We start from the raw sequence: 229,205 nt of genomic DNA, 5'->3' as shown, positions 1-229,205 counted from the left end.
GAGCTGGACGCCTACCTGCCCCGTTTTGTAGAGGAGGGACGACTGTCCGACGGACAGCTCTATGTCTTCCCCTTCGCCAAATCCACCGAGGTGCTCTTTGTCAATCAGACCCTGTTCGACCGCTTTTCCGAGGCTACGGGGATCGGTCTGGACAGCCTTTCCACTTTCGAGGGCATTGCGGCGGCCTCGACGGCCTATTACGACTGGACCGACGGCTTGACCCCGGACACGCCGGAGGACGGCAAGAGCTTTTATACCGCGGACTCCCTGTTCAACCTGGCGCAGGTCGGGATGGAACAGATGGGGGGATCCCTATTCGCGGGGGAGGCCCTGGCGCTGGACAGCGACTGCTACCGCCGGATATGGGAAGCGGTCTTTGAGCCTGCGGTGAGGGGCGGCTATGCCATCTATGACGGCTATTCCTCCGACCTGTCCAAGACCGGGGAGATCGTCTGCTCCACCGGCTCCACCGCGGGCATTCTCTTTTACGGGGAAGAGATCACCTATCCCGACAATACCACCGAGCAGGTGGAGTATACCGTGCTGCCGTTCCCCACGTTTCAGGGCGGGGAGAAGATCGCCATACAGCGGGGCAACGGCCTGGTGGTAGCCCGCTCCACCCCAGAGAAGGAACAGGCGGCGGCCGTTTTCCTGAAGTGGTTCACCGCGCCGGAGCAGAACATGCGCTTCGTAGCCTCCACCGGCTATCTTCCGGTGACCCGCTCCGCCTTTGAAGAGCGCATGGAACAGGAGATCGCCGCCAACGAGAACGTGAACATCCAGAAGCTGCTGCGTGCCGCCATGACGGTATACGAGGCGTACCGGTTTTACGTGCCCCCGGTATTCGACGCCTTCAACGCCGTCAGCAGCGCTTATGCGGAGAAGCTCCAGACCGCGGCGTCCGAGGCGCGGCAGGAGTACCTGTCCCTGCTGGAAGGCGGAGCGGCAGAGGAGGAGGCTTACCGGCAGGCCGCGGCGGAGCGGCTGGAAGCCTTCCGCTCGGCCTGGTGAGGCAGACGTGAGAGAGGGGGAGCGCGGTATGCCCGGCAGTGGACTGCTGGAAACGGGAAGACTCTACCTCCGGGCGTTCCGCAACGCGGGACGGGACGGCATTTCCATGCGCATGCGCCTGTTCGGGCTGTTGATGCTCTTCTGCGCCGCCATCGTCACAGGGGTACTGATCCTGCTGATGGGAACCGGGGCGTTCCACGCGGGGGAGCAGCAGGTCCGGCAGACGCTGGAGCAGGAGCTGTCCTACCGTGCCCAGGCGGCCTACCAGGAATTTGGGGATATCTCCGTGCGGGGGGTGGACCTGGCGGAGACCCTGAGCCAGACCCTGGAACGGCGGCTGGCGGCCCAGAAGGTGCCACCCGCGGCGCTGGCGGAGGAGCCGGAGCTGCTGAACGCCCTGTTGGAGGAGACGCTGCCCCACCTGACCGGCGCCCTGGAAAAGACCCGGGCCAGCGGCGTCTTTCTGGTACTGGACGCCACGGTGAATCCCGACCTGCCGGATGCGCAGCAGTCGCGGGCGGGGCTCTATCTCAAAAATATGGAGCCCAATATCGTCAGCAACACCGCGGCCAATCTGCGCTATATGATCGGTCCCATGTCCATCGCGCGGGAAAACGGCATGTACATCCTGCCTCAATGGCGGATGGAGTGCGACGTGAGCGGAGCGGACTGGTATCAAACGACCCTTGAGATGGCGCGGAGCCGGCCGGAACGGCCGGTCTCCCGGCTGTATCGCTGGAACCGCAGCGTCATCTTACCCGGCAGCAGCGAGTCCGTCATGCTCTGCACGCTCCCGCTGACGGCTTCCGACGGTACGGTGATGGGGGTGTGCGGATTTGAAGTGAGCCAAATGCTCTTCAAGCTGTCTTACGCCCCGGACAACAGCCGGTTTGAATACCTTTTCTGCATGCTTTCCCCGGTGGAGGAGGGACGCCTGTCCGCGGAAGGGGCGCTGTATGCCGGCAGCTATGCGGTCTACCCCGGGGATATGACGGAGCAGCCCCTGGAGATAAAGCTGGACACGGGCGGGATTCATACCTACCACCAGCCGGGTGCCGGGACCTACGCAGGGCTGCACCGGGCGGTGGAGCTCTATCCCAAGGACTCGGTCTATGCCGGAGAGCAGTGGATGCTCACGCTGATGATGCCGGGGGAAGCCCTGGCCGCCCGGCTTACGGACCAAAACCGGGTGCTGGTACTGGGACTGCTGGCGCTGCTGGTGTGCAGCTGCGTGGGAGCGGCCGTGCTCAGCCGCCGGTACCTGCGCCCAATGGCGGAGGCCTTCCGGCAGATCAAGGAGGGGGGCGGCCGCACCGCCCAGCGCACCAGGATTCCGGAGATCGACGACCTGCTGGAATTTCTCGTCCGGCAGGACGAGACCGCCGTGCCCGCCTATGCCCCTCCGCCGGAACAGTCGGCCCTCTACCGCACCTTTGTGGAGAATATCCAGACCCTTTCCGCCGCCGAGCGGGCGGTCTTTGATCTGTATCTGCAAGGACACACGGCGCGGGAGATCGCGGCGATTCTGTGCTTGTCCATCAATACCATCAAGACCCATAACCGCCGCATCTACATGAAGCTCAACGTGACCAGCCGAAAAGAGCTTCTGGTATACATCCAGATGATGGAGGAGGCGAAGCAGGCCCATGCTGGAAGGAAAGATGCTACCGGATAACGAGTACTGGACGCTGGCGCACCGTATCCGGTGGCTGCTGGACACCTGCGGCCTCAAGCAGGCGGAGTTTGCCCGCAGTTTGGGGATCAGCGCCAATTATGTTTACCTGCTGACCAGCGGACGAAAGGAGACCATCTCGGAGCCGCTGGCGCTTTTGATCGAGCATGTGTATGGATGCCCGGCGGAATGGGTGCGAACCGGGCGCCGTCCCGATCCGCCGGCCGCCGACGCGGCGCTCCAGGCCGATACCATCCGGCGGATCGGGCGGCTGAGCGAACGGGAGCTCCAGGCGGTGGCGGATTTCCTCTGTACCATTGAGGCGGAGCGCCTGTAGCCAAAACCGGCCGTGCCGCGTGGTTTCACGCGGCACGGCCGGTTTTGGGTTGTAAGGAGCGCGTTGGCGTGACGCGCGGAGAAGCATGGAAACAGGGCCCGCTGCTTTGCAGCGGGCCCTGTTTCCGGTTCTCAGAGACACCGGCGGACAATCAGCCCATGGCGGTCAGGCCGCCGTCGGGGTAGAGGATCTGCCCGCTCATGAAATCAGAGGCGGCAGAGGCCAGAAATACGGCGGGTCCGGCGCAGTCTTCCGGTTCGCCGATGCGCTTGAGCGGCATATTGGCCGCCTTGGCTGCCCGCTCCTGCGGGTCGGCGGGAAGGACGCCGACCATCATGGGGGTATAGGTGATCGTGGGGCCGATGGCGTTGACGCAGACCTCGGGCCCAAGCTCCTTGGCCAGCATACGTGTCATCATATCCACCGCGCCCTTGGTGGCACCGTAGCCGGTGTTGCCGCCGCCGCAGGCACGGACGCCCCGGACGGAGGAGAGATTGATGATCTTGCCGCTGCCGTTTTGCTTCATATGAGCGCCGAAATGCTTGCAGGTGAGCATCAAGCTTCGGACATTGACGCTGAACATCTGGTCCCACACGTCCATGGGAAACTCCGTGGCGGGAAATTTCTGATTGAAGCCCTGGGCGTTGACCAGGATATCCACCTCGCCGAATTCAGCCAGGGCGGCGTTCAGCAGGGCGATTACGCTGTCTTCGTCTCCCGCATCCACGGTGTAGTAGCACACCTGCTTGCCGCTGCTCTCCAAAATCTCCTGCTGGGCGCGTTTCAGACTTTCTTCCCTGCGGCTGGCAATGGCCACGCGGGCTCCATAGACGGCCAGACCCTGGGCAATGGCCTGGCCGATGCCGCCCGCGCCGCCAACCACCACGGCGTTTTTTCCAGTGAGATCAAAAAGATGCTCGGAAATATTCATGATAACTTCCTCCTTTTCGTTATGCCTGTTCCGGCCGGGTCAGAATAACCAGCATCTGGCAGCTGACCGGGCCGTTGTTTTGGATGGCCTTTTGGGTGCCGGGCCCACAGTGGAAGGAGTCTCCGGCGTGCAGGGTGGTGGTGCCGTCGTCGGTCGTCAGATCCATTTCGCCCGCAAGAACATAATAGATGGATTCCAGCGCGTTGGACCCGAAATGGCAGCCGCCGCCGGGCAAAAAATGACTCAGCCCCACGGTGATGCGGCCATCGTTTACATCGCCGGGATTGTGCAGGCGGGTGGGACGCATGTCGTAATGGCCCGGAGCCTCGTAAGCCACGGCTTCCGAACGGCGGGTAACCTTATAACTCATGATAGCTTCCTCCTTTGCGGCTTACAGCAATTCGAACACGGCGGCCGCGCCCATACCGCCGCCGATGCACATGGTGACCAGCGCATAGCGCCCGCCGTTCAGACGCAGGTAGTCCAGCGCTTTGGAAGTGAGAAAGATGCCGGTGGCGCCCATGGGATGACCCAACGCCATGGCACCGCCCCAGGGATTGACTTTTTCCACAGGAAGCGCCAGATCCCGGATGCAGGCCAGGGCCTGGGCGGCGAAGGCCTCGTTGAGCTCGATCACATCCAGGTCGTCCATGGTCAGTTCCGCACGCGCCAGGGCTTTGGGCACGGCGTAGATGGGGCCGAGGCCCATATAGCGGGCATCGCAGCCGCCGGTGGCAAAGGAGCGCATCCGGGCCAGGGGCTTGATCCCCAGCGCGGCGGCTTTGTCCTCGCTCATGAGAACGGCGAAAGCCGCGCCGTCGCTGGTCTGGGAAGAGGTGGCGGCGGTGACCGCGCCGTCCTCCCGGAAGCAGGGCTTCAGGGAGGCCAGGCCCTCCAGCGTGGTATTCCGGCGGATCCCCTCGTCCAGAGTGACGGTCTCCGTGCCGCCCTCCGCCCCGGGGACGGTGACAGGGATAATGGAGCGGTTCAATCCGCCGGCGTCCTGCGCGGCGGCTGCTTTCCGGTGACTTTCCAGCGCCAGACGCTCCATTTCGGGGCGGGTGATGCCGTATTTGGCCGCCACGTTTTCCGCGGTGAAGCCCATGCCCATATAGGCCCCCTCGTTGTGTTCCGCCAGCCAGGGATTCCGGTCGGCCGGATCGGCGGTTTTAAAGGTATGGCTCATATCCTCCACGCCGCCGGCGACCATGACCGTCTCCTGCCCGGCGGTAATGGCGTTGGAGCAGGTGGCAATGGACTGGAGCCCGGAGGCGCAGAAGCGGTTGACGGTCTGGCCGCATACGCTGTCCGGCAGACCGGCGCGCTGGGTGATGAGACGGGCCGCGTTGAGGTTGAGCCCCCGTACCGGCATGGCACAGCCCACGATCACGTCGGCGATCTCACCGGGATCCAGCTCCGGGACCCGGTCCAGAACGCCGCGGAGCACCTGAGCCGACCAGTCGATGGGGTGAGAGCGGGCCAGGGCCCCTTTCTTGGCACGGCATACGGCAGAACGGCCGTATGCTACGATCACTGCTTGTTTGGACATAAAATTCCTCCTTAGATTTTGGAAAACAAAGCGTTCGATAAGTCTTCCGAAAGGAACTTATGCAAACGGCGTGCCAAAAAAAAGAGGGCGGGAAGGAGGGAAAACGGGCGAAACGGGGGGCGGTATGTTGCCGATCTGCGACGGGTGATGCTGAAAGTGAACACCCGGAGCGGAAGGACGGAGGGAACCGGAGGGGCGTACCGGGCCGGATGACGGGGAAATCCGGGTAATACACCGGAAAAAAATAAGTTGGCATGAATTTTGCACAAGAAAAAGACAGAACGCAAGCGAAAGGAGAATACCGCATGGCAAAGACCATTATTACCGCCGCCCTCACCGGGGCGGTTACCCCTGCGGGCTACAAAATTCCAGAGACGCCTCAGCAGATCGCCGACGAGGCCTATGACGCCTGGAAGCTGGGGGCCGCCGTGGTGCACCTGCATATGCGCGCCCCCGACGGGTTGGGAGCCATGGATCAGGAGCGCTTCCGGGAGACCATCCGCCGGATCCGTGCCCACGAGGACTGCGACATCATCATCAACTGCACCTCCTCGGGGGCCTCCAAGGCCCACCCTGCCACAGACGAAGAGCGGATGGCGCACCACAGGGAATTGCCCGGGATCGAAATGGGCTCTTACGACGCAGGCACCTTCAACTGGATGCCTGCCGGCGTCTTTTTGAACACGCCGCAGTTTCTGGAGAAGCTGGGCGACCTGTATATGGAGCGGGGCATCAAGCCGGAAATCGAGATCTTTGACACGGGGATGCTGGGCATCACCGAGCACTTTGTGAAAAAGGGCCATCTGCCTACACCCTGCCACTACCAGTTCTGTCTGGGTGTGCCCGGAGGCATGAGCGCCACCGTGGAACATCTTCAATATCTGGTTACCCATATCCCCGCCGGGTCCACCTGGTCGGCATTCGGCGTAGGCAGGGGGCATATGCCCATCCTGTTTGCGGCACTGGCTCTGGGCGGGCACATCCGGGTGGGCATGGAGGACAATGTGGTCTTCGGTGTGGACGAAAGCGGCAAAAAAATTCTGGCCACCAACCACATGCTGGTGGAGCGGGCCGTTGCCGCTGTAAGGGCCTACGGCAACCGGCCTGCGACGCCTGCCGAGGCCCGCGCGATGCTGGGCATTCCCGCCTTTGACGGCCCAGCCGTCCGGGCCGCTCTGGGACTGTAAAAGGGAGTGGACGATATGAACGCGGATTTTCATGGTAAGACCGCAGTGGTGGCAGGAGGCGACCCGGCGGGACAGGCGGTGGCTCTGGCCCTGGCAAGGGAAGGGGCCGACGTGTTCGTCTGCGGCGAGCATCTGGGCGAGCTGGAGACGCTGGCCTGGAAGGAAGCGCTGAGCATCCATACGGAAAAGCTGCCGCTGACGGACGATGACGCGCTTACGGCGTTTGTTGCCGCAGCGGGAGAACGCATGGGGGCCATCCACGTGATGGTATGCAACGGGCGCTCTGCACCAGTGCGCAAGCCGCTCACGGAAGTAAAGCCGGAGGAGTGGAGCTGTGCCTTTGCCGAGACCCTGCGGACCGACTGGAAGGCGGTCCTAGCAGCGCTGCCTTACCTGGAGCGCGCACAGGACCCCGCCGTCGTGCTGCTGACCGATTCCGCCCTGCACCGGCCGGGCCCTTTGGAGGGGGTGGCGGCGGTCTGTGCCGCAGGCGTGGAGTCTATGACCAAGACGCTGGCCTCCGAGTTGGCGAGCCGGCGCATCCGGGTCAACGCGGCGGCGCTGGGCGGCGGCGTGTCTGACCTGGCTGGGGCGGTGCTGTTTCTGGCCTCCCAGGCGGCTTCCTATTGTACCGGCACACTGCTGGAGGCCGGGAACACAGACGTACGGGAGGTGGAAGCATGAATACCGGGCTTGCGGGAAAGAGTGTGGTGGTGACCGGAGGGACCTCCGGGATCGGAAAGGCGGCGGCGGAGGCATTCCTGGCCGAGGGCTGCCGGGTCACGGTATGCGACTTCCGACAGGACATGATCGACCAGGTAAACAGCCGGAACGATCCCAATCAGTTCGGCTTTGCGGCCGACGTGACCTGCTCCGAGCAGATGTGCGCGCTGTTGGACCGCGTGCAGGAACGCTTTGGCGGCGTGGATGTGATGGTCAACAACGCCGGTGTGGGCAACCCCTGCGGCTTTACCACTATGCCGGATGAACAGTGGGACAAGGTGGTGAACGTGAATCTGAAGGCGGTCATCTCCTGCTGCAATTTGGCGATCCCCTATCTGACGGGGCGGGGAGGCTGTATCCTGAACACCTCTTCCCTGGGCGGACGCATTACCTCCACCGTGCGCAGTATCTACGGCGTGACCAAAGCGGGCGTGAGCATGTACACCAGACTGCTGGCCCGGGAATTGTCCGGCCGGGGCATCCGGGTCAACGCTGTGGCACCCGGCATGATCCGGACGGACATGGTTACCCAAAACAACCGTCACCTGAAAGATATCAACGTGCTGGGTGGCAGCAGCGTGATGCAGCGTCTGGGCGAGCCCGCCGAGATTGCGGCGGGCATGGTCTTTCTGGCCTCAGACCTGGCCCGGGGCGTGACCGGGCAGGTTCTGGAGATTACCGGCGGAAAATGCATCGTTCAGGATCCGGCCTGGTCCTGGAAGCAGCACCCATGAGGAGGGACCCCATGGCAGAGAAAAAGAGAATTTTGACCATCAACCCCGGCTCCACCTCCACCAAACTGGCCCTTTTTGAGGATGAGACGGAGGTGCTCAAGCAGGAGTTGGTCATCCGGGCGGAGGACATCGCAGACTGTACGCGGATGATCCAGCAGCTGGACATCCGCATGGCCTCCATCCGGGACTTTATCCGGGGGGCGGAACTGGATCTGTCTACCCTGGACCTGATCGTGGCCCGGGGCGGCTCCATCCATGGCGTACACAGCGGAGCCTACGTGATCGACGCCCACGTGGACGCCATGCTGCGCTACCGGCCCCGCTCCCAGCACGTGTCCAGCCTGGCGGCCATCATTGCTTACCAGCTCTCCCGGGAGAGCGGTGTGCCCGCTATTTTCTATGACGCGCCCTCGGCAGACGACGCCGACGAGATCATGCACTACACCGGCCTGCCTGAGTGCCGCCGCTTCGTTACCTCTCACTGCCTCAACTCCAAAATGGTGGCCCGCCAAGTGGCCAAAAGCCTGGGAAAGGCCTATGAGGAGTGCAACTTCATCGTGGCCCATCTGGGAGGCGGCATCACCATGGCCTTCCATTCCGGCGGACGGATGGTGGACACCCTGCTGGACGATGCAGGTCCCATGTCCCCCCAGCGAGCGGGACGCATCCCGGTCACCGACGTGATCGAACTATGCTATTCCGGTCAATATACCAAGGCGGAGATGGCCAATAAAATGCGGGGCAAGGGCGGTCTGGTAGCCTGGTTCGGCGTCAACGACGCCCGGGATGTGGAGGCGCTGATCGACGCCGGGGATCAAAAGGCCCGGGACGTGTTCTGGTATATGGCTTACCAGATCGCCAAAGGCATTGGGGAACTTTCAGTGGTGCAGAGCGGCAGGCTGGACCGCATTATCCTCACCGGAGGTCTGGCCTGGTCCAAACGACTTACCAACTGGGTAACGGAGCAGGTGGAGTTTCTGGCGCCGGTAGTGGTCATCCCCGGCGAGCGGGAGATGCTGGCCCTGGCCCAAGGCGGAGCGCGGGTGCTCCGGGGCGAGGAGCGGGCCAACCGCTATACCTGGCTCCCGCCGGGATACGACACTCTGGAGGCATTCCTGGCGGACTGCCGCAAAACAGAGGAGGAGTGAGACTATGAAAACGCAGGAGATCCAGAGGATCGCATGCCTGGGTACCGGGGTCATCGGTGCAAGCTGGTGCACCAATTTCGTCATGAAGGGCTACGAGGCGGTGCTGTACGATATCAGTGACGAACAGCTGGCATCCGGACGTCAAAAGGTGGCCGACAACCTGGCCTTCCTGGTGGAGAAAGCGTGCATGACCCGGGAGGCGGCCGGCCAGGCCTTGGACCGGGTCCGCTGTACTACCTCCATGGAGGAGGCCCTTTGCGGTGTGCAGCTGGTGCAGGAGTCGGTGCCTGAGCGGTACGAGATTAAGCAGGCGGTGCTGGCACAGGTAGACGAATTTGCGGGAGACCGGGTCATTTACGCCAGCAGCACCTCCGGGCTGCTTATCAGCGAGATCGCAAAGCTGTCTCAATACCCCGAACGCTGCATCGGCGCCCATCCCTACAACCCGCCCCATCTGATCCCCCTGGTGGAACTGGTCGGTCCCGCAGGCAGCGAAGCGGCGGTGGAGACCGCGCGGCAGTTTTATACCCTGCTGGGCAAGGAGCCGGTGGTGCTGCATCAGGAGGTGCCCGGCTTCATCGCAAACCGCATCCAGACGGCGGTGGCCCGTGAGATCATCGACCTGGTGGTACGGGGCGTGTGCTCGGTGGAGGACGCGGACAAGGCCCTTACCTTCGGGCCTGGCATCCGCTGGGCCATTATGGGACAGAACCTGCTCTATCAGCTGGGCAATCCCAAGGGCATCAAGGGCCTGTATGCCAACGTGGGCGGGGGCAAGAACAAAAAGTCCTGGCTGGAGGATATGGCCCGCTGGACGACTTACCCCGAGGACTGGCCGGATATGGCCCAGGCCGGGGTGGAGGAGGCCATGGCCAGGCGGCCCGCGCAGCTCGGAAATACCAACGAATCTTTGGCCCGCTACCGGGACGAGATGCTGCTGGAGATCCTGAAGCTTCATCATAAGCTCTGAACGCAGAAACAAACCGGACGGTGTTGCGGAAAGTGAACGCCAGTGATGCCGATCGGCATCACTGGCGGCGGGAAAAGCGCAAGAAGGCCTGAAAAACCGCACCGCTTCCCATAAAAAACTTGGCATAGATCCTGCATTCAAAATAAGACGACGATCCGAACAGGAGGCGGCCCCATGACTTATACGAAATTTTCTCAGCTTACCCAGCGGGCGATGCAGCGCAAGCAGAAGGCCCGCTGCGCAGTGGTCTCGGCAGAGGACGAGTACACGATGGAGGCCGTCCTGCGGGCGGGCCGGGAAGGACTGATCGAACCCATCCTCATCGGGGATGAGGAGATCATCTCCGAACTGCTGGCCGACCACTACTATGATAAGAGCGACGTGACCATCTGCCATGAGCCCAACCATGAGGCTGCGGCCCAGAGGGCGGTGGATCTGGTCAACGCGGGACAGGCGGACTGCATCATGAAAGGACTCATTAAAACAGCTCAGTTCATGCACGCCATCCTGAAGCGGGAAAACCAGCTGCGTACCGGAAACCTGGTGTCCATGCTCTCCATCCGGGAGCTGCCCCACTATCATAAGCTCATTGCCTTCACCGACGCGGGCATCTGTATGCATCCTACCCTGGATGAGAAGCGTCAGATCATCGAGAACGCGGTACAGACCATGACAGCCATGGGCTATGAGAACATCAAGGTGGGCGTACTGGCTTCGGTAGAGGTCGTCAATCCCCGTATGCAGGACAGCGTGGAGGCCGCCGAACTCAAGCGCATGAATCTGGAAGGCCAGATCCCCGGCTGTACGGTGGAAGGTCCCATCTCCTATGATGTGGCGATCAACAAGGAGGCCGCTAAGGTCAAGGGCTTCGGCGGCGATGTGGCCGGGGACGCGGATCTGCTGGTCTTTCCGGAACTCACCTCGGCCAACCTGACCACCAAGGCCATCACCCAGACCTGCCGCATCCCGGTAGGCTCACTCATCTTAGGCACAAAGGTCCCCGTCATTCTCAGTTCCCGTGCATCCTCGGCGGAGACAAAATATATGTGCATCACCCTGGCGGCGGCCGTCAACGCCGGCGCCGAATGACAAAAAGGAGGAACGAAACATGCCCTACGGAAGAATGGCATACGACCGTCTGGCCGGCATCAACTTCGAGCGGATGCGGGAATACCGTCTCCAGCGCACCAAGGAGGCCATGGCCAAGCACGGCATCGACGTGCTCATTACCTGGGATGCCTACAGCATCCGTTACATCACCGGCGGCTACGCCACGGTACCCTGCCGCTTTCCCCAGGCCCAGATGGTGGTCCTGCCCATCAACGGCGATCCTCACTGTTTTTTGACCACCAGCTTTTCCTGCTATGAGCTGCGCAAAGAGATGCCATGGCTCAAAGACAAGATCTGGGCGCCCCCCGGAGGACTGAAGTGGGCCCGCAACGTGGACGAGCTGGAGACTCACATGTCCAAGATCGTCCCCGTCATCGAGGAGCACGGCCAGAAGAACGGCGTCATCGGCTTTGACGGCTGCTGCTCTGAGCTGATGATGACCGAGGCCCTCAAGCGCAAGGGCATCACCCGCTTCAAGCATGCCGAGGAGGCCATGTTTGATGCCCGCGTCATCAAGAACGAGGACGAGATCGCCTGCATGCGCATGGCCTGTAACTCCGCTACCGCCGCGTTCTACGAGATCAAAAAGGCCCTGGTTCCCGGCGTGCGGGAGTGCGATCTGGTGGGCGTTGGCATGAAAAAGCTCTACGAGCTGGGCGCCGACGAAGTGCAGGAGTTTGTCTGCTCCTCCGGTCCCCGCACTAATCCTCTGCACATCGACTACACCGACCGGTCCATCAACCCCGGCGACGTGGTGTGCATTGATATCAACGGCAATTCGTATATGGGCTATAAGTCCTGCTATTACCGCACGTTTGTCTGCGGCGAGGCAACCGCGCTCCAAAAGCAGGTGTACGAGGACTGCCGCAAGATGATGTACGACGGCATGGAGGGGATCAAGGCGGGCAACTCCACCGCCGATATCGTCAAGGGCTGGCCGCAGTCCCCCAAGTACTGGGGATATGAGAACTGGCTGGATGTGGCGGGCTATGCCCTGGGCCACGGCCTGGGCCTGTCCCTCCACGAGGCACCCCAGTTCTTCCGCCCTTACACCCCAAAGGCCGCGCATACGGTGCTGGAGGAGGGCATGGTCATGGCCGTGGAGACCTGGACCGGCGGCGTAGACCCCAAGTACGGCCCCTTCGGCGTTCGTCTGGAGGAGGACATCGTAGTCACCAAGGACGGCTACGAGCTACTCACCAAATTCCCGGTCGAAACCATCACCGAATGCCTCTTCTGATCTACTGTCGGACCCCGCGGAAATACCCTGCCCCGCGAAAACAGATAAGAGAGCTTAAGGAGGAAACAGTATGAACAACACGACAACCGCAAAACATGCCCCCTGGTGGGCCCCGATGATCGTTCCCATCGTGGTCATCATCGTCATTTCCGTCTGCTATCAGGCCATGGCCAACTACCTGTCCGTCTATGTTCTGCAGTATCTGAAGGGCAGTGCTACCGCCTATGGTCTGGTAGGCACCGGCTGGACCATCATCGCCATGATCCTGCGTCCCTCCACCGGCCCCCTGAGCCAGAAGTTCGGTTCCAAGACTATGCTTATCATCGGCCTTGCCATCTTTGCCGCCATGATCGCCTGCTGCGGCATCCTCCTGACCTTTACCGGCTTCGTGTTCTTCCGCCTGATCCAGTGCGTGGGCCATGCCTGGTCCTACACCTCCTCCAACTCCCTGGCCGCTGAAGCGGTGCCCCAGAGCCGTATGGGCACGGCCTCCAGCCTGTTCATCGGTATCCCCCAGGCGGCCGCCATCGTGGCCGGTCCCTGGGTGGCTGAGGCCCTGATCGGCGACGACCAGAATTGGTTCCGGTTCTTCGTGGGCATCGCCGCCATCATGGTGGCGGGTCTGGTTCTGGCCCTCATCTTTGTTCCCGGCCGGAAGAAGCACGCCTCGGACCCCGGGGCGGCCGCCAAGGCCGCCGCTGCCGCGGAAGCCGCCCGCTATGACGCCGACGGTAAGCCCTACACTGGGATTTGGAAGTTTTTGGAGAAGACCTCGATCCCTGCCTGCATCACCATGATCGTGGCCTCCATGGCCCACTGCACCATGTTCTTCCTGACCGCCTATGTAGCCGCCACCTATGAGGGGGTCTCCGCCGCCGTATTCTTTACCGCGCAGGCCGTGACTGAGTTTCTGTGCCGGTTCTGGATGGGAGCCGTGCAGGACAGAAAAGGCCTGAAGGTACTGCTGGTACCCTGCTGCATCATCTGCGCCGTCGTCTATGTCTGCATTGCCCAGGGCGTTACCGCATGGGTGGTCCTGGGGCTCGTCTATGGCGTGGGCCAGGCCGGCATCAAGGCCCCGCTGAACGCGTCCCTGATGAAGGCTTGCCCGGCCAACCGCATCCCCGTAGCCAACGGCACCTTCCAGATGTCCAACGCCGTGGGACTGGGCCTGGCGACGTTGGTGGCTGGCGTGGTAATCGACGCCGCGGGCTTCACCGGCATGTGGTACTACTGTGTGGCGCTGTTCATCCTTACCGCCGTGCTGGGCGTGGTGCTGATCCGCGAGAAGAACGTCAAATAAAAAAGAAAAAGAGACATTTTACGCGAATTATACTATAATCAATCTTAAAAAACGAAATTCACCAAGGAGTGATCCCATGGCATTGACAGCACGGGCCCAGAAGCTGCGTGACCGGATGGTCACCACCCCGGCGATCTGCGTGGAACGGCTGCGCTATATGACGGAGTCCTACCGGCAGACGGAGGGCGAGACCGACCGGATGCGGCGGGCCAAGGCCCTGGCCTACATCCTGGAGCATATGACCGTCCGCATCGACGAAGACGAGCTTTTTGTGGGAAACTTTACCAGTAAGATCCGGGGCGGCGCCATTGCGCCGGAGCTGAAGGGCCAGTGGCTGCTGGATGAGCTGGACACCCTGTCCACCCGTCCCTTCGACCGCTACGAGCCTCTGAGCCGGGAGGAACTGGATATCCTGCACGAATATCTGCCCTATTGGAGAGGAAAGGCTGCCTTTGAGCACTGGCAGGCCAAGGTACCGCCGGAGTATCAGCGGCTGGACCACATCATGGTAGCCACCGGCGGCTATGCGGAAAACGGTCACCACTGGGCCCATACGGCGGCGGACTATGAAAAGCTGCTGAGGGTGGGCAGTCTGGGACTGATCGCTGAGGCGGAGGAAAAAATCGCCGCGCTGGATTATACCGACCCCACCGCCCAGGACCGCCGTCAGTTTTACCTGGCGGTACAAGTGGTGCACCGGGGCCTGATCCGCTTTGCTCAACGGTACGCCGAGCTGGCGGAGCGTCTGGCGGCGGAGGAGAGCGACCCTGTCCGCAAAGCGGAGCTGGAGCGTATCTCTGTGACCTGCCGAAAGGTGCCCGCTCGGCCTGCGGATGATCTGTTTGAAGCCGTCCAGTCCTGCTGGCTGCTGTACGTGGCCCTCATGATCGAGGGGTGGGGCGCAGGACCCACCCTGGGCCGGGCGGACCAATACCTGTATCCCTTCTACCAAAAGGACAAGGCGGCCGGGCGCACCACGGATGCGCAGGTCCACGAGCTGTTTTCCCTCATCTTTATCAAGATGAACGGCGGGATCAACCTGCAAAGCTATGTGGTGGCGGACGGCAAGGGCGGGCACCCCACCATGCAGAGCCTCTGTGTGGGCGGGATCACGCCGGATGGCCGGGACGCGGTCAACGAACTGAGCTATCTCTTCCTGTCCGCCGAGGGCGACGTGGGCCTGGGCGCGGAGGACATGATGGTGCGTATCAACCGCCTGAACCCCAATTCCTATGTGAAGCACGCCCTGGAGACCGCCAAAAAGCTGGGCGGAAAGCTGAAATTTGTCAGCGACGATACCAGTATCCAGTCCATGCTCTATCTGGGAGTACCGCTGGAAAAGGCGCGGGACTATATCTCCACTGGCTGCCACAATCCAACGGTACCCCACTACTCCCGCAACACCGGCGGCGGAGCCATGAATGCGGGCCTGGCCCTGGAGCTGGCGCTGAACAACGGTGTGGGCCGTATTCGAAAGGAACGGCTGGGGCCCGAAACTGGGGATCCGAGGGACTTCGCCGGCTTTGAACAGCTGCTGGAAGCCTTTGAGATCCAGCTCAAAGCGGGCCTGCGGCTTCAGATGGTGAACAAGCATGCAGACTTTGCCTCCTTTGGAGAATACCCCTGCGTGCTGCTCTCCTCCATGTATGATCCCTGCATGGAACGGGGGGTGGACGACTATAACGGCGGTACCGCCCCCCACATCACCTTTGCCCTGGGCATGATCGGAATACCCAACGTGGCCGACGCTCTGGCCGCGGTGAAAAAAGTGGTCTTTGAGGAGAAGAAGTACACCATGGCGGAACTCGTCGACGCACTGGACCGTAACTTCGAGGGTTATGAAGGCCTGCTCCATCAACTGGAGAAAGCGCCGAAGTTCGGTAACGACGACGATTATGTGGATCTGATCGCCAAGCGCATTCTCTCCGACGCAGGGGATTATGTGGCCCAGTTCCATACCCACTACGGCGCCAAGTTTGCCACCGCTTGCTTCGCCATGACCACCAACGTCATGTTCGGCCGCCTTGTGGGTGCGCTGCCCGATGGCCGGAAGGCCGGACTGCCTCTGTCGGAGGGCGGTATCTCGCCTTACCAGGGGCGCAACATCAGCGGCGCGCCGGCCACCATGCGGTCGGTGGCCAAGCTGGACCAGGTCAAACTGGCTCTGGGTTCCATCCTGAATATGCGCATCGATCCCGACGCGGTGAAGAACGACGAGAAGATGGACCGCATGGTCTCCCTGCTGCGCACCTTCTGTGAGACGGGAGGCAACCTGGTACAGTTCAACTTTGCCAGCAACGCGGTGCTCCGGGCTGCCCAGAAGGACCCGGATCAGTACCGGGACCTGTTGGTACGGGTAGCCACTTATTCCGCTTTCTTTGTGGAGCTGGGGCCGGAGACCCAGGAGGATATCATCAACCGCAACGAGCTGGAGTAATCCAATCTCTCAGGTGCGCCTGGAGCGTTCCCGGGCGCGCCTGAGAGAACAACATTCGGCGCATGCCAACCAATGGCAAAAGGAGAATCACTATGAACGTAATACTTTCCCCATCCCGCCTGGAACGGATCGAGATGCTGCGGCAGAACATGCTGGTGGAGCCCCAGGTCTGTGTGGAAAAGGCTTTGTATACCACCGAATCCTTCCGCAGTACCGAGGGCGCGCCCATCGAGTACCGCCGGGCCAGGGCGCTGGACCATGTGCTTACTCACCTGACGGTGGGCATCGGCCCGGGCGAGCTCTTTGTGGGCCGGCCCACCGGAAAGGTTCGCGGCGGCCCCCTGAGTCCCGAAGTAAACTCCACCTGGTACACCAAGGAGATGGATACCTTCCACACCCGGGAACAGGAGAACTATGCCGAAGTGCCTGAGGCGGACAAACAGATCATTCGCGACTGCTGCGCGTACTGGCACGGCAAGTCCCTGTTCGACCACTGGCAGGCGGCGGTGCCCGACGATATGAAGTTTGCCAACGGCCCCATCATCGGCGGCGGCGGCTTCTGCCTGAACACCCAATACTACGGCCACATTTCAACGGACTTTGGCAAAATGCTGGAGAAGGGCGTGCTGGGCCTGTATGAGGAGATCGACAAGACCATCCAGAGCCTGGGCACGTTCGGCGACGTGGAGAACTTCACCAAGGAGCAGTATCTGCGCGCCATGAGGATCTCCCTGGGCGCAGTGGTGAAATTTGCCCACCGCTATGCCGATTTGGCCGAGCAGATGGCATCCGGAGAGGCCGACGCCCAGCGAAAGGCCGAGTTGGAGCGGATCGCCGAGACCTGCCGCTGGGTGCCCGAGCACCCGCCCCGCACGCTGTACGAGGCTATTCAGTCCACGTGGTTCACCTATGTGGCCCTGAACAACGAGGCATGGGGCGCCGGCCCGTCGCTGTCCCGGGTGGACCAATACCTGTACCCCTTCTACCAGGCCGACAAGGCGGCCGGACGGATCACCGACGAAGATGCGCTGGAGTATCTGGCCTGCTTTCTCATCAAACAGAACGGCCAATTCACCGTCTATTCCACCCCGGCGGCCAAAATCTACGGCGGTTTGTGCTGCCGTCTGGGCAACACCATCGGCGGCCTGAAGCCCGACGGCACCACCGCCGTGAATGAGCTGTCCTATCTGATGCTGGAGGCCGCCCGCTTTGGCCTAACCGAGGACATCATGGTCCTCACCGGCCAGGATACCCCACAGGATTTCCTGGTCGAGGCGGTGGAGACGGCCAAGATCCTCCGTGGAAAGATGAAGTTCATCGGTCACGACGTGCTGGTCCGGCAGATGCTGCACGACGGCCGGCCCCTTGAGATCGCCCGCGGGTGCGCCATCACCGGCTGCAATTCCCCCTCGGTGCCGGGCTGGTCCCTGGACCTGCCCGGCGGCATGATCAACCTGCCGCTGATCTTTGACCTGGCGCTCCACGACGGCTATTCTCCCCGGCTGGGCAGGCAGATGGGGCCCCATACCGGAGATGCCCGCACCTTCACCTGCTTCAAGCAGGTCTACGACGCCTTCAAGGAGCAGTTCCGTTTCTTCGTGCCCTATATGCACCTCTATAAAAACATGGATAAAAAGATGTTTGCCGATTATTCCCCCTGTCCTCTCCAGTCTGCTATGATGCAGGGCTGCATTGAGAAGGCCACCGACATCACCCGGGGCGCTATGTATCCCTACATGTCCTACTCCATGTCCCTTTCCGGCGCGCCCAACATCGGCGACAGCCTGTGCACCATCAAAAAGCTGATCTTTGAGGACGGAACGTATACCATGGCGCAGCTCATGGACGCGCTGGACCGCAACTTCGAGGGCGACGAAGCAATGCTTCACCAGATCCAGCGCCTGCCGAAGTTCGGCAACGACGAGCCCTATGTGGACCAGCTGGTGGACGATGTGCTGGCCTTTACCAGCGGTGAGATCGAGAAGATCCCCGGCTTCTATGGGGCCAAGTCCACCTGTGCCGCCGCCACCATTACCGGCAATATCCCTATGGGTGCGGACGTGGGCGCCCTGCCCGACGGCCGCCTGGCGGGCGAGCCCATTGCCGAGGGCGGCATCTCCCCCCACCAGGGCCGCAATACCAGCGGCATCACCGCTACCATGGCCTCAGTAGCCAAGCTGGATCCCATGAACTTCCGCCACGGCTCGGTGCTCAATATCCGCATCGACCCCGACGCGGTGAAAGACCGCAGCAAGCTGGAAAAGCTGGCGATGCTGGTGCGCAGCTTCCACGCCATGGGCGGCTATCTGGTGCAGTTCAATATCGTCAGCACCGACACCCTGCGCCAGGCACAGAAACATCCCGAGCAGTATAAGGACCTGCTGGTACGGGTCTCCACCTATTCCGCCTACTTCGTGGAGTTGAGCGAGCAGCTCCAGAACGACATCATCGCCCGGCTGAGCTTTGGCTCGGTATGATCAGCCGGGGAGGGAGAGATGACTGATGAGCGAGACAGCCAGAGGATTGATCTTCAACAAGGTACAGGGCTCTTTTGTCGACGGGTGGGGCATCCGTACCACCATTTTTCTGAAGGGCTGCCCTCTGACGTGCAAATGGTGCTGTAATCCCGAGGGGCAGTCCTTTGCACCGGTTTTAAAGGTGACCTGCGACAAATGCGACGGCTGCGGCCGGTGTGAGAGCCTCTGTCCCCAAAAGGCGCTGACAGTGCGGGATGGGATCGTGGTCGTGGACCGAAGAGCCTGCGACGTATGCGGCCAGTGCGCCGATTTCTGCTGGACCGGGGCGCTGGAGCCTTTCGGGCGATACTACACCGTGGATGAGATGTTTCAGTTCCTCCAGCGGGACGCGGCCTTTTACACGTCCTCCGGCGGCGGCGTCACGATCGGCGGCGGCGAAGCGACCTGGCACCCCGGTTTCGTCCTGCCGCTGATGGAGAAGCTACATGCCGCGGGTATCCACGTGGCCATCGATACCTGCGGCTACGTGGATACGCCCGAGGGGCTGCAGGTGCTGAAGAACGCAGACCTGCTGCTGTTCGACATCAAGGGCATGGACCCGGCGCGCCATCTGGAGAATACCGGCGTATCCAACGAATTGATCTGGCGCAATCTACGCATGCTGGGGGACATGGGCAAAGACATCATCATCCGCATGCCCATCATTCCCGGCTATACCGACGATGACGGGGAGATCCGCCAAGCGGCGGAGGAGCTGTCCAAGATCCGCTCCATCCGGCGGGTGGATATCCTGCCCGTACATCAGTTCGGGCGGGTGAAGTACGACCAGATCGGCATGGAGTACACGGTGGACCCGACGCTGACCATCCCGGAGGAGCGCCAGCAGGCCATCAAAGCCCTGTTTGAGGACTACGGCTTCAAGACACAAATCGGGGGATAAGGAGACAGGAGATCGTGAGGAAATCAGGGAGCCTGGCAAAGGATACACGGAGCAATTTTGGCCTGACCCACTGGCTGGTCATCCTGCTGCTGATGGCCTTCGGCTATTTTGCAAATGGAAGTATGAACGACGGCCTGAATACCTATGTGGGCCTGTTCACCGGGCGCTACGGCTGGACCTCGGCCCAACTGCTCACCTATTCCACCTACGCGGGCTGGGCATCCATCCTGGTCATCATCGCCTATACCCAGTTTGCCCGGCGCAGGGGGGCGCGCATGACCGCTATCGTGGCTATGACCGTGGCCGCTGCGGGCATGTTCCTATGGGCGCGGGTGACCACCCAGGCCATGTACTTTGTATCGGTCCTGCTTCTGGTCTCCTCCTCCAGCGCGATCATGGTCATCCGGGATACCACGCTGAACAACTGGTTTCCCACCAAAAAGGGCCTGGCCCTGGGGTGGGCTACCATGGGCCCGCTGATCGGCACCGCCACCATCCTGCCGCTCATTAACTGGGCGGGGGAGACGTTCGGCTTCACCGGCCACTTCGACGTGATCGCCGTCGGCTTTGTGACGCTGCTGCTCCTCTCCATCTTCTGGTTTCGGGATAACCCGGAGGACAAGGGCTGTTTCCCAGACAACGACCGCACGATGACCCGGGAAAAGGCGCTGGAGCTCCACCGGCGCGGCCTGCGCTACAGTGCCACCAGCCCCTGGACCACCGCAAGGCTGCTGCGCACCCGGCAGGTCTGGCAGATCGGCGTGGGCGTGGGCGGGCTGAACATGCTCATTGGAAATGCGGTTATGAGCCAGCTTATCCCCACCATCATGTCTTACGGGTTTGACAAAAAGCAGGCGTTGCTGATGATGAGCATACTGGCGCTCTGTGCTGTGCCGCTGAGCTATCTGTTCGGCCTGCTGGACGCCAAATTCGGCACCCGGATTACCGTCATCTGCTTTTTCGCCTGGTCCTTTCTGGCTCTTTTGTTCATGGTGCTGCCCGGTCGCTGGACGGTATACGTATCGGTCTTCATGATCGGCGGCTATATCGGCGGCTCCGGCAACATTATGGGAGCAATGACCACTACCGTGTTCGGCCGTTATGATTTTTCACGGGCCTTCTCGGTGATCTATCCCATGTGCGTGGCGGTGCGCTCCTGTGCCTATACGCTCGTCGGTACTTTGAGCACTGCAACAGGTGGCTATTTTGTCCCCTATCTGGTGCTGATGAGCGTGGCGGTGCTGGGCATGCTCAACGCCGTCTGTATGGATGACCGGCTGATCGGCCGCAACTATATCTCAGACAAAGAGTCGGATTGACAAAAAGGCCGGCGGCGGCACATGCCGCCGCCGGTCCTGTCTGATTTGGGATAGGAATTAAGCAGAGATTCCGCATAATTCGATGCCGATATAGAGGTTCATGCGCTGTAACAGATCATAGCCGCCCGCATGCAGGCACCAGTCATAAATGACTCCTTTGGCCCCTACGAACAGGTGCGTGGTAAGCTCACGGGGGGAAAATTGTTCTGTAATTTCACCAGAGGATTGCCCGGCCTGTATTAAGCGTGTAATCTCCAGAACAGAGGGATCGTCGGGAGCGTCGCCGAGGGCGCAGAAGCTGGGATTGAGCCAGGCCTGCAGTACGCCAAGGTCGATTTCCTGATGGCATTGTGCAAAAAAAAGCAGGAATTGGCGCAAGTCTTCCCGCGCAGAACCGCCGGATGGATGAGCGCGGACATAGCTGCTGACTTTTCCCGTGATCTCAGACATGACAATCTCAAATACTGCGCCCTTGGAACTGAAATGGTGGTAAAACCCTCCGACGGAAACATCTGCTTTCTTGCAGATGTCCTCAATCGTTACGTTGTGATAGCCCTTTTTCTGAAACAGAGACAAAGCTGCTTTTGCAATTTTTTGTTTGGAACGGTTGGCCTGTTTCTGGCGATCTGACATTGCTTTTCTAGGCATTTCGCATGCGCCCCTTCCTTGGCTAAGTAAGAATGTTTATTTATTGATCGTTTTTATTAAGCTAGCATGTTTTTGGAACCTTGTCAATAAAAAGCGAGAAACTGTTGCAATTCAATGGGTTTACAAATCGGATTGACAAAGAAGCATGATTGTGATAGCATAAATTTACAGAGCAAATTCGGCGAATATATTTTGTCATTCTGGAGGAGTAAAAATGAGTCTGACACCGCGCACGGCAACCATGAGGGCCAAAATGGTGACGACCCCGGCAATCTGTGTGGAACGACTGAAGTACATGACGCAATCCTACCGTGAGACGGAGTGCGAGCCGGAACTGATCCGCAGGGCCAAGGCACTGGCGTGCATCTTGGCGCATATGAGTATTCGAATCGACGAAGGAGAACTCTTTGTCGGAAACTTTACAAGTAAGGTGCGGGGCGGAGCGGTTTTGCCGGAGATCAAGGGACAATGGCTTCTGGATGAGCGGGATACCCTCACGACCCGCCCGTTTGACCGTTACGCCCCGCTGTCAGAGGAAGAATGGGCGGTGCTGGAAGAGGCTCTGCCGTACTGGCGGGATAAGGAACTTTGCGCCAGGCATATGGCACGGCTGCCGGAATACGCGCTGAAGGTAAACTATAAACTGACTGCAACTGCCGGATTTTGTGAAAACGGACACCATTGGGCCCACTGTGCCGTGGATTTTGTCAAGCTGCTGACCTGTGGGGCGAAGGGAGTGTTGGAAGAAGCGGAGGAGCAGCTGCATGGAATCGATTGTGCGCAGATGGGACAACTGGAGCGATACCACTTCTTCCGTGCGGTCCAGATTGCGTTAAACGCCATGATCGCCTATGCAGAGCGGTATGCTGTGCTGGCAGAGCAGAAGGCAGCGCACGAAGAAAATCCGCAGCGCAGGCAAGAACTGCTGGAGATTGCACGCAATTGCCGGTATGTCCCCGCCAATCCGGCCCGCACCTTCCGAGAGGCCCTTCAGTCCATGTGGATATTGTATGTCTGTCTCACCCAGGAGGGGTGGGGGGCAGGCATGACCCTGGGGCGGCTGGATCAGCTGCTCTATCCCTACTACAAACGTGATCTCGAAGCCGGCATTCTGACCCGGGACGAAGCGAAGGAACTGCTGACGCTGCTCTTGATCCAGATGAACGGCGCGGTGAACCTGCAAAGCTATGTAGTGGCCGACGGCAAGGGTGGACATCCCATTATGCAGGGGATTACCATCGGCGGGGTCACTCCCGATGGCCGGGATGCGGTCAATGATGTGACCTATCTGTTGCTGGAGGCTGAGCGGGATGTAGGACTGAGTTCGGAGGACCTGGTGGTGCGCATCAACCGGCTCAATCCGGAACGGTATGTGGTCAAGGCTGTGGAGGTGGCACGGCATCTCCATGGAAAGCTCAAATTTGTCAGTGACGATACCAGTATACAATCCATGCTTTGCCTGGGCGCCACCATTGAACAGGCGCGGGACTACATCTCCACCGGCTGTCACAATCCGACCATTCCGGCGGTGGCACGCACGCATGGCGGCGGTATGCTTAATTATGGCCTGATCACCGAACTGGCGCTGAACGACGGCCGCTCCCGGCTGACCGGCGAGCAATTGGGCCCCCACACAGGGGATCCCCGGAACTTCCGCTGCTTCGGCGAGGTGCTGGATGCATATAAAGCTCAGGTAGCGCATGCGTTGGAAGTTGCTTTTACCTTTCAGCACAGTGACCTGGAGATGATGAGCCATGTGCCCTGCCCGCTGCAGTCCGCATTTTTCAACAGCTGTATGGAAACGGGGAAAGACGTCTATAACGGCGGCTGCGCGCCCCATGTCATTTTACAGATGCCCATTGCCGGAGCGGCGAATGTGGGCGATTCCCTCGCGGCGGTCAAAAAGGTGGTCTTTGATGAAAAGAAGATCACCATGGAGCAGCTGATCAATGCGCTGGACGCAGATTTTGAGGGATATGAAGAGATCCAGCATCTGCTGGAACGGGCGCCTAAGTTCGGGAATGACGACGACTATGTTGATTTCCTTCTCAAGGATGTGCTCCGCTACAGCTGCGACTATGTAAAGGACCGCAGGAGCTTCGGCGGCGCACATTTCGGGACCACGATCCTCACGCTGACAGCCAATGTCATGTTTGGACGCAATGTGGGAGCCCTGCCTGATGGACGAAAGGCGGGACAGCCCTTGGCCGAGGGTGGAATTTCCCCCTACCAGGGACGAAATGTCAGCGGACTTACTGCCACGCTCAAATCGGTGGCCAAGCTGGACCAGGTCAAGCTGACCAACGGCTCCATCCTGAATGTACGTGTCTCTTCGGATTCGGTGGCCACGGAGGATAAGCTGCACAAGCTGGCGATGATGGTCCGTACCTATTGCGAGAGCGGGGGAAACCTGGTCCAGTTCAACTTTACCAGCAACGAGGTGCTGCGGGCGGCACAGCAGCGGCCTGAAGACTATCGGGATCTGCTGGTCCGGGTGGCGACCTATTCCGCCTTCTTTGTGGAGCTTGGGCCTGAGACGCAGGACGACATCATCCGGCGCAACGAGTTTTCCGTCTGAGCCTGCTCACAGCGGCCGTTTGCCAAGCCTGCTGAACCGAGATGGACAGGAGCAAAGAACCTTGATTTTGAATTGGGAGGAATATCTCATGAAAAGGACTACCTCTGTTCTGGGGCTTGCCCTGGCGGCCGCCCTGCTTTTGCCGGCATGCACCGGCGGGACGGGGACCGGTGTCAGTGCCGGGACCGAGCTGCCCAGCGTGGATGCCGACGGAAACCAGATCATCAACGTGGCCTATGAGCTGCCCCTGTCCGGCGGGGCGGGCGGCTGGGACGGTGCGTTGATGAGCGCCGGTATCCAGATCGGCCTGGACCGGATCCGGGACGATCTGGCCGCAATCGGCGTGGCTGTCAATCCCATCATCAACGACCATGAGTCCTCCAGCGACACCGCCTCGGTCAACGTGGTTAAGGACATCGAAATGTACCGCTGTCCGGTGATCTTTGGAACCTACACCGGCCCGCTGGCCACTATGGCACCGGTCTGCGCGGAGAACCAGGTGCTGCTCATCAACAGCCGGGCCCCCGGCGACAACCTGGTGGGACTGAGCGACTGGCTGTACAACACCTATCCCAGCTATGCCGCCTGCAGCGCCGCCATGGCCGACTGCCTTTACAATGACGAGGGCTACCGCAGCCTGGGGATCATCAGCGATGCGGGAAGTACCTCTAAGAGCCAGCACGACAGCTTCCTGGCCGCCTGGACGGCGGTGGGCGGCACGGTGGCTGCCGACGTGGAGGTGGCCGCCGACGCCACGGATTATCTGTCCGTCTGTGCCCAGATTGTCCAGTCCGGGGCCGAGGTCGTTCTTATGGCCAACGGCGACGACAGTCTGACCCGCCGGGTGATTACACAGTTTATCCAGTTGGGTGCGGGGGAGATGGGCTATATCTGCCTGGCTTCCGGCGATACCGGTTACGGTGCGGAATTTCAGGTCCCGTGCTATACATCGCAGGTTCGGGTCTATTCCGACCAGGAGATCATTGATACGTACTGCAGCGACTATGCCTATCAGGATTACGAGTGGGAGGCGGCCTCCACCTACGTAGGCACTATGGTCAACGGGGCGCTGCTGCTCAAGCAGGCGATCGGTTACTGCCACGCCAACGGCCTGGACTATACCGGAGCCAACCTCAAACAGGCGCTGGACACCATCGGGACATTTGAGATCATGGGCGGTACCATCACCTTCCTGGAGGGGCATACCGTGGAATCCCCCATCGATATCTATCGCGGTGTGGGGAGCGATATCCAGGTGATCCGCTCTTACTACGAGGAATGACCGGACCTGGGGTCTGAGAGACGGGAAACAGTTGGAGGAAACGCTATGAACCTTGCATTGGCGCCGCAGTACCTGATCAATGGACTGCTGGCGGGCATCATCTATGCGACCTATACCACCGGCTATTCGCTGGTATTGACCACTTCGCGCTTTATGCACGTGTGCCATGGGGGCATCTTGTCCATCAGCGGCCTGCTCATGTGGTACCTGTGCGCTTCCGTTGGAGTGCCCATGCTCCCGTCCGCCCTGGCGGCGGCAGGCACCGGGGTCGTGGTGGGCCTGTTTCTGGAGATCGCCATTTACCGCAGGCTGCGGCGGCGGGGACTGCCCTTCCTGCTGACCATGATCGTATCTCTGGGCTGTATGACGGTGCTGCAGAATGCCTTGGCGATGCTCTTCGGCACCAATACAAAGTATCTGGGCAGTGAGATCATGCTCCCATCCGTTTTTCTGGGCGGCTATGTCATCCCGGGCTGGCAGGCGGTGGGCTTCCTCATCACCGCTGCGCTGCTGTTGGGGCTTTCGCTGCTGATGAAGCGCACCCGCATCGGCAATGAGATCCAGTCGGTGGCGTCCAACCAGCAGATGGCGCGGCTCATTGGCATCGACCTGGACAAGGTCCATGTGGTCACTATGATCCTGGCGTCCCTTCTGGCGGCCTGGGTGGGGGTTATCGAGGTCATCACCCACGGCATCAGCTGCTACGGCGGAACGCCCTTCATGCTGGTGGGCATCGTCATCCGGGCGCTGGGCGGAGCCCGCAGTACCCGGGGACTGATCGTTTCCGGACTCATTTACGGCACGGTGGAGAATCTGGCGCTGCTCTTCGTGCCCTCCCGCTGGGCCTCTCCGCTGGCCTTCGGCATCTTCGTGGTGGCGGTGCTCATCCGCTCCAATCCCACCCGCAATGCGTTGGAACGGCTGGGAGGTGGCCTTTAATGTATTATTTTTACAGTCTGGCGGCTATGATCGGGATTTACAGCATCCTTACCCTGTCCACCAACCTGCTCATCGGTTACGGGGGCATCGTCAGCATGTCCCAGGCCTCCATCTTCGGCATCGCGGCCTATACCGTGGCCATCCTTACCCTCCACGGCGTGAACTGGTGGCTCTCCCTGCTGCCCGCCATCCTGCTGACCATTCTGGCCAATATTCTGCTGACCATCCCCTCTCTGCGGGCCAACGGTTTTTGCTATATGGTCATTACCTTCGCTTTTTCCAAGTTCATGACCACGGGGTTCTCCAGCTGGGAGCTGACCGGCGGCAGCTACGGCCTGTACGGCATTCCGCGGGCGTCCATCTTCGGCATTTCGATTACTAACGGCCTGCGCCAGATGGTCTTCGTCTGGTGCATCCTGGCCGTTTGTTTTCTGGTGGCCCGCCGTCTGATCCGCTCCCCCTATGGGCAGCTGGTGGAGGCGGTGCGTCAGGAGCCGGCCGCAGTGGCGGCTGTGGGCAAAAGCCCCCTGCGGATCAAAGTAGTCAACTCCGCCGTCAGCGGGGTGTTCGCCGCCGTGGCGGGCGGACTCTACGTCCAGTATATTACCTACATCGAGGCGGCCAACTTCAACCAGGACGCCTCCTTCAATCTGACGGTCTATGTGTTCCTGGGCGGCGCAGCCACGCTGCTGGGGTCCATCGCGGGCCCCGTGTTCATGCTGCTTATCCCTCAGCTCATCTCTCTGCTGCCCATTCCGCCCTCTATGACCGGGCCGCTGCAGCAGCTGATCTACGGCTTGCTGCTGGTGTGCTTTATGCTGTTCCGGCCCGACGGGCTGGTCCGCAAGGGCGCTGGCGGCGGAAGCGGGAACATGCGTTTGCCTGGAAGGAGAAGAAGCCATGCCGATGCTTGAAGTGAAGGGACTGGTCAAGCGCTTTGGGGGAAACGTGGCCGTGGATCACGCCTGCTTCACGGTGGAGGAAAAAGGCGTCACCTGCCTGATCGGCCCCAACGGCTCAGGCAAGACCACCATCTTCAACCTGCTGACCAATATGCTGCCCGCCGATGAGGGCAGCGCCCTCTATCGGGGCGGCGAACTGATCGGAAAATCCGCCAGCGCCGTTGTGAAACGGGGCGTGGTACGTACCTTTCAGGATTTAAAACTCTTCGGGGAGTTTACCGTGCTTCAGAACGTGCTGATCGCCATCCGGGGACGGTACGGCGAATCGGTGTGGCAGGGATTGCGCTACTCGCCCGGCGCCGCCGGAGCCAAGGCGGACGCCGGGCAGGCCATGGAGGCCCTGCGGGTGGTTGGCCTGGAGGCGCAGGCCGGCCAGCAGGTGCGCAGTCTGCCCTACGGGGAGCAGAAACTGGTCTCCCTGGCCCGGCTGTACGCTGCTAAGGCCGACCTGCTGCTGCTGGACGAGCCGGCCTCGGGCATGGACCGGGAGGGCTACCGGCTGCTGGACGGCGTGATTGCACGGCTGCTCGATATGGGCAAGACCATACTGTTGGTGGAACATAACATGGAATTTGTTCAGGCCGTCGCCCGTAAGGTCGTCTTTCTGCATCGCGGTCAGGTCCTGGCGCAAGGTACCATGGAAGAGATCCGCAGCGACAAACAGCTGACCGAGATCTATTTCGGATATTGAGGGGGGTGCTGGCATTGCTGGAGATCGAAGCGCTGAGCGTCTCTTATGGAAAGCGGGAGGTCCTCTCCCGGGTGTCCCTTTCGGTGAAGGAGGGAGAAGTGCTGGCCGTGCTGGGCCACAACGGCGCGGGTAAGACCACGCTGCTCAAGAGCGTGGTGAGTCTGGTGCGGGCCGAGAGCGGTGGAATCCACCTGGACGGCACACAGTTGTGCAACACGTCGCCGCGTACGGCCGCTGAGGCGGGAGTACGCCTGCTCCCATCGGAATTTCGGGGCATCTTCAGTTCACGCACGGTGCTGGATAACCTGAAAATTGCGATGCCCGCCCGGATGGGGCGGGACAAGGCACGGCAGGAACAGGAGATCGCCTATTGCCTGGAGATATTTCCGGACTTGCGTCAAAAGCTGAAGCAGCCCGCCGGAAGTCTGTCCGGCGGGCAGCAGCAGATGGTGGCCATGGCGGTGGCGCTGATGGGTCGGCCGCGGGTACTGCTGCTGGACGAGCCCTCCATCGGCCTGTCGCCCAATCTGGTGCAGCGGCTGCTGGATGAGGTACGCCGTCTGTCGGACAGCCAGGGCCTGGCGGCTATCCTGGTGGAACAGAACGCCAACGTGGCGCTGCGCATCGCGGATCGGGTAGCCGCCCTTCGCACCGGGACCATCATCCGCGAGGCGCCGGCCGGCCAGGTCACGCAGGAGCAGCTTTGGGACCTGTTCTGAGCGGAGGGCCGGTAAATGAATTTGGGGGGAGAAAAGCGGCGCTTTTTGTGCTATAATAGGCCCTGCTTTCAATACGCTTTGAAGGAGGGCCGTCCTGTGCAGGAAAACAATTGGGAAAAGACGCTGGAACAGTTGAAGCAGGAGCTGAAGGAGACGGGGGACGCTGCCCGGCTGGGCCGGTTGGAGCAGCTGGAGCGGGAATTTCAGCAGGCACTGTCCGAACGCGTGGATATCCGGGAATTTTGTGAGAATTCCGGGCAGGCGCTCTGCATCACCGATGGACAGGGCCATATCACCTACATGAACGACCTGTACGCCCAGGAGACCCGCCTGCGGGCCAGCGAGGCGCTGGGCAAGCCAGAGCCGTTTCAGGAACCAATCAGCCTCCAGGTCATGGAACGGCAGCAGGCGGTGACCTTCGGCAACGACGGCAGCCGCCTGGAGCTGAGCAACGGCCGTATCGTCTCCGGCGTGCCTATCTTTGGCCCAGACGGAGAACTGCGGCACATCGTCATTACCCTCAGCACGGAGGAGCTGATCTATCAGCGCTACCGGGAACTGCGCAAGCTGATGAATAAAAAGGAGTCGGTACGCATCGTCGAGGGGGAGGACGCCCTCCAGAGCCTGCTGGGTAAAAATCCGGCCATCCGGGAGATCCGCAGCCTGATCCGCAAGGCTGCGCCCACAGATGCCACCATCCTGATCACCGGAGAGTCCGGCTCCGGCAAGGAGGTGGTGGCGGACTGCATCTATGGCATGAGCCGGCGCAAGGACAAGCCCTTCGTGAAGATCAATTGCGCGGCCATCCCACCCAATCTGCTGGAGGCGGAGCTTTTCGGCTATGAGAGAGGGGCCTTTACCGGGGCCAACGCCCGGAAGATCGGCCTGTTCGAGGTGGCCAACCATGGGACTATTCTGCTGGATGAGATCGGAGACTTTCCGCTGGAGCTGCAGCCCAAGCTGCTGCGGGTGCTTCAGCAGGGGGAGCTCTACCGGATCGGATGCAGCACCCCTGTCAAGCTGGACGTGCGCGTCATTGCCGCCACCAACGCCAATCTGAAGTACCGGATGCAGGAGGGGACCTTCCGGGAGGACTTGTACTATCGGCTCAGCGTGTTCCCCGTGCGGGTGCCGCCCCTGCGGGAGCGGAGGGAGGACATCCTGGGCTTGGCCAACTACTTTCTGGAGATGTATGGGAAAAAGTACAGCCGCGCGGTAACGCTGCCGACGGATATCTGCCGGGTGCTGGAGCAGTATGACTGGCCGGGCAACGTCCGGGAGATGCAGAATGTGATTGAGTATTATGTCATCTGCTCGGAGGAGGGCAATGAAATGAGCCTGGAGCAGCTGGCGCGGGTGCTCCAGTTCAGCCAGCAGGATACGCCGACGGGCTCCCGCCTGCATCCGGCCGGGGAATCGCCAGCCGCCGGCGGGACGCTATTCGAACTGCGGGACAACTATGAAAAACAGCTGATTCAGGATGCCCTGCGGCAGACCAGCAGCGCCCGCCAGGCGGCACGAATGCTGGGAATTTTCCCATCCTCGCTCTACCGCAAGGCACAGAAGTACAACATCCATCTGGCAGAGGAGGAGATCGAATGAACCCCTACCGGATCGTGGAGATGGGAAACGGCGTTACGGCGATAGAAGAAGGGGCTGTGCGCATGTTCCTGGTCCGGGGAAAAACGCGCGCGGCGCTGATTGACACCGGCTTCGGCGGCGGAGCGCTGATGCGCCAGGTGGAGGAACTCTGGCCGGGGCCTTTGACGGTGGTGAATACCCATGGCCATATGGACCATGTGGGAGCCAACAGGCAGTTTGCGCAGGTGCTGGCCCATCCAGCAGACTGGCCGGAGATCTGCCGGAACAGCGGATGCGGCGCGGAGCATCTGCGTCCGCTGCAGGCGGGGGACCGGCTGGAGCTGGGACAAAGGACGCTGGAGGTGCGGGAGACCCCGGGCCATACGCCGGGCAGCATCGTCTTGCTGGAGCGGGACAGGCGGCTGTTGTTCGGCGGAGACAACGTCTCCGACCGCCCCATTTTTCTCTGCCTGCCGGGGGCCTCGCTGAGGGAATATCTGGAGAGCCTGCGCCGCCTGCAGGAGTGGAGCCGGGATTACGATATTATCTATGCCGCCCATGGCAAGGCGGAACAGCCCGTCGCGCAGATCCATGCGCTGATCTGCTGCTGTACGTGTGTGCAGGAAGGCAGTCTGACCGGGACGGAGCTCGAACCCTACGGCGGCCATGCCCGGAACCTTTATGAACATAACGGCGCGGCGATCTATTGCGGGCACCGGGGATAGGATACAGCCCCGTTTTATCTGCTGTGCAGCAGATAAAACGGGGCTGTCCGGTTGTCGGAAAGCTGAAGGACAGCAGGCTGGGATGCTGCTGGGGATTTTCCAGCGGTATCTGTGCCGATTTGATTTTATGTCCTGTCCCAATACCATATGGATACCGCACCTCAAATCAGCCTCAAAGGCCAGGGGCGGTTTGGAAGCGAAAGACAACCACGTGCGGCTGAGAAGTCTCGCCATCAGACGGGGAGCTGCGCCAAGAAGGATGTTTTGAACTGACTCTCCCGGTCAACTTTAGGGACCGGTAGGGCAGGGACTCCGCGCAGCGGCGGAACCCCAAAAGAAAAACAACCGCCTGGAGGTCGGCCGCAAAATCGATGTCCAACGAAGTGGGTTCGATTTGGAAGTGAGGAGCAGCAAAATGGGCGTACGACGAGTGGTATGAGTGGCGATATAGAACTTTTTGAAAACCCCAGTAATATCAAGGACTTGTGGGCATCCGAACAGAAAATTATCTTGTATATCCCCCTGTTTTAGGGCGGCTGTTTTGAAGCAGCCGCCCTTTTCTTAATGTCCAAAATAAATGTACCGATTGGGGTTGAAAAAGCCTCTTTTTTCTTTTTGTATTGCCCGTTAAAAAGAGGACACGGGTGATTTATCACCCAGCGTGTCAAAGTGGCACAGAAGTGGCTTTTTTCTCAGAAAACAACACTTTTTTAGACCTCCGAAAATATGTCATCTACGCGATGCTCCATCTCACCAAACGGGTTTCCCGTATGTGGACGATCCGAATACGGCTTGTCCAGATACGGGAAACCCAGATATGGATAATCCATGTCTAAAGTGTACCCAAAGTCAAGGACACAATGAAATACCAAAAACATGAGAGTTGTTATGTGACCATAGATCTGGTCAGAAGCGATTCATCATGCACAGGCGGTTTGCCTGGCAGAGGATAAACGCCTGTAGTGAGGTACGTGTAAAATTCATTTGGAGATAATTTTGCAAGCTGCCACTGGTAACGGTCATTGTTGTAATAGTCGATCCAATCGTCAAGAATCGCTCTGACCTGCTCAAATGCGGTACAGCCAGATAAATCAATCTCATCTTTCATGTGCCCGAAAAAGCTTTCCTGCGGCGCGTTGTCCCAGCAATTTCCCCGGCGAGACATGGATTGGCGCAGAGCATGATCCTTCAGAAGCCGGATGAACCGATAGCTGGTGTAATGAAAGCCCTGATCGCTGTGAATCAGCGTTTTTGCATTGAGCGAAACGCCATGCTTTTCAACCAACAGGTTTATGCATTCCAGCACGAAATCCAATTCAAGGGAAGTGCTGACCGCATAGGATAAAACCTGTTTCGTGTATGCATCCAAAATCGTCGAAAGGTAGCAAAACGTTCCGTTATAAGGAATATATGTGATATCTGTGAGAAGCATGCTTCTGGCCCCATGCGCCGTAAACTCCCGATTCAGGAGATTCCCAGCGACATTGTTGGTTTTCAGTGCCTTTGCCATCCGGCGGTAAGGATTGGCTTTGCGGATTGGACAGGACAGGCCATATTTCCGCATGAGACGCTGGATTTTCTTGACGTTCATTTGTACAGGCTGCGGCAAATGGAGCGGGCGCATATGGATTACGACGGGCTGTTCTCCGACGCGTACTCCAGCGGGAATCCCAGCAGCTATATTTCCAACAACTACAAAAAGTACGGATTTACCAACGTTTCCGGGCTGACAAAAGACTATGAGAATTGGGTGAAGGCCGCAGACAAGGGGCCGGGATACGACAGCGTGTGGATGAACGCCCGGCGCAAGTACGACAATGGGGCGACCACCGGAGAGATTGTGAACTATCTGGTGGAACGGGCGCAGGCCGGACAGATCTCTGTGTTTGGACAGGAATACATCCTGGACCGGCTCGGGCTGGACAAGTAAACGGGAGGGAACGCAATGGCGATCAGCAGCCGGCTGGCGGAGCTCAATCGGAAATATGGTACGGCCGGGGGCGGGCAGGCGGAAAAACAGTCCGCAGCCCGGAAGGCCGGAACGGTCAGCGCGCGTCTGGCGGCCCTGCAGCAGAGGACGGCGCAGAACGGCAGCGTAAGCGCCAAATCGCAAAGCGCAGACGCGCAGTACCTGCGGGGCGACCGGAAGCCGCCTGCCCCCACGGCAGACGCGGCCAAAACGCTGCTCTCATCCGGCGTCAATCCTCTGGGGGCGGCGGCGCAGGGAAAGGCCGCATATACGCCGCCCACGACGGCGCAAAAAAAGGCGGCGCGGGAGGACACGGCGGCGCAGAAGAGCGTCGTCCGGCTCCCGACCGCCGCGGAGAAACAGGCGGAGAAAAAAGCATCTGTTCCGGAGATCGCCAGAAACGCGGTGTTTTCCGGGCTGAGCCAGTTCAACAAAGGGCTGGCAAGTACCCTTGATTTCTTTATGCCCACGGATTTTCTCGGGGAGTACGACCCTTTTTCCCGGCTGAATGACTACTACGCGAAGGAAAACGAGTATTTCGGGCAGCGGATGGCGGATTCGGTATCCGACCGAAGCCGTGCCGCGCAGGTCGCGGCCGAGGTCGGGGCCGGTACCGTCGCCGCGCTGCCGAATGCAGTTCTTGCACTGATGTCCGCCGGTACGTCTTTGGCCGCGCAGGGAACGACGCAGGGACTGCAGGCGGCGTCTGCCGCCGCAAATTCCGGCATCGCCGGGGCCGTCGGCAACGCAGTCAGCGAAATGATCAAGAACCCGCTTTACTGGTCCTCCTACCTGCAGACGGCCGGAACGGACTATGAAAAGGCCAAGGCAAACGGGGCGAGCGACCTGGAGGCGACGGCGACTGCCCTGATCTCTTCCGCGCTTAACGCGGGCATTGAGATCAGCGGCGGCCTGGAGGTGCTCCCGGACCAGGTAAAAAGCGGAGGCGTCCGGGCGGTCGGAAATTGGGTCAAAAGCATGCTGGACGAGGGCAAGGAGGAAGTTCTGCAAAGCATCGTGACCGGTATCACGCAGAAGGGCGTATACGACCGCTCCAAAGAGAACTTCTCCCTGACGAGCGAGGACGCCATTGTAAACCCGAAGCGGGCGCTGAACGAGTTTGCGATGGGCGCGGCGGTCGGAGGTGTGCTGGGCGGGGCACAGACTGGTGTTGTATCCGGCCTGAATGCGGTAGCCGATGCGCACAACAGCCGCCTTAGGCAGCCGGGCCGGGTAGCAGAAGACCTCAATCGTCTGCCGATCGAAGGCGCAGGCGCAGACGCCGGGCCCCGTCTGCTTCCGACCGGGCGTATGGCCGTTCAGGAGGACGGCGCCGCTCCTGCGGACGCTGTGGAGGCGGCAGGGAAAAATAAAACCGCCTCTACTGGTGAGACGGGGGCTTATCGTGCAGTGAAGCCGGAGAATGTGGAAATGCCTACTGTCCCCATCATCAATTTGTCTATGCAGACAGTAGCGGACATGAACGGCGGTGTGCTTCCAAAGACAGGGAACGCGCTGCGCAAGGACGCCATTTCCAGAGCACGAGTGCGCCTTGGCTTGGATCAGAACAGTGCGGCCTATATCCCTGCCAGCAATGTTATTCGCAATGGCGAAGAATATGTGTTAAAGATCACAAGGGCTTCGCTGAATAAGATGCTTTCTCCGGCAGACGGAAATGCTGTCCAGCCCGAAAGCATCATCATTCTGGACAACATTGAGCGCATTGCCAATAACGGAGTTTGGTTTGACAGCCAGGGGGACCGAAAGAACAGAACTCAGATCAATGGAATCGATCACTTGAAAACTACAGTCTACATCGACGGCGCGCCACATGAGGTAGACATGCGTGTCCGATTGGTACAGGAAAATGCGAATAGCGCGCAGGACAATGTTCTGTATTACTTCACCCCAGAGGAAGTCGTGTCTATAAAGAAAGTAGACACTGCTCCTCCTACAGGTGAACGGCGTGCGCTCACCGGGGCGTCAGAGGGAGTGTCTACTTCTCCTGCCCCCATTATAGCAGATTCCTCCGCAAAGGGCAATACCCAGTATGCCCAAAATTCCGTGGGACAAACCGGAGCTATTCCCGCAGCAGAACGTGTACAGGCAAATGGCTTTGACACTCCGTCCACCCTCAGCGAAACGGAGTTGAGGAGCGCCTTTGGAGAGAACGGGGCAGCGGCCTATCGTCTTGGCTGGCGGGGGGACGTGGACGAAACGGACTATTACATGGCCTTTTCCCACGCTTACAACGCCGGGGCGGCAGGGCGCAGCCTGGACAGCGTGCAGGAGCGCGTGCTGACCGACGCGCAGCGTGACACTGCATTCGAGGCCGGGCGGAGCGACGCTGACGCGGAGGCCCGAAGGGCCGGGTTTACCACCGTCTACGGAGCGGACAGCGGTTTGGTGTGGGACGAGCATACCCGAGCCATGGACCAGAAGGCGGCCGGGCAGGTGAACGAGGTGGCAAGGCGGCTGGGCGTCAAAGTGCTGTTTGCCGACCGGGTGGCGGGCGCCGCGGCCAATGCCCAGATCGAGAACGGGGTCATCACCATCGCCAAAGACGCGCAGAATCCGGTCCGGGCCGTGTTCGGCCACGAGATCACCCACCGTATCCAGGAGCTGGCCCCGGAGGAGTACCGGGCATTCCGGGAGGCCGCGATGGCCGATACGGAATTTTTGGATCAGCAGGTGGAAGGGACGAGGGCGCTGTACGCCAAGGGCGGGCAGGAACTGACCAGCCTGGCCGCCATGGATGAGCTGGCCGCCGACTATGCCGGGAGGCTGATGGAGGACGGGGCGCTGCTGGAGCGCTTCATCCAGGCCAACCAGGGCAGGCGGACCCTGCTGGAGAAGCTGAGGGACGTGTTCCGCAGCCTGGCCGACCGGCTGACGGGCCAATACAAAAGTCAGGCCCGGCAGGCCGGGCGGCGGCTGGAGCAGGCCCTGAAGGCGGCGGAGCGGCAGGCGGAGGCCCTGCAGGGGCAGAAAAATACCGCCCAGGAGGGCGGGGTGAGGTATTCGCTGAATCCGGAGTTCTCCAGTCGGCTGGATGAGTGGGATGGGAAATCCGACAGAACCTTCGATGTTGGCACAACATCGGAGGCCTTGAAGGGCATCGGAGTTATGGACCGTAAAATCATCTGGCACAGCAGGAAGGTATCAACGATCCTGCGGACGCACGAAGGAATGACAATGGACATCATCAAGCAGGTGCCCAGTGTGCTGGAAAATCCCATCATCGTTCTGAAGTCCCAGAACAGCGACAGTCGGATCGCCGTATTTGGCGAGGTCACGGACAGCAACGGAGCCCCCGTGACGGCAATCCTGGAGCTTCAGCCAACCAATAAAGGCGGGCAATTGCTGGATATGAACATTATCGCCAGCGCCTACGGGAAGGACACGAATCCGGCTGGCTTCGTTCAGAAGAGTGATCTGCTCTACCTCGATCCGGATAAAAATAGAACCAAAAGCTGGCTGCAGGGCCTTGGGCTCCAATTGCCCTCAGATACAACCGCTCTTGGTTCTATCGGTACGATATCATATCAGGACGGAAAAGTCAAGATAGAAGGTGTACCGTATTCTCAGTATATGCAGTCCGGCGGAAAAGGCAACACCAAATTTTCTATGAAAACCGACAGCATGGGGCAAGCGCTCACTGAAGCTCAGGAGGAGTTTTTCAAGGATTCCGCAGACCCGGATATCCGCCGGAGCCTGAAGGGCTCCGACCAGCTCGCCCGCGAGATCGACCGCCTGATGAAGCAGGTGCAGGACGGGGCCAGGAGTGAATCGGAGGTACGCCAGGAGATCCGTGCGCTGGCGGATGAAGTGTATCAGGGCATGGTGAAGCAGTACGGGGCGATCGCTCCGGGCGAGAAGCCGGCACGGACGGTCCGGGTCCCCCAAAAAACAGCGGACGACCGGAAGGTCTCCCAGACGGTGCGGACCGTCCTGGAGGCCGGGGCGACGCCGGATGCCGCCGTGCAGAACATAGAGGAACTGACGGCCACCGGCGTGTTCTCCTACGAGACCTACACGGATAAGACCGCCCTCGCAGACGCTGAGAATACGATTCGGGACAAGGGCTACGCCACTGCCCTGGCGGAGTGGTCTGAGTCCGTGGGAAAGGGCGAGGTGTCCAAGGCGAACACGGCCACCGGCTGGTGTCTGTATAACGCGGCGGCCAACGCCGGAGACATCCGATCCGCCATGACCGTACTCACGAAGATGGTTGGCCATCAGCGGAATGCGGCCCAGGCGGTGCAGGCCACCCGTATCCTCAAGAGCATGTCCCCGGAGGGGCAGCTCTACGCGGTGCAGCGGAGCGTGCAGAACCTTCAGGAGGAACTGAACGAGCGCTATGGCGGGAAAGGCAGGCCGGAGCTGAAGGTCGACCCGGAGCTTGCACAGCGGCTTCTGCAGGCAGGGGACCAGAAGGCGCGGGACAATGTGCTGAAGGACATTTACCGGGATATTGGCAGGCAGATGCCGTCCCGGTTCGTGGACAAGTGGAACGCATGGCGCTATCTGGCCATGCTGGGCAACCCGAGGACCCATGTGAGAAATATCGTCGGAAATGCCGGGTTCGCACCCGTGGTTGCGGTCAAGGATCTGACGGCCACTGCCATCGAGGCGGCGGTTGGCCGGGTATCCGGCGGGACACTGAACCGGACCAAGGGAGCGGTTGGATTGAGCAGGGCCGACCGGGCCCTGGTCTCAGCGGCGTGGGGCGATTATGTCAACGCACAGGATGCCGCGCTGGGCGGCGGAAAGTACAGCGACTTTTCCAACGCCAACCAGTACATTGAGCAGGGCAGGCGCATCTTCAGGGGCAAAGCCCTTGAGACATACCGGAAAGCCAACAGCAAGGCGCTGGATGCGGAGGACGTCTGGTTTTCGCGCCCCCACTACGCCTGGGCGATGGCGCAATACTGCAAGGCCAACCACATCACAGCGGAGCAGGTCGCCTCCGGGAAGGGGATGGATTCGGCCAGAGCCTATGCGGTACAGGAGGCGCAGAAGGCTACCTACCGGGACACCAACGTCCTGTCGCAGACCATCAGCGATCTGGGGCGGTATCGCGGGAAGAATCCGGTGAAAAAGGGCGTGAGTACCATTATGGAGGGGGTGCTCCCCTTCCGAAAGACCCCGGCCAACATTCTGGCCCGGGGGCTGGAGTACAGCCCGGCCGGTCTGCTGAAGGGGATGACCTGGGACCTGTACCAGGTGAAGCAGGGAAACCTGAGCGGAGCCGACGCTATTGACCACATCTCAGCGGGACTGACCGGAACGGGCCTGCTGGCGCTCGGGGTGTATTGTGCGGCCCAAAGCCTGGTGCGCGGAGCCGGCGGAGACGATAAGGATAAGAAATCGTTTGAAGAACTGCTGGGCCATCAGACCTACGCGCTGGAACTTCCGGACGGCACGAGCGTAACGCTGGACTGGCTGGCCCCGGAGGTGCTTCCCTTCTTCGTGGGCGTGAACCTGTGGGAGCAGACACAGGGAAAGAAAGAACCTGTTACCCTGTCCGCCCTGCTGAAAGCGGCCGGCAACGTGACGGAGCCCCTGCTGGAGATGTCCTGCCTCCAGAGCCTGAACGACGTATTCGACGCGGTTGGATACGCCTCGTCGGGGGACCTGAATGGGCTTACCGCCGCCCTGGTCACATCCGCTACCAGCTATCTGACCCAGGGCGTGCCGACCATCCTCGGGCAATTCGAGCGGACCGGTCAGGATGTGCGGATGACGACCTATACGGAAAAAAACGCATTCCTGACCCAGGATGCACAGTACGCCATCGGCCGCATCAGCGGGAGATTGCCGGGGTTGGATTACAACCAGATCCCCTATATTGACGCCTGGGGACGCACCGAGAGCACCGGCGGAGCGGGAAAGCGGGCCGCCGACAACTTCCTGAATCCGGCCTACACCGACGAGGTCGGGAGCAGCCCCATGGAGGACGAGCTGATGCGGCTCTACAAGGCCACTGGGAAAGCTGGACTGTTCCCCGACCGAGCCGGAAAATACTTTACCGTGGACGGAGTGCGCAAAGATCTGACGGCGGAGGAGTATGTGACCTACGCCACGGAGAAAGGCCGGCTCTCGTACACTCTGCTGACAGAACTGACAGCCAGCAAGCCCTATGAGCGCATGACAGACGAGCAAAAGGTGAAGGCGATCAGCGAAGCCTACGACCTGGCCGACAAGACCGCGAAGGCGTCCGTTGCGCCGGACTACACACTGGATTCCTGGATGAAGAAGGCGGAAGAGGCTGAGAAAAGGTACCGCATTCCACGGGAGACCTATGTCAGCCTTTACAGCCGGACCAGCGGGATAAACTCCCTGCGGTATAAGGACAAAGACGAGGACAAAAACGGCACGCCGGACGCCATACCCAACAGCAGGAGCCTGCTCGTCATGATGGAGGTCTACAAGACCCCGGGGCTGAACGACAAGCAGCGCCGGGCAATGTTTGAATACCTGGGCGTTGGAAAAGACTTTTGGCACTGGAATAAGACGCTTGTGCAGGAACGGCTGAGAGAGATGCAGAAAATGGCGGAGTAGGGCAACGCGGCATGGAAAGACATTGAGTGGTCGGACGACCGCGGCCATGCGCCGGGATCGATCCCCTGTCGCAATCGGCGCCCCCCTCTGCTACGCTGGTAGGGCAGGGAGGGGCGCAAGCCCTGCATCACACAAAATGCGAAAGGAGCACATACTTATGAACACCATCAACTGGAACACCCTGACCCCTGTGATCTTCGGCATCGGCGAAGCCAACAACCGCGACCTTGGCGTAGCAATGGACATGTGCATGCAGAACATCCGCGAGGGCCGCGAGGTCAATCCTGTGGCCGAGCTGCCCATTGCCCATCAGGTGGACTGGCCCCGCATCGGCAAGGCGTATGCCGCCATGGACGAGGCCGGGCGCAAGGCGGTCAACGACGGCCTCAACGCGTGGCTGCGCACCATGCGGGGTAACTACAAGGCCCTGTGCGCCCTCTGGGCAGCTGAGGACTACGACGCCATGGTCAAGCTGATGGAGGGCGCGAGCGACCCCGGCCCCATCAGCGGGGACAAGCCCGGCAAGGAGGAGAACTGAGATGGATACTTACATTGGAACGAAGATCATTCAGGCCGAGCCTGCCTACCGATGCGATGGAATGGTGTACCCGAAGAGCGGCCAGTACCCGAGGAGCATGCACATGGAGGATGGCTACAAGGTCCGCTACCCGGACGGGTACGAGAGTTGGTCTCCCAAGGACGTGTTTGAGGAGGCATACCGACCGACCGATGCCATGACCTTTGGGCTGGCCATTGAGGCCATGAAGAAGGGGAAAAAGGTAGCCAGAGCCGGATGGAACGGCAAGAACCAGCACATTGAGTTGGCATCGGCCATTAGCTACGAGAGCCCGGATGGGACCGTGGTCAACGCTGAGCACGAGGCCATTGGGAATCAGGCCGTGGCCTTCTGCGGCACCTCCGGTGTGCAGATGGGGTGGCTGGCCAGTCAGGCGGATATGCTGGCCAATGATTGGAAGGTCATAGACTGATATGCTTAACAGCCGGGACATCGACGACCTGCGCGCGGACGTAGCGGCCAATTGCCGGGTCTGGATGCAGCTGTGCCGGGATGCAGGCCTTGCGGTCTGCATCACCGGCACGGTCCGGGACCGGGCGTACCAGGAATACTGCTACCGGAACGGGACCAGCAAGGGGCGTGTGCCTACCTTCCACGCCCAGGGCGTGGGGCTGGCCTTCGATTTCTGTAAGAACGTCAAGGGGCAGGAATACTCCGACCCGGTGTTTTTCCAGCGGGCCGGGGAGCTTGGGGAGCGGGTCGGCTTCGAATGGGGCGGGCGGTGGAAGTCCTTTCCCGACCGCCCTCATCTACAATGGAGCGGCGGCGGGAAATACACCAGCAGCATGATCCTGGCCGGTCAGTATCCGCCGACCATGCCGCTGTACAAGGAAAAGGAGACCGCAATGACTACAGAAGAAGCCAAGAGCACATTGAAAGCCAAGGCCGGTCTGAGCGATACCACCATCGAGTACCTGTGGAGCTACCGATGGGGCGATGAGCTGCTGGTCAAGCTGGCCAAGGCGATGGAGGGCAAATGAAAGAAAAGATCGTAGATCGTATTCTGAAGCTGTTCGAGGTCAAGAGCCTCGTTACCGTCGGGCTGACCGTCTGCATGGCCCTGCTGCTGTTCGGGCCGTATGAACCGCCTGCGGAGGCGCTGGGGCTGTTCTGTACCAGCTACGGCGCGATCATCACCTATTTCTTCACCCGCAAGGAGGGCTGACGTATGGAGGACATCGCTGTCAAGGTGACCGAGATCGACCAGCGCAGCAAAAGCAATACGCACCGGCTCGACAAAGTGGAGGAGCGGCAGGACAACCTTGACAAGCTGGTGTCCTCTGTATCAGCGCTGGCCAACGAGCAGGAGCACATCAAAGAGGATGTCACTGAGATCAAGACCGACGTGAAGAGCCTGACAGAGCGGCCTGGGAAGCGCTGGGACAGCATTGTGGGGGCCATCATCACAGGCGTGGTGAGCTTCATCGTCGCCTGGGTGCTCAAGGGCGGGATATGACTACAAGACAAGCCCGGGAGGCATGGAGTGATCCAGCCTTCCGGGCTTTTTTGTTTGTCACAGCTGATTCGCCCCTCGTCACCTCCGGGGCGGGACTTGTTTATCCCCTTGCCAGTCCGTCCAGGGCATCAACCTCATCCAGCAAGTCCCGAATGCTGTCAGCACTCGCGTAAAACTCGTTGCCGATCTCCAACCGATAGAGCGCCCCGGCCTCCTGCTGGGAGATCTCCCACCATTTTCCTGCCATTTCTCCATGACTGATATAACCGCATTCCATAACTTCTCTTGTTCGTCCTTTCCGGCCTGTCGGCCTGTCAGCGTTTCTTCCACTTGCTTTTGCCCTGCCGGTTTGTTATACTGGAGGCGGTCAGATGGCAGGCTCTAACCGCCTCCGTTTGGTTGCTTAGACCACCTGTGCTTTCGAGGGCTGCGGGTGGTCTATCTTTTTACTCGGGGATTGCCTCCCGGATGATGCGGGCCGCGTCCTGCGGGTCTTTTGCGGTGGCCTCTACGAGTTTCGCTAGGGTCTCTAAGTAGGACTTGAGTTCTGTCTGGGTCATCTCGTCTTGCTCCATTCGGTTCGCCTCCTGCCAGGCTGATTTGGATTTGGCCTCTTGACCTCCTCCATGGTCTTATTATAGTATATCGCTAGCGATATTTCAATTAACAGAGTACACAAAGATATATCGCTATCGTTGTACAAATTGTATATCGCTAGCGGAGCAAGGCTGTGATATAATACCTACAAAAGGAGATGATGGCATGGCGGTTAGCAAGGCCCAACAGAAAGCAGTCGGAAAGTACGAGAAGGAAAACTATGATAAGGTTCTTCTGCGGCTCCAGAAGGGTTCTAGGGACAAAATAAAGGCTCACGCCCAGCAGAAGGGCATGAGCCTGAACGCCTATATTGTAGACCTGATCGAGAAGGATATGGAACGATAAAACTTGCCCCCGCCGCCCGGAGCATCGGCTCTTGGGTGGCGGGGGATTTGTCTATTGCAGGATGTTTGGCAATATGTCTCTTTCAAGTGAGACATCGAACGATTCCGGTAATTTTGGCAATGAGTGAGAACGGTACTTTTTTAAAAAACTAAGAATCGTAAAACCTGTGATAGCCTCTGTGCGCATATCTCTCATTAAAATTATTCCGCTTGAGCTGTCATCGCCATAGGAGTTTGTTTTGTCTCCAATTGCGACATACAATGTGTCAAAGCGCTGGTCGTAGTCAATTTTCATTGTTTGCAATGTATATCGCCTCCCCCTTCGTGCCAGCTATCGGATTCTTGGATGGATATGCCGTCACGACCTCACCGCCTCCGCCAACAACGGAAAGGACAACTTTTGTGTGAGGGGCGTAGCCATAATATGTAGCGCATTTGGTTTCCTTGCTATATATTTCCCGATAATCTAACGGCGGGTCGCTATCGTGGCTCTCATAGATATTATCAGGACTCCGAATAGTATCTATAATTGCCTCAACGTTATCTTTCATTATAGGATGCCCGGTTAATTCGTTAATTATGTGTCGCTCCCACTGATTTTCAGAACAATATACCGAAACTCCACGTGGGTCCTTTACTTTTAAAATATCGCTCATGCCTGTTATTCTGCATTCGTCGAAGAGAATATATTTTTTAAAATCTCAAAAAGTTGTTTGGCCGTCCCCTCCGAAATCACAATGCCGCATACGTCTTTACGTTCTGTGTCTGTTTGGATTTTTCCAGATGGAATAGCGTTGGTCTGCGCTTGGTCCCGCAATACAGGATATTCTTGAGCAAAGTTAATAACTATTTCGCCGAGTTGAGGATTATGTGTAACAGTAAAAGCATTTGAATATTGAGGCTGCACCATAATATATGCCCCCTTCTTTCTTTATGTACTTGAATTATACATGCCAAATGTTAACTTTTCAAGTACTACAAAAAGCATCCGCCAAAGCTGTGGCACTACATATGGGCGTCTACCTATAGCGTGCTTCAGTTTTTTGGTGCATAGAAGCGTCCAACTATACCTCACCCACCCCCGGACGCCCTGTGCTGGTGTCCGGGGGATGTTTTTGGGTGCGGCGTCCGTGTGCAAATCCGTGTGCAATCTCATCTGTAATTTCGTATGTAATTCTTAAGTTTTCTTCATGTTATCATGTATCTGGATTTATTATTTCGTATTCATTCAAGAGCTTGCAAACCATTGATAAATCAAAGAAAAATCCCGAAGCCCTGATTTCTAAAAGCTTCGGGATTTGGTGCCGGTGGTGGGACTTGAACCCACACGGTATTGCTACCAACGGATTTTGAGTCCGTCACGTCTACCATTCCATCACACCGGCATGGTACGAGGTTCGGAAATTATTATACACGAGACAGCGGCGCTTGACAAGAGTTTTCTCACATGGAACAAGCAGAAGAGCACTGTGCGCTCAATGGGCGGCGTCAGATACGGTTTTCCGGCGGGGAGCGCGCGGCGCGTGCGCCGCGGCCGTGCCGGCATGGCTATCCGTATCAACTGAGGGTACCATTTCAGAAAAAAATATGATATGATATCCAAAGACCGCAACAGACCCCCTTTGGAGGAAAACGGATATGAAGAAACACGGACTCAGGCTGTGTCTGACAACGGGACTGCTCCTGCTGCTGACCGGGTGCTTTTCCCAGTCGGTGGACGAGCTCTACGCGCCGCCCCGCGCGCCTGACGATTATTTGAAGCTGGATGATAAGATCAACGAGGTGCTCAACCAGGGCGGTGAATATGCCGCGCCTCTGAGCGGAGAGCTGACGCAAAAGGTACAGCTCCAGGACCTGGACGGGGATGGAAATATGGAGGCCATCGCGTTTTTCCGGGTAAGTACGGACGAGCGGCCCCTGAAGATCTACATCTACCGTCAGACCGAAGAGGATTACGAGGTGGCCGCCATCATCGAAGGGACGGGTACCGCCATCAACTCGGTCAGCTATGTGGACCTGGACGACAGCCCTTCCAAGGAGATCGTGGTCAGCTGGCAGATGTATGAGAAGACCCATGCGCTGGGGATTTATTCCATCGACCGCTACGAGGTGGTGGAGCTGGTGCGCACCGACTATACGGACTTCTGCCTGTTCGACCTGGATGGGGACAGCCAAAGGGAACTGATCGTCCTCCAGACCGGGGTCAATGACGAGGACAACCGGGCGGAGCTGTATAATTTTCAGGAGGGGGTCCTGGAGCTGGAGTCCTCCGCACCCCTGTCCCGCAATGTGACCGGTCTGGCGGACGGCGGGATCAAGACGGGCTATCTGCGGGACAGGGTCCCGGCGCTGTTCATCCCATCTTATTATAAGGGTGAGAACGGCCTGATCACAGATATTTTTGCCTGGCGCAGCGGACGGATCGAGAACATTACCTTGAACCGGGAAGGGGAGAGCGAGAACACCATCCGCCTGTATACCCAAGTCTCAGGAACCGATATCAACGGGGACGGGGTGATGGAGCTGACCGCCCCCTATGCGCTGCCCGACCCCAACAGCACCAGCGCGGCGGTGAATTTCTGGGCCATCCGCTGGCGGCAATTCGACGTGAACGGAACCGCCTGGCCGGTGTTTACCACTTATCACAACGTGCGGGACGGCTGGTATTTCATCCTGCCGGACGAGTGGGAGAACAAGATCACCATTTCCCGCAGCGATCTGGCCAGCAGCGGGGAGCGGGCGGTGGTCTTCTCCTACTGGGAAGGCGGGGCAGCGGTGGATCCCGCGCCGTTTTTGGTCATCTATCAGCTCACCGGCGACAACCGCTATATGCGTGCCAATATGACGGGCCGCTTCCGCCTGCATACCGGGGCGGAGGACGACAGCGAGACGCTGTATGCCGCGCGGTTTGTAGACTGCGATTGGGACTGCGGCCTGGACGAGACGGGCGTACAGGAAAACTTCGCCCTGATCGTCAGCGATTGGTCGGTCACAACATAGAGGAGGGAACGACATGAAAAAGGTGCTGGTGCTGGAGGACGAGGCGAACATCCGCAGCTTTGTGGTCATCAATCTGAAACGGGCCGGATACGAGGCCATTGAAGCCGAGAGCGGCGAGGAGGCCCTGGCCCAGCTCAAGCGCAACCCGGATATCAAGGTGGCGCTTTTGGACATTATGCTGCCCGACATGGACGGGTTTGAGGTCTGCCGCCGCATCCGGGCGGGGGACAACAAGATCGGCATCATCATGCTCACCGCACGCACGCAGGAAATGGATAAGGTCACCGGCCTGATGACCGGGGCGGACGACTACGTGACCAAGCCCTTCTCCCCGGCGGAGCTTACCGCCCGTATCGACGCCCTTTACCGCCGTACCGGCGGGGAGGAGGCGGCGGACACCGGGGAGATCAGCCAGCCGCCCTTCCTGCTCAATACCCGCAACCGCACGTTGGAGAAAAGCGGTCAGCGGGTCAAGCTTACCCAGGTGGAATACTCGATCATCAAACTCTTTATGGACAACCCCGGGAAGGCCCTTTCCCGGGAGGAGATCCTGGACTCGGTTTGGGGGCGGGATTACTTCGGGGAATTGAAGATCGTGGATGTGAACATCCGCCGTCTGCGCATCAAAATCGAAGACGACCCCACGAACCCGGTCTATATTACGACCGTGTGGGGATACGGCTATAAGTGGGGCTTTTGAGCCGGCGGCCCGGGGGCGGCTTGGGTGGGCCCCGCGCAGCGGGGCGGCGTCTGCGCCGCACAAGGGCTTGCCGCAGGCAAACCCTTGGCCCAGAGCGGATTTATTTCGCTCCAGCAGGTCGAAAGCACAAGGGGTCCCCGTACAATAGGGGATGAGACGCCCCCATGAATCCGGTCTATCTTACGCCCCTGTGGGGCACGGCTATCAGCGGGGCTTTTGAAGCGGCGGTTTCGATCCGTCCGCCGGGGGCCCAATGGCCGGGCCCCTTCGGCCCGGTGAAAGGCAGGACCAAAGAGATCCATCCAGGTGGTGAAGTCAGGCTCTATGAAAAAAATCAAAGGGATCCGCAAGCGGTGGATGGTCAATTCCATCAGTGTGGTGCTGTTCATCGTTCTGCTGGCGGTGACGGCGTTTTCCGCCGCCATGGGGAGCTATTACTACACGACCATGAGCAACGCCCTGCGCAGCAAGGCGGAGGGGGCCATCTATTCCTTTCGTGCCTATCAGGCGGAGAGCACCTATTACCAGTACGCCCGCTCCGTGGTCAGCGATGCGGCGGGGGAGCAGCTGGAGGTGGAGTTCATCGATTCCCGGGGCCAGATCCGCTTTTCCAGCTCCGACCTGACCGCGTTCCGCTCGCCCGGCACGCCGGATATCGCGGAGGCCCTCAGCCAGGGCCGCACCAAGGTGTGGACGGGTTCGGACCCCAGCACCGGAGAGCACGTCATGGCGGCCTCCAGCCCGCTGATCATCAACGGCCGGGTGGTGGGGGCCATGCGGTATGTCACCTCCCTGCGCAGCGTGGACCGGCAGATCATCCTCATTGTGGGCATCGCGCTGGGCATCGGCCTTGCCATCCTGGGTATGGTGTACTTCTCCAACCTGTACTTCGTCCGCTCCATCGTGGATCCGGTAGCGGGCATCACAGACACCGCCAAACGGATCGCCGCCGGGTCTTACGGGATCCAGATCGAGAAGAAGTTCGACGACGAGATCGGTGATCTGACCGACGCCCTCAACGACATGTCCCTGAAGATCAAGCAGTCGGAGAAGCTGAAGAATGAATTCATCTCCTCGGTTTCCCATGAGCTGCGCACGCCCCTCACCGCCATCAACGGCTGGGCGGAGACCATCATGAACGGGGAAGTACGGGACGCGGAGGATGTGAAGAAGGGGATGGGCATCATTGTGTCCGAGGCCCGGCGGCTGACCAACATGGTGGAGGAGCTGCTGGAGTTCTCCCGTATCCAGGACGGGCGGTTTACCCTTTCCATCGAGCCCATGGACATCAAGGCGGAGCTGGAGGACGCGGTGTATACCTACCGGGAGTTTTTCCGCCGGGAGGGCATTGAACTGAATCACTTCGACTGCGAGGAGGAGTTCCCGCCCCTGTCCGGGGATCCGGAACGCATGCGCCAGGTCTTCTGCAATCTGCTGGACAACGCGGCCAAGCACGGCGGCAGCGGAAAACGCATCGACACGGCCATCCGGGGGGACGGGGATCAAGTGGTCATCACCATCCGGGACTATGGCCCCGGTATCCCGGAGGAAGAACTGCCCCACGTGAAGTACAAATTTTATAAAGGCTCCTCCAAAGCGCGCGGCAGCGGGATCGGCCTTGCAGTGTGCGACGAGATCATCTCCCGCCACAACGGTACGCTGGAGATCGGCAACGCGGAGGGGGGCGGCTGTATCGTCACGCTCCGCCTGCCTCTCGGCGGAATTACCGTGAGATAGAACAAAAGTTCGATAATAATACCCGCGCCCCTTGCAATTGGGGTGCGGGTTTGATAAAATACAAAACGACAGGAAACGATGAAAGCGAGAAGGAGAATTTCTGCTGCATGACGAATGAAAAAGACCAATCCTGCGCTACGCCGTACAAGACCATGATCGGCGGGCAGGCCCTGATCGAAGGGATCATGATGCTGGGGCCGGAGAAGAAAGCCGTGGTGGTCCGCAAGCCGGACGGCGAGCTGGTGGAGCAGGTGGAGGAGCGGGTGCTTATCAAGGACAAGCACCCCATTCTGGGCGTCCCCTTTCTCCGGGGCGTGTTCAATTTCTGTTCCTCGCTGGCCAACGGCGTCAAGGCGCTGATGTATTCCGCCAGCTTCTTTCCCGAGGACGAGGAGCCGGAGGAGCCCTCTAAATTCGAGCTTTGGCTGGACAAGCGCCTGGGCAGCGAGAAAGCCGCCGGCGCGGTCGTCACCTTCGCAGTGGTGCTGGGCATCCTGTTTTCGGTGGTCTTGTTTTTCCTGCTGCCCACCGCCCTGGCCGGCGGCGTGGCCTACTTTTTCCCGCTGCCCATGTGGGGGCGCAACCTGCTGGAGGGCGTGGTGCGTATCGTCATCTTTATGGGGTATCTGGTCCTCTGCTCCCGTATGAAGGATATCCACCGGGTGTTCGAGTACCACGGCGCCGAGCACAAGACCATCTTCTGTTATGAGCGGGGCGAGGCGCTGACGGTGGAGAACGTCCGCAAGCAGCCACGGCACCACCCCCGCTGCGGCACCAGCTTCCTGTTTGTGGTCATCGTGGTGAGCATTCTCCTCTCCAGCGTTCTGTTCGCCTTTGTCCACGTGACCAATACCTTCGCCCGCATGGGGCTGCATATCCTGCTGCTGCCGGTCATCGTGAGCATTACTTACGAGCTCAACCGTCTGGTAGGCAAATATGACAACGCCTTTACCCGCATCGTGACCGCGCCGGGGCTGTGGCTCCAGAACTGGACCACGTTTGAACCCGACGATTCCATGATTGAAGTGGGGATACGGGCCTTTACGCTGGTTTTGCCGGAGGAAAAGGGCAAAGACGAGTGGTGATGTTCCACGCCCGGGGGAAGCGCCGTGCCCTGGGCGCGCAAGCCCCGCGGAGCCGCCGCTTCGCGTTCGTATCCCCGCCTGCGGGGGCCGTTCGGGGCGGGCGGCGCGGTGCTGTGTGAGAATTGGAAATCGAGGAAGTGGTTTTATGGCGACCACCTACAACAACCTCTATCTGGACGCGCGGAAACGGCTGAAAGAAGCCGGGATCGAGTCGGCCCAGCTGGAGGCGCGGGAGATCGTCTGCTATGCCGCCGGCAAGACCCGGGAGCAGTTTTTCCGGGACCTGGCGCTGTATGCCTCCGATCCGGTGGAGGAGCGGGTGCGCGCGCTACTGGAGCGCCGTCTGGCGGGAGAGCCGGTGGCTTATATCATCGGAGAATGGGAGTTCTATGGACTGAGCCTGGATATGGACCGGAACGTACTGATCCCCCGCATGGATACCGAGCTGCTGGCCGAGCGGGCCATCCTGCGCGCCCGGGCCGCGGGGGAGGGCGCGCGGGTGCTGGATTTGTGCGCAGGCAGCGGCTGCGTGGGCCTGGCGGTGGCCGCCAACGTGCCCGCCTGCCGGGTGGTGCTGGCCGATTTGAGCGAGGAGGCGCTGAAGATCTGCAAGCAGAACGTGCGCCGCAACGACCTGAACGCCAGGGTCACCTGCATGCTGGCCGACGCGAAGGAAAAGCCGGACCCTGTGCTGTGGGATTTCGATGTGATCGTCTGCAACCCGCCGTACATTCCCTCGGGAGACATTCCCGGCCTGGACGTGTCGGTGCGGGACTACGAGCCCCATTCCGCTCTGGACGGCGGTGCGGACGGGCTGGATTTTTACCGCTCCATCGCCTCCAGATGGGGCACCGCCCTCCGGTTGGGCGGCGGGCTGCTGTTCGAAGTGGGGATCGGGCAGGCCCCGGACGTGGAGTATATTCTGGCACAAAACGGGTTTGAAGCGATCCAGACGCACCGGGACACCCAGGGGATCTGGCGCGTCGTGGAAGGGACCCTGAATACATAGCGCGGGGCGTTTCCCCGCGATTGGAGAGGAGTACATCAGAATGGCTGAGAAAAAGAAGGCCGGCGTGGAGGCGGCAGCCCCGGCGTCCGATAAGAAACGGGCGCTGGAGACCTGCATCGCCCAGCTGGAGAAGACCTATGGCAAGGGCACCGTCATGCGTATGGGGGAGAACACCGGCATCGTGGTGGAGGCCATCCCCACCGGCTCCCTGTCTCTGGACCTGGCCCTGGGGATCGGCGGCGTACCCCGGGGGCGCATCATCGAGATCTACGGCCCCGAATCCTCCGGCAAGACCACCCTGGCCCTCCATGTGGTGGCCGAGGCCCAGAAGCGGGGCGGCGAGGTAGCCTACATCGACGCCGAGCACGCGATGGACCCCAGCTATGCCAGGGCGCTGGGCGTGGATATCGACTCCATGCTCATCTCCCAGCCGGACACCGGCGAGCAGGGGCTGGAGATCTGCGAGGCGCTGGTCCGCTCCGGCGCCATCGATGTGGTGGTGGTGGACTCCGTGGCCGCCCTGACCCCCAGGGCGGAGATCGAGGGGGACATGGGCGACTCCCATGTGGGCCTGCTGGCCCGGCTGATGAGCCAGGCGTTGCGCAAGCTGGCCGGCTCAATCGCGAAGACCAACTGCGTGGTCATCTTCATCAACCAGCTCCGGGAAAAGGTAGGCGTCATGTACGGCAACCCCGAGGTCACCACCGGCGGTCGGGCGCTGAAGTTCTACGCCTCCGTGCGGGTCGAGGTGCGGCGGATCGAAGCGCTGAAAAACGGCGGCGAGGTCATCGGCAACCGCACCCGGGCAAAGGTGGTCAAAAACAAGGTGGCGCCCCCGTTCAAGGAGGCCGAGTTCGACATCATGTACGGCGAGGGCATCTCCAAGGTGGGTGAGATCCTGGATCTGGCCGTCAAGTTGGATCTGATCCAGAAGTCCGGCTCCTGGTTCGCTATGGGCGAGGTGCGTATCGGGCAGGGACGGGACGCCGCCAAGCAGTACCTCAAGGATAATCCCCAGGTCTGCGAGCAGGTGGAGGCGGACATCCGCAAAAACGCCTATAAGCTGCTCAGCGGTCAGGCCAAGGCCGCCGCCAAGGCCGCCGGCCGCGCGGTGGATGTATCCGCCGATGACTTTGAGGACGGCGAGGATGAAGATCGTTAAGCTCCGGCCCTCTCAGCGCGTCTGGGACCGCTGGCTGGCCTTCCTGGAGGACGGCGCGATCCTGCGCCTGGGTTCGAGGGAGGTGGCCGCCTTCGGCCTGTATGCCGGTATGGAGCTGTCCCCGGAGCTGCTGGAGCGCCTGAGCGCTGCGGCGCGGCAGGGCCGGGTGCGGGACAAGGCCCTGGATCTGATCGCCGCCCGCCCCCTGTCCCGGAAGGAGCTGACCGATAAGCTCACCGCCCGGCCGAGGGACCGGGAAAAGGCGGCGGCGGCCACGGCAGAGGAGGCCGCCGCCGCCGCCGACTGGCTGGAGGAGATGGGCTATCTGGACGACGCCGATTACGCCCGCAGGGTGGTGGAGCATTACTCCGCCAGGGGCTGCGGTCCCGCCAAGCTCCGGGACGAGCTCTACCGCCGGGGGGTGCCCCGGGACTGCTGGGACGATGCCCTGGCGGCGCAGGAGCCCCCCGAAGGCGCCATCGACGCCCTGCTGCAAAAAAAGCTCCGGGGCGCGGACCCATCCGACCCCAGGGCGCTGAAACGGGCCGCCGACGCGCTGGCCCGGCGGGGCTACCGCTGGGAGGAGATCCAGGAGGGGCTGGAGCGCTATCGGGCGCTTTCGGAATAGGACCGCGGAACGAAGCTCCGGAGCGGCCCGGGGGACGATCCGGCGGCGCAGGGATCGGACAAGACCGCCGGTACGAACCGACCGCCCAGCCATACCCCGTTGCGGGACGCGGCGGGCGCTTCCGGGGCGCAAAGCCGTGCGCGCAGGGAAAGCAGCTCGTCCTGAAAGGATGCGCCGGGCGCCGCTTGGATCTGATCCTGGCGGCCGTTCAGCGTCCGGACGGTTTTGGCGCAGTCCGGGGAAGCGTTGGGGCGGTCGCGCCCCTCAAATCTGCCGCAACAAAGCGCTTCAATGCGCTTAGACCTAGGGCATCACCGGACAATTCCCCACGCACGTCTTGGCGGCCGATTTGCCCCACAAATGCGTTGCGAAACCTTGCAATACACAAAGTATTCCTGCGGTTTTGCGCCTTTTTGCGGCACAAATTTTCGTGCCAATCCGCACGCGCCGAATGATGCGGTAATGCCCTGGCAACTACCTCGAATGATATTTGATTTTGCCTATGAGCAAATTGCAATCTGCTTTTCGGTAAAAGACGGGCAGCAAGCATGGACGATCGAACAGCATGTTCGGAGCGTGTCTACCGACTGCGGAAGGCCCGCGGCCTGAGCCGGAGAGAGCTGGGCGATGCGGTGGGACTTTCCCCAAGGCGATCCGTACGATTGAACGCGGAAATCGTTCAACGACCATTGAAAAGCTGGTGGAGCTGGCCCGCTTTTTTCAAGGCTCCGCCGACTGCCTGCTGGGCTTGAAGGATACCAAAGATTAAAGGAGAATTCCTGTTTTGAAGGTTGCATTCGTATCGCTTGGCTGCGCCAAGAACCTGGTGAATACCGAACAGATGATGGCCCTGGTGCGCCAGGCGGGCCACACCGTGGCCGGAGAGGCGGCGGGGGCCGATGTGGCGGTGCTCAATACCTGCGGCTTTATCGACTCGGCCAAGAGCGAGGCCATCCAGAATATTTTGGAGCTGGCCGCCCTCAAGGACGAGGGGAAGCTGAAGAAGCTGCTGGTCACCGGCTGCCTGTCCCAGCGCTACCAGAAGGAGCTGGTGGAGGAGCTGCCCGAGGTGGACGGCGTGCTGGGCACCGGCAGCTATACCGAGATCGTCTCCGCGCTGGAGGAGGTCATGGCCGGGGGCCGGCCTTTCCGCTTCGGGGACATTGACCATACGCAGGAGGACGGGGCGCGGCTGGTGTCCACCCCGCCCTACACCGCGTATCTGAAGATCGCCGAGGGCTGCGACAACCGCTGCGCCTACTGCGTTATCCCCTCCCTCCGGGGCCGCTACCGCAGCCGCACCATGGAGTCCCTGCTCGCCGAGGCCCGGACGCTGGCCGAAAGCGGCGTGAAGGAGCTTATCGTCATTGCCCAGGATATCACCCGCTACGGTACCGACATCTACGGCAAGCGGATGCTGGGGCAGCTGCTGCGGGAACTGTGCAGGCTCGACTTTCACTGGGTACGGCTGCACTACCTTTACCCGGACGAGGTGGATGAGAGCCTCATCGACGTGATCGCCTCGGAACGGAAAATCGTAAAGTATATCGACATCCCCCTTCAGCACATCAACGACGGGATCCTCAAGGCCATGAACCGCCGCTCCACCAAGGCGGAGATCCTGGCGCTGCTGGCGCGGCTGCGCGCGCGCCTGCCCGGACTGGTGCTGCGTACCTCCCTGATCTGCGGCCTGCCCGGCGAGGGAGAGGCGGAATTTGAGGAGCTGTGCGCCTTCCTGCGCACCGCCGGCATCGAGCGGGCGGGCATTTTCCAGTTCTCGCCCGAGGAGGGCACGCCCGCCGCCGCCATGGAGGGCCAGGTAGACCCGGCCGTGGCCGAGCGCCGGGTGGAGCTGCTGGTGGATCTGCAATCCCGGGTGATGGATGCGTGGAACGAACGCCGCCTGGGCGAGACGCTGGAGGTGCTGTGCGAGGGCTTCGATCCGGAGATGGGCTGCTACGCCGGGCGCTGCTATGCCGATTCGCCCGACGTGGACGGCAAGGTCTTCTTTACCGCCGGCGGTCTGGTGGCCGCGGGCAGCTTTGTCCCTGTCCGCATCACCGGCGTCTCCGACGGGGACCTGACCGGAGAGATCGAGGAGTGATGGAATGAATACCGCCAATAAGCTGACGATGCTGCGGGTGCTGATGATCCCACTGTTTTTGGTGGCGGTCTATCTCCGCTTCCCCTTCCATATGCTGTTCGCCCTGATCGTCTTCCTCCTGGCCTGCATCACCGATTTTGTGGACGGCTATATCGCCCGGCATTACGATCAGGTCACCGACTTCGGTAAGTTTATGGACCCGCTGGCCGACAAGGTGCTGGTCATGGCCGCGCTGCTGTGCTTTGTTGAGATGGGCCGTCTGAGCGCCTGGGCGCTTTTGATCGTCATCGTCCGGGAATTTGCCGTTACCGCCCTGCGCCTGATCGCCGCGGAGCGGGGCCGGGTCATTGCCGCGGCCTGGTCGGGCAAGGTGAAGACCGCTTCCACCATGGTGTGTATCTGCCTGATGCTGGCCTTCTCGCGGCCTGCGCTGGACCGGGTGTGCACGGTGGTCATCCTGGCTGCCACCGTGTACTCCGGCATCGAGTATTTCGTGAAGAACAAGGATGTTATCGACTGGAGCAGTCTGTAATGTTGGATTTCAGCCAGGATCTCTCGGCCCAAACGCCGCTGGTTCACCCCACCTCCCGCATCCAGAACTGTACCCTGGGCCGGTATGTGGAGATCGGGGACCGCTGTGTGCTGGAGGAGACCGCGGTGGGGGATTACACCTACTGTTTCGGCTCGAACGACGTGATCTACACCACGCTGGGCAAGTTTAACTCCATCGCCACCGGCGTGCGTATCAGCCCCGTGCAGCACCCGGCCAAGACCCGGGCGGCCGCGCATCATTTTACCTATCGCTGTTCCCACTACGGGTTTGGACCGGACGACGAGGGCCTGATCCGGTGGCGGCGGGAGACGTCCCATGTGACCACCGGCAACGATGTCTGGATCGGTCATAACGCCGTGGTGATGGGCGGCGTGACGCTGGGGGACGGCGCGGTGGTGGGCGCGGGCGCAGTGGTCACCCACGATGTGGCCCCTTATGAGATCGTGGGCGGCGTACCTGCAAGGCACATTGGCTGGCGGTATGCGCCGGAGGTGATCGCGGCCATGGAGCGTATCCGCTGGTGGGACTGGAGCCATGAGACGCTGAAGGAGCGCCTGCGGGACTTCGATGATGTGGAGCGCTTCTGCGCGCGCTATGATATTGGGCAAAAGTGAGAAAAAATCCAGCAGAAAATGCAGAAAAACAGGGCAACGCCGCCTCCCAAGCCGGACGGCGGCGTTTTTGCGCCTATTTTGTCACTCCTTGTCATTCAGCTGTAGTTGTGAAATGGACAGGGAAGGGGTAAAATAGGGCAAATGAATTGTGAGGAAGAAAGGGGGCGTAAGCCCATGAAACGGTTGATTCCTCTGGTGGCGGTGCTGTTCCTGCTGGCGGGATACACGCAGGGCTGCGGCCCCGGAGTAGAGAACGTACCTACGCCGGAAACCGAAGCCACGCCCACGCCGCTTGCCAGCGTCCGGCCCACCGTTGCGCTCACACCCGCGCCGTCCGCTGCGCCGGAGCCTACGCCGGAGCCCACGCCGCCGCCGGAGCCGTCGGAGCCGGTGCTGGTGGACCCGGTCCCCATGCCGGAGGAGACGCAGGTGCTGCCCACGCCCACACCGGAGCAGGGGGGTACGGCCGTGCCGGATGATGAAACGGTGCTGGCTGCGTACCGTCAGGCGGTGGAGGTGTTCGGCTGGTTCCAGATGGCCACGCTGCCCGCCGATCCTGCAGATCAGGTGGCGGTGGGCGAGATCCTGTACAGCCGGGTGGATTATCCCGGCCTGGCGACCCTGGCCGACCTGCGGGGCTATCTGAAAAACCGGTTCTCGGACGAACTGGTGGAATCCCTGCTGCCCGCCGGGGGCACCCAATATGTGGATCTGAACGGCGCGCTCTACGTCCAGGAGGGCGCGCGGGGCGCCGACATCACCAAGGGCGGAGAGACCGCCCAGGTCCTTCGGGACGGCAATCCCGACCGCTGCACTGTGCAGGTGACGGTGGAGGTGCTGGATCCGGAACAGGGCTTTGCCGTGGTGGGCAGCGAGACCTATGACTTCCCCTATGAAAAGGTGGGGGATAAGTGGATTTTTACCAGCTTTTCTCTCGTCCGGTAAAAAAATCGACAAATTCAGCGGGGTTCAGGCGCTATAATCGCAGTATACCAAATTTTGGTATACTGCGATTTTTTGTATCAGGAGGGACAAGCCATGGCAGTGAAATGCACCGGGGAGGACCGGGTGCTTACCGCGCAGGTGTCCGGCGAGGTGGATCACCACGGCGCCCGGGAGATCATGGGAGAGCTGGAACGGAATATCGAAACGTCCCTGCCCCGGGTGCTGGAGCTGGACTTGGGGGGCGTGACCTTTATGGACAGCTCGGGCATTGCCGTACTGCTGCGGGCTTACCGCCGTCTGGGCGCGCTGGGGGGCGAGGTACGCGTGCACAACGTCCCCCCCCAGGCGGCCCGTGTCCTGCGGGCGGCGGGGTTGGACAAGCTCATCCGCTTTTAGGGCCGGGCTGCCCGGGCGCTTGGGAATACCGATTTTTGCAATTACGGTCGGGGCCGCCGGGAGCGGCCCCCATGGGAGGTTTTTGTACATATGAAAGCGATCAATGAGGCAGCGGTCACCTTTCTCAGCCGCTCGTCCAACGAGGGCTTTGCCCGGACCACGGCGGCCTGCTTTGCCGCCCAGCTGGACCCCACTCTGGACGAGGTCAACGACATCAAGACAGCGGTGAGCGAGGCGGTGACCAACTGTATCGTCCACGCCTACCCGGATACCCTGGGCAGGATCAGTATGAAGCTGCGCCTGTTCGAGGACAACAGTTTGGAGATCGTGGTAAAGGATTGGGGCGTGGGGATCGCGGATGTGGAGCAGGCCCGCACGCCGCTTTTTACCACCGGAAGCGAGGAGCGCTCCGGCATGGGATTCACCATCATGGAGAGCTTTATGGATACCCTGAAAGTCCGTTCTGTGCCCGAACGGGGGACCACCGTGACCATGCGCCGCCGTATCTCCCGCCGTCTGGGGGGCCGAGTGTGAGCGTGGCGGATACCCCCGATCTGCTCCGGGAGGCGAGAAACGGGGACAACGAGGCCTGCGCCAGGCTGATCGAGGAGAATGCCGGGCTCATCTGGAGCATCGTGCGCCGCTATTATGGCCGCGGCGCCGATCCGGAGGACCTGTACCAACTGGGCTGCCTGGGCTTTTTAAAAGCGGTGCGGGGCTTTGACCCGGCCTTCGGATGCCAGTTCTCCACGTATGCCGTGCCCAAGATCGCCGGGGAGATCCGCCGCTTCCTGCGGGATGACGGGGCGGTGAAGGTCAGCCGGGGCCTGAAGGAACGGGCAGGCAGCATCCGCACCGCCCGGGACCGGCTCTCCGCCCGGCTGGGCCGGGAGCCGACCCTGAGCGAGCTGTCCGAAGAGACCGGACTGGAGCCGGAGGAGATCGCTGCCGCAGAGGAGGCCAATCTGCCGGTGGCCTCGCTCCAGATGGAGACGGGAGACGGCTTTACGCTGGAGAGCGTGCTGGGGACCGACGGTATGGAAGAAGGAATCGTGGAGAAGGTGGCCCTGCGGGGGGCCGTCAACGCCCTGCCGGAGCGGGAGCGGCAGGTGATCCTGCTGCGGTACTTCCGAAACCTGACCCAGGAGAAGGCGGCCCGGGTGCTGGGGGTCTCCCAGGTGCAGGTCTCCCGCATCGAGCGCCGCGCCATGGAGAGCCTGCGGCGGAAGCTGGAAGAATAGCGGACGAAGACGGCAGAAAAGGGTTGCGTGTGTCCGAAGAGCAGGGGGCAAAAGCCCCCTGCTCTTGGTTGTTGTGGGGAGCGGAGCCTCCCGGGGAGAGGCGCAGGCGCGGCTGCCGGCAGGGCTTGCAGCGCTGTGACGCAGAACTGTTGATAGCTGAAAGCTATAGGTGAAAAGGCTATTGCTGTAAGCTATAATAAGCGCAGGGAGTGATGAGGATGGATTACAAAACCCTCATTCGGGAAAAACGAAAGGAGAAAGGGATCAGCCAGGGAAAGCTTGCGGGATTGGTGCAGGTGTCCCAGCCTTTCATTGCGGAAATCGAAAGTGGGCGCAAGAAACCGTCTCTGGATGTTTTGATGCGGATTTGCACTGTATTGGAAATTTCTTTATTTGGTGAGGAACGAAAAGATGAATGAGATTCTCTATATCGTGGTTCCGTGCTACAACGAGGAAGCGGTCCTGCCGGAGACCTCCCGGCGGCTGCGGGAAAAACTGGAAACGCTTGCAGCCATGGGGAAGATTTCCCCCCAAAGCCGGGTGCTGTTCGTCAACGACGGCTCAAAGGACAGGACCTGGGAGATCATCCGTGCCCTGCATGAGGAGTGCCCCCTGTTTTCCGGGGTGGACCTGACCCGCAACCGCGGCCACCAGAACGCCTTGCTGGCCGGGCTGATGACGGCCAAAGACCGCTGCGATATGGCCATCTCCATGGATGCGGACCTGCAGGACGACGTGGACGCGGTGGACGCCATGGTGGACAAGTTCCAGGAAGGCTGCGACATCGTCTACGGCGTGCGCTCCAGCCGGGCCAAGGATACCTTCTTCAAACGCTTTACCGCCGAGGGCTTTTACCGGCTGATGAGCCTTATGGGGGCGGAGACGGTGTTCAACCACGCCGACTACCGCCTGATGTCCCGCCGGGCGCTGGAAGGGCTGAGTCAGTTCCGGGAAGTCAATCTGTTCCTGCGGGGCATCGTGCCGATGGTGGGCTATCCCTCGGCCGTGGTGGAATACGAGCGGGGGGAGCGCTTTGCGGGAGAGAGCAAGTACCCGCTGAAAAAGATGCTCTCCTTCGCCATGGAGGGCATCACCAGCCTGTCCACCAAGCCCATCCGCTATATCACGCTGCTGGGCTTTTTGATTTTCCTGGTCTCCATCGTCATGCTGGCCACGTTCATCGTCAAATGGGCCCTGGGCATGACGGTGGCGGGCTGGGCCAGCGTCATCTGCTCCGTGTGGGCCATCGGCGGGCTGATCCTGCTCTCCCTGGGGGTCATTGGAGAATATATCGGCAAGATCTATCTGGAGACCAAGCAGCGGCCCCGGTTCCTGATCCGTACGGTGCTGGAGGAAGACGATGGGTAAGCTGATCGACGGGAGCATCCCCAAATTCCTTCTGGTGGGCGTGGGCAACACGCTGCTGTCCATGGCGCTTATGTTTTTGCTGGAGGGGCTGGGCTACTGGCCCTCCACCGCCATCGCCTATGTGGCCGGAGCGGTCATGAGCTTCTTTCTCAACCGGCATTTTACCTTCCGCAGTCAGGAGACCTTGGGACGCTCGGCAATCAAATTTGCCGTTAACGTGGCCGTGTGCTATGTGCTGGCTTACGCCCTGGCGCAGCCCATCGCGGGCTGGGTGCTGGGATACAGCGGTATTGCGCCCATCTGGCAGGAACGGCTGACCAAACTGGGGGGCATGGCTCTGTACACCGTTTTGAACTACTTCGGACAGCGCTTTTTTGCGTTCCGGAAGAAGGAAGCGTAAGGCGGGCGCTGCCCGCCCCGGAGAAAAAGGAGGTTCCTATGAAGCGGTTCCTGTCCATCCTGCCGGCCCTGACGCTGGCCCTCACCCTGGTTACCCCCGCCCTGGCGACAGAGCCCCAGGCCGGGGACACCTACATCCGCATCCTGGGCAGCAGCGGCGCGCGGACGGTGGGGGTCCGTACCACCTACGGAGTGTACCGGCAGACGGCAGACGGCGCGGTGTACCGGGACGACCGGTATGAGTTTGTCTACACCGGCGACGGCGAGCACTGGACGGCGGCGGGGGCGGTGGAGAGCGGCCTGGGCGGCGGCTGGTATGACGGGACGCAGTTCCTGGCCTGCCCCTTCCAGAGCGCACAGCCCACCTGGCGCTCCGCCGACGGGGCGCACTGGACGGCCCTCACGCCGGAGGAGCAGGCGGTCCTGCCGGCGCTCCGGCGGGGCCGGGCAGAGCTGAACGGCCTTCAGTTCCTCCTCAGGGGTGGACGGGAGCTCTGGGTGACCGACGGACAGGGGCGGGCCGTGGAGCTGACGGCGGACTTCACCTCCTTCCTGGCCAGCTACGACATGGCGGACGTGCAGGCCTATCCGGCGCCCCGGGGCATCCGGGTGGAGGTCTACAGCCGGTATGGCTACGAGACCGGCGCGTCCCACACCTATCCGGCGGCGGAGTTGGAGCAGCGCCTGGCCGCTGCCCAGCCGGGGGCCTTCCAGCCCGAGCTGCTGCGGGTGGCGGGCAATGGGAAGCTCCTGTTGGGGCAGGCCCGGTTCGGCACCGACGGCGTGGAGAATCTGTACACGACCGACGGCCTCACCTGGAAAACGGCGGAGGGGATGCCGGCGGGCGAGCTGCTGCCCTACAACGGCAAGAGCTTTGTGGTGGTCAGCGGGGAACCGGCGGGGGTGTACGCCTCGGAGGACGGCCTGACCTGGCGGAGCTTGGAGGGCACCGCGTTCCAGCCGGAGCGGGAGAAGGTGCTGGCGGATTACACCTTCCTATGGACGGGGACGGAGTACATCTCCTGCCGCACGGTGGAGGAGCCCTACGGTCCCCACGGCGCCCGGGGGGACTGGACCAGCGCCTGGAACACCAGGGTGTGCTTCGCGGACGGGGACTTTCAGCTCACGGGCTCCTGTGATTTCGGCGTCAACGTCACCGGCGTGGGCTTCCAATACGGCACCTATTACGTCCAGGCTGGCGGGACGGTCTACTCCTCCGCAGACCGGACGCACTGGACGGCCACTACTCTGACTTCCATCCCGGCGGCTCCGGAGGGGGCTCCCTATACCCTCCGTGTAACCGGAACCCAGGTAGAGGCGGCCCCGGCGGGCAGCAGCCAGTTTGTCCCCCTGTTTACCGCTCCCTATGAGGGCTTGCAGGCCTCCCTCCGGTGGGGGGAGAATGTCTATGCCGTAGAGCTGGCCGACCAGGAGGGCCGCCCGGCGGAGATTCGGGTGTTTACCGCCGCCCAGATGGCGGCGAAGTTCCTCAAAGAGCTGCGGGTCACGGTAGACGGCAAGCCGGTGACCTTCCCCATCTCCCTCTATCAGGTGAAGGGGTGTACCATGGCCCCTCTGCGGCAGATGGCCCAGGCTCTGGGCTATACCTTTGACTATGACGGCTCTTCCGGGACGGCGGTATGCACCCGGGGGACGGACACCATTTCCGTGCGCGCGGGCAACACCCAGGCCACCGTCAACGGAAAGACCACCAGCTGGCTGGCAGTGCCCGCCGAGCTGCACAAGGGTATTTTCTGCGTACCCGTCCGATTCTTTGCCGAGGCGGCGGGGGCGGATGTGACCTGGGATGCGGCGGGGCAGACCTTCTACCTCACCACAGAAATTCAGGAGGGATAAACATGAGACGACGTGTAATTTCGGTGCTGGCCGCCGCCCTGGCCGCGGCCCTTGTACTGGCCGTTCCGGCCAGTGCGTGGGAATACGCCAGCGGTAACGGGTACATCATCCGGGAGCGGGTGGAGGAGGACGGCGCCCATGTCTGGGACGTGTCTGCCAATGGCAGGGACTGGCTGCCTACGGACCGGATGCCCCGTGAGCAGGCCGCCTCCAGCAGGATGTTCCTGCTGGAGACCGGCGGCGCGGTGGTGCGGTATGACCGTCAGAGCGGAAGCATGTCCTATTGGAACGGGACGGAGTGGAGCACGCCGGAACTGGATTTTGACCCGCTGGAGGGACTGGACGGAACAGAGTACGTCTATTATGACCTGGCCTGTAGCGGGGACAGCTATCTTCTGCGGCAGTACGCGATAGGCAACGGGGATAAAGTGAACCGGGAGTGGGTGGTTCTGCTGGACGGGGCGTTTCAACAGGTGGCAGAGCACGACTTCGGCGCGCCGGTGACAGACCTGGCCTATATTGACGGTGCGTACTATGTGCTGACCCTGTGGGAGGATGGCTATAAAACCTACCGCAGCAGCGACGGCCGGAACTGGGCCCTCAGCGGCTGGAGTGTATTCGGCCTGCCGGAGCCAAGGCCGGAGAAACCGGCCACGGCCAAAACCCTGGTTCCTGGAGACGAGACTGACGGTTGGCTGATCTACCGGATGAACGGCGGTCCCCTCCAGGTGTCGGTGGACGGGGTGTACTTCCGCACCCTGGACCCGTGGAATGCGGTCGGGCTGAAGGTCTACGGCGGACAGGGCGGCGCAGTGCTGGTGCCCACGGATAAACTGGGCATTGTCACCTCGGGCAAGCCCCTAGTGGTGGACGACGCCGAGCAGGCGGCCCTGCTGCGGGACACCTTTGGGCCATCTCCCACCTATGTGGCCCTGGATGGGAAGTATTTCTCCCTGACCGACAGGACGCTCCGCACCACAGCGGGGTGCACCATGGCCCCTCTGCGTGAGCTGGCCATCTGGATGGGCTATTATGACTTCTCCTACGACGCGGCCACCGGGACGGCGGTCTGCAACAACGGGGTGCAGACCATCACCGTCCGGGTGGGCAGCACCCGGGGCCAGGTGTCCGGGCGGGGACAGGTTCCTATGGCGGTGCCGCCTGAGCTGGTGGGGTGGAAGGTCTATGTCCCGGTGCGCTTTATGGTGGACGCCGCGGGGCTGGAGGACGTGTGGGACGCGGAGCAAAACACGCTCTGGATCACCACCCCCGAACAGGCGTGAAGAAGGGGCCTCCCTCAGGCGGGGGGCCCCTTTTTGTCCGGGCGTTCGGCGGCGGACACCACCACACAGCAGGCCAGGTCGCCGGTGATATTTACCGTGGTGCGCGCCATGTCCAGCACCCGGTCGATGCCCAGGACCAGCCCCACCCCTTCTACCGGCAGGCCCACGGACTGGAGCACCATGCTCAGCATGACGGCCCCCGCGCCGGGCACTCCGGCGGTACCGATGGAGGCCAGCGTGCAGGTGACGATGACGGTGAGCTGCTGTGCGGGGGAGAGGGTCAGGCCGTAAGCGTTGGCGATAAACAGGGCGCATACGCCCTGGTAGATGGCGGTGCCGTCCATATTGATGGTAGCGCCCAGCGGGAGGATGAAGGAGCGCACCGGGTGCGGCACGCCCAGACGCTCGGCGGCCTCCATGGAAAAGGGAAGAGAGCCCGCCGAGCTGGCGGAGGAAAAGGCGAAGACCATGGCGGGCAGGGCCTGGCGGAAAAAGCGCAGAGGGCTGACCCGGCCCAGACCCCACACCGCCGCCGAGTAGCCCACCAGAACATGGACCAGGCAGGCCCCGTAGACCAGGGCGACGACGCCCAGAAAGGACAGAAGCACCTGTGGGCCCAGCTGTGCCACGACCGGTGCGATGAGGGCGAATACGGCCACGGGGGCCAGCTTCATCACAAAGCCGGTGAGGGCATACATGGCCCGGGCCAGACTGTCAAAGACGCCGTAGAGCGGCTCGCCTGTGCCGCCCAGCGCGAGGATAGCGGCCCCAAGCGCCACGGCAAAAAAGATGATCTGGAGCATATTGCCCTCGGCCAGCGCGGCGACCGGGTTGGCGGGCACCAGGTTGAGCAGGGTGTCGGCCAGACGTACGGTCTCCTCCTCGGCCGGCGCGTCCGGAAGGGCATAACCCAATCCCCGCCCCACAGGGAACAGGTTGCCCGCCAGCAGACCCAGGGTCACCGCCACGGCGGTGGTACAAAGATAAAAGAGGATGGTACGCGCGCCGATGCCCGCCGCCTGCCGGGCGTCCCCCAGACCGCAGGTGCCCGTCACGATGGAGGAAAAGACCAGGGGGACCACCAGCATCTTGACCAGGTTTAAAAACAGCGTGCCCACGGGCTGAATATAGTCCGCGGCAAAGCCGGGCGCACCCTGGAGCGCCAGCCCGGCCAGCACGCCCAGGCCCAGGCCGATCAGGACCTGTATGGATAGCGGCAGCCTGCGCTTCATCCCACTCCCCCCAATTCAGGGTTAGGATACGAAAAAGACAGGAAAAAGATGCGCGGCGGCCGCAAAATATACTAGACTGAGGCGGGGAAGGAGCGGGAACGCTAAGGAGGATATCCCGGCAAAACGGAGCGCGCACCGCAATGAGAGCGCGAAAGATACGGGGAAGCGCTCCCAAGGCAGCGGAGTTTTTTGGAAACCTTAGGCATCACCGCACAATTCCCCACGCACGTCTTGGCGGCCAATTTGCCCCACAAATGCGTTGCAAAACCTTGCAATACAAAAAGTATTCCTGCGGTTTTGCGCCTTTTTGCGGCACAAATCTTCGCGCCAATCCGCACGCGTTGAATGATGCAGTAATGCCCTTAAACAATTTTAATATTCCTTTTAGGATTGCTGCAAGGGAATGGTGCTATAATGAAGCCATCAATTTGGAAGGAAGTGTCTCAATGACGAGAGGAAAACGATGGCTGGCCGGCCTGCTGGCCGCCCTGATGGCGTTCACGGCCCTGCCTGCCGCGGCTCTGGCTGCGGACGCGCCCCGCACGCTTACCCGCGGCGAGGTATGTGAGATCCTGCTTGCCGCAGCCGACGATTATCACAGCGGACTGACTGCGGCCGATCTGCTGAAGGGGGACGGAAGCGGCGATCGGGCGGAGGGGCGCCCGGTCACCCGGGCGGAGGCCCTGGTGATGCTCTCCCGGGCCTTCGGCCCCCTGCCTGCGGCGGCGGGGGACAGCGCTCGCTGGGCCTATCCCGCCGCCCGCTTTACCGATGTGCCTGCCTGGGCGCAAACAGAGCTGGCCGATGTGTTCGCCGCGGGCATCGTAGCGGGCACCAGCGCCACGACCTTCTCTCCCGAGCTGCAAGTGACCGACCAGCAGCTGGATCTGCTGCTCCGCCGGGTGTACGCCCTGGAGGGGAGCAACCGGAAGGACGATTTCTACGCCGCGGTCAACCGGGAATGGCTGACCGCTTCTACCATTCCCGCGGGCTATGCCTACAGCGGCGCCCTGTATGATCTGGGCTATGAAGTCACCGGGCAGGTATCCGAGATCATCCGGGAGATCGCCGCCTCTGCCCCCAAGGAGGGCACCCCGGAGGAGAAGATCAAAAACCTCTACGAGAACATCCTGGATTGGGACGCCCGGAACAAAGCCGGAATCACGCCGATCAAGCCCTATCTGGACGCCATCGGCCGGGCGGAGAGCCTGGATGCGCTGATGAAGGTCCATAACGACGTGTCCAGTCAGCTGGGCGCCTCGCTGGCGCTGGGCTTTGGCCTGACGGTGGACCAAAAGGACAGCGGGAAATACATCCTCACCTTTGGGAGCCTCTCCCCCTCGCTGGGCAAAGAGGACTATGCCGCCGGCGCCGGGATCAAAGACGCCTACCTCCAGTATCTGACCACGCTGCTCACGCTGGGCGGGGAGGATGCAGCCAAGGCTGCAAAGGACGCTCAGGCTTATTATCAGGTGGAGCAGGACCTGGCCGGCGCCATGATGGACCGGCAGGAGTACGGCGATGTGGATAAAACCTATAACCTCTACACCATGCAAGCGCTTCAGGCGCTGTTCCCCAACGTGGACCTGGATGCGGTGCGGGAGGCGGAAGGCCTTTCCGAGGGCGAGGCGGTCATGGTTCAGGACGTAGCCCTGCTGGAGACCGCCGCAGCCTATTTTGACGAGACTCACCTGGAAACGCTGAAGACCATAATGAAGCTCTATCTGCTGGGCAGCTTCGGCAGCGCGCTGGACCGGGCGTTTACCGATGCGTCCGACCGGCTCCAGCAGGCCATGTACGGCACCGACACCAGCCTGCCCGACGAGGATCTGGCCGCCCAGCTGGTACAGGCTTACCTGGCCGATTATCTGGGCGAGGTCTACGTGGAGCGCTACTTCTCCGCCGAGGCCAAGGCCGATGTGGAGGCCATGATCGAACAGTTCCGGGGTATTTATAAGGAACGCATCCTGGCGCTGGACTGGATGAGCGCCGCCACCAAGGAAAAGGCCGTGGAGAAGCTGAACGCCATCACGGTAAATGTGGGATATCCCGACCGCTGGGATACCTATCTGGATGACGCCCAGATCAGAAGTGCCGCTCAGGGCGGAAGCTATTTTGAAAATCTGGTGTCCATCACCCTGGCATCCCGGGCGGAGGCGGTGGCCCTGCAGGATCAGCCGGTCGATAAGACCGCCTGGCAGATGTCCCCCTATACGGTGAACGCCTATTACGACGCGACCTCCAACAGCATCAATTTCCCTGCCGGAATCCTCCAGGCGCCCCTGTATGACGTGCAGGCCGACCCGACCGAGAACCTGGGCGGCATCGGCTATATCATTGCCCATGAGATGACCCATGCCTTCGACAACAACGGCGCCAAGTTCGACAAGAACGGCAACGCCGCCGACTGGTGGACCGAGGAGGACTACGCCGCTTTCCGGCAGCTGTGCCAGCGGGTCGTGGCGTTTTACGACGGAGTAGAGGTCATCCCCGGCGTTACCTGCAACGGGAATCTGACCCTCTCTGAGAATATTGCGGACCTGGGCGCCCTGGCCTGCATCACCCAGGCTGAAGGCAAGGAAAAGCAGCCCGACTATCCAACGCTTTACGAGAGCGCGGCCCGCACCTGGACCTTTACCGGGACCCGGGAGATCTACGCCTATCTGGCACAGCTGGATGTGCACGCCCCCGGCAAGCTGAGGGGCAACCGGGCTCTGCAGGCATTCGATGAATTCTATGCCGCCTTCGACATCCAGAGCGGCGACGGTATGTGGCTGGAGCCGGAACAACGCGTACAGGTCTGGTAAAACAAAACGGCGCTGCTTTCCCACGGGAGAGCAGCGCCGTCTTTTCGGTCAGAAAAACGGGGGATGGAACGGGAACTCAGACACCGTCCTTCAGTTTGAGGATATACATGCCGTCGTGCCAGGTATCCATGTAGATATACCCGCGGTCGTCCACTACGCAGTCTTCGGTGGTGGCCAGCATGGGACCCGGGACGGGGATGTCGAAGAGGAGTTTCTCGGGATTCGGCGGGATGAAGTAGGCCAGCTCCTTGATATAGTAGGGGTCGGACACGTCGTACACCCGCATGCCCGCATGGAAGTAGCAGCAGTAGACCCGATTGGGGTTCTGGTCCAGCCAGGGCTTATTGCTCATGGGTTCGTGGATGTTGTGGGGGCCGAAGGGGCCCTGCATGCCGTCCAGACCGGCGGTGTTGAAGTTGGGCCAGGGGAAGTGCTCCGGCACCTCGGGATAGGGGAATTCCGCCACCAGCTGGGGATCGGTGGGGTCGGAGATGTCGATCATGTGCAGGTTGTTCATAGGCTGAGCGCCCTTGCGGGGGCCGTTGGTGAGAATGTCCTTGTTATAGAAGGGAAAGCGCTCCCCCTCGTTGGTGGCCACCAGGAAATTGCGGCCGGGCAGGGGAAGGCAGGTATGAGTGCGGGCCCCGGCGTACTTGCCGGAGAAGGGCCCCTTCAGCTTGAGCTGGCCGACCTTTTTGGGCCGGGTGACATCGGAGATGTCCAGGATGACCAGGCCCTCGCAGTAGTAGGACAGATAGGCCAGGTCGCCCACCACGAACGGAGGCCCGTGAAGCTGCGGCCAGTCCATGAACTCCCAGTGCTGTGGGCCGTCCACGGGATACTCGCCCGCTTTCATACCGTCGGTAAACTGGCGGGGCTCCCACCAGCGGCCCACCTCTACCGGGTGAGTGGGATCGATGATGTCCAGGATCCGGTAGATGTTGCCGGTAAAGCCTGGGCAGTCGGCGGACAGATGGACGTAGCGCCCGCCGTTGTACATAAAGCGGTGCACACCCATGCCGTCCGGCACGCCGGTCTCCCATTTGGAGAGCAGCTTGGGGTGGACGGGGTCGCTCTTGATGTCAAAGATCTGCAGGCTGCCCAGGCTCTTGTCGCCGGGCTTGCAGCCGTGGAGAAAGGACACGCCGCCGCCGGTGGCGCCGATCATCAGGCCGTCGGCTACCTGGATCTTGGGGGTGTTTGTGGCGGGGTACTCCTTGGGGTCGCACGCCTGCATCCAGTTGACCACCCTGGGTTCGGCGGGATCGGTCACATCCACGATATTCCAGCCTGGCCCGCGGAAAGATCCGCAGTACATATAGTATCTGCCGTCGTCGGTTTTGTGCAGGGCCATCTGGAAGGCGTTGACGCCGTTGAGATCGCAGAAGCCCACCACTTCCATGTTTTTGATATAGCCCTCGTTTCCGGGGCTCTTGGCGTAAAAGGGAGCAGACAACGTTTTTACCTCCTGTTCGGAATTGCTTCTATTTATAAGGTTAACCGAAAATCGCCGCCGTGTCTAATAACAATTATCGCATCAATCGGATAACCAAATGCGTATGTTTCCCGATAAAGAACATTAAAAATGGTTAAAATCAACATGGGGCCCCTTGCGCCGGGCGGCAAAAGGGGGTAGAATAAGGCCAGATTCCAGAGGTAATGCCAAGCAGAACAAACAGGAGGTTTTTCATATGGCTTTTTTTGACGAGTTAAAGGAGCGTGCGGTCGACTTGGGCCGGGCCGGCGTGGCCAAGTCCAAGCAGCTGGCGGAAATCGGCAAGCTGAACCTGAGCAGCGCGGGCGAAGAGGACGCCATCAAGAAGGCGTATATCGAAATCGGCAAGCTCTATTATGCCGAGCGCGGCATGGCGCCCGAGACCGCTTATGTGGCCCTGTGCGAGAAGATCACCGCCAGCAAGATCACCATCGAAGAGAACAAAGCGCGCATTGCTGAGATCAAGGCCGAGGGCAATGTATCCGACGCGGAGGTCCCGCCCGTGGTCACCGACGTGCCCCCTGAGGAGCCGAGCGGCTGCGACTGTGGCTGCGAGGTCCACGAGGACGACAAGCCCCAGGAGTAACCCTCAGCCCAAAGACGTCAAACAGCCCGCACGGAAGACTCCGTGCGGGCTGTTTGGCGTTGCTTACAGGATGCGGCGCGCGCCGACGTATACGTTGTTGTAGTGACCATAGGTCAGGTTGTCGATCTTTACGGTATATGTATTGGTGGAGGCGTGGATGAATTCACCGCTGCCGATATAGATACCCACATGCGAGGCCGCCTTGGAGGTGTTGTACTTGAAGAATACCAGATCGCCGGGCTGCAGCTCGCTCTTGGAGACCGACACGCCGTTGGACAGCTGGGTGGAGGCGGTGCGGTTGATGGTGTAGCCGAAGTGGCGGTACACATAACTGGTAAAGCCGGAGCAGTCGAAACTGTTGGGGCCGTTGCCGCCGTAAACATAGGGAACACCCAGATACTGTTTGGCGTAGTCCGCTACCTGCTGCCCCAGGGAAGTGGCGGCGGCAGCGACGGTATCGTCGCCGCGGGAACCGGCGGAGTCCTTGCAGGTGACCATATAATCGCTGCTGACATAGCCGCTCAGGCCGCCGGAGGTATTGATCTTGTACCAGCCGCTGTCGATGCCCACGATGGTGACCACAGCGCCGTTGGAGAGGGCGGCGACCTTGTCGTATCCGGTGCCCGGGCCGCTGCGCATATTCAGGGTGGAACCATCCGTCTGGACCAGCCCGTAACCGATGGCCACGTCCGCTTTCTCAGACACCGTCAGGTACTCGCCGGACATATAGCCCTCCACGGACCTATAATCCACTTTGTACCAGCCGTTCCCGGCATCCTCCAAAATCACCACGGCGTCGCCCTTGGCGGCGGTGGCCAGAATAGTGGCCTCCGTCCCGGCCTCCTCCCGCAGACGCAGCGCGTCGGCCTCTACGGTACCGACGCCCAGGCTGGCGGCGGAAGCGCCTATGGTGCAGACGGCGGCCAGGGCGGTGGTGAGCAGCGCGGTGCGCAGCAGCTTGGCAGGCAGTATCATCGGCTTGTCCCTCCGTTCAAAGGTTGAGCCGCACGCAGACTGCGGCGGCTTTTTTATCATTGGTAACGATCCCGGCTCACTTGCTGGACAGGGCCCGGTCCAGCCATACGGACGCTACGTCCATAGCGGCATACAGGCTGTCCTTCTCGGTCTTTTTGACCACGCGGTCGCGGCTTTTCAGATCGGGGTCGGTCAGCTGGAGCTGGACGGCCACCTTTGTGGCCAGCTCCAGATCCTGCTCTTTCCTGCTGTTCAGAACCTGGAGCATGATGATATATTTTTCTGCCATGCTGCCGTAATAAATCAGGCTGTCCTTACGGCGAAGCGGATGGCCTTTGTAGGTCAGGGGGATATCCTTATTTGACATGAGAGCCTCCTTTTACAGGCTGTAACAATCCTGAAACACTGTAACCAAATTGTAACACATTGTTTCCGTTCCGTCAACCGCTTTCCGGGCGGAAATTTCCGGAATTTTCTCCCAAAGACGTCCTATCGGGCGGACGGGCCCGCAACGGGACGCAGGCGGGCGAACAGAGCGAGCAGAGCGAGAATCAGAGCGGCCAGCATCAACAGGGCTTCCGCCAGCATGACGTAAGTGCGTCCGCCCAGAGAGAGGATCAAGGTATATCTTTGGCGCAGATAGACGGCATAGGCGCTCAGGGAGGAGAGCTGCACCAATACGGCGCAGTACCAGCGCCGGGGAAGCGCGCAGGCCCAGGCCAGGGTGAGCACGTCGGCCAGGAAAAAGTAACGGTCGTGCATATAGGGCAGCAGGAAGGGCACTCCGATGGCCATGACCGCCGCCGCGGCCAGAAGGGCCGTTTCGTCCGCTGTTTTCCGGCGCCGCCGGAGCAGCGCCAGCAGAGTCAGCGCCAGCAGCAGCGCCGCGGCGATCCCCAGCTTGGCGCCCAGCGTCTCGTCGACCTGGGCGTCATAGGGCAAAAAAGAGAAAACCGTGGCGGCGTTGTAGCACAGACTTCCCACCCCCTCCTGGGTCTGGCCCAAATAGACCCCCAGAATATCGCCCAGAGGCTTGCCCAGCAGGAGGGCCGGCAGGATGGTGACGCCGTAGGCGGCAGGAAAGCAGAAGAGATGGCGGAATTTGAGGCGGCCCATGAGCCAGAGCGCGCCCCACAGGGGAAGCAGAAATACGGTCTGCAGTTTGAAGGAAAAGGCCACTCCCAGCAGCGCCAGAGAGGACTTGGGCCGCTGTTCCAGCGCGCAGGCCAGGGCGTGGAGGGTCAGCGCGCCGTAAAGGGAGTCGCACTGGCCCCAGCAGGACCCGTTGAGCACCACCGTGGGCAGAAGGAGCAGCAGGCAGAAGCACACCAGGGGCCGGATGCTGTCCGGCGGGCAGAAGCGCCGGACCAGCCTCAGCCCGCCCCAGGCCAGCACGACATCGAAGAGGATGGAAAAGAGCTTGATGAGATACAGGTCGGGCACCGGCAGGTAAGAGATGGCGGCCAGAAAATAGAGATAGGGCGCGTTGTAGTTGCCGATCGGCAGGCGTACCGCGGCGAAACCGCCGTTTTCCCGGAAAGCCTGCGCCCACTGGGACAGGAACGTCTCGTAGTCCGGCGTCACATAGTCCAGCAGCAGGGCGCGCAGGAAGAATGCCAGGCCGATGGGCAGCAGGGCGGTGAGCAGCCATCCGGCCGGGAAGCGCCGGAGCGCCAGAGGAACGGCGGCGCCGGCGGCTATGGCCGCCAACAAAAGAAATACGGCACACCGTGCCCCGGCGGAGCCGCGGGTCAGACCAAGAACAGGGACCAGGCTGAGCAGGAGCAGAGCCAGCCCGGTCCCGGCACAGAAGAGGGCGCGCAGAGAAGGACGGGGAGAAAGCGGCTGGGAAGACATCCTTTCACCTCACTCACGATCACTTAAAAAAGGGAAAAGGCCCGGAGCAGCGCTCCGGGCCTTTTCCGATCCTTACAATTCGACGGGGGCCGGGACGACCTCGTCGGCAATCGCTTCGCCGTCGGAAGCATCGCTCTCGGCGGTGCCCTCGTCGTCCACCTTGTCGTACTTGCGGTAGATGCTCAGACCGGAACCGGCGGGGATCAGCTTGCCGATGATGACGTTTTCCTTCAGACCCAGCAGGTGGTCCACCTTGCCCTTGATGGCGGCCTCGGTCAGGACCTTGGTGGTCTCCTGGAAGGAGGCGGCGGACAGGAAGGAGTCGGTGGCCAGACTGGCCTTGGTGATTCCCATCAGGATGCGGGTGGCGGTAGGCAGGCGCAGCTCGATGCCGTCGTTGGTCTCGCCGGCGTCGATGCGGTCCTGAACCGCGCGCTTGGCGTCCAGATACTCGATCAGGTCGATGGTGGAGCCGGAGAGCAGATCGGAATCGCCCGCGTCCTCTACCCGGACCTTGCGCATCATCTGGCGCACGATGACCTCAATGTGCTTGTCGTTGATATCCACGCCCTGCTGACGGTAGGGCTTCTGGACCTCCTGGATCAGATAGTCGTACACCGCATGGACGCCGCGGATGCGGATCACGTCCTGGGGGTAGAGGGCGCCGTCGGTGAGCGCGAAGCCCTTGGCCACCTTGTCGCCGTTCTGGACCCGGAGGCCGGCGGAGTAGGGCAGGGCGTAGGTGACCACCTCGCCGTCGTCGGCGGTGATGGTCACATTGCACATGGAGTTGCGCTTGGCCTCTTCCAGGGTGACGGTGCCGCTGATCTCAGCCAGCTGGGCCATCTTCTTGGGCTTGCGGGATTCAAACAGCTCCTCGACGCGGGGAAGACCCTGCGTGATGTCGCCGCCGGCCACGCCGCCGGTGTGGAAGGTACGCATGGTCAGCTGGGTGCCGGGCTCGCCGATGGACTGGGCGGCGATGATGCCCACCGCCTCACCGGCGCCCACGCGCTCGCCGATGGCAAGGTTGATGCCGTAGCACTTGGAGCAGACGCCGCTGCGGGACTCGCAGGTGAGCACGCTGCGGATCTTGACCTCGCAGATGCCGTGCGCCTCCAGGAACTTGGCGTCGTCCACGGTCATCATGCGATCGTGGGAGATCAGCACCTCGCCGGTCTTGGGATCGCACACGTCCTCCACCGGGTAGCGGCCCTTGAGCCGCTCGCCGAAGGTCTCGATGACCTGGCCGTTTTCCACGATCTCGCTGACGGTGATGCCGTCGTGGGTGCCGCAGTCGTGCTCCCGGATGATGACCTCCTGGGACACGTCCACCAGACGGCGGGTCAGGTAACCCGAGTCGGCGGTACGCAGCGCGGTATCGGCCATGCCCTTCCGGGCGCCTCGGGAGGAGATAAAGTACTCCAGCACGGACAGGCCTTCGCGGAAGTTGGACTTGATGGGGATCTCGATGGTACGGCCGGAGGTGTCGGCCATCAGGCCGCGCATGCCGGCCAGCTGGCGGATCTGAGCGGAAGAGCCGCGGGCGCCCGAGTCCGCCATCATCCAGATGGGGTTGTACCGGTCCAGACCCGCCATCAGGGCCTCGGTCACGTCCTTGGTGGTCTTCTCCCACGCCTCCACCACCAGGCGGTAGCGCTCGTCGTTGGTCAGGAAGCCGCGCTTGTACTGCCGGTCGATCTTGACGATCTCCTGCTCGGTGGCGGCGATGAGGCCGTTCTTCTCGGGCGGCACGGTCATGTCGTAGATGGAGACGGTCAGCGCGCCCCGGGTGGAGAACTTATACCCCTTGGCCTTGATGGTGTCCAGCACGCCGGCGGACACGGTGAAGCCGTGCTTGGTGATGCACTTGTCGATGATCTTGCCCAGCTGCTTTTTGCCGGTGACGAAATTGATCTCCGGCTCAAACATGGCCTCGGGGTCGCTGCGGTCCACAAAGCCCAGGTCCTGGGGGATGCCCTCGTTGAAGATCAGGCGGCCCACGGTGGTGCGCACCAGCTTGTGGAGCACCTTGCCGTCCACCTCGCGGGAGCGGCGGACCAGGATGGGCACGTGCAGCTCCAGCTCTCCCTCGTCATAGGCCAGACGGGCCTCAATGTCGTCGGAGAAGACGTGGAGCACCTCCCGGGGCAGCTGGCCGTCCTCCGTTTCGGCGCAGATGCCGGCGTAGGTGGGAATATCGTCCAGACGGCCGGGGGCCTTGACCCAGATATAATCGTCGGGGGCCACCACGCCCTCAGCCAGGGCGGCCTTGACGCTGGCCACATCATCGAAGGTTTCCCCGATGGTGTGCTCGGGGTATTTCTCGTAAGTCAGGTAGTAGGAGCCCAGCACCATGTCCTGGGTGGGCACGGTGACGGGGCCGCCGTCCTGGGGCCGCAGCAGGTTGTTGGCGGACAGCATGAGCACCCGGGCCTCGGTCTGAGCCTCGGCGGACAAGGGGACGTGGACAGCCATCTGGTCGCCGTCGAAGTCGGCGTTGAAGGCGGTACACACCAGGGGATGGAGCTTGATGGCGCGCCCCTCCACCAGCACGGGCTCGAAGGCCTGGATGCCCAGACGGTGCAGGGTGGGGGCGCGGTTGAGCATGACGGGGTGGTCCTTGATGACGAACTCCAGCGCGTCCCACACCTCGGCCCGGCCCTTGTCCACCATCTTCTTGGCGGATTTGATGTTGTTGGCCAAGCCGTCCTCCACCAGCTTCTTCATGACGAAGGGGCGGAAGAGCTCGATGGCCATCTCCTTGGGCAGGCCGCACTGGTAGATCTTCAGCTCGGGACCCACCACGATGACGCTTCGGCCGGAATAGTCCACGCGCTTGCCCAGCAGGTTCTGGCGGAAGCGGCCCTGCTTGCCCTTGAGCATATCGCTCAGGCTCTTGAGCGCGCGGTTATTGGCGCCGGTGACGGCGCGGCCCCGCCTGCCGTTGTCGATGAGCGCGTCCACGGCCTCCTGGAGCATGCGCTTTTCGTTGCGCACGATGATGTCCGGGGCGTTGAGCTGGATGAGACGCTTGAGGCGGTTGTTGCGGTTGATGACCCGGCGGTACAGGTCGTTCAGGTCGCTGGTGGCGAAGCGGCCGCCGTCCAGCTGTACCATGGGGCGCAGCTCCGGCGGGATGACGGGCAGGACGTCGATGATCATCCACTCGGGCTTGTTGCCGGAGATGCGGAAGGCGTCCACGACCTCCAGGCGCTTGACGATCCGGGCCTTCTTCTGGCCGGAGGCATCCTTGAGCTCGGCGCGCAGCTGGGCGGAGAGCTGCTCCAGGTCGATGTCCTGCAGCAGCTTCTTGACCGCTTCGGCGCCCATGCCGGCCTCAAAGTCGTCCTCGTACTTCTCCCGCATATCGCGGTATTCCTTCTCGGAGAGGATCTGATTCTTGGCCAGAGGAGAGAAGCCGGGGTCGGTGACGATATAGCTGGCGAAGTAGAGCACCTTCTCCAGGATGCGGGGGCTGATATCCAGCAGCAGGCCCATACGGGAGGGGATGCCCTTGAAATACCAGATGTGGCTCACGGGGGCGGCCAGCTCGATGTGGCCCATGCGCTCCCGGCGCACCTTGGCCCGGGTGACTTCCACGCCGCAGCGGTCGCAGATCTTGCCCTTGTAGCGGATCTTCTTGTACTTGCCGCAGTGGCACTCCCAGTCCTTGGTGGGCCCGAAGATGCGCTCGCAGAACAGGCCGTCGCGCTCGGGCTTCAGGGTGCGGTAGTTGATGGTCTCGGGTTTTTTGACCTCGCCGTAGGACCACTCGCGGATCTGTTCCGGGGAGGCGATACCGATCTGGATCGCGTCGAATTCAGCGTAACTCATAGTCTCATCGTCCTCCCTTACTTATTCCAAATCCCCGTCGTCGGAGAAGTCGTCTCCGTCGAACGCGTCGTCGTCGCCGTCCTCGTCCTCCACGACCAGGTCGTCGTCGTCGCTGCCCTCCTTGAGGGTGTAGCCCGCGGCGGCGAAGTCGGACTCCCCGCCGGCATTGTAGCCGTAGAAGTCGTCGTCGTCGTCCCGGAACTTGCCGGGCTGGTAGTTGTCCTCGTCGTCGTCCCTGAGTTCGATCTCGCTGCCGTTCTCATCCAGCACCTTCATATCCAGACACAGGGACTGAAGCTCCTTGACCAGAACCTTGAAGGACTCGGGCACGCCGGGCTTGGGTACGTTGTGGCCCTTTACGATGCTCTCATAGGTGCGCACGCGGCCGGTGACGTCGTCGGACTTGACGGTCAGGATCTCCTGCAGGGTGTACGCCGCGCCGTAGGCCTCCAGTGCCCACACCTCCATCTCGCCGAAGCGCTGGCCGCCGAACTGGGCCTTGCCGCCCAGCGGCTGCTGGGTGACCAGGGAGTAGGGGCCGGTGGAGCGGGCGTGGATCTTGTCGTCCACCAGGTGGTGGAGTTTGAGGAAGTAGACGTAGCCCACGGTGACGCGGTTATCGAACCGCTCGCCGGTACGCCCGTCGTAGAGCCAGCTCTTGCCGTCGGGGGAAAGGCCGGCCAGATTCAGCGTGTCCTCGATATCCTGCTCGTCGGCGCCGTTGAAGACGGGGGTGGCCACCTTCCAGCCCAGGGCCTTGGCGGCATAACCCAGGTGGACTTCCAGTACCTGGCCGATGTTCATACGGCTGGGCACGCCCAGGGGGTTCAGGACGATATCCAGGGGAGTGCCGTCGGGCAGGAAGGGCATATCCTCCTGGGGCAGGATGCGGGAAACGACGCCCTTGTTGCCGTGGCGGCCGGCCATCTTGTCGCCCACGCTGATCTTGCGCTTCTGGGCGATATAGACCCGGACCACCATATTCACGCCGGGGGAGAGCTCGTCGCCCGCCTCGCGGGTAAAGACCTTCACGTCCACGATGATGCCGCTCTCGCCGTGAGGCACCTTCAGGGAGGTGTCCCGCACTTCGCGGGCCTTTTCGCCGAAGATGGCGCGCAGCAGCCGCTCCTCCGCCGTCAGGTCGGTCTCGCCCTTGGGGGTGACCTTGCCCACCAGGATGTCGCCGGCGCGCACCTCGGCGCCCACGCGGATGATGCCCCGTTCATCCAGGTTCTGCAGGGCGTCCTCGCCCACGTTGGGGATATCCCGGGTGATCTCCTCGGGACCCAGCTTGGTATCCCGAGACTCGGTCTCGTATTCCTCGATATGGATGGAGGTGAACACGTCCTCCTTTACCATACGCTCATTGAGCAGGATGGCGTCCTCGTAGTTGTAGCCCTCCCAGGTCATAAAGCCCATCAGGATGTTCTTGCCCAGGGCGATCTCACCGTTGCAGGTGGAGGGGCCGTCCACGATGACCTCGCCCTTTTCCACCTTCTGGCCCACACGGACGATGGGGCGCTGGTTGATGCAGGTGCCGTGGTTGGAGCGCAGGTACTTGGTGAGCTTGTAGTCCTTTACCCCCAGCTCGGGATAGCGGACCGACACATAATCGGCGGAGACGCGGGTGACCTCGCCGTCGGCCTCGGCCAGCACGGCCACCTCGGAGTCGATGCAGTTCTTGTGCTCCTGGCCGGTGGCCACGATGGGGGCCTGGGTGGTCAGCAGGGGCACGGCCTGACGCTGCATGTTGGCGCCCATCAGGGCGCGGTTGGCGTCGTCGTTCTCCAGGAAGGGGATCATGGCGGTGGCGATGGAGAACATCATCTTGGGGGATACGTCGATATAATCCACCTGCTCCCGGTCCACCGAGATAATCTCGTTGCGGTGGCGGCAGGTGATGCGGGTGTTGACCAGGCAGCCGTTCTCATCCACGGGCTCAGTGGCCTGGGCGATGATGAACTGATCCTCCACGTCGGCGGTCATATAGTCCACCTGCTCGGTCAGGCGGCCAGTGGCCTTATCCACCTTGCGGTAGGGGGCCTCGATAAAGCCGTAGCGGTTGATGCGGGCGTAGGAGGCCAGATAGGAGATCAGGCCGATGTTGGGGCCTTCGGGGGTCTCGATGGGGCACAGGCGGCCGTAGTGGCTGTAGTGGACGTCGCGCACGTCGAAGGAGGCGCGGTCCCGGCTCAGTCCGCCGGGGCCCAGGGCGGACATGCGGCGCTTATGGGTCAGCTCGGCCAGGGGGTTGGTCTGGTCCATGAACTGGCTCAGCGGGGAGGAGCCGAAAAACTCCTTGATGGCGGCGGTGACGGGGCGGATGTTGATCAGGCTCTGGGGGGTCACGATGTCCAGGTCCTGGATGGTCATGCGCTCCCGGATGACGCGCTCCATACGGGAAAAGCCGATGCGGAACTGGTTCTGCAGCAGCTCGCCCACGCAGCGCAGGCGGCGGTTGCCCAGATGGTCGATGTCGTCGGCGGCGCCGACGCCGTAGGCCAGACAGCCCACGTAGTTGATGGAGGCCATGATGTCGTCCACGATGATGTGCTTGGGGATCAGATCGTCCAGGTGGTCCCGGACGGCCTCCTGCAGCTCCTCGCCCTCGTACCTGGACAGCAGCTCCTGGAGCACGGGGAAGCGCACCTTTTCGGTGACGCCGCACGCTTCGGGGTCGAAGGAGACGAACTTGCTCATGTCCACCATGTGATTGGAGAAGACCTTGACCAGGGCGCCGTCCAGGTCGATGACCGCCTCGTTGACGCCCTTGTCGTCCAGTTCATGGGCCCGCTCACGGGTGAGGACCTCGCCGGGCTCGGCGATGATCTCGCCTGTGGAGGGGTCCACCACGGGCATGGCCAGCTTCTGGCCGGAGAGGCGCTGCCACATGGCCAGCTTTTTGTTGAACTTATAGCGGCCCACGGCGGAAAGATCGTAGCGCCGGGGATCGAAGAAGAGGGCGTTCAGAAGGCTCTCGGCGGAGTCCACCGTAGGGGGCTCGCCGGGGCGCAGCTTGCGGTAGATCTCCAGCAGGGCCTCCTCATAGGTCTTGCAGGCGTCCTTTTCCAGGGTGGCCACGATACGGGGGTCCTCGCCGAACAGCTCCAGGATCTCGGCGTCGGTCCGGGGGCCGACGGCGCGGATCAGGCAGGTTACCGGGATCTTCCGGTTCTTGTCGATGCGCACATAGAACATGTCGTTCAGATCGGTCTCATACTCCAGCCAGGCGCCCCGGTAGGGGATCACGGTGGTGGCAAAGGTCAGGTTGCCCGCCTTATCCTCGTTGCGGGAGTAGTAGATGCCGGGGGAGCGGACGATCTGGGAGACGATGACGCGCTCGGCGCCGTTGATCACGAAGGTGCCGCCCTTGGTCATCAGAGGGAAATCCCCCATGAAGATCTCCTGTTCCTTGATCTCCTCGGTCTCCTTGTTGCGCAGGCGCACCCGCACCTTGATGGGGGCCGCATAGGTGGCGTCCCGGGCCTTGCACTCCTCCACGTCGTACTTGGGAGCCTCGTCCATGGAGTAGTCGATAAAGGACAGCTCCAGGTTCCCGGCGTAGTCGGTGATGGAGGCCACGTCCTTGAAGACCTCCCGCAGGCCGTGGTCCAAAAACCACTGATAGGAGTTCTTCTGCACCTCCAGCAGGTTGGGCATGTCCAGGATCTCCTCATGGCGCGCATAGCTCTTTCGGAGGGTCTTGCCGTAGTAGACGTCCTTGACCATCATCGTAGAAAAAACACCTCGTTTTCTATTCTGGACGCGGGAACAAAACCGGCCGTCCCGGTCTTCTCCCGTATCCGGCTGCTGCGTTTTCGTCAAAACGTACAAAGGAGGGTGCGGAGGCAAAATGCGCACACCCGGATGCGTGGACAAAAAGTGGATTTTATCTCTTGCGCTTTGACCGGCCGCGTGGTAAACTGGACGCAAAATGGGAAAGAATTGAGATCGGCACGGTCTGCGCACGAAAGCATTTAAGTATACCATGGGCGTTTCCATAAGTCAACAAGTTTTATGCATGGAATCTGGAGAAATCCGGATTTTTTTGTATTCTGACCGAGGAAAGGGGAAGACGGGTATGCTGGAGCGTTTTCTGGATCAAATCGGCGAGGTGCTCCACCTCTGTGAGGACACAGACGGGATTTTAGTGGTCAATCGGGAGGGAATCATCGAATATCACCGGATTTCCCTGAACAGCTATTGGTGTTCCCAGGATACGGTGGGACGCCATATTTTGGAGCTTTACCCGGAGCTGGACGAGGAAAGCAGTACCATCCTGCAGGCCCTGCGCAACGGAACGGCCAGCTATAATGTGCTTCAGGACATCAACAACCGGAGGGGGGAACGGGTGCTGCTGGAGTCCACCACGATTCCCCTGGTGGTGGATGGGCGGGTGGAGTGTGTCGTGGACTCGTCCAAGTATCATACCATTGATCAGCGCATCATTCGGGGCGGGGAGAGCGGCGGCCTGTCCACCCTGGACCGCATCCTGACGCAGGACCCCGCCATGATGGCCCTCAAAAGCAGGATCCGGGACGTGGCGAAGCTGGATTCCTCGGTGCTCATCTATGGGGAGACGGGGACCGGGAAGGAACTGGTGGCAGAGTCCCTCCACAGTGAAGGGAACCGGGCGGGCCGTCCCTTTGTCTCACAAAACTGCGCGGCCATCCCCGCCACACTGCTGGAGAGCCTCTTTTTCGGCACGGAGAAGGGGAGTTACACGGGGGCGCTCACCCGGAAGGGGCTCCTGGAGGAGGCGGACGGCGGCACGCTCTTCCTGGATGAGATCAACTCCATGGATCCTGCGCTCCAAGCCAAGCTGCTCAAGGTGCTGGAGGAGAAAAAGGTGCGCCGCCTGGGCGGGAGCCGGGACATCCTTTTTGATGTGCGGATCGTCGCGGCGGTGAATGAGAAGCCCCGGAAACTCATCCAGGAGGGACGGCTGCGGGAGGATCTGTACTACCGCCTGGGGGTGATCCGCCTGACGCTTCCGCCCCTGCGGGAACGGCTGTGCGACATCGCCCCTTTGGCGGGCTGTTTTATCGACCGCTACAACCGAACGATGCGCCGGAATGTCCGGGGCCTCAGCGAGCGGGCCCTTCGGATGCTGCGGAGTTATTCCTGGCCGGGAAACGTGCGGGAGCTCCAGAATGCCATAGAAGGCGCGATGGCGACCGCCCGGGGGGAACGCTTGACCGTGGAAGATATGGAGGAAGTCCTGTCGGGGCGGCAGGGCGGTCTGGAGCAGACGCCGGAGATCCCGGAGGCCTTTCGGATGGAGGAGAGCTTTTCCCTGGCGCGGGCCATGGAGCGGTACGAGCGGGAGCTGATCCGCCGGGCCATGCAGCAGGCGGGCTCCATCTCCCAGGCATCCCGTCTGCTGGGGCTCTCCCGCCAGAACTTGAAGTACAAGCTGAAAAAATATGACCTGTAAAAAATTTTGCACCGCAAAAATTTTTGCACCTAAAATTGGATGCTCGTTTCTCTGGGCGGCGGAAAAAACAGGCCGCCGGACAGGGCCGTACCCCGGGGTTTCCCGGCCGCCGGCCCTGCTCCGGCGGCCTGTTTTCGACGGTCGGGACAAGGTTGGCATCCGGTTTGCACAGTTTAGATGGCGAAAGCTTGCCGCGGGTGGAAAGGAAGAGGTTTATGCGCAGACTTTGGTATAACGGAAGGATCACCTCGATGGACCGTGCGATGCGCCGCTATGAAGCGGTCGGTACGGAGAACGGCAGGATCGTGTTTTTGGGCTCTGTGCAGGAGGCGCTGGCCCGGGACTGGGATGAAAGGCAGGACTTACAGGGGGCCATGGTGCTGCCCGGCTTCACGGACACCCATATGCACATGCTCCACTATGCCATGATCCAAAAAAATCTTTCGCTCTTTGGGGTGAGGTCGATTGAGGAGATCGTTTCCCGCGGCCGGGCCCGGATCGAGCAGGACCATCCGGCCTACCTGATCGGTATGGGGTGGAATCAGGAGACGATGGAAGAAGGACGCCTGGTGACGCGGGAGGACCTGGACCGCATCTCCACCACCATTCCGGTGTGCATGCTGCGGGCCTGCCTCCATATCGGGGCCTGCAATTCGGTGATGCTACAGCGCATCCGCGCGCTGGACGCCGTGGCGCCGGAGGTGCTGGAGCTGGTAGATTTTGCGCACGGCATCCTGCGGGAAGACGCCGCACGCCTCTATATGGACGTGCTGCCCCAGGCGGACGACGTCTACGTGCGGGAGCTGATCCGGCTGGGCCAGCGGGATCTGAACGCCGCGGGCATCACCTGCGTCCACTCCGACGACCTGAAGGTCATCGCCGGTGTGGACCCCCTCCACATGGTGGAGCTGTTTCGGGAGATGGAGCGCAGCGGCGGACTGACGGTGCGGATCTGCGAGCAGTGCCTGGTGGACCCCAGGGAGTTTGACCGCTTCCTGGACGTGCGCAGCGATCCGGCGGACCGGCTGAGTCTGTTCCGGACCGGCCCGCGCAAACTGCTCCAGGACGGCTCCCTGGGCGCCAGGTCCGCTGAAATGATCGCGGGCTATGCCGATGAAACCGCCAACCACGGCATTCCCATCCATACCGAACAGGAGCTTTATCACCGGATCAAAGCGGCTCATTCCCGGCGGATGAACGTGGCGGTCCACGCCATTGGGGACCTGGCGCTGCAGAAGGTATGCGACGCGGTCGAGCGGGTGGAGCGGGAAGACCCGTGGCCGGAGCACCGCCACGGCGTCGTCCACGCCCAGATCACCACCCCTGAACTGCTGCGGCGGATGAAGGAGCTGGGGCTGCAGGCCTATATCCAGCCTATTTTCATCGACGCGGACATGGAGATCATCGCCGAGCGGGTGGGCGGGGAGCATGCGAAGGACTGTTATAACTGGAAAGCGATGGAGGAGCTGGGCCTGCGCGTCAGCGGCGGGTCGGACTGCCCTGTGGAGCCCTTCAACGTGCTGGACAATCTGCGCGCGGCCGTCACGCGGCAGAACCGGGCCGGTACCAGGACCTATCTGCCGGAGCAGGCCCTTTCGGTGGAACAGGCGGTGCGCCTGTTCACCTCCGGCGCGGCCTGGGCCAGCGGCGACGAAGACTGCCGCGGGACCCTGGAATTGGGCAAGCTGGCCGACCTGGCCGTGTTGGACCGGGACCTGTTCGAGACAGAGCCTGCGGAATTCACCAAAGTAAACATAGTGGAGACTGTGCTCAACGGCGAGACGGTATACCGGGCCTGAGCCGCTGCAGCACAAAAAATCGCTGGTAGGGAAGGAGCGTATGTTCAGATGCATGAGATGCTGGTAAAAGCAAACGCCATCCGGGAGCAGATCGTTGCCGACCGGCGCTGCCTGCACGGTATGCCGGAGGTGGGGGTCTACACGCCCCGGACGGCGGCCTACGTCAAGAAGCGGCTGGGCGAAATGGGGATCTGCCACAGGGACTGCGGCGTCCATAAACCGGAGGACCGGGAGAAGATGGTCTTCGCCGGGTATCCGGACGCCCCGGCCGCTACCGGGGTGGTGGGCCTGATCGGCCGCGGCGGTCCCTGTATTCTGCTGCGGGCGGATATGGACGGCCTGCCCATGGAGGAGACCACCGGCCTGGATTTCGCGGCCGAGGGCCGCGCCGCCCATATGTGCGGCCATGACGCCCACGCCGCCATGCTGCTGGGGGCGGCCCGCATCCTCAAGGATATGGAGGAGCAGCTGCCTGGAACGGTAAAGCTGATGTTCCAGCCCGGCGAGGAGATGGGCTACGGTTCCCGCACCATGGTGGAGGACGGCCTGCTGGAAGACCCCGGAGTGGATGCCGCCATGGCCCTGCACGTGGGGCCCCAGCTGGAGGTGGGCAAGCTGAATTACTCCCCCGGCGTGGCCTCCGGCGCCATGGCGACCTTTATTGTCAGCATCCAGGGCAAGGGCGGGCATTCCTCCGAGCCGCAGAAGACGGTGGACCCTGTGAATATCGCCACCCAGGTATGCTCCGCATTGAACCTGCTCATCCCCCGGGAGGTGGACCCGGAGGCGTTCGCCACCCTGACGGTGGGAGCGCTCAACGGCGGCCGGGCATCCAACATCATCCCCGATACGGCGGAGATCATGGTGTCCTTCCGCACCCTCAGCCCAGAGGCCTATGACCACCTGATCGAGCGCGTTCCCGAGATTCTTGATCACTACATCAAGGCGTGGCGGGGCACCTACTCCGTGCGGGTGCTCAAGACGCCCAGCACGGTCTGCGATCCGGGATTCTCCGCAGAGATCGTGCCCTTTGCGGCCCAGGTGCTGGGCGCGGAGAACGTCAGGCCCGTGCCGCCCATGAAGGGGGCGGAGGACTTTGGCCACGTGACCCGGCACGTCCCCGGCTTTTACGCCTTCCTGGGCGCAGGCGCTCCGGAGGGCCACCCCCTGCACAACCCCAACATGGTGCTGGACGAGAGCGCGCTGCCCTTGGGAAGCGCCCTTTTGGCCAACTGCGCTGTGGAATGGCTCAAAAGCCGTGCGCAGCGGTAACGCCGCGGCGCCGCGCGGACGGTCAGGACGCAAGCCCGCTCTGCCGGAAGTGTGTACCGGCAAAACGGATTATGACATGGAGTTATTTGAGGAGGTAAAATGATGGGCAACACATTGAAACAGAAAAAAAGCTTCAGCATGCCCCACGTGTACGCGGTCATCCTGATCCTGATGCTGCTGGTCACGGTCATGACCTACCTGATCCCCGCCGGCAGCTATACCCGCGTGGACGGCGCGGTGGATCCCGGCAGCTTCGCTTACGTGGAACAGACGCCGGTGTCGTTCCTGGGGTTCTTCACCTCTCTGCACCAGGGCTTTGTGGAGAGTTCCAACGTCATCGGCTGCGTGCTGCTCATCAGCGGCTGCATCCAGGTCATCCAGATGACCGGCGCGTTCTCCGCGGGTATCCAGGCCCTGATTAAAAAGGCAAATGGCAAGGGCCTGGTCATGGTCGTGCTGTTTTTCACTCTGTTCGTGGGCCTGGGCGTCATCGGCTATCTGGACGCGCTGTATCCCTTCTACCCCATCATCATCTCTCTGTTTATCACCCTGGGCTATGACAAGATGGTGGGGACCGCCGTGATCCTGCTCTCCACCGCCGTAGGCTTTACCTGCGGTATGGTCAACCCCTATACCACAGGCGTGTCCCAGACCCTGGTGGGACTGCCCATGTATTCGGGCATTGGGCTCCGGGCCGTGGGCCTGGTGATATTCTACTTCATCGCGCTCTTCTTCCTGGTCCGCTACTGCGTCAAGATCAAAAAGGACTCCATGCACAGCGTCATGGGGGCCAACTACCTTCAGGAACAGACCGCGCCCATGCAGTTTGAAGAGGGACTGGAGTTCGGCGGCAAGCGCGTCGTCCTGATCCTCCTCTTCCTGGCCACCATCGTGCTGAGCGTGGCGGGCTCCCTCCGGTGGGGCTGGGGCCTGCCGGAGATTACCGCGATCTACTTTCCGGTGACCATCATCGGCGTGATCCTTTTCCGCATCAACGTCTCCGCTGCCTGCACCGAGTTCGGCAAGGGCATAGCGGGCGTTATCGCCCCCACCATGGTCATCGGCCTGAGCCGGGCGGTGTCCGTCCTTCTGAGCAGGGGCAATATCACCGACACCATCATCAACGGCATGTCCGGCCTGATGGAGGGCAAGAGCCCCGTCATTACCCTGCTCATCGTCTACGTCTTTGTTACCTGCTTCAACTTCTTCGTGGCTTCGGGCAGCGGCAAGGCCGTGGTCATGATGCCCATACTCAGCCCCCTGGGACAGGTGCTGGGGATCAACCAGCAGGTCATGGTGCTGGCCTATCAGTACGGAGACGGCTTCACCAACACCTTCTGGCCCACCGCCTCCCTGCTGCAGCTCTCCCTGTGCGGCATGGATTACGGCCGCTGGTTCAAGTTTGCGTGGAAGATCTATGCCTGTCTCATCGCAGCCGGATTCATCCTGATCGTCATTGCAAACCAGATCGGCTACGGGCCCTTCTGAACCGAAAACGGGCCTCCCCAATTTCCCGGAGAGCGGCGCTGCGTACGCGCGCCGCTCTCCGGGCTTTTTCGCAGACCGGCACCCCCCGTCAGTTTCAACGGTCGGCAGGGCGCAAACCCTGATGATTTCTAGCCATTTTCAACTTGACTTCATATAGGGGCTATGTTATAATTCCAAATTGCGCAGGTGTGCCTGCCGGGGCTGGGAAAGAGAGGCGAAAAGCCCGCTTTCCCTTGCAAATCAAGAGATGGGGGGCATACCGGATGTTCTCGGAACGGAAGCAGGGGGCCAAAGTGGTCGGCGTAAAGCAGACCAGGCGGGCCGTCCAGGACGGAACGGCCGCGCAGGTATTTCTGGCGGAGGATGCCGACCCCCGGATTACCCAGCCGGTGGAGGCCCTGTGCGCGGAAAAGGGCGTGCCCGTCCGCCGCTCCGGCTCCATGAAGGAGCTGGGCCGCGCCTGCGGCATCGCCGTGGGCTGCGCCGTGTGCGCGCTGCTGCGGGGCTGAACCCGCCGCATTTTCCTTGATTTTAGCGGAACAAGGAATAATTTCCTGCCGTTTCGTTAAAATATATCATTCAGAACCGAAGAAAGGAGGAAAACCATGCCTACGTTCAATCAGCTCGTCCGCAAGGGCCGCCAGGCCGCGACCTACAAGTCCAATTCTCCTGCCATGCAGAAGGGCCTGAACACCCTGAAGAACCGCGAGACCGACCTGCCTTCTCCCCAGAAGAGAGGTGTGTGCACCGCCGTTCGTACCTCCACCCCGAAGAAGCCGAACTCCGCGCTGCGTAAGATCGCCCGTGTGCGTCTGACCAACGGCTACGAAGTGACCGCTTATATTCCCGGTGTGGGCCACAACCTGCAGGAGCACTCTGTGGTCATGATCCGCGGCGGCCGTGTCAAGGACCTGCCCGGCGTTCGCTACCACATCATCCGCGGCACGCTGGACACCCAGGGCGTCAACGGCCGTATGCAGGCCCGTTCCAAGTACGGCGCCAAGCGACCCAAGGCCGGCAAGAAGTAATTTCGCGGAAATTAGTTCACCCAGGGGCGGCGTACGGCCGTCCGGACCCATTTTACAAGACTTTCTGCGCTGGAAGCGCAAGGCAGTTGTCCTTGCAGAAGCGCTTACCTATATGATAGGTGCGTTTCCCGCGAGGCACTGGACAAGCAGGCACTTGTCTTACACGGGCGGCCCCGGCCGTTCGAGTACCTATGAAATCATACTATGAAGGAGGGAAGCAAAGTGCCCAGAAGAGGAAACGTACCCAAGCGGGAGGTTTTGCCCGACCCGCTGTATAACTCCGTCCTGGTGACCAAGCTGGTCAACAGCATCATGCTGGACGGCAAGAAGGGCGTGGCCCAGAAGGTGGTCTACGGTGCTTTCGACATCATCAAGGAGAAGACCGAGAAGGACCCCCTGGACGTGTTCACCACCGCCCTGGAGAACATCATGCCGTCTCTGGAGGTCAAGGCCCGCCGCGTGGGCGGCGCCACCTACCAGGTGCCGATCGAGGTGCGCCCCGAGCGCCGGCAGACCCTTGGCCTGCGGTGGCTGACCAATTACTCCCGCGCCCGCAGCGAGAAGACCATGAAGGAGCGTCTGGCCGGCGAGATCATGGACGCCGCCAACAACCTGGGCTCCGCGGTGAAGAAGCGCGAGGACACCCATAAGATGGCCGAGTCCAACAAGGCCTTCGCGCACTACCGCTGGTAATTAAGGAGTTAAAGTATGCCTAGGAAAGTTAGCTTAGAAAATACCCGCAACATCGGCATCATGGCCCACATCGACGCCGGCAAGACCACCACCACCGAACGGATTCTTTACTATACCGGCGTCAACTACAAGATCGGCGAGACCCATGACGGCACCGCCACCATGGACTGGATGGCCCAGGAGCAGGAGCGCGGCATCACCATCACCTCCGCCGCCACCACCTGCTACTGGAAGGGCACCAAGGATCAGTTCCCCCAGACCCGGATCAACATCATCGACACCCCGGGCCACGTGGACTTCACCGTGGAGGTGGAGCGCTCCCTGCGCGTGCTGGACGGTTCTGTGACCGTCATGTGCGCCAAGGGCGGCGTGGAGCCCCAGTCCGAAACGGTGTGGCGCCAGGCCGACCACTACAAGGTCCCCCGCATGATCTACGTCAATAAGATGGACATCATGGGCGCCGATTTTTACCACGTGCTGGACATGATCCATGACCGGCTCAAGTGCAACGCCGTGCCCATCCAGCTGCCCATCGGCGCCGAGGAGACCTTTAAGGGCATCATCGACCTGGTGGAGATGGACGCCGACGTGTATTACGACGAGCTGGGCAAGGATATGCGCGTGGAAGAGATCCCCGCCGACATGCTGGAGCTGGCTCAGGAATACCGCACCAAGCTCATCGACGCCTGCGCCGATCTGGACGACGAGATCATGGAGCTGGCCCTGGAGGAGAAGCCCATTCCCCAGGACCTGATCCGAAAGGCGATCCGTCGCGGCACCATTGAAAACAAGCTGGTCCCCGTGACCTGCGGCACCTCTTACAAGAACAAGGGCGTGCAGAAGCTGCTGGACGCCATCGTGGACTTCATGCCCTCTCCGGTGGATATCCCTGCCATCAAGGGCGTGAACCCCGATACGGAGGAAGAGGACGAGCGTCCGGCCTCCGACGAGGCTCCCTTCTCCGCGCTGGCCTTCAAGATCGCCACCGATCCCTTTGTGGGCCGCCTGTCCTTCGTGCGCGTGTACTCCGGCGTTCTGAACACCGGCACCAGCGTCCTGAACTCCACGAAGAAGCAGAAGGAGCGCATCGGCCGCATCCTGCAGATGCACGCCAATCACCGCGAGGACATCGAGACGGTTTACTCCGGCGATATCGCCGCCGTCATCGGTTTGAAGAACTCCACCACCGGCGACACCCTGTGTGATGAGAAGCACCCCATCATCCTGGAGTCCATGGAGTTCCCCGAACCCGTGATCCGCGTGGCCATCGAGCCCAAGACCAAGGCGGGCCAGGAGAAGATGGGAATCGCTTTGGCCAAGCTGGCGGAAGAAGACCCAACCTTCAAGACCTACACCGACGAAGAGACCGGTCAGACCATCATCGCCGGCATGGGCGAACTCCACCTGGAGATCATCGTGGACCGCCTGCTGCGGGAATACAAGGTGGAGGCCAACGTGGGCGCGCCCCAGGTCGCCTATAAGGAGACCATCAAGAAGTCGGTGGAGCAGGATACCAAGTATGCCCGTCAGTCCGGCGGTAAGGGCCAGTACGGCCACGTCAAGATCGTCGTGGAGCCCAACGAGTCCGGCAAGGGCTACGAGTTCCTGAACGAGATCACCGGCGGCGTGATCCCCAAGGAGTATATCCCCGCCGTGGATCAGGGCATCCAGGGCGCTATGCAGGCCGGCGTGCTGGCCGGCTATCCGGTGGAGGATGTGAAGGTCCATCTGATCTACGGCTCCTACCACGAGGTGGACTCCTCCGAGATGGCCTTCAAGATCGCCGGTTCCATGGCCTTCAAGGAGGCCTGCCGCAAGGCCAACCCTGTGCTGATGGAGCCCATCATGAAGGTCTCCGTCATCGTCCCCGACGAGTACCTGGGCAACGTCATCGGCGACCTGAACGGCCGCCGCGGCATGATCCAGGGCCAGGAGAGCCGTCCCGGCGCCACGCAGATCGACGCTCTGGTGCCGCTGGCCAACATGTTCGGTTATGCGACCGACCTGCGTTCCAGCACCCAGGGCCGCGGCCAGTACTCCATGGAGCCCCACAGCTATGTGGAGATCCCCAAGAGCATTGCCGAGAAGATCATCGCCGAGCGCGGGCGGAAGGAAGACTAAGCGCACAGCGTGACGCCGAGGCGCGTGCGCTGTGTGCAGGGCGTCTTCTGCAATAAAAGTATTGCATTTTACACTGCAATGCTATAAAATATCTTCGCATTATTGTGACGATAAAACATGTAATACGTGTATTTAAGGAGGAACATCCAAATGGCTAAGGCTAAATTTGAGCGTACCAAGCCCCATGTCAACATCGGCACCATCGGCCACGTTGACCACGGCAAGACCACCCTGACCGCCGCAATCACCAAGTATCTGGCTCTGAAGGGCCAGGCTCAGTACGAGGACTACTCCAGCATCGATAAGGCCCCCGAGGAGCGCGAGCGCGGCATCACCATCAATACCGCTCACGTGGAGTACGAGACCGACAAGCGGCACTATGCCCACGTCGACTGCCCGGGCCACGCCGACTATATCAAGAACATGATCACCGGTGCTGCTCAGATGGACGGCGCCATTCTGGTTATCGCCGCCACCGACGGCCCCATGGCTCAGACCCGTGAGCACATCCTGCTGGCCCGTCAGGTGGGCGTGCCCGCCATGGTCGTGTTCCTGAACAAGTGCGATCAGGTCGACGACGAGGAGCTGCTGGAGCTGGTCGAGATGGAGGTCCGTGAGGTCCTGTCCAAGTACGAGTTCCCCGGCGACGACATCCCCATCATCAAGGGTTCCGCTCTGAACGCTCTGACCTGCGAGGGCGGCGTGGACGATCCCGACTTTGCCTGCATCAAGGAACTGATGGACGCGGTGGACGATTATATCCCCACCCCCGCCCGTAACGACGACCTGCCCTTCCTGATGCCCGTCGAGGACGTGTTCACCATCACCGGCCGCGGCACCGTGGCCACCGGCCGTGTGGAGCGCGGCATCATTAAGATGAACGAGGAAGTCGAGATCGTCGGCCTGAGCGACGAGAAGAAGAAGACCGTCGTCACCGGCATCGAGATGTTCCGCAAGCTGCTGGACTTTGCTGAGGCCGGCGACAACATCGGCACCCTGCTGCGCGGCGTTGCCAAGACCGACGTGGAGCGCGGCCAGGTCCTCTGCAAGCCCAACTCCATCCATCCGCACACCAAGTTCACCGGCCAGGTCTACGTTCTGTCCAAGGACGAGGGCGGCCGTCACACCCCCTTCTTCAACAACTATCGTCCTCAGTTCTACTTCCGTACCACCGACGTGACCGGCGTCATCTCCCTGCCCGAGGGCGTTGAGATGTGCATGCCCGGCGACAACGTCGACATGAAGGTGGAGCTGATCACCCCCATCGCCATCGAGAAGGGCCTGCGCTTCGCTATCCGCGAGGGCGGCCGTACCGTTGGTTCCGGCGTCGTCATCGACATCGAGGAGTAATCCAGGCATCATAAAGCGGGGCGGCCCTTCCGGGCCGCCCCGCTTGCTTGCCGGCAGGCGTGTTGTCCCTTGCCGGCCCGGGGTACCGCCGATTCCTGCCCTATCGTACAGGCAGAGCGAAAACAGCCTTGTTCCTTTGGGCGCGGTGTGCTACAATAAGGTCTGCGGAAGAAGCCGCCCTGCGCGCTCTTCTGCAGACTCTGCCGCAGAAACTGCGTCCGTGAAGGGCACAGGATATCGCATAACACTGCGTCAGATCCTTATGCCGGGACACCGGAACGGGATCTGCGGGCCGAGGCGTCCAAGGCCTGCGGCCTTGCCTGGTGCGCATTACATGTAAGCGGTGAAACGGAAAGGAGAAAAACGCGTGCTCACAAATTTGACGGCCTCTACCGAGGAGACTCAGGAGGCGTTCGAGACGCTGGTAGGGGCGATCAAGGGCTTGGACCTGTGGCATATCGCAACGATCGTGCTCCTGCTGCTGGCCTGTATGGTGGTGATGAAGGTACTGCTCCGGCTTTTGGACCGCACGTTCCGGCGGCTGGAGGTGGAAAAAAGCCTGCATACCTTCGTACGCGCCGCTCTGCGGGTTTTTCTTTGGATTATCACCATTTGTCTGGTGCTGGGCTATATCGGAATTCCCATGACCAGCCTGATCGCAGTCCTGAGCGTGCTGGGCCTGGCCATCACGCTGGCGGTCCAGGGGTCCCTGTCCAATTTGGCGGGCGGCATCCAGGTGTTGGTATCCAAGCCCTTCAAAGCCGACGATTACATTGAGGTGGGCTCGGTCGGCGGCACCGTGGCAGAGGTCGGGTTAGTATATACCAAGCTGCGCACCATCGACAACAAGATCATTTCCATCCCGAACGGGCAGATTTCCGGGGAAAAGATCGTCAACTACAGCACAGAAGAAAAACGCCGGGTGGATCTGACCTTCAACACCTCCTATGACGATGCGCCCGAGCGCGTGACCGCCTGCATCCGGGATGTGATCGGCGCCCACCCGAAGGCCTTTTTTACGCCGGAGCCCTTTGTGCGGGTCTCAGCCTATCAGGCCAGCAGCGTGGAATATACCGTGCGGGTCTGGTGTGCCACGGAGGATTATTGGGCGCTGTATTTCGACTTGCTGGAGCAGGTCAAGGCCGCCTTTGACCGTGCGGGCATTGAGATGACCTATAACCACCTGAACGTGCACATGGTGGATCATAGGAAATAAACGGGCGTGTTGGGAAAGGAGAAAAACAAAATGACGGATTACACAACGGCAGGCCGTGGCCTGAAGACCATGTTTATCGGGGAGATTGTCTGCCTGTTCAGCTTTATCCCTTTTGTAGGGCTGATTGGCCTGATCGTGACTCTGGTGGGGCTGAATACGGCGTCCAAAGCACATCCGGGCTATAAGACGGCCTTCACCATCGCGATCGTAAACATTGTTGTCAGCCTTCTTTGTGTGTTCCTCGGCCCGCTGAGCATCCTGGTGAGCATCCTCAGCGTCGTTATGGTCTATATGATCTGCACCACCAGCGCAGAGCTGCTTTGTGAAAAGGGCGATGCGGAGCAGGCGGCCCGGGCGCAGACGGTTTGGAAGATCTACACAGGATGTCTGGTCGTCAGCATCGTGTGCACCATCCTGGCGCTGATCCCCTTCATCAATGTCCTGGCTGCGGCGGTGAGCGTCGTCACCGTTATCGTACAGCTGGTGGGCGGGATCCTCTATCTGGTCTTTCTGTATAAGGCGTCCGATTCCCTTCAGCGTTGAGGCTGTCCCGTGTGGGCTGAGGAGCAGGCTCCGCCGTGTACGTGCCCGGACCCTACTTTGCACCTATGAGCGCAGGAGCCTGCAAGACTTTCTTGACCAACTCAAACGCGGCGCTCCGGCGAGCGCCGCGTTTCAGCGGTCGAAAAAGGCCCTCCCGCAGGGAGTCCCGCCGCCCGCAGGCGGCGGAATAAAAGGAAATCCCGTCCGTTCCAAGGACATGTGCCTTGGAACGGACACTTCTCACGAAATTTTCGCCGACAATTTTGTAAGAAATCGAGGTGAAAATTTCGTGTATTTCTTCTCGAAAAAGTGGCAAAGCCACTTTTCGAGAGGCTCAAACGCGGCGCTCTGGCGAGCGCCGCGTTTGCCTTTCATGCAGGCATTTCCAAACCGTGGATGAAGCCGCCCAGCTGGGGAGAGAGCACATCCGCGCCGATTACGGTGTTCTTGTAGATGAGCAGTCCGGCCAGAATGCCGCTTTCGCCGGTTGGATAATTGGTGATCTCATAGGTATAGCGCTTGACCCGCTTGCCGCAGTACTGGGTCAGGTCGAAGCCCTGAGAGGACTGCAGCTCCAGATACTGACCATAGGTCTCGTCGAATGCTTCCGGGATGACCAGTTCCTCCACGGAGACCTCCTCCGGGGCTACGGTCCAGCCATAGCTCTCCAGATAGGCGATCCGGTCTTCTCCGGTCTTGATTCCCTTTGGGCTGGCCGCAGTGGAGACTGCCGCCCCTTGGGCGTTTTGTAATACGGCGGCCGCCACCAGTACGCCGCAGACCACGACGGCCGCTGCCGCCACGGCCGCGAGGCGCCCGCGATGGACCTTGGCGGTGAAGATAAACACAGCGCAACGCTCCCTTCCGAAAAACAGTCGTGGTAATCTGTATGTTTTTTTCGGAAGGTCTATGATAAAATAATCGAAAAAGGACAACCAGAAGCGCGAAGGCGAGCGGAGCAGCGGACGAAGACGCGCAGCGAAGCAAACGGACCGGAGGCGCGCAAGCGCCGCAGGACGGCTTGCGCAGTCGGAGAGGCGTCGTCCGCGCGGCGCAGCCGCCGCAGCATGACAACTAGAAGCGCGAGGGCGAGCGGAACGGACGTGCCGCGGTGAAACGGAGGTTGAGGTGTGATATGGAGCGATTGGATAAGCTTTTGGCCAATACGGGCCGCTGGTCCCGCAGAGAGGCGCGGGAGCTGGTGCGTCAGGGCCGGGTGACGGTGGACGGCGCGGCGGCCGCCGCGCCGGAGGAGAAATATGAGGCCGGCGCCTGCTTCGCGGTGGACGGGGAGATTATTTCCGGGGAAAAGCGGGCCTATGTGATGCTCCACAAGCCGGCCGGGCTGCTCTCCGCTACCGAAGACCCCCGGCGGCCCACGGTGATGGAACTGCTCCCGGAGCATCTGCGCCGGATGGGGCTTTTCCCGGTAGGCAGGCTGGACAAGGATACGGAAGGCCTGCTGCTGCTCACCAACGACGGCCCCCTGGCCCACCGGCTGCTTTCCCCCAGGCGGCATGTGGATAAGACCTACTTTGTCCGGGCGGACCGGCCCTTCGACGGGGCGGATGAGGCGGCGTTTGCCGCCGGTATGGTGCTGCGGGACGGCCTGCACTGTCTGCCCGCCCGTCTGGAGCGGCTGGACTGTCCGGAAGAGGCGTTGGTGACCATCCAGGAGGGAAAGTACCACCAGATCAAGCGTATGGTGGCATCCCAATATAAGCAGGTCGTCTATCTGAAGCGGCTGAGCATGGGAGCGCTGAAGCTGGACCCGGCGCTGGAGAAGGGGGCGTGGCGGTACCTGACGCCGGCGGAATGCGCCGCCCTGCGGGATGCAGGGGACTGAACCGGGCGGCGGCGGTCCTGCGATCCGGCCCTTGGTCTCTGTGTTTCAGAGTATTTCGGCAATTTCCACAAAAAACTTTTCAAAACCTATTGAAAAGGTCGAAAAGACCCGGTATAATAAGGGACAACGAGTGTGTCGTCAAAGCCCCTCAATGCAGAGGAATCAGAAAAAGGGAGGCTATCGCTTATGTCCAGCAGAGTGTTTCAAAGCGTTGTCCTGCAGATGAAGGACAGCACAGACCGGGCCATTGGTGTGATCGATTCCGAAGGGACGGTGGTGGCCTGCAACGAACTGAGCTGTATCGGGGAGCATTGGCCTGCAGCCGTGGAAGCGGTCAACGCCGGTGAGGGCGGCGTCGTCCGCTACGAGGGGCGCACCTTCAAGGCCCTGCAGGGCTGGGGGTCCCAGTTCGACTACGCCGCCTTTGCCAAGGGGGACGACGCGGAGGCGCGTACCCTGTGCACCATGGCCACCGTGGCCCTCAACGGCGCGAAGACCTATTATGAGGAAAAGCACGACAAGGCGACCTTTGTCAAAAACATTATCTCCGACAATATCCTGCTGGGCGACATTTATGTGCGGGCCAAGGAGCTGCATTTTATCTCCGAAGCGCCCCGGGCGGTCTTCCTGATCCGTCAGGTGGAGACCACGGAACCCGCCCTGATCGACGTGGTACAGGGCATGTTCCCCGACAAGCAGGTGGACTTTGTCCTCTCCATCAGCGAGACCGACGTGGCCCTGATCAAGCAGCTCTCCGACGCCACGGAGGGCAAGGACCTGTATAAGCTGGCCCGCCAGATCGAGGAGACCGTCACCGAGGAGCTGCACGTCAAGATCGTCATCGGGATCGGCACCATCGTCACCCACATCCGGGAGCTGGCCCGGGCCTACAAGGAGGCCCAGGTGGCCATCGACGTGGGCAAGGTCTTCGACACTGAGAAGTCCATCATCAATTACGAGAATCTGGGCATCGGACGGCTGATCTATCAGCTGCCCACCACCTTGTGCGAGATGTTCCTCCAGGAGGTCTTCAAGAAGAACCCCATTGACTCTTTGGATCAGGAAACGCTGTTCACCATCAACAAGTTCTTTGAAAACAACCTGAATGTGTCTGAGACGGCCCGCAAGCTCTTCGTCCACCGCAATACCCTGGTGTACCGCCTGGAGAAGATCAAAAAGCTCACGGGCCTGGATCTGAGGGAATTCGACGACGCCATTACCTTCAAGGTGGCCCTGATGGTGAAGAAATACCTCCTCTCCAGAGGAATCAAATCCTGACGATGATAGAGATCAAAATTGACAATTGACAATGCAACGTTGTCAATTGTCAATTTTTTGAGGTACATACATGATACGTTTGATCGACATCCAGAAGGCTTACGATAACGGTACCAAGGCCCTGAAAGGGGTCAGCTTCCGCATCGACGACGGGGAGTTCGTCTTTCTGGTGGGCCCCTCCGGTTCCGGAAAGTCCACCATCATCAAGCTCATTACCGCCGAGATCGCGCCCAACGCCGGGCGGCTGATGGTCAACGGGTACAACCTGAACAACATCCGCCCCCGCCAGGTGCCCTACATGCGGCGCACCCTGGGGGTCATCTTCCAGGACTTCCGGCTGATCGAAAAAAAGACGGTGGAGGAGAACCTGACGTTTGCCATGCGCACGGTGGGGGCCGCTCCCCGGGAGATCCGCAAGCGCATCCCCTATGTGCTGGAGCTGGTGGGGCTGGATCAGAAGGGGGCGTGCCGTCCCACCGAACTCTCCGGCGGCGAGCAGCAGCGGGTGGCCATTGCACGGGCGTTGGTGAACAATCCCCAGATGATCATTGCCGATGAGCCCACCGGCAATCTGGATCCCCAGCGCTCGCTGGAGATCATGATGCTGCTGGAGCGGATCAACGAACTGGGCACCACCGTACTGGTGGTCACCCACGAAAAGGAACTGGTCAACCGCTTTGCCAAGCGTGTGGTTGCCATCGAGAACGGCAGGGTCATCAGCGACGAGACGGGCGGGTATTACAACGATGAAACAACGATATGATTTCGGATATTTCCTCTCCGAAGGCTTCCGCAGCATCTTCACCCACGGCTTTATGTCCTTTGCCGCGGTATGCATGATCGTCTGCTGCCTGTTGATCATGGGTTCCTTCACCCTGGTGGCGGTGAATGTGGACCATATGCTGGGGGACCTGGAGCGGGAAAATGAGTTTACGGCTTTCGTGGACGAGCGCTACACGCAGGAGCAGACCCAGGCCCTCCAGGCCACGCTGGAGGCCATCCCAAACGTGGCCTCCGCCACCTTTGTCAGCAAGGAGGAAGCACAGGAAAATTTTGCGGCGGACAAGGCGGATAACGAGCTTTTTGCAAGCCTGCCCGCCACGGTCTACCGGGACCGCTACCGCATCCATGTGGACGAGATCCAGCGGATGGAAGATACCGTGGCGCAGGTGGAAGGCACGGCCGGCATCGCCAAGGTGCGGGCCGAGCTGGAGATCGCCGAGGGCTTCGTGGTGGTGCGCAACATCGCGGGGGCGGTAGCCGTCATTTTGGTGGTGATCCTGCTGCTGGTGTCGCTCTTCATCATCTCCAATACCATCAAGCTGGCCACCTTCAACCGCAGGGAGGAGATCGCCATCATGAAGATGTGCGGCGCCACCAACTCCTTTGTCCGCTGGCCCTTCGTGTTTGAGGGCATGCTGCTGGGGCTGACGGGAGCCGTGGCGGCCTTTTTCCTGGAGTGGGGCGTATACACTCTGGTGGGCAGCGCGATCACCACATCGGACACCATCGCCCTGATCACGGTGCTGCCCTTCCAGCCCATGGCGCTGCGGGTGCTGGGGGTTTTTGCCGGTACGGGCCTGGTCATCGGTGTTGGCGGCTCGGTGTTGGCGATTCGAAAGTTTTTGCAGGTTTGATACGGCGGTTCCATTCCCGTCATGATGGGAATGGAACCGCGCCCCGCCGGCGTGTGCGCCGGGTTTGTGCCCGCGGGACGCAAGGCCTGTCTCACAAATATTCAGTGCGCTCTGCGCGGTTAAAGCAGCTTAAGCCGTTTTGATTGAATATTAGTAGGAATCGGACGGATCAAAAGGAGAACCATCGTGACAAAAAAACAGCAAAAGCAGCCTCAAAAGCAAAAAAAGCAGAAGACCGATTGGCGGCGTGTGATCGTGGCCGTGCTGGCGGCGTGCATGGCGCTGCTGCTCCTGCTGCCCATGTTCACCATGATCCTGGGCGGCGCAGGGGCGGTGACCCAGGCGGAGATCGACGCGCTGAAAGCCGAACAAAGCGAGAGCAAAGCCCGCCAGCAGGAGCTGAAAGAGCAGCTGGCTGCGGTCAAGGACGACCAGGCCAAGGCCCAGCAGCAGCGGCAGATCCTGACCCGGCAGCTGGATGCCATTCAGGCGGAGATCGACAATATCGATCAGCAGATCGTCTATTACGACGGGGAGATCGCGCAGAAGGAGGAGGAGCGGCTGGAGGCCGTGGCCCGGGAGGAGGAGCAGTACGCGCTCTTCTGCAAGCGGGTGCGGGCGATGGAGGAGGATGGAAATGTCTCCTACTGGTCCATTCTGTTCAACGCCGAAAGCTTCTCCGACATGCTGGACCGTCTGGCCGACATCAACGACGTGATGGACTATGACAACGCCGTTATGGAGCAGCTGGTGGAGACGCGGCGGCAGATCGAGTCCATCAAGGCCGACCTGGAGAGCGCCAGGGCTGAGCAGGAGGACGCGCGGGCCCAGCAGGAGGCCAAAAAGGCCGAGCAGCAGGAGAAGGTGGCGGAAGCCCAGAAGCTGCTGGATCAGATCAATGCGGACATGGCGGAGGTAAACCGCCAGCTGGACGCGGAGAGCGCAGCCGCCGCCGAGATCCAGGCGGAGATCGCCAAAAAGCAGAAGGCGTTGGCGGAAGAGCGGCGGAAGAACAATATCACCATCGACACGGAGAGCAATTACATGTGGCCCCTGCCGGGCTATAACCGGCTCACCTCCGCCTTTGGCTACCGCATCCATCCCATCACCAACAAGGCCCACAGCCATACCGGCATTGACGTCCCCGCCCCGGCAAGAACCCCGATCCTGGCGGCCAAGAGCGGTCAGGTGGTCACCTCTGCCAGGCATTCCTCTTACGGCAATTATGTGGTCATCGACCACGGCAACGGCAGCTCCACCCTGTACGCCCATATGAGCTCCCGCAACGTCACCGAGGGGCAAATGGTCAAGCAGGGGGATGTGATCGGCTATGTGGGCACCACCGGCAGTTCCACCGGCAACCACCTGCACCTGGAGATCCGGGAGAATTATACCCGCATCAACCCGGAGAGGAAATATACTTCCATGAGTTTTGTACGCGATTACTGATGGATGTGTGTGTTGGGAGCAGGCGGAGGGCAAAGGCCCTCCGTCCGCTCCCGCTTTTTCCTAGACAGAAAGGAACCTGAGCATGAAGACAAAACGCTTTTCCGTCCTGCAGCTGATCCTGGCGGTGCTCCTGACTGCCGTTGTGCTGACCGGCGGCGGCCTGCTGGCCCTGCGCGCCGTGGTGGGCCAGGGCGGCCTGGCCCTGCTGGAGGGCCTGTTTCTGGTCCACACCCGCTTTGTGGGAGACTATGACACCGCCGCGGTGGTAGACGCGGCGCTGGAAGGGATGGTGGACGGACTGGGGGACCGGTGGAGCTACTATCTGACTGCCGAGGAATATGAGGCCCAGAATCAGCGCCGGAAGAACCAGTATGTGGGCATCGGCGTTACCGTCAATTACGAGCGGGAGGAAGGACTTTTGATTTTGGAGGTGACGGAGGGCTCTCCGGCGGCGCAGGCCGGCCTGCTGGCCGGGGAGCTCATCACCGCCGTGGACGGGCAGTCCCTGGCGGGAGAGGCGCGCTATGACGGAGCCGACCGGATCCGCGGGGAGGCGGGGAGCACCCTCTCGCTGGAGGTGCGCGCTCAGACCGGTCAGACGCGCACGGTGGAGGTGCGTCGGGCCGCCCTGGACAGCGACCCGGTGGAGTATGAACTGCTGGAGGGGCAGGTGGGCTATGTAAAACTCTCCAATTTCTATGAAAACAGCGCCCGGCGTCTGGAAGCGGCGGTGACCGCGCTCCAGGAGCAGGGGGCGCGTGCCCTGGTGTTCGATATGCGCGACAACGGCGGCGGCTATCTGACAGAGCTGACCGATATGCTGGACTTTTTGCTGAACGAGGGGCCCATCTTCATCAGCCGGGACCGGCAGGGGCACGAGACGGTGACGGAGTCGGACGCGGACTGCGTGGACCTGCCCATGGCGGTGCTGGTCAACGCCAACACCTACTCGGCCGCCGAGTTTTTCGCCGCGGAACTGCAGGAGCGGGGCGTGGCCGTCCTCGTGGGCGAGCCCACCAGCGGCAAGGGCTATTCCCAGCAGACCTTTCCGCTGCCCGGCGGCAGCGCCATGGCCCTCTCCACCGGGGCCTACTTTACCGGCAGCGGGAAGTCGCTCATCGGCGCCGGGCTCACCCTGGACCGGGAGGTCGAGCCGTCCGGAGAGGGAGACGCCCAGCTGGACGCGGCGCTGGAGCTGCTGAAACCGTAGCGGGCGGGCCTGCGCCTTCGTTTGAGAAAAAAAGCTTGACTGTAAACCCGCTTTATCCCTTATCCTGAGACCGATAAGGAGGCGCATACCATGAATGTCAGCCAATTGGAGACGCTGCTGGACATGACCCGGGCCAACATCCGCTTTTACGAGCAGGAGGGGCTGGTCTGCCCCCGGCGGGAGAAAAACGGCTACCGGGATTATTCGGAGGAGGACACGGACACCCTGCGCAAGATCAAGCTGCTGCGTCAGCTGGGCCTGTCGCTGGAGTCCATCCGGCGCCTGCAGCGGGGGGAGCTGTCCCTGGATGCGGCGCTGCGGGAGCGGGAGGCGCAGCTGGCTGCGGAGCGCTCCGAGCTGGAGTGGGCGGCCGGTATCTGCCGGCAGATACGTCAGGAGGGGGCGGAATACCAGGCGCTGGACGCCCGGCGGTACCTGGAGCGGCTGGACCGGCCTGCGGCGGGGGAGGGGCGCTTTACCCTGGATACCGACGCGCTGCCCACCGTCTCCCATCCCTGGCGGCGGTACTTTGCCCGGTCGCTGGACCTGGGCGTGTACGGCCTGCTGTGGGCGGCGGTGCAGCTGCTGGTGCTGCGCTGGAACCCGGACCCCAATGTGCTCGTTCGCCTGCTGGAGCGCTATATCGGCTATGCACTGATGCTGGGGGTGGAGCCGCTGCTGCTCTGCACCCTGGGGACCACCCCGGGCAAAGGACTGTTTGGCCTGGAGGTGCGGGACGGGAACGGACGGAAGCTGAGCTTCCGGTCGGCCTTTCGACGGACTTGGGGCGTCTTTTGTCAGGGCATGGGCTGCGGGGTCCCCATCTACCAGCTCTACCGTAATTATAAGAGCTATCGTGCCTGCGAGCGGGGGGAGGCCCTGAGCTGGGAAGCGGAGACCGCTTACCGCATCCAGGACGATCGCGCCGTCCGGTGCCTGGGGTACGTGGCTGCGGAGGCGGCGGTTTTTGCACTGCTCCTGGTGCTGACGGCGCAGGCCTTTCTGCCCATCCACCGGGGGACGCTGACGCCGGAACAGTACGCGGACAACGTCAATGATATGAGCCGCTTTCTGCAGCTGGACTCCGATGAGCGGATGGAGGCGGACGGCACATGGAGGGATGGAGCGCCGCACGGCGGCGTTGTGATCGACCTGTGGGACAGCGGCCCGACGCCCGCCCACCAGCTTACCGTCACCGATGGACAGGTAACCGGTGTGCGCATTGAGATAGAGCGGAGCGGGGTCCAGCTGATCGGCTCCTATACCGTGCAGAAGCAGCTGGCGGCCATTGCGCTGTGCGCCGCGCAGAAGAGCTATAACGGGATCTCATGGATGAAAAGCGGCGTGCTGGACGCCATTGCCGAGCAGGGCTTTGCGGACTACACCCTCCAGGCGGGGGACGTGACCATTACCCAATCGGTAGAGCAGCGGGGATACCTGGATGGAACGGAATTCCTCTTCGCACAGGAGGGAGCGGCCCCCTACCTCCACCTGGTCTTTACCCTGGAAAAAACAAGCTGAGGCGGCGGGCTTAGCCCGCCGCCTCAGCTTGTCGAAAAAGGCCTCTGGCCTTTTTCGACAGAGGGATGCATGACGGACAGGGCTCGATTCTGGCAGAAAAGCCGCCCTGCCCGTCATGAGAGGTGTCATTTCCGACGCGCATGTCGCCGGAAATGACGGAACTTCCTTTCCTCCCGTCGCCTGCGGACGACTCAACTCTGCCAGGCTCTTCTCCAGGAGGGTTTTTCGACCGCCAGAGGCGGCGGGCCTAGCCCGCCGCCTCTGGTTTGCCGGAGTCGGATGTATGGGTTCGGCCCGCCAGCAGCATGCCGCTGGTGAGGGCGGTGAAGGGCGCTACGGTGACCAGTCCGAAGGACCCTACCACCGTATGGATGATCTCAGACGCCACATATTTGTAGTTCAGGATGTTCCAGATGGGGGTGCCCTGAGCCATAAAGACCATCAGCAGGGCCACAAAGCCGCCGGAATAAGCCAGAAGAAGGGTCGTGGTCATGGTGCCCATGGCGGCCCGGCCCACGTTCATTCCGGAGCGCACCGCATCCCGGCGGGAGATGTCGGGGCGTTTATCCACCACCTCGTTCACCGCCGAGCAGATGTCCACGCTCAGGTCCATCACCGCGCCGGAGGAGCCCAGGAAGATGGAGGCCATAAAGATGCTGGTCAGATCCAGATCCGGAAAGCCGCTGTAGAGCAGACTTTCGGAATAGGCCATGACCGCCCCGTGGATGCGGAAGGCGTTGGTGAACAGAATCCCCAGCACACAGGTGACCAGCACCCCCAGTCCGGCCCCGGACACGGCGGCGGCGCAGCGGCGGTCGAAGCCGTACACCAGGGCGATGATGAGCACGGTGAGCACCAGAGTCGCCGCCAGGCCGATGAGGATGGGATTGTGGCCCTTCAGATAAAGGGGGATGAGCAGCTTCCAGATCATCAGTACGGTAAGGGCGAAGGAAGCGATGGCCCGAATGCCGGTCTTACCGGCGAAGAAGATGAGCAGGGCCGCGAAGCAGAGAGCCAGCACCAGTTCCCAGTTCAGCCGGTAGTGGTCGATCATGTTGATGGAGAGGATGGTATCGCCCTGATAGGAGATGACCACCAGGGCCTTGTCGCCGACGGCGAAGATCTTATCCTGCTCCAGGGAGCCGTTGAGCATATTGTAGCCCGTGGCCGTCTGCCCCTTGAACGCTCCGCCCAGCAGTTCCAGCGTGCAGGCCTGCTCTCCGGAGCGGACCAGGCCGGTGTCCACGACGGCGGAATCGTCCACGGCCACTACCCGGGCTGCGCAGCGGTCGTTGCCCTGGTAGTTGAGCGCGCCCTCAAAGCCCGTGGGCAGGAGCGCCAGCAGGAGGATCAGCAGCAGGCAGACCGCCACGGGGGCGTAATAGCGGCGCTTGGCGCCGTCGTGCAGCAGCTTCAATGACAACATTCCTTTTCTTCTGTAATTGGCAGGCGGACCAAATGGCCCGCCGGGTTCACCCGAAAGGGGCGCACCGCGCCCATAAAGCGGCGCAGCCGCCAACGGCCGCGTACTGCGGGCGGCTGCGCTCGGAACCCGTCAGGGGGCCTTCCGCAGCGGGACGAGGCTTTCCCGGATCAGCGGCAAAGCCGCCGGTTCGAGAATACCCGGGCGGGCCGCATTTCTGCGGCCCGCCCGGTGTCTGTGGGTTGGTCCGTGCAGGAGAGGAAGAAGGATGCGATTTATTTCACACCCAGCATCTCAGCAAGCTTGCTGAAGATGGCGGTGTTGTCGTAGTAGCCGTTGAAGACCTCAGCGCCCGCGCCTTCGGCCAGGACCGGGACCGGAAGGCCAGTGTGGCTGTAGGAAGTGAAGGAGACGCCGGATTTGTTGTTGAGGATGTGGGTGATGGTGACGGTCAGGGGCTCATAGGTGCCGTAGAGCACGTACTCGGCCTGCTCGTACTGGCTGGCGGCGGTACCGTTGATGCTCTTTTCGTAGGCGGCCTTGAGCTGGCTCTGCTCGTACTCGGTGAGCACCAGCTTGTCGCCCTCCTTGCCCTGGGTCTTCAGGCCAAAGAGCGTTTCGATGTCGGCCAGGACGGTCTCAAAGGAGGCCTTCTTCTCTTTGTAGGCGGCCACGTAGTCGCTGTCGTACTTGGCGTAGGAGATCTTCTGGCTGTTCAGCAGGGTCAGGTAGGTATCATAGTCGGTGCCGGCGAAGCCGATGGTGAGACCGCCGGTCTCGTGGTCGCCGGTCACCAGGATCAGCGTCTCGTCGGCGTGCTCCTTGGCGAAGTCGATGGCGACCTGTACCGCATCGGCCAGGGCCATGGTGTCGTTGATGGTGGAGGCGGCGTCGTTGGCGTGGCAGGCCCAGTCGACCTTGCCGCCTTCGCACATCATGAAGAAGCCCTTATCGTTGTCCAGGACCTCGATGCCCTTTTCCACATAATCGGCCAGAGACCACATGGCGTCGGTACGGTCCAGCTCATAAGCCATGGCGCTGGAATCGGCCAGGTTCTCGTCGATGAGGATGACGGGGCCGCTGGTGACCTTCTCAGCCTCGGCCTGCGTGGTGACCACGTTATAGCCCGCTTTCTCAGCCAGGTCGTACAGGCTCTCCTTGTTTTTGTCGGAACCGGTGGGCTTGAGCAGACCGCCGCCGGCAAAATACTCGAAGCCGGAGTCGACCAGTTCCAGACCGATCTCATAGTAGCTGCCGCGGCTTTGCTGGTGGGCGTAGAAGGCGGCGGGGGTGGCGTGGTTGAGGTTGACGGAGGAGACCACGCCGATCTTCCAGCCCAGCTGATCCTTCAGCTTTTCGCTGATGGTCTCATAGGCTACGGTGCCGGTCTCGTCCATGTTGATGGTACCGGAATAGGTCTTGTGGCCGGTGGAGATGGAGGTGGCGGTGGAGGCGGAGTCGGGAGCAAAGCTGTTGGAATCAAAGGTCACCGCGGAACCGGCGGTCTCAAAATTCATAAAATTCAGATAGGAAGGACCGTCCAGCTTGGCGCCCATGTTGTCGTCCAGGCTGGGCTGAGCGTTCAAGTAGTCCTCGTCGGCCAGGGCGCCCAGGTAATCGGCGGTGGACTGGATCTGGGGATAGCTCATGCCGTCGCCGATGAACAGGAACACGTACTTGGGGGCCTTCGTCTGTGCGGGCTGGGCGGAAGCGGCGGAGAGGGACACGGGGGCGGCGGCAGGGAGGGCGCTGGTCTGCGCGTTGTCGGCGGTGCCGCCGCTGCAGGCGGCCAGACTGCCGCACAGGGTCAGGGCCGCCAGAGAAACGGCCAGGGGTCTGTTCCAATTCATTCAGATTTTCCTCCAATACAGATACGATTCTTTGTCTTGCGGACAGTCCCCATGATACCCGAAGCGGAGCGCCGGGCGCTACCAGGCGCGGGTAAAGAAATGAAAAGCTGTGGTAAGGCAAGGTAAAGTTTCTGCAAAAAAGGGCGGTCATATCCCATCGCGGCGCGCATATCCTTGTCCCGAGGTGATGGGGAATGGTGGGCTGGCTGGTGCGGGAGGACAGGCGGGGGCGCCGGCCGGTACTGGAACGGACGCAGCTGGCGGGCATGACCGTGCTGCGGGCGGGGGTACCCGCACCGGACGCGCTGGCACAGCGGAAGCTGGAGCGCCGGCTGGAACGTGCGGCCGAGCTGCTGTGCCGGGCGGGGGTGCGGCGGGTGCTGGCGCAGGAGGGATTTGCGGGCTGGCCGCTGCTGGAGGCGGCGGGGCTGCAGCGCGTGAGCGCCGCGGCCCTGTGTCAGGCCCTGGCCGCGCCCTTGGCCCTGGCCGCGCTGAAGCGGCAGGGGATCGCCCCCGGGCAGGCGGCGGTGTCTCTGGCGGGGACGCGGGTCAACCGGCCCCTGTTCCAGGCGGCCGAACAGCTGTGCCGGCATGTGCGTACCCTGATCGTCGACGCTCCGGCGGGGGGAAGGGAGCTGGCGGGATACCTGCGCTGCGCCTACGGCGCGCCGGTGGTGGAGCCGGAGGCGGGGGTAACGCCCCACGCCGTGCTCTGCTTTGCCCCGGCGGCGGATGTCCGCGGCGCGCTGAAGCTCTTTGGGGCGGTCCCGGACCTGGGCGCGCTGGCGCTTGGCCCTCCCCCCGGGCTGGAATGCCGGACGGCGGAAGGGCTGCCGCTGCTGGCGCTTTTGTGGGAGGAGGGACGTCTGGATCTTGCGAATATACAAATTTTAGAAGCAAATTGACTTGACAGGATGGGGGAAACTACATATAATATCGTATTAATGTGAGAAACCATATCCTTTCAGCATTTTGCAGGTCGGCAGGAGACCTGTTTCTGCCAAAGAGAATCAGACGGAAAGCATAACAGGAAAGGTGTGCGCGAACAACATGGCGAAGGAATTCAAACTGAGCGCTGAGCGCTTGGAGGAGCTCAAAAAGGAGCTCGTTTATCTGAAGACGGTCCGCGAGAAAGAGGTGGCCGACCAGATCAAGGAGGCGCGCTCCTTCGGCGATTTGAGCGAGAACAGCGAGTACGACGAGGCGAAAAACGAGCAGGGCAAACTCTACTCCCGCATCGCGGAGGTGGAGAATATCCTGCAGAACTGCGTGGTCATCGAAGAGCACGAGCAGGATCCCAACGCGGTCCGTCTGGGCTCCAGCATCAAGGTGCTGGACCTGGAGTTCAACGAAGAGGAGCGCTATCAGGTGGTGGGTTCTCAGGAGGCCGACCCCATGAACGGCCGCATCTCCGAGGACTCCCCGTTTGGACGGGCTCTGCTGGGGCGGGCCGTGGGCGACGAGGTCTACGTGGAAGCGCCGGCCGGTTTATTAAGGTATCAGATCTTAGAGATTCAAAAGTAAAGTAAGGAGCAGCTACCATGTCTACTGAAGAGAGAAACGTCAACGAGCCCATGGAAGAAACCCTGTCTGAACTGCGCCAGATCCGCCGTTCCAAGCTCAAGGAGCTGCAGGACGCGGGGCAGGACCCCTTCCAGATCACCAAGTACAACGTGACCCACCGCTCCGCCGACATCAAGGCCGGTTTTGAGGCCCTGGAGGGCAAAACGGTCTCCGTGGCCGGGCGCATCATGTCCAAGCGGGGCATGGGCAAGGCGGTTTTCTGTGATCTTCAGGACGTCAAAGGCCGCATCCAGCTCTATGTGCGCATCGACGAGCTGGGGGAGGAGGCCTTTGCCAAGTTCAAGAAGACCGACATCGGTGATATCGTCGGCGTGGAGGGCGAAGTGTTCCAGACCAAGCGGGGCGAGATCTCCGTGAAGGCCCGCCGGGTGACGCTGCTCTCCAAGTCCCTGCTGCCCCTGCCGGAGAAGTTCCACGGCCTGACCGACAAGGAGACCCGTTACCGTCAGCGCTATGTGGACCTGATCATGAACGAGGACGTGCGCCGCGCCTTCCAGATCCGCACCGCCTTTATCAAGCATGTGCGCGCCTATCTGGACGCGCGCAGCTACCTGGAGGTGGAGACCCCGGTCCTCAATACCATTTCCGGCGGCGCCACCGCCCGGCCTTTCATCACCCATCACAATACGCTGGACATCGACATGTATATGCGCATCGCCACCGAGCTGCACCTCAAGCGCCTGGTGGTGGGCGGCTTCGAGCGGGTGTATGAGATCGGCCGCATCTTCCGCAACGAGGGCATGGACCCCAAGCACAATCCGGAATTCACCACCATCGAGCTCTACGAGGCCTATGCCGACTTCCATGATATGATGGACATTGCCGAGGGCGTTCTGTCCACCGCCGCCAAGGATATCCTGGGCGGCTACAACGTCCGTTGGCTGGGCGAGGAGATCGACCTGACGCCCGGCTGGAAGCGGCTGACCATGATCGACGCCGTTCGGGACTATGTGGGCGTGGACTTCGACGCCGTCTCGGATGACGAGCAGGCCTGCAAAGCCGTGGAAGCCGCGGGCGTCGACCTGGAAGGCTGCGAGCGCACCTGGGGCACCGCTTTGTATGAGGCGTTCGACCAGCGGGTGGAGGAGAAGCTGATCCAGCCCACCTTCATCACCATGTATCCGGTGGAGGTCTCCCCCCTGACCAAGCGCTCTCCCAAGGACCCCCGCCTGACGGAGCGCTTTGAGCTGTTCATCAACCACTGTGAGTTTGCAAACGCCTTCTCCGAGCTCAACGATCCCATTGACCAGCGGGGCCGCTTCGAGCACGAGATCGCCCTGCGCGACGCGGGCAACGACGAGGCCGGTATGATGGACGAGGATTTCATCACCGCCCTGGAGTATGGTCTGCCTCCCACGGGCGGCATGGGCATCGGCATTGACCGTTGCGTCATGATGCTGACCAATTCCGACTCCATCCGGGACGTGATCCTGTTCCCCACAATGAAGCCATTGGACAAGTAAAACACAATATGTAGTGCCTGATGGAAGCGGACAGCACAAGATGAAGTAAAAGGGGCTTACAACTACAACTTTTTTACAACTTTTGCTTGAAACCAGACGACACCAGACGGGCCAAAATGAAGGGCAAATCCGCGTTTGAGATGCGGATTTGCCCTTTTTTGTAATTTTCACATCAGCACCAAATTGCCCTTGATCACTTCTGCTTTTTCCTTCATGTTTTCCTGCGTGATATGGGTGTAGATGTCCATGGTGGTGGAGAAATCAGCATGTCCCATTACTTGCTGGATGAACTTAATGTCGTTTGTGCTCTCGCAAAGTCTGGTGCAGAAGGTGTGCCGTAAATTATGTACGCTGAAATGAGGCAATAGACTCGGCTCACGGTCTTCCAATTCTGCTTGATCCATTTCTTCGGCGTTGTAGGCGATGGAGATGCGCTCAATGGCCCGGTTGATGTTGTGGGCACTGAGAAAGTAACCAGAGCGGTTTCGGAAGATGAAACCATGATATCCATTCATCACGAGATCCTCCGGATACAAGGCGTCCATCACTTCAATCAGCGCACGGAGCTGTTCGGCAACCTCCGGATACAGGATGGGAATAGTGCGAGTACCGCTTGCCGTTTTGGGAGTAGTAATGTGAAAGTCTGCTTTCCCATCAATGACCCGATAAATCAAGTTATGATTCACGGAGATAGTGTTGTTCTCCAGATCCACATCGTTTTTGGTTAACCCAGTACACTCTCCCACACGCAGTCCCGTACCAAGCAGCACGACCATGACGGGCAGCCAGTGACTATACATCGGCGATTTGGAAATGAAGCGCAGGAAGTTCTTCTGCTGCTCCTTGGTCAACGCAATCCTTGTTTTTGCAGGCTTTCCGCTTCCCTCGGATTTTAGAGAACGGTAAACACCCTTGCTGGGGTTCTTTCGGATATAGTCATCATCGACTGCCAATTCAAGTGCGGGATGAACCAGATTATTGATGCTTTCCAGCGAGTTGATTGCAAAGCCCTTTTTCAAAAGCTTAGTGTAAAATGTCAGGATATCACTTTTACGAATATTGGGCAGCGGAGTGTTAGCAAATGGCTCGTCCTTAATATAACTGCTCCAAAGGTATTCGTAATTTGCCCGCGTGGAAGCCTTCAACTGGAGTTTCGTATCCATGAGAACTTTGAACATGTCATTTAGGGTGATTTTCATGGCCTCTTGGGTACGAACGCCGTCATCGGCATCTTTCGTGAGTTGCTTTTCTTTTGCGCGAAGAGCGGCTAAGTCAGTATCGTAAATGTACTTTTTCTTTTTCCCCAGCATATAGACAAACATATAGTTGCCGTCTGAACGCTGGGTTTCGCCTGGCCGGAGATTGCGGCCTTTGTTGTCTTTTCTAATTTTGGGCATAAATTGATACCTCCCGATGGTTGGTGTGCTGTTGCGCCCCTGGTGGGCAGGATTCTGTCAGCATGAAATCTCGTAAAGATATTCCTTTACGCGCTGAACGCTCCAAAGGACACGAGAATTCATGGTGATGCGAGCATGGGCAAGGTCGCCGATCTGAACGGCAGTGTGCCGCCCGCAGTCGAGCAGCTTGCAGAGCGATTCCGTATCTACCGCCAAGCACTGCTCAGGCGAAAGGTCATTGGGTTTTCTTTTCTCCATAATTGCCCTCCTTTATTTGCAATTACATATATCCTCTACTGTTTGTAGGGAAAGGTTTTCAACAAAAACAATGAAGTCATTCAAATTTATCGGGAAGTATCAGGTCTCTTCCAAAGGCCATTTCCTGCGCCGGGTTTTTCCGCCGCGTATTTTCAGGCAACTGCTGTGCAGCATTTCAGTCGTGGGCGTGCTCCATGCAGTCATCACACACTATCCACGACCCCTGTATAACTCCAATGGAAAAGGTTATGGGGGTTGTCAAGGTACAAAAGGCGAACAGACAGGCAGTGGAACCACACGCCATGTCTATACGCTTTATATATAGGGACGGAACGAGTTGAATTCTGCAGATTCCTATTTTTTATTCTCAGACAGATACGAAGAAACAATTAAGACGCTATATGTAGACAACAATACTTGACTAATACTATATATTGTGCTAAACTTGCTTTGTAATTGATTTTTGTGCGCTTCCCGTATGGGATACAGACATAAGTTCTGTACCGCAGGCCAAAAGCCCGCATTGCACACGCAGTTAAGATTGTACTTGTGCCAGTAGTATTACTGCGCCCGTATGGGTCGGTATATTACTGGCTTTTTCTATTTTCAGGGAATGCCCATTCCCTATTGGCGAGGATGACTTTGGTTCACAGGTTGCTGTGGACAGCAGGCGTATGCCGCAGTCAACCTCGCTTATTTTTTTGCCCAAATGCCGGAAACGGCTTTGAGGATATATCAAAAATCAGAAAGGCAGGTATGCAAATGAACACGAAAATGCTGAACCATGACATCATGGTGAAAGAGAAAAAATTGAACGAGAGTTGGAGGCAGTTCAAGAAACTGCAGCAGCCCATCAAGAGGCGGTGCCCGGTAATGAAGGCGCATGTCGTTCCTCGCCCGACGAGGAGGGGGTGCTGAGTATGCCGGATAGCTGTGCGGCATTGAAGGAAGCGCATCAACCGCAGGTACTGGTCGAGACCGCAGGCTTATCCGAAAAGGAATGGCTCGCTTATCGGCGAAAAGGAATTGGTGGCAGTGATGTGGCTGCGCTGCTGGGTATATCACCCTGGCGGACGGCCCGTGACCTGTACTACGACAAGCTGAATATTGCAGCGGTTGAGGACAACGAAGAAAACTGGGTTGCTCTGGAAATGGGGCATCTGCTGGAGCCGCTAGTGGCGAAAATTTTCCAGCATCGGACCGGCTACAAGATATATCAGGTCAAGAAGATGTTCCAGCACCCCAAGTATCCCTGGATGCTGGCGGATGTGGACTACTTTGTGGAACTTCCGGATGGTACGACCGCAATTCTGGAAATCAAAACCACGAACTACAATGCCAAGGATCACTGGTGGCTGAACGGGGAAGAAACTGTTCCGGTCTACTACGAAACCCAGGGGCGCCATTACATGGCCGTTATGAATGTGGATCGCTGCTTCTTCTGCTGTCTGTACGGCAACAACGAGGAAGAAACCATCATTCGTGAGATTCGCCGCGACGAGGCTTATGAGGATGAGATGATTTTCTTGGAACAACATTTCTGGGAGAACTATGTCCTTGCCAAAACACCGCCGCCCTATACCGAGGAGGGCGATCTTGTAATTGAAAGCGTGCGCCGGCATACGGGTCCTGCGGATAAGGACGCCCCTGTGGTGACCTTTGATTATTCTCTGACTGCCAAGCTGATGCGGTATCTCCAGCTCCAAGAAGAAAAGAAACGTGCTGAAAAGAACAGCAAGGAAATCGATGCGGATATGCAACGGCTGAAAGGAGCATTGATTGCCGAAATGGGCAAGAGCTGCAAAGCCATTTGCCAGCAGGACGGCGTAAATTATACGGTCACCTACAATCCGGTGCGGAAGCCTAACATCGACAAAGACAATCTGGACCGGTTGAAACTGGACCATCCTGATATCTATGAGCAGTATGTCACGATCTCGGAGTTTCGCCGGTTCAGTGTGAAAGCTGATACCAAGGCGGCTTAAAGGAGGGAAAAAAGAAGTGATCCATAAAGGAACTTATGACGGGACGATTTATCACAACCCGGCAAATCGGTTCTGCATTATCAGTGTGAAGACTGCTGACAAAGAGGTGCCGCTGGAGGCCCGTTCTACCCGCCGGTACAGAGACCATCTGATCCGCTTCGTGGCGACCGGCTATGAACTGCCCCGCACGGATGCGGTGGAGCTGGAACTGGACGGCGAATGGAAGCAGGGCAAGTATGGTATGCAGTTTCAGGTGGAGCAGTGGCGCCAGATCGTCCCTCGGACCAAAAGCGGTGTGGAGGGGTATCTGGCATCGGGCCTTATCAAAGGCATCGGACCTGCGACCGCTACGCTGATCGTATCCCGATTTGGAGAGGACACGCTGGACATTCTGCAGAAGCGGCCGGAACGGCTTTTGGAAATCAAGGGTATCACGGAAAGCAAACTGGAGGAGATTAAGACCTCCTATGCGGAGAGCCGGATGCTGCAGGATCTTTTGGTTCTGCTCTCCCCGTTCAAGATCACGCCGAAAACGGCGCTCAAGATCTATCAGTATTTCGGGCCAGCCAGTGTGGACATCTTGAAAAAGAGTCCGTTCGAACTGTGCCAGATATCCGGATTCGGCTTTTTGCGCGTAGATGCCATTGTTCAGAAGAACGGCGGTGACCTTCATGACCCCATGCGGGTCAAAGGAGCACTGTTCTGGGCGCTGGAAGATGGCAAAGGCTCCAAAGGGCACCTGTTCTTGCCCGGGGAAACCCTGCAGAAAGAGGCACTTCGGCTGCTCAACAACAAGATTCCTGTGCCGGCACTTCGCCTTCAGGCGAAGGAAGTCGCAGATGTGCTGCAGGACATGATTCTCAAAGGAGAAGTGGTGGCAGTCAAGGATAACATCTATCTGCCCCGGGTGTTTGCACAGGAGGACGAGACCGCCCGCCGCATTGCCATGCGGTTGGTGGAGCCGTCGGAACCGGAGCGGATCGAGCGGGTACTGGAACGGGTCAAGCGTGAGATGGGCGTGGTGTTGTCCTCCAAACAGGAGTCTGCCGTCTATGCGGCGTACCGCCACAATCTTTCCATTATCACAGGCTCTCCCGGTACCGGCAAAACGACGGTTCTGAAAACGATCTTGGAGGTATACCGCCGGCTGCACCCTGACGGCCAAATCGTCTTGATGGCACCGACGGGCAGAGCGAGCCGCCGTATGGCAGAGAGCACCGGCTTTGATATGGCCCGGACACTTCACAGCGGTTTGGGTCTCGGCAGCGAAGAGGACGATGTCAACCGAACCAAACAGCAGGAACCGTTGTCGGCTGACCTGATCATCGTGGACGAGTTTTCCATGGTGGATATGTGGTTGGCAGATAAATTCTTCTCTCGTATCAAGGACGGGGCACGAATCGTGCTTGTAGGCGACCCGGACCAGCTTCCCAGCGTGGGAGCCGGAAATGTGTTCCGTGAGTTGATTGACTGCAAGTTGGTGCCTGTCACTGTGCTGGATCAGATTTTTCGCCAGTCCAAAGACAGTCTGATAGCCTACAATGCCAAGTTTATCAACGAGGGCAATACCAAGCTGTACTATGGGCCGGATTTCATGTTCATGGCGAGCGATAACCAGGCGGATGCCGCCGAGCGGATTATCTCCCGTTATTGCAGAGAGATTGAGGAAAGCGGCATCGACCGGGTGCAGATTCTGTCGCCCTTCCGCTCAGAAGGTGCGGCATCGGCGGAACAGCTCAATGAGGCAATCCGTGAAGTGGTCAACCCGTTTCGCTCCGCCGAAGACGAGATCAAAATCGGCGTCAAAGTTTTCCGGGTCAATGACCGTATTATGCAGACCAAGAATACCGCAAAGGTATCCAATGGCGATCTGGGTTTTATCCGTTATATCAAAGACGGTGAGAACGGAAAGCGTGTGGGCCTCGATTTTGGAGTTGGTCGAGAACTGGAATACAGCGTAGAGGATATGGTCAACCTGGACCTTGCCTATGCCACCACCATCCATAAGTCTATGGGTTCTGAGTATGAAACGGTTATCATGCCGCTTTTGAAAGCGCATAGCATCATGCTCTACCGCAACCTGCTCTATACCGGAATCACCCGTGCTAAAAAGCGTGTGGTGCTGATTGGACAGAAGCAGGTGCTGTTCATGGCGATTCACCGCAACGAGATCAGCAAGCGAAATACGCTGCTGGGCGCACGCATTGGCATGTATTTTAAGGCCTATGCCAGACGCGCCGGCATCCCGCTCCCGAACGAAGCGAAAAAAGAATTGAAACACGCAGGTTAAAAAGGGACGTAAAGTGCAGAAAAAGCACAGTGCGTCTCCTATTTTATTTAACAGGAAGGAGTTTGCAAAATGAACGAAAGCAGCAATGCCAAAACCATGTATGAGGCCGTACCCGCCGTAGCAGAGTTGAACAAGGTGCCGGACTTTGACCCGCTCAAGTTCCTCCGCCGCACCAAGGACAGTATGAGGCTGGATCTGCCCTATCAGAAGCTGTGGTTCCGCATGGCCCATCCCAACGGGCGTATGCGCGTGACGGCGCTGCGGATCACCGAGCAGATGGCGATTTTCGAGGCCCGTGTGTTCTTGGATCGCAGCGATGCTGAGCCTTTCAGCATGAGCGTGGCCCAACAGCAGCTTCAGGACAACCGGGACTTTATCCGAGGCGCCCAGAATGAGGCTTTGAGCCAGGCGCTCACGGATGCCGGCTTCGGTATTCAGCTCATCAGTGCCGACGCACAGGACGCCGTTGGGCAAAAGAAAGCCGATGCCACTGAGAAAAAGGCGGCTGAGGCTGCACCTATTCAGGTGGAGCGTACGGAACCGCGGCAGACGCCTGCCTGCACCCCTCAGAAGCCCGCTGCGCCCGACGTGGGTGATTTCCCTTCCAACGGCCATAAAACGCAGCAGAGGGCACCTGTGGCCCCGGAAACGGCTGTGACGGCCCCGCCTGTAGAGTCGGTGGAACAGCGGCTGCCGGTGGAGCCTGTTAAGGCGGAGAAAGTGGTGCCCACGGATACTGTGATGGCTACCGCTGAGCCGGGAGCCGTGGAGCAGACGGATGAACTGCCGCTGCCCAACCAAAAGGCTGAGATGCGAATCGAACCCAAGGGCAACGATGCGCCTGCGCAGGACGAGGCTCCCGACTACACGCAGAATACTCCTGTGGAAGAGCTTCTGCAGGTGATGACGCTGGAACAGGCCAGACAGGTCGTTGTGGATGATGGTATCTGCCGTGGCATGACGATCGCGCAGGTGGCAGAGAAACGCCCGGTCAATCTGCGCTTTTATCTCATTCCGGGCAAAAGCAAGAACAATCTGGTGCGCGCTGCCGCCCAGCTGGTGCTCGATTCTCTCCAGAAGGCTGGCTGATATGAACCCCAGCGAGGGTACAAAGGGAGGAATGACAGATGGGCTCATACCCGGATGAATTTCCGTTCAATATCATGGATGTCGTGGAACTGTTGCGCCTGCGTGTCAGGCGCCAGCAGTCAAATAGTGTCTATGTGGATTGCCCGTTCTGCGGTGATCGCCGGGGAAAAATGAATGTCAATTTCGTCAAAAATGTGTGGCGCTGCAATTACTGCGGCGAGCATGGCGGAATGCTTGGGCTGTATGCACGGCTCAACAATACGACGACCTCGGACGCTTATTGGGAAATAGCAGAAGCTTTGTGCGACAACTGCCATGAAGAACATATACGCTCCGGGAATGAAGCTCCTAAGCTGGCGGTCAGCACCGGGTCCTCGTTTTCGGGGGCCCGGGCTGACGCCGGCCGTCATTCTACTTCCGAGCGAAAAACTGTGCCGCAGTCAGAGAAAGCAAGTCCTGCGGAGATCCACCAGACGCTATCCCTGCTGTTGGTCCAGCTTACACTGCGACCGGCTCATAGGGAGCATCTTCGGTCACCAAAGCGTGGGTTATCTGATGAACAAATCGAATCGCTGGGCTTTAAGAGCACCCCGCCGCCCTTTTTGTGCCGATCTATTACAGCGCGTCTGATACAGATGGGCTGTAAGGTGGAAGGTGTCCCGGGGTTCTACCGCGATGACTGCGGCTACTGGACCATGGCCTTTTATAAAAAAACATCTGGAATCTTGATTCCAGCCGTTGGTTTTGACGGCAGATTACAGGGGTTTCAAATCATGCTGGATGTGCCACTGAAGGACAAAGATGACCCGCCGGAAAAAGCTGGCGCCAAATACATCTGGTTCTCTTCTTCTTCCAAGAGAGACGGCGCTTCATCGGGAAGCCCGGTACACCTGGTTGGTGATCCGTCTGCCCGTGTGGTGTATGTCATTGAGGGGTTGCTGAAAGCCGACATATCCCACTGTTTGACTGGACGCACCTTTGCTGCGATTGCCGGAGCCAATAACACAAGTCCGCTGGACCCATTATTTGCCCTTCTGGCGCAGAGCGGTACAGAGGAGATCATCGAAGCCCACGATATGGACAAGTACAATAACCAAATGACCATGGCGGGAGCATCAAAAATCTATCTGACAGCCCGAAAGTACGGAATGAATTGCAGGCGGCTGACCTGGAACCCCAACTATAAGGGATTTGATGATTGGCAGCTTGCCTTGCGCCGGGAAAATCAGCGAAGAAAGGAGTTGGAAAGAAAGACATTCAAAGAACAGTACCTCAATGGCTGGTGTGAGTTGGCGCATATTGAGGACTGTACCGAGCAATGGCAGCACCGGGCGGAGAGTAACATCGGTTTGACCGAATATCTGGGCCTGACCCGGGAAGAGCATGAAACATTTCTGCGCCATGGCCGGGAGGCGCTTGGCGTCCTTCTGGAACCCCAGCGCAGGAGTCAGCGATTTGTGCTCTACCAGCTGGAACTGGACGAGCGGAAAGCGATTCCGTTTGCGTTCAAGGGTATGGAAGCGGTAAAAAAGGCCGGCTATGAGCAGCCGCCTGCGGCTCAATATCGCATGGTCTGGACGGGAGAAATCTATTGTCCTACAGGCCAAAGCGATACCGAGATATTGCAGCGCCTGTTTTCAGAACTCAGCGTGGAATTACCGGAGGGTTGCAACGGACGGCCAATGTCGCTTTCCGATGTTGTGGAACTGGAGTATCCCATGAAACGAATTTACTACTATGTGAACGGAGATACACAGTTTCAGCAGGTGAAATTTTCTCCGATGCTCGCCAAAAAGAAGGTTTCGGGAGGAGCATGAGCAGATCGATGGTTGTTGTAAAAGGAACGAAGAAGGGACAGTTGGAGGCGCTTTTGGAGCAATGCGTTCAGCTGAATGCGGATGTTCGCCCCAACATAGAACAGGGATATTTCACGGTGACAGTTCCGCCGCCCTGGAATATTTCGGCACAGCTGGTGGCGCAGGCAGTACAGGAACAAATCAAAGAATGGGCGGAGCAGTACCCCAATGTGGTCTGCTACTGCTTTGACAGCTTCAGCACTTTGCTCTATGTGCTGTGATACAGGTAACGATGGCATGGAATGGGCTTTGGCCCGTCCATGCCGTTTTTCGTTTACAGAAAGGAGATTACTATGGGATATTTTTCAGAGATGTCGCTGAATATGCAGGAGGGACGCAAACCGTCGGCTGCTGCACTCACGGGCGAAAATGCCTTTGAGGAAGAGGAAAGCTTTGACGAACTGCCGGTGCCTCCGGTCATCCGTTCGTCTGTCCAGCCCCTGAACCAAGCTGCACCCCAGCCTGGTTCTGATGCGGCATCCTCCGTTTCTACTGAGATGATGGAAGCGCCGGAGGATGACCCCGTGGAAGAGAATGGCGGATGTGACGATGTGGATGACATCAAAACAGATGTGCCCGCCGGAAATGGCGCATCCAAGGATGCCGATGAAGAAAAGCGTCGTGCCGAGCATGAAACTGCCGAAGCAAAACGCAAGGCTGAATGGGAGGCCAAGCAGGCGGAGAAAAAGCGGGCCCTGCAGGAGCAGATGGATCACCTTGCCGCCATGAGCGATGATGAAGTGGTATCCGCCTCCATGCAGCGTGTCAGCAAGGATGTAGAAAAGTTGACCCGTCGGAACATGAAGGAGTGCGTTTCGGAGTATATCCAGACGCTCTGCCTGGATGATCCGGCTTTTGCCCGGCTCACCATGCACCCGAAGAAAACCATGATCCATTGCTTCCAGTACATCAGCCGGAAGGCGTGGGACTATGTTCAGGACGAGCTGAAAGCCAATGGTATCCAGCCCGGACAGGGCGGCCAAGGCTATGGCTGCGATATTCCAGACGATTTGTGCTACCAGTGGGCGGAAGATTATTTCCGCGACCCGGATGCCAAGGAGGACCAGGAGCAGGAGGAAAAGTTTGTGCCGAAGCCCTATATTGGCAAGACCACCGGGAATACCGGCAAGAAAAAGAAAGCGGAAAAGAAACCCGCCGAAAAGAAGAAGCCGGAACCAAAGCCGGCGCCGGAAAAGAAACCTTCTGCTGATGGCCAGATGTCTTTGCTGGATTTCAGCGTGGCAAAAGCTGGTTAAGGAGGTAGCGCATGATCGCGTACAAAGGGTTTCATCCTGGCATGGTTTGTATCGGCTATCAGTTTCAGATGGGATTGAACATGACCGAAGAAGCCAACTGCCGCAAAAACGGTTTCCATTGTGCGGAAGACCCACTGGACTGCCTGAGTTATTACGGTGATGCGGATCACTCGGAATACTATATTGTCAACGCCGGAGGCGACATTGATGAGGACGAATTTGACTCAAAGATTTCCTGCACTGAATTGACGGTTCTTAGGCGGCTGACCAAGGAAGAACTTTTCACCCTTGGCCTTGCGTTTATGGCCGATCATCCGAAGCGGAAATGGAACAGCCATGTGAAGAAGGACAAAGCTGTGGCATGTTGTGGGTACGCTGTTGTGCGTGGTGTTGACCCTGTTGCACAAGGCAGCCGGAAAGGTGATGTGCTTGCGTTTGCCAAGGAAGATCCGGTCACCGGCTGCATCCAGAAGATCGTGGTGGCGACCATCGATGGGAAGAAACTCCGACCCAATGAGTGGTATGGAGCCGATCTTGAAAAAAAAGGACGGTGAAATGAATTGAAGAAATCTATTCTTCTGGGGATGCCGAAACTGACGGCATCGCCGGAAATGAAAAAGGTGGCTCTTGAGGACGAGCCGGAAAAAGTTAGAACCTACTCCGGTTATACCCGCATTCGTCGCAAGTATAAATGCTATATGAATTGCATGGTTCAGAACGGCATTTTGAAGGCGGCGCTTTATCTGCCGGATTATCTTCGATTGGATGGGGACAATCCCGCCTATGAGGTGTTTCTTGATAAAAAGAAGCGCCAGTTCCTTACCTACGACTATTTGGATAAGAAGTGGAGAGACGCCAAGCTGGACAGACTGGAATGGTCTGGACAGGATTATGATGCTGTTTGCTGGGTTGGCACAGAAGACTCGGATATGGTGCAACGGTATTTTTCCAGCGAACGGGGCGGATACTCCGGCATCCTCGATTTTCAAAGAAAAGTGAGGGAAGAACAGCTGGAGCGGCGTCATAAGCGGATCACCGACCCGTGGGACAAAGATCTTGCTCAAGTGCCGAAATTGCCGAAAGACTGGGGCCGTTGGGCTGACAAGGTGGCCGTGCGAGAAAATTTTATATTTTACCAGTACAAGCGCGGCGGCGCCAAGATCGGCTACTGCACCTTCTGCGGGAAGGAGGTGCCCATTTCTGGGCATCCCTACCACAACAAAGAGGGGCGTTGCATCTGCTGTCGGCATCCCGTTGTTTTCAAGGCGCTGGGCCGCACTGGCTATTTTCAGACGCAGAGGCATTATGCTTACCTCATCCAGCGGTGTAAGGATGGGTTTGTCATCCGAGAATTCTGGGCGAACAGGACCTACCGGAAACACATTCTTCCTCATAGCGAACCTTATTGGCATGAGTTCCGGCGTTCGATTTACGACCGCAGCGGAGAGATCCGTTCCTATTTCTGGGGAATGTACTGCCAAAGAGAAGTGCGCTGGATCGAGGGAAGCCCCTGCTATTACAACTATAGCTGGAATCAGTCTGGTCGGGTGTATGGAAAGACTTTGCCTAGCCTGGGGAAAAAAGAACTTCGCCAGACCGGCTTGGTTGAGTGGATACGAAGCCATCCAATCACTGATCCTGAAAAATACTTGGCGGTATGGGAAAAACTTCCCCAGATGGAGCAGATCTGGAAGGCTGGACTGCCGCGGCTGACCGACGAGTGCTTCAACTCCTGTGATCGTGTGCGGAAATTGGTTCTGCATCCGAACGAGCCAGGGTTGATTCGAGCTCTTGGTCTGGATACGCCCAAATTCCGCCGCCTGCGCCAGTTGGACGGAGACGCAGAGACTTTGGCCTGGTTGCAGCTTGAGAAGCGGACCGGACAGTGTATCACGGATGAAATGCTGTGTTGGAGCAAAAAAGAACGGATCAGTCCCAGGGACCTGGTCTTTATCGCAGACCGCATGAGCCTGGTACAGATCAGAAATTATCTGGAACGGCAAAAAGAGTATTTTGATGGCAGCTGCCAGCAGGCGCTGACCACCTGGCAGGACTACCTTGCTATGGCAGAACGGCTGCACTATGACACCAGTGATGAAATCGTCTACCGTGTGCGCAAACTGCGCCAGCGGCACGATGAACTGGTCCTTCAGAGTGAAGCTGGGAGTCTGGAGGAGCAGGCATCGAAAATGGCGGCGAAATATCCCCATGTCAACGACATCTGCATGGAGCTGCAGAAAAAATATGCCTACAGCGATGGCGACTACACGGTGCTTGCGCCCCAAAACATCTTTGCCATCATCAAAGAGGGGCGTATGCTCCACCATTGCGTCGGGAATGACGGAAGTGGTGAGCGGTATTATGAGCGCATCGAGCGCCGGGAGAGCTTCATCATGTTCCTTCGTCGGACGGATGAACCGGAAGACCCCTATTACACGCTTGAAATTGAGCCGGATGGTACTGTGAGGCAGAAACGCACCCTGTTTGACCGCCAATATGAGGACATCGAACAGGCAACGGAATTCCTGCTGAAGTGGCAGAAGGTCATAGCAACCCGTCTTACCGGCCGCGACCTGAAGCTGGCCGAACGGAGCCGTGAGCTGCGGAAGGAGGAATTTATCCAGATGCAGAAAGACCGTGTGATTATTCACACCGGGCATCTGGCTGGCCGTCTGCTGGCAGATGTGTTGTTGGCCGACTTAATGGAAAATACGGAAGTCATACAGCCGCAGGCACTCCCTGCAGCCGCGTGAGACAGGTTCAATGGCCGGGCGTCCCTTGGGGCGTTCGGCCATTCATTTAAGAAAGGGGTTTTACATTGAGCAAATTGAAATTTGAGTACAACATCCGCGGTTATCGTTATGCTCCCGAGAGCTTCCACATCTATAAGGGGTTGCCGGGGCAGAAGAAGGATGAGATTTCTCTGTCCGATGAACAGCGCCAGAAGATGGGATACCTCTGTTTGACAGAGGGGGTTAAAAGCGCCGTGGACTATGTGAAGCACATCGAACGGGAGCGGGAGCGTAAATGCCGTCAGTATATGACCTATGGCTTCATGCTCAAAGAGAACCCGCACGAATATGTGTATTGCCCTTCGCTTCGTTGCAGAGAAAGCGACACATTGAAAACTCGCCTATGTATTTTGCAGGCGGTTCGTGAAGAACTGGCCCGGGATAAAGGCCGAGTGGAGCAAAGCGTTGAATGCGATTTGGATGGGCACTACCGTCCCGTCAATATCAGAAAGCATTATGCGACTGCAGACCTTCGCCGTCATGTCATGGTTTGGCTGCATGTTGTGTGAACAAGGAGAAATTATGAAACAGCTTGGAAATTTGTCAATCGTCTGTGCCCAATGCACGGATGTGTTGATGCAGATCTATGGTGGACAGATGAGTGTCCATGTGGGGGAAGGGCCGGAGCGGACTTCTCTTTTTGCCGCATGGGATGATGACGAAGTGATCCAACGCATTATCCATGAATTGAATTTTGGCCGCTACGCTATCAAGGAAAAACGGAACAGTAAGGAGAATGTCGCATGATCGAAAATTTGAATCAGCTGAAACGCGCGCTGCGGCCCGGAATCCGTCTGCAAATCGTTGATCATCGCCGAACGGAGTGCATCAATCAACTGCGTGAGGTCACATGGATTACCTCAAATGGATTTTGCACGAAGGTGTTGAATCAGCCGGCTGACAAGATCGATGCCGGCAATAATGGCCGCGGCGCCATGCTCTGGTGGGGGCCGGCCAGCACCTGGACATTTGAAAATGGTGTGTGCAGTTCGTTCACCTACGGCGGCAACAGAAAAGAAACGCTGATCATTGCGTTTTGTGTACTGAATGAGGAGGTAGCGTGATGAATCAGGAATTGATAAGGAAACAGCAGGATCTGACTGCCCGGCTCAACCGTTATCGCCATGAGTATTACAATCTCAATGCGCCCAACATCAGTGATGCTGTCTATGATCGGCTGTTTGAGGAACTTCAAGACCTGGAGCGGCAGACGGGCATCCAGATGGCGAACTCTCCTACCAGTACGGTGGGGTATCCGGCAATCAGCAAGCTGGAGAAAACCAACCATCCAATCCCGCTGCTGTCGCTGGATAAGGAAAAAAACATTGTGGAGGTGTGCCGCTTCATGGGCGAGCATCAAGTGATGTTCATGCTCAAACTGGACGGGCTCACCATCAAGTTAACCTATGAGGGTGGCGAATTGCTGGAAGCTGCTACCCGAGGCGATGGGGAAGTGGGCGAAATCGTGACCCACAATACCCGCGCCATTGGCGGCATACCTGCGCATATCCGATATGAAGATCGTCTGGTGATCACTGGAGAGGCATTCATTCGACCCAGCGATTTTGAACAGCTGAAGGCCTCGCTGGTGGACAATAACGGAGAGACCTACAAAAACGGACGCAATCTGGCGGCTGGCTCGGTACGCCTGCTGGATGCCAAGACCTGTATGGAGCGGCGTCTGATGTTCATGCCGTTCACTGTGCTGGAGGGATTTGAAAACCTGCCGCGCAAGTCGGAGCGGCTGAAAGAGCTCTCTGCGCTGGGATTTACCCCCTGCAAGTATCTGGTGACCAAGCGAACGCTGACGCAGGCAGAGGCGGAGGATGGAATCAAGCAGCTGCAGCAGTATGCCAGAGACAAGGATATTCCTATCGACGGCATCGTTGTCACCTACAATGATGTGGCCTTCGCCAAAAGCTGCGGGCGTACAGGCCACCACTATAAGGACGGACTGGCGTTCAAATTTGAGGATGATCTGTTTGAAACAAAGCTTCAGATGATTGAATGGACGCCCGGACGCACCGGCGAGATTGCCCCGGTCGCAGTCTTTGCGCCGGTGGAAATCGATGGCTGTGAGGTGTCCAGAGCGAGCCTGCACAATCTTTCCTTTATTGAAGATCTGGAGCTGATGCCGGGAAACCGCATTTTGGTATCGAAAAGGAATCTCATCATTCCTCATGTGGAAGACAATCTGGACCGCGGCGGCTTTGTGCTGGAAAGCGCATACCCTCACCGGTGCCCTTGCTGCGGGGAACCCACCCGTATCCACGAAACCAGAGGGCGCAATGAGAACGGCGAGGAACGCACGATCAAGACGCTGTTCTGCGACAATGCTGGCTGCGAGACGAGAAAGCTCAAGCAGTTTGTCCATTTTGTCGGCAAAAAGGCGATGAATATTGAGGGACTGTCCGAAGCAACGCTGGAAAAATTGATTGGCCGGGGCTGGATTCACAGCTATCTGGACATCTACCGGTTGGATCAGCATAAAGACGAGCTGGTGCGTATGGACGGCTTTGGAGAAAGATCCTGGCAGCGCCTTTGGAGTGCTATTCAGCAGAGCCGGAATACGACCTTTGAGCGGTATGTAATTGCTATGGACATCCCCATGATCGGCAACACCGCCAGCGGCGTTCTTTGCCAGGTATTCCACGGTAATCTGGACGAGTTCCGGGATGCCGTTTATGCCGGGTACGACTTCCGGCAGCTCCCGGACTTTGGAGATACGCTGCACAATAATATTCATGAGTGGTTCAGCAAAGAAGAAAATTTCTGTATTTGGGAGGAATTGCAGATGATGATGATCCAGAAGCCGGTGCAGCCGGTTGCGAAAAACAACACGCAGGACAATCCCTTTGCCGGGAAAACCATTGTGGTGACCGGAAAGGTGGAACCCTACACCCGCGATGAGATGAACAGCCTGATCGCCTCGCTGGGGGCGATTGCTGGCAGCTCGGTGACCCGTAAGACCCACTATCTGGTCTGCGGCGAGAAGGCCGGCAGCAAACTGTCCAAGGCGCGGGAGCTGGGTATCCCTGTGCTGGAACCGCAGGAATTTTTCCGTATGGCAGGCGTGGCCTGAACACCCGGCCAGTCAATAACAACAGGGAGAGTGCCAAAAATCGGCGCTCTCCTCCTGTTTTTATGGAGGAATTGATATGGATAGAACCTATATTACGCCAATCGTGAACCAGACTTATACCAATCGCAACGGCAGTGAATATCGTTGCACCAGTGTTGCCGAAGCAATCCGGCCGTGTGAAACGACAGCGCTCTTCACGCGAGTGCGCGATGGCTGGAGCCTGCAGGCGCATGGAATTCTCCAGTACGACGATGGAACCATCGAATGGAACTACTCCACTGGGGGCCACTGGCCCAGGTAATCACGAAAGGAGGGACAACTGTGAATCAAGAAATTATGCCGGCATACGCGGCCTATCAGAAAGCCATTGATCTGACATTGTATCATGCTTTTGCCGAACTGGTGGTACAGACTTCTCAGGACGACAAGGCAAGGATGCACTATCGCCAGATTGAAGCTGCCCAGATTTGGCAGCAAGATGTGGATGTCTCTATCTATTTTGAGCAGTATAGCCTGCGCTATCCTGGAGAGGTGCTGGAGCGGTTTGAGGAAAAGTTGGGCACAGATATCCGTATTGTCCGTGCATTGGCACTGGCACTTGCCGTTACACGCACACTCCACGCAGACCAGATGTTTGTGGGCAGTCAGCGTAGTGGCTTTCTCCAGAAAATCCGGCGAATTGCTGATGGGGATGTGTACCTGAGCGGTGCTCTGTATCATCTGGAGGAAGATACTGTGCGCCAGCGTGCCCTGTTGGATGCCCTGGCAAAGACGGAATACACCAAGACAGAAGAAGCCTTGTTTGTCCTTTCTCTGTTTGATGACCGGGAGGAAGGATATCAGGTGATGCACGCACAGCTGCTCCGGTTGTTTGGTCCGGAGCGGACGATGCCGCTGGCTTTTAACTGTGGTGTGCTGGAGTGGTTTATCCGCACATACACTGAGCAGGTGAAGGCCTGCCGGTCAAAGGCAGATCTTGTATTGCGAACACTGGTAAAGCTTCCTTGTATGAATATGAAACAGGACAGCCGGGAGTTTGCAGTTTTGACCGCAGCTGGGTACGGAGCAGATGAAATCATTCTGGCAAACTCACTCGCAATGTGGATGGATAGAATTTCTTATCGGCTATCCTCTAACAGCATTCCTGCCGAGAAACTTGCGGCGGCGTGCTGCAAGATGTTGCTCAACTGCCCGGAAGCATTGCCGGATTCGCTCTATGGATATGTTGGCTGGCTATTTACCCGCTACAAGGATTTCTCCATCAAATATGAGGGCAATCGGGATTTGTGGGCGGCTGTAAATTCAAGCCTTTCACCGTCTTCCCCCAAAACTATCCTTTGGATGAACCAAAACATCAAGCAGTCATTTAATTATCGGTTCGATGTGTTTGATCCGCAGTATGACTGTCTGGCAGTCGAGTTAAAGCGGGACACCTATTTGGAATTGTTCACGATGCAAATGCTTCGCTCGCTTGGATCGGCAACTACTGGACAGTGGCTTGCCCGGTATAAGCAACTGACCGGTGCCGACTACATGGAGTATTTCACTTGCTTTCGGCAGCACACCGAGGAGGCGTTTACCCTTCTGGTGGAAACGAAGAAAATCGATCTGTGGGCTTTTTTTGAGAAACACCGAGCGGAGGGTGAATACGCATACCCTTTGAAGCTTCTTCGGGACTATGCCCTGCGTATTTCCAGCTGGAAATGCTATCGGTTTGTCGAAAAGTTACTGAACCAATACAGATTTACACAGCTGCAGGAGATTTTCGGAGATCGGTTCTATTTTCACCGATCTTTCTGCGAGAATACTGGTGGTTACGGAAACGAAAATTTTCGCACCATAATTGCCCGGCCTTTCCTTGGCCCAGAGGAGCACCGAAAGCTCTACGAATGGGTGGACTCTTCGTTTTTTCAAATGGAGCCGGAACACTATACGGCATTTGTCTGGAGCGCACTGAAGGACCCGACGATTCAGCGGCTCTACGACAGGCCCACCCTGGCCTCTGTCCTGCGGCAGCTGATTGCCCGGGGCAACAGCGGAGGCTATGATGGCAACTGCCTGAAAAAGCGGTTCTATTCCAAAAAAGAACTTGAAGCCGACCGAAAAGCCGCTGCAGAGAAAAAAGAGCAGGAGCAGATGCTGCAAAAGCAACAGGAATTTTTGAAAAGAAAGGAAAAGTTGGAACAGATCTATAACGGAAGTGCGATGTCTTTGGTTCAATTTGCAGACAAGTATTATTACAAAGAAGATAAACAGCAAGCCATGAATATGGTCTATGAAAAACTGTTGGAATGGCCTGCCGGCTGTGTGCAAGAACTGACGCCGATAGACACACAGAATTTCTTTGTGCTGTGCGGAATGCTGGCAAAGTACGAGACCAGGCCAAAACAAGAACTATTGGATATGGTGAAAAACATGATCGAAGGAGGTGCAGCAGCATGACCAATACGATGAAACATTTGTCTCTGCTGGGCCGCATGGAAACTGACGGCCTGATGCTGAGCCTAACGGGCTTGTTTTCTGAGAACGAGTTGGACGGGGCGTGCGAAAAGGTCGAACGGCTGGAACTGCAGGCGCGGCTGAAGAAAAACAGGAGCTCCCAAATTCAGCGGAAACTGGTTGAATGCGGTGAGTTCGCAGATTTGTACCATGCTTTGTGTACCTGTGAGATCGAGGATGACAGGATCGAACCGATGCTCAAATCGGCAGATGACTGCCATGAGAGCCTGACACAGTATCCGACGGAACAGGTACTGGAGGCAGCGTCTTTGAATGTTCCAACGGCGCTGACTTTTGAGTATTTGAAATACTATTTGCCCTATGTCAAGTACGAAGAAGAGGAAAAAGCTATTCTGGATAATCTCTGGCTTTTTCCTGTTGCAGATTGGAAAGGCCTTTCTTCACTGACCGCACATCAGCGGGACATGATGCGCTTTCCATTTCTTGGTGCCTGCCTGTTCAACTGGCATAGCAACGAAAAAGAGACGCTGGTACTTCTGGAGCAGAGTACACCGCTGCAGAAGATCCTCGGCCTGCTGTACCAGCAGGGCGTGACCGTGTTTCTTGATTCTGGCCGGCTGAAAGCGCTTCAATGGCTGCGGGAGACCGATATCGGGAAGTTCCGCCAGCTGCTGGAGGTCTTTGAACATGATGCGGACGATTTGAGTATCTTTTTCCAACGCTGGTTTGAAAACCGTGCGGGACAGTATGACCTGAACTGGTTCATCAGACAGGAAGCACCGCTGAACAAAGAACAGCGTGAGGAAATCTTGTGCAACCAGGTCAGTTACCTGAATGCGCTGTATTCCGGTTGCCTCCATCTGGATTTTGACGCGATCCGCTCGTATCAGTTTCCAATCCTTGTCTATGCGGTGGAACACAGGAAAAAGCACTTTTTACAGTTGGTGGATCAGAACAGTGAGATTTTCCTTTCTCTGAGCCGCTATGCGCTCCTGTTTGAAGATTGCTTTTGTGAGCACTGCAATCTCAATTCCCTGTCAGAAAAGAATTTGCAGGATTGCGATGCTGCAAAGCGCACAGACAGCTATTTTGAGTGCCTGGAGGAAGGACAGCAATACACCTTTGAAGAGATGCGGCTGCTGTGGCAGCAGGACCAAATCTATGTCCGTCTGTATGCAAAGCTGACCCCGATCCCGGTAGACCAGCGTATGCTCACGCTTCGCCAGCTACTCAAGCGGGATCTGGTCAGCCGATACACGGAGGATGAGCAACTGACTCAGCTGGCTCAATGCCTGCTGGAGCAACCGTTCAGCGAATGGTATCGGAAGCGATTCGGACATATTCGCGGGCTGACGAGGCGGACAGCTATGCAAATGCTGTTTCATTACACCCAGCTTTGCCCCTTTGTCCCAGATCTCCAGACGGAAACGGATGCGGTCTTTACGGCCAGAAACCTGCCATTGCTTGCCGGGTGTGAAAATTGGCCGCAGGTTCGCGCCTCTGTCCTGACCACGGATATGGATTGGGCCCAGTTGAAAGAAAGCCTCTCCATTTCAGACGAGTTTGTGAAACAGAACCAAAATTGTATCACAGACTTCCTGCTTCGAGGAGGCAGTAGCCTGGTGACTCCGCTATATAACTACCTGCAGGGAAACGATGCGGCTATCGAGGCACTCAGAAGAATCGTGCAGGCTGAACTCATGGGCCGGTTCTATGTGCTGAAATATTTCGCAGACGATCTGCGCCGGGAAATAAACCACCCAATCAGTGAGCAGCAGGAGACCGCATGGCAAAAGAACCTTGCGTTGGATCGAGGCAAGTTTATTGCCGAGGAAGCGGATGATTTCTACCACACCATTCAGATAGGCGAGCTGCCCTATAGCACCTGCTTGTCTTATCGAACGGGGAGCCAACGCGAGTGCCTGCTGGCGGCTTTTGATTCCAACAAGAAAATCATCCTGATCAGAAAAGGTGATGAAATCGTGGCCCGCGCCTGCATTCGCCTGACGAAAGGGGCGTTTCAAAAGCCAACAGAACTGATGCTTTCTTTTGCTGATTTGGCCGGAGGGAACTCAACCGAGAGCGGTCATATTGTCAGTGAGAAGCTGGTGCTGTTTCTGGAGCGCATTTACACCTCCGGCATCAATGACGATGAGCAGCAGGAGGTCATGGAGATGGCCGTCGCTCTGGCAACGCAGAAGGCTGCGGAGCTGGGGGCAGTCTCTGTTCTGGCAAGGAGGTATGTCAACTGTTATGCACGGGATCAGTATGTCAGCAGCCCGTTTTATGTGTATATCTCTAAATCTAAGAACGGGCAGCAGTATCTCGATTCCCTGGGCGGCGCAGCAACGACCTCCCGCAAAGAAAAATATGTGGAAGGTGCATTTTGGGTAGAACGGGCGGCCCTGCATACCGCAGGGGCGCTTCCTGAAAAGGAGGAATGAACATATGAATGACCGAACTATGATAAAAGTGCGGTGCGACAAGGAACTGCTTTATATTCGCACCATTTCATGGGAGAAAAAGTCCCCGCATCGGTTTGCCATCCTGCGCAGCGAACTGCAAAAGTTGGAGCAGGAGCCGAATAAAAGGGTACTGACGAGTGATTGCGGTTCCTTTGCCAGTCTGCGGCTGACAAAGGTGCCGGATGGTACGCAGATTCTGGAGATCCGGTTCACATGGCTTCAGGAAGATGGCAATGACAGGGTGCATGGCTGGAAAGAGAATGTGCGGCTTCCCTATGAGCCATTCCGCGCTTTTGCAGGGGCGGGAGAGGATATGGATGGTGCCGAGTGGCGCCAGCTCTCCATCCCGGAACTGGTAACACGACGATATGAATTCCGCTGCCGGAAAAATCTCCAGGAGGTTACCGGGTGCCGGCTTCTGCGTCACAAATTGGGAAAGATCCTGGAACAGCATTTCCAGTGGCGCGGTACGGAAAAGATCGTCCTCTATGATGACAGCCAGCCGTACAGCTTCTTTTTTGAGGAGTATACGCCTTATGGCAGAGGAATCTGTGGCGCCGTCATCCTGCATGGAATAGAAGACATAGCAAAGGCTCGATACAGCGTACACACATAAAATATATATTGATTTACATCGGATGGATGCGATACCGCCGGAGAAGAAAAAATTCTTCTCCGGCGGTATCGTTGTTTTACCATGGTATAGGCTTTGTGTTTTTTTGTCCTCCTGTTGAGAAAGGCGTCATCCAGGCGTAAAGGATATGTATAAAGCAAAAAAGGAGGCAACTACCTATGTTGATTGGTGTCGATCATGGCAACAAGCAAATCAAAACCGTCCACTGCAGCCCGTTTGTTTCCGGCCTGCAGCAGAGCATTACAAAACCCTTTGGCCAGAGCCTGCAATACCGGGGAAATTACTACACGCTTTCCAACGAGCGCATCCCGTTCCGGAAGGACAAGACGGAAGATGATCGCTTCTTTGTACTTACGCTGATTGCTATCGCAGAGGAATTGGAGGCGCGTCAAATCGGTAAGCAGGAACTCTACAATATCCAGCTGCCGGTAGGATTGCCGCCGGCACATTTTGGCGCCCAGGCAAAAAAGTTTACCGATTATTTCAAGAGAGATGGAATCGTGGAATTCGTGTACCGGGATAAGCCTTACGCCATCCGCATTACCGATGTGGTTTGCTACCCTCAGGCGTACGCGGCGGCGGCAACCATGCTTCACACGCTCATGGATGACCCGAAAGCGGTGGTGCTGGATATCGGCGGTTTCACGGCGGATTATCTTCTTTTGAAAAACGGAAAAGCTGATCTTACCTCCTGCGATTCGCTGGAAAACGGCGTGATTCTGCTCTACAATAAGATCAGGTCCAGAGGAAACTCGGAACTGGATCTGCTGCTGGATGAAAGCGATGTGGATGCAATTCTTGCTGGCAGGAAGACCTCGTATCCGGCTGAAGCCGTGCGCTTGGTGGAGCGGCTGGCACAGGAATTTGTAAACGACCTGTTCAGTACGCTCCGGGAGCGGATGCTGGATCTTCGCTACAGTAAGGTGGTCTTTGTGGGCGGCGGCGCAATCCTGTTGCGCCGGCAGATTGAAGCTTCTGGTAAGGTGGGGACGCCGCTGTTCGTCACGAACATCAATGCCAATGCGGCCGGTTTTGAATACCTCTATCGACTGGAAACGGCGGGTAGGTGATGGGTATGGCGGCCAAAAAGGAACGGGGGCGATTTTCTCTGCGGTTCAATATTGGCGACCCCGTACAGCGGGCTGCCGTTGAACTGTTGGAACTTCAGCCTCCTCATAGCAAATCCCAGTATATTGCCAACGCAATCACATACTATAATGCGAATTTTGCAGATGACCCACAGCCTTTGAAAGCGATGGCTCCGGTCATTGACAGAGCCGCCATCGAAGCCATTGTACATGAGATCATGCGGCAAGAGACAGGACAAACCGAAAAGCCTGCTCCTGCCTCGGGCATCTGCCGAATGGAAGAAGGGAAAGCGGCTTCGACATCCAATGTACAGGCGCAGAAGCCAGAGTATATACCGGAAGTGGGAGAAGCGCCGGAGATTGATGATGTGACCCGCTACCTGATAGCCAGTACAATGGCTGCATTCCGTAGATAATAAAGAAAGAGGTATAGGGGAGACAGATAAAGCCTCATCCTATACCTCTTTCTGTTCTTGAATGGCAGCAATATAACTGTCAATAATATCTTCCAGATGGCGGTACTGGCTGGGTGTCAATGAAGAAATCTTTTGATGAAGCAGGCGTGCATCGTCTTCTATGACCCGACCGCGCAGTAAGTAGTCTGTGCTGATGTCCAATGCTTCACAGACATTCAGTATAGTTTCAGGCCGCATGGCTTTTGTTCCCAGTTCGGCAGTTGAAATAGTTTGCGGGGTTACATGTGCCATTTTAGCCAGAGTTTCTTGTGTTAATCTCAGTTGTTTGCGGCGATCCAGCATTCGCTGGCCCATCTCTTTTAATAATTCACCCATTGGCAGCCCTCCATGCTATAGCTATATTTTATCCGCCATAACACAAAAAATTAAGCGGCCATAGTTGAACTTATTCAGCCATAGCAGGTATAATGAGCTATATTACTGTACTATTGAAAAAGGAGGAGATGAGATGGACAAGTTTTATTCGTGTGCTGTTGTTAGTCAACGGCCTACGCAGTTTAAATTCAAATATCAAGAATATATGACTTCGTGCAAGCGTCTGAAGAAGCGGTTGCATGATGTTTTTATGGAACTGTATCGGCGTGGAGTACGTCGGTACTATGTCGGTGGAGCACTTGGTGTCGATCTATGGGCCGGTGAGATCCTGTTGGAAATGCGATGGCAGGAAGAATGCCCGGAATTGAAAATTGTGCTTGTGTATCCCTTTCCAGGTCATGACGAACGATGGGACCCCAAAAGTCGTGAAAGGTTGCATCGCCTAAAGGAGAACTGCGACCAATTTGTAATGGGTAGCAGGGGAGTGGGAGCGCAGGGGTATAAAGAGCGCACAGTTTACATGGTGCAATGCGCCGACTGCTTGGTGGCAGTGTATAATAATGATCCGCAGGGAGCGGGTAGCATACGGGTAGCAATGCGGATTGCAAAGACCCGCAGACTGCCGCTTGTGCTGATTCATCCAAATACGGGGAAAATTAGTAGAATAGGTTAATAAAAGTATATCGCAAATAGATATGACTATTACTATAAGAAGTAAAAAGGATGGCTGTGGTGGAACTAAGACCACCACAGCCATCCTTTATAGTGTGCTATCCATTATAGATGCCATCCAGCAGCTTCTGTGCGCAGAGATAAAAATCTTCGATACATTCCGTCTATTGACAATAATTCCTCGTGTGTTCCTCTTTGAATAATCCGTCCATGGTCTATTACAATAATCTGGTCAGCATTCCGAACGGTACTCAGGCGGTGAGCGATAGAAATTAGAGTCTTATCCTTTGTCAGCTCCTGAATTGCGGACAAGAGGGCTTGCTCATTCTCCGGGTCGACGCTGGAGGTGGCTTCATCCAGAATGATGATAGGCGCATCTTTCAAAATAGCTCTGGCTATGGAAATGCGTTGCTTTTCACCTCCTGAGAAGGTGGAGCCACCTTCCCCGATAATCGTATCGTACCCATCTGGAAGGGTCAAAATAAAGTCGTGACAACAGGCTCGTTTTGCGGCCGCTACCACCTCCTCATGGGTAGCTTCTGACCGTCCAAACCGGATGTTATTTTCCACAGAATCATGAAAGAGATATACATTCTGAAAGACCATGCTGATGTGTTCCAGCACACTGTCTGCGGTATAGTTTCTCACATTTTTCCCGCCAATTCGTACTATCCCCTCCTGCACATCCCAAAAGCGGGCGATTAGATTGCAGAGTGTGGTCTTGCCGCTGCCGGAGGGACCCACAATCGCACAGGTGGTGTGCTCCGGGATTTCCAGCGAAATGTCATGAATCACCCGGCGGTCCCCATAGCCAAATGAGATATGTTCCAGAGAAATATCATAGTGGGACACAACCAGTTTCTCCGAGTTGGTATCCATCTTTGGAATGTCGGTGACCTCCTCCAGCCGATCCAATTCCGTATTGATCTTCTTGCTCAGAAAGGCACTGTTGCCCATCGTCTCTAAGTCGGAATAGACTGTGAAAGCGCAGAACAAGAAAGTCAGGCAATAAGGCAGGCTGATCTGCCCCGCCAGATACAGCAGAGCCGCCGCCGCAATCAGCACACAGCTCATGAGCTTAAAGGTCAATCCATAGAAACGGAGGACGCCAGCCGTAGCCTTTTCCTGGCCGTAGTCCGCGTCCCATTTTTTCTGAAACGCAGCGCGGACTTCCCGCTGTCCTTCTTCACCTTTAGAGAAAGAACGCAACACCGAAATACCCCGTATGTATTCCATCACCTTACCGACCAGATGCTCCTGTGCCTCCTGGTAAATGGGAGCATATTGGGCGGCGCGAAGCCTCACCCAACGCAGGACCAGCATCCCAAGTGCCAGCCCCACAAGGCTCAATCCCGCAATTACCGGGCTAAAAAGGAACATCATCACGGACATCAGTACAGCCATAGCCACACCGCTGGTCATCTGCTCAATAGCCAACATGGAGTACCCCTCCAGGTCGGAAATCGTAGTGGTGAGCATGGCCTGAATGGTGCCCAGATTTTGTTCTGAGAAATATCCCATGGGTGCCTGCTTCAGCCGATCCCCAATCTCCAGACGGTAATCCCGGAAAATGTCATAGCCAGACCCGCTCATGGTACGATCATACATCCACTGGAAAAAGAAGCGGCCCAGTACACTACACATAATTACGCCAAAAGACTGCCCGATGACGACCGGAGAGAGTCCATCCAAATGGAGCAAAATCCAGAATACACCGAACATCATAAAACCGTTGAAGAACGATTTCAGAATGTTGTAGACGATGCCTGCAACAATCTTTCCCCGGCTATTTCCTGCAATCTTAAAGACACGGCGAATCATTTCAAACATCTTCTGTGCCTCCTTCTATAGAGCCGGCGTAGTCTTGCCACATCTTTCGGTAAAGGGGACAGTTCTGCAGAAGCTCCTTCTGGATGCCCCGGCCCACAATCTCTCCATTGGCAACAACCAATATCTGGTCGGCATTGCGTATCGTATTCAGCCGGTGGGCCACGACAATCAGAGACTTTCCCGCCACCAGCTTGCTGATAGCCTGCTGGATCAGCGCCTCGTTCTCGGGGTCGGCATAGGCGGTCGCCTCGTCCAAAATGATGACGGACGCCTGCTTGAGTATGGCCCGCGCAATGGTGATGCGCTGCCGTTCTCCGCCGGAGAGACGGTCCCCGGCATCGCCAGCCATGGTATCATAGCCCTGCTCTAACTGCATGATAAAGTCGTGGCAGTTGGCAGCCTTGGCTGCAGCCTCTACTTCCCCGTCGCTGGCATCAGGGATTCCCATGCGGATGTTTTCCCGAATGGATTTGTCAAAGAGAAAATTGTCCTGGGCTACATAGCTGATTTCATCCATGAGTTGTCCAAACGGAATGTTGCGAATATCCTGCCCGCCAAAGCGTACTGTACCGGAGGTTACATCCCAAAAGCCGGCCATCAGCTTGGCAATCGTAGACTTCCCGGAGCCGGATGCCCCAACAATGGCGGTCATGGTACCGGGCTGTGTCTGGAATGAGATACCGTGGAGAACTTCGGATTCATTGTAAGCAAAATGGACATCCTCAAATTGATAGCACCGATCCCCAAGCTCCGCAGGCTCTGTGGGGCGGACAAGCTCCGGGGTTTTCAAAAAAGTGGTGACCTGTTCTAGGTTGCCCTTGATCATGCTGACCTGCTCCATAGCCTCGGAGACCTTCATCAGCGGCGCAATAAACCCCAGAGGCACCACCAAGGCCACCAGAAAGACAGGGAGAGAAAGACTTCCCTCCATGTAGAGCCACGCTCCCACTGGAAGGGTCCCCAGAAGCGTAGAAGGGAGGACCGCCCGGGCCGCCGCGTTCCAAAGCCAGCACTGGCTCCACCATGCCATGGTGGAATCGTGGAAATAGCGGACAGAATCGGCATACTTTCCATAGGAAGCTGCAGACCGGTTGAACGCCTTGATGACCTGAATGCCGTTGACATACTCCACCAGAGTACTGTTCATCTCGTTGGCAGATCGCATGTAGTTCTCCATGCGGGGCCCATATCCCCGCATCATGGCGGCAAAAAAGAGGGTGCCCAGCGGAATTGTCACCAGTGCGGCCAGCCCCATCCGCCAGTCCAGCAGGAAGATCAGAAGAATACTGCATAGGGGCGCAGCGATGTTGGAGGGCAGTTCCGGCATGAAATGGGCCATGGAATCCTCCAACTTTGCCACATTGTCCACGATCAGATTCTTGAAAGCCCCTGTGGGTGTTTCCAGCATGATGCCCATGGGGACCTTCGCCATCCGGTCGGTAATAGCCTCCCGGATATTTTTTAGTATGGTAAAAGAAGTTTTGTGGGACATCAGGGAGGACCGCCAGGTAAGCAGCATTTTTATGATCTGGCAAACTGCGGCGCCTCCACAGAGAAACAATACCAGCGTGGGCGTTGCAGTCCCCTGGTACAAGGCGTCCGCGAGGACAGCCACCATTAGAAATGGCCCCATGCCAAACAGTTCTCCCAAGACAGCCAGGAAGATGGAGAGGCGCATTTTACCGTTGCTCTCTCCCACGAAAGCGAATAGCTGCCGAATCGTTCCCGGTTCTTTCGACTTCATAACCAGCCTCCTTTCAGGCACAAAAAATACAAGGAGGGTATTGCAATTTCAAGTACCCTGTGCTAAAATTTGAATTACATCGTAATATTACAGTGTAATTTTAGTATAGGACGGAGGGATGGCGAATGTCAAGAGACTTTCAGCAGACCCATGAAAATCTTTTGCTCTGCGCCCAAAAGCACTTCTTGGAATATGGCTTTGAGCGGGCCAGCATCCGGGAGATCTGCAAGGACGCCCATGTGACTAACGGAGCTTTTTATAACCACTTTGACGATAAGGAAGCTCTGTTCGGCGCGCTGGTGGAGCCTGTTGTCCAGGAGGTCAAGGCCATCTATGAGGCGTCGGTAAATGAGCACATAGAACTGGCAAAGACGGACGACTTAAAATCCCTCTGGAAACTGTCGGAGGAAACGCTGTCGGTCATTATTGAATACATCTATGAACATTTTGATGTGTTCCGTCTGCTTCTCATGCGGGCGGAGGGCACGCGGTATTCCTCCTTTTTGGATGATGTTGTCTGTCTGGAAACCCGGGTCACACTGAAGTTCTTTGCGGAACTGAAATCTCGGGGCATCCAGGTCCGCGAATTGGCGGAAGAGGAGTGGCATATTCTGCTCCATGCGTATTTTGCATCCCTGGCTGAAGTGGTCATGCACAACTTCCCAAAGGAGGCCGCACTGAGATATGTTCACACGCTTGCCTCTTTTTTCAACTCCGGATGGCAGACAGTTTTGGGGATCTGATCCCCAAAATTTTTGCACAATAGTTAGCATATACTAACCAAATGATGTGGAGGTGAAACCGCAGCGTCTCATTCGCACAAGGTATTTCAACACTTAATTTTTTCAGAAAGGAAATATTCAAAAATGGAAAACACAAAGAAACTCACAGGTAAAGATCTCATCAAGGTCGGCATTTACACAGCCATGACCCTCGTTATTTTCTTTGTTGTCGGTCTGCTTACCGCACTGCCTGTGGTCTACCCGTTCCTGTTCATAATTTGGCCCATTGTCTGCGGCATTCCTATGATGCTTTACTATACCAAGATTCAGAAGTTTGGTATGCTGACTATCACAGGTATTATCGGCGGCATCTTCTTCTATCTGATCGGCTACGGTTGGATCGGCCTTCTCGGCTGGGTGCTCGGCGGCATTCTAAGCGATGTGGTACTTAAAATCGGAGGCTATCAGAAATTCAAGGTCACTGTTCTGAGCTATGCCTGCTTTTGTCTCGGTATCATGGGCTGCCCCGCCAACCTCTGGTTTGCCGGCGAAGCGTATTGGGAAAACATCCACACCTCCATGGGTGATCAGTACGCAAACACCTTGCAATCCCTGATGCCTTCCTGGATGCTGTATGTGGGCCTTGCACTGCTGTTTGTGGGTGGTATTCTGGGCGCACTGCTGGGCCATAAAATGCTGAAAAAACACTTTGAGAGAGCTGGAATTGTGTAATGGAGCAGCTTCAAGCGGTTGTTGAAAATAGAACAGGCTTTTGCTTGGACCCACGAACCAAGCTGTTGCTGATGGCCGTTGTCGCTACCGCAGAATTTCTATACAGCCACACCGCCTTTATGATCGCGGTGGCGATGATTCCCTTTGTCCTGTTCTTGACTAACCGACAGTATAAGACAGCAACAGTGTTCTTCTGTCTGTTCGCAGCAGGGCTGTTTGTGCAGGCCATCCAGAACTCCGTCCAGTTTCCCATGATCGTCAATATGCTGGTAGTCCTGTTGGTGGGACTGGTCCTGCGACTGTTTCCGGCCTTTATGATGGGGGCCTACATCATCAAATCCACCACGGCCAGCGAGTGCATTACCGCACTGGGCCGGATGCACATTGGGCGGCAGATCACCATTCCGCTCTCCGTCCTGTTTCGCTTTATCCCTACCATGCAGGAGGAGTCGGCCGCCATCAAGGACGCCATGCGGATGCGGGAGGTCCAGTTCGGGACAAAGAAATTCTGGCAAAACCCCGCTGCCCTGATTGAATACCGTTTTATTCCCCTGATGATCTCGGTGGTCAAAATTGGGGATGATCTCTCCGCGGCGGCCCTGACCCGCGGCCTGGATAACCCGGTCCGGCGCACCAATATCACAAAGGTCGGTTTTACTGGCTGGGATCTGCTAGCGGTGCTGATTGCCGGAGCCGCACTGCTCTCCACATACTTTTTCAGTCCGTGGTAAGGAGGTGATACTGTGATCGAATTAAAAGATGTTTCCTTTACCTATGAGAGCGGGGAAACCGAGAACAACCTGAGCCATATAAATCTAACAATACAGGATGGCGAAACTATTCTGTTCTGCGGAGAGTCCGGATGTGGCAAGACAACGCTGACTCGGCTGATCAACGGTCTGATCCCTCATTACTACGGAGGGAAACTGACCGGGCAAGTCCTTTTAGACGGGAAAGAGTTAAAAGACTATCCTCTTTATCAAATCGGGCAGCGGGTGGGATCTGTATTCCAAAACCCAAGGACACAATTCTACAATGTAGATACCACCAGCGAGATTGTTTTTGGGTGTGAAAACATGGCCCTGCCGGTCCCGGAGATGCGGAAGCGTCTGGAGGAAACCGCCCACAGCCTCAAGCTGGAAAAACTGCTGAACCGGAGCTTGTTTGCCCTGTCCGGCGGGGAAAAGCAAAAAATTGCCTGTGCATCTGCTGACGCAATCCGCCCGGACATTTTCGTATTGGACGAACCGTCCTCCAATCTGGATATTGCCACCATCGAAGATTTGATTGGTGTGATCCGGCACTGGCAGTCTGAGAAAAAGACCGTGATTGTCGCGGAACACCGGCTTTATTATCTCGTTCCCTATGCAGATCGAATTTTCTATATGAAACACGGAAGTATTGTACGGGAATTTACCGGGGCGGAGTTTCAAAAACTACCGCCCGATGAATTGCAGGGAATGGGGCTGCGGGCACTGGACCCATTCCACCTGTCCCCGGAGGCCGCTCCCAAGCTGGCCGCTCCGCAATTACATATCAAGGGGTTCCAGTTCTCCTATGAAAAGCACGGCCCCCTCAATGTGGATATTCCAGACCTGACCCTGCCCCAAGGGGAGATCATCGGCATCATCGGAAACAACGGCGCGGGAAAATCTACCTTCGCCCGGTGCCTGTGCGGTCTGGATAAAAAAGCGAAAGGTGTGCTTGAAATGGATGGGGCCTCCTATGACGCGAAGCAGCGCAGGCATATCTCCTATATGGTCATGCAGGATGTAAATCACCAGCTATTCACAGAAGATGTACTGGACGAATTGATGCTTAGTATGGATGGCGAGGACGAGAAAGCAGACACAGCCCGCGCCAAGGAGATACTGAACAGCCTTGACCTGTTGGGCAAAGCAAAACTGCACCCCATGTCCCTGTCCGGAGGAGAAAAGCAGAGGGTGGCGATTGGCAGTGCAATAGCATCGGACAAAAAGGTCCTGATATTTGACGAACCTACCAGCGGATTGGATTACCGTCATATGCTGGAGGTATCGGACAACTTAAACCGTCTGAAAAAGATGGGAAAGAGCCTGTTTCTGATTACGCATGACCCGGAGCTCATTTATAAGTGCTGTACCTACCTGTTGTTCATTCAGGGGAGCAAGGTGCTGTGGCATCGGCCGATGGACGGGGATGCTGTAGGGCTCTTGCGGGCTTTCTTCTCCCGCAAGCAAGGAGCTGGTGTGTGCAATGCCTCCGGATAAAAAACTGTACGCTTCCGGTGAGGATTACTTGGAGGCCATACTTCTTCTCCACAAGAAGATGGGCATGGTACGCTCCGTGGATGTGGCTCGGCACATGGAGGTGTCCAAGCCCAGCGTGTGCCATGCGGTGGCGACCCTGCGGGACGGTGGATTTCTCACAATGGACGAGGATTATTTCCTTCACCTGACCGATGCAGGTAGGGAAGTGGCCGAGCAAATCTACGAAAAGCACCGCTTCTTTACAGAAATGCTGACAAATGCTGGGGTAGACCCCATTACTGCCGAGCGGGACGCCTGCCGGATTGAGCATGTCATCAGCGAGAGTAGTTTTCAACACTTAAAAAAGACTTTGACAGAAAAGAAATAATGGGGGAGGTGAGACTGTTGACCGGGATGGCAGTGCTGCACTATGACAATCTGTGTATAGACCCAAACCAACGCAGAGTCTATGTAAATGGTCGCGTCATAAAGATGACTACAATGGAGTTTAACATCTTGTATTATCTGGCTTCACATCCCGGTTGGACTTTTACCCGAGAGCAGCTTTATCAATATGCTATGCCGGATGATTTTGCTGCTGGCCCGGAAAGCGTCACCAGCAGGATATGCAAGATACGAAAAAAACTAAATATCAATGCGATTCAAACTGTATATGGATATGGCTATCGCTTTGAAAAGTATAACTGAAAATATTATAAAACCCGGTCGAGATCTCGTGCATGAAATCTCGACCGGGTTTCTGTTATTGGAGAATAAACTTAATATTATTTCGACTCTTTGCGGAAGCACATGAACCAGTCCAGACAATACTGATTTTCGTTCTGGTTGTCCATCCGCTCCTTGGCTACGCCGCAGCTGCCGGCGGTGGGTACGATGACATCATCGCCGGGTCGCCAGTCGGCCGGGGTGGCGCAGGCGTCGGCATCTGCCTTCTGGAGCGCCAGGACGATGCGCTTGATCTCGTCAAAGTTGCGGCCCGTGGACAGCGGATAGTACAGGATGGTTCGTACCACGCCGTTGGGGTCGATGACAAACACCGCCCGCACCGCCTGGGTGTTGGACTGTCCCGGCTGGATCATACCGTACTTGTTGGCCACCTCCATGCGGATATCCTCGATGAGAGGGAAGGTCACATTATGGTAGAACGATACGGTCTGATACAATCCTCCCCTTTCTTCAATGCGGTTAGCTATGGCTAACCGCATTGTAAAAAACGATGCGCAGCGGCGATTGGACTTACCATGCATCACGCACTGCGCATCGTGAGTGTATTATAGCACACGGAGTTAGTCGTGTGCAACCACGCAAAAAGCACAAGCTACCAAGCGGAAAGGATTCTTTTTTTATCCATTATGCGAATTGTTGCCCCGAGCGGACTGCGTCTGAGCAGTCAGCCGGCCCATGCTCCGCAGGCTGACGCCCAGGGTGGAGAGATTGTGCAGCGTGGCAGAGGTGGCGGGCGGCAGAACACCGGCCACACCAAGGGCAATCAGGGTGCCGTTGAAGCCGATAACGAAGCGGTAGTTGGAGTGGATGCGCGCCATCAGCGCCATGGCGATCCGGCGCAGCTCTACCAGTTCCCAGAGACTGTCGGCAGCGATGGTGATGTCCGCGATTTCCCGGGCGATGGCGGCCCCGTCGCTGATGGCGATGCCCGCATCCGCCTCGGACAGGGCCGGCGAGTCGTTGATGCCGTCGCCCACCATCAGGACAGTGTGTCCCTCCCGGCGGAGCCTTGCCACATACTCCGCCTTGTCCGCCGGCAGGACTCCGGCGCGGAAGTCATCCACTCCTACCTGGGCGGCAATGGCTGCGGCGGTGCGGTAACTGTCGCCGGTGAGCATAACGGTGCTGGTAATCCCCAAGGTGCGGAGGGCAGAGAGGGCTTCCTTTGCCTCCTCCCGCAGCGGGTCGGAGATGCAGATCACGGCGGCCAGCTGTCCGCCTACGGCCAGATACAGGTGAGAATACTCCGGCGGCAGGGCGTCAAAGCGCTCCTGTTCGCCTTCCGGAATGACGCAGCCCTCATCCTCAAAGACAAAGTGGGCGCTGCCGATGAGGACCCGCTCCCCATCGACGGTGCTGGCGATGCCGTGGGCCACCAGATATTCCACCTTGGAGTGGTACTCCTCGTGACGCAGGCCCCGGCGCTTCGCCTCCTCCACCACGGCGTTGGCCATGGAATGGGGGAAGTGCTCCTCCAGGCAGGCGGCCAGCCGCAGCATTTCGGCTTCCTCCTTGGTGCCGAAAGATACCACCTGAGCCACCCGGGGGCAGGCGTGGGTCAGAGTGCCGGTCTTGTCAAAGACGATGGTATCGGCAGCCGCCACAGCCTCCAGGAATTTGCCGCCCTTGACGGTGATGTGGGCGCGTCCCGCCTCCCGCATGGCGGAGAGGACGGCCAGAGGCATGGCCAGCTTCAGGGCGCAGGAGAAGTCCACCATCAGCACCGACAGAGCCCGTGTCACATTCCGGGTAAGGGCAAAACTCAGCAGGCTCCCGGCGAAGGTATAGGGTACCAGCTTGTCCGCCAGATTGGCGGCCTTGCTCTCAGCCTCCGACTTCATCTGCTCCGACTGCTCGATCATGTGAACGATCTGGTCATAGCGGCTCTGGCCGGAGGCTTGCTTTACCTCCAGCACACATTCGCCCTCCTCTACCACGGTGCCGGCATAGACCGCGCCGCCGGGGCGCTTGGGTACCGGGATGGATTCTCCGGTAAGGGACGCCTGGTTGACAGTGACCTCCCCCTCCAGCACCAGACCATCCACGGGGATGATGCCGCCGGCGCGGACGACTACTGCATCCCCCGGCTGGATCTGGGACACAGGAACCAGCACTTCGCCTTGGGCTGTGCGCAGCCAGACCCGGTCCACATTCAGCGACATGCACCGGGCCAGATCCGCCACAGATTTCTTCCTTGTCCACTCCTCCAGCAGCTCGCCCACCTCCAGCAGAAACATGACCATTCCGGCGGTTCCGAAGTCCCTTCTGCAGGCAGAAATGGAAATAGACAGGGCATCCAACAGCTCCACCTTGATGCGGCGGCGCAGCAGGCAGCGCAGTCCTCTCCGCACAAAGGGGATCATGTGCCAGAGAATGCGGGCAATCCGCAATGGAGACGGGAGAAACAGGGTGCAGGCGGCCTTGCACACCACCTTTGCCACCAGCTTCTCCTCAAATTCCCGGTTCAGCGCCCGGCTGCTGTGGGCGGGCAGCGCGGTGGTCCGCTCCGCCTCCTGCCAGGAAAAATGCCGAATTTCGTTCAGCACGGCTTGGCGAGTCCCATCGTAGTACAGGATGACGCAGCAGGTTCGCTCATGGACGGTGACCTGCCGGCACCAGGACTTTCCCTGAATCCATGCCTCCAGCAGATCCGCCTGAGCGAGTGTCATTTGTTTTTGCCGCAGCCGGAACCGGATGCGCCCCCGGCTTTCGTGCAATATGGTTGCGTTCATAGGTTCCTCCTTCACGAAAAGAGGGAGCCGCTGGCGGCTCCCTCTGGGTCAATCAGGCTTCTTCGCTCTCCAGATTGGCAGCGGCGGCTTCCTCCGCTTCCTTCGCAGCCCGGTCCTCATTCAGCTCCTTGGCGGAGGCCAGAATGTCCGCGGCGTTTTCCTGCACCGTGGTCACAGTCCCCATGACCGAATCCTTCATCCGCAGGCCGGCGGCCGTGACATGGACATAGGCTTTCTTGGCGTCCTTGCTGGACAGCAGCTTGATGCCAAAAGAACCAAACAACGCACCACCCGCAAAGCAGGCAAGTTTCGTATAAACGCTCATTGTGATCCTTCCTTTCCCTTATTTCCGTTTGTAGCCGGTGACCATGACCATAATCATGCAGATCACAGCGCCCCACGCCCAAAAACGATGCTGTTTCATCGCTGTCACTCCTTCTGAATGCTTTGGAATGTCTGATTATTGTAGCAGAAAAGGTGGGTGTTTGTCGCTGTCAAAACGGACGCGGAGTTGCGGTTTCCGACATTTTTCTGTACTGGCCGGGAGTCATGCCATACTCCCGCTTGAATGCTGCGTTGAACTGGCTCATACCCTCATACCCTACAGCCTGTGCAATTTGCTGAATGGGCATCCGGGTGGTGCAGATCAGCTCTTGTGCCCGTCGGAGGCGCTGTTGAACCAAAAAGCTGTGAATCGGCATGCCATAGGTGCGGCGGAACCCTTCTTTCAAGAAGGTCGGGGAAAGCGAAAACTGTTTGCAGAGGAACGCAATGGTAAGCTTATCAGACAGATGCGTCTGGATGTATGCCTTGACTTCCAACAGACTGTGGGATACTGGGCAGCCTGAGCCGGAGAGAGAGCCATTCGATTCAGATACCTCGGTGCAGAGCAGATACAGCAGTTCCACCGACTTGAAAACACAGTAGCGTTCCTGCTCCTGCTCAGACAGATAGCGAACCGTTTCAAAAAATGACTGCGTCCAAGGTGTGCCGCACAGAGCCATGCAACCGTTCCTCGCCGTCATCTTCTCCTTGACGATCCTGGTGTCCAACCTCATCCCCAGGGTGGAGCAGACCGTCACAAGGCTTTCTTTTGCGGCTTTGGCGTCTACGGCAATCAAAACGCCGCCCAGGTTTCCGCTACACTGACACGAGTGGAGAGCGGAGCTGTCGGAGAGGAGGAAGATCCCCGGAGCCTCCACCATGCAGGAAGCACCCTGTAACGCTCGGACAGTAAGGCGGCCAGTCATGCAGAACAGCGCCTCAAACTGGAGCGGTGCGCCGCACACTGGGACAGACCGCAGAGGTTCCTGCTCCGGCTCCGGCAGGGAAAATCGGCAGATCTGCACCCCCGGCATACCGTGGCCCCAGCGGCCCGTGCCGGAGCCCTGCCTCAATAAGTATTCTTTCAGCATATTTCTCACGACCTGTTTCTCTGGGTTCGAAATTGGTTTTACCTAAGCTGACCGGGGAACCAGAGAGAAGGCAGGAGACAAGCGCCTCCTGCCTTCTGCGGTGCTTTTGTCAGGCCAGTGACGCGCCCAGCTCGCGGCAGGCCGCCAGAGCGTCATCGTCCGGAGCCTCGTTGCAGATCACGCTTTCGCAGGCCAGATTGGCGCCGTCGTCGTTGCAGCGGGACTCCCAGCTGCGCATCCATTCGCCGTCGCCCCAGCCGTAGGAGCCAAACAGAGCGATGTTCTTCCCGCTCAGCCTGCCCTCACAGGCGGTGAACATGGGCTCGAACTCGCTCTCCTCCAGCTGCTCCGACCCCATGGAGGGGCAGCCAAAGGCGATGGCGGAATACTCGCCGACCTGCTCCGGCGAGAACTCTGCGGCGGTAATCACAGACACCTCAGCGCCTTTGCCCTTGGCGCCTTCGGCCACCGCCATTGCCATGGCCTCGGTGTTTCCCGTGCCGCTCCAATACACAACTGCAACTTTACTCATAAGACTCAACGACCTTTCTTTCTGGATTTGTTATGGTAGAAACATCAACCAGCCACGGTGAGCTGCTCGATGGATTTCCCTTGCTGCCACTGCCGGGAGTAGATTTTGCTGCACATCTCGTATTTTTCAAAGATGCTCCTGGCGGCCTGTTCGTCGCCGTAGACCTTCCAGCAGCCCACGCACTTGTGATTGCACGCCCGATTGCAGATAAAGCCCAGCACATCCTCCGGCGGATAGCTCAAAAACAGTCCGATCTCATGGGGAAATTCCCCCTCGCTCCGGAGCCGGTGGATCAGGTGAACCACACAGCCATTGGGATTTTCCGGCACATAGCCGTATTTGAGAAGCAATGCTCTGGCGCGGTGATCAGTCAGATCGCTCTCCAGCGCATGGGGCCGGTAGGCGTAAATCAAAGCTCGGCCTTTGCAAACCCGAAGCGGCAGGATGCGAATGCCCTTGGGCACCAGTTTCTTGTTCAGCCGGCACAAGTCTCGCGTCAGATCCTTCCGGCTGGGGCAGGCGCAGGAAAAGAGATTTCCCGTCTTGATTCCGGCCAGGGTGGGAGAACAGTGACGAATCAGCAGATCCTCTGACATAGGCGTTTCCCTCACAAAATCATGTCCATGCGAAGACTGTACGGCAAAATGAAAAAACGGACAGTAAACACGGTTAGCAATAGCTAACTAAAGTGTCAAATATATAGCTGCCGCCTCTTGGTTAGCGGTAGCTAACTAATGCAATTATATACAGGGCAAATTCGCTTGTCAAGAGGACGAACGGATTTTGCTGACAGAAAAAATGGCGCTTGTCGGACGCCTGTGTTATAATAAGCAAAACGCCCGTTTTTTGGAGGTTCCTATGGCGATTCACGAGTCTGGCCAGATGTATCTGGAAACCATTTATATTCTCTCACAGAACAGCACCTTTGTTCGGGCTATCGATGTGGGAGAGCGGTTGGGCTTTACCAAGCCCAGCGTCAGCAGAGCCATGTCCATTCTGAAAAAGGACGGATATGTGAATGTGGATGCTGACGGAGCGATCACCCTGACGGAGACCGGGCTTGCCATTGCTAAGACGATGTATACCCGCCACACGGTGTTGAGCCAGATGCTGATGGAATTGGGCGTGGACGAGGAGACTGCGACCGAGGATGCCTGCCGGATCGAGCATGTGATCAGCGAAAAATCCTTCGCGGCGGTGCAGGCGCACTTGGAGCAGGTAACGAAAATGCGGGAAGATGCGCACGGGCAATGAGCCTATGCAAATTTGGCGGACTTTGCTATCGAGCAGCAATGCGATAAGTGAATACTTGCCATTTGGCACGGAATATTAAATGAGGTGGAGCCTTGATATGGCTTCCACCTCATTTTTATGTGATCTGCGCTTTTGAATCAGGAGCAGCCTGCTGTGTAAGTTCACCGCCAAGTGTACCTGCTCCATAGCTCCAAACGCTTACGGCAGCTCATCCTTATGTGTCTGCTGGCTTTTCAAAACCTTTCGGGCTGCTTTTTTGATTTTATGGCACACGCCAAGAATAGCGATGCAAAACAGCAAGGCCGCTAATCCATATCCAAACGACTGCGTTGCCATGTTCATATTCACGCCTCTTTTCTGGCCCTGCCGCCAATGAACTCAACCAAACAATCCTCTCTTTTTGTACGGCTCCTTCTGGATCGTGCCGACCTCATACCCCGTGCTGCGAATGGCGTTCATAACAGCCTCCGTGTCCAGCTCTGTTTCAGAGAGGATCACGGTCTGGTTTTTGCTCCGGGAAGAACTCACCTTTTTGACCGGGCAGGCTTTGCGCACGGCGTCATTGACATGAGCCTCGCACATCCCGCACACCATTCCGTTGACTTCCACTGTGTACTTCCACATAATTTCTCATTCCTCCTTGACTTTAGTATGATTGAGCTGCGCGGACCGGATGGTGGTCTGCCGTGCCGCAGTCCGTTCATCCGGGATCTTCCTGGCTATCAGACAGCACAGCGGCGCCAACGAACTTCCGAGAAGCTGATGGCGAACGATGGAATAGCCGCACTCGGACAGGTATGCCATCAGCTCCCCGGCAGTCCAGACATGGTATACCCGAAAGCCGGACAGCCCCATGAACCAGAGCCGGAGTCTGGCGCTGCGGCTTTTGCCCCAGACAAAGGTGGGGGCGAACAGCCATCCCCCTGGCTTCAGAACCCGCCAGGCTTCCACCAGAGCTTTTTCGGGGTGAGGCATGACATGGAGGGCGTTGGAGATCACGACCGCATCGAAGCTCTCCGGGCCGTAGGGCAGCTTGGTGGCGTCCTGGACGGAGAAATGGAGCCGAGACGAATGCACCTGCTTTTTGGCCTGACGGATCATTTCAGCTGAAAAGTCGGTTGCCTCCCAGCTCCGGACACATGGAGAAAGCGGCACGGACAGCTGACCTGTTCCGCAGGCCAACTCCAGCACATCCATGTCCCGTTTCAGAAAAGGGCGCATTGCTTTGCATATCTGCTGATAGGTTGTCTGAGAGCGGCGCATGAAACCGGAGTAATGCCGTGAAAACCGCTCCCAAAACTGCTTGTTGTCATCCATACAATATGGTCACCTCAATGATGGTTAGCGATTGCTAACTACATCATACTCTTTGTCGCACGAAATTGCAAGATGCCGCCATATTGGTTTTGCATGTTCTCTGGGATAAATCAAGGGAAGAAGCGAGAACGAAGAATGACCGGGATACATCTCCCGGCCATTCTTTCCGTTTCGTTCGGCTCACTGTGTTTACCGGCACCAACCGGTGGGATTGGAGCGGGCGGTGATGAAGCGGCGGTAAATGCCCTCCTCCGCCATAAGTTTGTCGTGGTCGCCGGCCTGAACGATGCGCCCCTGGTCGATAACCAGGATCTCATCGGCGTGGCGAATGGTATTGAGCCGGTGGGCAATGACCAGCAGGGTCTTGCCCCGGCACAGTTGGGTGATGGCCTCCTGGATGTAGCTCTCATTGTCGGCGTCCACGCTGGCAGTGGCCTCATCCAGAATGACGATGGGAGCATCCTTCAGAATGCAGCGGGCAATGGAGATTCGCTGCCTCTCTCCGCCAGATAGGCTGGCTCCACCTTCGCCGATAACAGTGTCAAAGCCGTCGGGCAGTTCCATGATGAAGTCATAGCATCGGGCTTTCCTGGCTGCCTCATAGACCTCCTCCCGTGTGGCGTCTGTCCGTCCCATGGCGATATTGTTATAGACGGTATCCTGGAAAAGATAGACCCGCTGGAACACCATGGAGATCTGCTCCATCAGATCAGAGAGAGGAATATCACGGATGTCCCTGCCCCGTACCAGAACCTGCCCCTGTTTCACATCCCAGAACCGGGAAAGCAGGTTGGCTACCGTACTCTTGCCGCCGCCAGAGGGCCCCACCAGGGCCAGCATCCGGTTTTTCTCCAGTGTGAAAGAGACATCATGCAGTACCTCTTTCTCCCCGTAGGCGAAGGTGACATTTCGGAACTCCACCTCCGGGGCACCGCCGGCTTTGGGTAAGGTCTCCCGGCCCCGGTCAGGTAGTTCTGGCTGGGCCAGTACCGCCTCGATCCGGTCCATGCAGGCGTTCATCACCGTCAGGCGGGTGGCTTGACTATAGAGCGCTTTAATGGGGCCGAAGAGGTCAAAGACGAAGAGCAAGACACCCAGCAGAAAGGTGATGGAGAGCTGCCCACGGCCATAGAGCCAGAGTGACAGGGGGATTATCAGCACCGAGCCCAGACCGCACACCAGATAGAGGGCCCGCATCCAGGGAGCCTGGCTCTCCTCGAACTCGATGCTGACCTTGCGGCTCCGGGCGAAATTTTCGGTGAGTTGCTCGGAACGCTCTCCCAGCAGGTTGAAGGTCTTGGCAATACCAATGCCCTCCACATAGTCCAGCACTGCCCGTGTGAGAGCCTCGCTCTGCTCCTGTCGGACATCAGAGTGAGCCAGGGTGCTCCCCAGGGAAGCGCGGCCCAGCTGCCAAATGATCCCTACCACCACCAAGGCGGCCAGTCCCAGCCAGGGATTCAGGAAGGCCAGCCACAGCACAAGAATGGCTTGGGCAAAGGTATAGCTCATCATGTTGGCAATGTCGTGCATACAGTTCTCCTCAATGAACACCATGTCGGTGGACAGAACGGAACTGATTTTGCCGATGTTGCCCTCTGTGAAATAGCCCATGGGCAGGCGGCGCAGATGCCGTCCCAGCTCCATGCGCAGATCGGCGAATACCATATAGCCCGCCGCGGCCTGGAGCCGGTCGGCGATGTTCTGGCACAGGCACTCCAGCAGAACGCAGCCCACCGTGCCCACCGCCAGCCACAGGCACAGCCGTGCCGTCATGGTTCCCTGGAGAAAAGCGCTCAGGGCCAAGAAGGACAGACCGATGGGGGCCTTGGACAGCATGGCCTTCAGGAACGCAAAGACAAAGGCCAGCTTGATCCGCCCCTGATAGGGGCCGGATACGGACAGGATTCGTTTCATCAGCGCGATCATGCCTCGTCGCCTCCTTTCTCCGCAGAGACACGCCAGGCAGCGGCTCCCTCGGCAGCCCGCCACAGTTTTTCATAGGCGGGGCAAGTCTTTCGCAATGTATCGTGGCGGCCAATCCCTGCCACATTGCCCTGATCCAGCACCACGATCTGATCGGCACCTGCAATGGACTGAAGCCGGTGGGCGATGACGATGACCGTCTTGCCCCGGATCACCTCGGCAATGGCGGCGTTCATTTTCTCCTCATTCTCCGGGTCCAAAAAAGCGGTGGCCTCATCCAGCACCACGATGGGAGCGTCCTTCAAAATCGCCCGGGCCAGGGCGATCCGCTGCCGCTCCCCGCCGGAAAGCCCTTTGCCGCCATCGCCGGCCATGGTATAGATTCCTTTTTCCAGCCGTTTCAGAAACTCTCCGCATTGAGCCCGTTCCGCCGCCGCCAGCACCTCCTCGTCGGTGGCGCCGGGTCTTCCCAGCCGGATGTTCTCCAACAGGCTGGTGTTGAACAGGAACTGCTCCTGCGCGACGAAGGAGATCTGCTCATTCAGAGAGGCGAGGGACATCTCTCGCAGGTCTTGCCCCCCCAGCGTGATGCGTCCGTCCGTCACATCGTAAAAGTGGACCAGCAGCTTGGCAAGGGTCGATTTCCCGCTGCCGGATTCTCCCACCAAAGCGGTAAGGCTGCCCTGTGGGACAGAGAAGGAGACGCCGTGGAGGACTTCGTCCTTTTCGTAGGAAAACCGCACATTCTCAAAGCGGATCTGCAAATCGTTTCCGTTGAAATCCGTTTTTCCTTCTTTCAGGGGCGGAATATTGAACAGAGATTCCATTTGGTCGATCTTGTAGCTCAGCTGGGGCAGCACCGACATAAAGTTCATGGCTCGGATCAGAGGCGGTCCCACGGAAAAAGACATGCACAATACCAGCGCGTAATCCGGCAAGGTAGAGGCGCCGGTGAGTACCAGATAGCCGCCGGCCGGCAGCAGCACCAGCGCCACGCAGGGCAAAATGCTGGTGTAGAGGGCCATCCACAGCCAGCAGGCCCGGAACCAATCCAGAGTAAAATCCCGGTAGTTTTTTACATCGGTCTCAAAGCGGTGATAGGACTCTCCGTCCCGGTTGAAGACTTTCACGACTTCCATGCCGTTGATGTACTCCACGATGGTGTTGTTCATTTTCTGCCCGGCGGCGTAGTAGTCTCCCATCTTGCTCATGCCGGAGCGGTACATCATGCCCATGGCCAGCACGCCCAGCGGGAGGGAGCAGAGGGAAAGCAGACCCAGCTTCCAGTCCGTGAGGAACATGGCCGCAAATACCACCACCGGCACCGCCAGATTGGACAGCCCTTCCGGCAGGGCGTGGGCCAGCAGAAGTTCCATGCTCTCAATGTCGTCAATGAACATCTTCTTCCAGACTCCAACGCCCTTCTCCTGGATCGCGCCCAGGGGCTGCTTTTCCAGCTTGCTCTGGAGATGGAGCCGGAGGTTTTCCAAAGTATGATAGGCGGAGCGATGAGACAGAGCCAGCCCCTCCACATAAAGAAGGCTGTAGAGGACCATGCACAGAGCCATGGCCCCGGCGTTGAACAGGGTTTCCTCCAACGTGAGACTGCCCCCAGTCAGCAGGGGTCTCAGCAGGCGGTAGAGGAAGAAATAGGGCAGCACGCTCATGGCCACGCCGGCCACCAGTACCAGAATGGAGGCATAAGTCGTCTTCCGGTGGCGTCCGGTGTAGCGCAGGACTTTTTGAAACACAGTATCACTCCTTTTTTAGTTAGTTATTGCTAACTTATTAGCGAGAAAAAAGCCTCCGCAGAGGCGTTTTTCACCCCTTGGGGAATCCCAGGGCAGCGTACCAGTCAAAGAGACGGCAGACCAAAGTGCAGTGGCGCTGGATCTCCGGCCAGGTGAAGTCGTGGATAAAGGGCTCGTAAATGGTGGTCCAGAAGGCGGACAGGACCACATGAAGCTCCTCCCGCGTCATATCCACCGTACACAAGCCCCGGCGTCTGGCCTCGGCGTAGTAGGTCCAGGTGCCTTCCGTCATTTTCTCCACCCAGTCGTGCTGGAAGTTGGCGTAAGCGGTGCCCTCCGCTCCGGTGAGCAGCAGCACAAAGCCATCCCGCCGCTCATTGAGAAAGCGGAACCACCACAGCATATATTCCTCATCCATATACCACGCCCGGATCAGATCTTCGTCGGAGAGAGCGGATGCCGGCACCGCCGTCCGCTCCTCATAAACAGCATCCAAATCCGCCACCGTATCCGCCACCACAGCGCGAAACAGCTCCTCTTTTCCGGCGTAACGCTTATAAAGGGCGCCGGTTGTCACCCCAGCCCGCTGGCAGATGGATTTCAGGGAAGCCTGCTCAAAGCCCAGCGTCCGAAACTCCTCTCTGGCACTGTCCATGATCCGAGGGTCGATGGAAGTATCCGGTCTTGCCATAACACCCCTCCCGACAAATGATAATTTGATTACCGATAATCTGATTATCAATATAGCATCCCTTTCTATCCCTGTCAAGGAGAAATCCTCTCTTGACAAACTTGCTTTTTGGTTGTATATTCAAAACATCGTTATGAAACAGTGTTTTGAATTGAGAGGTGATACCATGGCAAAGCAGATCGAAGGGGTCTATGAAAATGTACTCCGCTGCGCCCGTCGGGAATTTTTGGAAAAAGGCTTTGCTCTGGCCTCCCTGCGGGACATCGCCAAGGCGGCGGGAACCAGCACCGGCTCCATCTATACCCGCTTTACCGACAAGGCTGGATTGTTCCGCGCCCTGGTGGAGCCTGCTGCCGGAGAGCTGAAGCGCCGTTTTTTGGAGATTCAGGAGTCTTTTCACCGGTTTGACGGCCAAACCCAGCAGGAGGAGATGGGGCGTTACACTGCCCATGCCCAGGAGGGACTGTTTGACTACATCTATGAGCACCTGCCGGAGTTTGAACTGCTGCTCCGCCGGGCCGCCGGGACGGAATATGCCCACTATATTGACGAGTTGGTGGAGATCGAAGTCAGTTACACCTACAAATACATGGAGGTCATCGGCTGTGAGAGCGTCCGCTCCGGTCAGGTCACCGAGGACTTGATCCATATCGTTACCACCGCCTACTTCAACGGAATGTTTGAGCCGGTGCGGCACCGCATGGATAAGGCCCGGGCGCTCCACTATATCCGCCAGCTCAACCGCTATCACATGGCAGGATTTGAGACGATCTTTCATCCCGAAAACTTCCGGTAGTGCAAAAGGCCGCTTTCCCGGCGGCCTTTTCATAGAACCAAAGGTTAGCAATAACTAACTAAAGGAGGCTTATTTATGCAGAAAACGCAAAGCCCGCTGCTGCGGCTGTGGCAGCTGGGCAGGGAACATCACGGCGGCCTGATTGCCGCCATCTTCTGCGCGGTGGCGGGTGTCCTGCTGGGGCTGCTGCCGTATCTCTCAGCGGGGCACATCCTGGTAGCGCTTCTGACCGGGCAGCAGGACTGGAACTTCTATCTTCTGTGGTGTATGGTGGCTCTGGGGGGCTATCTGGCCAAAACCCTGCTTTACAATCTGGCACTTTCCCTCTCCCACAAGGCCACCTTTCAGATCCTGCGGGACATCCGGAAGATGGTTCTGTCTAAAATGCCCCGCTTACCCTTGGGAGACATTCTGGACACCTCCAGCGGACGGCTCAAACAAATCGTGGTAGATCAGGTGGAGAGTATGGAGACGACGCTGGCCCATCTGCTGCCAGAGATGACCTCCAATCTGCTGGCACCGGTATGCGTTCTCGTGTATCTGTTCACGCTGGACTGGCGCATGGCATTGCTGAGTCTGGTGTCCATTCCTGTGGGCATGGCTTTTATGATGGCCATTATGGGCAGCTATGGCAAGGACTATCAGGGGGCGGTGGAGACGACCCAGGCCATGAACGAGACCATTGTGGAGTACATCGGCGGCATTGAGGTCATCAAGGCCTTCAATCAGGGAAAGAACTCCTATGAGAAGTTCTCTTCCCGGGTACGGGCCAATGCCGCCTACTATTACAACTGGATGAAGAAATGCCAGTTTGGGATGGCTCTGGCCTATGCCATCGCGCCCACCACCCTTATCACGGTGCTGCCTGTGGGCTGGATCTTCTACACGGACGGCAGTTTGTCCGCAGAGGTATTTCTCACCACCATCATCCTGTCCATGAGTATTGTGGGACCTCTCATTGCCGCCATGGGCTTTGTGGATAATCTTGCCAAGGTAGGTACCATCGTAGGTTCGGTGGATGAGATCCTGCTGAAACCGGAGCAGGATCACGGAACACAGCCGGCACAGCTGGGAAAACCGGATATCGCCTTGGATCATGTTTCCTTTGGATATGCTCAGGACAAGGAGATCCTCCACAACATCTCCCTCACCATTCCGGCCGGCAGCCTCACCGCTTTGGTTGGACCCTCCGGTTCGGGCAAGTCCACCATCGCCAAGCTCATCGCCGGTTTCTGGGATGTGACCGAGGGCCGCATTACCCTGGGCGGCGTGGAGGAAAGCCGTATCCCGCTGGAACAACTCTACGACCAGGTGGCCTTTGTTTCTCAGGACAATTACCTCTTTGACGATACCATCCGGGAAAATATCCGTATGGGCCGGGTAAATGCCACGGATCAGGAAGTGGAACAAGTCGCCAAAGCCGCCGGATGCGACGGCTTCATCCGCCAGTTGGATCATGGCTATGACACCCGGGTGGGCGGCGGAGGCGCCCATCTCTCCGGAGGAGAGCGGCAGCGTATCGCCATCGCCCGGGCTATGCTGAAAAACGCCCCCGTGGTGATTCTGGACGAGGCCACCGCCTACATTGATCCGGAGAATGAAGCAGTGGTCCAGCGGGCAGTGGCAAAACTGGTGGAGGGTAAGACGGTCATCGTCATTGCCCACCGCCTGTCCACCATCACCGGCGCTGATCAGATCGTGGTGGTGAAGGATGGAAGCATCGAGGCGCAGGGCAGGCATGAAGACCTGCTGCGCCATTGTCCGTTGTACGCCGATCTGTGGCAGGCTCACATGGGCGCAAAGGAGGGAGAAACGGTATGATCGAGACATTCAGAGGTATCTGGCGGTTTGCCGGTGAGGAACAGCGCAACATCCGGCGCTCGGTGATCGCCTGCTTTTTCAATGCGGTATTCCATATGTTTGAGATTGCCGCCATCTACTACACCATCCTGGCTCTGCTGGATGGAAAAACCGGCCCTGCCACGGCGTGGCAGGCGCTGGGCCTGTTGGCAGTCAGTATTCTGGGCAGCGCCGTGATCAGATATTTCTCCCAGCTCGAGCAGACCCACGCAGGGTACTTCATGGCGGCAAATAAGCGCGTGGCCATCGGGCAGCGGATGAAATCCGTCCCCATGGGCTACTTCAACGACAACAGCCTGGGAGAGCTCACCGGGGTCTGCACCACTGTACTGGACAATGTGGAGACTGTGGCCCCCATGGTGTTGGTGACCATGCTGGGCGGGATGCTCAACGCTCTGGTCTTTACGGTGATGATCCTGATTTTTGACTGGCGGATCGGTCTCATTGTGGTGGCGGCCACAGCAGTTTATTTGTTCATCACCTCGGCCATGGAGCAAAAATCCGCCGCCCTCGCCCCGCACCGTCAGAAGTCCGAGGCCAAGTTGGTGGAGGCGGTGCTGGAGTATGTGCAGGGCATGAGCGTGGTGAAGTCCTTCAACCTCACCGGACGGGGTGACCGCACCTTGCAGGAAGCACTGGAATACAACTGCCGCAGCAACCTGAACATCGAAAAGATGTTCACCCCTTATATTATGGCGCAGGGGATCGCGCTCCAGCTGGGAAGCGTGGCCATGATGCTTGCGGCGGTATGGTTCTATCTCTCCGGAACGATGATTCTGGCCAACGCTCTGATGGTGGTCATCATGTCCTTCCTGGTCTTTGCTCAGATCTCCTCGGCGGGCAGCGGCATGTCCCTGCTGCGTATCGTCAGCAGCTGCATGGCCCATGCCGATGAGACGGACGCCATGCCCCAGCTGGCAGAGACCGGTCGGGCCGGCACGCCCAGGGAGCACAGCATTACCTTCGACCATGTTTCGTTCTCTTATGACCAGCGGCCTATCCTGCGGGATGTATCCTTCGCCATCCCGGACAGAACCACCACCGCCATCGTGGGCCCCAGCGGTTCCGGGAAAACCACACTGTGTAATCTCATCGCCCGGTTCTGGGATGTGGAGAGCGGCACCGTCCTTGTGGGCGGTCAGAATGTGAAGGACTATACCCTGGAGGGCCTGATGGATCAGATCTCCATGGTATTCCAGAAGGTCTATCTCTTTGCCGACACGGTGGAAAACAACATCAAGTTTGGATGCCCCAATGCCACCCACGAGGAAGTGGTGGCTGCGGCGAAGAAAGCCTGTTGCCACGACTTCATTCTCACCCTGCCCCAAGGCTATGACACCGTCATCGGCGAGGGTGGTTCCAGCCTTTCCGGCGGCGAGAAGCAGCGCATCTCCATTGCCCGGGCCATCCTGAAAGACGCCCCCATCGTAATCCTGGACGAGGCCACCGCCAATGTGGACCCGGAGAATGAGGACCGGCTACAGAAGGCCATCGAAGCCCTGACCCGGGACAAGACCATTCTGATGATCGCTCACCGGCTGAAGACGGTCCGTAACGCCGACCAGATCCTGGTGCTGGACGGCGGACAGATCGTTCAGCGAGGCACACACAGCCAGCTCATGGCCCAGGAGGGCTTGTATCAAGCGTTCGTATCTGGCCGTGAAGAGTCCGGTCAGTGGAAGCTCTAAGAGGAGGAGCGCCTAAACCATCATGAAAAGAGGAGTGGCGCCACCGGATACATTCCGGTGGCGGCACTCCCTTTCTTTTTACAATGTTAATCAGTCGTCCTCCAACAGTTTGGAGGGCTGAATCTTCAATACTTGGGCAATTTTGAACAGGGTCTCCAAGGATACACCCCGAATTGTTCCTGTTCCTTCTACCTGGCCGACAAAATTAACACTTTTTCCGATCCGTTCAGCAAGAACCTCCTGTGTCAATCCTGCCTTTTTTCTGTAATAGGCGATTTTTAAGCCCAGAGTGATATATCGTTCCGGAAACTCTGTCTGCATCACTTCACCTCCCAACATTATGCTACCAACAGAACAGTTAAAATATAATTGAAACCAATTAGAGGATTATTTACTTTAAGTAAATGTTTATATATAATAAGAGGTGGAACATTTACTTAAGGGAGCTGTTGGTCAGAAAATGCCAACGAGAACGACATGGATCTATTTACCGTCAGTTTCTTTGGACATCGGATCGTTCCGGAATTTCGGGAAGCGGAAGAGCGTGTGGAGTCGCTGATCCACACATTGCTTTTGGAAAAGGAATATGTGGAGTTTCTGGTTGGCCGTAACGGAGACTTTGATCAGATTGTCTCTTCTGCCGTCAAGCGCCAACAGCGCCGTGTGCGGGATGACAATAGCGCCCTGATTTTGGTACTTCCGTATCCGACGGCAGAGCTACGGGACAATCTGGAGAACTTTGAAGCATATTATGATGAAATTGAACTGTGCAGCGCCGCCGCTGGCAGCCATCCGAAGGGTGCCATTCAGATTCGCAACCGGCAGATGGTGGATCGAAGCGACCTTGTGGTATTCTGTGTGGATCATTCCAGCGGCGGAGCATATCAAACTCTGCGTTACGCCCAGAGAAAGAAAAAAGAAACCCTGAATCTCGCACACTTTGAAGGTTACAGGTGAGAGTTTGCGTGACACTCTACACAGCTGATAGGAAAATTAACTGTCCCTAACGGAAAATGACTTGACTGGTTAGCGACTGCTAACTATAATCAAGCATAGAGTATCATACCTTTTGAAAGGCGACTATGGAAAAATGTAAAATTGATAAGGGCTCTGTACCGGAGATTCTTATACAGTGTTCGGTTGCACCTGTTAGCCACTGGCAAAGCTGACCGACAGATCGATGTGCCTCCGAATCATCCGGATCGACTTTGCAGAAAACCACTGCGGCAAGATTGGAGGAGAATATGCCGATTGAACTATGGCAAGGGCTACTGATTCCCTTTGCCGGGACGACGCTGGGGGCGGCCTGCGTCTTTTTTATGCGGAACAATTTGGGTGAGATGGTACAGCGTGCGCTCACCGGCTTTGCGGCGGGGGTCATGGTGGCGGCTTCCATCTGGAGCCTGCTGCTGCCCGCGATGGAGCAGGCAGCGGACATGGGGCGGTGGTCCTTTGTCCCCGCCGTTGTGGGTTTCTGGCTGGGAATCTTTTTCTTGCTGGGGCTGGATCGGCTGATCCCGCATCTGCACCGCGGCAGCGCGGAGGCCGAGGGCATCAAAAGCAGTCTTGGAAAAACAACCATGCTGACCTTGGCTGTGGCGCTGCACAATATTCCGGAAGGAATGGCGGTCGGGGCGGTCTATGCCGGGTGGCTCTACGGAGACAGCGGTATCACGCTGGCGGGGGCGCTGGCTCTTTCTCTGGGAATTGCCATTCAGAACTTCCCGGAGGGCGCGATCATTTCCATGCCCCTGAAAGCGGAGGGGGTCTCCAAATCCCGCTCCTTCCTGTATGGGACGCTGTCCGGCGCAGTGGAGCCCATAGGTGCGATTCTGACCATCCTTCTGGCGGGGATTTTGGTTCCGGTACTGCCTTACGCCCTGAGCTTTGCCGCCGGAGCGATGGTCTATGTGGTAGTGGAAGAATTGATCCCGGAGATGTCAGTGGGAAAGCACTCCAATATAGGGACTATTCTGTTTGCAGTCGGTTTTACCCTCATGATGACGCTGGATGTGGCGCTGGGTGCTTGAGTGAGTGAAGGTGAAAAAATGGGACAAGAAGAGCGGATTCAAAACGCCTACCGGGGATTGGGAGGCAAACGGACATTTTATGATGGCATGATCACCTGTTCCACCCTGTTAGGCCGGGCGGTGTGCAGTCTGGTATGGGAAATGGGCCGTGCGGAAACCCAGGACTACCTTTGCGCCGCCCTTTCCGGAATACCGGAGGGTTTTTCCGGAAGACTGCTGGAAGTCCCCGTGGGTACCGGCATACTGACCATGCCCCTCTATCGGGAAATGCCGGAGGCGGAGATCACCTGCCTGGATTACTCGCCGGAGATGCTGGAGCGGGCAAAATCCCGGGGCGAGGGACTTGCCCATGTGCGCTTTCAGCAGGGGGATGTGGGGGCGCTGCCTTTTGGGGACGGCAGTTTTGACATCGTGCTCTCGCTCAACGGCTTTCATGCGTTCCCGGACAAAGAGGCCGCTTGGCGGGAGATCTTTCGTGTACTGCGGCCCGGCGGGACCTTCTGCGGCTGCTTCTATGTGCGGGGACAAAACCGCCGCACGGACTGGCTAATCCGCAGGCTGTATGTGCCAAAGGGCTGGTTCACCCCGCCCTTTGAGACGGCGGAGAGCCTGCGGCGGCGTCTGGAGGAAACATTCGGGCCGGCAAAGGTTCGCACCGTTCAGGGCATAGCCTCTTTTGTCTGCCGGAAGGCGAAGGAGAAACACCCGTAAACGAATTGTACACAAATATTGAACAACAGGAGGAAAATCAAATGCAGCAAAAGCGTAATCAACAAGCAGAAATTCGTCTCGGCAGTCACGGCGAAGACTACGGGAGCTGGATGTCCAATCCCGTGTTCTATATTATCGGCGGCATCACGGCTCTGGCCGTGGTTTTGGCCATACTCTCCTTTTCGGTGTTCCACATCACAGCTCTCGGCGTTCTGTTCTCAGTTGTTACGGCGGCGCTGGCAGCCCTGCTGGTCTGGATCACATGGATCAGGCGCCAGTATGCCTTTGGCGGCGGCGGGATTATGGAACAGGTTCACCGGGTCGTTCTCTCTCATCTGGACTATGACGGCCAGGGCGGTCTCTTGGAAGTCGGCTGCGGCTCCGGAGCCCTGTCGATTCGTGCGGCCCTGACCTGGCCGGAGTCAAAGGTCACTGGCATGGACTACTGGGGAGCTGTTTACAATTACAGCAAGGCCCTCTGTGAGAAAAACGCCGCAAGTGAAGGCGTGGCCTCCCGGTGTGTGTTCCGGCATGGCGACGCCAATCATCTGGATTTCCCCGATGAGAGTTTTGACGCGGTCATCAGCAACTATGTCTACCACAATGTCATGGGAGCCGATATGCACAAACTGTTGCTGGAGAGCCTGCGGGTGCTGAAAAAAGGCGGCGTCTTCGCTCTGAATGATGACATGAAGCCCAAGCTGTACGGCGATATGGATGTCTTTGCCCAAAAACTGCGGGAGATGGGCTATCAGGACGTCCGGCTCATTGATACCGCGGAAGAAGCCTTCGGTTCACGCCGCCGGGCTGCCATGATGATGCTGGGCTCTTCCCGGCTACTTGTGGGCAGAAAGTAATTTGTCCAAACAGGAGGGTTGACCATGTCCAAGTTGGGTGTTGTAGAGGACACGCTGTTTGTCCCCATGCTGGGCAGGATCTATGCCAGCAAGTACTGCCCGCAGATCCTGTACGATCCAAAGGCGCTGGAACTGAAAAAGAAACTGCCTTCCGGCCTGTCGGAGCAGGACGGACAGAGCCAGTATACCCTGCTGGCCTCCGCCGCCCGGTCCGCCAATATGGACCGGTACATCCGGACCTTTCTGGAGCACAGGCCGAACGGCGTGGTCGTTCAGCTCGGCTGCGGTCTGGAGACGACATATTCCCGCTGCGACAACGGAAGGTCGCGCTGGTATGCCGTGGATCTGCCCCATGTGGTGGAGTACCGGCGAGAGCTGCTGCCGGAGCCGGAGCGGGAGACCTATCTCGCCGGAGACGCCTTTGCCGAGGACTGGATCAGGCAGATCCGCGCCGATGTGCCGGATGCTCCTATTCTGGTCACCGCCGGCGGCCTGTTCCACTATTTTGAGGAAAGCAAGGTTGTGGGCCTCCTGCGGATGCTCACGGGGTTTGGAGAGATTGAAATCGTCTTTGATACCGTGAGCAAAAGCGGTATGGCCATGATGCGGAAAAAGTACATGAAGCAAGTGGGCCACGGAGATGCGCAGATGTTTTTCTATGTGGATTCCGCATCGGTGCTGGCCGGAAAAATCGGCAGTGGGGTCAGGGTGCTGGCTGAGGAGCCTTATTACCGCCATATCACCCGAACCGGATTGAAGCTGTCCACCAAGGTCAGCATGGCAGTTTCGGACCGATTCTGTATGGTGAAGATGGTACATCTCTGTCACAGCGCTAAATTCCATGACCAAACAGGATAAAGTCGTCCAATCGGAGCGGAAAGAACTGCGATGTGCCGCTATACTCAGTAAGGAGGGGCGCGCTGAGCGCCTTTTCTCAGAAATAATGGTTAGCATAATCTAACCACATGAATGGAGAGCGGTACATCATGAATACGCAGAAAAAAGGGATGACGGGAAAGGACATCATTACGGTGGGAATTTTCTCCGCCATCTACTTTGTCATTAACTTTGCTTTTATGCTTCTCAGCGGTCTGCATCCTCTGCTTTGGATCTTGATGCCTGGCCTGATCGCCATATTTGCGGGTATCCCATTCCTGATGATGTGTACTAAGGTGCCAAAGACCGGTGCGGTGGTTCTGATGGGCTTTATTACGGCCTTGATCTACTTTGTTACTGGCCAATTCACGGTGGTAATTCTCATTGCTTTTGCGGTGAGCTGCATCCTGGCGGAGCTTTGCCGGATCTGTAGCCATTACCGGTCTTTCCGCGGCAACGCTCTGGCCTATGTGTTCTTCTCGCTGGGGATGATCGGCTCCCCGCTGCCTGTCTGGATCATGCGGGACAGTTTCCTGGCGCAAATCAGCCAGCAGGGAATGCCGGAAGCCTATGTCTCTACCTTGGCAGCATTGACCTCCCCGGGTATGATCGTGGTTCTGGTGGGGGCTCCTATTGTAGGAGCGATACTGGGTATCCTGCTGGCCAAGGGAATGTTCCGCAAGCACTTTGAGAAGGCGGGGATTCTGTAACATGGAGGAGGCACGGCGCTGTTTGGTGTTCGACCCCAGGGTGGGTCTTGCTCTGCTGGTTTTCGCCAATCTGGCAGCCTTTAGTGAGCAACCTTTTTGGATGGAAATGATATGGATCGGTTTTCTCCTGCTCCTGATGCTGCTCCATCGCTGCTTTGCCATGGTGGGGAAAAGCCTCTTGATCTTCGGAGGAATCCTGTGCCTGCAATACTGGATTCTGCCGGCTGCGCCGGGATGGGTTGCTACCAGCTTCTCTATTTTTGCCAACTATGCCCGCCGAATGATGCCTTGCCTGATGCTCGGCTTTCTGATGCTTCGCCGGACGCCTATGCCTTATCTGGTGGCTGGAATGCGGAAGATCCATTTCCCTCAGCGGCTGATCGTAGCCGTCTCGGTGACGCTGCGGTACTTCCCAGCCATTCGGGAAGAGACAGGCTATATCCGCGATGCGATGCGATTGCGGGGCATCCGGGGATTGGCAAAGCTGGAGGGAATCATGGTTCCCCTGATGGTCTCCGCTACCGGCACTGCGGAGGAGCTGTCCGCAGCGGCAGTAACCCGGGGAATCGAGGACCCGGCGCCTAAGACCAGTCTGGTGGAGCTGCGGGCCTCGCCGGTGGACAGCGCCGCATTTGTCGTGGGCGTGGGGTTGACTGCTGCCCTTCTGGCGGCCAAATTGGGGGTGTTTCCATGGTAGAGCTGCAAGATGTGTCCTTTTCCTATACAAAAGAAGTGGGCACCCTCACCCATGTGGATCTGACCATCCGACCGGGCGAGTGTGTCTTGCTCTGCGGCGCTTCCGGCTGCGGAAAGACCACCATCACGAAGTTGGTCAACGGCCTGATCCCGGCATTTACGGAGGACTGCACGCTGACCGGACAGGTCCTGCTCCACGGCGCGCCGGTGCGGGAACAACCTCTTTACCAGCTGGCCCGGCAGGTGGGGTCTGTTTTCCAGAACCCCAAAAGTCAGTTTTTCAACATGGATTCCGACAGTGAGCTGGCCTTTGGCCTGGAAAATCAGGGTATGACCCGGGGTGAGATCCTCCGTCGGCTGGATGATACCACCGACCGCCTGCATCTGAAGCGGTTGAGGGGGCGGAACATCTTCGCCATGTCGGGCGGAGAAAAGCAGCTGCTGGCCTTTGCCTCGGTCTATGCCATGGGGCCGAAGCTCTACATTCTGGATGAGCCTACGGCCAATTTGGATCGGGAAACCATCGAAAGACTCCATGATCAAATCGCATACCTGAAAAGTCGGGGACACACCATTCTCATTGCGGAGCATCGGTTGTACTTTCTGGCGGATCTCATAGATCGGGCTGTCTATCTGCGGGACGGGATCGTGGAGCGGATCTGGAGCGGAGCAGAATTCCGGCGGCTGGCTGAGACAGAACGGATCGCTCTGGGCCTTCGCACACTCACGCCTACTCAGGTGACTCTGCCGCCCTCCCGCGCCGCGGGGGAACAGGATGGACTGTCTGTGGAGGGACTGAGCTGCCGGTACAAGCGGGAGCCGCCGGTATTTCAAAACCTTTCCTTCTCCGCCCGCCCGGGAGAGGTGCTGGCCGTCACGGGTGACAATGGCGTGGGAAAAAGCACCCTTTCCCGCTGCTTGTGCGGCCTGATGCGGGAGAGTGCCGGAACGATCCGCCTCAACGGCCGCATCCTTGGTGCGAAGCAGCGACAGCGGATTGCCTACTGCGTCATGCAGGATGTAAACCATCAGCTCTTTTCCGACAGCGTATGGGGAGAGTGTCAGTTGGCTATGGAAGGACTCTCTGACCAGCGCATCCAGGAGGTGTTGGAGCGGCTCCATTTGCTTGCGTTCCGGGAAAAGCACCCTATGTCTCTCTCCGGCGGCCAGAAACAGCGTTTGGCGGTGGCTACCGCCATGCTGTCCCAAAAGCCGCTGCTGGTATTCGACGAGCCCACCAGTGGTCTGGACTATGCAAGAATGCAGGAAGTGGCCTGTTGCGCACGGGAACTGGCGGACGAGGGCCGGGTGGTTCTGGTGGTGACACATGACCGCGAATTTCTCCAGTGCGCCTGTGATCGAGTCCTGGAACTTTGAGAAAGGAGCTGAGCCGCAGTGGCATTTTTACAGGACAGCCAACCGGATCTGTGCCTCTTGGCCAAGAGTGGTGGGTGCAGCGTTTATCAGCTGCGAAATGAGAGCGGCGAGGGAACCATGACCGTCTATGAGGTGTTCCCCGGCGCTACCATCCTGTATAACGATTTCCACATGGCCTATTGCGACTCCTCTTTTGAAACCCAACAGGATCTCCTCTGCATCGACTATTGCCGGGAGGGCCGGATGGAATACGCTGTGGGCAACGATGCGTTCTCCTATGTGGAGGCAGGTGACCTGAAAGTGGATCGCCGCCTGAAGCACAAAGGATACTTTTCTCTCCCGTTGTCCCACTATCATGGCATCTCCATGTGCTTTGACCTGTCCATGATCCCCATGGAGCTGGCTCGTCTGGCGGGAGACTATCCTTTGGATCTGGCTGCCATTCAGCGGAAATTCTGCCCGGATGCCCGGCCACGGGTCATTCACGGAGCACCCTCGGTGGATCACATTTTTCAGGAGTTGTGTACCGTACCGGAGCGGATCAAAATGCCCTACTTTCGGGTAAAGATTCTGGAGTTGTTGCTGTATCTCGACGCCCTGGAATTGGGAAGCGGAACGGAAAAACCATATTTTTACCGTTCCCAGGTGGAAACGGTAAAGGCCATCCGCTCCTATCTGGTGGAGCATCTGGATCAGCATATCACGTTGGAGGCTCTGTCCAGACAGTACCAGATCCCTTTGACCACCATGAAGGCCTGCTTCAAAAGTGTATATGGCAGTCCGGTGAACACCTATATGCGGGCACTGCGGATGGATCGGGCGGCTCTGCTGCTTCGGAAAGAACCGGAGGCCAGCGTTACAGAGATCGCCGGAGCGGTGGGCTATGACAGCTCCAGCAAATTTGCCGCGGCTTTTCGGGCGGTGAAGGGACAAACTCCGCTGGAATACCGGCGAGGCGGCGGGAATCCCGTTCTCTCTTTTCCTGACGAAACGGAGTGACGCTGGCTGTGCGGAGCGGCAAGCACGGGTAAGAACCGATACAATAGGGCATGGTGAGAGATGTCTCACCATGCCCTATTTTTTGAAAGGAGTGGTTTTGTGAAACAACGCAGCTGGCTGGCCATCCTGCTCTCCTTTGCCGGTCCCTGCCGGGGAAAGCTGGTCTTGTCTGTTATATGCGCAATTATCAGCGTGGTGGGGGGCTTTGTGCCGTATCTGGGGGTCTATGAGATCCTTCGCCTGTTTATCCATCAGTCGGCCTCCGGCACGGAGCTTCTCCGATGGGCTGGAGTGTGTCTGGCGGGATATACGGTCAAGGTGGCTTTTTACGCCTTTTCTACTATGCTGGCTCATGTGTCTGCCTACACCATTTTGGAGGGCCTGCGCCGTCAAGTGGCCCATAAGCTGATGCACGCCCCCTTGGGGAGTGTGCTGTCGAAGCCCGTCGGTTCCCTCAAAAGCACCATCGTGGATCGGATCGAGGACATTGAGCCGCCGCTGGCCCACATGATACCGGAACTGAGTTCCAATGTGCTGCTGCCTATCGTGGTGGTGATCTCCCTCTTTGCCATGGATTGGCGGGTGGGCCTTGCCTCCCTTGCTACGATTCCGGCCGCGCTGATCCCCATGGCGGCGGGCCTGCGGACCTACAACGAAAAGTATGCCGCCTATATGGCAGCCAATGCTCAGGTCAACAGTATCATCGTGGAGTATGTAGAGGGCATCGAGGTGGTAAAGGCTTTCAACCAGAGCGGTGCTTCTTATGAAAAATTCGTCCGGGCAGTGACCAGATTCCGTGACTTCACGCTGGATTGGTTCCGCTGCACCTGGAAGTCCATGAACCTGTGCCTGTCTATCCTGCCTACCACGCTGCTGGCCACCCTGCCGGTTGGGATCGCCCTGTATCAGACCGGCGTCCTGGACCCGTCCCGGCTGGCTCTGTGCCTGATGCTGGTGCTGGGTATCGTGTCCCCGCTGGTGCAGGCTGTAGCCTTTCTCAATTCCATGAAGAGCATGGAATTTGCCGTCCGGGACACTCGGCATCTGCTGGATCTGGAGGAGCTGCCCGAAGCGTCCGAGCCCGCCCGCCTCTCCGGCAGCGGTATCACTTTGCGGGATGTGTCTTTCTCGTATAGCGGGAAAGAAGAGGACACTGTGCTGCGTCACATTGATCTGGAACTTCCCGCCGGCACCTTCACCGCTCTGGTGGGTCCCTCCGGCGGCGGCAAATCTACGGCAGCCCGGCTTATCGCCCGGTTCTGGGATGTGACGGATGGCCGCATTGCCATAGGCGGTGTGGATATTCGGAATCTCACACTGAAGCAGCTGGCGGATCAGGTCAGTTTCGTGACACAGGACAATTTCCTCTTTGACTGCTCGCTGAAAGAAAACATTCGATTGGGGAAGCCGGACGCCACGGAGGAGGAAGTTTGGGCGGCTGCCCGGGCCGCTCAGTGCGAGGAGTTTTTAGGACGGCTGGAGCATGGATGGGATACCCCAGCGGGTGAAGCGGGCAAGCAGCTCTCCGGTGGGGAGCGGCAACGGATCGCCATCGCCCGCGCGATTCTGAAGGACGCCCCTATTGTAATTCTGGACGAGGCCACCGCCTTTACCGATCCGGAGAATGAGGACAAGATCCAGCGTTCCCTGATGGCGCTCTCCCAGGGGAAAACGCTGCTGGTCATTGCCCACCGGCTGAGCACCATTCAGAACGCCGACCAGATCGTGGTGCTGGAGAAGGGTCGGATTGTGGACAAAGGCACACAGCCGGAACTGCTCAGCCGATGCCCGCTTTATCAAAAGCTGTGGCAGGCCCATGTGGGTGCCCAGAACTGGGCGGTTGGAAAGGAGGCTTGACGATGTTTCGGAGTATGAATCGGATTCTGCGTTGGACAAAGGGGTACCACAGACGGCTGTATCTCGGAAGTCTCTGTTCGTTTCTTGCCACCTGGGCCGCCGCCGGGCCGGTGATGCTGGCGGCCTGGGCCCTTGGGCTGGTTATCGAGAGTGCCCAGGAGGGGACGGCGCTGGACCCCAAACTGCCCTGGCTCTGCCTGGGTGGGATCGTCCTGCTGATCATTCTGCGTTTCGTGTGCGCTTACTGGAAAAACCGGCTCCAGGAGAGCATTGGAACAGAGCGGGCAGCGCAGCAGCGACTGGAACTGGGTAACCTGCTCAAACGGGTTTCCCTGGGGTATTTCTCCAAGAATAACCTGGGCGACATTTTGGCTGCTCTGACCACGGAGCTGAGTACCCTGGAGCTGCAGAGCATGAAGATGGTGGATGCGGTCATCAACGGCTATCTGCAGGTACTGGTCATCGTTTTGTGCATGGCGTTCTTCTGCCCGGAGGCGGCGCTGGTGGCAGTAGTGGGCGTGCTGATGTCCGCCTTTGCCCTCAGGGGTATCGGGCGGCAGAGTGCCCGCACCGCTCCGGTGGGACATCGGGCCCAAGAGGCATTGTCCGGGGCGGCCATTGAGTACATCCATGGCCTTTCGGTGGTCAAATCCTTCGGCCAGGAGGGGGTGTCCTCCCAGCGGTTTTTTGAGGCGTGCCGGGCCAATAAGGACATCCGTATCAAAAACGAGTTTGGCTTTGTGCCCTGGAACTGCCTGCACCTGTTTTCTCTGAAGACCGCAGCTGTTGGCCTGGTGCTCACCGCCGGCTGGCAGACTATGAACGGAACCTTGGAGCTGCCGGTGCTCCTGATGGCTGCCATGTTTTCCTTCACGATCTTCGGCAGTGTGGAGTCCATCAACGACGCCGCCCATATCCTTTCTGTCACGGACTCGGTGCTGGACCGTCTGGAAGAACTGGAGGGAACGGAACTGCCGGATCAGGATGGGAAAGACATCTCTCTGGAGCGTTACGACATCTGCTTCGACCATGTCTCCTTCGGTTACGAGACACGGGAGGTGATACACGATGTTTCCTTCCAGCTGCCGCAAAACAGCGCCACCGCCATTGTAGGGCCGTCCGGCAGCGGGAAGAGCACGCTCTGCGCACTGCTGGCCCGGTTTTATGATGTGGATCAGGGACGCATCACCGTGGGCGGCTATGACATCCGGAAGATGACCTGCGACAGCCTTTTGCACAACATTGCTATGGTATTTCAGAATGTGTATCTGTTCCACGACACCATCCGCAATAACATCCGTTTTGGCCGTCCGGATGCTGCCGAGGAGGATGTGATCGCTGCAGCTAAAGCGGCCCGCTGCCATGACTTTATCATGGCGCTGCCCCAAGGGTATGACACCATAGTGGGAGAGGGCGGTTCCAACCTTTCCGGCGGAGAAAAGCAGCGCATTTCCATTGCCCGGTGTCTGCTGAAAGATGCCCCCATCATCATTCTCGATGAGGCCACCGCCAGCGTGGACCCGGAGAATGAGCATGAGATCCAGGAGGCGATCTCTGCTCTGGTGCGGGGAAAGACCATCATCACCATCGCCCACCGTCTGGCTACAATCCAAAACGCAGACCGGATTTTAGTGGTGGAGGATGGCCGCATTGCTCAGCAGGGCACCCATCAGGAGCTGATGAGCCAGGAGGGAATTTACCGGAACTTTATCGAGATCCGACAGCGGGCTGAGGGCTGGCGGATATAAAATAAGTATGTGGGGAGGCATATCTGCCTCCCCACATACTGTTTTAGAATGATTCTTTGGATTTTGGCTTTGTATCACTTTCGCTTTGCCATTTTCCTGTACTCCAACGGGAGCAAGCCGGTGCTTCTTCGAAACAGTTCCGCAAACCGGCTGGATGTAGAATATCCTATCGTTTGAGCAATCTGACCAATTTGCAGATCGGTATGAGCCAGCAGATATTCTGCCTGACTCATGCGGCGCTGCTGTATATACTCTGTGATCGTGCAGCCATAGACCTTCTTGAAGCTGCTTTTGAGTTTTGTCGTACCCATGCAGGCGATTTGTGCCAGACGTTCTATGGGTAATTCACCAGCATAATGATCACTCAAATAGGCCGCTACGGTTTGAATCCGTTCCAAATCCTGAGAAGCCAGTTTGTGATCTGAAACTGAACGCTTTTTTTGATATTCAACCACAAGAGAGAGCGCCTCGGCTACCTTGCTCTCATAATAGAGTTTGGCTGCAATTCCGGTTCCACGGTAGCTCTGTAGTTCTGATAGAAGCCGGTACATTTCCGGGAACTCTGTTGTTTGGTCGATTTCCCGAAAAGCCTCGATGGGATTCCGATATTCTTCCGGATACTGTTTTTTCAGATAATCCTCATAATATGCGGGGGTGATCTCGATGCCGATGGATCGAACCGGTATATTTTGGTGGACGATTACTTGATATGGCTTGTATCCGCCCACATAGGTTTTGATGCATCCGGCTGACAACCGGCGATATGGCGACAACTCTTCACCGGAGATAGAATCGTAACGGGTAATACTGAGACATTCCGGGAGATCAAATTCCAGCATAAAATCCTTATTGAAAGAGAAGTTGTGTATCTTGATGTCGAATAGATCCCTTTGCCCGTAGGTCCAATAGGAACCTTCGCCAACTTCCGGAGATAGTTTCCAGCAAAGCCCCAGAGGACCATATTGATCATTATCTGGTGCAGGCACAAAACCGTGCTTTTTCAGTAATGGCGCATAGTATTGCTCGATGATACCGGTCATTACAATAGATACGCCTCCCTTGTTTTGCAATGATTAGACGAATTTTTGAAATGATAGGACGAACCTCGCTCCAAACGATTGAAAGTAGGTTGTGCATGGTGTAATTATATATAACGGTTAGCCACATCTAACCAAAGGATAGCATACCTATCCCATAAAGTCAACGCATTACAAAATAGGAGGATCAACATGAACAACCGAATCAATCCCGCAAAAAAGGGCCTCACTGTCAAAGATCTTGTGACGACCGGCATTTTCAGCGCAATTTTCTTGGTGTTTACCCTAATCGGCAGTATTTTATTCGCGCCAAACCCGGTTTTGACATTCTATATGCCGATGGGCGCAGCCCTGCTGTGTGGTCCCGTGTATCTTCTGATGATCGCTAAGGTGCAGAAGCGGTGGAGTGTCACCATTCTTGGCATCGTTATGGGAATCATCTGGTTTGTTACCGGAATGCACTGGGCCTTTTCTTTAGGCTATATCGGGATGGGAATCATTGCGGATCTGGTGGCTGGTGCGGGACATTACCGCAACAAGGTAGTCAATCTGCTGTCCTATATGCTGATGTCGCTGGGCAGCGTTTATACCTATGTGGTGTTTTTTATTGATCCGCAAGGCTGGGCCAGCACGATGCTGGAAAACGGCACGGAACAGTCCTATATTGACACAATGAGCGCGTCTGCTCCTTCCTGGCTGTTGGCTGTTATCATTATCGGAACGCTGGCGATTGCTGCGTTCAGTGGTTGGATCGGTGGAAAGTTGCTGAAAAAGCAGTTTGAAAAGGCTGGGATCACCGCATGATTGGCGGAGCGTTATCCAGGCATGGACTGTGGCTGGACCCAAGAACGAAGATATTATTGCTTCTGTTGTGTATCCTTTCTGCCATGATGGCTCCATCCTTATTCTATGAACTGGGTCTTGTGGTGCTGATCGGGCTGCTCGGCATTTGCTTTGGAAAGTGGAAGTATGCCTGGAAAGGAGTGCTGTTCTACGCGCTGATCGTTCTGCTCACCTTCTGGATTATGGATACCATGACTGGAACTTGGCGCACCATGTTTATCGCTTTTTTAGGGTTGTTCCATAAGGTCTATCCCTGTGGGATGCTGTCCGGCATTGTCATCTCCACTACAAAGGTCAGCGAATTCCTCTCGGCGATGAATCGCATCCATGCACCCCAAAAGCTGGTAATCCCCTTGGCGGTCATGCTGCGTTATATCCCTACCATTCAGGAGGATTGGCGGTTTATCAAGGATGCGATGCGGATGCGGGACGTCTCACCTTCGCTTAAGGGGCTCCTGACACATCCCGGAATAACGGTGGAGTGTATCTATGTTCCGTTGATGATGGCGGCATCCAAAGCGGCGGATGAACTGTCCATCGCTTCCATCACCCGCGGCATTGAAAACCCAAAGCCTCGGACTTGTCTGGTGCAGATCCATATTGGTTTGATGGACATTGCGGCAGTCTTTTGCTTTGCAGGCGCGTTGGTTGTCGGGCTCTATGGAAAGGGGGCGCTGGGATGATTGAGTTAAAGCATGTGTCATTTACTTATCAAGGACAAAAAGGAGACGGGCTGCAAGACATCAACCTGACCATAGAGAACGGAGAATGTGTGCTGTTCTGTGGCCGGAGCGGCTGCGGGAAGACCACCATCACGAGGCTTGTAAACGGTTTGATCCCGCAATTCTACGCAGGAGAACTGGCGGGCAGCGTACTGGTGGATGGTCAGGAAGTCAGTGATCTTCCCATGCACCAGATTGCCGCAAAGGTTGGATCGGTGTTTCAAAACCCAAGGACACAGTTTTTCAATGTGGATACAGACAGCGAGATCGCTTTTGGTATTGAGAATCAAGCACTTCCAGTTTGCCAGCTGAGAGAACGCGTGGATCGTACATCGGCAGAACTGCACATTGAAAACCTCCGTAATCGCAACATCTTCGAGTTATCCGGTGGAGAAAAGCAAAAGATAGCGTTTGCTTCGGTCTATGCGATGAATCCTCAAATATATCTTTTGGATGAACCGTCCTCCAATTTGGATATGCGTTCCATTCAAGAATTGGGAGAACATCTCAGGCTGATCAAATCGCAGGGAAAAACCATATTGATTGCAGAACATAGGTTGTACTATTTGATGGATCTGGTGGACCGGATTGTGTATTTGGAACATGGGAAAATCACACAGGTCTTTACGCCGGAAGCATTTCGGCAGATGTCGGAGGATACCCGGGAACAAATGGGCCTTCGAGCGATTGATTTGCATCGTGTTCTCCCACCGCGGGATCATTCCCTTGCGCCTGTTTCAGATCCTATCTTGGAACTTAACAATGTAGCCCTTCACTATAAGAAGAGAACCATTTTGCACGACATCAGCCTTACAGCAGTAAAGGGAGAGGTAATTGGCGTCGTTGGCCACAATGGGGCCGGAAAAACGACCTTTTCCCGTGCTTTGTGCGGGCTTCATAAGGCCTGTGATGGTCAATTCTTTTGGAACGGTCTGTCCATGGCTCACAAAGATCGCCTGCGGCATTCCTATATGGTCATGCAGGATGTGAACTACGAGCTTTTTGCGGACAGTGTGGAGTCAGAATGTACATTCGGTATCCGCAATCCGAAACAGACGCTCGTTGACGCAACACTGGAAGAGTTGGCCCTGGCCCCATTCAGAGACCGCCACCCCAATACCCTGTCCGGAGGTCAAAAGCAGCGGGTGGCGGTAGCGGTCAGCATGATTTGTGGGAAAGACCTGCTGGTATTTGACGAACCGACCAGCGGGCTGGATTTTGACAGCATGACACAGGTTGCGGGTCTGATCCGGCGGCTGTCTGATATGGGAAAAGTCATCTTTATTGTCACACATGATTTTGAATTTGTCAGTCGTACCTGTTCCCGCATCCTCCACTTTGATGAAGGAGAAATGCCTGACGATGTGCCTGTTACCATGGACACTCTCCCTACATTGAGAGAATTGTTCTCCATTTCAGAAAGCAGGCCGGGACGGACAGAACACAGGAAAAGCCGATTCTGTTCTGCCGATTGCTGACGATTGAAAAAGCCGCATGGTGGAATGTTCCCCATGCGGCCTCTTGGGTTCTATTATTGAAGTCCCCTGGCGAGGTATTCCTCCAATACCTTGGAATACTGCTCTCCCAGAACGGCGGGATATTGGCAGTGAACATAGCCTTCCCGGACTGTAAAGGAAGCAGACGGATAGTGCTTTGAGACAACCCTGCGCGCGGTCTTGGCGCTGATGTCCTCACTGCCATACTCAAAAAACAGGTGAGCTTCCAACTCCTTTGGATAGTTGGGAAAGGTGCAGTCCGAACAGGCGGCAGCGATGGCTTGCAAAGTTTCCGGACGAATTTGTTCAAAGGTGTGCCCCATGATAAGGCCGAGCGTCTCCCCATAGATTTTCGTCATCCGCTGTGCAGACAAACCGGGATGTTGCTGTGCTTTCCGATGTTTTGACAGAAACATACGGGTCGCCATCATCCGTAGAAAAGCAGCATTGGAATGGAGGGGGCACCCCTCTAAGACTGCGGTGTGAACTTTGAATGTGGGCATGGCAATCAACTGCATCGCCACCACGGCACCGATGGATGCACCAAACACTAACTTCAGATCAATCCATCCCTGCGCTGTCAGCCAGTCGGCCAGCGTTTCTGCCTCTTGTTGGGCGCTTTGAAAGATCCCAGTATCTGTTCCATGGCCTGTCAGATCCGGCGCGATCACACAATGACTGTTCCGCAGTTCGCCCAGCAGAGGCAGCATACTTTTACCGTCCAGAAGCATGGGGTGTAGAACAACGATTTTGGGATTAGATGGATCTCCAAAATACTGTATTTTCATAAAGAATCTTTCCTTTCCATATCGTTTACCTCCGTGAAAGAACTCCAGCATGCTCTGCGATATTCCGCAGGGGAGCGTCCGGTGTTTCGCCGGAAGATCTCTGCGAAACGGCTGGGATTCTGATACCCAACAATGGCCGCCACCTGGCTCACCGGCAGGTCGGTTTCCCGCAGCAGCCGCCCAGCCTGCTCCGTTCGCTGCCCCTGAATGTATTGGGTAATCGTGCAGCCATACCGGACATGGAAGGCGTCCTTCAGCTTGGAAATGCTCATGCAGCCAATGCGGCCCAGCCGTTCCAGCGGCAGCTCGTCAGCACAGTGGGCCGTGATGAAGGCTGCCACATCGGCCAGTCGTACCGCATCCTCTGCACTGACAGAACGGCGGCTCCCGCGCTTCAGGTGCCGATCCACCACCAGCGCCACTGCTTCCGCCACCTTTCCATCGTAGAACAGACGGGCAGGAAGCCCCTCCCCCCGGTAGTCACGCACCTGTTTCAAGAGCTGCACCATTTCCGGGAAGTGCTCTGTCTGATCCAGCGTTTGAAAGGACTCCAGCAGGCTTTGATACTCCTCGGGAAACTGGCGGCGCAGATAATCCCGGTAGTAAGCCGGGGTGATCTCCACGCCAATGGAAACGATGGGGATCTGCCTGTGGATGAGCGCCCGGTATGGTTCCCGACCGCCGATAAAACTTTTGACACAGCCTGGAATAAGACGGCGGCAGGGGGAGAACTCCTCCCCGGAAATTGATTCATACCAGGTGACACTGAGACTCTCCGGCCAATGGAACTCCAGCAGCTGATCCTCATGGAAAAAGAAATCATGAATTTTGATGGTGTAGAGATCCTGCTGCCCGTAGGTCCAGAAAAAACCGCCGCCCTGCCGGGAACTATGACGCCAGCACAGCCCCATGGAGCCGTAACGCCGGTTCTCCGGATCTGGAATAAACCCGTGTTCCTCCATCGCCTGGCCATATTGCTGCTCCAAGTCTTTATATGCAGCCATAAACTGTCACCACCTCGATCAGCCACATCTCCACCCCAATCAGCCGGAACCGCGCCCAAAGCCTTGCGATACCGCTGTTTTGCCGGTAGGATGGATGTTGGTTAGTATCTGCTAACTAAAATATCACTTCCCGGCGCTCTCGTCAAGCCGGGGGAAGGAGGAACAGACGATGAAAGAAAAACGGCCATCACCGGTGATGCGGCTGCTGCAGTGGGCCGGGCCGGAGCGGAAATGGCTGATCCTGTCCGTTTTGTGTGCCTTTGGCAGCGGTATTCTGGTCATCACATCGTATATCGGCATTTACCGGCTGATGGATGCGGTGCTCTCCGGCGCCTGTACCAAAGCAGTTATCGCCGACTGCGCTTTGCTGGTCACGGCGGGCACCGTGGGAAGGCTGGTGCTGCTGGGTACTTCGGGTGTGCTGTCTCACAAGGGAGCCTATGGGGCACTGTTTCGAGTGCGGTGCATGGTAACGGAGCATCTTGCCAAAGTGTCTCTTGGAGCCTTGGACGGGCGGAGCACCGGCGCGGTCAAAACTGTTCTCAATGAGGACATCGAGAAGTTGGAACTGTTTCTGGCCCACAACCTGCCGGAATTTGTGGCCTATCTTACAGGGCCGGTTGTGATTTTCCTGTATCTGCTCTCCGTCAATGCCCCTCTGGCCCTGGTCTCCCTGATCCCGCTGCCTCTGGCCGGCATTGTGATGGCGGTCATCTTCCGAAGAATGAAGGGGGTTTTGTCCGATGTCAACCACTCCTTGGTAGGCTTTAATTCCGTGATGATCGAGTACATCTCCGGTATGCGGCTGATCAAAGCGTATAACATGGGCAGCCGATCCTTCCAGAAGTTTTCCCATGCCATTGAGGAGGAGAACCGGATCTGGAACCTGGTCACACACAAGACGGCTCCGCCCTATGCCGCCTTTCTGCTGCTGGTGGAATGCGGGATGGTGCTGATGGTTCCAGTAGGCGGCCTGCTTTTCCTCCGGGGAAGCGTTACCGGCAGCGTATTTCTGCTCTTTGCCTATGTGGGCGGGATGTATCTCGCCGAGATCCTGCCCCTGCAAAAACTGGCCACCACCTTTGCTCAGGCGCTTTCCGGCGTGAAAAAAGTGGAGGAGATCCTGGATCTGCCCACCTTTTCCAGCGGCGCGGCCTTTCCGGAGACCTGTGGCATTACCCTGGATCATGTCTCCTTTTCCTACGATGGAAAGACCGATGTGCTCAGGGATTGCTCCCTCACTGTGGCGCCGGGGGAAAAGGTTGCGCTGGTGGGGGTGTCCGGTGCAGGCAAAAGCACCGTGATCCAGCTGATGGCCCGCTCTTACGATGCGACCCAGGGAACGGTCCGCATCGGCGGCAGAGATGTGCGGGAGCTGGACTACGAGGACCTGCTGGACCATATCTCCCTGGTGTTCCAAAAGACCTTTCTGACCCGGGGCAGCGTGCTGGAAAACATCCGCATGAACTCGGGAGCAACACTGGAGCAGGTGCGCGAGGCTGCCAGACTGGCGCAGATCGATGATTTCATCCAATCGCTACCCCAGGGCTATGAAACCAAGGTGGGTACTTTCGGCTCCCGTTTCTCCGGTGGGGAGCGGCAGCGCATTGCCATCGCCCGGGCCATTTTGAAAAACGCTCCCATTCTAATCCTGGATGAAGCCACCTCAGCGGCTGATCCGGAAAACCAGGTGGAGATCGACCGGGCCATTGAAAACCTGTGCCGGGGCAAGACAGTCGTGATCGTGGCCCACCGGCTGGGCGCCATCAAGCTGTGCGACAAGGTGGCAGTGGTGGAGAACAACACCATTACCTGCTGTGGTACCCATGAAGAGGTGCTGGAGAAAAATGAATACTACCGCAGGGCTTGGGCGGATTACCGGGCTGCCCGTGCCATTGCCTATTCCGTGGAAGGGGGTGTGCAGCATGCGTGAGGCAAATGTGTTCCGTAAAAATCGGGCCTTCTATTCCGGTGTGATCCTCACGGTAGTGGAAGGGCTGCTGTCCGGGTGCAGCTACTTGTCCATTTATATGGTTCTGTCCGGGCTGTCTGAGGGCAGCCTGAGCGCACAGCGGCTCGGGCTGCTGACTGCGTTTCTTGCGGGCATCTTCCTGATTCGACTGGTCATTTACGCCGCCGGTTACACGCAGGTTCAGCTGGGCGGAGCTGCTGTTTCCAAAGGACTGCGGCTTCGGCTGGGTGACAAACTCAAACAGATCCCTCTTTCCCGCTTCACCCAGGGACAGGTGGGAGAGTATGTGAATACCATGACCAGCGATGTGGGCAGCTACGAGAAGATCCTGACCCACTCCAGCGGCAACATCACCAAAAACGCTGTGCTGGCCGCCATGCTGGTAGGCTTTGTATGCAAGGTGTATCTGCCGGCGGGGCTGATTCTTTTCTTGGTGGTAGCGGGGCTGATCCCCAATCTGTGGCTGTCCTTCCGTGTTGTTGCCAAATACGGCGTGGCCAAGCATGAGGTCAGTGCCGAGACGGTCAGCAGCATCGTGGAGTACATCGACGGCATCCAGACCTTCCGTGCCTATCATATGGGTGGCGTCCAGAATCAGGCCACTACCGAGGCGATGCGGAGGTTCAGTCGGGTGTGTTATCTGTACGAGGCAAAGGGCATCCCTATTGGCTTCGGGTATAACATTCTCAGCTGGTGCAGTGTGCCGGCCATCATGGCGTTGGCAGCCGGTCCCTGGGCAGCCGGTACGCTGAGCAATGTGGATTATCTCATGGTCTCCATGCTACCCATTCTGCTGACCAAGCTTACCACTGCCATTTCCATCGATCTCTTTGAATGGAAGCACCTGATGGTCTCCAAGAACAATATCCTCCAGGTGATGGCGGAACCGGAGGAGAGAGGTTCCATGGCGCCCTTCCATCCTGCTGAGCAGAACATCACCTTCCGCTCGGTCTCCTTCTCCTATGTGCCGGGAGAGCCGGTGCTGAAGGAGCTGTCCTTTACGGCACCGGCAGGAAAGCTCACCGCCATTGTAGGAGACTCCGGTTCCGGCAAATCCACCATTCTCAATCTGATCGCCAAATACTACGAACCGCAGAGCGGCGAGATCTCCATCGGAGGGCAGTCCGTTGAGACCGTGGCGGCAGAACGGGTGCTGGAGCAAATCTCCATGGTGGATCAGCAGGTGTTCCTCTTTGACGATACCGTTCGGGAGAATATCCGCCATGCCCGCCCCTCGGCCACAGACCGTGAGGTGGAGGCCGCCTGCCGTGCGGCTGGATGTGACGGCTTCATACAGAAGCTGGAGCATGGCTATGACACCCCTATTGGGGAAAACGGAGCCTTTCTCTCCGGCGGGGAGCGTCAGCGTCTGTCCATCGCCCGGGCTATTTTGAAAAACAGCCCCATCCTGCTGCTGGATGAGGCCACTGCCTCTCTGGACATTGAAAACGAGCTGGCGGTCAAGCGGGCGATCCTGGGGCTTTTGTCAGAGCGGAAGACAGTAGTCATGATTGCACATACCCTGTCTATCGTCCGAAATGCGGATCAGATCCTGGTGGTAGCAGACGGGAACATTGCGGAGTCCGGCACTCATGAAGAGCTGCTGGCCAGAGGCGGAAAATATGCCGCTATGTGGGCGGCGGAGCAAAGACTGTCCAATTAAGCGGAGATGCTTACCTGGCACTGACAACGATCCCTTCTCCTCCTATCCCAGTAAAGAAATCAAACGGACTGCAAAGTGCTACCCAGTTGATTCCATTGCCAGAATGTACATGGCTGCAGACAGAGAAGCGGCCGCTGACAGAATATCCTTGTCAACGACCGCTTTTTGTTAAAATTCAGAATTCTGGAATCACGCCATTATAGCGATCCGCCTTTTCCAGAAGCGGCCCCTTGGCACCCATGGTGAAGGCAATGTCGCTGCTGCGGATGGATAGGAGCCGCATCCCTGGAGTTATGCGGAGAAAATCCATCATCGGTATTGTCAGACGAACCTGCCCGTCTGCTGTCACAGAGAGCCAGCAGTAGGAGCGGCCCTTGTAAGGAAGGAAAGTACCCTCCGCGGCGGTATAGTCCCGCAGCTCGGGCAGAGCGGCCAGAATATGGCCCAGCTTGGATGGCAGGAGCAGCCCCTTTCTGGTCACGCAGAATCCACCGGTCACCTTGCTTCCGGTAAAGAGATAGACCTTGCCTTCGGCGGTGATCTGGTATTCCGACATGGCTTGGATGGGAAACTGAATTTTGCCGGATTCTTGAATGTTGGATTTTCCAAAAACAAACTTTCCGCCTTTGTTCATCTGCGGCATTTGGTATTGCTCCTTTCTCATTGTACGCCTCTGACACAGAGCAGCGCCAGGGGAAGATACATAAACAGCAGGGTCAGCCGCTGCCACAGCCCCTCCCATGCGATCACGGTGTGGGCAAACCGGGGCTTGTCCGCCATAACGAACAGCACGAAGAATACCAACGCCAGGAGAAAGCACGCCAGCGCACACAGGGCAAGGCCGGTCTGCCTGCCTTTGAAATAAAACAGTGCAACGACCAGCGGAGCGAAGGTCAGCGCCAGAAAACCCAACACCGACCCGAAACCGTGAATCTTTGCGGACAAAGTCTCCATCGCCTTGGTTTCTGATACAGGAAACAATCCTGACAAAATGCGGCCGCCCAGAGCGTAGATGATCAAGATTGCCGCCAGAGCCAGACTAAGACCGCCGGACCGGCCCCAAAGGAGGGGGCACAGCTGGGCGCAGGTCAGCAGAATGGCTGTCCCCAGGAAGAGTAGCCATAGAGTATAGACCGTGTGGAAGGGGGCGCTTCGGTTTCCCAGCACACTCATGACCTGCCGGGTGTGGCGGTAGCCCGGATAGGTGGGCGCCAGCAGAAAAGGAATGACCAGATCCAGCAGTAAAAACAGGGGCAGAAGGGAGTAAAAGGTATGTTTCATAGGCAGTTTTCCTAATTCCTCATTGCGCCTTGATGAAATGGAGGTCACAGCAGTCCGATCCGCTGCCCAGCGTTCCGTTGCGCAGGAAGTTTATTTTGGGAGCCAGTCCGGAGAAGGAGATGTCATCACTTTCGCAGAATACACAGCACAGCTCCGGGCACCCGAATTGTTTCGTAACATCCCAGTAGAGGCAGCGGTGCAAATTGAAATGGATCTCTTGGCAGTTACAGCGCACCCACTCTGTTTGCCATCCCTCTGGAGGAAAGTGGTTTTTCATGTGTCGTTTGACGCCCATCCGGAAAATGAGATAAGCAAAAGGAAGTGAACCTAATTTTTGCATTTCGGCTTTTTTATCTATGGCAGCTTTGTGTGCTGTTTCTCGTACCAACAACAATGCCTGATCTTCTTGAATACCATGTTTCAAAAGCGCTTTGTAATATGACATCAAAGGAAACAGCCTGCTTTGAAGATGCTCCTCGATCACATGATTGCCCCGGTCATTCCCGTGCTGGCACAAATCCTGGTAAAGTTCCTCAGCCTGTTGAAGTAAGGTACAGCCTGTTTCCTGACCAAAGGCACGGATGCAATCGTCTTCCAAAAAGAAAAGAGCTGTGTTACTGGTCTGCATCCGTCTGTCCCTCCGAGATTTTTTTGAATACATCATAAGCGTGCTTCTCCAGCACATCTGCCTTTGTGACGGCAATGCCCCATTTCTCGTCGCCCAACACAATCAAAGTGTCTCCGGCTTTAATATCAAAGACCTGTCGAGCTTCCTTGGGGATAATGATCTGCCCACGCTCCCCAACCTTCACCGTTCCGAAAATATAGTGTCCCTTTGTGGTTTCCATGCGTATACCTCCCATGATACATATAAATATGAAATGCATACTTGTATGTATTTTAGCGTTATCAAGGAAAAATGTCAAGGGGCGGAAGTGTGTGGTGACTGAATTTTGGGAACAGGAACTTAAGCCTTCCGTTTTCAAAATAAGAGATACCCGCAGTTCCTTATGTTTTAGAACTGTGGGTATCTCAGAAAGGGCAAAGTATATGGATGTTAATTGTCATCAGCAATCGAAAGGTGTGCCCTGCGGCGATACTCCAGCGGCGGGCAGCCGAAGTGCCGAACAAAAACTGCGGCAAATTTGCTCTGATTTTCGTAGCCTACCTGTGCTGCGATCTCCGCCACTCGTAATTCACTGCTCTGCAGCAATTCTGCTGCTCGGCGCATCCTCACCTCCCGCAAAAATGTGGAGAGGTTTTCTCCAAACACACCGCGGAAGTAATTCTTGAGACTGGTTTCGGCCACCTGGAACCGATCCGCCAACTCCCGCGCCGTGTGGTTCTGGCTCAGGTCTGCGCACAGGATGTTCCGTGTCTCTCTGGCGATGGATACTTGGGAGCTGGTAAAATAGCGGACTGTGGGACTGGTTTCAAGAGGCTGGCGTTCTACCTTCCAAAGCAGCTGGGCGGAGAGAAGTTTCAGCAGTCCCACTTCCTCCGAATCTCGAAGCTGCCACAGGTCATCCAGCAATGTCTGTACACAGGCAGGCGTGGGTCCCAAATAGAGTCGGCGGGAGGTATGCAGGTGCTCTACGATCCCCTCTGGGCTTACTTCCCCCTCCTGAAACAGTGGATAAGGACGATGGGCCAACATATCCAGATCCAAAAACAACTCGACACCCTCATAGAGACCACTGGGGTAGCGATACTCCTCCTGAGCCTGCTGGGTTCCTACGGCCATGTGTCCTTGAGAGAGGAAGGCAAACTGTCCATCCTCCAGCGCCACTTCACAGCGCCCCTTCCGGCAGAAGTTCAGCAGCAGAATGTTAGCCGCTTCATTCTGTGCCAAGGGCCAGACCTGAGTATAGATCCGGTTGAAGGAAAGAATTGCGCCCTCCCACAAAGAAAACAGTCGCAGGCTTCCGTTCTCTGAACCATAGAGGGTCATCACCGTAGCCTTGCCGTTGGCTCGAACCTTCACATCGTCTGGGAAACGGCTGGCATCAAAAAGTTGCGACATATTGGACATGGGCAGTGCCTCCGTTGTTTGATTTGGTTTGATTGTAACTGACTGGAGAGGAGTCGTCAATGATTGCTCAAAAATTGCAAGCTATTTGGAGCTAAAATGCCTGTATGGAGTTGCCGGCAGGCAGTCAGCTATGCTATTCTGTTTTTTAGTTAGCCAAGGCTAACGATTATAGACAGGAGGGATTTCAATATGTCTCAATCATTGGAACAGGGAAAACGCAAACTGACTGCCAAAGACGCCATCACCGCCGGCGCACTGGGGGCGGTGTGCATTGCCATTCGCTTCCTTTTTATGCTGGTGGGCGGTGTCAGCCCCTATGTATGGTTTGCTACCCACTTTATTGATGCCATTCTGATCGGGCCAGTGTTCATGCTGATGGTAGCCAAGGTGCAGAAAAACGGCCCCTTTCTGCTCACCAGCCTGATTACCGGCGTGGTGCTGGTGGCCGCTACCTGGATGTTCCCCATCACGGGACTGGTGGGAGGAATTCTGTGTGAGCTGTGCCTGCGGGCTGGACAGTTTCGGCAGAAAGGCTGGCTTATGCTGGGCTTCTTCTGCTTCAATCTGGGCTTTATCGGGGACTTTCTGCCCCTCTGGTTTACCAAAGAAAGCTATTTGGAGTATGCCGCCCAGATGATGGACGCTGGCTATATGGCCACCATGGAGGGCCTGCTGACCTGGCCGGTGTTCGGGGTCATTGTACTGAGCATTTTGGTAGGCTCTGTTCTGGGCTCCTTGCTGGGTATGAAACTCATGCGTAAGCATTTTGTCAAGGCCGGGCTGGCCCAATGAGGAAGAATATTCGCCCTTCTTTTCTTGATCCTCGAACCAAGATTCTGATCTGGCTGTTGGCCAATGTGGTGGTGTTCACTTGGAGCCCTGCGGTTTTCCAGCTCAGTGTTATAATAGCCTATTTGATTCTCTTTCTGGTAGAGCGGAAAGGAACCATGTTGGCAGGGCTGCTGGCGACATATCTGGCTATCCTGGCGATACAGTACTGGCTGTTGCCGCTGCTGCCCGGTTCTTTGGCTACAGTCTTTGCTACGGTAACCTACTTCATTCTGGTGTTCCCCTGCATTGCCGGCGGCGCCTATCTGATTGCCACCACCAGCGTCAGCCAGTTCATAGCTGCTTTGGAGGGGATGGGCGCTCCCCGGAGTTTTTCTATTACCCTTGCGGTGACGCTGCGCTTTCTGCCTGCACTTCGGCAGGATTTGCGTCATATCCGGGATGCCATGGCCCTTCGGAATATCCGTGGTTTTGATGAGAAACTGGAGTGCATTTATGTACCAATGCTTATGGGGGCAGCCCAGACAGCAGAAGAACTCAGCGAGTCCGCCACCGCTCGGGGCATCGAGTCCCCAGGGAAGATGTCCTCCTGGCGGCCTATCGGATTTCACATTCAGGATGTGGTGGTCACACTGCTGTTTCTGGCTCTCTGCGTGGGCGGGATCTGCTGCAAGGGGGTGCTACCATGATTATCTTTGACCATGTGACCTATGCTTATGAGGGCAAGGAGACGCCAAGCCTTCGGGACTGCACCTTTTCTGTGAAACCGGGGGAACTTATCCTGCTCACCGGAGAGAGCGGCTGCGGCAAGACCACAATCATCAAGCTCGTCAATGGCCTGCTCCAGCATACTGGAGGTGGGACACTGGCGGGAACTGTTATGGTCGGCGGCCAGGATGTGGCACAGACCCCGCTGTGGGAACTGGCGCGGACGGTGGGCTCGGTGTTTCAGAACCCCAAGTCCCAGTTCTTCAATCTGGACACCACCAGCGAGGTGCTTTTTGGGCTGGAGAGTCGTGGAGCGTCCCACGATGAGATGGAACAGGCTCTGGAATCCGCCGTCCAAGTCTGCGGAGTGGGACCGCTGCTGGACCGGAGCATTTTTGCTCTGTCCGGTGGAGAAAAACAGCGCATTGCCTGCGCCAGCGCCTGGGCCATGGGGCCGGAGCTGTTTGTACTGGACGAGCCTTCCTCCAATCTGGATGGGGAGGGTATCCGCCAGCTCCGGGAGATCCTGAAACAGTTGAAAAAGGCCGGAAAGACCGTGTTGATGGCAGAGCACCGCCTTTGGTACGCTGCGGATCTTGCTGATCGGGTGTTCTATCTGCGGAGCGGGCAGCTGGAACGGGAATATAACGGGAAAGATTTCCTCGCTCTGCCCGAGGAGGAACGCCGCTCCATGGGACTGCGGAGCATTGCGGAGGTACCGGTGTCCTCGCCTGAGCCAAGCCCAGCGGCTGGAGCAGACGGCTTGATGGTTCGGGAGTTGCGGGCGACCTATAACGGTGCGGCTGTATGGGAGGGCGTATCCTTCCATGCGCCCAGGGGACAAATTACCGCCATTACCGGCCAAAACGGGGCAGGCAAGACCACCCTGGCCCGGTGTCTGTGCGGTTTGATGAAGGAACAAAGCGGTACAATTTTTTGGGATGGAAAGCCTCTGCGCCGAACGGAAAGAAGGCGGAAGGCGTTCCTGATCATGCAGGATGTGAACCTCCAGCTTTTTGGAGACAGCGTGCTGGCAGAGACCCGGCTGGGAAATACGGCCACAGAGCAGGAGGCTTTGACAACCTTGGGCCGAATGGATCTGGCTCAGTATGCGGATACTCACCCCATGGCTCTATCCGGCGGGCAGAAGCAGAGGCTGGCCGTTGCAGATGGCTGTCTCAGCGGAAAGGAACTGCTGATCTTTGATGAGCCTACCAGCGGACTTGACTATGGCCACATGCTGGAGGTGAGCCGACGCCTCCGGGAGTTGGCGGAGCAGGGGCTATGTGTGGTGGTTATCACCCATGACGGAGAATTCCTGCGGGAGAGTGGGGCTTGGACGGCGGATTGGCTGCCAAATGACAAGCAGCCATGAAGTGTCCAGGAAATAGCCGCCTACATAACGGAAGGGGGACTGTCTATGCCTTTACGCAAATCGGGTGAAGATTATCTGGAGGCCATCCTTGTCCTCAAAAAGAAAAAGGGCATGGTGAGGTCTGCGGATGTGGCCCGACACTTGGAGGTGTCCAAACCCAGTGTGTGCCATGCGGTGGCTACACTGAAAAAGGGCGGCTTCCTACTCATGGATGGAGATCACTTTCTTCACCTGACCGATGCGGGTAGGGAAGTAGCGGAACAAATCTATGAAAAGCACCGCTTCTTTACAGAAATGCTGACAAATGCTGGGGTAGACCCCATTACTGCCGAGCGGGACGCCTGCCGGATTGAGCATGTCATCAGCGAGAGTAGTTTTCAACACTTAAAAAAGACTTCGTCAGAAAAGAAGTAACCAAAGAAAGTGTAGCTCTTGTCTATTCTATCAGCGGGGCTGCACTTTCCTTTTATGTAAAAAGCTGCAATTAAAAGGGAAAATGGAGATTTGGTCAGAATTCAGTCAGATTTGCCAGTTATCATAAAAATGGAGTTTTAGACGGTTTAACATGAAATCGTACTTTTGAAAACGGGGAAATAAGTATGAAAACCAAGAATCGAAATAGCAGAGGAAATTTCAAGATATCGGGGGCGGCTTTATTCGTAAATGAATAAGGTCGCCCCTTTGTTTTGCAGGCGACAAAAAAACGACAATATTTTTAGAGCGATACTGAACCCAAATCGTTGGCAGGCCCGCTACCTAGTCTTGATAGCTGCGGGCTCGTGTGCAAAGTGTGGTTCAGATGGCAGGGAGCCAAAGGTGCATGAGAGAAAGATGGATCATGCACATAAAGAGGTTCGTCCATCTGCTTACATTTCGACACACAGCTTACTTTACAATACGGTTCTTCCGCCGCCCTTTTCACAGGAGCAGGCGGGAACATCGCAAATCGAGCGACAAGCCTCCTCCTGTGGGCGGCGGAAGTCGTGATGGACTTCTTTATGTGTTTTACACGGCCGACCGTTCACTTTTGCGGTGTGTGGTTGGCCGTGTTTGTTTATGTAACAAACACACACGCCCGTTAGTTCGATGCCGGTCTCCTCCGAAAGTTCAAGAAACCTGTTGGACTTCTTGAATGATTTGGAGGAAAAGGTCATGTGGCAACGAAATAATGGACAAGCAAGGGAAGAACTGCAAATCAAGTTTACGGGTTACTTAATCCAGGCGGTCAGGCGCACCCAGCGGGATTATCTGAAGGCCCTTTATGCGTATAGCAATCAGGAGACCCTGACGGATACAATCTTTGTCGTGAGCCAGACGCTGGAGCAGGAAGTGATGGAGCGGCTGCCCCTCTGGGAGAACATTGAGAGCGGTGCGCTCCTGTATGCCTTGAAACAGCTAGACGAGCGGGAACGGTATGTGTTCCTTGCCCGCGTACTGGACAAGCGCCCATTCGATGTGATCGGCGTGCAGCTGGGATTGTCGTATAAGGGTGCGGCCGCGGTGTATTACCGGGCCATTCGGAAGTTGAAGAAGAGCATCGAGGGGGTGAACGGATATGACATTTGAACAGATGCTGCGGCGAGCCAAGGGCGGTGACCAAGAGGCCATCACAAGCATTTTGCTCATGTACCGCCCCTTGCTGCTCAAGTATGCCGTGATCAACGGCAGACTGGATGAGGATCTGTACCAGGAGCTGTGCATCACACTGGTGCGGGCGATTGAACTGTTCCGGATTTAAGTTTATGAGAAAGACCCTGAGATTGCTGTCTCAGGGTCTTTCCCGTGGACTTAAAATCATTGCAATCCGCTTTCAAAACCAGCAAGGTTTGCATTGACCTAGTGTAGCAAGATTCGTATTGACCTGGCCTATTGGCAACAGGGCCTTCCTTGTGTTATACTAAAATCAGCAAGGAGGTGAAGGCGCTATGAGTCCATTGGTAAAGAAGCGAATTGCAGCAGTCAAGACGGCCGATGCAATCAACGCCATTGAGGGCGCACCGATTTCCAGCTATGCACGGTCGCTATCTGCCAGCTGGGCCCGCGGCGAACTGACGGGCGAACAGATGAAGCAGGCATTGCTGGCACATCATCGCCGGATCGCGGAGCAGGAGCGCCAGAGCCGTGTCTGACCCGTACCTGTATGAAGATGTGCCTGTCCTGAAAAACGAGCTGGGCATCAAAAATGAGAAAACATTGGATCGCATCGAGGCCGAGCAATCCAGAGCAAATATGATGCTGCTGTACGAACAGGGCTTTCAGGACTTTTCTCCGGATGGCCTGCGGGAGATCCATCGGACCCTGTTTGCCGACATTTATGAGTGGGCCGGCCAGTACCGCATTATCAATATTGAAAAACGGGAGAAACTGCTGGCAGGCCGAAGCGTTTGGTACAGCAACGATGACAGGATAGAAGAAGATCTCAATGAGGCTTTTGGACGGCTGGAAAATGTTAGATGGGATGGCATCAGCCGGGAAGAATTCGTCCATCAGCTCATCAGCCTCTTTCCGCCGATCTGGCAGGTGCACCCTTTCCGGGAGGGCAATACCCGAACGGTTGTAATGATGATGACCTTTTTTGTGGAGCATCATGGATACTTTATGGATCAGGAATTGATGGCTGCCAGTGCCGGCTATGTCCGCGACTCTTTTGTGATGGCCTCCCTGGATCAGTTTTCAGAATTTGAGCATTTGGAGCGCATTTTGCTGGACGCAGTTTGTGATGAGCCGATTGATTACAGCGAGGAAAGCCTGGAGGGGTCTGCCGAAATATCGGAGAAATACCGCAAATACCAGAAAGAGCCTTATTTACCGGAACCTCATTACCGGCGCGAGGAATAAAAGAAGCGCACAGCGGAAACCGTTGTGCGCTTACTTTATTTTAGTGATGTGCCTGGGGCAACGAATTTGTAGCCGTGGCCCCGCACTGTTTCGATGATACCGGCACCCAGCTTGCGCCGGAGTTTGTAGACCATGCTGGAAATCCCGGTCCAGCTGGCATCAAAGGAATCTGCTGCGACGGCTTCGTAAATCTGCCGAGCGGAAAATACCTGCCCCGGGTGGTGGGCTAACAGGTAAAGAATATCAAATTCCATCGAAGTCAGTTCTATCAGATTGCCGGCCCGCCATACCTGGCGCCGCTCCACATCAATCTGCAGGTCACCGACCAGCAGGGTAGAGGTGGTATCTTCAAGAACCTCAATCTGCTCCACACAAAAGCTCTGAAGAAGTTTCTGGAGCAAAACTTCCTGGGATGCTGTGAGATCTTCAAGGTAAATAATGATCTTCTTTTTCATGGCAGTATCTCCCTTGTGAGCCTTCATAAAAAAGAGGTGGCCTTGATTTCTCGTAGCCGCCACTGGTTATATGGGTGCGTCAAAAGGTTTATTGTACGACGGCTTTTTTCTGTTGTGCAGCAGAATGGATTGTCTTATAAGATTTGTTCTTGCTCTTGGGCGGCTGCCTCTTTCAGCCGCAAAAAACTCTCGGTGCTAATAACGTGTTCCATCCGGCAGGCGTCAGCCTCTGCAGTCTTAGGGTCAACGCCTGCGGCGATAAGCCGCTCTGTAAAGAAACAATGACGCTCATAGATGGTTTCAGCAACTTCCAGGCCTATATCGGTCAGATAAAGAAAGTGATCCTCGTCTATAGTGAGGAAGCCGCCGTCTTTCAGAGTGCTTACCGCATGGCACACGCTGGGTTTAGACACATCCATGTGCCGGGCCACATCTACAGAGCGCACCATACCCATCTTCTTGTGGAGGACAAGAATAGCTTCCAAATAGTCCTCCCCGGACGCATGAAGTTTCATAGATTCCCCTTCCTAAAGCTATATCGCCCAACTAAGGCTTTCCTGCTAAATATGGTACGATTTTTTGTTCAGTCCTTTCTTTTTCATCAATTTCTCATGTGGTCCCAGCTCGGCCAATTTGCCATCTTTTAGAACGATGATCTGGTCGGAATTAACGCCAGTACGGAGCCGGAGTGTAATCATCATGACCGCCTTGCCCTCCACCAGTTTTGCTATATCTCAACCAGGGCCAGTCCTCCGCAGATTCGGGTAAACAAACAAGATTTACCAAGTGATGTAATAAATTGATAAATAAGGTTCAAAAGGACAAATTGCAGCCAGTGCAGCCAAAAATCCGGATAGAAGCACAATCCCTTTATGACCTGAAGCTAATTCCAGGTAACGCGCCAGCCTGCTTTTTGCCCTTGGCTGCTTCTTATTTTGCCGTGCTATTCCTAACCCTCCTTTTGGTTATACCCAATTTCTTCCAAAAGAAGCTCTGCTCCTCTGATTTGAAAATCATCAGTAATATATCCGTTTTCAAGGCGCATTGCCCGCTCGCAACAGGCAAGCGCACACTCTGCGTCATGGGTAATGACGATAATGGTGCGCCCCATCTTCGCCAGTTTGCGGATCATCCGGCTGACATTCCGCATATTCGTGCCGTCCAGCCCACTTGTAGGTTCGTCAAGTATGATAATAGGTGCTTCGTGTATCAGAGCTACGCCAAGAGCCAGCCTCTGCTTTTGCCCTCCTGACAGCGTAGAGGGATGCTGTTTGATGAACGGCGTCAGTTCCAGGGCTTCCAGAATTTCTTCTGCCGCTTGCTTCCGCTCCGGGCTGGCCTCTGAGCCAGTAGTCAGTTCGTCCAGCAAATCCTCACCGAATAGCTGGCTGTCTAAATCCTGGGGAATGTACCAGACCTTTCCCAAGCGGTCTTTGGGTCTGCAATGCTTTCCGAATAAAACGACTTCGCCGGATTTCTCTTTCAAAAGCCCTGCCAAGATTCGCCCTATGGTGCTTTTGCCCGTTCCGTTGGGGCCGATCAGGGCAATCACTTCTCCCTTACGGCATTGAAAGTCAATATCCTTAGCTACAATTGTTTCACCAAAAGAGTGGTTCAGTTTTTTCACTTTCAGGACAACCTCGCTGGTTGCCGCAGACGGGATTTCCGTCTGCTCAATCTGATGCAGGTCAGGAGTGCGAAGTCCCAATGCCTGGATTTCCTTATTAGTCAGAGCTTTCATTTGTTGTGCGGTAAATTCACGCACAATTTTTCCTTTCTGCACACACAGGAAGCGGTCTGCCAGATCCATCAGATAATAAAGCCGGTGTTCCGCTATGATAATGGTTTTTCCCTGCTGTTTCAAATCGCAGATAATGTCCGCAAAGCGATAAGTAGATGCAATATCCAGATTGGCAGACGGTTCATCCATGACATAGATTTCCGGGTCAATCGCCTCTGCCGATGCAATCGCAACCTTCTGGCGCATTCCATAGGACAGGCTGTGCAGGCTATGATCCAGAATGTTTTGAATCTTAATGTCCGCCGCCGCCCGGTGAACATGGTTCCGAATTTCCTCATGGGAATAACCGTAGTTTTCACAGCCGAAAGCAACCTCACCGGCAACCTCATTGGCAAAAAACTGGCTCCTGGGGTCTTGGAATACATTCCCTACGATTTTGCCGCGCTCCCAGGACGGAATTTCTTTCAGCGGTTTCCCGTCCACAAAAACATCCCCGCTTAATTCCCCCTCGTAAAAATAGGGGATCAGTCCGTTAATTACTCTTGTTAAAGAGCTTTTCCCACTTCCTGATGGGCCGGTCATAACAATGACCTCTCCGGCGGCAATGTCTAACGATATATGTTCCAGTTGATTTCCGTTCCCGCCATAGGAAAAGGTCAGGTCACGGATCATTATTTCTTTTCCCATTCCTTTCCTCCTATAAAAGACAGCAGCACACAGTAGCTCCCACGCTGACAACAATCAAAAAGTAATCCAGCGCAGCAATCCGGCTGACATAGTAGCTTTCTTTCTTGTAGGGACTTTCAATTCCCCTGACTATGGCAGAAGCGGCTAACTCGTCCGCAATCTTTAAGGAGCGAAATACCATCGGGACAATGGCATATTCCAATGTGTCCATTGGGTGCCTCAAAACATTGCCAACCGATTTTAAGAAACCACGAATTTTCATGGCCTCCCTGACTTCTCCAAATTCATGCAGCACAGTCGGAGCAAAACGGAGCATGACGATCAATACAAGCATGATACGGGTAGGGATCGGCATTTTCCGCAGGCTGGCTGTCAATTTCCCGGACGGGATTTTAGCCAGAAGATAGGCTGGCATGGCGGGAAGTAAAAGTTTGTAAATCATACTGAGTAACAGCGGAGAGGGAATGTTGACCTGATACTTTGTTTCGATCATCAGCCATACAATCGCCGCCAAATAGACCGCAAAACATCCCAAAGCCTGCTTATACAAGCCAAACCAGCAGAGGATCAAAAAAATCCAAAAGGTAAAAATCCCATGTCCCCAAAAACTGGTTGCGAGAAAGGTCGCGATGCAGGCGCACAGCGTCAGAAAAAGAACTGTGCGCCCGTCGATCTGGTCAATCCGTCTTTGTTTTTTTTCTTCGGCCATCATCCTACAATGCCTGCTTTTTGGAAATGCTTTCTGAGCAACCGCTGGCCGAACAATGTACCAAGAATTGCAAGAGCCGCAGTAATGACAACACCCAGAAGCATCAGTGCCGGAGAAGTCACCATAGAGAGCTGCATATTCAAGGTATTTGCATCAAAACCGCTGCTTGCTGCCATTTCCTGATAGCTGTCCCAAGACCACCACAGCGGTACGGCACAGCCTACAAAATTTCCGATTGAGTTGACCATCCAGCCAATTCGGTTGCGAACTGCACTTCGGTATGTATTCTTGCCAACCATGCATAACTCGGCAATGAGGGCTACAATCAAGAAATAGGGAACCAAGAACATATAACCCATAACACCTTGGATTAGTCCATAAACCGCAGCCCAAGCAAACAACAATCCGTGTTTGTTAATGCGATTTGCCGCAACCAAATAAAATGTTGCTCCAATAAGGGCATCAATACCGGCAGAGCCGTATAAATATACTGCTGGGAAAGGCAATGTAACCATACCAATCACCATTGCAATTGCGAAATTGATGACCATCATTGCGGCAATCGTCATAATATCGCGAACACCAATTTTTCTCTTTACCGTTTGTTCCATTCCAGAGCCCTCCTATAATAAAATAGCGTCGTGGTTAGAGATAACTAACCACGACGCTATTTTACAACAGTTCGCATCCACTAACTGCTCCAAATGAAAAGACAGTCGGCCAAAACAGCCCAAAAGTTAATTTGATTTTTTCACTTTGCGATAATCCTTTGGAAGCATTCCAAACACTTCTTGAAAAGCCCTCGCAAACTTACTAATATTTGAATAACCAAGTTCACCAGCTATTTGAGTGATTGATTGATCTGTTTCCTGCAAATAAACAGCCGCAAGATTCATTTTATACTTTTTGATATGTGCATAGGGCGTATCACCATAAATCTGCTTGAAAATAGCTTGAAATGTGACCTTGCTCATTGGTTCTTTTCGCAGGAGTTCTTCTATGGATATTTTTTTGTCGAGGTTTTCTATAAGCTCTTGACGGATGCGTTTGATGATTTCAATTTGCTCTTTGGAATAATATGGTGCCTCATACTGATCTTCAATCCGCAATTGTTTGATATGGTAAAAGAGTTCCAATAATTTGATACGGAAGTAGTCTCGCCCTTCAGAACCTTTTGCAGCATACAATTCATCAAAGATATGCAACAAGCGCTGTGGTGTTCGACATAAAAACCACTTTTTTTCTAATTCTAATTCTCGTCCGAGATTTAGAACATCAATGTTGTAGTAAGAAAAGAGTTGTTGCGTTTCAGAATCGACAGAATCTTTATCAATCACACAGCTTAGTCCTACGCTATTTCCACAAGGAAATGAATATGTTGCAGGAACATTAGCAAGAGCATTGATGCAAAATTCGCCTTCTTTCATGTGGAAAACTTTGTTGTTTCTTAGCTCAAACTCAACACGTCCTTTTTGGTAATGACGGATTTCAATGATATTTTTATTAGGAATAGGCTCATGGAAAGTATCTGGGCAATTAAAATCCATAAAAATTAAGTCAATACCAGGGAAAAGGGCGTAGTCATATAGACAGCCTGTTCCATTACATTTATATTCGATTTGAATATAATCATTATGTTCATCAGTTAACGTAGCATATTCGCCATACCATTCTGTTCCACGCAGCTCTTTCACGGCAATCTCCTTCTTTTGCGGTTAGCTAAAGCTAACTATATACTAAATTGTTTTTTCGTTCTCGTCAAGGCAAATTCACACTGTACACTTTTATCCACCTGTGCTTTCAGCATATGTAACTAAATATCCATGCCGACAGTAGGTTCATCTAAGAAGAAAACATGAGGGTTTGACAAGATGTTCAGTGCAATGTACGTCTCACAGTTTGAACTGAAATATGTAGATATTGCTGTGAAATTCGGTCTAGTTGCCGTCGATTGAGTTTACGGAAATTTAAAAGCATCGGCCCTTGATTATGTAGTATAAATGCACTAATCCACCCGCCCCACAACATTTTACAGTTAGGCGGGGCCGATATATCTGCTTGTAATGATTATGGGGCGCAGACATAAATCTGCGCCCCATTTCACACTTTACTGGTAGTTCTTATCATAATAGTGAACATAGACATTGTAGTCCCGAAACCGGGTGATCAAACGAACCCAGATATACAGATGATCGGTCTCGGAATAAAGGTTGAATTCCGTTGCCTCGTTGGTAGGCTGTGCATAGCGGCAGAACCGCCGCATGGTTTCCAGCGTCTTGAAGGCCGGCAGCTTGAACAGGGCACTTTGGAACTCGTCGATTTCTTTTGCCAGTTCCGGAGCCGGTTTTTTCTCACGCTCATCATGCCAGGTCGTCCACCACCGGCACCCGTCATAATCGGATCGGGAGTAAGCCACCTCGCTGACAGGTCGCTTGGTGGCCTGCATGGGGGGAGTATAGGTGTGCTGGAACACTTGATCGAAGCCGCAGGTGGTCTTCAGATAGCAGTCACGACTTTTTTGGGGCCTCAACAGCCGCCCCTGCTTAATCGCGTCCCATTCTTCAAGAGACAAGGGAATATGCACTGCATCTCGGAGAGCTTCGTCCATCCCGCAGGCCTCACAGATCTGGACATCCACATAGCGGCTAAGGGCGTTTACCATCAGATGCGGAGCCAACGGGGCGCCACACCGCAGACATTTGGGCGGATCTGCGGTGTCACCGTCCGCATAATGTTTTTTGTCTTTGCACCAGGCTGCTTCCAACAGCCCCTTGGGGTAGAGCAGCAGTTTCATTGTCAAGTCCTCCTTTTTTGAGATTGCTTTTTCTTTCCTGCCTGATGGCGGATTTCCGCAGTTTCTTTGAAAGTCTGGATAAGGGGATTTTCGTGTCTTGTGTCACTCTGGCGCCGCCGATCTTCTGACCAAGGCGGGTATACAGGAAGTTCCCCTTGATAAAACGAAAGCAGGTTGGTGGCCATATCTTCTTTGCGGCGGTGAATATAGCGTTGCATAGTTTGGATCTCGCAGTTAATGATTGTGGTCCGCAGCATAATTCCGCGCTGCTCGAAAATATACCGCAAGCAGTGAGCCGGATCTTCGGCTTCAATCCATAATGGGAGCGTATCATCAGAGTCTTGGAGTTTTCGCCATCCGCTGTAATCCGTGTAGTGGAAGTGAGGAACATGATTTGCGAGCCGGCGAAGTGCCAAATACAAGCGTTCATATTGGCGGCCAAGCTCTCCTTTCAATCGCCTGGAATAGTAGGTATAGCCATCAGGGTCAAGCTTTTTAAGCTTCTTGCTATTAAAGAGATATTCCACATTATCCACTCCGCTTTCAGAGCGAATTTGGCCTGTTGGTTCTCCTAGTCCGTTGCGCTTAATCCATGCATAAAACCGTTTGCCAGTGGCCTTTGTGTTGACAAAACCACAGTCCTTTGGCCGCAGACCACCCAGATTTGTGGTGAGAGTGTCCCAGAATATCAACTGCCCGAAATTCTCTTGATAAAGTTTGATAGCGAGGTTGCCTTCCGAGTAGGTGGCAACTTTAATGGTTATGGCATATTCCGTTCCTTTCATGTTGAATGGTATTGGCTGCATTGATTTCCTCCAAGCAAAACCGGTGGGCTGCAAAAAGCAACCCACCGGTCGTTGTGTTGTAAGACTGACTCCAAAGTACAGGATAGGGGAGAGGCAGTCTCGTCGTCATTGTTGTTTATGCGCTTTTTCCGCTTTGCTGTGAAGCAAGGTAGGAGGCGTACCCATTCGGATCAAGCTCTTGCAGCCGGTCCGCTCGGAAACGGTATTCCGGGTACTCGCAGAACCCACTGCGCTGTAGGACACCGGTCGGGATTGCCAGCCCATTACGGATGAGCCAAACAGGAAAATCGGGGTCTCCGTTGGTGTCAATGAATGCACAGTCTTTCTGACGCTTGCCGTCCAAATTGACAGTCAAAGACGCCCAGGGTTCGGGATATCCGTCCTCCCAGGCCACCATTTGGATTGCAAGATTGCCTCCTACATAGGAGGTAACTGTGAGCTGGATCTGGTGGGGAGATCCGTACTTCTCATAGAGGAGAAGTGTGGTGGCATGGTTGATTTCCGCAGATGCGGAATGGCTGTCTTCGCTGCAGTTATCAGCTATCAGTCCTAATTCCCAGCAGATTGTGAGAATGTCTGCCCGGTCTACACGATAGACAGTTCGTTTGGCGTATTTGGGGCGGAAGAGCAAGTCTCCGTTTTCAAGGAAAAATCGCCCCTCTTTCCCACCGTGGGTATGGCGGCGCCCATCCAGAAGATACTGCATCTTTCGGGCGTCCCTTTCAATTTTTTTGGTGTCATACCAGGTGGAATACTGAACCGCCACATGCAGGTTCGGATGGTTTTTAAAATGCGTATCCAGAAATTCCAGCAGCCGATCACAAAGCTCTCTGCGCTGAATAACCGTCTGCCGTTCATTGAAAGTTAGCGTAAAGTAAGAATAATCTCTACCGGAGAGTCCACAGCCGTGTGCGGTATTGCTGAAATTGTTGCACCAGAAATAGACTTCCCAACCATTGCTGAGGTAGGGGGCCGGCCCCTCTTCTGTGTAGCCGTAGCAAATGAAATTATGAGCAATGGCAGCCATGATCGGAGCCATAACCGCGTTTCTGTGTTCGGCGGCCTGCCGGAGCTGAACGGTATCCCTGATTCCGGCCGCATGAGCCATTCTGTTTTCTTCCTGCTGCGCTTCCGTATATAAAAACTGCAGGCGCAGAGAATAGATGTCCTCCATTGCATATCCTTTGGCGATCCACTTTGCGTTGGATGGTTTCACATAAGATGTATCATGGTATATGATCATAAAACTGTCCCTCCATAAAAGTGCCCAGCAGATTGCAAGAAAACAATCTGCCGGGCTTTTGACACTTACTCTGAATGAACCAGAAGGGTCTTTTTCTCATAGTCAAAGAGTCAACATTGATGTGCCGTCTTTGTCTTCCCATTTGACGATTTGCCCTTGCTGCTCTTTCAACCGGGCAATATGTTCTTTCCACTCTTTGCGAGTTTTCTCTGCGCGCAGCAGTTCGGCAGTCTGCTGTTCTGGTGTGAGAGCAGAGAAGGCAAACTCACGCTGATCGGACTCCAAATCATAGATGACCCGCCTTGCGATGGACAATGCCAGCTCAGATACGGTGGGGGCGTGTTCCTCAAGAGCCTGCCGGCCGCGGTGGAACAGGTCCATATACGCACGGTACTGTGCTTCGGTGATCAACTCCCAGCCGTAAGCATCCTGGATCTCATTTTCACTGTGGTACTCCATAGCGGCATCGAAATCAGCCTGCCGTGCGGCATTTTCCTTGTCTATGCGGCGCTGAAACTTGGTGCAAGCTCGCTCCAATTCTTTGATCAGAAGAGCACAGGCGTCCGATTCCAACAGATAGCCATGGGCCTCGCTGTTCAGATATTTCTGCTTTTTTGTCATGCGGCTGCCTCGACAGGGCCAGGAACCTCATAGATGACCTCAACGGGAAGCAACGCACCGCAGGAAGTATCCTCCATAGTCTGCCATTCTCCGTTTCGCCAAACCTGTGCGGTAGCGTCGTTATAGACCTCCGGCGCCAGATGATGGTCGCTCATGCATTCTTTGGACACATAAATGCACATATGCTGCAGGTAAAAAACATGGAGGACCTGAAGAATTTCCTCTCTCAGCTGTTTCGCCAAAGCAGCGATCTCATTCATGTCCTGCCGATCAAAAGCAGCCTCGGAAATCCGCTTCAGACATTGGGAGTTTTTTACCGCTTCGTTGGCATAGCTCGTTGCCTCATCGCCATACTTTTGTTTGATGCGAATACCCCCGAGAGACACATGGCGGGTGTACGCCGTAGCGGCTTTGCAGATGCTTTCCTTCAACTCCTGATAGGGTTTCTTATACTTGGTTTTCAGCACATCCATAGGCACGACCTCCAGATTGCGGCGGAGTGTGTCCAGATGCTTTTCCAATTCTTCACGAAGAGCCTTTTCCATTTCGTCCATAAAAACATATCCCTCCATTCATTTATCAGTATCAGGCTGTCGGCTAATTTCCGTCAAAAGAGCCGCCGCTACTTCAGGCACCGCTTCCCAATAGGTCTCCTGATAAGCAGAACTGCTTCTTAACTGTGCAAGAAGGCGCCGGGTAAAATCCGAAGAGGCCAGCAATCTTTCACGCTGGGATATAGTAAGCTCCTGAAATTCCTCCCAGTCTTCAACCTGCTCTCTGAAGTCCTCTTGCATTTTTTCCCTGCCAGAGACCAGCCACATTTTCTATAAAGCAGGGGGCCATCGGCAACGAAAAACTTTTCAGCTCAATGGAAAAGTGGTTTTCACAATACTCACCGTCCAGATAGCATTCATAGCTATTTTGCGTCTCTTCCTCCACAAACTGACTCTTTTGGCGCCAACTATCAATACTGCCGCCGTCCTGTTCCTCCCGGAGATCATCATGGAACTGCCTCTGGGCATCGATCAGACTGGTGAATGGGATCTCATAAGAGCCATATTCTCCGTCGCTGGCCCAGTGGGAAGCCACAATATAAAGTGTCGCTTGGGGATAATCCTGTTTCGGAGTCGGCAAAGGAATCAACATTTCCGGTGACATGATAACAAAATCAAGTCCCAGTTCCTCCACGCTCTTTGGCTCATGGTAGAGTTCAGAAAAAGTCCGTTCCAAAGCTTTGCGGTCAGCGGAGAGAACAGGCAGGTCAAACCTGCAGTAAATATCCGGCGTGTCGTTTTCAGTTTCTTTGTCGGTTCCGGTGCGGATCTCGAAGATGGTTCCAAAGAGTCCTTCGTATTCGCTCTGATCGTTGGCAAAGACCTGTGCACCGATTTTAAAGCAGATGCCTTCGTGCCAGAGTTCTTCGTTTTCATTTTGGTAGATCGTAGGTCATACCTCCTTCTTTAGAGGGTAAGGGTATATCCTTGCCACTGGATTGATTTTGGCTATCCACGCCGGAAGTGGCGGCACCGTTCCTGAACATAAAAATGGGCGGCACCATAGGCGCGGTACGCCTGCATTTTAGAGGACTGCTTGACGGAACCCCTGCCGGGTAGGTTCAGCCGATTCTCAAGCGGTTTACACTTAGAGTTCGTCATCTTCTTCCCAAGGGGAATCTGCATCATTTGTGTCAGCCTCCTTCTTTGTCATATGCTCCATGTGCTCCACGCTGGTGTGCTCTGAATCGAAAGGATAAGTACCAGGGATAGATTCTCGCTCCAAAATCGTGAAGCTGTTCCAACGCCCACAGTGTGGGCAAGAAATCTGGCCGCTGCAAGCGCGGTCAATTTGTTCTTGGGTGACTGCGCCGGCTTCGGGGCAGCACGCCATGCGAACAAAAACGATGTTGGCAGTGTTCAGTATTTCTGGCCGATATTTTGCGTTAAAGGGGATGAAACCGATCCATTGAGGATTGTCGAAGATCCGGGAAGCATGAAGCTGGAGCGCCTCCTTCCGCATTTCAGACACAGATGCTGAGACATAGTTGTGCTCATTGCACCATTGGATAAGCGCATTCAGCAGCGGGACCTCATTTTCCCGCTCGATGACAGCTTCCACCAGCTTGCACCAGTCACATTCTTCGATCTCACCTAATTTGGTTTTGACAGCCCGCCAAGGAGTATATTTTTTATCTCGGCCAGCACCGGTGCTGTTACAGCGGAACACTCCATATTGCCAGCGGATATCCTCGAATGTACCTTCAGAGAGGGTTTTCCCACCGGGCAGTCTATAGTTCTCATACTTCATGGATGTGGTTCCTCAGCTGTTGGATTCATAGATGACGGTAACTCTCCGCTAAAAACCAGGGGAAGTGCCGCACTCCATATCCTGAGAGGAATTGGTTGGCGGTCTATTTCCTGCAATGCTTCATCCATCCAGCACTTTTCACAGATATAAACATGAGCGTATCGGCTCAGCGGGTTCAGAAAAAAGTAATTGCCGGTATATAACTCATTGTGACCGCACCTTGGGCAGAGAATCTGTTGTTCCGATTCCTGAAGGGGTAAAGGCCGATCAAGAAACACTTTGATTTTATCTTCGCAAATATTCATGCCGTATTCTCCTTGATTGAGGCATTGGTTCTATTCACACCAGCTTGGCCGACGACGATATAAAGTCAAGCCATGGATAGGGAGGTTCTCTTTGTCATTGGTTACTCGGATAACTCCCTTTTTGTAGGCCACGACCTGGACTTCCTCATTTGTTTCGAGACAGAACACTCGCTGGCCGTTCATTTTTCTGAGTTCCTGCAGAGTGAGAGGAAACTCGTCATCATGCGTGCCTTCAGGTAGCGGAAGACCAGCCAATAGCATCTGAAAGGCAGTCTGAAAACCGGATTCAAACGCTTGTTCAGTAACGGCACCGTGTTGCTCACCAACAGCGATCTGATAGGCCTCGAACGCTTTTATGGCTGACGGGGATTTCTGCAGGATGTTTCGCAGGACTGCTTCGGCAGCGGAAACCGATTTGTCCATTTTTTTCTGCTCACTGCTCTGCTTTTTGAACACGCTTGGCTCATAGTCACCGTAGTAGAGGTCGTGCAGAAAACTGGATGTAGGAGTTGTACTCTGCGGCGAACCCGCTTCAAGATGCGCAAGTCCGTCAGCAATTCGTTCCATCGCCTTGATAAGATTGGGCAGCTGGGCCTCAAAAAAGCGGTGACCGTATATCGTTTCGTGGAAATTCAAAGGTTGGTACCTCCTGTCAATGAAAGAACCACCGACGGTACAAAAGCTGCGGTGGTTACTGATTGAGACCTCTGATAAGGTCATAGACCATCCATAATAGATACTGAAAATCAGCCAAAACAGTCGTGCTGCATAGCCTTATTGCAGGCCAGAGAGAGGCCTGTCATCAACTGCGGCATAGCCTCCATATACTGGGGCGTAATACCCAAAGCATCCAATGCTTCCTGCACATCGCCGGTGTAACTATACTCGTGATTCTCCAATTCCTGTAGGAACATATCGAATATAAAGCCTTTCCCCGTTTTATCCGAGGAAATGGCATCTTCCAGCTCTTTGCGATGTCGGGCAAGCATTTCATCCAGTTTGGCAGCATCGCTTTTGCGGCAGTAGCCGCCACCGAAAATGCTGCACATCTGGCAGGTATCCGAAAGAGAGAGGCCCAGTGTGCGCATCCCTTCGGCAAACTGTTGTTTGTTGAACGCAAAGAACATAGGGAATGCGTTGATTTCCGCCTGTTGGCGATTACGCATCTCCTGATATTGATTTGTACTCATGCAACGCTCCTTTTCTCTGCTGTGCTTACAGCCAGTGGTGTCACACGCCATTCTTCCGGGTGACGCTGGCTTCGGCAGATCTTTTGCAAAATTTCATGCTTTCCGCAGACGGCATATTGCAACCATTGATGGCACGGTTGACCGTTACCGTTCTGTGACGAGAGATGCTCCAGCACATAAAACACGGGTACCACCTCACTCTGAAGGAGCCAATTTGCGAAGCTCGTTCAGCAAGCTGCGGTTGTTCTGATCGTACTGAGGCAGGAATGGCTGATCCAGCTCAAAATGATAGTAGTGATAGAACAATATCTTGAATACAGCTGCTTGGCGCATTTCTTCCGGCATACGGTGCATCAGCCGGCCAATCTCTGGGATGACCAGATACTGTTGCTTCAAAAATTCCTTGTCCTCTTTGGGAAAGTTGTGGTACAGCCAGTCTTTGACCAATACCTTTCTGCTGTTGAAGTGATGCTGCTGATTATCATCAAAGCACAGGCAGTATTCAAAATCCCGTCCACGCTCACCAGGCCCCACCGAGAACGGGTAAAGGCGGCAGGTTCGAGGGCGGGCAGCATAGATGCTGCACTGGTTTTCGCGCAGAAAAATACAAGTGGCATCTGCGCCGACCGTTTTGAGTACATAAATGGGATAACCTTCATCGGTAAGCGGCATGGGTTCGCAGTATCGGAGCAGCACATCGTCCGTGCTGCTGATACCGCAATGCTGGTTACGCAGGTGCTTAGCCATCCGGTAGGCATCCAGGCTCTCAACCATCACGCAATTTTCAATATGACGGCAGCAATGACCGCAGCAACTGCAGTGATATGAAACGAACTCCTTTGCTCGTACCGACACGGCAAGGGTTTTGGATTGATCTTCCATCGTATTCCTCCATAAAAAAGGCCGCGGCAGACAAAGACGCCTGCCACGGCCGAGACTTATGGGGCGTGGCCCCTTACTTGTTGAATTCTACGCGCACGCGGCCAGGGCCGTATAAGCCGGGAAGACGGCCGCCATCGGGAAAGGGTCCATAGAGAGGTAGTAGTCGGAATTGAGCGTCTCAAAATGGATCATATCCGCCGACTGCTCGTGGATCGCCACGACGGTCGAGGTGCGGTAGGTGGTGCCGTTGGCACGCAGAAAAGCGCAGTGGCCCAGAACCAGCGGGCACAGAAGCGTTCCGTGCATCGCAATGGATTTCTTCGATTTCGTCATAGTATTCGACCTCCATTCAAAATGATTTTGATTTCCCGCCGGGGCAGATTACTCGCGGCAGAGTTCCCAAAACACCACATGGGCTTCCTCAAGAAGATCTTTGATACACCGGACAGGGAGCTTTTCGCTTTTGGCAATCTCTCGTACGCCATAGCCGCAACCTTTCATACGGACAATGTTCATCTGCTGTCTGGAAATGCGACCAGCCAGATCATGGAGCAGCTGGCCCATCTCGAATTCCTGCATCAGTTTGTCCTGCACCGCCAGTGTATCTTCCAAAGGAGTGCCGTCGGGATACAGGCCAAGGTGGATGCTGAGGATTTCGGCATTTCGTTTGTGACGCTCTTGAGCCCGAAAATAATCACATAACCGAAATTTCATTTGCCTCATGGCAATGGTGCTGAACGAGTATTTCTGAGCAGACGAACTGTTACAGTAATCCCGGACTGCAGTTAAATAGGGAAAAATAACCACGTCATAAAATTCGTCTTCAGAGAGATGGTTATCATTCAGAAATTTATAAACCAGGCCGTGATGTTCGGCGGCAAACTCTTGCTGTTCCTTTGTTAACGGTACTTCACACAACATATATATTTCCTCCAGTCTAAAACAAAAAAAGGAATACCCCCGGCGTGAGCCAGAGGTATCCCTTGATGACATGTCATGCGGTTATGCCCGCAGAAAATCCATTATGCCGGCAGCTTTTCGTAGTCGCCGTTGATCGCTCCGACCGCATAGCTCCCATCAGGATTTGCAGCTTTGGTGGCGGATGCGGGGATCTCATACTCGCAGTCGTTGGTGCGCTGCTCTTCGTTAATCAGGGCCCGCTGGATGTTGATGAGCTTGATCTGCTCCTTGAAGCCATTGGCATAGGCACGGATCTGACTCAACTCCTCGCCCTGGAAGTCGCGCACGAGACGGAAGGCGGCAACGCTGTAGTCGTTGCTGCCGTTGTTTTCCTTCTTCAGCGAGATCTGCACCAGGCTGCCATAGGTGGCACGCCGCCGGTAGACAAAGGCTCTGTTCAGAAACTCTTTGAACGGCTTGATGCTGGTGGGCGGGAGCGAGATCAGCAGAGGCATATACTCGCCGCTGCGCAGCAGGTAGATGTCCCGCATATTCTTGCACGCCTTGCCACGTCCACCGTCTCGGGCCGAGCCATACTCGTTCATCGGGCAAGTGGCGCAGGCGCCGCCAGGTTCACCAATTCCCGTCTTGCCGTCCACAGAGGAGCAGAGAGGCTTGGTGTCCTCGTCATACTCGCTGCCTTCCGGCCAGAGGGTGCAGGCGGCGTGATTATAGAGAATCACGCCCTCCAGCGTCCGGGCATAGTCCGGATTGTCCGGGTCCTCGGTGGGGATCTCGAACTGCAACTGGCCGCCGGCGGGAATCTTCACCCGCTGGAAACTCATCATCTGCAGACCGTCGGCATCCTCCGCGATCTCCTCGCTGCTGAAGTCGCCCTCTACCATGGCGGGAAGCAGGAAAGCGTTCTGCTCGGGAATGTTCATCATGGAAGTGTTCTGTTCGTACATAGTTCGTTCCTCCTTAGAATTGACTGGTTGGCAGCCACTCAGGCGGCCATCTGATTGATACGGCTCCACTGCCTTGCCGGCATGGAAAGAATGTTGTAGCCGATGCCCTCCAGAGCGGTGGCTCTGTCATAGTCCTCGACATCCTGGCTGTGGCGGGTCACTGCGTTGGACAAGCCATACAGCGTCAGATCGTTTCCTTCAATCAGCCGCTGCAGCACACCGGAGCTTTCTTCTTCCGTGATATGAAAGTCTCTGCTGACCAGCTTGACGACACCAGGAACATCCGCGGTATTCATCCGGGCGTCTTTGGCATCTTTCATCAGGTTGACCACCTGAGTGAAACGCACCTCATCCACCACGGCCCGTACCGTATCCTGAATCTTCATGGCAAACGCCTTATCATCGGCTTCCAGCGTCTTATCGGAGTATAGCTGATAATTCTCCGTGGCCTCGTTGACACGGCCAACATGGTTGCGGCGCGTCTGGGCGTCGTTGACCACCATGCCATTGCTGCACACCAGACGGTAGACCAACGGCTGGATATTCACCGAGCCAAGCCCCACCTCGCTGTTGCTGATGATGATGCCTGACTGGACGATATCGCCGGGAGAGACCTCTGCTTGCAGCCGGGTATTCACCACCTTGATATACATACGGCTTTCGGTGAGCTGGCAGCTTTCAAAGTGCATCCCTTCCATATCCTGCAGGACAGGAAGAACGATGCCGGCAATATCCAGATTGTCGATACGCCGGTAGCGGTTGCTAAGGAATGCCCGGGCGGTGCCGCCAATAGTGCGGACTAAGCGTACAGCGGGCTCACGCTCGAACCAGGCGTTCACATTTTCCGAAAGCAGCTGGGGATGCTGTGTCAGCATCTTGTCGTAGTAGGCCGCCGGGATCTTCAGATGGGTGCCGATCTGCCTGTGGGCGATGGCATTGATCTCCAGCGGCTCCACAGCCATCTCGCCAGACGGGGTATAGGCATTGAGATATAAGTCCGAGCCAAAAGGCTCCAGACGGAGGCTTCGGGTATCCATCATATAATCGGCCTTCAGTTCGGCCTGACGCTGGATCTCCTTTGCCATCTCAACAAGGCTTATCCCGGATTTCATTGTGTTTTCACTCCCTTCTTTGTATGATGGTGCTTACCAGGAGACCTGAATGCCCTGCGCCGTTGTTTCGGCAGAAAGACCATTGCTCTCAAATACTTCCACCAGACGGGGCCAGTAGACCTTCGCCGGAAAGTTGGAGAGGTGTTCCTGCGGCACCAACTCCTCACCCTGCTGAATGCAGATATCGCCGTTTTCACGCAGAGTGAGCTTGCTGTGGCCACGAGAGTTCAAATCCGCCACTAGTGCCTCCAAAACCGTGCGTCCGCTGTTTTCATACCAGATGCGCGGATCGATTGGCTGCTTGTTGGGCGGAATATTGTTCGGGTCGTCTGCCCCTGTTTCAGTCTTGGACAGCGGTACGATCCGGAGCAGATCGCAGCGAATAGCTGCGTCCTTGCCGAAGGTGATGTCCGCATGGTCAAAATCATCCACATTGTAAAGTCGGATGCGTCCGGTACCATTGGTGCGGATCAGCTCGGTCGGCTTGGGTTCGCACCACTCAAAGCAGGCGTTTGCATACGAGGAGCGCAGGTAGGTCAGGATGCGGTGATTTGCGTAGCGGAGCAGCAGATCATCCGAAATTGGTTCCTCCAGTTCCGGGACCTGAAATGTGCTCTGACTAACGCCTTCGGCATGAAGTTGCCGTTCCCGCTGCTGGCGCTGCCGGCGGCGTTTGGCCTGCTGCATATAGGGGAGCAGGAGGATCAGTACGACCCAAAGCCCCCAGAGGGTGAATACCCCAATCAGCAGCCAAGCCTGCCACGGTCCGCGCACCAGAGCCATGATGGCGATAACAGCACCAATCAGAATGGTGATGCTGCCGATCAAAAGTCCTTTGTCGTTACTCATTTTTTTGCCGTCCTTCCTGTAAATTTTGCCTGAAAACAAAAAAGAGGGACCGCACCAAGTTTTTCAGTCCATTCTGAAAACTTGATACGGTCCCTCTGAGGTGCCGGTACTTATCCCGGCAGGGGTTCGCGGTCACCGTCCATCACCTCTGCGGGTGCAGGAACAGTCTCCGCTTGGTCGGAGCCATTCTGATCACATTCCGGCTTTGCTCTGGAGGTTTGTCCGGGAAGGTAGCCAAAGTCAGTCAACCATACTTTCAGCTTCTTGACCGTGCTTCCGTCCTTTTGGCGGACATCCACCAGTTTTTGCGATCCGGTGAGCCAGATCATGCTGCCCTTTCTGACCTTGAGCTTCATGAGCCTGGCAACAGCGTCGCCACGGGCCCATACCTGATAAAAGTCTGGCTGGTTACCGCCGTTTCGCTCCATAAGGTCAAAGCAGACATACGGTTGTTTTGTCTGGCCTTCTTTGGGAACAAGATCATGCATGACTCGGCCAAATACATGGATCTGTGCCATAACACTTCCTTTCTTCGCCTTTGGCGTTACTATCTATATATAAAAAGTGCCAGCAGCAATCCGGCCACAAAATGGGCGCGGAGATACCACTGACACTTGCATACAAACTTAACAGCGTGTGCAATGCAGGCTTTTGGCCTGCGGTACAGAACTTCGGTCTGTATCCCATATGGGAAGTGCACAAAAATCAATTACAAGGTAAGTGTAACACTATATCTTGTGTATGTCAAGTGGTATAATTCTATATATAGATATTTTTGCGCGGCGACTTACAACATGTGGTTCATGTAACGATAGTAGTCATCCAGCAGGTAAAACTTCAATCTTCTGGCATAAGTTTTGCCATAGTGAATTGTCAAACCGTAAATGTTTCCGGTGCCATCCACTCCAAGGGGACCCAGCCAGCAGTAGTTTTTGCCCTCGTCAAAGAACCAGAGCTGAATGTCCTGGTATTCTTCCTCGGTTACAAGGCCGGAGGCGGCCAGCCGGCAGCAATCTTCTTCCCGGAGCATTGGGCGGGAGAGAAAGCGGCGATAGAGTTCGTCCGACAGGCACAGGGCCTGCTGGTAGGTCAAAGGATTCGGATGACTTAACCACCAGCGCGTGACATCTTCAAAGGAATGCAGCTTCGGCTTTGGATCAAGCGCACGGAAAGCTTGGAGAAAGGCCTTCACATCTTCCGGTTTTGCCGGCGGAGGGATCGGGATTTCTTGGACTTCATTATCCAAAAATCCAAAAGCAATCTGTTCGCCGGTCTTGTCCTCCAGAAGAAGAGACATTCGGGAAAGCGGAGATACCAGAAAATGTTCCATGGCAAAATTGGCATCCAGAAATTGCTGGATTTTGTATTGCTCAATGGTGTGTGGCTTGTGCATTGGCGAAACCTCCTTTTTGATGTTCCGCTTATTAAATAGGGAAGTATTTTCACTTTTCTGCAATGCAGATTAAATTTGAAAAGGCAAGCAAAAACTGCGGCACCATAACGGTTTGAACGGCACCGCAGCTTTTTCCTTATTCTGTGGGTTCTTATTCAAGGTTTTCATCCGCAGAGGAAGTCGTTTCAAGCTCTTCATACCCCAGAAAACTATTGGTAGAAAGGGCTGCGTCCAGGTAGTCATTTCCAACTGCGGGACGGCTCCCCGTCTGGAAATAGAATCTGTAGTGGGAACCAATCCGAAACCTGGAAGCTTTGCTCAAAAGCAGAGTGGTTTCTGCGCCTTGGGCATCTACTAACTGTACCTTGCGATAACGATGCAATGCGGGGGCTGTGACACTGGTACAAACTCCTTCGACTACTTCATACCGGCCACAAGCGGCGGTGCTCCACAGGCTTCCGCTCAACACCAGCGAAGCGATGAAAATAATTCCGCCCAATGCCAGAAGGATGTGATCTGTGGTTGCGGTAAAAATTACGAGACTGACAGCGAGGCTGGCAAGCCCGGCCAAAGCGGTCAGTAGAATCTTACGCCGCAGCACAAAGGGGAATTGATCCCATTGTTTTTTCATGTGCTGATCCTTTCAAAAATGATTTGCTGACGCAGGTACAGGTTGGCCACGGCCAGCGTGACAGCCTGACTGCTCCGGCTGTTCTTCATCATGCTGGCGATATTCTGGCAGGTGGTCTCGCTGTCACCGTACACCTTTTCCATCAGGACCTGTTCACTGGGGAGAGAGAAGACATCCTGCTCCACACATTTGATGATTTCGGCGGTGGAAAGAAGCGCCTGATGGGTCAGCCTCATTACACGGGATTCATAATCAGTCCGGCGGTCTTTATGGAATAGCTTCATAGCCTGCTTCATCGTTATCCGCCGGCTGAGTACCAGCTTGGCAGCGGACACGCCGCGTACAAATGCGGAGCCATTGGTGGGGATGACCCCAAGAGAGCTGAGCAGGTCGTACAATGCATCGAATTCTGTTTCGCCGCATCCGGATACCAGAAGGCCGCGGATGAGCAAACGGTTGACGCAGGCATCCCAGGGACGGGCAACACATCCGCCCAGGGAGGAGGCCAACCTGTCACACTGGCAGGAAATATCATCCCATTTGGAGATCCGCCAGTTCAGTGCAGTCCACACGACCATTTCCTGCATATCCACCATGTATCGCTCCCCACCAAGCACAATGACCGGGCAGGAATGTCCGCACCCGTTGGACTCCCGCTCCAGACGGCCGACCGCAGTATACAGCTTTTTTAATTCCATAGCTTCAAAACCTCCTTTTAAATATCCTTTACTGCTGTATGACCGCGGTTTTCAACAGACTCAAAGCAGACTTGCCAAAAAGCGGGGATCACAGCGCAGCTTGGTCGCAGAGCGAGAGATCCAGGCGCCTACATGGGAAGGAGGCACACGATAGATTTCCGCAATATCTGTGACCCGCATCCCTTGTAGTTTAAGAGCAAGCGCCTCAATACCGAGTCTGGTTACACCGTCATATTCCTGTTTGCTGGCCTCCAGGAGCGACAGTGTTTCTACCAGGGACATATGAGCATCAAAATCATCGGCCTGCGGTTCCAACGCCTCACCGTCTGCCGCCAACTCGCCATGCTCGCCAATGATAAGACGGCTGAAATGGCTCCGGTGATTGCATACCTTTCTACAGTAGGATAAGAGACCGTTTTTTACGACTGTTTTGGCGTAGGTGGAAAATTGTGCCCGCCCGTCATCCTTATAAGTGGCTGCAGCTTTGCAGAGCCAGAGGCATCCCTCTTGAAACAAATCGCTATACTCCAGGCCGCAAATGGTGGGATTGACATGGATATAGTCACAAATCACCCAATGTACCACAGGCAGATTCTGTGAAACGAGTTCCTGTTGTGCTTTCGTTAGGCTATTCATATTTTCGCCCCCCATCAGGCTGCCGCCTTCATGTCGGCGGGAGGGCCAGACGCCTGTTTGCACAGACAAATCACTTCATCGCACATCCAATCAGAAAATTGTCCAATGTGAGCCTGGTGCTCGTTTAAGCCCAATTTGGCCTGTAGCCAGATATAGACCTCCCATTTTTCCATGTTCCGGCTCTGTTGCAGCTGACGAAGCGCCTGGTGCGCCAGAATCCGTTTGTGTCGCAGATCACCATTGGCTAAGACACCCATGGGCAGGTGCGTCCGATCATGGGCGCTCACATAAGCGTCACAGGCAGGCCAGCGATCACAGAGATAGAGAAATTTTCCCTGAGAGCGCCGGTTGTGCCCATATACAACACTAGCGGGGCGAAGCGAAGCGTTGGCGTGACAGTATGGGCATTTAATTTTTTTTGACTTCATCATAAAATCATCACCTCCGAAAACGCGCCGAAGACGGCGCAATGACGTCTTTTTGGGTATAAATTAGGGGGCGCTGTCACAGGACCACGCAGAGCAAAGCTGGTGAAGTGTGCAGTTAGACGGGTCCGGCGTGTGCCATTCAATGTATTTTGAAAAGGCAGATTCAAAGGAACGGCGCGGCAGGACAGCGCTGCACTCGGCGGGATCAACTTGCTCGCCGGTCAGCTGATGAACCGATTCGGCAGACAGCAGCATGACCTGCCCGCACTCATCCACGGTAAACAGAAAACCCGAGCATGGTTTTTCATGTTCATGTGTGCAGACCTCACAATCACAGGAGATAAAAATGGCGTTGCGCCAGTTTCCACCAGTGGCACGCAGAAAGGAATAAAATTTGCAGGGTGTATTCATCCTGTACCTCCGTTATTCGTTTTTTGAAAAACAAAAAGCGGGGGCTGGTTGTGGATATCCACAAACCAACCCCCGCATATTGGCGCTTAGGCGAACAGACCCTCGATCTCCTGGGTGATCCGGGGGATGACCGTATCGTTGAAGATGAGGGTCAGAGCCGCCAGGAGCAGCGCGCCGAGGACGACAGCGATGATGATCTTCACAGCGTCAGAGATATAAAAATCGCCGCGCTGGTTGGAGAGCGCCGTGCGGGCGCGAAGGACGAGGCTGTTGGCGTTGTTGCAGATGCAGCTGGTAAACTTCTTCATGAAAATACCTCCTGAGAGTGTGATTATTGAATGGTTGGGTGCAGCCTGTCAGGAGCGACGGATCGGCTTGAGCAGGCCGTTTTTGTTGGAACGGGGCTTGTCAGGATATACCTTGGGCTTCTGATGCAGAAGCTGGTGGAACCGGCGGCGAATCCGATTTTCGCCGTCAGGCGGAATAAACTTTTTCTTCGCCATGGAATTCTCCTGTTCAGACGATAAATCAAGGCCGGCCTGCTGACAGGCCGGCCTTGTGGAAAGGTTGATAGCAGCCGGTACGCCGGCTGCTATGGGAACCCGCTGACATACACGGTATTGGTTGGTTCCCGAGCGGGGGAGTTGTTATATAAAGCTCAGACCTGAAGTGTGAGCGGGAACCTGTCAGCCGAAGAAAGCTCCGAGAGAAGCCAGCACCTCCGTACAGAGGACAACCAGATAGATGATCATAATACAGATCAGCATCATCATGGAATAACGCTGAATCTTCTTGGGCCGTTTGGCAGCTTCTTTTTTCAGGTTGTTCTGTTCAATCTGCCGCATATCAAAGCAGATCATCTTGAAGTACATCCGCTGGTCGTCACCGCGTAATACGCCGATCAGGCCTCGGATCACATCAGACAACATGGGGCTACCGATGCGGGTCTCGAAATGAATCAGAGCGTTTTCGTAATTGCCGGTTTTCATGTCAGCAATCGTCTGATCCAGCTCCGCACCGAAATCCTTACCTGCAACGCGACGGTAGGAGGTGAGAATTTTCAGTACATCACGATCATTCTCCAGATTCTGCCCAATGGTCAAAGCAAATCGGGGTATTTCGCTCTCAATGAGTTTGCGACGCTTCTTAACAAAATCGAAAACGCTGTAATAGGTCGAAAACCACAGTGCTACCGCCAAACCAATCAGGATCGGAACGGCCAGCGGCATAAGCGGCGCCATGAGCAAAGCGCAGAGACCAACGGCGCCCGCTCGGACCCATGCCCGTGCGGTATAGACTTCCGGTGACAGTTCCAGACCAACAATGTCCAGTGCCCGCTGAAGCTTATTGCGCTTGAGCTTATCCAGTTTCAGATAATGAGCGAGCAGCCCGGCGATCTTGGTAGTGTAGACATCCAGTAGCTTTTCTGCTTTGATGCCCTGCTGCTTACGGGCCAGCATCATCATCCGGGAGGTCTTCTTAGTGGGAATGTCCACGAAGGCGCAAGTCAGGTTATAGGTGGCGAACCCAAAACAGATAATCGCCAAAAGAGCCAGAAGCGTCATACGCCGTCACCTCCGTATTCAATGGGTTTGCTCAGCTTCATGATCTGGGTCAAAGCGAACAGAATGATGGCTGCACAGATCGCCAGAGCAATTTTGCCGGGAGTCGTAAAGATGAGGGTGTGGAACCAGTCTTTGTTCAGGAAGTAGAGCAGCGGCACATTGGCGATCACCAGGAACATCATTGTGATGGCTTCCCGGCGCGGCCCCTGCATCATAGCCTCCAGTTCAGACTGTACCACACGCACATCGCTGAACTTCTGGGCAATGGTGGGCAGCGTGTTTTTCATGGAACGGTCAGACTGGCACTGGATCAAGATGTTGCACCACTCATGAAAGACTCGGTTGGGTACCTTCATCTTGAGGGAGTTGATGGCGCTTGTCAGATTGGCGTTGATCAGCTCCGCCTCGTAGACGAAAACTTCAAAATTGGCCTTTACCGGCTCGTTGATGTAGGGCAGGTTCTCTTTGACAGCCCGGATCAGATCCTCAGTACGCAGATAAGAGGTGGTGATGATGGAGATGGCGGTCTCCAGTTCCTCGTTGAGATGTTTTTTGTAGCTGGCGGCAGTGCTGCGCAGGTACCAAATAGGGGCGAGGGAAAAACCAATGCCCAGAATCGGAACCATATACACATTGTTGATGAGCAGCGCCAGTACGGCACCCACCGCAAATAGGATAAGCGACAGCCGCTTGACAGCCTCATAGCGGTCAGACCGGCCGGTGCCTTTCAGGATCTGCTTCAGCTCGTAATCCTGATTGAAGAATCCCTTGGCTGGTGTGCCCATCAGAACATTGAGCTCATCAGACAATGTGGCCGCTTTGCGCTGAGAGCGGAAGAGGGCGTCAATAAAGTCACCCGGGCGCACGCCGAACAGAGCCAGGAGGCCCGCGCTGATAAGCGAAAAACATATGATATAGACCCACTGCAATGCTTAATCCACCTCCTTAGGGGGCTGCATAAACTCGGCCAATTCCTTGTTGGAAATACCGTTGTCCAGCAGTCGCTTTTTCAAAGTGTCGGAGATCAGGCCGACCTTCCGATGGTGTCCGACCACACGGACATTTCCATCCCCGTCAGTCACATTGTCCCCTACCTCAAACTTGTATAGTGTGTGGGAGATGAGCTGACCATCCCGGAAGTCCTCACCCTCCAGAATCTCCATGATTTTGCGGGAGCGATCCTCCAGCTGTTTGGTAAACACCACGATGGGGTAGGCCTCTACCATGATTTCCATGAGCACGGAGTCATCCATACTGTATTTGCGCTTGGCGAGGGTCATCATTCTGCGGTATGTGCTGTTGCAGGAATTGGAGTGGATGGTGGTGCAGACCGTGTGGCCGGTTCGGGAGCTCTCTGCTGCAGACAGACTTTCCGCCGCAGACCGCATCTCACCGACGCCGATTACATTGGGATGCTTACGCAGAACCCGCTCCAGAAGAAAGTCCTGGTTGATGTTCAGAGCCGGATTCTCGCTGGGGCGGGTCAGCAGGTGAATGACAGAATTCAGGATGTTGCCGTTTTCGTCTCGTTTGACCAGATCAAACTCACGGCTGCCTTCCTCGATGGTTATGAGACGCTGGTTGTTGGGTACATTGGAGAGCAGCCAGGCCATGATGGTAGTCTTGCCGGAACCCGTGGAACCGGCGATGCATACACTGACGCCGTACCGAATACAGGCCATCAGAAAATGAAGCATCTCAGCCGTGGCGCTGCCGGAATCCAGAAGTTTCTGTTCAGAGACCGTCTGCTGGTTGACGATACGGATGGAGGCATTGATGCCAACATCCGGGTCCACGATAGGTGTCTTATCCACGGAAATACGGATGTTCTTATCCAGAAATCCAACCACGCTGGGCATCGTATCGTCGATGACCATGCCGCAGGCGTTGAGCATACGCCGCACCACATCAATGGCGTGCTGCGGAGAAGAAAACTTATCCGGGATCTTGATGCTGCGGCCGCCGGCCTCGATCACCTCAATGTCATTGTAGGCATTGAGGTTAACTTCTTCGATGCCGGGTTTGTAGATCCATTTCTTCAAAAAGGAGTACCCGGCCATATCTTCATAGAGCTGCTCGCAAAGATGCTCGGTGGTCAGCCCGCTGATAGCGTATTTGCGTTTGACGATGTACTGCACCATCAGTTCTTTCAGCAAGGATGTGGCCCGCTCGGCATTGGCTTCGCCGGCTTCGGCAATGGTGGATGCGTGATTCTCAGCAAAATACCGCTGCACATCCTCCAACACCTGGTCATAGGTCAGCTCCTGATTGGCGGCAGGCGCAAAGAATATGTCATTGAGGTTATTCATCGGCATCTTCCTCCTCGAACTCGTCCTCCTCGTCAGGATCTTCCTCTGCGGCCTGTTCCGCCAACTCCATCTGCTCCAGTGCGTCCAGCACCTTGTTGAGCGAAGCGGTGTACTTGGGATTGCAATATTTGATAGCCTGGAACATGCCGCCCTCAGTGGCGCACCGGTCGATTTCCTTGCTGTAGGGGAGCAACCCATCGAACCCTCCGATGATATACCCCATTTCATCCAGAGCGTGGAACGGCCGGGCCATACCGGCAAAGGTCAGGTGTTGATCGTAGTGAAAACGTCCATCCACCAGCAGCGGCTGATGGGCCTTCAAGTAGTTGATCCCTTTCAAATCAGGGGTGAGCAGCCTGACGACCAGATCACCGGATTCAATGGCCGCCGGTGTGAACACATTGGTCATGTTGGAACTGCAGTCCAAAATGACGAAATCCACCAGTTTGGCTGCCGCATTGACCAGCTGGAGCACCATGGCGTATTTGATTTCCGGGTAACTCAGAGGATTCTCACCAGCGGAATACCCCATCAGGCCAATAAACGGATAGCTTTTCAGAACCGTGACATGGCTTGCCACCAGCGAGGTATCAATCTCTACGCTGCTGAGAACCTGGCCCACCGAGGCGTTGGTCTGAATAATCTGATCCGGCAGCCAGACCGGGAGCATGGGAACGCTGATCTCCGCATTGATGATGATGGCCTTCCGCTTATCTCGGGTCAGGGCTTTTGCAAGAATGCAGGAAAACATACTTTTCCCGCTTCCCGGACTGCCCCAGACAGTAATGACTTTTCCCATCGTTTCCGACCTCCTTCTGTTACTCAGCCGGTTGGCTGGTGCCCGCGGGGGGCGTTTCAGTGTCGCTGTCCGGCCCCGCAGAACCGTCCTCGGCCGTAGGCTCGCTGCCCTCCGCAGTCTCACCATCTTCCGTAAGCGTTTCCGGGAAATAGATCTCCTGCAGAGTTTTGTCCTGCGCTGCCAGAAGTTCCTCGGCCAACTGATCGTTGTTACGGGAGATCAGGGCCACATGGGCGACGCCGTCGTTTTCCATCTCTGTGATGATCCGGGCCTGCTCAGGTGTCGCCAGAACTGTGATGGTAGCAGATTGCTGCCGCTCTTCGTCCTCCGTGGGCTCCTTGGTGTTGTCCACATTGACGCCATCGGAATCGGTAACCGACAGCACTTTAACAAAGCGTAGTTCCGGAACCTCTTTTGCCGTCTCCAGGAAGTGATAGATCCGAATGATGTCATTGGGCTGGAGCTTGTCGGAGAGGCCGGAGGCCAGCGTCTTGACAGTCATTGAGATAGCTACCTTTCCAGAAGGGATGTCATTGAGTGCCACATCCGAAGAAACCGGAACACTGCTGACCTTGCTGGTAAGGATGTAGTCACCTTCAGCCAGATCCGCTGTTACATACAGGCCCTCCACATCGCTGAGACTGTGCGCGACATTGGAGGGCAGATTGTAGCCGCCAACTTCCACAACCTCGGTATTATCCGAGGTGATCTTTTCGCCTTTCAGCACCGGCTGCGTGATACGGATGATTTCGGCTTTTCCGTTGGTCTGGCGGGCGATGGTGGGGAGGGCAACAAAGGCAATGACTGCTGCCAGGACCAGGGACAAAATGCCGAAGATAAAACGGTTGTTCAATTTCATAAGCATAATCTCCTAATGCAAAAATAGTTCGGCCAATGTCGCCGCAGAGCAGCCGCAGGCCAGAAAGGGTAGAAACGGGATGGACAAGGGGCGCCGATCCAGGTAAATCCGCCGAATCATCAAAATGATGGGCATAGCACATACTGCGGAAACCAGAAAAACGATGGACATACCGGAAGGACCATAGATGAGTCCCAGCACACCGCAGAATTTGATGTCACCGCCGCCCATGCCGGTCCCGCCAGTCACTATGGCAGCAGCCAGAGGAATACTGAATCCAAGCAGAGCGCCTATTAAGGACTTTGCGAATATCGGCCAGAGCCAAAGCGGAGGTTGTCCGCAGTCCAGGGCGAACCAGGATTTGATCAGCGGCGCTGCCGCAGCCAGCGGGATAAAAAAGACGAGCGCCAGGTCGGGCACTCGCCGATGAAAGATATCGTAGAAGGCAAACCCGACAATCACCAAAAATGCGGTGAGCAGGTATGCCGACCAGATATTATTCTCGATTGGTATACCAGTCATCATAGAGACTCCCGTTGATCGATACATAATCGTTCAGATTGATGCTCAGCATCCCATCCGGCGTCCAAGTGTCCCAAACCTGAGTAAATACTGTATAGTTGGTAGAATCCGGGAACCAGATAGGCGTAAAATGCACCGTTCTGTTGTAAGTGGAGAAGTCGTTGGGCTGGAAGGTGAATTTTGCACTTCGACCACTGGACACCCGCTGCAGAAGACGCAGATAGGTTTGGTACTGGAATTCAGGAAACACAGAAAACGCCGTCTGCGGATGGGTAATGTGACTGGTGGGGGCATCGGTGGAGAGCGTTGCGGTTACATCCTGCTTGACGCCGTACCCACTCTTCATGGCCTTGCCGGAGGCAGTCGGTACAATGTCATCCGGCATCAGAGACATGACGCCGCTGATTGAAGCGGAGTAACCGGTGTATTCATACTCCCAATATCCTTCATCGACCCAGTGACCACCATCTTCTCCGTGGTCACACCATACCCATACCGGCACCCAGTAACAGCTCCAAACACCCCAGTTGGCGGTCAGCTTCTGTGTTTCGCTGGGAAGGGAAGGCAGTGTATAGCTCGGATTGGTATCCGTAGCTACGGGATCGGGCGGGATGTGTTCGTTCAGATCTACGATTTTCGCCACAAAGGTATCCTGAGCGGTATAAGCGCCGCTGACGGATACCGTTATAGTAACTGTCTGGGGAGTGGAGGGAGTGTGCCATTTGACCCAGACTTTCTGGCTGTCGCCGGCCGGAATCACGATATTGTTGATCCGGTAGGATGTGCCGAGAATAGAAAAAGTCACCGAAGCGGGGTTATCCGGTGTAAGGTCAGTGTCAGTCCGAAGTGTCACGGTCGTGATTACATCGGTATCCACCCGATACTCTACATCAGGAGCCTCAATCTCGCCTTCGGGCGGGATTTCATCAAACCAGACGATACCAACGCCGAGGGTATTGATGATGTCGGAGTTGTTTTGCGTCCCGGTGGTGCTGCCGCCCCATGCAGAAATGCCCAGATCACTGAACTCCAGAAACATGCTCAAGGGCAAGTTCTTATGGGTGAGTGAGGTCATAGTCCTTCGCAGTGAACCACCCGCCAGCTGATCGTACAGGCCAGCTTCAGTTGCTGTCATGCAGTAATACTGGCCATTGTGGGTAAAGTAGGCGATGGGCTCGATCAGAAGCCTGTATTCGCCGGCAATCATCCGCTCGTAATTTACACCTGCTGCCTGAGCAACCATCATGCAGGCATATTCTGAGCAGAAGTACCGTTTGATGGCATCAATATTATTCTGCCCACTGCTGCTGACGATTGTGGGCATAGACTGGGTGGGCTTGATGCAGGTATAGGCCACGCCGGATTGAAGAGAAAGCCCGGTACCGGCCAGATATTGCAGCTTATTGACTTTACCGAAGTGCAGAATGCGGCTGTTCTGCGTACGATTGGAAAAGTCAATCGGAGAAGAGACGGCAGAACCGCTCGCTGCATCTACCACCGTAATGCGAACACCGTCATTACCCGGGTTCCAGAAGTTGGTGCTGGTGCCCTGGCCCATACCACCGCCGCCGCCGTCAATGTTGCCGTTCCCGCCGGCAGCAAAAGCAGTGGCAGGAATAAGGCACAGGGTCAGCGCCAGACTGCACAGGAGGGCGAGAAGTCGTTTCAAATGACATCACACTCCAATCATGTAAAATTGAAGGGCCGCCACATAGTTGTGACGGCCCTGGAGATCCGTATTTAGTTGTGGGGCAATCAGCCCATGTTTCCGACTTGCTTGTTCAGGTCACCATCGCTGCCGCCGGTGGACTGCTGCACATCGCCGGGCACCACCCACCCAAAGACGGGATCGTAGACGGCGCCGCTGCCACTGCTGGAGCCGGGGGCCGGCTCATTGCTGGAAATGGATTCTTCTGCCGGCGGCGCCGTGACTTGAGGTACAGACGGGTCAGGGTTGACATCGTGATCTTCGCCGGGGTCTGCGATCTCTGTCTTGCCTTCCGGAGCAGGGGGCGGAGTCTCCTCCGGCTTGTCCGTATCGGTGAAGTCGATCACCACTTCACTTTCTGTTTCGGAGGTTACCTTGGGGTATTCCTCCTCAGAGCTGGGAGACTGCCCGGGGGAATACGCATCTGCTCCGCTGGAATTGTCCCCGTTTTGGGCGCCGCCGTCCGACCAATCGCTGGTGGTGCTGCTGGGAGGTGATTCATCCGGCTTGAAATCCTCCGTTCGATCCCAGCTTACGAACCAGCAGACGCCCAGGATCGCAACACAGAGGACGGCCAGCGCCGAAACGATAAAGCCTTTGGATTGGAAAAACTTTTTCATGTGTGTACACACTCCTTCTTTACTGTTATATAAAGCATATACTGTGGAACTGACTGATGTTTCAACAGCGCCGCTAAAATTTGGTGTTATGATAGCCAGTCAATTCTACCCGCTGTGTGATGGTAGGGTAGTTGTGCCCAAACATCCGCACATAGAACTCTACATCACAATAGAAGATATACTCGACTCGGTCGCCCACCACATTGAACTTCAGGCTGATGCCGGATACCTGGTAGTCGTCCGTGGAAAGCGGGATTTTGGAGGCCAGTCCGCCGGCCACCGTGGACTCCAGCATTTCCGTGTAGTCACTGCTGGAATAGAGGGTGCGCAGGTACTCTTCAAAGTTAGTTTCCCGTTGGGAGCGGTAAGTGTCCGCATAGATGGTGGCGCTCAGATTGTTCAGCTCCATTTTAGCGCCGTTTCGGATGTTGATGCAATTGATCCGCACCGAGGCATACAACAGAAGAAAGGAAATGAGCATCACTACGCCGACCACAAAAAAGCAGGCGAAGAAAGTGATTTCACCCCGCTCGTTGCGGAGTGGCCGTCGCAGCCACCGCATAAAATGCTTCATAGGCCACCTCACTTCCAATAGTGTTCGCTGACGCCGGAGCCGCGGGCCACCACCGTGATGTTGACCAGATCCAGATTCCAGAAGCCGCCCAACTTTGCTTCACCCTCAATGGTGATATAGAAAGGAGTCCCGAGTTGAATGGCCCTGGACATTCCGGCCGGTGTGGGCGACTTGTATGTGGCGTCGATGGAGTAGGTTATGTTTTCCGATCCCTCGATCTCCGAGCACAGAAATTCAAAGAGAGAATCCGTCTCGCTGTTGATGCCACCGGACAGCTGGATCTGCTTTACCATCTGATCGGCTGCGTGATCCAACTCCTGTTTCGTGGAGATGATACCGAACAAATCGATGATAAATGCCAGCAGGACAACGGCGATAAAGATGAAGAACACCGTGGAGAAATAGTTGGCCTCACCTCGCTCGCTCTTCATTGTCCTGCGGGCTTTCTGCAGGAAAGTATGAATGTGAACCACCACCTTTTCTGACAAATGAAAGCAGCCGCCCCCTGCCGGAGCGGCTGCTTTACAAAGTATTGACTGTACCAAGTATAACAGATATGGATTTACGGCGAAAGGGCAGGACTGCGCCAATGTAGGGACAAGATTGTGCCAATCAACTGGGAACCGTGAAAAGAATTCCTTTGATACGGTTCTGCAGAAAGTATTTCAACTTGTCTTCTCAGTCAGCATTGACCACAACAGAAAAAAGTGTTATTATAAGTGCATAAAATAGATGATGATAGAGTATCATAATAACAAGCGTATGTCTACGGCAGGAAGGAGAACTGTATGGAGAAGACAAAATATAGAGATTTGATCATGCGGTACCTTACTGCATTGGACCCGAATCAAGTGATTACAACAGAACAAGTTGCTCAGTATGTAGCAGAACAACTTCAACTCGAAACAGCAACAGTAAAAAAGACAGTCAATGTAAATATGGCCCGTCTTGAAAAAGAAGGGGAAATTGTGCGTTTGACAAAAGGCATTTATTGTAGGAAGGTAAAAACAGCATTTGGATACTATACCCCGGATAAAGAAACGCTTTTTTGTAAGCAGCTTCTTCGCAATGAAAACGAAGTGATTGGATATGAAACAGGATTATCTGCCCTCAATCGCATTGGTCTGGTATCTCAGATGCCCCAAAAAAGGTGCATTGCAACAAACTTGCACATGAAAAGGATTCCGAAAGGAATGCAGATAGAGATTCGGAAACCGCCAATTAGAGTCAATGCCGATAACTTTCGATATCTGCAAATTTTGGATGCAATTCGAGAACTGGATATGGCACCCGTCGATACAGCGAAGCCGGTTGATGTAGTAAGAGCGACAGTTCAGAAATTTGCGTTAGAAACGGATCAGATGATTCTGATGGCTCGAAAGTATTACGGGCAAAAGACTTTAGTTCGGACGATAGATATTATGTTGGAGGGTAGTTATGAATCTGCACGAGGATAAGTTTGCTTTTTTGAATATTATCAATCTGGTTCATGAAGATAGCGGCATTAGATCCGATATTTTGGAAAAAGACTACTATGTTACGCTACTGCTTAGAGAGTTGGCAGGCAAGCAAGCAGAGTTGCCGGCTTATTTTAAAGGCGGAACAGCTCTGTATAAAGCACAGAAAAGCATCCGTCGTTTTTCTGAGGATATTGATTTGACAGTATGTATTGATAACTGCAGTAATAATCAGGCAAAGAAACGGCTGGAACTGGCAACAAAGAAATATCAATCGATCCCCCGTACATCCAGAAAAGAACTGGAGGACGACCGCAAAGGCAGTATCACAGCAGTTTACGACTATGCTCCACTCGTGGGGATTGACTCAGATGATCCACTACAGCGTTTCGGATATGTGAAAGTAGAAGGCACCTCTTTCACTGTCAGCGAACCCTTTACTCCACTTGAAATTGAACCGATACTTTATACTTATGCCACAGAAGAACAACGCCAAATTCTTCAAGCGCAATATGATGTTGGACCTTTCCGGATCAATACAATTCGCCTGGAGCGTATTTTTGCAGACAAAATTTTTGCAGCTGAGTTTTATTATGAACGTAAAATGTATTTTGATGTGGCAAAACATCTTTATGATGTCAGTGTCATGCTCGATTTAGAGCAGATTCAAAAAATGATTGGAAACCAACAGATGTTTCTTGAAATGCTGGGGTATAAAAGACTGGAAGAAACCAGACGAACAGGCAGCGACTTGGCAGAAAAAAAGTTTTCCGATTTTCAACTGCTTGGTGGGTTCGGTGATAACGCTGCATTGCGTAAAGATTATCAGAATATGCAGCGGAACTATGTTTTTTTAGAAGAAGATGTGCTGTCTTTTGATTATGTAGTAGAACAATGGAAAAAACTCAGAGAGATCCTACTTGCGCTTGCATGACAATAACACATCGATTTTGCAAAAAGTAATATGCGATTGTCAGGTCGAGGGCGCTTTGTATCTATCTATGTAAGTAAGCTGTAAGTCGAAAAAATAGTCGCCTGAGAAGTATGTGTTCGATACTTCCCAGGCGACTTTTACATTACAGGTTCTGCCGGATGATCCGCGTGATGATGCCCACGGCTACGCCGCGTTCCATATCCAGGCGGGTGACGGCAAAGGACACATCATCTTTCTTGCCGGGCATCCGGTAGTCGTAGCAGGAGTGGGCCACCGCATTGACGCCGTTGGAAAGCCTGACATAGACGACGCCCTTGTGGACATCGGTGACTTTGCCGGCATACTTGCCCTGGATGCGGCACTTCTGCAGGTTGTCCCGGTCGGTGTTTTCCGAGGTACTCTTAACGTCGGCCCGGATGCTCAGGTCTTCCGGACTCTCACGCCGCACACTGAGGATGCGGACCAGCACCTCATCACCCACAGCAAAACGCTCATGGGCGTCGCCGATCCAGTCCCAGGCCAGATCCCGTGCCAAGATGGAGCACTCGACGCCGAACACTTCCACGCGGATGACTTTCTCAGCCACGGCGATCACACGGGCCTGCACAATGCGGCCTTCGTAGACACGGTACATGCCGTCAGCATCCAGATCGAAGTAGAAGATCTGGCGCTTACGCATCATCGCCTCCCGGCGGCTGGCGACCACGCTGCGGGTCTTGGAGTCAATGCCCCGCACCACAAAGTCGATGTCGGCGCCCAGCATGTTGCCCAGGATCTTGTTCTGGCGCAGCATCAGGTCGGCGTAGTCCTGGCCAGAAGGGCTACGGCCCAGGTTGATCATCATTTCCTTGATGGGAATGATGATGCGGAAACCCTTGTAGTCCACCACGGCCACCGTCTTACGGTTGTCCAGCTGCTCGATGCCGCCCAGCTGGCCCGTCAGAATACGGCGGGTACGGTAGGCGTTGTGAATCTCATGCCAGATGACATCCTCACGGTCTTCCGCCGTCTCTACATCCTCGCGGCTGCGGATGGTCAGGATAGAGGGCTCACGGCGCGTCTGCACATTCCGCCGGCGAGCGGGCGCCCGGGGAGTGGTGGCTTCAGGCACCTGCTCCTCCACCGGAGCGGGATCATCCTCCAAAACGGGTTCACCCTCCGCAGTAGTATCCTCAGCCGGGGCCTCATCCATCGGAAGCGGTTCAGTGTCTGCCTGCGGAACAGGGGCCTCCGCCTCAGCAGCGGTATCCGACACCTTCTTCTTGCGGGAGGTGCGCTTGGGCTTTGCGGCAGGCGGTCCTTCGACGGCCTGGGGATTCGGCTCAGAAGCAGCGGTATCGTCACCTGCGTTGTCTACCTCTGCGGGAAGATCTCCGTCGCCGTCATCCTTTGCCTCATCGTCCTGCTCGAAGTTTGCGTTCTCGTCAACAGGGGCCGCGGTGTTGTTCTCGTCGCTGCTCACAGAGTCATCGCCGAACATTTCGGCTTCCGTAAGCTCCGGCAAATCACTGGTGGTATCATCGGAAGGGGGCGCGCTGTCGGGCTGATCCATAGCGGCCAACAGAGCGTTCAGGTCCTCGCCGTCAACCGGGGTGGCATCAGGAGCGGTCGTATCCTCGGAGGGAACGGGGGAATCCTCCAATGCGATGGTCTCAGAAACAGGGGCCTCCTGTTCCAGAAGTTCCTTTTTCTTGGTTGCCATATAAGAAAAACCTCCTTAATTTGGTGTATTACGAAAGGATCGAATCCTTGTCGGTTGAAACAATGCCCTCCGGGTGTTTGGCTCCAGGTTTTTTCACATCAGTAGCAGGATCGGAAGGCTTGGGCTTTTTCCGTGCCGGCTTTTTCGGTGCCGAGGGCGGCGGGGGAGGAGCAGCGGGGGCAGCCGGCTGTTCCTGCTGCATCTGCCGCCATTCAGGAATGTGGGAAGAGGCTTTGCAAGAATGGAGCTTAGGTGCCTCCGGGTGTTTGGAGTAGTCCATCTTGTCAACTTTAAGCACCTTCTGACCGCGGATGATGACCAGCGCCTGTGTGATGGGCAATCGCAGCACTTCATCCGGGGTGAGCACAGGCCGCTTGCCAACGCCAGAAGTTTCCCGGAATTCCGGAGTGTAGTTGGAAATGCGCCAGGTGCCCAGCTGCTTGGATTTGCTGGATACCGACACCGAGGCCAGGCCGGTGCGCTCAGAGATAAACTCGGCTGTAAGGCCGTCCGTACAGCCCAGAAAGAGTTGTGCGTCGCAGTTACCCAGAATTTCCTGCCAGAGATTGAGCGGGTAGCGGTTCTGAAGGCCCGCGAGATTTTGGAACACGCAGCTCATGGAAATGTTGCGAGAGCGAATCACACTGAGTCGCCGCGAGAGATCAGGGATGGTGCCACAGGCGGTAAGCTCTTCTCCCAAAATGTGGACGGGAATCGGGAGCCTGCCTCCCTCACAGTTTTTGTCCGCATACCGAACCAGCTTGATAAAGCAGAAAGAGAGAAACAGGCTTGCCAGAAAATCAAAGGTACTGTCCTGGTCGCTGGTAACAAGGAAGTAGGCGCACCGCTCCTGGCCGGGAAGCTCCAGATCGATTTCGTCCCGGGTGGTAATTTTCTTGATCAGTTCTGACTGGAATACCTGCAGGCGGGAACCCAGACCGATGATGACACCGCTGCGCACGGTATCGCTGGCCTGCTTGAACAGACTGTACGGAGCTTTGGCAGGGTGAGTGGGAGGCAGAACATCGAACAGATTGTCCAGATCGGACTCTCCGTTCAGCGTCAGTAAGCGGTACACCTCACCGATATTGCGGTTCTCCGCCGCATAACTCTGATCTACATAAAGGACAAGGGCTTTCAGCAAATTCATTTCGCAGCTGTCCCAGAAGTGGTCGCCCTTGTCGGTACTGTTGGTGTTCTTGATGATGACATCCACAAAGAGTTGGGCCATCAGTTCCTGCCCTTCCACTTCGGAAAGGCAGTTCCAGCTGTCCGAGTTTTCCGGGAGTACCAGATTGAACACCTTGACACAGTAGCCTTGATCGCGCAGATATTCACTGGATTTTTCATAGAGTTCGCTTTTGGGGTCGGAAATGATCAGCGATTCCCCGCAAATCACCGCCTGAAGGATGCGGTTCATGCAGAAGGAGCGGGTTTTCATGCTGCCGCTGGAACCGTATACGGCCAGATTGCCGTTGATTTTGGGGTTTTCAGGGATGCAGACCGCTTTCCCATCTAACATTCCCAGCACAACACCTTTATGTCTGCGAAGATCGGGCACCAGATCGAGTACCCCAGACATCTCCTTGCGGCTCATCCAGCCGGAGGTGCCATAGGTTCCCTTGGCCGAATAGATGAAATTCCGGTCGGTATCATATTCGCCGGCATCACTGTAGCCCATCTTCATCACCATCAGGAGCAGGATAGCCAGCAGGCCGATGCAGATCAGAACACCGTATACCCCATAGGGAGGGTGCAGCACTGAGGTCAGGCAGGTAAAAAAGTCGGGCGACGCCGCCACCGGAGATGTGCCGTCCCCGGGAATGCCGCCGCCCTGTTTCCAAGCTGCGTAATTGCCCAATATCTGCCCCAGAAAGCCGCCAGAATAGAGAATGGCGAGGAAGGCCAAAGGAGCAGCCATCAGGCAGGCAATCATTTTCTTTTTGTTTATGGGAAGAACCTCCTCTCAAATTTGATGAAGTCAATGGTTTGAAAGCGCACTCTGCTGCCGCAGTAGCGCCGCAGCACATCTACCTGAAAATCAAAGCAAATGATCGTTCCGGAACTATCCATAAGATCGAGGGCGCTGTTGAAGCGCGCAATCCTGGGCAAATCGAAGAAGTAGCAAAACAAAACAGGCGTTCCATCCGCTTCAAAGGCATCGTGTTCGATGGCCCGACTCGTAGCCCTGGTTGTAAGGCCCTGCTTCAAGATGTCATTGAGCTGCGCTGTCTTAGCACAATCGCACAGCAAGGCCAGCAGCACTTCTCCCTGATGGTCGTTGGTAAAAAAGAAAAAATGGTCATAGCTTCCGTCCAGCATGAAATAGTCATGTTTGGCGCCGCCAGTGCTGGTCAGCATCTGGTAAGCGAGTTCCATGCTTTCCCCCAGAATGACCCCCTGCACAGCGTCTGCATTGTATTGCCCGGTGAGGCGCTGCTGACACAGAACGCTCCACATCAGAGCCTTTACCCGCATCTCGGACTTGTAGCTCCATTTCATCAGAGCTGCGCTGCTGTTGTAAGTAACATAGATGCCGCCGGAGGTAAGGAGCACACCAGTGAAGCGAGAACTGCGGATCTGCGTGGTATCCACCCCCATCTCCTTGACTTCGCGGGAACTGTAAAATGAGGGATACTTCACGGCCCCATCGGAATAGCCCTGCGGGGCAAAAACCTTCGGTTTTTCATCTTGGAAAAGTCCAACCCCTGCATTGTCCATCGTGACATAGGTTTCTGCCAGACGGTGAAGACGAAGCCGACGCCCAATCTCGCTTTTCAGCCGGTTGGTGTCGGTATCACCTGTCAGATAGGAAGCAAAACGCTCAGGCCAGTTGTCCAGCAGCCTGTTTTTGGCGCGAACGCCTAAACGATAGCCGCGGAGTTTGTCTCGGTAATAGGTGCGGAGTAGCCCGCTCTTTTTCAGATCGGTCACAACCGACTCCAAATAGTAAGGACTGGCTGGGAGACGGTTGAGCTGGCTGGTGGGGAACTCTCCAGAGATGGCTGTCAACGCCAGAAGCCGGAACGGGAGCGTGTCCGGCTGTGGAAATGTCCGGCTGCTTTTCCCAAGTGATCACCTCCCTTGTGAATTGTTTTTTTACCGTGATGACTGAGAACTTCGGTAAAATTCTGCAGTGGCGCAAGTCTGGAAGCGTTGAAAATCCGGGCTTTTTTGTGCCATCAAGGTATGTCGGGAAAAATAAGGGCCAAAAGGCTCAAAAATCCGAGATGGTTTTCAAGCTCTCTTTGCGCTCTGCAAGCCATTGGGGAAACCGCTTTTTTTCCATGACAAAGATCTTGGTGCAGTCCTGCTCTCCCAGCTCTGTGGTATTATAGGCGTCGCATAGCAAGCCGGTATCATCGGCCATCACAAAGGTGGACAACAGATCCAACAACTGCTTTTCCTCCAGATTGTCATAATCACGCACCCGCCTGGTGGGAAGTGTTTGATCGTAAACTTGGGCAAAGCAGACAACACAATTCCGGTAATGGGGGAGAGGCTGTTCCTTTGCGTACTGCTCCAGAGCGAAATAGAGCGTGTCTAACAGAAACTCGGAACTTTGCCGTTGCCGGCGCTTCGGGAGAAGCCCGGGAAGGGTCACTTCCAGGACCCCGTTTTCATAGGCTATCGAGATGCCCTGCGCCACGCTGGCGGATTGGAGATACTCGCCCTTCTGGATGGAGGTGCTGGAATATATCAAATGCCGCAGCCGGCAGGCAATCCGTTCCGCCCGAAGCGCAGCATCGGTAGAGAGAATTTCGTAATTGTCGGGATAGCGTTGGATGTCTGTTGTGTCCATCGCATACAGCGCATTACTCAAACGGGATATATCGTCGAGAATGCTCCCTATTCTGCGGGAAATCAGTTTTCGATCCAAAAATCATGTGCCTCCTGCTTTCTTGAAATACTGGGTTTGTCCATCTTGAGATACGGTGCAAAAACCGGATATGTCGTGACAGTCGATTTTGGCAATCTGTGTCGGAGAATCGACCAAGATGATGCGGCGGCTACCGCCCTTGTTGCCCCGTAGAGCATGACAGACTAACGCTTCCTGTCCATGGGCGACATAGGCGACTTCATACAGTTCCCCATCGGCAAAAAAGACCAGTTTGACAGGAAACTCCGCAGGTGCATGATAATCAGCCTGCTGAATGAAATCCAAAAGGACCCACACCGCCTTGATAAGCGCCTGATCAGCTTTGGGCGGATAGCCGGCAGGAAAATATCCGCCGTTATCACTTTGGAAAATGCGGCCCTGCCTTTCCAGATGGGAAAGCAGGGCTTTCGCTGTTTCAGACTTGCCAGGGTGAAAGCAAAGAAGCTGCTGCTGGCTGAGACCAGGATACATAGTCACTGTCCGCAGTAGCGTTGCAGCTTCATTTCCATAGATTTCAGCCCTGGTCCTCATGAGCTCACCTCCTGTTTGTAAAAATAGATGACACATAAAAGACGCCATCGGGACGCCTTCCAAAAAATAATCGTTGAAAGGCGTCATCGCAGCGTCTATTTGGCGTGTTTTGAAGAAATGTAGGAGAACAAGGGTTATGCAGACTCCTGTTCACGGCGCTTGCGCTCCAGAATTTCACGAAGTTCACGCCGGTCGGTGGTGATCAGGTCTTTCTCAAGAGGGCTGGCCTTAAACTCAACCATGACATTGTTGTTGTTGGTCGAGATCAAGCCATTGCCACGCTCAAAATGGGTGACCTCCATCGTTTCCGCATCGGACAGATGCAGGGTCTCCTGAACCCGTTCCGCTTCATCATCTTCCAGGTTAAGAATGATCTTTGTCTTGCTGTTGTTGATGATACCTTTGCCAAAGCGACCTTCATCCAGATTGAAGAAATCGTTGAGGTCTTGGCTCGCGAAGACCGCCGAGCCACCATACCCACGTATCGTTTTTGCAATCTCCAAGAGGAAATCGCCGGCCAGTCGTGTGCCTGTGGCGCCGGCGCCGGAAAGGAGCTGCCAGCATTCATCGATGAAGATGGTTTTTTCTTCTGTGCGGTCGGCCTTTGCCCGGTCCCACACGAAATCAAGCGCCACAAACATACCTACAGTTAGCAGATCGCCGGTGAGCGAGGAAATGTCCAGCACGGTATATTTGTTATCCAGACTTACATTGGTCTGCTTGTTAAATGTATTGGCCGAACCGTGAACCAGACGGTTGAGAATATGAGCCATGCGGGTAGTTTCCGGCGCAGCTTTCAGAATCTCATGCAGGTCGCCCAGCACCGGCATTTCCCGGTACTGACCCGGGTTGGCCGGGTCATCCAGTGAAGCGTTATCATGCGTAATGCCCTTTGCGTTGTAAGTGCGGATCAACGCTTCGTCCAAAAGCTGACGCTCTTCATGGCTCATATCGGGAATGAGCAGGCTGAAAAAGATGTGCAGCTGCTGGATTTTTGCCGCCAATTCAGAAAGCTGGATTCCGGGGCCGTCCAGAAGTTCATTGACAGACCGATCAACCTTGCGGATCTCCATAACATTGATGCAGTGAGGGCTTGCCGGGGAGATTTGGATAAACTCGCCGCCCACATTTGCACAGGCGCGGTGAAACTCGTGCCCCTTCAAGGGAGCGACGATGAAAATAGGGATATTTTTACGCCGCATTCTTAACGCCATAAGCTGCATTGTGAAGGTTTTGCCTGCGCCACTGGTACCTAAAATCGAAATGTTGGCATTTTTGTAGATCGCGGAATTGAAAATATCCACGATGATGAGGGAACTGTTGTACTTGTTGACCCCCAAAAGGATGCCGTTGTCGTCACACATCTCAAAGGAGGTGAAGGGGTAGCAGCTTGCGGCGCCGCCAGTCAGCAGGTTGCGCTTGCCACGCTCAAAAAGTCCTTTCTCCATGGATACCAGCGGGAGCGCGGAGAGAAACGCCTGTTCCTCACGAAAATGGCAGGAACGGACATCCATATCCTGCGAAAGCAGAAGCTTTTTCATCTCGCTGACCTTCCATTCCAAATCTTCCTCAGTAGGGGCAGTAACGGTAATCAACAGATTCAGATAGTAGAAGTCCTCGTTGTTGGAAAGACCTTCCTTCAGAAAATAGCCGCTTCGGATGGCGCCGTCGATGTCGTCAAAATCAGTGTTGGTGTCGCTCGCGTCCTTGATTTTGGAACGATTGATGCGGAGCTGCTGGCCTACCCGCTGGATGATGCGCTCTTTGGGCTGCCTGGAAAGGAACATGTCCATGTCGATGCCGTCGCCGGCGTTGACGATTAAACTCAGCCATCCGGCGGGAACCTGCGTCTTATAACCATCCGACGGAATCAGCAAATAGGCGTAGTACAGCCCGTCTATGCACAGATAGCTCCCATGAGTAAAATCAATACTCTTGGGAGCGGCAAACTCGGCTGCAGGGATATGGTCAATCTCGCTTTCCCGGCCTTTTGCCGCATACTGTGCAACAACCTCCTGTGCCCGGAGTGCCAGCGGTTTGATGACGCTCTCATTTCGGCAGAGGAGATTATAAAGAACATCAACCGTAAATTCGTCCTCGTTTTCGGGGATAATCACTTCATTACCGCATTGCCGGAGGTAATTGGATGCAGTATGTACGGCGCTTTGCAGGGATTGAATAGCTTCCTCTTCCTGTTCCGAACGCCGGGTGTTGTTCCATGGCTCATACTCAAAAATCAGGAAAAAGCGCCGTGTGACAGCTTCCCGGGCGCCGATCTGCTGCACAAAGCTCAGATAGTCTTCCTGCATCAAACGGCACTGCTCATTTTTCTCCTGAGCCATCTCCCTGCGTACTGTGTCCAAATGACGGTTGATGTCCGCCCGACGGGTCAGCACCTTGATCTGCAGCTTGACGGGAGAGATTTTCAGATACGACACAAAAGAGTAGATGATATTGCGCTGCTCTCTTGCGCTGCGGAGCATAAAGTTGATGGGAACCACCTCGACCACCTTGACATACCGGTGGTCTTTGGTGTAGATGATGCCGTTCTGGATCTTTTCGATGGGAAGATAGTCTGCCACCGGATTCAGGCAGGCGGGCGGCTGCTCTTTGATATGAGCGGGGCGCTTGGGTGGACATGCCTTCTCCTTCCGCTTGTTGGGCTTTTTCTTCGCTTTTTTGGACGAAAGTTCTTTCTTCGGCTTTTTCTTGGGCCGGAGCTTCTCACGAATCTCGTAACTGCGAACCTCGTCAAACTCAGCTGGAAAATCCGATTCACCGGAACGCCTGCGCTTCGGAGGGCGAGACTCCTTTTCTTTCGGAGCCCTCTGCTTGAGATGTCTGCCGGGGCGTTTCATAGGGGGCGCTTGCTCATTCGACTGCTGACCGTCGCCGCCAACGATGCGGCGATTCCGCAGGTATTTCAAAAAGATAATCAGAAATTCCGACAAACTCTCGCCAGAAATGCCGATCAATGCGACCAGAGCCGCAGGAAGGGCGGTCAGGCACAAAATGATAATTCGGGTCGTCAACCCGAAAGGAACAAACATGAAGACCGGCACCCCGATGGCAAAAGCCAGGATACCGGCCTCAATAACATTCCGCGCACGGAACATACCGCCGAAAAATGTGCCTGATTCAATGAAATTCGGCGGTATGATATAAATATCATGGTCGTTTTTGTTGCTCATACATACCTCATTTCCGTAACCGAAGGAAGGTCAACCGATAATCCAGAACGGACCGCCGGCGCCTGCACGACGGCTGGCCTCGTTTAAGATAATGGACAGATCCCAAAGTTGCTCACTGCGCTTATAGCTGGCCGGGTCTGCCACCATGATTTGACCGTCTTTTACGCCTCGGAGAACGATGAAATGGCCGGAAGAAGTGAAATGCCCTTCAGCCATGATTGCCACAACCAGCTTTCCCTCGGAAAGAGCATCGACGATGCGCTGCGGCTCGGATGTCGTACAGCCGGATACCGGCAGTCCCCAGGCCTCCGCTGCGGCAGGAATCAGGGCGTGATAGGAGCCGCTGTTGTCACACCAGTATCCATTTTCATAGGACCACTGCGCCATCTCCACGGGATCAACCGTATCGTCCGTAAGGGAAGACACTACGATTGCCATGCTGGTCGGCCCGCAGCCGTAGCCGCCAATGTTGTCAGTTCCGTAAGGCTGGCTGGCATAGCGTTC

225 protein-coding genes and 1 tRNA gene (2 of these 226 running past the window's edge) are annotated in these 229,205 nt (G+C 56.9%); 129 read left to right on the top strand and 97 right to left on the bottom strand.

The features are described 5' to 3' along the window. The 3 genes in view from H8S57_RS01390 to H8S57_RS01380 are tightly spaced (at most 28 nt apart) and all read left to right on the top strand, a layout consistent with a single transcriptional unit that may run on beyond the window. Positions 1–1,011: the 3' portion of an extracellular solute-binding protein gene (locus H8S57_RS01390; RefSeq protein ID WP_186906279.1), read on the top strand. 375 nt of this gene lie to the left of the window's left edge; the window shows 1,011 of its 1,386 coding nt (coding positions 376–1,386); the start codon falls outside the window, past its left edge; it ends in the stop codon at positions 1,009–1,011. 28 nt (positions 1,012–1,039) lie between these two features. Further along, on the top strand, positions 1,040–2,686 hold the full coding sequence (locus tag H8S57_RS01385) for a helix-turn-helix transcriptional regulator (RefSeq protein WP_186906278.1): 1,647 nt from the start codon (positions 1,040–1,042) through the stop codon (positions 2,684–2,686). Continuing rightward, positions 2,658–3,020, top strand: coding sequence for a helix-turn-helix transcriptional regulator (locus H8S57_RS01380; RefSeq protein ID WP_186906277.1), 363 nt, complete (start codon positions 2,658–2,660; stop codon positions 3,018–3,020). The genes H8S57_RS01385 and H8S57_RS01380 overlap by 29 nt, the downstream gene beginning before the upstream one ends. A 151-nt stretch (positions 3,021–3,171) precedes the next feature. Here H8S57_RS01380 and H8S57_RS01375 read toward each other — a convergent pair whose 3' ends face one another. From H8S57_RS01375 to H8S57_RS01365, 3 genes are read right to left on the bottom strand one after another with little or no spacing between them, the layout of a single operon-like run. Beyond that, positions 3,172–3,951, bottom strand: coding sequence for an SDR family NAD(P)-dependent oxidoreductase (locus H8S57_RS01375; protein WP_186906276.1), 780 nt, complete (start codon positions 3,949–3,951; stop codon positions 3,172–3,174). A 19-nt stretch (positions 3,952–3,970) separates the two neighbouring features. Beyond that, positions 3,971–4,321 carry a cupin domain-containing protein gene (locus tag H8S57_RS01370; RefSeq protein ID WP_186906275.1) on the bottom strand — a complete coding sequence of 117 codons (351 nt, stop codon included), beginning with the start codon at positions 4,319–4,321 and terminating at the stop codon, positions 3,971–3,973. Positions 4,322–4,342: 21 nt separating this feature from the next. After that, positions 4,343–5,500 carry a thiolase family protein gene (locus H8S57_RS01365; protein ID WP_186906274.1) on the bottom strand — a complete coding sequence of 386 codons (1,158 nt, stop codon included), beginning with the start codon at positions 5,498–5,500 and terminating at the stop codon, positions 4,343–4,345. Between the two features lie 305 nt (positions 5,501–5,805). Here H8S57_RS01365 and H8S57_RS01360 point away from each other — a divergent pair, with 305 nt between their 5' ends. The 12 genes from H8S57_RS01360 (at position 5,806) to H8S57_RS01305 (ending at position 21,088) form a co-directional block, all read left to right on the top strand. Beyond that, positions 5,806–6,687: a beta-keto acid cleavage family enzyme gene (locus tag H8S57_RS01360; protein ID WP_186906273.1), complete on the top strand. Its 882-nt coding sequence runs from the start codon at positions 5,806–5,808 to the stop codon at positions 6,685–6,687. 15 nt (positions 6,688–6,702) lie between these two features. Continuing rightward, the gene (locus H8S57_RS01355; RefSeq protein WP_186906272.1) at positions 6,703–7,371 is read left to right on the top strand and encodes an SDR family NAD(P)-dependent oxidoreductase; all 669 of its coding nucleotides are present in this window, start codon (positions 6,703–6,705) and stop codon (positions 7,369–7,371) included. Next, the gene (locus H8S57_RS01350; protein WP_186906271.1) at positions 7,368–8,144 is read left to right on the top strand and encodes an SDR family NAD(P)-dependent oxidoreductase; all 777 of its coding nucleotides are present in this window, start codon (positions 7,368–7,370) and stop codon (positions 8,142–8,144) included. The genes H8S57_RS01355 and H8S57_RS01350 overlap by 4 nt, the downstream gene beginning before the upstream one ends. 11 nt (positions 8,145–8,155) lie before the next feature. Continuing rightward, entirely contained in the window at positions 8,156–9,292 is a 1,137-nt protein-coding gene (gene buk / locus H8S57_RS01345; RefSeq protein WP_186906270.1) for a butyrate kinase, read from the top strand. Positions 9,293–9,296: 4 nt separating this feature from the next. Beyond that, the gene (locus tag H8S57_RS01340; RefSeq protein WP_186906269.1) at positions 9,297–10,262 is read left to right on the top strand and encodes a 3-hydroxyacyl-CoA dehydrogenase family protein; all 966 of its coding nucleotides are present in this window, start codon (positions 9,297–9,299) and stop codon (positions 10,260–10,262) included. Positions 10,263–10,436: 174 nt separating this feature from the next. After that, positions 10,437–11,351 carry a phosphate acyltransferase gene (locus H8S57_RS01335; protein ID WP_186906268.1) on the top strand — a complete coding sequence of 305 codons (915 nt, stop codon included), beginning with the start codon at positions 10,437–10,439 and terminating at the stop codon, positions 11,349–11,351. A 19-nt stretch (positions 11,352–11,370) separates the two neighbouring features. Beyond that, positions 11,371–12,612, top strand: coding sequence for a M24 family metallopeptidase (locus H8S57_RS01330; protein ID WP_186906267.1), 1,242 nt, complete (start codon positions 11,371–11,373; stop codon positions 12,610–12,612). A 70-nt stretch (positions 12,613–12,682) separates the two neighbouring features. Continuing rightward, positions 12,683–13,915 (top strand): MFS transporter, encoded by a 1,233-nt coding sequence (locus H8S57_RS01325; RefSeq protein ID WP_186906266.1) that lies wholly within the window; start codon positions 12,683–12,685, stop codon positions 13,913–13,915. 76 nt (positions 13,916–13,991) lie between these two features. Further along, positions 13,992–16,352, top strand: coding sequence for a glycyl radical protein (locus H8S57_RS01320; protein WP_186906265.1), 2,361 nt, complete (start codon positions 13,992–13,994; stop codon positions 16,350–16,352). Between the two features lie 92 nt (positions 16,353–16,444). Beyond that, positions 16,445–18,829 carry a glycyl radical protein gene (locus H8S57_RS01315; RefSeq protein WP_186906264.1) on the top strand — a complete coding sequence of 795 codons (2,385 nt, stop codon included), beginning with the start codon at positions 16,445–16,447 and terminating at the stop codon, positions 18,827–18,829. A gap of 25 nt (positions 18,830–18,854) precedes the next feature. Further along, entirely contained in the window at positions 18,855–19,769 is a 915-nt protein-coding gene (locus H8S57_RS01310; RefSeq protein ID WP_186906263.1) for a glycyl-radical enzyme activating protein, read from the top strand. 14 nt (positions 19,770–19,783) lie between these two features. After that, complete coding sequence (locus H8S57_RS01305) at positions 19,784–21,088, top strand: MFS transporter (protein WP_186906262.1); 1,305 nt, start codon at positions 19,784–19,786, stop codon at positions 21,086–21,088. Positions 21,089–21,145: 57 nt separating this feature from the next. On the opposite strand, the gene H8S57_RS01300 is transcribed toward H8S57_RS01305, so the two are convergent. Then, the gene (locus H8S57_RS01300; protein WP_207723645.1) at positions 21,146–21,721 is read right to left on the bottom strand and encodes a TetR/AcrR family transcriptional regulator; all 576 of its coding nucleotides are present in this window, start codon (positions 21,719–21,721) and stop codon (positions 21,146–21,148) included. Between the two features lie 229 nt (positions 21,722–21,950). Between H8S57_RS01300 and H8S57_RS01295 the strand changes: the two genes are divergently transcribed. The 8 genes from H8S57_RS01295 to H8S57_RS01260 all read left to right on the top strand — a co-directional run bounded on the left by H8S57_RS01295 (position 21,951) and on the right by H8S57_RS01260 (position 31,213). Then, on the top strand, positions 21,951–24,314 hold the full coding sequence (locus H8S57_RS01295) for a glycyl radical protein (protein ID WP_186906260.1): 2,364 nt from the start codon (positions 21,951–21,953) through the stop codon (positions 24,312–24,314). An 88-nt stretch (positions 24,315–24,402) separates the two neighbouring features. Beyond that, positions 24,403–25,596 carry an ABC transporter substrate-binding protein gene (locus tag H8S57_RS01290; RefSeq protein WP_186906259.1) on the top strand — a complete coding sequence of 398 codons (1,194 nt, stop codon included), beginning with the start codon at positions 24,403–24,405 and terminating at the stop codon, positions 25,594–25,596. Between the two features lie 45 nt (positions 25,597–25,641). Next, the gene (locus tag H8S57_RS01285) at positions 25,642–26,535 is read left to right on the top strand and encodes a branched-chain amino acid ABC transporter permease (protein WP_186906258.1); all 894 of its coding nucleotides are present in this window, start codon (positions 25,642–25,644) and stop codon (positions 26,533–26,535) included. Beyond that, positions 26,535–27,449, top strand: a complete 915-nt coding sequence (locus tag H8S57_RS01280) for a branched-chain amino acid ABC transporter permease (protein WP_186906257.1) — start codon at positions 26,535–26,537, stop codon at positions 27,447–27,449. The genes H8S57_RS01285 and H8S57_RS01280 overlap by 1 nt, the downstream gene beginning before the upstream one ends. Further along, positions 27,436–28,188 (top strand): ABC transporter ATP-binding protein, encoded by a 753-nt coding sequence (locus H8S57_RS01275; RefSeq protein ID WP_186906256.1) that lies wholly within the window; start codon positions 27,436–27,438, stop codon positions 28,186–28,188. The genes H8S57_RS01280 and H8S57_RS01275 overlap by 14 nt, the downstream gene beginning before the upstream one ends. A 5-nt stretch (positions 28,189–28,193) precedes the next feature. After that, complete coding sequence (locus H8S57_RS01270; RefSeq protein ID WP_207723644.1) at positions 28,194–28,907, top strand: ABC transporter ATP-binding protein; 714 nt, start codon at positions 28,194–28,196, stop codon at positions 28,905–28,907. Positions 28,908–29,003: 96 nt separating this feature from the next. Beyond that, complete coding sequence (locus H8S57_RS01265; protein WP_186906254.1) at positions 29,004–30,509, top strand: sigma-54 interaction domain-containing protein; 1,506 nt, start codon at positions 29,004–29,006, stop codon at positions 30,507–30,509. Next, positions 30,506–31,213 carry an MBL fold metallo-hydrolase gene (locus H8S57_RS01260; protein WP_186906253.1) on the top strand — a complete coding sequence of 236 codons (708 nt, stop codon included), beginning with the start codon at positions 30,506–30,508 and terminating at the stop codon, positions 31,211–31,213. The genes H8S57_RS01265 and H8S57_RS01260 overlap by 4 nt, the downstream gene beginning before the upstream one ends. 886 nt (positions 31,214–32,099) lie before the next feature. On the opposite strand, the gene H8S57_RS01255 is transcribed toward H8S57_RS01260, so the two are convergent. Next, on the bottom strand, positions 32,100–32,804 hold the full coding sequence (locus tag H8S57_RS01255; RefSeq protein WP_186906252.1) for an IS3 family transposase: 705 nt from the start codon (positions 32,802–32,804) through the stop codon (positions 32,100–32,102). Positions 32,805–32,837: 33 nt separating this feature from the next. On the opposite strand from H8S57_RS01255, the gene H8S57_RS01250 reads away from it, so the two are divergent. From H8S57_RS01250 to H8S57_RS01220, 7 genes are all read left to right on the top strand, one after another. Continuing rightward, positions 32,838–33,143 carry a hypothetical protein gene (locus H8S57_RS01250; protein WP_186906251.1) on the top strand — a complete coding sequence of 102 codons (306 nt, stop codon included), beginning with the start codon at positions 32,838–32,840 and terminating at the stop codon, positions 33,141–33,143. Between the two features lie 15 nt (positions 33,144–33,158). Then, positions 33,159–39,746: a MuF-C-terminal domain-containing protein gene (locus H8S57_RS01245; RefSeq protein WP_186906250.1), complete on the top strand. Its 6,588-nt coding sequence runs from the start codon at positions 33,159–33,161 to the stop codon at positions 39,744–39,746. 157 nt (positions 39,747–39,903) lie between these two features. After that, entirely contained in the window at positions 39,904–40,284 is a 381-nt protein-coding gene (locus H8S57_RS01240; protein ID WP_186906249.1) for a hypothetical protein, read from the top strand. A 1-nt stretch (position 40,285) separates the two neighbouring features. Next, positions 40,286–40,735: a DUF2829 domain-containing protein gene (locus H8S57_RS01235; RefSeq protein ID WP_186906248.1), complete on the top strand. Its 450-nt coding sequence runs from the start codon at positions 40,286–40,288 to the stop codon at positions 40,733–40,735. Position 40,736: 1 nt separating this feature from the next. After that, positions 40,737–41,303 carry a M15 family metallopeptidase gene (locus H8S57_RS01230; RefSeq protein ID WP_186906247.1) on the top strand — a complete coding sequence of 189 codons (567 nt, stop codon included), beginning with the start codon at positions 40,737–40,739 and terminating at the stop codon, positions 41,301–41,303. Further along, complete coding sequence (locus H8S57_RS01225; protein ID WP_186906246.1) at positions 41,300–41,488, top strand: hypothetical protein; 189 nt, start codon at positions 41,300–41,302, stop codon at positions 41,486–41,488. The genes H8S57_RS01230 and H8S57_RS01225 overlap by 4 nt, the downstream gene beginning before the upstream one ends. Positions 41,489–41,491: 3 nt before the next feature. Then, a complete protein-coding gene (locus H8S57_RS01220; RefSeq protein ID WP_186906245.1) occupies positions 41,492–41,779 on the top strand; it encodes a hypothetical protein in 288 nt (95 codons plus the stop codon). Between the two features lie 100 nt (positions 41,780–41,879). On the opposite strand, the gene H8S57_RS01215 is transcribed toward H8S57_RS01220, so the two are convergent. Both H8S57_RS01215 and H8S57_RS17635 read right to left on the bottom strand, forming a co-directional pair. After that, positions 41,880–42,026: a hypothetical protein gene (locus H8S57_RS01215; RefSeq protein WP_207723643.1), complete on the bottom strand. Its 147-nt coding sequence runs from the start codon at positions 42,024–42,026 to the stop codon at positions 41,880–41,882. A gap of 199 nt (positions 42,027–42,225) precedes the next feature. Continuing rightward, positions 42,226–42,354 carry a hypothetical protein gene (locus tag H8S57_RS17635; protein ID WP_256413526.1) on the bottom strand — a complete coding sequence of 43 codons (129 nt, stop codon included), beginning with the start codon at positions 42,352–42,354 and terminating at the stop codon, positions 42,226–42,228. A gap of 187 nt (positions 42,355–42,541) precedes the next feature. On the opposite strand from H8S57_RS17635, the gene H8S57_RS01210 reads away from it, so the two are divergent. Continuing rightward, the gene (locus tag H8S57_RS01210; protein WP_186906243.1) at positions 42,542–42,721 is read left to right on the top strand and encodes a hypothetical protein; all 180 of its coding nucleotides are present in this window, start codon (positions 42,542–42,544) and stop codon (positions 42,719–42,721) included. 51 nt (positions 42,722–42,772) lie between these two features. Here the strand turns inward: H8S57_RS01210 and H8S57_RS01205 are convergent, their stop codons facing one another. From H8S57_RS01205 to H8S57_RS01190, 4 genes are all read right to left on the bottom strand, one after another. Further along, positions 42,773–43,015, bottom strand: a complete 243-nt coding sequence (locus H8S57_RS01205; protein ID WP_186906242.1) for a DUF2283 domain-containing protein — start codon at positions 43,013–43,015, stop codon at positions 42,773–42,775. Continuing rightward, positions 43,005–43,376, bottom strand: a complete 372-nt coding sequence (locus H8S57_RS01200; RefSeq protein ID WP_186906241.1) for a hypothetical protein — start codon at positions 43,374–43,376, stop codon at positions 43,005–43,007. Before H8S57_RS01200 ends, H8S57_RS01205 begins: the two co-directional genes overlap by 11 nt. A 5-nt stretch (positions 43,377–43,381) precedes the next feature. Continuing rightward, entirely contained in the window at positions 43,382–43,630 is a 249-nt protein-coding gene (locus H8S57_RS01195) for a hypothetical protein (protein WP_186906240.1), read from the bottom strand. Between the two features lie 389 nt (positions 43,631–44,019). Then, positions 44,020–44,105 (bottom strand) — tRNA-Leu (locus H8S57_RS01190). A gap of 253 nt (positions 44,106–44,358) precedes the next feature. Between H8S57_RS01190 and H8S57_RS01185 the strand changes: the two genes are divergently transcribed. From H8S57_RS01185 to H8S57_RS01090, 19 genes are all read left to right on the top strand, one after another. Continuing rightward, positions 44,359–45,720 (top strand): hypothetical protein, encoded by a 1,362-nt coding sequence (locus H8S57_RS01185; protein ID WP_186906239.1) that lies wholly within the window; start codon positions 44,359–44,361, stop codon positions 45,718–45,720. Between the two features lie 13 nt (positions 45,721–45,733). After that, positions 45,734–46,420 carry a response regulator transcription factor gene (locus tag H8S57_RS01180; RefSeq protein ID WP_186906238.1) on the top strand — a complete coding sequence of 229 codons (687 nt, stop codon included), beginning with the start codon at positions 45,734–45,736 and terminating at the stop codon, positions 46,418–46,420. A 324-nt stretch (positions 46,421–46,744) separates the two neighbouring features. Further along, the gene (locus tag H8S57_RS01175) at positions 46,745–48,157 is read left to right on the top strand and encodes a sensor histidine kinase (RefSeq protein WP_186906237.1); all 1,413 of its coding nucleotides are present in this window, start codon (positions 46,745–46,747) and stop codon (positions 48,155–48,157) included. Positions 48,158–48,264: 107 nt separating this feature from the next. Continuing rightward, the gene (locus tag H8S57_RS01170; RefSeq protein WP_186906236.1) at positions 48,265–49,242 is read left to right on the top strand and encodes a DUF1385 domain-containing protein; all 978 of its coding nucleotides are present in this window, start codon (positions 48,265–48,267) and stop codon (positions 49,240–49,242) included. A gap of 145 nt (positions 49,243–49,387) precedes the next feature. Further along, a complete protein-coding gene (gene prmC, locus H8S57_RS01165) occupies positions 49,388–50,251 on the top strand; it encodes a peptide chain release factor N(5)-glutamine methyltransferase (protein WP_186906235.1) in 864 nt (287 codons plus the stop codon). A 40-nt stretch (positions 50,252–50,291) separates the two neighbouring features. Then, positions 50,292–51,413, top strand: a complete 1,122-nt coding sequence (gene recA / locus H8S57_RS01160) for a recombinase RecA (protein WP_186906234.1) — start codon at positions 50,292–50,294, stop codon at positions 51,411–51,413. Next, on the top strand, positions 51,400–52,041 hold the full coding sequence (locus H8S57_RS01155) for a regulatory protein RecX (protein ID WP_186906233.1): 642 nt from the start codon (positions 51,400–51,402) through the stop codon (positions 52,039–52,041). Before recA ends, H8S57_RS01155 begins: the two co-directional genes overlap by 14 nt. Before the next feature lie 784 nt (positions 52,042–52,825). After that, complete coding sequence (rimO, locus tag H8S57_RS01150) at positions 52,826–54,145, top strand: 30S ribosomal protein S12 methylthiotransferase RimO (protein ID WP_186906232.1); 1,320 nt, start codon at positions 52,826–52,828, stop codon at positions 54,143–54,145. Positions 54,146–54,149: 4 nt separating this feature from the next. Continuing rightward, entirely contained in the window at positions 54,150–54,677 is a 528-nt protein-coding gene (gene pgsA, locus H8S57_RS01145) for a CDP-diacylglycerol--glycerol-3-phosphate 3-phosphatidyltransferase (protein WP_186906231.1), read from the top strand. Next, entirely contained in the window at positions 54,677–55,312 is a 636-nt protein-coding gene (locus H8S57_RS01140; protein WP_186906230.1) for a DapH/DapD/GlmU-related protein, read from the top strand. The genes pgsA and H8S57_RS01140 overlap by 1 nt, the downstream gene beginning before the upstream one ends. Before the next feature lie 174 nt (positions 55,313–55,486). Continuing rightward, positions 55,487–56,257 (top strand): hypothetical protein, encoded by a 771-nt coding sequence (locus tag H8S57_RS01135; RefSeq protein ID WP_186906229.1) that lies wholly within the window; start codon positions 55,487–55,489, stop codon positions 56,255–56,257. Between the two features lie 93 nt (positions 56,258–56,350). After that, complete coding sequence (locus H8S57_RS01130) at positions 56,351–56,653, top strand: STAS domain-containing protein (protein ID WP_186906228.1); 303 nt, start codon at positions 56,351–56,353, stop codon at positions 56,651–56,653. A gap of 90 nt (positions 56,654–56,743) precedes the next feature. Beyond that, entirely contained in the window at positions 56,744–57,187 is a 444-nt protein-coding gene (spoIIAB, locus tag H8S57_RS01125) for an anti-sigma F factor (RefSeq protein WP_186906227.1), read from the top strand. Next, positions 57,184–57,894: a sigma-70 family RNA polymerase sigma factor gene (locus tag H8S57_RS01120; protein ID WP_186906226.1), complete on the top strand. Its 711-nt coding sequence runs from the start codon at positions 57,184–57,186 to the stop codon at positions 57,892–57,894. The genes spoIIAB and H8S57_RS01120 overlap by 4 nt, the downstream gene beginning before the upstream one ends. 218 nt (positions 57,895–58,112) lie before the next feature. Next, positions 58,113–58,313 (top strand): helix-turn-helix domain-containing protein, encoded by a 201-nt coding sequence (locus tag H8S57_RS01115; protein WP_186906225.1) that lies wholly within the window; start codon positions 58,113–58,115, stop codon positions 58,311–58,313. Next, positions 58,306–59,262, top strand: coding sequence for a glycosyltransferase family 2 protein (locus tag H8S57_RS01110; protein ID WP_186906224.1), 957 nt, complete (start codon positions 58,306–58,308; stop codon positions 59,260–59,262). Before H8S57_RS01115 ends, H8S57_RS01110 begins: the two co-directional genes overlap by 8 nt. After that, positions 59,255–59,662, top strand: coding sequence for a GtrA family protein (locus H8S57_RS01105; protein WP_186906223.1), 408 nt, complete (start codon positions 59,255–59,257; stop codon positions 59,660–59,662). The genes H8S57_RS01110 and H8S57_RS01105 overlap by 8 nt, the downstream gene beginning before the upstream one ends. A gap of 38 nt (positions 59,663–59,700) precedes the next feature. Then, positions 59,701–61,518: a stalk domain-containing protein gene (locus tag H8S57_RS17190; RefSeq protein ID WP_243204633.1), complete on the top strand. Its 1,818-nt coding sequence runs from the start codon at positions 59,701–59,703 to the stop codon at positions 61,516–61,518. Positions 61,519–61,520: 2 nt separating this feature from the next. After that, positions 61,521–62,801, top strand: coding sequence for a copper amine oxidase N-terminal domain-containing protein (locus H8S57_RS01090; protein WP_186906222.1), 1,281 nt, complete (start codon positions 61,521–61,523; stop codon positions 62,799–62,801). Between the two features lie 14 nt (positions 62,802–62,815). Here H8S57_RS01090 and H8S57_RS01085 read toward each other — a convergent pair whose 3' ends face one another. Next, a complete protein-coding gene (locus tag H8S57_RS01085) occupies positions 62,816–64,033 on the bottom strand; it encodes a dicarboxylate/amino acid:cation symporter (RefSeq protein WP_186906221.1) in 1,218 nt (405 codons plus the stop codon). Between the two features lie 446 nt (positions 64,034–64,479). Here H8S57_RS01085 and H8S57_RS01080 point away from each other — a divergent pair, with 446 nt between their 5' ends. Then, positions 64,480–66,840 carry a M13-type metalloendopeptidase gene (locus H8S57_RS01080; protein WP_186906220.1) on the top strand — a complete coding sequence of 787 codons (2,361 nt, stop codon included), beginning with the start codon at positions 64,480–64,482 and terminating at the stop codon, positions 66,838–66,840. 76 nt (positions 66,841–66,916) lie between these two features. Here H8S57_RS01080 and H8S57_RS01075 read toward each other — a convergent pair whose 3' ends face one another. Further along, positions 66,917–68,296, bottom strand: coding sequence for an LVIVD repeat-containing protein (locus H8S57_RS01075; protein WP_186906219.1), 1,380 nt, complete (start codon positions 68,294–68,296; stop codon positions 66,917–66,919). Positions 68,297–68,531: 235 nt separating this feature from the next. Here H8S57_RS01075 and H8S57_RS01070 point away from each other — a divergent pair, with 235 nt between their 5' ends. After that, positions 68,532–68,921: a serine proteinase gene (locus H8S57_RS01070; protein WP_186906218.1), complete on the top strand. Its 390-nt coding sequence runs from the start codon at positions 68,532–68,534 to the stop codon at positions 68,919–68,921. 63 nt (positions 68,922–68,984) lie between these two features. On the opposite strand, the gene H8S57_RS01065 is transcribed toward H8S57_RS01070, so the two are convergent. The 5 genes from H8S57_RS01065 to rpoB form a co-directional block, all read right to left on the bottom strand. Further along, positions 68,985–69,896: a C40 family peptidase gene (locus H8S57_RS01065; RefSeq protein ID WP_186906217.1), complete on the bottom strand. Its 912-nt coding sequence runs from the start codon at positions 69,894–69,896 to the stop codon at positions 68,985–68,987. A 76-nt stretch (positions 69,897–69,972) separates the two neighbouring features. After that, the gene (locus H8S57_RS01060; protein WP_186906216.1) at positions 69,973–70,263 is read right to left on the bottom strand and encodes a hypothetical protein; all 291 of its coding nucleotides are present in this window, start codon (positions 70,261–70,263) and stop codon (positions 69,973–69,975) included. A gap of 122 nt (positions 70,264–70,385) precedes the next feature. Next, a complete protein-coding gene (locus tag H8S57_RS01055; protein ID WP_186906215.1) occupies positions 70,386–71,753 on the bottom strand; it encodes a putative hexosyltransferase in 1,368 nt (455 codons plus the stop codon). Between the two features lie 72 nt (positions 71,754–71,825). Continuing rightward, positions 71,826–75,590 (bottom strand): DNA-directed RNA polymerase subunit beta', encoded by a 3,765-nt coding sequence (rpoC, locus tag H8S57_RS01050; protein WP_186906214.1) that lies wholly within the window; start codon positions 75,588–75,590, stop codon positions 71,826–71,828. Between the two features lie 21 nt (positions 75,591–75,611). Further along, the gene (rpoB, locus tag H8S57_RS01045; RefSeq protein ID WP_186906358.1) at positions 75,612–79,319 is read right to left on the bottom strand and encodes a DNA-directed RNA polymerase subunit beta; all 3,708 of its coding nucleotides are present in this window, start codon (positions 79,317–79,319) and stop codon (positions 75,612–75,614) included. Between the two features lie 352 nt (positions 79,320–79,671). Between rpoB and H8S57_RS01040 the strand changes: the two genes are divergently transcribed. From H8S57_RS01040 to H8S57_RS00990, 11 genes are all read left to right on the top strand, one after another. Further along, positions 79,672–81,027, top strand: coding sequence for a sigma-54 interaction domain-containing protein (locus H8S57_RS01040; RefSeq protein WP_186906213.1), 1,356 nt, complete (start codon positions 79,672–79,674; stop codon positions 81,025–81,027). Positions 81,028–81,242: 215 nt separating this feature from the next. After that, positions 81,243–82,826 carry an amidohydrolase gene (locus tag H8S57_RS01035; RefSeq protein WP_186906212.1) on the top strand — a complete coding sequence of 528 codons (1,584 nt, stop codon included), beginning with the start codon at positions 81,243–81,245 and terminating at the stop codon, positions 82,824–82,826. A 48-nt stretch (positions 82,827–82,874) separates the two neighbouring features. Continuing rightward, positions 82,875–84,098 (top strand): M20 metallopeptidase family protein, encoded by a 1,224-nt coding sequence (locus H8S57_RS01030; protein ID WP_186906211.1) that lies wholly within the window; start codon positions 82,875–82,877, stop codon positions 84,096–84,098. A gap of 138 nt (positions 84,099–84,236) precedes the next feature. Then, positions 84,237–85,586, top strand: coding sequence for a YfcC family protein (locus H8S57_RS01025; protein WP_207723642.1), 1,350 nt, complete (start codon positions 84,237–84,239; stop codon positions 85,584–85,586). Between the two features lie 263 nt (positions 85,587–85,849). Further along, a complete protein-coding gene (locus tag H8S57_RS01020; RefSeq protein ID WP_186906209.1) occupies positions 85,850–86,095 on the top strand; it encodes a ribosomal L7Ae/L30e/S12e/Gadd45 family protein in 246 nt (81 codons plus the stop codon). A 96-nt stretch (positions 86,096–86,191) separates the two neighbouring features. After that, on the top strand, positions 86,192–86,614 hold the full coding sequence (gene rpsL / locus H8S57_RS01015; protein ID WP_186906208.1) for a 30S ribosomal protein S12: 423 nt from the start codon (positions 86,192–86,194) through the stop codon (positions 86,612–86,614). A gap of 222 nt (positions 86,615–86,836) precedes the next feature. Beyond that, a complete protein-coding gene (gene rpsG / locus H8S57_RS01010) occupies positions 86,837–87,307 on the top strand; it encodes a 30S ribosomal protein S7 (RefSeq protein ID WP_186906207.1) in 471 nt (156 codons plus the stop codon). 15 nt (positions 87,308–87,322) lie between these two features. Next, positions 87,323–89,428 (top strand): elongation factor G, encoded by a 2,106-nt coding sequence (fusA, locus tag H8S57_RS01005; protein WP_186906206.1) that lies wholly within the window; start codon positions 87,323–87,325, stop codon positions 89,426–89,428. 150 nt (positions 89,429–89,578) lie between these two features. Next, positions 89,579–90,778: an elongation factor Tu gene (gene tuf / locus H8S57_RS01000; RefSeq protein ID WP_186906205.1), complete on the top strand. Its 1,200-nt coding sequence runs from the start codon at positions 89,579–89,581 to the stop codon at positions 90,776–90,778. A 367-nt stretch (positions 90,779–91,145) separates the two neighbouring features. Continuing rightward, positions 91,146–91,994 (top strand): mechanosensitive ion channel family protein, encoded by an 849-nt coding sequence (locus H8S57_RS00995; protein ID WP_256176214.1) that lies wholly within the window; start codon positions 91,146–91,148, stop codon positions 91,992–91,994. Between the two features lie 30 nt (positions 91,995–92,024). Then, the gene (locus H8S57_RS00990) at positions 92,025–92,537 is read left to right on the top strand and encodes a hypothetical protein (protein ID WP_186906203.1); all 513 of its coding nucleotides are present in this window, start codon (positions 92,025–92,027) and stop codon (positions 92,535–92,537) included. Positions 92,538–92,908: 371 nt separating this feature from the next. On the opposite strand, the gene H8S57_RS00985 is transcribed toward H8S57_RS00990, so the two are convergent. Continuing rightward, on the bottom strand, positions 92,909–93,385 hold the full coding sequence (locus H8S57_RS00985; protein WP_186906202.1) for a DUF4830 domain-containing protein: 477 nt from the start codon (positions 93,383–93,385) through the stop codon (positions 92,909–92,911). Between the two features lie 287 nt (positions 93,386–93,672). Between H8S57_RS00985 and H8S57_RS00980 the strand changes: the two genes are divergently transcribed. The 7 genes from H8S57_RS00980 to H8S57_RS00950 all read left to right on the top strand — a co-directional run bounded on the left by H8S57_RS00980 (position 93,673) and on the right by H8S57_RS00950 (position 101,478). Further along, positions 93,673–94,383: a pseudouridine synthase gene (locus H8S57_RS00980; protein ID WP_186906201.1), complete on the top strand. Its 711-nt coding sequence runs from the start codon at positions 93,673–93,675 to the stop codon at positions 94,381–94,383. Positions 94,384–94,569: 186 nt separating this feature from the next. Beyond that, entirely contained in the window at positions 94,570–95,661 is a 1,092-nt protein-coding gene (locus H8S57_RS00975) for a PucR family transcriptional regulator (RefSeq protein ID WP_186906200.1), read from the top strand. A gap of 70 nt (positions 95,662–95,731) precedes the next feature. Beyond that, on the top strand, positions 95,732–96,424 hold the full coding sequence (gene ftsE, locus H8S57_RS00970; protein WP_186906199.1) for a cell division ATP-binding protein FtsE: 693 nt from the start codon (positions 95,732–95,734) through the stop codon (positions 96,422–96,424). Beyond that, complete coding sequence (gene ftsX / locus H8S57_RS00965) at positions 96,408–97,298, top strand: permease-like cell division protein FtsX (protein ID WP_186906198.1); 891 nt, start codon at positions 96,408–96,410, stop codon at positions 97,296–97,298. Before ftsE ends, ftsX begins: the two co-directional genes overlap by 17 nt. 186 nt (positions 97,299–97,484) lie before the next feature. Then, entirely contained in the window at positions 97,485–98,747 is a 1,263-nt protein-coding gene (locus tag H8S57_RS00960) for a murein hydrolase activator EnvC family protein (RefSeq protein WP_369807578.1), read from the top strand. Between the two features lie 82 nt (positions 98,748–98,829). Continuing rightward, complete coding sequence (locus H8S57_RS00955) at positions 98,830–99,957, top strand: S41 family peptidase (protein ID WP_186906197.1); 1,128 nt, start codon at positions 98,830–98,832, stop codon at positions 99,955–99,957. A gap of 90 nt (positions 99,958–100,047) precedes the next feature. Further along, entirely contained in the window at positions 100,048–101,478 is a 1,431-nt protein-coding gene (locus H8S57_RS00950; protein WP_186906196.1) for a MerR family transcriptional regulator, read from the top strand. A 247-nt stretch (positions 101,479–101,725) separates the two neighbouring features. On the opposite strand, the gene H8S57_RS00945 is transcribed toward H8S57_RS00950, so the two are convergent. Beyond that, complete coding sequence (locus H8S57_RS00945) at positions 101,726–102,904, bottom strand: YibE/F family protein (protein ID WP_186906195.1); 1,179 nt, start codon at positions 102,902–102,904, stop codon at positions 101,726–101,728. 272 nt (positions 102,905–103,176) lie between these two features. Next, a complete protein-coding gene (locus H8S57_RS00940; RefSeq protein WP_186906194.1) occupies positions 103,177–104,751 on the bottom strand; it encodes an alkaline phosphatase in 1,575 nt (524 codons plus the stop codon). 194 nt (positions 104,752–104,945) lie between these two features. Between H8S57_RS00940 and H8S57_RS00935 the strand changes: the two genes are divergently transcribed. From H8S57_RS00935 to lysS, 3 genes are all read left to right on the top strand, one after another. Beyond that, the gene (locus H8S57_RS00935) at positions 104,946–105,656 is read left to right on the top strand and encodes a hypothetical protein (RefSeq protein ID WP_186906193.1); all 711 of its coding nucleotides are present in this window, start codon (positions 104,946–104,948) and stop codon (positions 105,654–105,656) included. Between the two features lie 145 nt (positions 105,657–105,801). Beyond that, complete coding sequence (gene greA, locus H8S57_RS00930) at positions 105,802–106,275, top strand: transcription elongation factor GreA (RefSeq protein ID WP_186906192.1); 474 nt, start codon at positions 105,802–105,804, stop codon at positions 106,273–106,275. Between the two features lie 17 nt (positions 106,276–106,292). Further along, positions 106,293–107,798: a lysine--tRNA ligase gene (gene lysS, locus H8S57_RS00925; protein WP_186906191.1), complete on the top strand. Its 1,506-nt coding sequence runs from the start codon at positions 106,293–106,295 to the stop codon at positions 107,796–107,798. Between the two features lie 167 nt (positions 107,799–107,965). Here lysS and H8S57_RS00920 read toward each other — a convergent pair whose 3' ends face one another. Together H8S57_RS00920 and H8S57_RS00915 are read right to left on the bottom strand one after the other, a co-directional pair. After that, positions 107,966–109,195 (bottom strand): site-specific integrase, encoded by a 1,230-nt coding sequence (locus H8S57_RS00920; RefSeq protein ID WP_186906190.1) that lies wholly within the window; start codon positions 109,193–109,195, stop codon positions 107,966–107,968. 57 nt (positions 109,196–109,252) lie between these two features. Beyond that, entirely contained in the window at positions 109,253–109,453 is a 201-nt protein-coding gene (locus H8S57_RS00915; protein WP_007713156.1) for a hypothetical protein, read from the bottom strand. Between the two features lie 821 nt (positions 109,454–110,274). On the opposite strand from H8S57_RS00915, the gene H8S57_RS00910 reads away from it, so the two are divergent. From H8S57_RS00910 to H8S57_RS00825, 18 genes are all read left to right on the top strand, one after another. Then, positions 110,275–111,438: a YqaJ viral recombinase family nuclease gene (locus tag H8S57_RS00910; RefSeq protein ID WP_369807577.1), complete on the top strand. Its 1,164-nt coding sequence runs from the start codon at positions 110,275–110,277 to the stop codon at positions 111,436–111,438. A 16-nt stretch (positions 111,439–111,454) separates the two neighbouring features. After that, on the top strand, positions 111,455–113,728 hold the full coding sequence (recD2, locus tag H8S57_RS00905; RefSeq protein WP_186906189.1) for an SF1B family DNA helicase RecD2: 2,274 nt from the start codon (positions 111,455–111,457) through the stop codon (positions 113,726–113,728). A gap of 69 nt (positions 113,729–113,797) precedes the next feature. Continuing rightward, positions 113,798–114,817 carry a hypothetical protein gene (locus H8S57_RS00900; RefSeq protein ID WP_186906188.1) on the top strand — a complete coding sequence of 340 codons (1,020 nt, stop codon included), beginning with the start codon at positions 113,798–113,800 and terminating at the stop codon, positions 114,815–114,817. 38 nt (positions 114,818–114,855) lie between these two features. Then, the gene (locus tag H8S57_RS00895; RefSeq protein ID WP_186906187.1) at positions 114,856–116,634 is read left to right on the top strand and encodes a YodL domain-containing protein; all 1,779 of its coding nucleotides are present in this window, start codon (positions 114,856–114,858) and stop codon (positions 116,632–116,634) included. Next, a complete protein-coding gene (locus tag H8S57_RS00890) occupies positions 116,631–116,894 on the top strand; it encodes a ribosomal-processing cysteine protease Prp (RefSeq protein WP_007713144.1) in 264 nt (87 codons plus the stop codon). The genes H8S57_RS00895 and H8S57_RS00890 overlap by 4 nt, the downstream gene beginning before the upstream one ends. Positions 116,895–116,966: 72 nt before the next feature. Next, complete coding sequence (locus H8S57_RS00885; RefSeq protein ID WP_243204632.1) at positions 116,967–117,929, top strand: Cas9 inhibitor AcrIIA9 family protein; 963 nt, start codon at positions 116,967–116,969, stop codon at positions 117,927–117,929. 11 nt (positions 117,930–117,940) lie between these two features. Then, a complete protein-coding gene (locus H8S57_RS00880; RefSeq protein ID WP_186906185.1) occupies positions 117,941–118,483 on the top strand; it encodes a DUF7666 domain-containing protein in 543 nt (180 codons plus the stop codon). Positions 118,484–118,489: 6 nt separating this feature from the next. Beyond that, positions 118,490–120,682: a PcfJ domain-containing protein gene (locus H8S57_RS00875; protein WP_243204631.1), complete on the top strand. Its 2,193-nt coding sequence runs from the start codon at positions 118,490–118,492 to the stop codon at positions 120,680–120,682. 65 nt (positions 120,683–120,747) lie between these two features. Next, positions 120,748–121,230, top strand: coding sequence for a hypothetical protein (locus H8S57_RS00870; RefSeq protein WP_186906183.1), 483 nt, complete (start codon positions 120,748–120,750; stop codon positions 121,228–121,230). A gap of 13 nt (positions 121,231–121,243) precedes the next feature. Then, positions 121,244–121,468: a hypothetical protein gene (locus H8S57_RS00865; RefSeq protein ID WP_186906182.1), complete on the top strand. Its 225-nt coding sequence runs from the start codon at positions 121,244–121,246 to the stop codon at positions 121,466–121,468. Continuing rightward, positions 121,465–121,785 carry a hypothetical protein gene (locus H8S57_RS00860; RefSeq protein WP_186906181.1) on the top strand — a complete coding sequence of 107 codons (321 nt, stop codon included), beginning with the start codon at positions 121,465–121,467 and terminating at the stop codon, positions 121,783–121,785. The genes H8S57_RS00865 and H8S57_RS00860 overlap by 4 nt, the downstream gene beginning before the upstream one ends. Then, positions 121,785–123,803 (top strand): NAD-dependent DNA ligase LigA, encoded by a 2,019-nt coding sequence (gene ligA / locus H8S57_RS00855; RefSeq protein WP_186906180.1) that lies wholly within the window; start codon positions 121,785–121,787, stop codon positions 123,801–123,803. The genes H8S57_RS00860 and ligA overlap by 1 nt, the downstream gene beginning before the upstream one ends. A 76-nt stretch (positions 123,804–123,879) precedes the next feature. Continuing rightward, positions 123,880–124,104, top strand: a complete 225-nt coding sequence (locus H8S57_RS00850; protein WP_040411900.1) for a hypothetical protein — start codon at positions 123,880–123,882, stop codon at positions 124,102–124,104. A 20-nt stretch (positions 124,105–124,124) separates the two neighbouring features. Further along, positions 124,125–126,245, top strand: a complete 2,121-nt coding sequence (locus tag H8S57_RS00845) for a hypothetical protein (RefSeq protein ID WP_186906179.1) — start codon at positions 124,125–124,127, stop codon at positions 126,243–126,245. Then, complete coding sequence (locus tag H8S57_RS00840) at positions 126,242–128,707, top strand: hypothetical protein (RefSeq protein ID WP_186906178.1); 2,466 nt, start codon at positions 126,242–126,244, stop codon at positions 128,705–128,707. Before H8S57_RS00845 ends, H8S57_RS00840 begins: the two co-directional genes overlap by 4 nt. A gap of 4 nt (positions 128,708–128,711) precedes the next feature. Further along, a complete protein-coding gene (locus H8S57_RS00835; RefSeq protein WP_186906177.1) occupies positions 128,712–129,344 on the top strand; it encodes a hypothetical protein in 633 nt (210 codons plus the stop codon). Between the two features lie 176 nt (positions 129,345–129,520). Next, positions 129,521–130,432 carry a ParM/StbA family protein gene (locus tag H8S57_RS00830; RefSeq protein ID WP_117777621.1) on the top strand — a complete coding sequence of 304 codons (912 nt, stop codon included), beginning with the start codon at positions 129,521–129,523 and terminating at the stop codon, positions 130,430–130,432. Between the two features lie 5 nt (positions 130,433–130,437). Next, entirely contained in the window at positions 130,438–130,866 is a 429-nt protein-coding gene (locus H8S57_RS00825) for a hypothetical protein (RefSeq protein WP_243204630.1), read from the top strand. A 39-nt stretch (positions 130,867–130,905) separates the two neighbouring features. Here the strand turns inward: H8S57_RS00825 and H8S57_RS00820 are convergent, their stop codons facing one another. Further along, positions 130,906–131,241, bottom strand: coding sequence for a helix-turn-helix domain-containing protein (locus tag H8S57_RS00820; RefSeq protein ID WP_007713092.1), 336 nt, complete (start codon positions 131,239–131,241; stop codon positions 130,906–130,908). Positions 131,242–131,374: 133 nt separating this feature from the next. On the opposite strand from H8S57_RS00820, the gene H8S57_RS00815 reads away from it, so the two are divergent. Next, the gene (locus tag H8S57_RS00815; RefSeq protein ID WP_186906175.1) at positions 131,375–131,914 is read left to right on the top strand and encodes an SLOG family protein; all 540 of its coding nucleotides are present in this window, start codon (positions 131,375–131,377) and stop codon (positions 131,912–131,914) included. Positions 131,915–132,018: 104 nt separating this feature from the next. Here H8S57_RS00815 and H8S57_RS00810 read toward each other — a convergent pair whose 3' ends face one another. Both H8S57_RS00810 and H8S57_RS00805 read right to left on the bottom strand, forming a co-directional pair. Next, on the bottom strand, positions 132,019–133,743 hold the full coding sequence (locus H8S57_RS00810; protein ID WP_186906174.1) for an ABC transporter ATP-binding protein: 1,725 nt from the start codon (positions 133,741–133,743) through the stop codon (positions 132,019–132,021). Continuing rightward, positions 133,736–135,487, bottom strand: a complete 1,752-nt coding sequence (locus H8S57_RS00805) for an ABC transporter ATP-binding protein (protein WP_186906173.1) — start codon at positions 135,485–135,487, stop codon at positions 133,736–133,738. Before H8S57_RS00805 ends, H8S57_RS00810 begins: the two co-directional genes overlap by 8 nt. 125 nt (positions 135,488–135,612) lie before the next feature. Between H8S57_RS00805 and H8S57_RS00800 the strand changes: the two genes are divergently transcribed. The 6 genes from H8S57_RS00800 to H8S57_RS17185 all read left to right on the top strand — a co-directional run bounded on the left by H8S57_RS00800 (position 135,613) and on the right by H8S57_RS17185 (position 139,877). Further along, on the top strand, positions 135,613–136,230 hold the full coding sequence (locus tag H8S57_RS00800; RefSeq protein ID WP_117777622.1) for a TetR/AcrR family transcriptional regulator: 618 nt from the start codon (positions 135,613–135,615) through the stop codon (positions 136,228–136,230). A gap of 123 nt (positions 136,231–136,353) precedes the next feature. Continuing rightward, positions 136,354–136,941: an MptD family putative ECF transporter S component gene (locus tag H8S57_RS00795; RefSeq protein ID WP_186906172.1), complete on the top strand. Its 588-nt coding sequence runs from the start codon at positions 136,354–136,356 to the stop codon at positions 136,939–136,941. Between the two features lie 44 nt (positions 136,942–136,985). Continuing rightward, positions 136,986–137,672 carry an energy-coupling factor transporter transmembrane component T gene (locus H8S57_RS00790; protein ID WP_242659805.1) on the top strand — a complete coding sequence of 229 codons (687 nt, stop codon included), beginning with the start codon at positions 136,986–136,988 and terminating at the stop codon, positions 137,670–137,672. A gap of 12 nt (positions 137,673–137,684) precedes the next feature. Next, a complete protein-coding gene (locus H8S57_RS00785) occupies positions 137,685–139,190 on the top strand; it encodes an ABC transporter ATP-binding protein (RefSeq protein WP_007713084.1) in 1,506 nt (501 codons plus the stop codon). After that, positions 139,177–139,557, top strand: a complete 381-nt coding sequence (locus H8S57_RS00780) for a metal-dependent transcriptional regulator (RefSeq protein WP_007713082.1) — start codon at positions 139,177–139,179, stop codon at positions 139,555–139,557. Before H8S57_RS00785 ends, H8S57_RS00780 begins: the two co-directional genes overlap by 14 nt. Then, complete coding sequence (locus H8S57_RS17185; RefSeq protein WP_007713080.1) at positions 139,557–139,877, top strand: winged helix-turn-helix domain-containing protein; 321 nt, start codon at positions 139,557–139,559, stop codon at positions 139,875–139,877. Before H8S57_RS00780 ends, H8S57_RS17185 begins: the two co-directional genes overlap by 1 nt. 77 nt (positions 139,878–139,954) lie before the next feature. Here H8S57_RS17185 and H8S57_RS00770 read toward each other — a convergent pair whose 3' ends face one another. The 7 genes from H8S57_RS00770 to H8S57_RS00745 form a co-directional block, all read right to left on the bottom strand. Further along, positions 139,955–140,353, bottom strand: coding sequence for a redoxin domain-containing protein (locus tag H8S57_RS00770; RefSeq protein ID WP_349190213.1), 399 nt, complete (start codon positions 140,351–140,353; stop codon positions 139,955–139,957). Between the two features lie 180 nt (positions 140,354–140,533). Continuing rightward, the gene (locus H8S57_RS00765; RefSeq protein ID WP_186906171.1) at positions 140,534–142,648 is read right to left on the bottom strand and encodes a heavy metal translocating P-type ATPase; all 2,115 of its coding nucleotides are present in this window, start codon (positions 142,646–142,648) and stop codon (positions 140,534–140,536) included. Positions 142,649–142,700: 52 nt separating this feature from the next. Then, positions 142,701–142,973 (bottom strand): DUF6110 family protein, encoded by a 273-nt coding sequence (locus H8S57_RS00760; RefSeq protein ID WP_006575244.1) that lies wholly within the window; start codon positions 142,971–142,973, stop codon positions 142,701–142,703. An 18-nt stretch (positions 142,974–142,991) separates the two neighbouring features. Next, complete coding sequence (locus tag H8S57_RS18360) at positions 142,992–143,072, bottom strand: DUF6219 family protein (protein WP_242964725.1); 81 nt, start codon at positions 143,070–143,072, stop codon at positions 142,992–142,994. A 70-nt stretch (positions 143,073–143,142) separates the two neighbouring features. Continuing rightward, positions 143,143–143,769: a helix-turn-helix domain-containing protein gene (locus H8S57_RS00755; protein WP_243204629.1), complete on the bottom strand. Its 627-nt coding sequence runs from the start codon at positions 143,767–143,769 to the stop codon at positions 143,143–143,145. Positions 143,770–144,172: 403 nt separating this feature from the next. Further along, positions 144,173–144,595: a flavodoxin gene (locus H8S57_RS00750; RefSeq protein WP_006575242.1), complete on the bottom strand. Its 423-nt coding sequence runs from the start codon at positions 144,593–144,595 to the stop codon at positions 144,173–144,175. A 44-nt stretch (positions 144,596–144,639) separates the two neighbouring features. Further along, positions 144,640–145,191, bottom strand: coding sequence for a DUF3793 family protein (locus H8S57_RS00745; protein ID WP_186906169.1), 552 nt, complete (start codon positions 145,189–145,191; stop codon positions 144,640–144,642). Between the two features lie 262 nt (positions 145,192–145,453). On the opposite strand from H8S57_RS00745, the gene H8S57_RS00740 reads away from it, so the two are divergent. Beyond that, positions 145,454–145,849 (top strand): metal-dependent transcriptional regulator, encoded by a 396-nt coding sequence (locus H8S57_RS00740; protein ID WP_165450582.1) that lies wholly within the window; start codon positions 145,454–145,456, stop codon positions 145,847–145,849. Between the two features lie 198 nt (positions 145,850–146,047). Here H8S57_RS00740 and H8S57_RS17180 read toward each other — a convergent pair whose 3' ends face one another. From H8S57_RS17180 to H8S57_RS00710, 6 genes are all read right to left on the bottom strand, one after another. After that, on the bottom strand, positions 146,048–146,191 hold the full coding sequence (locus tag H8S57_RS17180) for a hypothetical protein (protein ID WP_243204628.1): 144 nt from the start codon (positions 146,189–146,191) through the stop codon (positions 146,048–146,050). A 36-nt stretch (positions 146,192–146,227) separates the two neighbouring features. After that, positions 146,228–146,473 (bottom strand): heavy-metal-associated domain-containing protein, encoded by a 246-nt coding sequence (locus tag H8S57_RS00730; RefSeq protein WP_186906168.1) that lies wholly within the window; start codon positions 146,471–146,473, stop codon positions 146,228–146,230. Between the two features lie 6 nt (positions 146,474–146,479). Continuing rightward, on the bottom strand, positions 146,480–147,166 hold the full coding sequence (locus tag H8S57_RS00725; protein ID WP_130868839.1) for a class I SAM-dependent methyltransferase: 687 nt from the start codon (positions 147,164–147,166) through the stop codon (positions 146,480–146,482). Between the two features lie 189 nt (positions 147,167–147,355). Further along, a complete protein-coding gene (locus H8S57_RS00720; RefSeq protein WP_186906167.1) occupies positions 147,356–149,095 on the bottom strand; it encodes an ABC transporter ATP-binding protein in 1,740 nt (579 codons plus the stop codon). Continuing rightward, the gene (locus tag H8S57_RS00715) at positions 149,092–150,843 is read right to left on the bottom strand and encodes an ATP-binding cassette domain-containing protein (protein ID WP_186906166.1); all 1,752 of its coding nucleotides are present in this window, start codon (positions 150,841–150,843) and stop codon (positions 149,092–149,094) included. Before H8S57_RS00715 ends, H8S57_RS00720 begins: the two co-directional genes overlap by 4 nt. Before the next feature lie 70 nt (positions 150,844–150,913). Next, positions 150,914–151,534, bottom strand: coding sequence for a TetR/AcrR family transcriptional regulator (locus tag H8S57_RS00710; protein ID WP_186906165.1), 621 nt, complete (start codon positions 151,532–151,534; stop codon positions 150,914–150,916). A 133-nt stretch (positions 151,535–151,667) separates the two neighbouring features. On the opposite strand from H8S57_RS00710, the gene H8S57_RS00705 reads away from it, so the two are divergent. The 3 genes from H8S57_RS00705 (at position 151,668) to H8S57_RS00695 (ending at position 155,878) form a co-directional block, all read left to right on the top strand. Then, positions 151,668–152,330 carry a TetR/AcrR family transcriptional regulator gene (locus H8S57_RS00705; protein ID WP_317135679.1) on the top strand — a complete coding sequence of 221 codons (663 nt, stop codon included), beginning with the start codon at positions 151,668–151,670 and terminating at the stop codon, positions 152,328–152,330. A gap of 75 nt (positions 152,331–152,405) precedes the next feature. Next, positions 152,406–154,151 carry an ABC transporter ATP-binding protein gene (locus H8S57_RS00700; protein ID WP_186906164.1) on the top strand — a complete coding sequence of 582 codons (1,746 nt, stop codon included), beginning with the start codon at positions 152,406–152,408 and terminating at the stop codon, positions 154,149–154,151. Beyond that, positions 154,148–155,878: an ABC transporter ATP-binding protein gene (locus H8S57_RS00695; RefSeq protein WP_186906163.1), complete on the top strand. Its 1,731-nt coding sequence runs from the start codon at positions 154,148–154,150 to the stop codon at positions 155,876–155,878. The genes H8S57_RS00700 and H8S57_RS00695 overlap by 4 nt, the downstream gene beginning before the upstream one ends. 90 nt (positions 155,879–155,968) lie before the next feature. On the opposite strand, the gene H8S57_RS00690 is transcribed toward H8S57_RS00695, so the two are convergent. Next, positions 155,969–156,199, bottom strand: a complete 231-nt coding sequence (locus tag H8S57_RS00690; protein WP_040411886.1) for a helix-turn-helix domain-containing protein — start codon at positions 156,197–156,199, stop codon at positions 155,969–155,971. Positions 156,200–156,355: 156 nt separating this feature from the next. On the opposite strand from H8S57_RS00690, the gene H8S57_RS00685 reads away from it, so the two are divergent. From H8S57_RS00685 to H8S57_RS00635, 11 genes are all read left to right on the top strand, one after another. Then, positions 156,356–156,835: a hypothetical protein gene (locus H8S57_RS00685; RefSeq protein ID WP_007712997.1), complete on the top strand. Its 480-nt coding sequence runs from the start codon at positions 156,356–156,358 to the stop codon at positions 156,833–156,835. Positions 156,836–157,122: 287 nt separating this feature from the next. After that, entirely contained in the window at positions 157,123–157,908 is a 786-nt protein-coding gene (locus H8S57_RS00680) for a ZIP family metal transporter (RefSeq protein WP_040411884.1), read from the top strand. An 18-nt stretch (positions 157,909–157,926) separates the two neighbouring features. Continuing rightward, the gene (locus H8S57_RS00675; RefSeq protein ID WP_186906162.1) at positions 157,927–158,619 is read left to right on the top strand and encodes a class I SAM-dependent methyltransferase; all 693 of its coding nucleotides are present in this window, start codon (positions 157,927–157,929) and stop codon (positions 158,617–158,619) included. A gap of 41 nt (positions 158,620–158,660) precedes the next feature. Further along, complete coding sequence (locus tag H8S57_RS00670; protein ID WP_186906161.1) at positions 158,661–159,476, top strand: class I SAM-dependent methyltransferase; 816 nt, start codon at positions 158,661–158,663, stop codon at positions 159,474–159,476. Between the two features lie 24 nt (positions 159,477–159,500). Beyond that, on the top strand, positions 159,501–160,334 hold the full coding sequence (locus H8S57_RS00665) for a class I SAM-dependent methyltransferase (protein WP_186906160.1): 834 nt from the start codon (positions 159,501–159,503) through the stop codon (positions 160,332–160,334). Positions 160,335–160,462: 128 nt separating this feature from the next. Then, the gene (locus H8S57_RS00660) at positions 160,463–161,062 is read left to right on the top strand and encodes an MptD family putative ECF transporter S component (protein ID WP_087388254.1); all 600 of its coding nucleotides are present in this window, start codon (positions 160,463–160,465) and stop codon (positions 161,060–161,062) included. Between the two features lies 1 nt (position 161,063). After that, a complete protein-coding gene (locus H8S57_RS00655) occupies positions 161,064–161,759 on the top strand; it encodes an energy-coupling factor transporter transmembrane component T (protein WP_007712972.1) in 696 nt (231 codons plus the stop codon). Next, a complete protein-coding gene (locus tag H8S57_RS00650) occupies positions 161,753–163,135 on the top strand; it encodes an ABC transporter ATP-binding protein (protein ID WP_007712969.1) in 1,383 nt (460 codons plus the stop codon). The genes H8S57_RS00655 and H8S57_RS00650 overlap by 7 nt, the downstream gene beginning before the upstream one ends. An 18-nt stretch (positions 163,136–163,153) precedes the next feature. Further along, positions 163,154–164,134, top strand: coding sequence for a helix-turn-helix domain-containing protein (locus H8S57_RS00645; protein WP_186906158.1), 981 nt, complete (start codon positions 163,154–163,156; stop codon positions 164,132–164,134). A gap of 60 nt (positions 164,135–164,194) precedes the next feature. Continuing rightward, entirely contained in the window at positions 164,195–165,991 is a 1,797-nt protein-coding gene (locus H8S57_RS00640; RefSeq protein WP_186906157.1) for an ABC transporter ATP-binding protein, read from the top strand. 2 nt (positions 165,992–165,993) lie between these two features. Next, complete coding sequence (locus tag H8S57_RS00635) at positions 165,994–167,739, top strand: ABC transporter ATP-binding protein (RefSeq protein WP_186906156.1); 1,746 nt, start codon at positions 165,994–165,996, stop codon at positions 167,737–167,739. Between the two features lie 74 nt (positions 167,740–167,813). Here the strand turns inward: H8S57_RS00635 and H8S57_RS00630 are convergent, their stop codons facing one another. Then, positions 167,814–168,779: an AraC family transcriptional regulator gene (locus tag H8S57_RS00630; RefSeq protein ID WP_186906155.1), complete on the bottom strand. Its 966-nt coding sequence runs from the start codon at positions 168,777–168,779 to the stop codon at positions 167,814–167,816. 189 nt (positions 168,780–168,968) lie between these two features. Between H8S57_RS00630 and H8S57_RS00625 the strand changes: the two genes are divergently transcribed. Genes H8S57_RS00625 through H8S57_RS00615 form a run of 3 tightly spaced genes read left to right on the top strand, consistent with a single transcriptional unit; the run spans position 168,969 to position 171,819 of the window. After that, a complete protein-coding gene (locus tag H8S57_RS00625) occupies positions 168,969–169,580 on the top strand; it encodes an MptD family putative ECF transporter S component (RefSeq protein WP_087294372.1) in 612 nt (203 codons plus the stop codon). Next, entirely contained in the window at positions 169,577–170,302 is a 726-nt protein-coding gene (locus H8S57_RS00620) for an energy-coupling factor transporter transmembrane component T (RefSeq protein ID WP_186906154.1), read from the top strand. Before H8S57_RS00625 ends, H8S57_RS00620 begins: the two co-directional genes overlap by 4 nt. Next, positions 170,299–171,819: an ABC transporter ATP-binding protein gene (locus H8S57_RS00615; RefSeq protein WP_186906153.1), complete on the top strand. Its 1,521-nt coding sequence runs from the start codon at positions 170,299–170,301 to the stop codon at positions 171,817–171,819. The genes H8S57_RS00620 and H8S57_RS00615 overlap by 4 nt, the downstream gene beginning before the upstream one ends. Positions 171,820–171,872: 53 nt before the next feature. Here H8S57_RS00615 and H8S57_RS00610 read toward each other — a convergent pair whose 3' ends face one another. Both H8S57_RS00610 and H8S57_RS00605 read right to left on the bottom strand, forming a co-directional pair. After that, positions 171,873–172,625, bottom strand: coding sequence for an alpha/beta fold hydrolase (locus tag H8S57_RS00610; protein ID WP_186906152.1), 753 nt, complete (start codon positions 172,623–172,625; stop codon positions 171,873–171,875). Next, positions 172,622–173,629, bottom strand: coding sequence for a helix-turn-helix domain-containing protein (locus H8S57_RS00605; RefSeq protein ID WP_186906151.1), 1,008 nt, complete (start codon positions 173,627–173,629; stop codon positions 172,622–172,624). Before H8S57_RS00605 ends, H8S57_RS00610 begins: the two co-directional genes overlap by 4 nt. Before the next feature lie 169 nt (positions 173,630–173,798). Here H8S57_RS00605 and H8S57_RS00600 point away from each other — a divergent pair, with 169 nt between their 5' ends. Next, the gene (locus tag H8S57_RS00600) at positions 173,799–175,562 is read left to right on the top strand and encodes an ABC transporter ATP-binding protein (RefSeq protein ID WP_186906150.1); all 1,764 of its coding nucleotides are present in this window, start codon (positions 173,799–173,801) and stop codon (positions 175,560–175,562) included. Continuing rightward, positions 175,555–177,264: an ABC transporter ATP-binding protein gene (locus tag H8S57_RS00595; RefSeq protein ID WP_186906149.1), complete on the top strand. Its 1,710-nt coding sequence runs from the start codon at positions 175,555–175,557 to the stop codon at positions 177,262–177,264. Before H8S57_RS00600 ends, H8S57_RS00595 begins: the two co-directional genes overlap by 8 nt. Positions 177,265–177,439: 175 nt before the next feature. On the opposite strand, the gene H8S57_RS00590 is transcribed toward H8S57_RS00595, so the two are convergent. The 5 genes from H8S57_RS00590 to H8S57_RS00570 all read right to left on the bottom strand — a co-directional run bounded on the left by H8S57_RS00590 (position 177,440) and on the right by H8S57_RS00570 (position 180,577). Further along, on the bottom strand, positions 177,440–177,820 hold the full coding sequence (locus H8S57_RS00590) for a hypothetical protein (protein ID WP_440131165.1): 381 nt from the start codon (positions 177,818–177,820) through the stop codon (positions 177,440–177,442). A gap of 104 nt (positions 177,821–177,924) precedes the next feature. After that, positions 177,925–178,545: a DUF998 domain-containing protein gene (locus H8S57_RS00585; RefSeq protein WP_186906147.1), complete on the bottom strand. Its 621-nt coding sequence runs from the start codon at positions 178,543–178,545 to the stop codon at positions 177,925–177,927. 19 nt (positions 178,546–178,564) lie between these two features. Further along, complete coding sequence (locus H8S57_RS00580; RefSeq protein ID WP_186906146.1) at positions 178,565–179,173, bottom strand: L-2-amino-thiazoline-4-carboxylic acid hydrolase; 609 nt, start codon at positions 179,171–179,173, stop codon at positions 178,565–178,567. Next, entirely contained in the window at positions 179,160–179,393 is a 234-nt protein-coding gene (locus H8S57_RS00575) for an AbrB/MazE/SpoVT family DNA-binding domain-containing protein (protein ID WP_058964285.1), read from the bottom strand. Before H8S57_RS00575 ends, H8S57_RS00580 begins: the two co-directional genes overlap by 14 nt. Positions 179,394–179,602: 209 nt before the next feature. Then, a complete protein-coding gene (locus tag H8S57_RS00570) occupies positions 179,603–180,577 on the bottom strand; it encodes a helix-turn-helix domain-containing protein (protein ID WP_144232782.1) in 975 nt (324 codons plus the stop codon). Between the two features lie 189 nt (positions 180,578–180,766). On the opposite strand from H8S57_RS00570, the gene H8S57_RS00565 reads away from it, so the two are divergent. The 8 genes from H8S57_RS00565 to H8S57_RS00530 all read left to right on the top strand — a co-directional run bounded on the left by H8S57_RS00565 (position 180,767) and on the right by H8S57_RS00530 (position 186,287). Beyond that, positions 180,767–181,369, top strand: coding sequence for an MptD family putative ECF transporter S component (locus H8S57_RS00565; RefSeq protein WP_144232783.1), 603 nt, complete (start codon positions 180,767–180,769; stop codon positions 181,367–181,369). Further along, positions 181,366–182,055 carry an energy-coupling factor transporter transmembrane component T gene (locus H8S57_RS00560; RefSeq protein WP_144232784.1) on the top strand — a complete coding sequence of 230 codons (690 nt, stop codon included), beginning with the start codon at positions 181,366–181,368 and terminating at the stop codon, positions 182,053–182,055. The genes H8S57_RS00565 and H8S57_RS00560 overlap by 4 nt, the downstream gene beginning before the upstream one ends. Beyond that, entirely contained in the window at positions 182,052–183,449 is a 1,398-nt protein-coding gene (locus H8S57_RS00555) for an ABC transporter ATP-binding protein (protein WP_186906145.1), read from the top strand. The genes H8S57_RS00560 and H8S57_RS00555 overlap by 4 nt, the downstream gene beginning before the upstream one ends. 45 nt (positions 183,450–183,494) lie before the next feature. Further along, positions 183,495–183,863, top strand: a complete 369-nt coding sequence (locus tag H8S57_RS00550; RefSeq protein WP_144232786.1) for a metal-dependent transcriptional regulator — start codon at positions 183,495–183,497, stop codon at positions 183,861–183,863. A gap of 738 nt (positions 183,864–184,601) precedes the next feature. Further along, on the top strand, positions 184,602–185,015 hold the full coding sequence (locus H8S57_RS00545; RefSeq protein ID WP_243132601.1) for a sigma-70 family RNA polymerase sigma factor: 414 nt from the start codon (positions 184,602–184,604) through the stop codon (positions 185,013–185,015). After that, a complete protein-coding gene (locus H8S57_RS00540) occupies positions 185,005–185,187 on the top strand; it encodes a helix-turn-helix domain-containing protein (RefSeq protein ID WP_144232796.1) in 183 nt (60 codons plus the stop codon). The genes H8S57_RS00545 and H8S57_RS00540 overlap by 11 nt, the downstream gene beginning before the upstream one ends. A gap of 187 nt (positions 185,188–185,374) precedes the next feature. Further along, positions 185,375–185,578, top strand: a complete 204-nt coding sequence (locus H8S57_RS00535) for an antitoxin VbhA family protein (RefSeq protein WP_007712900.1) — start codon at positions 185,375–185,377, stop codon at positions 185,576–185,578. Then, positions 185,571–186,287: a Fic/DOC family protein gene (locus tag H8S57_RS00530; protein WP_144232797.1), complete on the top strand. Its 717-nt coding sequence runs from the start codon at positions 185,571–185,573 to the stop codon at positions 186,285–186,287. Before H8S57_RS00535 ends, H8S57_RS00530 begins: the two co-directional genes overlap by 8 nt. Positions 186,288–186,322: 35 nt before the next feature. Here the strand turns inward: H8S57_RS00530 and H8S57_RS00525 are convergent, their stop codons facing one another. The 13 genes from H8S57_RS00525 to H8S57_RS17050 form a co-directional block, all read right to left on the bottom strand. Further along, on the bottom strand, positions 186,323–186,742 hold the full coding sequence (locus H8S57_RS00525; protein WP_144232798.1) for a winged helix-turn-helix domain-containing protein: 420 nt from the start codon (positions 186,740–186,742) through the stop codon (positions 186,323–186,325). 134 nt (positions 186,743–186,876) lie between these two features. Then, complete coding sequence (locus H8S57_RS00520) at positions 186,877–187,257, bottom strand: metal-dependent transcriptional regulator (protein ID WP_144232799.1); 381 nt, start codon at positions 187,255–187,257, stop codon at positions 186,877–186,879. Between the two features lie 434 nt (positions 187,258–187,691). Further along, positions 187,692–189,170, bottom strand: coding sequence for an ABC transporter ATP-binding protein (locus H8S57_RS00515; RefSeq protein ID WP_186906144.1), 1,479 nt, complete (start codon positions 189,168–189,170; stop codon positions 187,692–187,694). A gap of 10 nt (positions 189,171–189,180) precedes the next feature. Then, positions 189,181–189,882: an energy-coupling factor transporter transmembrane component T family protein gene (locus H8S57_RS00510; protein ID WP_186906143.1), complete on the bottom strand. Its 702-nt coding sequence runs from the start codon at positions 189,880–189,882 to the stop codon at positions 189,181–189,183. Further along, on the bottom strand, positions 189,879–190,490 hold the full coding sequence (locus H8S57_RS00505) for an MptD family putative ECF transporter S component (protein ID WP_186906142.1): 612 nt from the start codon (positions 190,488–190,490) through the stop codon (positions 189,879–189,881). Before H8S57_RS00505 ends, H8S57_RS00510 begins: the two co-directional genes overlap by 4 nt. Positions 190,491–190,616: 126 nt before the next feature. Beyond that, the gene (locus H8S57_RS00500) at positions 190,617–191,573 is read right to left on the bottom strand and encodes a helix-turn-helix domain-containing protein (RefSeq protein WP_186906141.1); all 957 of its coding nucleotides are present in this window, start codon (positions 191,571–191,573) and stop codon (positions 190,617–190,619) included. 413 nt (positions 191,574–191,986) lie between these two features. Further along, positions 191,987–192,673 carry a hypothetical protein gene (locus H8S57_RS00495; protein ID WP_186906140.1) on the bottom strand — a complete coding sequence of 229 codons (687 nt, stop codon included), beginning with the start codon at positions 192,671–192,673 and terminating at the stop codon, positions 191,987–191,989. 2 nt (positions 192,674–192,675) lie between these two features. After that, positions 192,676–193,458 carry a DUF4313 domain-containing protein gene (locus H8S57_RS00490; protein ID WP_243204627.1) on the bottom strand — a complete coding sequence of 261 codons (783 nt, stop codon included), beginning with the start codon at positions 193,456–193,458 and terminating at the stop codon, positions 192,676–192,678. 136 nt (positions 193,459–193,594) lie between these two features. Then, positions 193,595–194,722 carry a DUF4313 domain-containing protein gene (locus tag H8S57_RS00485; RefSeq protein WP_186906138.1) on the bottom strand — a complete coding sequence of 376 codons (1,128 nt, stop codon included), beginning with the start codon at positions 194,720–194,722 and terminating at the stop codon, positions 193,595–193,597. A gap of 102 nt (positions 194,723–194,824) precedes the next feature. Continuing rightward, positions 194,825–195,343, bottom strand: a complete 519-nt coding sequence (locus H8S57_RS00480; RefSeq protein WP_144232804.1) for an adenylosuccinate lyase — start codon at positions 195,341–195,343, stop codon at positions 194,825–194,827. After that, positions 195,340–195,897, bottom strand: coding sequence for a decarboxylase (locus H8S57_RS00475; protein ID WP_243204626.1), 558 nt, complete (start codon positions 195,895–195,897; stop codon positions 195,340–195,342). The genes H8S57_RS00480 and H8S57_RS00475 overlap by 4 nt, the downstream gene beginning before the upstream one ends. An 18-nt stretch (positions 195,898–195,915) precedes the next feature. Continuing rightward, positions 195,916–196,137: a hypothetical protein gene (locus tag H8S57_RS17055; RefSeq protein WP_207723639.1), complete on the bottom strand. Its 222-nt coding sequence runs from the start codon at positions 196,135–196,137 to the stop codon at positions 195,916–195,918. After that, positions 196,109–196,531, bottom strand: coding sequence for a hypothetical protein (locus H8S57_RS17050; RefSeq protein ID WP_207723638.1), 423 nt, complete (start codon positions 196,529–196,531; stop codon positions 196,109–196,111). The genes H8S57_RS17055 and H8S57_RS17050 overlap by 29 nt, the downstream gene beginning before the upstream one ends. A gap of 12 nt (positions 196,532–196,543) precedes the next feature. Here H8S57_RS17050 and H8S57_RS17045 point away from each other — a divergent pair, with 12 nt between their 5' ends. Beyond that, a complete protein-coding gene (locus H8S57_RS17045; RefSeq protein ID WP_207723637.1) occupies positions 196,544–196,807 on the top strand; it encodes a hypothetical protein in 264 nt (87 codons plus the stop codon). Positions 196,808–196,984: 177 nt separating this feature from the next. Here H8S57_RS17045 and H8S57_RS00465 read toward each other — a convergent pair whose 3' ends face one another. The 29 genes from H8S57_RS00465 to H8S57_RS00325 all read right to left on the bottom strand — a co-directional run bounded on the left by H8S57_RS00465 (position 196,985) and on the right by H8S57_RS00325 (position 217,437). Beyond that, the gene (locus H8S57_RS00465; RefSeq protein ID WP_186906136.1) at positions 196,985–197,647 is read right to left on the bottom strand and encodes a hypothetical protein; all 663 of its coding nucleotides are present in this window, start codon (positions 197,645–197,647) and stop codon (positions 196,985–196,987) included. Continuing rightward, positions 197,644–197,952: a hypothetical protein gene (locus H8S57_RS00460; protein WP_186906135.1), complete on the bottom strand. Its 309-nt coding sequence runs from the start codon at positions 197,950–197,952 to the stop codon at positions 197,644–197,646. Before H8S57_RS00460 ends, H8S57_RS00465 begins: the two co-directional genes overlap by 4 nt. Before the next feature lie 30 nt (positions 197,953–197,982). Further along, on the bottom strand, positions 197,983–198,588 hold the full coding sequence (locus H8S57_RS00455; RefSeq protein WP_243132605.1) for a DUF6809 family protein: 606 nt from the start codon (positions 198,586–198,588) through the stop codon (positions 197,983–197,985). 110 nt (positions 198,589–198,698) lie between these two features. Further along, positions 198,699–199,142 carry a DUF7659 family protein gene (locus tag H8S57_RS00450; RefSeq protein ID WP_186906134.1) on the bottom strand — a complete coding sequence of 148 codons (444 nt, stop codon included), beginning with the start codon at positions 199,140–199,142 and terminating at the stop codon, positions 198,699–198,701. A gap of 195 nt (positions 199,143–199,337) precedes the next feature. Beyond that, positions 199,338–200,024, bottom strand: a complete 687-nt coding sequence (locus H8S57_RS00445) for a YkgJ family cysteine cluster protein (RefSeq protein WP_186906133.1) — start codon at positions 200,022–200,024, stop codon at positions 199,338–199,340. A gap of 87 nt (positions 200,025–200,111) precedes the next feature. Continuing rightward, positions 200,112–200,357, bottom strand: a complete 246-nt coding sequence (locus tag H8S57_RS00440; RefSeq protein ID WP_144232811.1) for a hypothetical protein — start codon at positions 200,355–200,357, stop codon at positions 200,112–200,114. 48 nt (positions 200,358–200,405) lie between these two features. Next, complete coding sequence (locus H8S57_RS00435; protein WP_186906132.1) at positions 200,406–200,945, bottom strand: sigma-70 RNA polymerase sigma factor region 4 domain-containing protein; 540 nt, start codon at positions 200,943–200,945, stop codon at positions 200,406–200,408. 101 nt (positions 200,946–201,046) lie between these two features. Next, positions 201,047–201,892 carry a hypothetical protein gene (locus H8S57_RS00430; protein WP_186906131.1) on the bottom strand — a complete coding sequence of 282 codons (846 nt, stop codon included), beginning with the start codon at positions 201,890–201,892 and terminating at the stop codon, positions 201,047–201,049. Between the two features lie 38 nt (positions 201,893–201,930). Beyond that, positions 201,931–203,004 carry a DUF932 domain-containing protein gene (locus H8S57_RS00425; protein ID WP_144232814.1) on the bottom strand — a complete coding sequence of 358 codons (1,074 nt, stop codon included), beginning with the start codon at positions 203,002–203,004 and terminating at the stop codon, positions 201,931–201,933. 33 nt (positions 203,005–203,037) lie between these two features. After that, the gene (locus H8S57_RS00420; RefSeq protein ID WP_186906130.1) at positions 203,038–203,853 is read right to left on the bottom strand and encodes a hypothetical protein; all 816 of its coding nucleotides are present in this window, start codon (positions 203,851–203,853) and stop codon (positions 203,038–203,040) included. Between the two features lie 110 nt (positions 203,854–203,963). Then, positions 203,964–204,371, bottom strand: a complete 408-nt coding sequence (locus H8S57_RS00415) for a single-stranded DNA-binding protein (RefSeq protein ID WP_144232816.1) — start codon at positions 204,369–204,371, stop codon at positions 203,964–203,966. Between the two features lie 269 nt (positions 204,372–204,640). Further along, positions 204,641–205,246 (bottom strand): hypothetical protein, encoded by a 606-nt coding sequence (locus tag H8S57_RS00410; RefSeq protein ID WP_144232817.1) that lies wholly within the window; start codon positions 205,244–205,246, stop codon positions 204,641–204,643. A gap of 151 nt (positions 205,247–205,397) precedes the next feature. Beyond that, positions 205,398–205,877, bottom strand: a complete 480-nt coding sequence (locus H8S57_RS00405; RefSeq protein WP_186906129.1) for a hypothetical protein — start codon at positions 205,875–205,877, stop codon at positions 205,398–205,400. Further along, positions 205,874–206,575 carry a hypothetical protein gene (locus tag H8S57_RS00400; RefSeq protein ID WP_186906128.1) on the bottom strand — a complete coding sequence of 234 codons (702 nt, stop codon included), beginning with the start codon at positions 206,573–206,575 and terminating at the stop codon, positions 205,874–205,876. The genes H8S57_RS00405 and H8S57_RS00400 overlap by 4 nt, the downstream gene beginning before the upstream one ends. Before the next feature lie 60 nt (positions 206,576–206,635). Then, entirely contained in the window at positions 206,636–207,226 is a 591-nt protein-coding gene (locus tag H8S57_RS00395; protein WP_369807576.1) for a sigma-70 family RNA polymerase sigma factor, read from the bottom strand. Next, the gene (locus tag H8S57_RS00390) at positions 207,226–207,642 is read right to left on the bottom strand and encodes a zinc-finger-containing protein (RefSeq protein ID WP_186906127.1); all 417 of its coding nucleotides are present in this window, start codon (positions 207,640–207,642) and stop codon (positions 207,226–207,228) included. The genes H8S57_RS00395 and H8S57_RS00390 overlap by 1 nt, the downstream gene beginning before the upstream one ends. 60 nt (positions 207,643–207,702) lie before the next feature. Continuing rightward, positions 207,703–208,050 carry a hypothetical protein gene (locus tag H8S57_RS17175; protein ID WP_243204625.1) on the bottom strand — a complete coding sequence of 116 codons (348 nt, stop codon included), beginning with the start codon at positions 208,048–208,050 and terminating at the stop codon, positions 207,703–207,705. An 86-nt stretch (positions 208,051–208,136) separates the two neighbouring features. Continuing rightward, positions 208,137–208,358, bottom strand: coding sequence for a DUF6133 family protein (locus H8S57_RS00380; RefSeq protein WP_186906126.1), 222 nt, complete (start codon positions 208,356–208,358; stop codon positions 208,137–208,139). 48 nt (positions 208,359–208,406) lie between these two features. Then, positions 208,407–208,553, bottom strand: a complete 147-nt coding sequence (locus H8S57_RS00375; protein WP_164488728.1) for a hypothetical protein — start codon at positions 208,551–208,553, stop codon at positions 208,407–208,409. Between the two features lie 183 nt (positions 208,554–208,736). Beyond that, the gene (locus tag H8S57_RS00370; RefSeq protein WP_186906125.1) at positions 208,737–209,615 is read right to left on the bottom strand and encodes a type II secretion system F family protein; all 879 of its coding nucleotides are present in this window, start codon (positions 209,613–209,615) and stop codon (positions 208,737–208,739) included. Beyond that, entirely contained in the window at positions 209,612–210,424 is an 813-nt protein-coding gene (locus tag H8S57_RS00365) for a type II secretion system F family protein (protein ID WP_369807575.1), read from the bottom strand. The genes H8S57_RS00370 and H8S57_RS00365 overlap by 4 nt, the downstream gene beginning before the upstream one ends. Positions 210,425–210,547: 123 nt before the next feature. Then, positions 210,548–211,924 (bottom strand): CpaF/VirB11 family protein, encoded by a 1,377-nt coding sequence (locus H8S57_RS00360; protein ID WP_144232824.1) that lies wholly within the window; start codon positions 211,922–211,924, stop codon positions 210,548–210,550. Beyond that, the gene (locus H8S57_RS00355; RefSeq protein WP_144232825.1) at positions 211,917–212,723 is read right to left on the bottom strand and encodes a CpaE/TadZ family protein; all 807 of its coding nucleotides are present in this window, start codon (positions 212,721–212,723) and stop codon (positions 211,917–211,919) included. The genes H8S57_RS00360 and H8S57_RS00355 overlap by 8 nt, the downstream gene beginning before the upstream one ends. A gap of 19 nt (positions 212,724–212,742) precedes the next feature. Then, complete coding sequence (cpaB, locus tag H8S57_RS00350) at positions 212,743–213,582, bottom strand: Flp pilus assembly protein CpaB (protein WP_144232826.1); 840 nt, start codon at positions 213,580–213,582, stop codon at positions 212,743–212,745. A gap of 12 nt (positions 213,583–213,594) precedes the next feature. Further along, positions 213,595–214,107: a prepilin peptidase gene (locus tag H8S57_RS00345; RefSeq protein WP_144232827.1), complete on the bottom strand. Its 513-nt coding sequence runs from the start codon at positions 214,105–214,107 to the stop codon at positions 213,595–213,597. Then, positions 214,079–215,773, bottom strand: coding sequence for a DUF8193 domain-containing protein (locus tag H8S57_RS00340; RefSeq protein WP_186906124.1), 1,695 nt, complete (start codon positions 215,771–215,773; stop codon positions 214,079–214,081). Before H8S57_RS00340 ends, H8S57_RS00345 begins: the two co-directional genes overlap by 29 nt. Before the next feature lie 86 nt (positions 215,774–215,859). Beyond that, the gene (locus H8S57_RS00335; protein ID WP_144232829.1) at positions 215,860–216,432 is read right to left on the bottom strand and encodes a DUF6550 family protein; all 573 of its coding nucleotides are present in this window, start codon (positions 216,430–216,432) and stop codon (positions 215,860–215,862) included. Between the two features lie 73 nt (positions 216,433–216,505). Then, positions 216,506–217,006: a hypothetical protein gene (locus H8S57_RS00330; protein ID WP_144232830.1), complete on the bottom strand. Its 501-nt coding sequence runs from the start codon at positions 217,004–217,006 to the stop codon at positions 216,506–216,508. Positions 217,007–217,014: 8 nt separating this feature from the next. Continuing rightward, entirely contained in the window at positions 217,015–217,437 is a 423-nt protein-coding gene (locus H8S57_RS00325; protein ID WP_186906123.1) for a DUF4320 family protein, read from the bottom strand. Positions 217,438–217,794: 357 nt separating this feature from the next. Here H8S57_RS00325 and H8S57_RS00320 point away from each other — a divergent pair, with 357 nt between their 5' ends. Both H8S57_RS00320 and H8S57_RS00315 read left to right on the top strand, forming a co-directional pair. After that, positions 217,795–218,463 carry a DUF6088 family protein gene (locus H8S57_RS00320; protein WP_073929722.1) on the top strand — a complete coding sequence of 223 codons (669 nt, stop codon included), beginning with the start codon at positions 217,795–217,797 and terminating at the stop codon, positions 218,461–218,463. Continuing rightward, positions 218,444–219,397 (top strand): nucleotidyl transferase AbiEii/AbiGii toxin family protein, encoded by a 954-nt coding sequence (locus tag H8S57_RS00315; RefSeq protein ID WP_186906122.1) that lies wholly within the window; start codon positions 218,444–218,446, stop codon positions 219,395–219,397. Before H8S57_RS00320 ends, H8S57_RS00315 begins: the two co-directional genes overlap by 20 nt. 142 nt (positions 219,398–219,539) lie before the next feature. Here H8S57_RS00315 and H8S57_RS00310 read toward each other — a convergent pair whose 3' ends face one another. The 7 genes from H8S57_RS00310 to H8S57_RS00280 all read right to left on the bottom strand — a co-directional run. After that, positions 219,540–221,099 (bottom strand): S1 RNA-binding domain-containing protein, encoded by a 1,560-nt coding sequence (locus H8S57_RS00310; RefSeq protein WP_144232832.1) that lies wholly within the window; start codon positions 221,097–221,099, stop codon positions 219,540–219,542. Positions 221,100–221,127: 28 nt separating this feature from the next. Next, positions 221,128–223,020 carry a VirD4-like conjugal transfer protein, CD1115 family gene (locus H8S57_RS00305; RefSeq protein ID WP_243204624.1) on the bottom strand — a complete coding sequence of 631 codons (1,893 nt, stop codon included), beginning with the start codon at positions 223,018–223,020 and terminating at the stop codon, positions 221,128–221,130. A 26-nt stretch (positions 223,021–223,046) separates the two neighbouring features. After that, entirely contained in the window at positions 223,047–224,033 is a 987-nt protein-coding gene (locus H8S57_RS00300; protein WP_347132830.1) for a hypothetical protein, read from the bottom strand. Between the two features lie 283 nt (positions 224,034–224,316). Continuing rightward, the gene (locus tag H8S57_RS00295; RefSeq protein WP_144232834.1) at positions 224,317–224,979 is read right to left on the bottom strand and encodes a DUF6100 family protein; all 663 of its coding nucleotides are present in this window, start codon (positions 224,977–224,979) and stop codon (positions 224,317–224,319) included. 3 nt (positions 224,980–224,982) lie between these two features. Then, positions 224,983–225,597 (bottom strand): DUF5697 family protein, encoded by a 615-nt coding sequence (locus H8S57_RS00290; RefSeq protein ID WP_369807574.1) that lies wholly within the window; start codon positions 225,595–225,597, stop codon positions 224,983–224,985. A gap of 47 nt (positions 225,598–225,644) precedes the next feature. Next, positions 225,645–228,701, bottom strand: coding sequence for a VirB4 family type IV secretion system protein (locus tag H8S57_RS00285; protein WP_186906119.1), 3,057 nt, complete (start codon positions 228,699–228,701; stop codon positions 225,645–225,647). Positions 228,702–228,731: 30 nt separating this feature from the next. Continuing rightward, a protein-coding gene (locus H8S57_RS00280) for a C39 family peptidase (RefSeq protein WP_144232837.1) crosses the window boundary here: on the bottom strand, positions 228,732–229,205 show its final stretch. Its footprint extends 903 nt past the window's final position; only the last 474 of its 1,377 coding nucleotides appear in the window; its start codon lies beyond the right edge, outside the window; the stop codon is at positions 228,732–228,734.

Source organism: Lawsonibacter hominis, from assembly GCF_014287895.1.
GTDB classification, from domain to species: Bacteria; Bacillota; Clostridia; order Oscillospirales; family Oscillospiraceae; genus Lawsonibacter_A; species Lawsonibacter_A hominis.
Note: the sequence above shows the minus strand (reverse complement) of the source record. Positions and strands in the feature narration are given on the sequence as shown.

Coding starts and splice junctions, on each gene's coding strand:
- H8S57_RS01130 (WP_186906228.1), top strand. CDS start 56,351: ATGGCAGTGAAATGCACCGGGGAGGACCGGGTGCTTACCGCGCAGGTG.
- ftsE (WP_186906199.1), top strand. CDS start 95,732: ATGATACGTTTGATCGACATCCAGAAGGCTTACGATAACGGTACCAAG.
- prmC (WP_186906235.1), top strand. CDS start 49,388: ATGGCGACCACCTACAACAACCTCTATCTGGACGCGCGGAAACGGCTG.
- H8S57_RS00760 (WP_006575244.1), bottom strand. CDS start 142,973: ATGAGCGTTTATACGAAACTTGCCTGCTTTGCGGGTGGTGCGTTGTTT.
- H8S57_RS00585 (WP_186906147.1), bottom strand. CDS start 178,545: ATGAAACATACCTTTTACTCCCTTCTGCCCCTGTTTTTACTGCTGGAT.
- ligA (WP_186906180.1), top strand. CDS start 121,785: ATGAATCAGGAATTGATAAGGAAACAGCAGGATCTGACTGCCCGGCTC.
- H8S57_RS01070 (WP_186906218.1), top strand. CDS start 68,532: ATGGCTTTTTTTGACGAGTTAAAGGAGCGTGCGGTCGACTTGGGCCGG.
- H8S57_RS00400 (WP_186906128.1), bottom strand. CDS start 206,575: ATGGAATTAAAAAAGCTGTATACTGCGGTCGGCCGTCTGGAGCGGGAG.
- H8S57_RS00795 (WP_186906172.1), top strand. CDS start 136,354: ATGGAAAACACAAAGAAACTCACAGGTAAAGATCTCATCAAGGTCGGC.
- H8S57_RS00805 (WP_186906173.1), bottom strand. CDS start 135,487: ATGAAGTCGAAAGAACCGGGAACGATTCGGCAGCTATTCGCTTTCGTG.
- H8S57_RS00800 (WP_117777622.1), top strand. CDS start 135,613: ATGTCAAGAGACTTTCAGCAGACCCATGAAAATCTTTTGCTCTGCGCC.
- H8S57_RS01255 (WP_186906252.1), bottom strand. CDS start 32,804: ATGAACGTCAAGAAAATCCAGCGTCTCATGCGGAAATATGGCCTGTCC.
- H8S57_RS00750 (WP_006575242.1), bottom strand. CDS start 144,595: ATGAGTAAAGTTGCAGTTGTGTATTGGAGCGGCACGGGAAACACCGAG.
- H8S57_RS00570 (WP_144232782.1), bottom strand. CDS start 180,577: ATGTCCAATATGTCGCAACTTTTTGATGCCAGCCGTTTCCCAGACGAT.
- H8S57_RS17045 (WP_207723637.1), top strand. CDS start 196,544: ATGGTAGAGTTCAGAAAAAGTCCGTTCCAAAGCTTTGCGGTCAGCGGA.
- H8S57_RS00740 (WP_165450582.1), top strand. CDS start 145,454: ATGGCGATTCACGAGTCTGGCCAGATGTATCTGGAAACCATTTATATT.
- H8S57_RS01085 (WP_186906221.1), bottom strand. CDS start 64,033: ATGAAGCGCAGGCTGCCGCTATCCATACAGGTCCTGATCGGCCTGGGC.
- H8S57_RS00895 (WP_186906187.1), top strand. CDS start 114,856: ATGGGCTCATACCCGGATGAATTTCCGTTCAATATCATGGATGTCGTG.
- H8S57_RS00635 (WP_186906156.1), top strand. CDS start 165,994: ATGTTTCGGAGTATGAATCGGATTCTGCGTTGGACAAAGGGGTACCAC.
- H8S57_RS01340 (WP_186906269.1), top strand. CDS start 9,297: ATGAAAACGCAGGAGATCCAGAGGATCGCATGCCTGGGTACCGGGGTC.
- H8S57_RS00330 (WP_144232830.1), bottom strand. CDS start 217,006: ATGAAGCATTTTATGCGGTGGCTGCGACGGCCACTCCGCAACGAGCGG.
- H8S57_RS00410 (WP_144232817.1), bottom strand. CDS start 205,246: ATGCACAAGCCACACACCATTGAGCAATACAAAATCCAGCAATTTCTG.
- H8S57_RS01065 (WP_186906217.1), bottom strand. CDS start 69,896: ATGATACTGCCTGCCAAGCTGCTGCGCACCGCGCTGCTCACCACCGCC.
- H8S57_RS01230 (WP_186906247.1), top strand. CDS start 40,737: ATGCTTAACAGCCGGGACATCGACGACCTGCGCGCGGACGTAGCGGCC.
- H8S57_RS00665 (WP_186906160.1), top strand. CDS start 159,501: ATGTCCAAGTTGGGTGTTGTAGAGGACACGCTGTTTGTCCCCATGCTG.
- H8S57_RS17055 (WP_207723639.1), bottom strand. CDS start 196,137: ATGCAAGAGGACTTCAGAGAGCAGGTTGAAGACTGGGAGGAATTTCAG.
- H8S57_RS00765 (WP_186906171.1), bottom strand. CDS start 142,648: ATGAACGCAACCATATTGCACGAAAGCCGGGGGCGCATCCGGTTCCGG.
- H8S57_RS00440 (WP_144232811.1), bottom strand. CDS start 200,357: ATGACGAAATCGAAGAAATCCATTGCGATGCACGGAACGCTTCTGTGC.
- H8S57_RS01205 (WP_186906242.1), bottom strand. CDS start 43,015: ATGAAAATTGACTACGACCAGCGCTTTGACACATTGTATGTCGCAATT.
- H8S57_RS00420 (WP_186906130.1), bottom strand. CDS start 203,853: ATGAGTAACGACAAAGGACTTTTGATCGGCAGCATCACCATTCTGATT.
- H8S57_RS00620 (WP_186906154.1), top strand. CDS start 169,577: ATGATTGGCGGAGCGTTATCCAGGCATGGACTGTGGCTGGACCCAAGA.
- H8S57_RS00285 (WP_186906119.1), bottom strand. CDS start 228,701: ATGAGCAACAAAAACGACCATGATATTTATATCATACCGCCGAATTTC.
- H8S57_RS01055 (WP_186906215.1), bottom strand. CDS start 71,753: ATGTCTTCCCAGCCGCTTTCTCCCCGTCCTTCTCTGCGCGCCCTCTTC.
- cpaB (WP_144232826.1), bottom strand. CDS start 213,582: ATGAAATTGAACAACCGTTTTATCTTCGGCATTTTGTCCCTGGTCCTG.
- H8S57_RS00605 (WP_186906151.1), bottom strand. CDS start 173,629: ATGGCTGCATATAAAGACTTGGAGCAGCAATATGGCCAGGCGATGGAG.
- H8S57_RS01210 (WP_186906243.1), top strand. CDS start 42,542: ATGGCGGTTAGCAAGGCCCAACAGAAAGCAGTCGGAAAGTACGAGAAG.
- H8S57_RS00600 (WP_186906150.1), top strand. CDS start 173,799: ATGAAAGAAAAACGGCCATCACCGGTGATGCGGCTGCTGCAGTGGGCC.
- H8S57_RS00940 (WP_186906194.1), bottom strand. CDS start 104,751: ATGAATTGGAACAGACCCCTGGCCGTTTCTCTGGCGGCCCTGACCCTG.
- H8S57_RS00290 (WP_369807574.1), bottom strand. CDS start 225,597: ATGACGCCTTTCAACGATTATTTTTTGGAAGGCGTCCCGATGGCGTCT.
- H8S57_RS01260 (WP_186906253.1), top strand. CDS start 30,506: ATGAACCCCTACCGGATCGTGGAGATGGGAAACGGCGTTACGGCGATA.
- H8S57_RS01250 (WP_186906251.1), top strand. CDS start 32,838: ATGGATTACGACGGGCTGTTCTCCGACGCGTACTCCAGCGGGAATCCC.
- H8S57_RS00380 (WP_186906126.1), bottom strand. CDS start 208,358: ATGAAGAAGTTTACCAGCTGCATCTGCAACAACGCCAACAGCCTCGTC.
- H8S57_RS01080 (WP_186906220.1), top strand. CDS start 64,480: ATGACGAGAGGAAAACGATGGCTGGCCGGCCTGCTGGCCGCCCTGATG.
- H8S57_RS00325 (WP_186906123.1), bottom strand. CDS start 217,437: ATGAAGAGCGAGCGAGGTGAGGCCAACTATTTCTCCACGGTGTTCTTC.
- H8S57_RS01385 (WP_186906278.1), top strand. CDS start 1,040: ATGCCCGGCAGTGGACTGCTGGAAACGGGAAGACTCTACCTCCGGGCG.
- H8S57_RS00395 (WP_369807576.1), bottom strand. CDS start 207,226: ATGGGGGGCGAAAATATGAATAGCCTAACGAAAGCACAACAGGAACTC.
- buk (WP_186906270.1), top strand. CDS start 8,156: ATGGCAGAGAAAAAGAGAATTTTGACCATCAACCCCGGCTCCACCTCC.
- H8S57_RS00535 (WP_007712900.1), top strand. CDS start 185,375: ATGAGTCCATTGGTAAAGAAGCGAATTGCAGCAGTCAAGACGGCCGAT.
- H8S57_RS00405 (WP_186906129.1), bottom strand. CDS start 205,877: ATGAAAAAACAATGGGATCAATTCCCCTTTGTGCTGCGGCGTAAGATT.
- H8S57_RS00720 (WP_186906167.1), bottom strand. CDS start 149,095: ATGATCGCGCTGATGAAACGAATCCTGTCCGTATCCGGCCCCTATCAG.
- H8S57_RS00460 (WP_186906135.1), bottom strand. CDS start 197,952: ATGAATATTTGCGAAGATAAAATCAAAGTGTTTCTTGATCGGCCTTTA.
- H8S57_RS00450 (WP_186906134.1), bottom strand. CDS start 199,142: ATGAGTACAAATCAATATCAGGAGATGCGTAATCGCCAACAGGCGGAA.
- H8S57_RS01180 (WP_186906238.1), top strand. CDS start 45,734: ATGAAAAAGGTGCTGGTGCTGGAGGACGAGGCGAACATCCGCAGCTTT.
- H8S57_RS00580 (WP_186906146.1), bottom strand. CDS start 179,173: ATGCAGACCAGTAACACAGCTCTTTTCTTTTTGGAAGACGATTGCATC.
- H8S57_RS00610 (WP_186906152.1), bottom strand. CDS start 172,625: ATGAAAATACAGTATTTTGGAGATCCATCTAATCCCAAAATCGTTGTT.
- H8S57_RS00310 (WP_144232832.1), bottom strand. CDS start 221,099: ATGGCAACCAAGAAAAAGGAACTTCTGGAACAGGAGGCCCCTGTTTCT.
- H8S57_RS00560 (WP_144232784.1), top strand. CDS start 181,366: ATGAGGAAGAATATTCGCCCTTCTTTTCTTGATCCTCGAACCAAGATT.
- H8S57_RS00780 (WP_007713082.1), top strand. CDS start 139,177: ATGCCTCCGGATAAAAAACTGTACGCTTCCGGTGAGGATTACTTGGAG.
- H8S57_RS01020 (WP_186906209.1), top strand. CDS start 85,850: ATGTTCTCGGAACGGAAGCAGGGGGCCAAAGTGGTCGGCGTAAAGCAG.
- H8S57_RS17180 (WP_243204628.1), bottom strand. CDS start 146,191: ATGAACATGGCAACGCAGTCGTTTGGATATGGATTAGCGGCCTTGCTG.
- H8S57_RS00980 (WP_186906201.1), top strand. CDS start 93,673: ATGGAGCGATTGGATAAGCTTTTGGCCAATACGGGCCGCTGGTCCCGC.
- H8S57_RS00370 (WP_186906125.1), bottom strand. CDS start 209,615: ATGACGCTTCTGGCTCTTTTGGCGATTATCTGTTTTGGGTTCGCCACC.
- H8S57_RS01110 (WP_186906224.1), top strand. CDS start 58,306: ATGAATGAGATTCTCTATATCGTGGTTCCGTGCTACAACGAGGAAGCG.
- H8S57_RS01310 (WP_186906263.1), top strand. CDS start 18,855: ATGAGCGAGACAGCCAGAGGATTGATCTTCAACAAGGTACAGGGCTCT.
- H8S57_RS00880 (WP_186906185.1), top strand. CDS start 117,941: ATGATCGCGTACAAAGGGTTTCATCCTGGCATGGTTTGTATCGGCTAT.
- H8S57_RS01350 (WP_186906271.1), top strand. CDS start 7,368: ATGAATACCGGGCTTGCGGGAAAGAGTGTGGTGGTGACCGGAGGGACC.
- H8S57_RS00975 (WP_186906200.1), top strand. CDS start 94,570: ATGTCCAGCAGAGTGTTTCAAAGCGTTGTCCTGCAGATGAAGGACAGC.
- H8S57_RS17185 (WP_007713080.1), top strand. CDS start 139,557: ATGGGGGAGGTGAGACTGTTGACCGGGATGGCAGTGCTGCACTATGAC.
- H8S57_RS00555 (WP_186906145.1), top strand. CDS start 182,052: ATGATTATCTTTGACCATGTGACCTATGCTTATGAGGGCAAGGAGACG.
- H8S57_RS01225 (WP_186906246.1), top strand. CDS start 41,300: ATGAAAGAAAAGATCGTAGATCGTATTCTGAAGCTGTTCGAGGTCAAG.
- H8S57_RS00850 (WP_040411900.1), top strand. CDS start 123,880: ATGGATAGAACCTATATTACGCCAATCGTGAACCAGACTTATACCAAT.
- H8S57_RS00725 (WP_130868839.1), bottom strand. CDS start 147,166: ATGGATGACAACAAGCAGTTTTGGGAGCGGTTTTCACGGCATTACTCC.
- H8S57_RS00390 (WP_186906127.1), bottom strand. CDS start 207,642: ATGATGAAGTCAAAAAAAATTAAATGCCCATACTGTCACGCCAACGCT.
- H8S57_RS01105 (WP_186906223.1), top strand. CDS start 59,255: ATGGGTAAGCTGATCGACGGGAGCATCCCCAAATTCCTTCTGGTGGGC.
- H8S57_RS00345 (WP_144232827.1), bottom strand. CDS start 214,107: ATGATGACTGGTATACCAATCGAGAATAATATCTGGTCGGCATACCTG.
- H8S57_RS00565 (WP_144232783.1), top strand. CDS start 180,767: ATGTCTCAATCATTGGAACAGGGAAAACGCAAACTGACTGCCAAAGAC.
- H8S57_RS00745 (WP_186906169.1), bottom strand. CDS start 145,191: ATGTCAGAGGATCTGCTGATTCGTCACTGTTCTCCCACCCTGGCCGGA.
- H8S57_RS01200 (WP_186906241.1), bottom strand. CDS start 43,376: ATGAGCGATATTTTAAAAGTAAAGGACCCACGTGGAGTTTCGGTATAT.
- H8S57_RS01025 (WP_207723642.1), top strand. CDS start 84,237: ATGCCCCACGTGTACGCGGTCATCCTGATCCTGATGCTGCTGGTCACG.
- H8S57_RS01285 (WP_186906258.1), top strand. CDS start 25,642: ATGAACCTTGCATTGGCGCCGCAGTACCTGATCAATGGACTGCTGGCG.
- H8S57_RS00625 (WP_087294372.1), top strand. CDS start 168,969: ATGAACAACCGAATCAATCCCGCAAAAAAGGGCCTCACTGTCAAAGAT.
- H8S57_RS00495 (WP_186906140.1), bottom strand. CDS start 192,673: ATGAAACTGCTGCTCTACCCCAAGGGGCTGTTGGAAGCAGCCTGGTGC.
- H8S57_RS00835 (WP_186906177.1), top strand. CDS start 128,712: ATGAATGACCGAACTATGATAAAAGTGCGGTGCGACAAGGAACTGCTT.
- rpoB (WP_186906358.1), bottom strand. CDS start 79,319: ATGGTCAAGGACGTCTACTACGGCAAGACCCTCCGAAAGAGCTATGCG.
- H8S57_RS00730 (WP_186906168.1), bottom strand. CDS start 146,473: ATGTGGAAGTACACAGTGGAAGTCAACGGAATGGTGTGCGGGATGTGC.
- H8S57_RS00590 (WP_440131165.1), bottom strand. CDS start 177,820: ATGTCGGAATACCAGATCACCGCCGAAGGCAAGGTCTATCTCTTTACC.
- H8S57_RS01315 (WP_186906264.1), top strand. CDS start 16,445: ATGAACGTAATACTTTCCCCATCCCGCCTGGAACGGATCGAGATGCTG.
- H8S57_RS00675 (WP_186906162.1), top strand. CDS start 157,927: ATGGGACAAGAAGAGCGGATTCAAAACGCCTACCGGGGATTGGGAGGC.
- H8S57_RS00830 (WP_117777621.1), top strand. CDS start 129,521: ATGTTGATTGGTGTCGATCATGGCAACAAGCAAATCAAAACCGTCCAC.
- H8S57_RS00630 (WP_186906155.1), bottom strand. CDS start 168,779: ATGACCGGTATCATCGAGCAATACTATGCGCCATTACTGAAAAAGCAC.
- H8S57_RS01245 (WP_186906250.1), top strand. CDS start 33,159: ATGGCGATCAGCAGCCGGCTGGCGGAGCTCAATCGGAAATATGGTACG.
- H8S57_RS01040 (WP_186906213.1), top strand. CDS start 79,672: ATGCTGGAGCGTTTTCTGGATCAAATCGGCGAGGTGCTCCACCTCTGT.
- H8S57_RS00860 (WP_186906181.1), top strand. CDS start 121,465: ATGATCGAAAATTTGAATCAGCTGAAACGCGCGCTGCGGCCCGGAATC.
- H8S57_RS00655 (WP_007712972.1), top strand. CDS start 161,064: ATGGAGGAGGCACGGCGCTGTTTGGTGTTCGACCCCAGGGTGGGTCTT.
- H8S57_RS00540 (WP_144232796.1), top strand. CDS start 185,005: ATGACATTTGAACAGATGCTGCGGCGAGCCAAGGGCGGTGACCAAGAG.
- H8S57_RS01155 (WP_186906233.1), top strand. CDS start 51,400: ATGAAGATCGTTAAGCTCCGGCCCTCTCAGCGCGTCTGGGACCGCTGG.
- H8S57_RS01360 (WP_186906273.1), top strand. CDS start 5,806: ATGGCAAAGACCATTATTACCGCCGCCCTCACCGGGGCGGTTACCCCT.
- H8S57_RS00685 (WP_007712997.1), top strand. CDS start 156,356: ATGGATCTATTTACCGTCAGTTTCTTTGGACATCGGATCGTTCCGGAA.
- H8S57_RS00315 (WP_186906122.1), top strand. CDS start 218,444: ATGAATCTGCACGAGGATAAGTTTGCTTTTTTGAATATTATCAATCTG.
- H8S57_RS00920 (WP_186906190.1), bottom strand. CDS start 109,195: ATGCCCAAAATTAGAAAAGACAACAAAGGCCGCAATCTCCGGCCAGGC.
- pgsA (WP_186906231.1), top strand. CDS start 54,150: ATGAATACCGCCAATAAGCTGACGATGCTGCGGGTGCTGATGATCCCA.
- H8S57_RS00375 (WP_164488728.1), bottom strand. CDS start 208,553: ATGGCGAAGAAAAAGTTTATTCCGCCTGACGGCGAAAATCGGATTCGC.
- H8S57_RS01355 (WP_186906272.1), top strand. CDS start 6,703: ATGAACGCGGATTTTCATGGTAAGACCGCAGTGGTGGCAGGAGGCGAC.
- H8S57_RS00670 (WP_186906161.1), top strand. CDS start 158,661: ATGCAGCAAAAGCGTAATCAACAAGCAGAAATTCGTCTCGGCAGTCAC.
- H8S57_RS01030 (WP_186906211.1), top strand. CDS start 82,875: ATGCATGAGATGCTGGTAAAAGCAAACGCCATCCGGGAGCAGATCGTT.
- rpoC (WP_186906214.1), bottom strand. CDS start 75,590: ATGAGTTACGCTGAATTCGACGCGATCCAGATCGGTATCGCCTCCCCG.
- greA (WP_186906192.1), top strand. CDS start 105,802: ATGGCGAAGGAATTCAAACTGAGCGCTGAGCGCTTGGAGGAGCTCAAA.
- H8S57_RS00510 (WP_186906143.1), bottom strand. CDS start 189,882: ATGATGGCCGAAGAAAAAAAACAAAGACGGATTGACCAGATCGACGGG.
- H8S57_RS00810 (WP_186906174.1), bottom strand. CDS start 133,743: ATGTTTGAAATGATTCGCCGTGTCTTTAAGATTGCAGGAAATAGCCGG.
- H8S57_RS00575 (WP_058964285.1), bottom strand. CDS start 179,393: ATGGAAACCACAAAGGGACACTATATTTTCGGAACGGTGAAGGTTGGG.
- H8S57_RS00710 (WP_186906165.1), bottom strand. CDS start 151,534: ATGGCAAGACCGGATACTTCCATCGACCCTCGGATCATGGACAGTGCC.
- H8S57_RS00640 (WP_186906157.1), top strand. CDS start 164,195: ATGTCTCACCATGCCCTATTTTTTGAAAGGAGTGGTTTTGTGAAACAA.
- H8S57_RS01240 (WP_186906249.1), top strand. CDS start 39,904: ATGAACACCATCAACTGGAACACCCTGACCCCTGTGATCTTCGGCATC.
- H8S57_RS00915 (WP_007713156.1), bottom strand. CDS start 109,453: ATGGAGAAAAGAAAACCCAATGACCTTTCGCCTGAGCAGTGCTTGGCG.
- ftsX (WP_186906198.1), top strand. CDS start 96,408: ATGAAACAACGATATGATTTCGGATATTTCCTCTCCGAAGGCTTCCGC.
- H8S57_RS00525 (WP_144232798.1), bottom strand. CDS start 186,742: ATGAAAAAGAAGATCATTATTTACCTTGAAGATCTCACAGCATCCCAG.
- H8S57_RS00705 (WP_317135679.1), top strand. CDS start 151,668: ATGAAACAGTGTTTTGAATTGAGAGGTGATACCATGGCAAAGCAGATC.
- H8S57_RS01325 (WP_186906266.1), top strand. CDS start 12,683: ATGAACAACACGACAACCGCAAAACATGCCCCCTGGTGGGCCCCGATG.
- H8S57_RS00865 (WP_186906182.1), top strand. CDS start 121,244: ATGAAACAGCTTGGAAATTTGTCAATCGTCTGTGCCCAATGCACGGAT.
- H8S57_RS01175 (WP_186906237.1), top strand. CDS start 46,745: ATGAAAAAAATCAAAGGGATCCGCAAGCGGTGGATGGTCAATTCCATC.
- H8S57_RS01280 (WP_186906257.1), top strand. CDS start 26,535: ATGTATTATTTTTACAGTCTGGCGGCTATGATCGGGATTTACAGCATC.
- H8S57_RS00360 (WP_144232824.1), bottom strand. CDS start 211,924: ATGAATAACCTCAATGACATATTCTTTGCGCCTGCCGCCAATCAGGAG.
- rpsL (WP_186906208.1), top strand. CDS start 86,192: ATGCCTACGTTCAATCAGCTCGTCCGCAAGGGCCGCCAGGCCGCGACC.
- H8S57_RS00355 (WP_144232825.1), bottom strand. CDS start 212,723: ATGGGAAAAGTCATTACTGTCTGGGGCAGTCCGGGAAGCGGGAAAAGT.
- H8S57_RS01375 (WP_186906276.1), bottom strand. CDS start 3,951: ATGAATATTTCCGAGCATCTTTTTGATCTCACTGGAAAAAACGCCGTG.
- lysS (WP_186906191.1), top strand. CDS start 106,293: ATGTCTACTGAAGAGAGAAACGTCAACGAGCCCATGGAAGAAACCCTG.
- H8S57_RS00690 (WP_040411886.1), bottom strand. CDS start 156,199: ATGCAGACAGAGTTTCCGGAACGATATATCACTCTGGGCTTAAAAATC.
- H8S57_RS01295 (WP_186906260.1), top strand. CDS start 21,951: ATGAGTCTGACACCGCGCACGGCAACCATGAGGGCCAAAATGGTGACG.
- H8S57_RS01365 (WP_186906274.1), bottom strand. CDS start 5,500: ATGTCCAAACAAGCAGTGATCGTAGCATACGGCCGTTCTGCCGTATGC.
- H8S57_RS17190 (WP_243204633.1), top strand. CDS start 59,701: ATGAAGCGGTTCCTGTCCATCCTGCCGGCCCTGACGCTGGCCCTCACC.
- H8S57_RS00480 (WP_144232804.1), bottom strand. CDS start 195,343: ATGACAAAAAAGCAGAAATATCTGAACAGCGAGGCCCATGGCTATCTG.
- spoIIAB (WP_186906227.1), top strand. CDS start 56,744: ATGAAAGCGATCAATGAGGCAGCGGTCACCTTTCTCAGCCGCTCGTCC.
- H8S57_RS00700 (WP_186906164.1), top strand. CDS start 152,406: ATGCAGAAAACGCAAAGCCCGCTGCTGCGGCTGTGGCAGCTGGGCAGG.
- H8S57_RS01220 (WP_186906245.1), top strand. CDS start 41,492: ATGGAGGACATCGCTGTCAAGGTGACCGAGATCGACCAGCGCAGCAAA.
- H8S57_RS01090 (WP_186906222.1), top strand. CDS start 61,521: ATGAGACGACGTGTAATTTCGGTGCTGGCCGCCGCCCTGGCCGCGGCC.
- H8S57_RS00660 (WP_087388254.1), top strand. CDS start 160,463: ATGAATACGCAGAAAAAAGGGATGACGGGAAAGGACATCATTACGGTG.
- H8S57_RS00430 (WP_186906131.1), bottom strand. CDS start 201,892: ATGTACGAACAGAACACTTCCATGATGAACATTCCCGAGCAGAACGCT.
- H8S57_RS00305 (WP_243204624.1), bottom strand. CDS start 223,020: ATGGCTGCTCCTTTGGCCTTCCTCGCCATTCTCTATTCTGGCGGCTTT.
- H8S57_RS00335 (WP_144232829.1), bottom strand. CDS start 216,432: ATGAAAAAGTTTTTCCAATCCAAAGGCTTTATCGTTTCGGCGCTGGCC.
- H8S57_RS01115 (WP_186906225.1), top strand. CDS start 58,113: ATGGATTACAAAACCCTCATTCGGGAAAAACGAAAGGAGAAAGGGATC.
- H8S57_RS00820 (WP_007713092.1), bottom strand. CDS start 131,241: ATGGGTGAATTATTAAAAGAGATGGGCCAGCGAATGCTGGATCGCCGC.
- H8S57_RS00475 (WP_243204626.1), bottom strand. CDS start 195,897: ATGGACGAAATGGAAAAGGCTCTTCGTGAAGAATTGGAAAAGCATCTG.
- H8S57_RS00955 (WP_186906197.1), top strand. CDS start 98,830: ATGAAGACAAAACGCTTTTCCGTCCTGCAGCTGATCCTGGCGGTGCTC.
- H8S57_RS01330 (WP_186906267.1), top strand. CDS start 11,371: ATGCCCTACGGAAGAATGGCATACGACCGTCTGGCCGGCATCAACTTC.
- H8S57_RS00695 (WP_186906163.1), top strand. CDS start 154,148: ATGATCGAGACATTCAGAGGTATCTGGCGGTTTGCCGGTGAGGAACAG.
- H8S57_RS01335 (WP_186906268.1), top strand. CDS start 10,437: ATGACTTATACGAAATTTTCTCAGCTTACCCAGCGGGCGATGCAGCGC.
- H8S57_RS00320 (WP_073929722.1), top strand. CDS start 217,795: ATGGAGAAGACAAAATATAGAGATTTGATCATGCGGTACCTTACTGCA.
- H8S57_RS00415 (WP_144232816.1), bottom strand. CDS start 204,371: ATGGCACAGATCCATGTATTTGGCCGAGTCATGCATGATCTTGTTCCC.
- H8S57_RS00520 (WP_144232799.1), bottom strand. CDS start 187,257: ATGAAACTTCATGCGTCCGGGGAGGACTATTTGGAAGCTATTCTTGTC.
- H8S57_RS00515 (WP_186906144.1), bottom strand. CDS start 189,170: ATGGGAAAAGAAATAATGATCCGTGACCTGACCTTTTCCTATGGCGGG.
- H8S57_RS00550 (WP_144232786.1), top strand. CDS start 183,495: ATGCCTTTACGCAAATCGGGTGAAGATTATCTGGAGGCCATCCTTGTC.
- H8S57_RS00945 (WP_186906195.1), bottom strand. CDS start 102,904: ATGTTGTCATTGAAGCTGCTGCACGACGGCGCCAAGCGCCGCTATTAC.
- H8S57_RS00425 (WP_144232814.1), bottom strand. CDS start 203,004: ATGAAATCCGGGATAAGCCTTGTTGAGATGGCAAAGGAGATCCAGCGT.
- H8S57_RS01370 (WP_186906275.1), bottom strand. CDS start 4,321: ATGAGTTATAAGGTTACCCGCCGTTCGGAAGCCGTGGCTTACGAGGCT.
- H8S57_RS00680 (WP_040411884.1), top strand. CDS start 157,123: ATGCCGATTGAACTATGGCAAGGGCTACTGATTCCCTTTGCCGGGACG.
- H8S57_RS01060 (WP_186906216.1), bottom strand. CDS start 70,263: ATGTCAAATAAGGATATCCCCCTGACCTACAAAGGCCATCCGCTTCGC.
- H8S57_RS00650 (WP_007712969.1), top strand. CDS start 161,753: ATGGTAGAGCTGCAAGATGTGTCCTTTTCCTATACAAAAGAAGTGGGC.
- H8S57_RS00485 (WP_186906138.1), bottom strand. CDS start 194,722: ATGATCATATACCATGATACATCTTATGTGAAACCATCCAACGCAAAG.
- H8S57_RS00990 (WP_186906203.1), top strand. CDS start 92,025: ATGACGGATTACACAACGGCAGGCCGTGGCCTGAAGACCATGTTTATC.
- H8S57_RS00900 (WP_186906188.1), top strand. CDS start 113,798: ATGAACGAAAGCAGCAATGCCAAAACCATGTATGAGGCCGTACCCGCC.
- H8S57_RS01140 (WP_186906230.1), top strand. CDS start 54,677: ATGTTGGATTTCAGCCAGGATCTCTCGGCCCAAACGCCGCTGGTTCAC.
- H8S57_RS00890 (WP_007713144.1), top strand. CDS start 116,631: ATGAGCAGATCGATGGTTGTTGTAAAAGGAACGAAGAAGGGACAGTTG.
- H8S57_RS01235 (WP_186906248.1), top strand. CDS start 40,286: ATGGATACTTACATTGGAACGAAGATCATTCAGGCCGAGCCTGCCTAC.
- H8S57_RS00595 (WP_186906149.1), top strand. CDS start 175,555: ATGCGTGAGGCAAATGTGTTCCGTAAAAATCGGGCCTTCTATTCCGGT.
- H8S57_RS00545 (WP_243132601.1), top strand. CDS start 184,602: ATGTGGCAACGAAATAATGGACAAGCAAGGGAAGAACTGCAAATCAAG.
- H8S57_RS00435 (WP_186906132.1), bottom strand. CDS start 200,945: ATGTTGTGTGAAGTACCGTTAACAAAGGAACAGCAAGAGTTTGCCGCC.
- H8S57_RS00825 (WP_243204630.1), top strand. CDS start 130,438: ATGGCGGCCAAAAAGGAACGGGGGCGATTTTCTCTGCGGTTCAATATT.
- H8S57_RS00445 (WP_186906133.1), bottom strand. CDS start 200,024: ATGGAAGATCAATCCAAAACCCTTGCCGTGTCGGTACGAGCAAAGGAG.
- H8S57_RS00465 (WP_186906136.1), bottom strand. CDS start 197,647: ATGAAGTATGAGAACTATAGACTGCCCGGTGGGAAAACCCTCTCTGAA.
- H8S57_RS00935 (WP_186906193.1), top strand. CDS start 104,946: ATGGTGGGCTGGCTGGTGCGGGAGGACAGGCGGGGGCGCCGGCCGGTA.
- H8S57_RS00815 (WP_186906175.1), top strand. CDS start 131,375: ATGGACAAGTTTTATTCGTGTGCTGTTGTTAGTCAACGGCCTACGCAG.
- H8S57_RS01170 (WP_186906236.1), top strand. CDS start 48,265: ATGACGAATGAAAAAGACCAATCCTGCGCTACGCCGTACAAGACCATG.
- H8S57_RS01290 (WP_186906259.1), top strand. CDS start 24,403: ATGAAAAGGACTACCTCTGTTCTGGGGCTTGCCCTGGCGGCCGCCCTG.
- H8S57_RS00490 (WP_243204627.1), bottom strand. CDS start 193,458: ATGAAAGGAACGGAATATGCCATAACCATTAAAGTTGCCACCTACTCG.
- H8S57_RS01185 (WP_186906239.1), top strand. CDS start 44,359: ATGAAGAAACACGGACTCAGGCTGTGTCTGACAACGGGACTGCTCCTG.
- H8S57_RS00885 (WP_243204632.1), top strand. CDS start 116,967: ATGGGATATTTTTCAGAGATGTCGCTGAATATGCAGGAGGGACGCAAA.
- H8S57_RS01320 (WP_186906265.1), top strand. CDS start 13,992: ATGGCATTGACAGCACGGGCCCAGAAGCTGCGTGACCGGATGGTCACC.
- H8S57_RS01035 (WP_186906212.1), top strand. CDS start 81,243: ATGCGCAGACTTTGGTATAACGGAAGGATCACCTCGATGGACCGTGCG.
- H8S57_RS01300 (WP_207723645.1), bottom strand. CDS start 21,721: ATGTCAGATCGCCAGAAACAGGCCAACCGTTCCAAACAAAAAATTGCA.
- H8S57_RS00840 (WP_186906178.1), top strand. CDS start 126,242: ATGACCAATACGATGAAACATTTGTCTCTGCTGGGCCGCATGGAAACT.
- H8S57_RS00950 (WP_186906196.1), top strand. CDS start 100,048: ATGAATGTCAGCCAATTGGAGACGCTGCTGGACATGACCCGGGCCAAC.
- tuf (WP_186906205.1), top strand. CDS start 89,579: ATGGCTAAGGCTAAATTTGAGCGTACCAAGCCCCATGTCAACATCGGC.
- H8S57_RS01215 (WP_207723643.1), bottom strand. CDS start 42,026: ATGGCAGGAAAATGGTGGGAGATCTCCCAGCAGGAGGCCGGGGCGCTC.
- recA (WP_186906234.1), top strand. CDS start 50,292: ATGGCTGAGAAAAAGAAGGCCGGCGTGGAGGCGGCAGCCCCGGCGTCC.
- H8S57_RS01135 (WP_186906229.1), top strand. CDS start 55,487: ATGAAACGGTTGATTCCTCTGGTGGCGGTGCTGTTCCTGCTGGCGGGA.
- H8S57_RS01380 (WP_186906277.1), top strand. CDS start 2,658: ATGCTGGAAGGAAAGATGCTACCGGATAACGAGTACTGGACGCTGGCG.
- H8S57_RS00505 (WP_186906142.1), bottom strand. CDS start 190,490: ATGGAACAAACGGTAAAGAGAAAAATTGGTGTTCGCGATATTATGACG.
- H8S57_RS17175 (WP_243204625.1), bottom strand. CDS start 208,050: ATGAATACACCCTGCAAATTTTATTCCTTTCTGCGTGCCACTGGTGGA.
- H8S57_RS17635 (WP_256413526.1), bottom strand. CDS start 42,354: ATGGAGCAAGACGAGATGACCCAGACAGAACTCAAGTCCTACTTAGAG.
- H8S57_RS00615 (WP_186906153.1), top strand. CDS start 170,299: ATGATTGAGTTAAAGCATGTGTCATTTACTTATCAAGGACAAAAAGGA.
- H8S57_RS01275 (WP_186906256.1), top strand. CDS start 27,436: ATGCCGATGCTTGAAGTGAAGGGACTGGTCAAGCGCTTTGGGGGAAAC.
- H8S57_RS01195 (WP_186906240.1), bottom strand. CDS start 43,630: ATGGTGCAGCCTCAATATTCAAATGCTTTTACTGTTACACATAATCCT.
- H8S57_RS18360 (WP_242964725.1), bottom strand. CDS start 143,072: ATGAAACAGCATCGTTTTTGGGCGTGGGGCGCTGTGATCTGCATGATT.
- fusA (WP_186906206.1), top strand. CDS start 87,323: ATGCCTAGGAAAGTTAGCTTAGAAAATACCCGCAACATCGGCATCATG.